Raw genomic sequence first — 226,356 nt, 5'->3', positions numbered from 1 at the left:
GCGGCAGGGCGTACCGCAGCGGCCACGGGCTCGGCGCCCGGGGGAGACCCGGGTCGGGGGTGCAGAGGATCAGCCGGGCCTTCTTCACCGCGAGCGACGTCCTGGTCGGCCCGAGGATGCGCTCGAACAGCTTGAGCGTGGACGTGTGGATCTCCGTGACCATGCCCGTACCGACGACGACGGTGCCGGCGTGCACGGCCGGCGCCAGGCGGTGCAGCTGGTCCTCCAGCAGCGCGAGACTCTTCGGCACCCGGACCAGAAGCACGTCGATGCGCTCCGGCGGGTCCTGCCTCGCGGTGAGAAGCCGCACGGATCCGGGGTCGACGCCGTTGCGGTCGAGATTGACGCGGGTCGCCTGCTGCCCGAGGAACGAGTCGGAGATCTGGGTGACCGGTCCGGCCCCGTGCGCTGCGAGCGAGGTCACCAGCGCGCCCCACCGGTCGCCGACGACGGCCACCGTGCCCGACAGGTCCGTCGGCGGGGCATCGTCGTCGCCGTGCAGATGCCGCAGCAGATACTCGTCGGCGGCGTCCCAGGCGCGAAGTGTGTCGCGCGGGTCCTCGGGAAAGCGGGCGAGCCGGTAGGCGCCCCATGACGTGGTCAAACGGTTCATCGTGCGCCCAGGCTAGCCGGTGCTACGCGGCGGGCCGTACGTCCTCGCGTGCCGCAGCGGCCCACTCCACCACCAGTGCCTCGTACTCCGGGCGCCGGTCCTCGGGCAGCGCGCCGTCGGCCCACAGCTCTCGGATCCGGGCGTTCAGCTCGGACGCGGACAACAAGGTTTCGGATTCAGACTCGCGGGGAAAGGGGGACATGTTCTTCAGGCTACGGCCTCGGTCCGGCGCCCGTCCTCCCCGCGAACCGGCGGCTCAGCCGCCCGACTCACCCGCGTGCGGGCTCAGCACACCCGCCCCCACCAGGACGAACAGCAGAACTCCGAGCAGAATCCGGTAGATCACGAACGGCATGAAGCTCTTCGTAGTGATGAATTTCATGAACCAGGCGATCACCGCGTAGCCCACACCGAAGGCGATGAACGTGGCGAAGATCGTCGGCCCCCAGGACACATGGCCCTCGCCCGCCTCGGTCAGCTCGAACAGCCCGGAGGCCAGCACGGCCGGGATCGCCAGCAGGAACGAGTAACGGGCCGCCGCCTCTCGGGTGTAGCCCATCAGCAGACCGCCGCTGATGGTCGCACCGGACCGGGAGACGCCCGGGATCAGGGCCATCGCCTGGCAGACGCCGAAGACCAGACCGTCCCGCACGCTCAGGTCCTTGAGCGTCTTGCGCTCCTTGACCACCCGGTGCCGGCCGCCCGCCTCGTCGCGTGCGGCCAGCCGGTCCGCGATGCCGAGGACGATGCCCATGCCGATCAGGGTCGTCGCGATGAGCCGCAGATCACGGAACGGGCCCTCGATCTGGTCCTTGAGTGTGACGCCGAGCACACCGATCGGGATGGAACCGATGATCACCAGCCAGCCCATCTGGGCGTCGTGGTCGCCGCGCATCGCCTTGTCGGTGAGCGAGCGGAACCAGGCGGACAGGATCCTCCCGATGTCCTTGCGGAAGTAGATGAGGACGGCCGTCTCCGTGCCGATCTGGGTGATCGCGGTGAACGCGGCTCCCGGGTCGTGCCAGCCGGCGAAAGCGGCGGTGAGCCGCAGATGCGCGCTGGAGGAGATGGGAAGGAACTCCGTCAGCCCCTGGACGAGCCCGAGGATGAATGATTCGAACCAAGACATGAAAGCTACGCCACCCAAAGGCTGGTCACGGTCTGTCAGGCGCGCGCGAAGGCACATGACCCGTGAGATACGACTCACGTACGTCATCGGGCCGGCGCCGGGTGGCAGCGTAGCGTCCCGAAATGAAGGGCTCGCGGCAGGCCCTGCCGCTCCGGCCCCTGGGGAGCTCGTGGATGCAGGTCAGCTCTCGGCGCCGCGCAGCCGGTGGCGCTTGGCCCAGGCGACCGCCGCGGCCGCCAGCCCCGTCACCACGATGAATCCCATCGCGATCAGGAACGCCGGCGACGTCGGGGAGCCGGCCCGGCTGCCGGCGACCACGTACGCCGCCGTGTTGGGGATCGAGCCGAGCCCGGTCGCCAGCAGAAAGGGCAGACAGCCCATGCGGGAGACGGCCGCGCAGTAGTTGGCGGCGGCGAACGGCACGCCCGGGAACAACCGGATCGCCAGCATGGAACGGAAACCGTGCCGGCTGAGCTGCCCGTCGACCGCCTTCAGCACCCGCCCCCGCAGCAGCGGCCGCAGCGCGTCCTGCCCGAGCAACCGGCCCAGAGTGAAAGCGATTCCGGCGCCCAGCACCGTGCCGGCGATCGCCGCCACGAGCCCGGCCTGCGAACCGAACAGCGCCCCGGCAGCCAGATTGAGGATCGGCCGGGGCACGAACGCGGCCGTGCAGACCCCGTACCCGACGCCGAACAGGACCACGGCCGCCGCACCGCTCAACTGCGGCCAGCCCGCGGAGAGCAGTCTCTGCGGTTCGTAGATCACCACCGTCACGGCGGCGGAGGCGAGCAGCACCGCGAGAAGGGACAACCGCGACCAGGGCGAGAACAGGGCCCTGGTGCAGCGGACGGTGAGACCGGATGCCGGCCTGGGGACGAGGTCGAGCATCCGGGGAGACTAACCGACACCTGCGTGTGATCGCCGTAATGTGTGCCGTATGACGCATGCCGTACCGCGCAGCGATCTCGCCGACACCGTCATGGAACGGCTCGTGGCCGTCTGTCCGGCCGCTGGGGACGCCGACAGGGCCGCGCAGGCCGCCGCGTACATGAAAGGCGTTGCTCCCTTCCTCGGTGTCCCCGCACCCGAACGCCGGGCACTGTCCCGTACGGTCCTCGCCGGCACGCCCCGGCCCGACGAGGCCGACTGCACGGCCGTCGCGCTGCGCTGCTGGGCGCTGCCCGAGCGGGAGTACCACTACTTCGCAGCCGACTATCTGCGCCGCCACGTCGGCCGCTGCTCCTCCGGCTTCCTTCCCGTGGCGCACCGGCTGATCACCACCGTTCCCTGGTGGGACACCGTCGATGTGCTCGCCGTGCATGTCGTCGGACCGCTGGTGGCCGCCGATCCGGCGCTCGGATCGGTCATGGACGCATGGATCGACGACGACAGATGGGTCGCCCGCACGGCCCTTCTCCACCAGCTGCGCTTCCGGGGCGCGACGGACAGTGGAAGGCTGTTCGACCACTGTCTCCGCAGGGCGGACCACCCGGACTTCTTCATCCGCAAGGCGATCGGCTGGGCGCTGCGGGAGTACTCCAGGACCGACCCGGACGCGGTACGGGACTTCGTCGACGGAGCGCGGGACCGGCTGTCACCGCTGTCCGTGCGCGAGGCGCTGAAGCACCTCTGACAGCGCGCCGTCCCCAAGTGACGTACCGGGAAAAACCATTCGACGCCGTGCGGGGCATGGGCGATCATCGACGCATGTTCCGGTACGCCTTCCTCGCAGCGTGGTCCGCAGTCGCGGACGCGCCGAAGGCTGCCGTTCCCGCAGCGGAGGGTGCCGCAACTGCCGTTGCCGCAGTCTCCGTCGGCGCCACAGCCGCCGGCGCGGCCGCCACCGCTTTCGCAGCGGCCGCGGCCGCCGGGGCACCCCTCGACGGCGCCCGAAGCTGACTCTTCCCGGATCGTCCGTGGACCCCGCAGGGGGAGGGTCGGCCAGGCCCAGGGGTCCCGACGAGCTGCCGAGTTCCGGGAAGGAACGACTTCGCCATGCCCAAGACGGCTTACGTGCGGACCAAGCCGCACCTCAACATCGGCACCATGGGGCACGTCGACCACGGCAAGACGACGCTGACCGCCGCCATCACCAAGGTCCTCAGCGAGCGCGGGAACGGCACGTTCGTGCCGTTCGACCGCATCGACCGGGCGCCGGAGGAGGCCAGTCGCGGCATCACCATCAACATCGCGCACGTCGAGTACGAGACCGACACCCGCCACTACGCCCACGTGGACATGCCGGGCCACGCCGACTACGTGAAGAACATGGTCACCGGCGCCGCGCAGCTCGACGGGGCGATCCTCGTCGTCTCCGCACTCGACGGCGTCATGCCGCAGACCGCGGAGCACGTCCTGCTGGCCCGCCAGGTCGGCGTCGACCACGTCGTCGTCGCCCTCAACAAGGCCGACGCGGGCGACGACGAGCTGACCGACCTCGTGGAGCTCGAGGTCCGTGATCTGCTCACCGCGCACGGGTACGGCGGCGACGCCGCGCCGGTGGTGCGGGTCTCCGGCCTGCGGGCCCTCGAGGGCGACCCGCGCTGGACCGCCGCGATCGAGGCACTGCTCGACGCCGTCGACACGTATGTGCCGATGCCGGTCAGGTACACCGACGCACCGTTCCTGCTGCCGGTGGAGAACGTCCTCACCATCACCGGGCGCGGAACCGTCGTCACCGGCGCCGTCGAGCGGGGCACCGTACGCATCGGTGACCGGGTCCAGGTGCTCGGCGCGGACACCGAGACGGTGGTGACCGGCCTGGAGACCTTCGGCAAGTCGATGGAGTCCGCGGAGGCGGGGGACAACGTGGCCCTGCTGCTGCGCGGTGTCCACCGCGACCAGGTCCGGCGCGGCCATGTCGTCGCCGCCCCCGGCAGCGTCGCGCCGAGCCGGCGCTTCAGGGCGCAGGTGTACGTGCTCTCGGCCCGCGAGGGCGGCCGGGCCACGCCGGTCGCCACCGGCTACCGGCCGCAGTTCTACATCCGCACCGCGGACGTCGTCGGCGACATCGACCTCGGCGAAGCGGCTGTGGCACGCCCCGGCGACACGGTCTCGCTGACCGTCGAGCTCGGCCGGGAGGTACCGCTGGAGCCGGGGCTCGGCTTCGCGATCCGCGAGGGCGGTCGCACGGTGGGTGCGGGGACGGTGACGGCCGTGCTGTGACACGGCGCCGTGAGGTGACCGTGATGCGCGGGGCGGGACAATGGGCGGGTGAACGAGCCCGTCCCCGTCCTGCGCGCCGTCGACGGCGGCATCGCCAAGCTCATGCCCGACGTCGACCGGGACCGTGCCTGGCTGCTGACCGTCGACGGCGCACCGCAGTCGTACGTCGACCTCGACGATCCGACGCACCTCGAATTCGAGTACGCGCGCAGGCTTGGCCATGTCGTCGATTGCGCCGCGGAGGAAGGGGCGCCGCTGTCCGTGCTCCACCTCGGGGGCGGGGCCCTCACCCTGCCCCGCTACGTCGCGGCGACCCGTCCCGGGTCGCGGCAGGACGTCGTCGAGGCCGACGCCGGGCTCGTCGCCCTGGTCGCGGAACATCTGCCGCTGCCGGACGGCTCCGGGATCACCGTGCACCAGGCCGACGCGCGGGCCTGGGTGGATGCCGCGCCCCCCGACTCCGTGGACCTGATCGTCGCCGACGTCTTCGGCGGCTCGCGGGTCCCCGCCCACCTGACCACGGTCGGTTACGCGCGAGCCGCCGAGCGGGTACTGCGGCCGTCCGGCGTCTACGCGGCAAACCTCGCCGACGGCGCGCCGTTCACCTTCCTCGGTTCACAACTGGCCACCTTCGCGGAGGTGTTCGTGGAACTGGCGCTGATCGCCGAACCGTCGGTGCTGCGGGGCCGCCGCTTCGGCAACGCGGTGCTGCTGGCGTCCCGCTCACCGCTCGCCACAGGGGCGCTGGCGCGACGGACGGCGTCGGACGCGTTTCCGGCGCGGGTCGAGGAGGGTGCCGGGGTGGCGCGGCTGCGGGGGGACGCGGTGCCGGTCGACGACGCGTCGGCGAAGCCGTCGCCGGAGCCGCCGGAGGGGGCGTTCACGGTGAGCTGAGGGTCGCGCCTGCGGCGGGCGTGTGCCCCACCCCGTCACCCTTCCCGAAACCGGGGCAAGCCCCGGGCCCGTACCGCGCTTCGCGCGGTGTCCTCAATCTCCCCTACGGCCTGGCGGCCGGAGATGCCCCCAGACAGGCTTGATTTCGCTGCGCCAGATCAGCCTCGCCGACGTTTGAGGCGCGGGGGTCCTGTGTGGGTCCTCCACTCCGCCGGCGTCGGGGGGAGGAGCCCCCGGAACACCGCGCGAAGCGCGGTACGGCTCCGGGCGGAGCCCGGTTTCGGGAAGGGGCGGGGAGCGAGGGGGGAACGCCCGCCGCAGGCGCCCCCGCGCCCCGCGCCGGCCCCTACCCCCGCGGCGCCGCTTCCCCGGACAGAAGGGGTGTCACCGAGCGGCGGCGACGAGTCCTCATCCGCGACCCCGATGGACAGCCACTGCGGCCACACCAGTGCACGTCGATACGACGGGAGCCGCCAGAACGGCGCGCAGTAAAGCCCGCCTCACCCTGGGAGTCGCCGCCGCCCGCACCGGCGACAGAGAAGAAGCCACAGGCATGGGCCCCCAGCCCTCGAAGCCGACCGCAAGTACCTCCCATCCCTCCTTTCGGTCGCTGACGAGCTGGACAAGGAACTGCGCTCCCGGTACCCGCCCGAGGTGGCGACACGCGACTTTCACGAGCGAGTCACAATCATCAAACGAGGCGCAGCCAGGCCGGACCTCCCCTTCTGAAACGCTCCTATGTGAGATCGAAAGGAATTCACCCAATGAGGTGAAGCAGCCCCAAGCGGGTTGCGGATAGTAGCGGATAAATGGAAGCGTCAGCTTCGATCAGTCCACCGGGGAGGGGAATTGACGCATCGAGCGCGCAGAAATGCTCAGCTTCGACTGGCCAGGCGCCCAGGTAGAGTTCGAGTTCGGGAAACACCGCCCGATTCGCCTTGGTGGCGCCGGATCAACTTTGCAGGGTGGGCCACCGGCATCGGAGCCGCTGTCGGCATTGGCACCTTGATGTTCACTGGCGTCGCCACGTACTACGGGGCCAGGGTCGCCGAAGAGCAACTGCAGCAGTCCAGGGAGGAAGCAGAGCGATCGATGCGCTCCCAAGCCGCACAGGTGGCCTACTGGGTGGAAGAAACGCAAGGCCCGACTCGCATACATTTCGCGAATCAGTCACCCAACCCAATCTCGGAAGTGCTGCTGGAATTTTACTTGGCAGAGATACGAACGGAAGCGGGTAAGCGCCCAATCTATGAGCGAGTGAACTTTTTCGTAACGCTCGAAAGTGTGGCCCCCTGCGCCGAAGTGACCTTTGATGCAAGGGATATGAAACGGCACCCTGATAGCGGCATGCCGGTGAAACTCGCCCATCTGGACGGGTCCTTCACCGTGCGATATGCGGCCTTCAAGGATCGTGAGGGCAGCTATTGGGTTCGTGATGATACTGGTCTTGCTCGTGCGAAAAGTAAGAGCGAAGCCTTCCTCGCGAACCTGGTCCGTCCCACGGCACCCGCTGGCACGGTTACCCGAGAATGGAGCGGGTCGGTCAAGTCAAGACCGACGGAGAAGCCTGCTCGGGCGTGCGAGGCGACGACCACGCCTGGGCTCTGACTTTTGGGCAATCCGGTTTCGCTAATTCTTCCCCGAAATATCCTCTTGGGGTGAGAGGCAGGAAGACGCAGAGGCTGAAGAGGATACGTTTGTCCGCGGCTCACCCGCGAGGACCGCGAACACGAGCAGCGCCTGTGAGACACAGTTCAGGGCGTTCGCGGCGACCATCGCCCGGCGCCTCGGCACCCTGTCGGCGATCGCGCCCCAGATGAGCAGGAACAGCACGAGCGGGAGTGTGCGGGTGGCGGGCCGACGTCGCCGCCGGCCTGGAGGACGGCTAACGCCGCCGCGATCAGCGCACCATGGCTTCCCAGGTTGGTGATGATCACGACGGCGGTCAGCGGTGTGTAGTTGCGGTCCGCCCATTCGGGGCGGCGCGAGCGCGTCGGTGCGCGGCGGCGGGAGGTGCCACCCGAGGACTGTTCCCGCTTCCGTGCCGACTCGCCAAACGGTTTGTCGAAGGTCGGGCGTGGCCCGTCACCGAGTGGAACGCGGTTCGGTCCGCGGTCTAGCCGGCCAGCCGTACCGTGCTGAGGATCTGCTGGATCGTCGCGTCCGGCACCTCGTCCGGCACGCCCGTGTTGGAGTACAGCACCCAGCTGGCGAAGTCACCCTTGGCGTTCTTGAAGCTGAACGCGATCGACTTGCCGTCGGTCTCGCACTTGTTCTCCTTCTTGACGCCCTTGGCCGTGGCGATGGCGACGCTGCCCTTGAGGCCGGACTTCGTCGTGTAGTCCTTGGCCGGACTCACCTTCACGGTGCCCTTGGGCTCGGTCTGGGCGAAGGCGGCCCACACCCAGTTCCCGGCCTCGTTCGTGGCGGCCTCCGCCGTGTTCTTGGCGCCCTTGCCGCCCTTGGTGCCGGTGCTGGCCAGGCCGTAGTCCTCTTCTGTGCCGTCCTTGTCGGCGTCGATGAGGCACCACTCGCTCTTCAGGTGGGCAGGAGCGGACATCATGACCACGGCGGAGCCGTCGCCCTTCTTCTCGTCCTCGAAGCCGGTGGCCGTGCCGGAGCTCTCGACCTCCCATTCGGCCGGAACGTCGAACTGCGTGCCGTGCTTGGGGTTGGTGACGACCTTCCAGCCGGCGATGGTGGGCTTGTCGGCCGCGCCATCGCGCGGGTTCTCCGTCGGTGACGGAGCGGGGGCCTCCGAGGCCTCCGACTTCTCCGGCTCGGCCGGCTTCGAGGCGGCGACGTCGGCGCTCTTGTCGGACGTCTTGTCGTCGTCCGGCAGGACGATCACGCCCGTCACGACCGCGGTCGCGACCACGGCGGTGGCGGCGACGATCGCGACGATCGTCGTCTTCTTCTTCTCGTCGCGGGGCGGCTGCGGCGCCCCGGGCATCTGGCCGGGCACGGCGTACTGCGGCGCGGTCGGCTGCTGGTACGGGTTGGGCTGCTGGTACCCCGGCTGCTGGTATCCCGGCTGCTGATACGGATTCGGCTGCTGGTACCCCGGCTGCTGGTACGGGTTCTGGTCCTGCGGGTTCTGCTCGCCCCCGGGCGGCTGCTGTCCTGGCCACATGGCGAGTAACCATAGAGGTGCGGGCCGGGCACTTCCACGGCCGGGCCCCGCAGGGGATGGCCAAGGGGAGCTACTCGTGGGTAACATCGCGCCATGAGCGCAGACCAGATGTCCATCGGCGAGTTGCTTACCGCCACCGTCCCCATGGTCAGGACCCTCAAGCTGGAGTACCTGGAGACCACGGCCGAGCGAGCGGTACTCCGCCTGCCCGACGACCCCGAGTACCACAACCATGTCGGCGGCCCGCACGCCGGAGCGATGTTCACCCTGGCCGAGTCCGCCAGCGGTGCCGTCGTCCTGGCCGCCTTCGGCGACCAGCTCGGCCGCGCCGTGCCGCTCCCGGTCAAGGCGGAGACCAGCTACAAGAAGCTCGCCAAGGGCGTCCTCACCGCGACCGCGACGCTCGGCCGCCCCGTCGCCGACGTCGTGAAGGAACTGGACGCCGGAGAGCGCCCCGAGTTCCCCGTAACGGTCGCCATCCAGCGCGCCGACGGTGCCGTGACCGGCGAGATGCACATCGTCTGGACCCTGCGCCCCAACAGCTGAGCAGCAGGCCACGGACCGGGCCGCCCCGGCACCCCCGAGGTGACGAGGCGGCCCTCGCACATCGCGGCGCAAGGAAACGAGCAGGTAGGCTGCCCGTCGTGCGCCGAGGGGCGCACGACGGGCGACGGCCCGGCGACATCGGGAGGAAGCGGCGTTGCACGTCCAGGAGTGGCTCGAGACCGTCCCGGCGGTCAGCATCTACGTCCTGGTGGGGGTGGTCATCGGGCTCGAGAGCCTCGGTATCCCGCTGCCCGGCGAAATCATCCTCGTCAGCTCGGCGCTCCTCGCCTCCCAGCACGGCGACATCGATCCGTACGTCCTCGGCGCCTGCGCGACGGCGGGCGCCATCATCGGCGACTCGATCGGGTACGCCATCGGCCGCAGGGGCGGCCGGCCGCTGCTCGCCCGGCTCGGCGGCAGGTTCCCCAAGCATTTCGGCGAGGCGCAGATCGCGATGGCCGAGCGGTCGTTCCAGAAGTGGGGCATGTGGGCCGTCTTCTTCGGCCGCTTCGTCGCCCTGCTGAGGATCTTCGCCGGGCCGCTCGCGGGTGTGCTGCGGATGCCGTACTGGAAGTTCGCCGTCGCCAATGTCCTCGGCGGCATCCTGTGGGCGGGCGGCACGACGGCGGTCATCTACTCCGTCGGCGTCGTCGCGGAGGCCTGGCTCAAGCGCTTCTCCTGGCTGGGGCTCGTCCTCGCGGTGCTGATCGGTGTCACGTCGATGCTGGTGCTCAAGAGCCGCGCGAAGAAGGTGGCGGCGCAGTCCGGTTCTGCCCCTGCGGCCGAGCCGGTCCCCGTAACGGACTGAGCCTTCGCAAACTGTCGTCACGGACTGACCCGTCGCCGGCCGCGGCCGCGGCCGGCGGGCAGGGTCCCTCAGCCCTTGTGCGCCTCGCGGTGCTGCGCCGCCAGGTCCAGATACACCGCCGCGTTGAGCTTGATGCCCTCCTGCTCCTCCTGCGTCAGCTCGCGCCGTACCTTCGCGGGCACCCCCGCGACCAGGGAACCCGGCGGCACCTGCATGCCCTGCGGTACCAGTGCCTGAGCCGCGATCAGGGAACCGGCGCCGATGTGCGCGCCGTTGAGGACCGTGGCGCCCATGCCGACGAGGACGTCGTCCTCGACGGTGCAGCCGTGGAGGATCGCGTTGTGGCCGACCGAGACGCGTTCGCCGACGGTGACGGGGAACCCGGGATCGCTGTGAACGGTGCAGTTGTCCTGGATGTTGCTGCCGGCGCCGATCGTGATCGGCCCACAGTCGGCGCGCAGCACCGTCTGGTACCAGACACTCGCGCCCGCGTCGAGCGTGACCTCACCCATCACCACCGACGTCGGGGCGGCGAACGCCTCCGGATCGACACGGGGTTCCCTGCCGCCCACACCCGCAACCAATGCCCGCTCCGTCATGCCCGCTCCCTCTTGACTCCCACCGGCGTTCACCGGTCCTCGCCGGTGTGCACCGGCCGTCGCGCCTGCCTGCACGGTATGCCCCCGGCTGCCGCGGCATGCGGCGGGGTGCCCGGTGCACGCCGGGCACCGCGCCGCCCTGCGCCCCCTTGCCCTCGCTTCCCTCTCAGTGACCCGTCAACAGCCTTCCGTACGGTGCCCGTTGCCGAACGAGGGAGCGTCATGGCCACGCGTCGCACGTCCCCGGCCTCCTGTCGCCCGAGTTCGGTGGCGGCGAGAGGGTTCTTCACCCATGGGCCCACACATCCGCCCGTGCGCTTCACACCGGTCGGCGGCTGCGCGGCGGACGGCGCTTGGGGCGAACGTCACAGCACGTCAGGGCCGTCGCGCCCGGTGCGGCCGACTACCGTGTGCGAGTGCCGAAGAGCAGGAACACCACGTCGTCGGCGGCCGCCTGGCGCCGCCGCGTCCTCACGCGGGCCGTGCACCGCGCGTGGCAGTGGGTGCAGGACACGGGGGCCGTCACGGCGGAGCGTCCGGGGCGGCTGCGGTTCCGGAGGATCGGGACCGGCACCCGGCTGGCCTTCCCCCAGGGAACCGTTTTCGGTGAACCGTGGATCGAGCTGGGCGCGCACTGCATCATCGCCGAACAGGTGACCCTCACCGCCGGGATGATGCCCGGTCTGGACCTCGGGCCCGACACCGTGCTGACCCTGGGCGACGGTGTGGTCCTCGGGCGCGGCAGCCATGTCATCGCCGACACCCGGGTGACCATCGGCTCCGACACGTACTGCGGTCCTTACGTCTACATCACCTCGACGAACCACAGTTACGACGATCCGCACGAACCGGTCGGCAAGCAGTGGCCGCGTACCGACCCGGTCGAGATCGGGCCCGGCTGCTGGCTGGGGACGGGGGCGGTGATCCTTCCGGGCGCCCGGCTGGGCCGGAATGTCGTCGTGGCGGCGGGCGCGGTCGTGCGGGGAGAGGTGCCCGACCACTCGGTGGTGGCGGGTGCTCCCGCCCGGGTCGTACGGCGGTGGGACGAGGAGGGCGGCTGGCAGCCGCCGCTGCGTACGCCCGCGCCGGTGCCGATTCCGGAAGGGGTCACCCCGGAGCAGCTCCTCGCACTCGCGGAGCTCGACGAGGAGTTGTCGGAGCCGGTGGAGGCCCGGGTCGAGCTCGAGGAGCGCTGATCAGCCGCTCGCCAGCAGGACCGTGCCCACCAGCGCCAGTCCGGCGCCCGCGGCCTGCACGCTGCGCAGCCGCTCCTTGAGGACGATCAGCGCCGCGAGGACGGTCACCACCGGGTACAGGTTCGCGAGCACCGCAGCCACCGTGACGGGTCCGTTCTGCGCGGCGATCGAGTACGTGCCGTTGGCGGCGACGTCCGCGAGGCCCACGAAGGCGAGCGCCGGCAGCGAACGCAGCACGGTGCGCATGCCGCCGTCCTCGGGCAGGGCCGGGCCGCCGCGCTTCACCGACACGTACAGGGCGGCTCCGCCGACGGCGACATTGGTGACACGCTGCACGAAAAGCGCGAGGAACAGCCCGGTGAGCGTGGTAGACGCCTCGGCGATCAGGGCCAGTACGGCGCCGAAGCCGAAGGCCGCGACGAGCGTGAGCAGGACCGCCTGGCGCTGCACAGGGGCGCCGCGCAGCTCGGGGCCGCCCGCCAGGACGATACCGGCCGCGGCCACGGCGATGCCCGCGAACTGCAGCAGGCCCGGCCGCTCGCCCAGCAGCAGTCCGACACCGACGGGCACGGCGACACCGAGCGACCCGAGCGGTGACACCACTCCCATGGGGCCGAGCGCGAGCGCCTTGTAGAAGCACAGCATCGCCACCGGTCCCACGGCGCCGGCCGCCACGGCGTACCAGAGCTGCGGGCCCGCCTGGGAGAAGCCGCCGGTGGCGACGACGACGGCACCGAGGACCAGCACCGCGACGGACTGGGAGGCTACGACCACGGTGAGCGCGGGCGTACGTCGCGTGAGCAGCCCGCCGCCGAAGTCGGCCAGTCCCCAGAGCAGGCTGGTGGCCAGGGCGAAGAGTGCGGTCATGCGTGCCTCGCAGTACAGTGTGGTGAACGATTTGGTGCACCACACGGTAGTGCAATTTACTAAACTCTGTCATCCAGAATATTGGACGGCGCCGGACTCCTGGACGGAATGTGTCGGACCTCGACCAGCTCACCCAGTCGCTCGCCCGCAACCTCAAGCACTGGCGCGGCGAACGAGGGTTCACCCTGGACGCCCTCGCGGCCCGCTCCGGCGTCAGCCGCGGAATGATCATCCAGATCGAGCAGGCGCGCACAAATCCCAGCGTGGGGACGACGGTGAAGCTCGCCGACGCCCTCGGCGTCAGCATCACCACGCTCCTCGACTACGAGCAGGGCCCGCAGGTCCGCCTGGTCCCGCCGGAGCAGGCCGTCCGGATGTGGGCCACCTCCACCGGCAGTTCCACCACCCTCCTCGTCGGCAACGAGCGAGGCGGACCGCTGGAGCTGTGGTCATGGCGGCTGATGCCCGGCGACGAGAGCGCCTCCGACCCCCACCCGGACGGCACGACGGAACTGCTGCACGTCACCACCGGCGAACTGACCCTCGTCGTCGACGGGCAGCCCCACCCCGTACCGGCCGGCACCTCGGCCACCTTCGAGGCGAACGTGCCGCACGCCTACCGCAACGACGGTGAGGAGATCGTCGAAGTGATGATGGCGGTCTCCGTCCCGCCCGTGCGCTGAGACGTCCGACCGCCGCCGGGGACAGTGGTGTTGGCGTGCGCGACATGCGCGCACCCATCGGCGACTTCGACAGAGCCACCCCCGCACCCGACTGCCTCGACCCTCTCGTCGCGCCCGTCGCGGCGGCCGTGCGCGGCCGGCGCGGTGACGTCCCCGCCGATCGGCTCGTCCACGTCGACACCGACCCGGAGATCGCCGACACCGCCGCCTTCGCGGAGCGCTACGGCCGCAAAGTGCTGGAACGGTCCGCCAACGGCGTCGTCGTGGCCGGCAAGCGCGGCGGCGGGACCACGTTCGCCGCATGCCTCGTGCTGTCCCACACCCGCGTCGACGTCGACGGCGCCGTCCGTAAGCAACTCGGCGTGCGCAAGGCCTCTTCTCCGTCGATGGAGACCGCGACCGGTGAGAGCGGCACGCGGCAAGCCGATCCTGCCGGGCAAGGCGTTCTTCGCCCTGCCCGGCGCGGTGGTCGTCGATCGGCGTCCGAGGCCGCTGTCTGCCGACCGGGTTCAGCCGAGCCGCGGGATCTCGATCGCCGGGCACCGGTCCATGACCATGTCCAGACCGGCCGCCCGGGTGCGCTCGTACGCCGCCTCGTCGATCACACCGAGCTGGAACCAGACGGCCTTCGCGCCGACGGCGACCGCCTCGTCGGCCACCTCGCCGGCCAGGCGGGAGTTCACGAACACGTCCACGACGTCCACCTCGAACGGGATGTCGGCGAGGCTTGCGTACCCCTGCTCCCCGTGGACCGTCTCCGCCTTCGGATGCACCGGCACGATGCGCTTGCCGTAGCGCTGGAGCACCTCGGCCACGCCGTGAGCCGCGCGGGCCTCGTTGTTGGACAGGCCGACCACCGCCCAGGTGTCACCCGTGGCCGTCAGAATCCTGCGGATCGTCTCTGCGTCTGCGTACATGCCGGGAGAACGGGCCGCAGGTCCGTGGGATTCCCCGGTGGAACATCCCGGTCGGGACGGCGCATAGGGTGGCCGGATGCAGGAGCAGTACCGGACGGTCGCCGGCGAGGGCGTCCACGAGACCGAGATCAACCGATCGCGCTTCATCTGCGCGCTCGCCCCCGCCGCCACCGAGGAGGAGGCTCAGGCGTTCGTCGCCCGCATCCGCAAGGAACACCCGACCGCCACCCACAACTGCTTCGCCTACGTCGTCGGCGCCGACGCCGCCGTGCAGAAGGCCAGTGACGACGGGGAACCAGGAGGCACTGCGGGGGTGCCCATGCTGCAGATGCTGATGCGGCGCGAGATCCGGTACGCCGTCGCCGTCGTCACCCGGTACTACGGCGGCGTCAAGCTCGGCGCGGGCGGGCTGATCAGGGCGTACGGGGGAGTGGTCGGCGAGGCCCTCGACGCGATCGGCACCGTCACCCGCAAGCGGTTCCGGCTCGCCACCGTCACCGTCGATCACCAGCGCGCCGGGAAGCTGGAGAACGACCTGCGCGCGACGGGCCGTCACGTGCGCGAGGTGGGCTACGCGGACGCCGTCAGGATCGAGATCGGACTGCCGGACTCCGACGTCGACTCCTTCCGGGCGTGGCTGGCCGACGTCACCGCGGGCACGGCCCGGCTGGAACTGGGGGGCGAGGCGTACGGAGATGCGTGAAGCCGCCCGCATTGTCCGACCCCACCGATACGCTCACCGATCATGAGACTCCTGCACACGTCGGACTGGCACCTGGGACGGTCGTTCCACCGGGTGAGCATGCTCGACGCCCAAGCCGCGTTCCTCGACCACCTGGTGGCGACGGTGCGCGAACGGGACGTGGACGCGGTGCTCGTCGCGGGAGACGTCTACGACCGTGCCGTGCCGCCGCTGGCCGCCGTGGCGCTGTTCGACGAAGTGCTGCACCGGCTCGCCGACGCGGGCGTGCCGACGGTGATGATCTCCGGAAACCACGACTCGGCGCGCCGGCTCGGGGTCGGCGCGGGTCTCCTCGGGCGGGCCGGCATCCATCTGCGCACCGACCCGGCCGGCTGCGGCACCCCCGTGCTGCTCGCCGACGAAAGCGGCCCGGTCGCCTGCTACGGCCTGCCGTACCTCGAACCGGCCCTGGTCAGAAACGAGTTCCGGGCGGAGCGGACCGCCCACGAGACGGTGCTCGCCGCGGCCATGGAGCGAGTGCGGGCCGACCTCGCCGGACGTGAAGCGGGCACCCGGTCCGTCGTCCTGGCTCACGCGTTCGTCGTCGGCGGCGAGGAGAGCGACAGCGAACGGGACATCACCGTGGGCGGCGTCGCGGCCGTCCCCTCCGGCGTCTTCCACGGCGTGGACTACGTCGCCCTCGGTCATCTGCACGGCTGCCAGACCATCACCGAGCGGGTTCGCTACTCGGGCTCACCGCTCGCCTACTCCTTCTCCGAGACCGACCACCGCAAGACGATGTGGATCGTCGACCTCGACGCGGCCGGAGCCGTCACCGCCGAGCGCGTCGCATGCCCGGTGGCGCGCCCCCTTGCCCGGCTGCGCGGCAGACTCGAGGAACTGCTGGAGGACCCGGCGCTCGACCACCACGAGGAGTCGTTCGTGGAGGCGACCCTCATCGACGCCGTGCGGCCCGCCGACCCGATGGCCCGGCTCACCGCACGTTTCCCGCACACCCTGCACCTGGTCTTCGAGCCGGAGCGGGCGGCGCAGGAGGCCACCGCGTCGTACGCTCAGCGGCTGCGCGGGCGCAGCGACCAGCAGATCGCGGAGGACTTCGTCGCCCATGTCCGCGGCGGCAACGGCCCCGACGACGGCGAGCGCGCCGTCCTGCGCGCCGCCTTCGAGGACGTACGGGTCGACGCCGGTGTGCGCGAGGTGGCCGGGTGAGGCTGCACACCCTGACCGTCACCGCCTTCGGCCCGTTCGGCGGCACCCAGGAAGTCGACTTCGACGCCCTCGCCAGCTCCGGCATCTTCCTGCTGCACGGGCCGACCGGCGCGGGCAAGACGTCCGTGCTCGACGCCGTGTGCTTCGCGCTGTACGGGGCGGTCCCCGGCGCCCGTCAGAGCCCCGGCGCGCCGCTGCGCAGCGACCACGCCCAGGTCGGCACGCCGACCGAGGCCCGCCTCGAACTGACTGTCGCCGGACGGCGGTTGGAGGTCACCCGCCGCCCGGCACAGCCCCGGCCCAAGGCGCGCGGCACAGGCTTCGTCACCGAGCGGGCACAGAGCACACTGCGCGAGTACGACTCCACGAGCGGCGAATGGCAGGCGCTCAGCAAGTCGCACCAGGAGATCGGGGAGGAGATCACCCAGCTCCTCGGCATGAGCCGCGAACAGTTCTGCCAGGTCGTGCTCCTGCCCCAGGGCGACTTCGCGCGCTTCCTGCGGGCGGACGCGGAGGCCCGCGGCAAACTCCTCGGACGGCTCTTCGACACCCGCCGGTTCGCCGCCGTCGAGGACCGCCTCGCCGAGCTGCGGCGCGCCGCCGAACAGCAGGTGCGGACCGGGGACGAGCAACTCCTCGCGGTGGCACACCGGATCGAGCAGGCCGCCGGTCCGGCGGCGGCCGAGTGGCCTTGCCCCGAACAGCAGCCCGGCGACCCCGGGCTCGCGGCCGCGGTCCTGCAGTGGGCGGCCGTCGCCCGCACCGGCGCCCGTGAGCTGCTGGACATCGCCGAGCGCAGGCTGGCCGCTGCGGAGAGCCGCCGGACCACGGCCCGGCACGCCCTCGAATCCGAACAGGAACGGGACCGGCTCCAGCGCCGTCACGCGGACGCGCGGGCGCGCTCGGAAGCCCTCGAGGCGCGCCGGGCCGAGCAGGAGACGCTGCGGAGCACGCTGGAGCGGGCCCACAAGGCCGCGCTCGTCGAGCCGGCGCTGCGGGTGCGCGAAGCCGCCGAGCGCGAGCACCGGAGCGCGGCCCGGGAGCGCGAGCGGACCCGCGCCGGGCTTCCCGCCGAACTCACCGACGCCGGGGCGGACCAGCTCACCGCCGCAGAACGGGCGCTGCGCGAGGAGTTCGGTGCCCTGGACGCCGCCCGCCGGGCCGAGGTCCGCGCCGCCGGCATCACCCGCGAGCTGGCCGACCTGGACCGGCAGGCGCAGGCGGACGAGGACATCCTCGCGGAGGCGGCGGGCTGGCTGGCCGAATGGGACGGCGTCCGGCGCGGCCACCAGGAACGGATCACGGCCGCGCAGGAGGCCGCGACCCGTGCCGAACACCTTGCCGGCCGACTCGAACCGGCCCGTGAGCGGCTGCGCGCGGCCCGGGAGCGCGACGATCTCGCGGCCCGCGCCGAGCGGACGGCACAGCGGCTGCGCACAAGGCATGAGCGGAGCAACGAGACCAAGGCGGCTTGGCTCGACCTCAAGGAGCGCCGACTCCAGGGCATCGCCGCGGAGTTGGCCGCCGCGCTCGTCCCCGGCCGGGCCTGCGCGGTCTGCGGCTCGCAGGACCATCCGGCACCGGCTCGCGCGGACGCCGGTCACGTCGACCGTGCCGCCGAGGACGCGGCGTACGCGGAACACGCGCGCGCCGAGCAGGCCAGGGCGGAGGCCGAGCGGGAGCTCGCGGTCGTCGACGAGTCCCGCGCAGCGGCGGCGGCGAGGGCGCGCGGAGCCGACCCGTTGGACGCGCCGTGCAACGGCGCCGCTGCGACCGGGGGACGCGCCGAGGGTGCGGACGACGGCCGTACACGCGGCCCCCTCATCACGGACGCCGGCGCCCGCAGTGAGGCAGCCGTTCCAGGAGCCCTTCGCCGGGAGACCGTCGCAGCGCCGGGCAGCGCCGCCGTGCCGAGCCAGCGGCCGGGAGAGGACCCGACGGTCGACGCGCTGCTCGCCGCGGTCGTGGACCTGGAGCGCGAGTACGCCGACGCGCGCGCCCTCGCGGCCGGCATCCACGGCGCCCGCGAGGCCCTCGCCCGCGCCGAACGGGAGTACGAGGAGCGGGTGGAGGCCCGGCAGGGGGCCGAGCGGCGCAGCGCCGCGCGCACCTCCAGGCGGGAAGCGCTCGACCAGGAACTCGCCGCCCTGGAAAGCGAGTCGAGCCGGGCCCGGGGCGGTGCCCGCAGCGTCGCCGAGCGCGCCGCGCTGCTGGAGGGCCAGGTTGGCCTGCTGGCTGCCGCGGCCGACGCCGTACGGGCCGTCGACGGCAACGCCCTGCGGCTGAAGGAGGCCGACGACCGGCTCGCCGACGCCGCCTTCCATGCCGGGTTCGACACCCCGGCACAAGCAGCCGCCGCGCTCCTCCCGGACGCCGAGCAGCGCGACATCCAGCGCCACATCGACACCTGGCAGGCGGAGGCCGCCGCCGTCGCCGACCGGCTCGCGGAAGACGACACCCGTGCCGCGGCCGCCCTTCCGCCCGCCGCGCCCCAGGCGGCCCGCGCCGTCCACGACGCCGCCGAGCGGGCCCTGCGCGACGCCGCCTCGGCCCTCGACGCCGCACGCGCCAGATGCGCCGAACTCGACCGGCTGTCCCGGCAGGCGACGCAGGAGACCCTCCGGCTCGGCCCGCTGCGCGAGGAGTACGACAGGTTCGCCGGCCTCGCGGCGCTGACCGCCGGCACGTCCGCCGACAACGAACGCAAGATGCGTCTCGAGTCGTACGTGCTGGCGGCCCGTCTGGAGCAGGTCGCTGCAGCGGCGACGTCAAGGCTGCAGCGCATGTCCTCCGGCCGGTACACCCTCGTCCACTCCGACGCCCGCACCGGCGGGAAACGGGCAGGCCTCGGACTGCACGTCGTCGACGCCTGGACCGGGAGGGAACGCGACACGGCCACCCTGTCGGGCGGCGAGACGTTCTTCGCCTCACTGGCCCTCGCGCTCGGCCTCGCCGACGTGGTGACCGACGAGGCCGGAGGCGTCCGGCTCGACACCCTCTTCATCGACGAGGGCTTCGGCAGCCTCGACGACCAGACCCTCGACGAGGTGCTCGACGTCCTCGACTCGCTGCGCGAACGGGACCGCAGCGTCGGCATCGTCAGCCACGTGGGCGACCTGCGCCGCCGCATCCCCGCGCAGCTGGAGGTCGTCAAGGACCGCGGCGGCTCGGCGGTGCGGTTGCGCGTCGGGGCGGCGCTCAGCGACTGATCGGGCGGCGCGGCAGGGGAGAGGAGTACACGACGCTCGTCGTCACGGAACCGAGCGCGCCGATCTTTCCCGCCACCTCTTCGAGGTGGCTCATCGAACGGGTCGCCACCTTCAGCACGAAACAGTCGTCGCCGGTGACGTGGTGGGCCTCGAGGATCTCGGGCGTCGTGTCCAGCAGATCGTGGAACGGCTTGTAGTTGCCGTTCGGATAGCGAAGCCGTACGAACGCGAGGATCGGCAGCCCGAGCCGCTCCTCGTCCACGACGGCCGAGTACCCCTTGATGACACCCGCTTCCTCCAGCCGTCGCACCCGCTCGGTCACGGCACTCGCCGACATGGAGACGGCCCTGGCCAGCTCCGTGAAGCTGGCCCTGCCCTGGGTCTGCAGGGCCTGGAGTATGCGCCAGTCAGTGGCGTCCGGTGAATACGCGGTCATGGCCGACAGACAACAGGGGAATCCCCGGCCGATCAAGACAGGTACCGGGGAATCCCACTTCCTGGAGACGATCACCGACCGTAGATTCCTGGTCATGACCACGACGCAGAGCGACATCACCGTGACGCCGGACGCCAACCCCGTCCTGCGGGTTGCGCCCGCCTCCCCGGCCGCCGCGGCCGCCTACTTCGGCGCCGGCCTCGCCTTCCACGCCGATGTCTCCGACGTCCAGGCCGCGCTCGCGGCCGGCGGCGACCCCGGCTTCGTCGTCCTCGACTCCCGCTCCACCGAGTCCTGGGACCAGGGCCACATCCCCGGCGCCGTGCACCTGCCGACGGCTCTCATCCCCGAACAGGCCGAGCAACTCCTCGACAAGTCCGTCCCGGTCGTCACCTACTGCTGGGGCCCCGGCTGCAACGGCGCCACCCGCGCTGCCCTCGCCCTTGCCCAACTCGGCTACCAGGTCAAGGAGATGCTCGGCGGCTTCGAGTACTGGGCCAGGGAGGGCTTCGAGTACGAGACCTGGCAGGGCCGCACCACCCGCGACCCCGACCCGCTCACCGCTCCCGCCGGCGGGGACGACTGCGGCTGCTGAGCCGGCACCGCACACGCTGGAGCGGCGGCAGGGGTGCGGAGTCCCCTGTGAACGGGCAGACGGTCCCGGACATGGGCCGGGGAGGGGCAGTGGTACCCGAACAGGCGTGACCGATCCGCCCAGTTGCCTGGTGCCGCCGTCGGCCGGGGAGCCGAGGAGAACCCGGGAACGCGTCGGCGTTGCTACTCGGCACCCGGCTGACTCAACCACATCTACCTCACCCCGCCGGCGCGCTGATCTCTCTTTTGAGGATCTTGCCGCTTGGGCCGGTCGGCAGCGTGTCCACGAGCCACACCTCGCGCGGGTACTTGTACGCCGCCACCCGCTCCTTGACGAACCTCCGGAGCTCGTCGGGCGTGACCTGCGCCTTCGGGCGCAGCACCACCGCGGCCGCGATCTCCTCGCCCAGATGCGCGTCGGCCACGCCCACCACCGCGGCCAGCGCAACGGCCGGGTGCTCGTGGAGCACCTCCTCGATCTCGCGCGGGTAGACGTTGTAGCCGCCGCGGATGATCATGTCCTTCTTGCGGTCGACGATGTACAGGTAGCCGTCCTCGTCCTGGCGCGCGAGGTCGCCGCTGCGCAGCCAGCCATCCGGGATGGCGGCCGCCGTCTCCTCCGGGCGGTTCCAGTACCCCTTCATCACGTTCGGCCCGCGGACGGCCAGTTCGCCGATCTCGCCGGGAGCCACGTCCTGGCCCTTGTCGTCGAGGAGTCGCACCTCCACGTCCTTGATCGGGGTGCCGATGGACCCGGCCTTGCGCGGCCGGTCGGGGTGGTTGAAGGTGACCACCGGACTCGTCTCGGACATGCCGAAGCCCTCCAGCACCACGCAGCCGAAGCGACGCTCGAAGCCGTGCAGGATCTCCACCGGCAGCGAGGCTCCGCCGGAGACGCACATCCGCAGCGTGGACACGTCTGCCTCCGACGGATTCTGGAGCAGTGCCGCGTACATGGTCGGTACGCCCTCGAAGATCGTCGCCCGGTCGCGGGCGATGGCGTCCAGCACGGTCTGCGGGTCGAAGCGGGGGATCAGGGTGAGCGAGGCACCGGCGCGGACGGTCACGCTCATCGTGCAGATCTGGCCGAAGATGTGGAACAGCGGCAGACAGCCCACCACCACGTCCTCCGGGGTCATCCGCTGCACATGGACCGCGTTGACCTCGGTGTTGTGCCGCAGCCCGGCGTGGGTGAGCGTGGCGCCCTTGGGGCGGCCGGTGGTGCCGGAGGTGTACAGCAGCACGGCCACGTCCTCGCCGTCCGGCTCGCTCACCTCCGGCAGCGGCTCGTGACCGGCCAGCAGGCCCGCGAAGGCGGCGGGCTCGACGGCCATGTGCCGCACTCCGGCGGCGGCCGCGCCCTGCGCGCCTTCGCCCGGCGCCTGGTGCCACTCGAAGAGCATCTGGGCGCCCGAGTCGCGCAGGTGGTACTCGGTCTCCCGGGTCTTCAGCAACGGGTTCATCGGCACGACGACAGCTCCGGCGCGCAGCACGCCGTAGTACAGGACGACGAACTCGGGAACGTTGGGCAGCATCAGAGCGACCCGGTCTCCCGCTCGTACGCCCTCGGCCCGCAGCAGCGCGGCGGCGCGGGCGCTGCGCTCGTCGAGCTCCGCGTAGCTGGTGACCTGGCCCCCCAGCTGCAGCGCGGGGCGTTCCGGCTGCCGCCGTGCCGTATCCACCAGGAACTCCGCCAGATTGGCCATGACCGCCTCCACGAACGTCGCCGTCGAAATCCGTTGTTCACGTTGACGACATCGTGCAGATGTCCGTGGCGACGGCCTATGTGCGGTATGACAGCGCCTGCCCTCCCGGATTGTTCCCGAGTACAAAACAGGGGCGTTACGCTGCGGGAATGAACCTCTCAGGGGTGGTCTCCGCGCTTCATGCGAGGCTGCCGGAAGTGGGCGAGCGGATGGCGCAGCGCATCCGGTCGGACGTCGATTCCTACAAGGACGAGTCGCTGATCCCCTTGGACTCGCTGCGCCGCTCGTGCACCGCCAATGCGGACCTGCTCCTGAACCAGCTCGGCCGCGCGGGCGCGCAGGACCCGAGCCCGGCCCGGGAGACCGGCCGCCTCCGTGCCGAGCAGGGCGTGCCGCTGGCGGACACCCTGCACGCGTACCGGATCGGCTTCGAGCTCCTGTGGACGGAGGTCCTCGCCGAGGCACGCACCCATCCCGAGGTCACCGACGCCCAACTGGTGTCCCATTCCGCGGAGATCTGGGCCCTGTTCGGCCGCTACGCGGAGGCGGTGGCGGCGGCCTACCGGGAGACGACCGCCGAGTTGACGTCGCGGCGTCAGGCGCGCCGCTCGGCACTGGTGGAGGCGCTGTTCACCGGCGTCATCACCGACCGCACGCTGTGGGAGGCCGCTCGCGAGCTGGGTCTGCCCGACCGCGGACCCTACGTGGTCGCCGCGGCGGCGGCCGACGCTCCCGGCGAGGAGCCGCTGGCGGGGACGGAAACGGCGCTGCGTCAGGCCCAGGTCCACTTCGCCTGGCGGCTGCTGCCCGACCAGCAGATCGGTCTGGCCGCCCTGCCCACGGCGACGGCGGAGAGCACCTGCCTGCGCATCCTGCGCCGCGCGGGCGCCCGCGTAGGTGTCAGCCCGTGCTTTCACTCGTTGCGGGACACCCCCCAGGCTCTGCGCTTCGCCCGTCTGGCTCTGGCCGGCCTCCAGGGCACCGGCCCCGGCGTCGCGCGGTTCGACGACAACCCGCTGGCCATGGTCGTCGCCGCCGCCCCGGCCGAGGCGGCGCACCTCGTGGAGGTGGTCCTCCAGCCCCTGCTCGATCTCCCGGCCGCGGAGCGTTCCCGCCTCCTGGAGACCCTGGAGCACTGGTACGCCGCCGCCGGCTCCGCCACGGACGCGGCGCGGAGTCTCTTCGTCCACCCCAACACCGTCCGCTACCGACTGCGCCGCATCGAGGAGCTGGCGGGCCGCACCCTGTCCGATCCGCGAGCGGCGGCGGACATCGGCGCGGCGCTCCTGGCGGTCCGCCGGGCGGGCGCGTCACTCAGTGACGTCATTCAGTAACCCCCGCTGTCACTGAGACACTCACACGCTCAGTCCGTAGTCGATCAAGCTGGTGACCCACCTGGATGTTGGTGAGACAGGAGGGGTCTGAGACATACGAGCTGTTCATAAGCCCACCCGCGCAGTCCTCGCCCTCGCCCGACTCGGCTACCAGGTCAAGGAGATGCTCGGCGGCTTCGAGTACTGGGCCAGGGAGGGCTTCGAGTACGAGACCTGGCAGGGCCGCACCACCCGCGACCCCGACCCGCTCACCGCTCCCGCCGGCGGGGACGACTGCGGCTGCTGAGCCGGCACCGCACACGCTGGAGCGGCGGCAGGGGTGCGGAGTCCCCTGTGAACGGGGTCCGGGGGCGGAGCCCCGGTTCGGGATGGGGGTACCGCCCACGCCGCCAGGCGTAGGGGGAGGGGGAGGGCGAGGTGGGGAAACAGCCCACCGCAGGCGCACCCGCGCCCGCGGCGGACCAGGCGCCCGCGCGCCCGCGGCGCACCGCGCCCGGGCCCCGCCTCCGCGCCCGCAGCGGACCTCGCACCCCGCCCCGCCCCGCCCCGCCGCGTCAGAGCCGCGACAGCTCCTCCACCAGGTCGTCCAGCCCCAGCGACCCCTGCGACAGCGCCGCCATGTGCCACGCCTTCGCGTCGAACGCGTCCCCGTGCGCGCGCCGAGCGTTCTCGCGGCCGAGGAGCCAGGCTCGCTCGCCCAGCTTGTAGCCGATCGCCTGGGCGGGCATCGACAGGTACCTGGTCAGCTCGCTCTCGACGAAGTCGGCCGGCCGGCCGCTGTGCATGCCGAAGAACTCCTGTGCCAGCTCCGGCGTCCACCGCTCGCCCGGGTGGAAGGGCGAGTCCGCGGGGATCTCCAGCTCCAGGTGCATACCGATGTCGACGATGACCCGGCACGCCCGCATCATCTGCGCGTCGAGGTAGCCGAGGCGCCGCTCCGCGTCGTGCAGGAAACCGAGTTCGTCCATCAGGCGTTCCGCGTACAGCGCCCAGCCCTCCGCGTTCGCGCTGACCTGGCCGACCGACGCCTGGTAGCGCGAGAGCTGGTCGGCGACGTGCGTCCACTGGGCCAGCTGCAGATGGTGGCCGGGCACGCCCTCGTGGTACCAGGTGGACACCAGGTCGTACACGGGGAAGCGTGTTTCACCCATGGTCGGCAGCCAGGTCCGGCCCGGCCGTGAGAAGTCCTCCGAAGGGGCGGTGTAGTACGGCGCGGCCGCGCCGCCGGGCGGGGCGATACGGGACTCCACCTTCCGCACCCGCTCGGCGAGTTCGAAGTGCGTGCCGTCGAGCGCCTCGATCGCCTCGTCCATCAGGTTCTGCAGCCAGACCCGCACCTCCTCCTCGCCCTCGATGTGCCGGCCGTGCTCGTCCAGGTGGGCCAGCGCCTCCCACGGGCCCGCTCCCGGAAGGATCTTCTCCGCTTCCTTCTTCATCTCGGTGAGCAGCCGGTGGTACTCGGACCAGCCGTACGCGTACGCCTCGTCGAGATCGAGGTCGGTGCCGTTGAAGTAGCGCGACCAGCGCGCGTAGCGCTCTCGGCCGACCGTGTCCGGGGCGTCCGCCACGGTAGGCGCGTACACATCGCGCATCCAGTCGCGCAGCTCGGCCACGGACCGGGTCGCCTCACGGGCCGCGACGTCCAGCTCGACGCGCAGCGAGGCGGGGCCGGCTGCGGCGAACTCCTCGAACCAGCCCCGCCCGGTGCCGCCGCCGCTCCACTCCGTCAGCTGCTCGATGAACGTGGCGGTGGGGCGGGGGCCGCCGTACAGCTTCTTCTCGAGCCCGAGGTGGAGTGACTGGCGGTAGCCCTGCAACGCCCGCGGGACCGCGCGCAGCCGTTCGGCGATCGCCGCCCAGTCCTCCTCGGTCTCCGTCGGAGTGACGGTGAAGACCTCGCGCACCGTGTGGGCGGGGGAGTGGATGTTGCTGACCGCGCGGAGGCTCTCCTCGGCGTCGTGGACGGCGAGTTCGGCGGTGAGCCTCTCGCGCAGCAGCCGCCCGCAGCGGCGCTCGGCGTCGCTGTCGGCGCCCGGCAGCTTCTCGGCGTCGTCGAGCCTGGCGAGGGTTTCGCGGGCGAGTCGGGCGAGCGCGTTCTGTCCGGCGGGCGAATAGTCGGGCAGGAGCCCGGAACTCTTCCTGATCCCCAGGTAGGTACCCAGAGTGGGGTCGAGTTCGACGAGTGCGTCGACGTAGGCGTCGGCGACCTGGCGGGGCAGCGCACTGCTGGAAGTCTCTGGCATGTACCCATCCTCGTACGAACGGAGGCCCCGTCACCACCGTTCAGGCCTGGTCGCCTGACAGTGGGTGCCGCCGGCGGTCATTTGCCGTCGGCCGGCGCCGCCGGGGGCAGCAGCGGCCCGCACTCCCACTGCTGGAAGATCAACCGCGTTTCCACCCGGGCCACTTCGCGCTGCGAGGTGAACTCGTCGATCACCAGGCGCTGCAGGTCCGCCATGTCGGTGACCGCGACATGGACGAGATAGTCGTCGGGGCCGGTGAGATGGAACAGCGCCAGCGACTCCGGCAGCGCGCGGATGCGCTCGACGAACGGGCCGATCAGTTCGCGCCGGTGCGGCCGTACCTGCACCGACAGCAGCGCCTGCAGCCCGCGGCCGAGCCGCGCGGGGTCGAGGGAGAGCCGATGGCCGAGGATGACTCCGGAGCGACGCAGCCTCGTGACGCGGTCCAGGCAGGTCGAAGGGGCCACACCGACCTCCGCCGCGAGGTCCCGGTAGGTGGTCCGGGCGTCGTTCTGCAGCAGGCGGAGAATCTGGAGATCGATCGGGTCCAGTGCGACAGAATCAGCCATTCGCCGAACGTAGCACGGAGAAGAATCGCTACCTCCCGGTAACTGTTCACAGTGCGGTCATGGAGAACGCAGCTTCGGCCGAACCCGTGACCCGGGCCCTGGCCACCGATGCCGTGCACGCAGGACGCGAGGACCTCGTGGAGCTCGGCGTGCACGCCCCGCCGCTCGACCTGTCGACCACCTACCCGTCGCACGACGCCGCCGGCGAGGCCGCGCGGATCGACGCGTTCGCCACCACCGGAGCACGGCCGGAGGGTCCGCCCGTCTACGCACGGCTGGACAACCCCACCACGGCCCGCTTCGAGACAGCACTCGCCAAGCTCGAGGGCACTCAGAGCGCCGTCGCCTTCGCCAGCGGCATGGCGGCCCTGACCGCCGTGCTGCTGGTGCGGGCGAGCATGGGGCTGCGCCACGTCGTCGCCGTCCGGCCGTTGTACGGCTGCAGCGACCATCTGCTGAACGCCGGACTGCTCGGCACCGAGGTCACCTGGACCGACCCGGCGGGGATCACGGAGGCCCTGCGGCCCGACACCGGTCTGGTGATGGTGGAGACCCCGGCCAACCCGACGCTGGCCGAGGTCGACCTGAGGGCCGTACGGCACGCCTGCGGCTCGGTGCCGCTGCTGGTCGACAGCACCTTCGCCACCCCGGTACTCCAGCGGCCGGCCGAGCAGGGCGCCCGGCTGGTGCTGCACAGCGCGACCAAGTACCTCGGCGGTCACGGCGACGTGATGGGCGGCGTGGTCGCCTGCGACGAGGAGTTCGCCCGCCGGCTGCGCCAGGTGCGCTTCGCGACCGGCGGCGTACTCCACCCGATGGCCGGATACCTGCTGCTGCGCGGGCTGTCCACGCTTCCGGTACGGGTCAGGGCCGCATCCACCACCGCCGCCGACCTCGCCCGCAGGCTCAGCACCGACCCCCGCGTCGCCCGGGTCCACTACCCGAGCATCGGCGGGGCGATGATCTCCTTCGAGGTCTACGGCGACCCGCACGACGTGATCGCCGGAGTACGGCTGATCACACCCGCGGTCAGCCTCGGCAGCGTCGACACCCTGATCCAGCACCCCGCCTCGATCAGCCACCGGATCGTGGATGCCGACGACCGGCGCCAGGCCGGGGTCAGCGACCGGCTGCTGAGGATGTCGGTCGGGCTCGAGGATGTCGAGGACCTGTGGCGGGACCTCACGGAGGCCCTCAGCGCTCGGTCTGCCCGGTCCGTCCGGCCTGTTCCGCCCGCTCGTGACGGGGCCGTGGAGGGACGGGAGCCGAGTCCAGTCGGGCGGTGACCACCAGGGTCCCCTCCTCGATCTGGTAGTCCAGCGGCAGGCCGAGGCCGCGCATGGCGGCGACCATCGCCGTGTTCGACGCCTGTGTGACGGCGTAGACGTGCTCGCAGCCGGCCTCGGCCGCCATGGCCACCAGGCGCTGGAGCAGCATCGAGCCGATGCCCCGGCGCTGCCAGGCGTCCTCGACCAGCAGCGCGACCTCGGTCTCTTCGCCGTCCCACAGCAGATGGCCGAGGGCGACCAGCCGCCCGGAGGCCGTCTCCACGGCGAGCGTGCGGCCGAAGCGCGGGCTCAGGAGGTGGTTGAGGTAGCGGTCCGCGTCCTGGACCGGGCCGTGGTAACGCAGGGCGAGTGTCCGGTCGGTGCACCGCTCGTGCATGGCGACCGCGGCGTCGACATCGCCCTGGTCGGCGCGGCGCACGGTGATCTCGTTGCCCTCGGGGAGGGTGAGGACGTCCTGGCTGCGCGGGATACGCGGACCGAGGCGGGCGTCCAGCTCGACGAGGGCCCGGGCACGGGCGAACTCGGTGGGGGTGAACGGCAGATAGGCGCGCTCGACGGTGATCGCGCCGCCGTTCGGGTCGCGCAGCCGCATCACGGTTTCCTCCAGGACCCCCTCCACCGGGGGCATTTCACCGGTGGGGCGGCCCGTCGGCGAGACGGCCGGGCGGGAGCGGATGGTGCACCGGCCGAGCAGCTGCCGCAGCGCCAGCGGCAGTTCGGCGGCGTCCAGCGCCGTACGGGTGGCGAGGCCCAGCACCCGGGTGGGCGTGTCCACGAGGTCGTGGGCGTCGGCCCGCTCCGTCCAGGTGGCGCTGCCACCGGCCGCGGCGACCTCGCGGGCCAATTGCTGGGCCTGGAGCGAGGCGGGCGCGCGCAGCAGGAACTCGTCGACGGTGCCCTCGGCCAGCGGATGGGTCTGCAGCGTCAGAATGTCGATGTCGAGCCCGGCGAGGGCGTTGCAGAGCGCGGCCAGGCTGCCGGGGGTGTCCTGGACGGTGGTGCGCATCCGCCAGAGCGTGGTCTCGCGGGGTTCGTCGTGCGCGGGCCCGTGGGAGTCGCCGGGGGCCTTTGCCGAGGGCGGCGCATGGCTGTGGCGCCGTGCCCACCACGTGTGGAAGGCGGCCGTCGCGGCGAGCGCCACCGCGGAGGCCACGAGCAGGAACGGCCCGTCGGGAGTGTGCCCGATGAGCTTGGCGATGGTGTCGGCGACCGCGACGGCGGTGAACATGGCGGCCAGTTCGACGAGATCCCGCCGCCAGTGGTGCGGGCGGCGGGCACTCTTCGCGGAAGTCACATCTGTCATGGCTTCACTGTGACCGACCGGTGTTGCGTGATCACGAACGCTTTGTGACTGATGGGTTAAGTGACGATCTGAATCGGTATCGGCTGGTTTCGACCGTTTCTGGCGCGGGGTGTTCGCTTTCATGGTGCAAGGCTGACAGAGCGCCCGCCAGGAGACGGTCCCGGCCGTCCTGAGTGGCCGGGACCGTGTCCGTCACTGACCGACGCGCCCCGGCTGGAGCGTCCTGCTGAACAGAACCGTTCCGCCTTCCGCGCGCAGCCGCACCGTCAACTCGCCACTGCCGCCGTCGATGTCGACCTCGCCGAAGTACTGCGAGGACTCCATCGGGGACACGTTCGCCCGCTGCGGCGCCTTGACGAAGACCCGGTCCGGCCCGAAGGTGCCGTCCAGCGCGTTCGCCGGGAAACCGCCGGCCGCCAGCGGCCCGGACACGAACTCCCAGAACGGCGCGAAGTCCTTGAACGCGGCTCGCTCGGGCGCGTAGTGCTGGGCAGAGGTGTAGTGCACATCGGCCGTCAGCCACACGGTGCCCGTGATCCGGCGGTGCTTGATGTACCGCAGCAGGTCGGCGATCTGCAGCTCACGCCCGAGCGGCACTCCCGGGTCGCCCTGCGCCACGGCCTCGAAGTTCGCGGAGCCGTCCGGCACCACGAGTCCGATCGGCATGTCGGCGGCGATCACCTTCCACACGGCACGCGAGTGGGCCAGCTCCCGCTTCAGCCATGCCAACTGCTCGGCGCCGAGGATGCCCTGGGCGTCGTCCGCCTGCCGATTCGGGGAATTGGCGCCGCGGTACGTCCGCATGTCGAGGACGAACACGTCCAGCAGCGGACCGTGGTGCACCACGCGGTGGATGCGGCCCTCGCCGCCGCGCCGTGCGGAGAGCGTGCTGACGGGGAAGTACTCGGAGAAGGCCTGCATCGAACGGCGGGCGAGGACGTCCACGTCCTTCTCGGTGTACCGGGCGTCGTCGAAGATCTGGCCCGGGTACCAGTTGTTGCGCACTTCGTGGTCGTCCCACTGCACGATCGTCGGCACCCGGGCGTTGAACCGGCGGACGTTCTCGTCGAGCAGGTTGTAACGGAAATTGCCCCGGTACTCGTCGAGCGTCTCCGCGACCTTCGACTTCTCCTCCGTCACCAGGTTGCGCCACACCCGCCCGTCCGGAAGCGTCACGCTCGGCACGAGCGGGCCGTCCGCGTACACGGTGTCGCCACTGCACAGGAAGAAGTCCGGGTCCAGACGGCGCATCTCCTCGTACGCCCGATAGCCGCCGATGTCCGGGTTGATGCCCCAGCCCTGTCCCGCGATGTCGCCCGACCACAGGAACCGCACTCCTTGCCGGCGGTTCGCCGGCGCGGTACGGAACGTCCCGTACACCGGCTCGCCGGTACGCCGGTCGTCGTCCGGGTCCGCGAGCGTGACCCGGTAGTGCACCTGCTCGCCGGCGGGCAGCCCGCGCAGCTGCGTCGTACCGGTGAAGTCCGTGCCCCGCCCGAGCAGCGGGCCGCGCCGGCGGCGGGTCCGCCGGAACGACCCCGTCGCGGACGTCTCCACGATCATCCGGGCGGGCCGGTCGGAACGCACCCACACCAGCGCGGAGGAAGCGGTGACATCACCGGTCTGCACGCCCCAACCGGCCCGGGGCCGCCCCGACAACGCGAACGCGGGCGCCGCGGCCGCGCCCGCGGCGGGCAGCGCGAGCGCGGCTGAGGCGGCGACCGTGCCGCGCAGGAGGGAACGGCGGGCGGGGGACGGACTCGGCGGGTTCTGCGACATCGTTGCGCCTCCAGGCGGTCTGGCCGGTGTGCCGAGCCATGCCTAGCGGCAGACCGAGACGCGTCGGCGAACCCCGGGTGAACGGCGTGCCCGCTCGCACGGAGCCGACGTCCTCAGCCCTTCGTGGCACCCGCCGTCGACGGCTCGGGGTCGAAGTCCCAGGAGCCCCGCTTGAACTCGGGCCGGAAGTCGGGGTGGTCTTCCCAGTGCCGGGCGAGACCGGTCAGTTGGTCCCAGTTGTGCGCCAGCGTCTGGTCGATGACGCGCCGCAACTCCGCATCGGCAGTGACGCGCCGCTCGCAGATCCCCTTCACGGACGCGGCGCTCGAGACGGCGCCGCGCAGCGCACGCAGAGCACGGGACGTGTCGTCCATCCCGAAGCCGTGCTCGCTGCCGGTCTCCGGATCGAAGAGGGGGCGGAGCCGGGCCTCGAGGAACGAGGTGATCTCCGAGAAGTGCTGCTGATCCATCACGGCTCCAATTCCGTCATCAGGTGGGCCCAGCTGTCCGACCGCCGCGCCGGCACCACCGTACGGCCCGGCGCGGGCGTCCCGGCAACCGAGGACATCGTGATCGACGAGACGGAGCGAATACTCGGGCCGGACCCTACGCATGACGCGGTGGAGGCCCGCCCTCCTCCCCGGTCGCCGTTGCCGGCGCCTGACCGGAGCAGGGCCCGCCGCCTTGTCGGCGACCGTGGCCACCACCTTCCCTCAGACAGCACACAGCTGACGTCCACTCGGTGACGAGGTGCGCCGCCCCCGGACGGGATCAGGCGCTGCCGTCCAGCAGAACCCGTGCCACCAGCCCCGGGTCGTCGCTCATGGGGACGTGGCCGCAGCCGGGGAGCCGGACGAGGCGGGCGCGGGGGATGACGTGTTTGGCGCGCAGGCCCTGGCGGCGGAGCAGCAGTCGGTCGCGGGTGCCCCAGGCGATGGTGACCGGGACGTCGCGGACGTCGTCCGTGAACAGCACGTCGATCCCGGCCGCCAGCGTCTCGTGGAATCCGGTGGCTCCCCGCAGGGCGTGTGTCTCGGCGGCGGCGGCCTCGGGCGAACGGCGCCCGGGCCGTGCGTAGATGGTGCTCACCAGCGCCGTACGCCCCGCCGCAGACCGCGACAGGCGCTCGATCATCGGCATCGGCATGGACCTGGCCCCCACCCGCATCGCACGCAGGGTGGTGAAGGCGTAGCGCCGCTCCGCCTTGGACCAGAAGCCGGCCGGGGAGAGGGCGGTCACCGAGCGGACCAGCTTCTCTCGGCCCAACTCGAGGGCGAGCAGCCCGCCGAGGGAGTTGCCGGCGACATGGGGCCGCTCGATGCCGAGCGTCGCGCAGAACGCGGCGAGCGCCGTCGACACCGTTCCCAGGTCGTACGGGACGCCGTCCGGCAGCGCGGGAGAGGCGCCGAACCCGGGCAGATCGACGGCGACGACGTCGCGGTCGGCGGCCAGTATGTCCATCACCGGCTCCCAGGCCTGCCAGTGATGGCCGATGCCGTGGAGCAGGAGCAGCGGTTCCCCGGTGCCTCGCCGCTCGTAGGTGACGGACAGCGTGCGGCTGCCCCGGGCGGTCTCGATGGAGAACGAGATCTCTGCGGCCATGCTGCACGCTCCCTGCGTTCCGGCTGCACTGTTGTAGACAGGATGTCAGTAACAATTACCGTCCGGTAGCTTCGAGTTCAAGGGGGAGTGCCCACTCGCACCGATGTGCCGCGTGCCGCACCCGAACCCGCTGGACAGCCGACGCGCCGTCGGCTGGGATTGAGGAGTGGCTACAGATACCGTGACCGACGTCTTCGAAGAGCACAGGCCCGTTCTGACCGGCGTGGCCTACCGCATGCTCGGCCGGATCGCCGACGCGGAGGACGTGGTGCAGGACACCTGGCTGCGCTGGTCGGCACAGGAGCGTGACGACGTACGCGAGCCGCGCGGCTTTCTCGTACGGATCACCACGCGCCTGGCGATCGACCGGCTGCGGCACGTCCAGTCCCGTCGCGAGGCGTACGTGGGCCCGTGGCTGCCCGAGCCCATCGCCACCCACTTCGGCCCGTCCGTGCCCGACACGGCCGAACAGGCCGTGCTCGCCGACTCGGTGTCGCTCGCCGTCCTGGTCGTCCTCGAGTCGCTCTCACCGCTGGAGCGCGCGGTGTTCGTGCTGCGCGAGGCGTTCGGCTTCCCCTACGCCGAGATCGCGGCCACCCTCGACAGGTCGGAGGCGGCCGTCCGGCAACTGGCCGGCCGTGCGCGGGTGCATGTCGACGAGCGCAAGCACCGGTACGACGTCGACCCGGCCGAATGCCGTGACCTCACCGAACGGTTCCTGTCGGCCGCCGCCGGCGGCGACATGGAAGGCCTGCTCTCCCTGCTCGCCCCGGACGTGCGGCTCGTCGGCGACAGCGGTGGCAAGGCCAAGGCGCCACTGCGCGTCATCGAGAGCGCGGACAAGGTCGGCCGCTTCCTCTTCGGGGCCTCCCGAAAGTCGATCGCGGACCTGGACTTCCGCTTCGTCGAGCTCAACGGCGCGCCCGCCCTGCTGATCCTCTCCGGGGGCAAGCCGGACAGCGTGTTCCAGCTGGAGGTGCTGGGCGGGCGCATCCAGTGCGTCTACATCATCAGGAACCCCGACAAGCTGGTCTCCCTCGCTTCGCTCGATGCGGCCTGAAGGAGCCCTTCGCCGCATGTCGGACCCCGTGGCCTTGTCCGGCCGCGGGGTCTTGTGCTGCGCGACCGCGGCTGAGTACGAAGGGCGCATGAACGCTCTGCGAATCCGGACCCTTCCGCAGCGTGACGGCCGCAGGATTGGTCTTGACCAAGGGGGAGGCCCGTCCTATGGTCGCAGGGATAGTGCAGGAACCTTTAATAAACAAGGGCGCGGAACAACGGGCGCCGGTACAGCGATCGCGGAGGATCAGGGTGGGGACCACGCAGCTGGAATCGGTGCCGGAGCCCAAGTACTGGCACCTCAAGACCGTGCTCGCCGAAGCACTCGACACCGACTTCGCCGTCGGTGAGATCCTGCCGAACGAACGCGACCTCGCCGCCCGCTTCGGCGTCGCCCGTGCCACCCTCCGGCAGGCGCTCGAACAACTCGAGCTCGAAGGCCGTCTGCAGCGCCGCCGCGGCGTCGGCACGACCGTCGCCCCGCCGCGGGTGGGAGTCGACGTGACCACCTCGCGCCAGGACTGGCCCGGCACGGGCAACGACGCCTGGCAGGCGGCCGAGTGCACCGTGGCCGTGCCGTCGGCCGCAGTGGCCCGGCTGCTCGACACGGAGACCGACGAAGAGGTGCACATGGTGCGCCGGCTGCGGGTGAGCCACGGCCGGCCCGTCGCCGCCGAGTTGCTCCATGTGCCGTCCGCCTCCGTGCCCGAACTTCCCGCCATCGAGGCTCCGTCGGGACCCGCGCTCGCCCGCAGCGTCCTGCGTGAGCTGCAGCGCCTCGACCTCGAGGGCCAGGACCGCGCCGTCGAACTCGGGTCCGCGGGCACCGTCGACGCCAGGGAACTGGACCGACTGCCCGGCGCGCCCGTCCTCGTCGTCACGACGCGGTACTTCTCCGAGGGCCGCACCGCTGCGGTCTCCGTCGCCACGTACCGCGCCGACACCTGCCGGCTGACCTTCGGCGGCGACGTGGAGATAAACCACCACGGCCAGCAGCGCCGCGCGTCCTGACACGACCGCCCCGCCGCCGGCTCAGCGGCGGGCCGTCACCGTTCGCTCGACGGCGAACAGCTGTTCCTCCACATGGTCCAGCGCCAGCCGGAGCGCACCCGTGGCCACGGCGGCCTCGCCCAGCATGGACAGCGCCACCCGCGGCGGCCGCAGGCAGTAGCGCGACAGCTCGTCACGCAGCGGCGGCAGGACTCCGTCCAGCCCGGCCGCCCAGCCGCCGATCACCACGAGCTCGGGATCGAGAGCCAGCACCAGCGCCGCCACGTCGTGCACCAGGCGCTTGTTGAACCGGTCGACCGCGGCGCGGGCTCTTTCGTCGCCGCTCCTGGCGAGGGCGAAGACGTCCGCCACCGCCTGCTCGTCCAGCGGGTGCAGCGGCTCACCGGTCGTCGACAGCAGCTTCTCCGGCGTCTCGTCCCTGCCCAGCAGATGCAGGGCTCCGATCTCGCCCGCCGCTCCGCCGTAACCGCGATGCAGCCGCCCGCCGATGAGGGACCCCGCACCTGGGCTGAGACCCGCGAGTACGAACACCACGTCGTCGGAGTCCACCGCAGAACCCTTCCAGTGCTCGGCGACCGCGGCGGCGTTGGCGTCGTTCTCCACGAGCACCGGACACCGGAACGACCTGCGCAGCCGCTCGCCGAGCGGCAGCCCTGTCCAACCCGGCAGGGCCGTCGACAACCGCACGGTCCCGTCGCCCTCCACGATCCCCGGCGAACCGACACCCACGGCTCGAAGACTGCTGCGCGCCACGCCGGTGCGCCGCAGCAGATCCGCGACGACCGCCCGCACCCGCTCCAGCCGGTCGTCCGCACCCGCCCGCTCGGAAACGTTCCGCGAACCCGCCCCGATGATGCGGCCGTCGAGGCCCGACAGCAGTGCCGCAACCCGGTGCGCCCCGATCTCTACGCCCAGCAGATGACCGGCCTCCGCACGGAACCTGAACCGCCGCGCCGGCCGCCCCTGCCGCCGGGCCTCGCCCTCCTCGGGAACGGATTCGACGACCAGCCCCGCCTCGATCAGGCCCTCGACCACACCCTCCACGGTCGGCCGCGACAGACCTGTGATCCGGGTCAGGTCGGTGAGCGTGGGGGAGTCGGCGCCCCGCAGGGAATGGAGTACCACCGCGGAGTTGATCCGCCGCAGCAGCGAAGGATCTCCGCCGGTCAGCCGGCCCACGTGTGCCCTCCCAGCTCGTGTCGCCTTTGGCCGGATGGTACTCGCTGCCGGCGCCGCGCCGGCTCATGGGCGCGGTGCTCGCAACCGCGGGACGGGTGACGGTGTGCCAACTGTCGGTCCCGGCAGGTTCAATGGATCCATGACCACGGCACAGCATCTCGCTGCGATCGATCTGCTGCGCGGCCGGGCGTTCCCGGCGCAGCGCGGCAGGTCGGAGCTCGGCGACAGCGGGCCCGGGTATCACGTGGCGCAGCTGCGCACGGCCGCGGACGGGCTGGATCCGGCCGATCTCGCCGCTGACCGGGCGCGCGAGATGTACGAGGCGGAGTGCGAGGCGCTTGCCGTCGCGCTGAGCAGACGATGGGGGGAGGCTGGGCGGTTCGCCCTGTGGTCGGTGTCCGTCAGGAGCATCGGCGGGGAGGAGATACCGCAGCCCTGGGACGAGTTGAGCCACCTCGCCGACGACCTGCACATCTGGCGCGTCGAGGACCACTGGATAGCCGTCGGCGTCTCTCGCGCGGAAGGGGAGGACGAGCACCGGCTGATCGCCGTCGTCACCGACGTCGACCCGCCTTAGGGCCCGGCCGCCCTGATCCCGCACGGGCCCCGGTCCGCGCATCCTCCCGCCGGACGCCTCCTATGCGGTGCGGGCCGAAGTGACAGGCAGGTCGAGGGAGTTGCCGACAGACCCGTCCGGGGACGGGTCACAGACCCCGGCCGAGGTCCACCGAGGCCCGCCCGGGCCCCTCACCGGTCGGCCACCTCGCGGACCTGCCCGGCTGCCGCCTCGCGCAGCCTCCCGTACTCCTCGGCCATCGCCTGCAGCGACCAGTGCGCGTTCAGCCCGCTGGGATTCGGCAGCACCCACACCCGGCTGCCGCCGATGGTCCGCTCCTGCGGGCCGATCCGGGCCGAGCGCTCGGCGAACGCCGTGCGGTACGCGGTCACGCCGACCACGGCCAGCCAGCGGGGCTTCAGCCCCTCCACCTTCGCCGCCAGCAGCCGGCCGCCTTCGCGGAACTCCTCGTCACTCAACTCGTCGGCCCGTGCCGTCGTCCGTGCCACCACATTGGTGATGCCCAAGCCGTACGAGAGCAGCTCGCGCTGCTCGGACGGCCTGAGCTGCCGCGGGGTGAAACCGGACAGATGCAGCACCGGCCAGAAGCGGTTGCCGGGGCGGGCGAAGTGGTGACCGGTGGCGCCCGACATCAGCCCCGGGTTGATGCCGCAGAACAGCACGGAAAGACCGCCCGCGACCACGTCCTCGATCACGCGGTCGCGGGCGGCCTCCAACTCTGCCGGGGTGGGGCGGGTCAGAGGATCGCGCCCGGGGTGTAGGCGGCGGCCTCCGGGTGCTGCTTGGCGATCTCCTCGACACGGGCGACCACCGACGTCACCTGGTCGCCCGCGGCACCCGTGAACGACAACTTGTCCGCCATCAGTTCGTCCAGCTGGGCGCGGTCCAGCGGGATGCGCTCGTCGGCGGCCAGCTTGTCCAGCAGCTCGTTGCGCTCCGCGCCCTGCTCACGCATGGCCAGAGCGGAGGCGACCGCGTTCTCCTTGATGGCCTCGTGCGCGACCTCGCGGCCCACGCCGGCGCGGACCGCGCCCATGAGGACCTTGGTGGTGGCGAGGAAGGGCAGGTACCGGTCCAGTTCCCGCGCGACGACGGCGGGGAAGGCGCCGAACTCGTCCAGCACGGTGAGGAACGTCTCCAGCAAACCGTCGAGCGCGAAGAACGCGTCCGGCAGCGCGACCCGGCGGACCACGGAGCAGGACACGTCGCCCTCGTTCCACTGGTCGCCGGCGAGCTCGCCGGTCATCGACGCGTAGCCGCGCAGGATGACCATCAGGCCGTTGACGCGCTCGCAGGAGCGGGTGTTCATCTTGTGCGGCATCGCGGACGAGCCGACCTGGCCCGGCTTGAAGCCCTCGGTGACCAGCTCGTGGCCTGCCATCAGCCGGATCGTCTTGGCCACGGAGGACGGCGCGGCCGCCAGCTGCACCAGGGCGGACACGACGTCGTAGTCCAGCGAGCGGGGGTAGACCTGGCCGACCGACGTGAACGCGTTGGCGAAGCCCAGGTGGGCGGCGATGCGCTGCTCCAGGTCCGCCAGCTTGGCCGCGTCACCGCCCAGCAGGTCGAGCATGTCCTGCGCGGTACCGACCGGTCCCTTGATCCCACGCAGCGGATAGCGCTCCAGCAGATCCTCGAGACGCCCGTAGGCGACCAGGAGCTCGTCCGCGGCGGTCGCGAACCGCTTGCCGAGGGTCGTCGCCTGGGCGGCGACGTTGTGGGAGCGGCCGGCCATGACCAGCTCCGCGTACTCGCCCGACAGCTTGCCGAGACGCGCCAGCACCGCGACCGTACGGTCGCGCATCAGCTCCAGCGACAGCCGGATCTGCAACTGCTCGACGTTCTCCGTGAGGTCACGGGAGGTCATCCCCTTGTGGACGTGCTCATGGCCCGCGAGCGCGTTGAACTCCTCGATACGGGCCTTCACATCGTGCCGGGTGACCTTCTCGCGCTCGGCGATCGACGCCAGGTCGACCTGGTCGAGGACCCCCTCGTAGTCGGCGAGCACCGCGTCCGGCACATCGATCCCGAGGTCCTTCTGCGCGCGCAGCACCGCCAGCCAGAGCTGACGCTCGAGCCTGACCTTCTGCTCGGGGGACCAGAGCACGGCCAGCTGCGCGGAGGCGTAGCGGCCGGCGAGAACATTGGGGATGCGAGGCTTCGCAGACACGGCAGTCACGTGTGCAGATTCTACTGTGGGTTTGCGCAGCTCAGCGCCCCGGCATGCTTGTAGCTTGCTACGAGGGATCAGGCGTCGGCCGAGGGCGCCGGACAGGGCTCGTACGGAAGCAGATCGGGCCGCTTCGCCGGCCTGCCGTCCCCGGACGACCGCCCGGTCAGCCGCCTGCCGATCCACGGACCCAGATGCCGGCGGGCGAACTGCGCGTCGGCGACCCGCCGGGCCGTCCAGCCCGCCCGGAGCGCCGGCGGCAGCGGTGCCTGCCAGTCGTCCTCGGCGTCCAGCCCGAGGGTCTGCCAGACCGCCTCCGCGACCCTGCGGTGGCCCTCGGCCGTCAAATGCAGCCGGTCGGCGTCCCACATCCGCTGGTCACCGAGGGCGGGGGAGCCGTAGAGGTCGACGACGAGCGCCCCGTGCCGTGACGCCAGCGCGTCGACATGGGCGAACAGCTCCTCCATGCGCGGGCGGAATCGTTTCATCACCGGGCCCTGACGGCCTGGGCTGCGCATCAGCACCAGCTGCCCGCACGACGGCGCGAGCTTCTCCACCGCCTCCTCGAGAAGATCGCGCACCCGGACCATGTCGCACTTGGGCCGCAGGGTGTCGTTCAGTCCGCCGACCAGGGTGACCACGTCCGCGCGCATCGAGGCCGCCAGGTCGACCTGCTCGTCGACGATCTGCCGGATCAGTTTCCCGCGCACCGCGAGGTTCGCGTAGCGGAAGCCGGAGGTCCGGGCGGCCAGCCGGCCTGCGAGGACGTCCGCCCAGCCGCGGTAGGAGCCGTCGGGCAGCAGATCGGACATGCCCTCCGTGAAGGAGTCACCGACCGCGACAAAACTGGTGTAGTTGGCATTGATCTCCATGGCGCAGTGATCGTACCGCGCGGTAGGGTCCCTCGGTTCCGTACCCGGAGGGGAGCTTTCGTGAGTGACGCACTGCTCAACGCGCTGGCCGAAGCGCTGGCCGAAGTGGTGACCCTGATCGACACCTGCGACGACGACGTGCTCGACCCCGACACCGCCGTGAAGTGGCTCGAGTCCACCGGTTTCCTGCTGGACAGACTGCCGCCCGCCGACCGCCGCGAGCTTGCGGCACTGGTCCGACGGGCCGCCGGCCGCCAGTCCGAGGACGGCTGGCGTGCCGACCTGCTCCGGGTGCCGGACGGCTTCGGGCTCGACGACGACCAGCACGAGCGGTACTGCGATGCCGTCGAGTATCTGGTGGGCGAGTTCGCCCGGGCCGTACGGGACGTGGACCCGTCGACGCCCGTGCCCACCTGCCCCGGCTGGACGGTCGCCGACCTGGTGAAGCACCACGGCACCACCCACCGCTGGATGGAACACGTCGTGCGGACGCGGGCCACCGAGCGCGTCTGGGCACGCGATGTCCCCCTCGACCTGCCGGAGCAGCCGTCGGCCTACCCGGACTGGATGGTCCGCAACGCCGAAGCGGCCCTGCGCACCGTGCGCAAGGTGGACCCCGATCTGCCCATGTGGTCCTACGGTGCTGACCAGCGGGTGGCGTTCTTCCCGCGGCGGCTGCTCTTCGAAGCGGTGATCCATCTCGCGGACGCGGAAATGGCGTTCGGCCGCGAGCCGCGTATCGCGCCGGGCATCGCGGCGGACGGGATCGAGGAGTTCCTGGAGAACCTGCCGCACTACTCGTGGATCGCCGAGCCGGTCGGGGCCCTGCCGGACGGTTCGATCGCATTCCTCGCCGAGGACACCGGGGCGGCGTGGACGATCTCCTTCGGCGGGGCGGGCTTCTCGTGGACCAAGACGGCGTCGGCAGCCCCCGTCACGGTCGCGGCCCCCGTCGCGGATCTGCTGCTCCTCCTCTATGGCCGGCGCCGCCCGGACGCCGACCGCTTCACGGTCACCGGCCGCCGTGCGGTACTCGACGCGTGGCTCGGAGAGACGGCGTTCTAGGGACCGGGCGCGCGAAGCCGCTGCGGGGGGCTGTTCCCCACCCCGCCCAGTCCTGAACCGGGGCACGCCCCGGGCCGCTGGACGTTCTCGGGGCGTTTCGGGCTTCGCTCCGGGCCCGGAACGTTCCTTGGGGAGTTGCTGGGGCTCCGCCCCTGCCCCCGAGTGCCCTGCGGGCGTCTTTCGGGCTCCGCCCCCGCCCCTGGGACGCCTTCGGGCAGTGCTCGGGGCTCCGCCCCGGCCTTTCGTGCCCATTTCGGCGGGCGTATCGGGCCCTGCCCGGGCCTGGGGCCGGGCTTCGCGCGGTGTCCTTGAGCTCCGCCCCTGACCTGGCGGTCATGGGGTTGCCCGGACAGTAGGCGGAACCTTCGCCGCGCGCGGACCTCGTTCCGCCGGGCGGGAGCGCGTCCAGCCCGCAGGGGTCCCGAGGCGGAGCCCTGGAAACGGGGCCCGGGCGGAGGCCCGGTTTCGGAAAGGGGCGGGGGGAACAGGCCCGCGCACCCCCGCCCCGCCACCCGCTTCAGGCCGGCCTTCCCACCAGTTCCCGGAGGATGTCCTCCATCGTCACCAGGCCCTCGGGCCGACCCTGCTCGTCGAGGACGGCCGCCAGATGGGTGCGGCTGCGCTGCATGGCGGTAAGGACGTCATCGAGCGGCGTCGTCGCCCGCACCCGCGCGATCGGCCGCATCGCCGCCACCGGGAACGCCACATTCCGCGGCGCCGCGTCCAGCGCGTCCTTCACATGCAGGTAGCCGAGGATGCGCCGCCCCGCGTCCACCACCGGGAAGCGGGAGAAGCCGGACTCGGCGGAGAGCCGCTCCAACTGCTCCGGCGTCGTGCCCGCCTGGGCGTACACCACGCGCTCGATCGGCATGACCACATCCCGCACGGGCCTGCGGCCGAGTTCGAGGGCGTCCCGCAGCCGCTCCGCGGAGCGGTCGTCGAGGAGCCCGGCGTCACCGGCATCCTGCACCAGGGCCGCGAGTTCGTCGTCGGAGAAGGTCGCGGACACCTCGTCCTTCGTCTGCACCCTCAGCAGCTTCAGAAGCCCGTTGGCGAACGCGTTGACCATGAAGATCACCGGCCGCAGCGCCCGTGCCAGCGCCACCAGCGGCGGTCCGAGCCACAGCGCACTGCGCAGGGGCTCGGCCAGCGCGATGTTCTTCGGCACCATCTCGCCGAGCAGCATGTGCAGGTACGTCGCCAGCGCCAGGGCGATGACGAACGAGATCGGGTGGACCGCTCCGTGCGGCACCCCGACCGAGTCGAAAACCGGCTCGAGCAGATGTGCGATGGCGGGCTCGGCGACGATGCCGAGGACCAGGGTGCACAGCGTGATCCCCAGCTGGGCGGCGGCCATCAGCGCCGAGACGTGCTGGAGACCCCACATGACGATGCGCGCCCGGCGGTCGCCCGCCTGCGCCTCCGGCTCGACCTGGCTGCGCCGCACCGAGATCATTGCGAACTCCGCGCCGACGAAGAAGGCGTTGAGGACCAGCGTCAGCAGGCCGATGAAGAGCTGGATCGCGATCACCGTCCCGCCTCCTCGGTCTCTTCGGACTGTTCGGCCGTTGCGAGCGGCGCGTGCATCAGCACCCTCGCCGCGCGCCGCCCGGACGCGTCGATGACGTCGAGCTGCCAGCCGGCCATGTCGATGCGGTCACCCTCGGCGGGGATGCGCCCCAGTTCCGTGGCGACGAGTCCGGCCAGGGTCTCGTAGGGGCCGTCCGGCACCAGCAGACCGATGGCCGCCAGCTGGTCGGCGCGCGCGGCACCGTCGGCGGACCACAGTGCACGCCCGTCCGCGTCCTCACCCGTCTGCGCCAGATCCGGCGACTCGTGCGGGTCGTGCTCGTCACGGACCTCGCCGACGACCTCCTCCACGATGTCCTCCATCGTCACGACACCGGCGGTGCCGCCGTACTCGTCGATGACGACGGCCATGGTGGACCTGCCCTGCAGCCGGTCGAGCAGCCGGTCCACGGTCAGAGACTCGGGCACGAGCACCGGTTCGCGGAGCAGTTCGTCGACCCGCATGCGCGGGCGGCGCTCGGCGGGCACGGCCAGTACGTCCTTGATGTGGGCGATACCGACGACCGTGTCCAGGCTGCCCCGGTAGACCGGGAAGCGGCTCAGGCCGGTCGCCCGGGTCGCATTGGCGACGTCCTCGGCCGTGGCCTGCACCTCGAGGGCCGTCACCTGCACCCGGGGGGTCATCACGTTCTCGGCGGTGAGCTCACCGAGGCCGAGGGTGCGGACGAAGAGCTCGGCGGTGTCCGCCTCGAGCGCCCCCTCCTTCGCCGAGTGGCGGGCCAGCGCGATGAGCTCCTTGGGGCTGCGGGCGGAGGCGAGCTCCTCCGTGGGCTCCATGCCGAGCCGCGTCACGATGCGGTTCGCCGTGTTGTTGAGGTGGGCGATCAGCGGCCGGAACGCGGCGGTGAAGATCCGCTGCGGAGTCGCGACCACCTTGGCGACGGCCAGTGGGGAGGAGATGGCCCAGTTCTTCGGGACCAGCTCGCCGACGACCATCAGTACGACGGTCGACAGCGCGGTGCCGATGACCAGCGCCGCGGACGACGCGACGGCGGGGGAGAGTCCGAGGTCCTCGACCGGTCCGCGGATCAGTGCGGCGATCGACGGCTCGGAGAGCATGCCGACGACAAGGTTGGTGACGGTGATGCCGAGCTGTGCGCCGGAGAGCTGGAACGTGAGGCTGCGTACGGCCTTGAGCGCGCCGGCCGCGCCGCGTTCGCCGCGCTCCGCGGCCCGCTCGAGATCGCTGCGCTCGACCGTGGTGAGGGAGAACTCCGCCGCGACGAAGGCACCGCAGGCGACTGAGAGCAGCACCGCCACGGCGAGCAGAAGCACTTCGGTCATCGGTTCACCTCCGTCCCATGATCGGGCAGCGGGAGGAGGAATGCGCGATGTCGGCTACTGGGAGGCTCGCCCATGGACGGACGCTCACACCTTTCGTACGGGGAGTGGACAGTGGACCCATGGTAAAGGAGGGGCAAAGCGGCCCGCGGTGCGGCGGCGCTCAGACGAAGGGCTTGACCCAGCGGCGCCAGTGGTCCTCGCGCCGGTACCCCGCGGACGCCCAGGCCCGGTGCGCCCGCTCGTTGGCCTCGAGCACCATCGCGTCCCCGCGCCGGCCGCCCACCGCGACGAACCGCTTCTCGGCCGCTTCGAGCAGCGCCGTGGAGATCCCGCGCCGGCGGTGGGAGGGCAGCACGGCCAGCCGGTACAGGGAGCAGCGCCACCCGTCGTAGCCGGCGATCACCGAGCCCACCAGCACGCCGTCCCGTTCGGCCAGGATGAGTGCCTGAGGGTCGCGGGAGATGAGTCGTGCGACGCCGTCCACGTCGTCGGTGATGCTGGTGCCTTCTGCGGCCTGCTTCCAGAAGGCGAGCACGGCCTCGGCCTCTTCCGGAGCGGCATTGCGAATGTGCAGGTCGGTCATGGCCGTGAGCCAAGCACGCCCGCGTTCACGCGCGCCACCGACTTCCGTGCTGCGAGACGGGTGCCTGCGCCCTTGCGGCTGCTAGCGGCCTCGCGCTAGCTTGAAGACGTGGCGAAGACCCAGCTGAACGTACGCGTGGACGAGTCCACTGCGGAGACCGCCCGGCAGCGGGCGATGCAACGCGGACTGAGCATGAACCGCTACATCGAAGAGCTGGTCAAGCAGGACGCCGGCGAAGCGGGACGCACCTTCGTCGACGCGGCGGCCGACTTCATGAAGCAGTACGAGTCGGTCTTCGCCGAGGAGTTCGGCGACAAGCGTTGACTCTGCGGATCGACCTCGCCTGGCTGCTCATGGTGGCCGAGCACAAGACTCCTGGCGACCCCCAGGTCACCGACTGGGGCGCGCTCGTCGCCGCCGTCAGCCGTCATGAGGCGGAGATATTCGGCGTCCCCGTCTACGGCGACCCGGCGTCCAGAGCCGCCGCTCTGCTGCAGCTGTTGCTGCATGTGCCCGCGCTCGAGCGGTCCAACGCCATGTTCGCCTCGGCCGTCGCGTACGGCTATCTCGTCGCCTGCGGACTGAAGGTCGTCACCTCGCCCGAGCAGGTGCGGGACCTGTCGCGTCTGGTCAAGGACGGTCAGGCCGGCGTCGGGCGCATCGCGGAGGAGCTGCGGAACTGGTACGAGTGACGTGGACTACCGGTCCGTGTCCTGCGGCCGGCGGGCGACGCCCAGGACGCAGGGCGAAGTGGGCAGCTGCGGTCCGCCCTTCGGCACCCGGAACCGCCGATGGGCGCCCAGTTCGAACCCGGCCTCCTCGATCGCGGCGACGGTGTCCCGCGCGGTGTGGCACCCGCCGAACAGCAGCGGCCACACGGTACGGTCCAGGACCCGCTGCGTCGTCGCGAGGCCGCGGCCCTCCGCGATTCCGTGCTCGAAGAACCGCAGTTCGCCGCCCGGCCGCAGGACCCTTCTGATCTCTGACAGCGCCCGCGGCAGATCCCGTACGGTGCACAGCACCAGCGATGCGACCGCCGCGTCGAAGCCCTCGCTCTTGACCGGCATCGCCTCGGCGGCGCCGGGCACCACATCCACCGGTACCTCGGCGCGCAGCGCGGCCTCGGCGGCCAAATTCCGCAGGGTGCGCTCCGGTTCGAGCGCGACCACCTCGGAAACGGTGGCCGGGTAGTGCGCGAAGTTCAGACCGTTTCCCGCGCCGATCTCGATCACCCGGCCCGACAGTCCCTCGAGCAGTTCGGCCCGGTAGGCGGCGATGCCTCCCTTGAGGTCCGCGCTCACACTCATCTTCGCGTAGAAGCGGGCGAAGAGAGGATGGTGGACGGCGTCCTTCGGGACCTTCGAGTCGCGCTGAGCCATCGGTACCTCCCTGCGAGGACGGGCCGGTCTCCGTCATTCTCCCCCCGACGGCGCGGATCAGCCGTCGAGCGGCGCCACGAAGCAGAATTCGTTGCCCTCCGGGTCGCGCAGGACCTGGAACCGGCCGTGGTCGTCGGTGACCACCGCGCCGACGCGTTCCGCGCCGAGCCGGGCCGCTTCGTCCGCCGCCATGTCGACGTCGCCCGCGTCCAGGTCCAGATGCAGCCGGTTCTTGACCGACTTGCCCTCCGGTACGCGCTGGAAGGCGACGCGTACGAACTGAGGCGGATCGACGTACGACCAGTCGGCGGACCGGTCCACCGGATCACCGCCGAGGAGCTCGGCCCAGAAGCGCACCAGCCGGGCGGGGTCACGGCAGTCGAAGACGATCTCGTCGATCTTTGCGCGCACGGAAATCAGCCTACGGCGGCGGTGAACGCCCCCGCATCCCACCGGCCGCCGAGGCGTGGCGCCAGCCACGCGGCCGCCCCCGCCCTGAACTCGACGGGAGCGAGCGCTCCGGCGCCCTCGGGGACGACGCCGAGCAGCGGGGCGCCCGCCGCTTCCGGCAGATCCGCCAGGTTGCAGCGTGCGGCGAGATCCGGCTCGGCCGGCCAGCTCCCGACCACGACGCCCAGCTGCTCCAAGTCCCTTGCGCGCAAGGCCTCCGCCGTCAGGGCGGTCATGTTCAGTGTGCCGAGGCCGGCCGGGGCGACGACGAGCACGGGCGCGGCGAGCTCGGCGGCCACGTCGGCGAGGGTGGCACCGTCGTCGTCGAACCGTACGAGCAGGCCGCCCGCGCCCTCGACCAGCACCAGGTCGTGCTCACCCGCCAGTTTCGCGGCGGCCTCGGCCACCTGCCCGGGCCGCACCGGATCGAGCCCGGCCCGCCGGGCGGCGGTCGCCGGCGCCAACGGCTCGGGGAAGCGGGCGAGTTCCGCAGATGTGATGTCCCCGGCGAGCCGCCGCACGACGTCGACGTCGCCGTCCTCACCCGGCGCGACCCCGGTCTGCGCGGGCTTCACGACGGCGACGGACCGACCCTGCGCGAGGGCCGCCGCGGCGACGGCCGCGGTGACGACGGTCTTGCCGATCTCGGTACCGGTTCCGGTGACGACGATCACTGCCATGTGCTTCCGCACCCTTCCTTCGCTCCACCCGGGTCTCCGCCCCGGGCCGCTTCCACGGGAACTCCGCCTCCGCACCCCGCGCCTCAATCACCGCCGGAGCCCAACCCTGCCCGTCCAGTCGGCCTCCGCCCCGAGTCCCGCGGGTCCCGCGTGTCGGTCGCCGGCGGGGCTGAGACGTGCCGGTCTTTCGGGGTTCTGCCCGAGCCCCGCGCGTCGACCGACGGCGGGGCTGGGGTGGGCCCGTTTTGCCGGGGCTCCGACCCCAGCCCCGCGTGCCGGTCGCCGGCAGGGCTTGGGCCGAGGGCGGTCTGCCGCGCAGCGGCAATACCCCGCCCGGGGCTCCACCACGGCCGCCAGGCCGTAGGGCGTTCGAGGCCACCACGCGAAGCGCGGTACCGGGGCCCGGGCCGGAGCCCCGGTTTCGGGAAGGGGCGGGGAGGGGACCAGCTCCGCGCAGCGGCCACGCCAACGGCGCACCGCCCCGCCCGGCGCCCCCCCACCGCCCCGCCCGGCGCCCCCCCACTGGCCGACCGGCCCCCACCACCCGCGGACCCGCGGCAACGCCGCTCCCGGCGCCCCCGCCCCGCGCACCGCGGTCCCCGCCCACCCCACGTCACCCCGCTGCTGCCGCCGCGCGCACCCCGCGGCAGATGCGGTCGAGGTCCTCGTCGGCGGTGACATACGGCGGCATCGTGTAGACAAGGTCGCGGAAGGGGCGCAGCCAGACGCCCTCGCGGACCGCCGCCGCTGTCGCCGCGGCCATGTCGATCTCGTGGTCGAGCTGGACGACGCCGATGGCGCCGAGCACCCGGACGTCCCGCACCCCGGGCACCGCGGCAGCCTCGGCGAGCCCGACGCGCAGGCCCGTTTCGAGGCGTTTGACCTCCTGCTGCCAGTCCTGGCCGAGCAGCAGGTCGATCGACGCGCAGGCGACGGCCGACGCCAGCGGGTTGCCCATGAACGTCGGGCCGTGCGCCAGCACCGGGACCTCGCCCCGTGAGATGCCCTCTGCCACCCGCGATGTGCAGAGTGTCGCCGCCATCGTCAGATAGCCGCCGGTCAGCGCCTTGCCCAGGCACATCACGTCCGGCGCGATCCCGGCGTGCTCGGCGGCGAACATCGTGCCCGTACGCCCGAATCCGGTCGCGATCTCGTCGAGGACGAGCAGTACGCCGTAGTCGTCACAGGCCTCCCGCAGCACCCGCAGGTACTCGGGGGAGTGGAAGCGCATGCCACCCGCGCCCTGCACGACCGGCTCGACGATCACCGCCGCCAGCTCGTCCGCGTGCCGGGCGATCAGCTCGCGCAGACCGGCCGCGTACGACTCCTCGTAGGCGGCCGGCGGCGCGTCCGCGAAGAGCTGCCGGGGCAGTACGCCCTGCCACAGCTCGTGCATCCCGCCCTCCGGGTCGCACACGGCCATCGGCTGCCAGGTGTCGCCGTGGTAGCCGCCGCGCCAGGTCAGCAGTCGCTGTTTGGCGGGGCGGCCCACGGAGCGCCAGTACTGGAGGCACATCTTCACCGCGACCTCGACGGACACCGAGCCCGAGTCGCACAGGAAGACGTGCCGCAGCGGCTCCGGAGTGATCTCGACCAGGCGGGTGGCCAGCCGCACGGCCGGTTCATGGGTGAGGCCGCCGAACATGACGTGGCTCATCCGCCCCAGCTGCGCGGTCGCCGCCTCGTTGAGCACCGGGTGGTTGTAGCCGTGGACCGCTGACCACCAGGAGGACATGCCGTCGATCAATTCGCGCTGCCCGTGGACCGCCTCGGCGAGCCGCAGCCGTACCCCGGAGGCGGACTCGACGACGAGCGGGTCCGTACGGCCCGGCATCGGGCCGTACGGGTGCCAGACGTGTGCGCGGTCCAGGGCACGCAGCTCGCCGGGGGTGAGCTCAGGCATTGGGCGCGATGTCCGTTCCGGCGCCCCGGCGGCGGACCGCGACCAGATCCGTACGGGCTGCGGGAACCTCGGCGGCAGGTTCGGCCTGCTCGGCCGTTGCGCCGTCGGAGCAGCCACCTCCGCCGTCACCGCACACCGAGCCGCAGCCACCGCCCGTGGCGCGGTGCTCGGGCAGCGTCGTCGTGTCCGAGCCCTCCACCTCGAAACCGGCGTCGGCGATCATCTCCAGGTCGGCCTTGCCTGCCTGGCCCTCGCTGGTGAGGTAGTCGCCCAGGAAGATCGAGTTGGCCAGGTGCAGCGCGAGCGGCTGCATCGAGCGCAGATGCACCTCGCGCCCGCCGGCCAGCCGCACCTCCACGTCCGGGCAGACGAACCGGGTCATGGCGAGGATTCGCAGACACCGCTGCGGCGTGAGGTGCCATTCCTTGGCGAGCGGCGTGCCCTCGAAGGGGATCAGGAAGTTCACCGGGACCGAGTCCGGGTCGAGCTCGCGCAGGGCGAAGACGACGTCGACCAGGTCCTCGTCGCTCTCGCCCATGCCGGCGATCAGCCCGGAGCACGCGGACAGGCCCGCGGCGTGCGCCTTGGTGACCGTGTCCACGCGGTCCGCGTAGGTGTGGGTGGTGGTGATGTCCCCGTACGTCCCCTCGGACGTGTTCAGGTTGTGGTTGTACGCGTCGGCGCCCGCGTCGCGCAGCCGCTCGGCCTGACCGTCGGAGAGCAGCCCGAGGCAGGCGCACACCTCGACGCCCTCGTTCTGTTCCTTGATCGCCTCGATCGTCTTCGAGACCCGGTCCACATCCCTGTCCGTCGGCCCGCGCCCGCTCGCGACCAGGCAGACCCGCTTGGCGCCGCCCGCCACGCCGGCGGCCGCGGCCTCGGAGGCCTCCTCCGGCTTCAGCCAGGTGTACTTGAGGATCTCCGCCTTCGACCCGAGCCGCTGGGAGCAGTACGAGCAGTCCTCGGGGCACAGGCCCGACTTCAGGTTGACGAGATAGTTGAGCTTCACCCGCCGACCGAACCACTGCCGGCGCACCTTGCCGGCCGCGGCCACCACATCGAGCAGATCGTCATCGGAGGTCGCCAGCACGGCGAGCGCTTCATCACGGGTCGGCAGCTCGCGCCGCAGCCCCTTCTCCACCAGGGTGTTCAGCAGGTCCATGGCGCAGATCCTTGCGTACGGCACACGTCCGGGCCAAGGAGGAACTCCACAACAGCGGCGTTTCGAGGTGTGTGCATGGCCACACCCGACACGTGCTCGCCCCGGGCTAGGGTCTGTCCGCTGCCTACAAAAGGACCGGACCGCCATGCCGCAGGATCCTTTCGACTGGATCGACGACGAGTCGCGCCGCCGCGAGCGCGCGGGCCTCGTCCGGACGCTCCGGCCCCGCACCGCCGACAGCGACCTCCTCGATCTGGCGAGCAACGACTATCTCGGTCTCACCCGCCGCCCCGAGGTCACGGAAGGCGCCGTGGAGGCCGCCCGCCGATGGGGGGCAGGGGCCACCGGCTCCCGCCTCGTCACCGGCAGCACCGAGCTCCACGCCGAACTGGAGCGTGAACTCGCCGACTTCTGCGGCTTCGAGGCGGCCCTCGTCCTGTCCTCCGGCTACGCCGCCAACCTCGCCGCGGTCACCGCGCTCAGTGGCCGCGATGCGCTTGTCGTCTCCGACGCGGGCAACCACGCCTCCATCGTCGACGGCTGCCGGCTCTCCCGGGCCGAGACCGTGGTCGTCGCGCACGCCGATGTCGACGCCGTACGCAAGACCCTCGACGCGCACCCCGGCCGCCGCGCCCTCGCCGTCACCGACTCGGTCTTCTCCGTCGACGGCGACGCCGCCCCCCTGCCGGGCCTGGCCGACGCCTGCCGCGAGTACGGCGCGGCGCTCCTCGTCGACGACGCGCACGGGCTCGGGGTCCTCGGTGACGGCGGCCGCGGCGCCCTGGCCGCCGCCGGGCTGGCCGGCACGGCGGGCACAGTCGCCACGCTGACGCTGTCCAAGTCCCTGGGCAGCCAGGGCGGGGCGGTTCTCGGCCCGGCCCGCGTCATCGACCACCTGGTGAACACCGCACGTACGTTCATCTTCGACACCGGCCTGGCGCCGGCCGCGGCAGGCGGTGCGCTCGCGAGTCTGCGGGTGCTGCGTCGCGAGCCCGGTCTCGCGGGCCGGGCGCGCGAAGTGGCGGCGACGCTGCACCGCAGGCTCAGCGACGCCGGCCTGACCGCGGCCCGGCCGGAGGCGGCGGTGGTCTCCGTGCAGGCGCCGTCACCGGACGCGGCACTGCGCTGGGCGGCGGACTGCCGGGCCGCGGGCCTTGTCGTGGGATGCTTCCGGCCCCCGTCCGTGCCCGACGGGATCTCCCGTATCCGGCTCACCGCCAGGGCGGATCTCACGGAGCAGCAGATCGACACGGCCGTCTCCACGATCATCGAGGCCGCGCCCGGCCGTTGAGGCCGAGCCCCTGCCCGGTCTCGAGTGGGGCTCAAATACGGTCTGTCGTCGCAGAGTTCACCGCATCGAGCGATAGATATGTACGTATCTTGGTGGATCACCGACCCTGAGGCACGATAAGTGGCAGTCTGACGCGGAAGCGTAATCCGTGGCCGTTCCTGCGTTTCATCCGCTACGAGTCGGAGCCCGGCCGCGGTGGGAAAGGGACAGCGCCGCCATGGCAGACCACCAAGAAGCATCCGTCACTCTGCCGAGCGATCCGGTGTCGGTCTCCGCCGCGCGGAGACACGTGACGGACACCGTGTGCGAATGGGGGCTGGAGCCCGACGCCGAGGCCGTCGACACCGTCCGGCTGATCGTGTCCGAGCTCGCCACCAATGCCGTTCAGCACACCTTCGGCCAGTCGCCGACGTTCACCGTGGACCTGCGACTGGTACGCGACGAACAGCTCTGCATCGGCGTCACCGACAGTCATCCGCGCTGGCCGCGGCGGCTGCCCGCGGCCGTTCGCCAGGACAACGGCCGCGGCATGGTCATCATCCGCACCCTCACCGCCGAGTGCGGCGGACGGCTGTCCGTCACGCCCACCGCGGAGGGCGGCAAGACCGTCTGGATCACCCTGCCCTGGCCCGTTCCGGTTCAGGGCTGACCCGCGCGTCGGGCGGCTTTCGAGATCACTGCCGGGCCGGACCGTGACGGGCTCCCGCCCTGCCGAACGCAGCGCGCATGAGCGCCCGCAGTGACCGCGCGGCCGGGCCCGACTCATCACCCCGGTGCGCCACCGAGATCGTCCGGCGGAACGAGGTAGGCTCCAACTGGCGTATCTGCAAAGGTGTCGCGGCCATGGCGGCGACCATCTCCGGCACGACGGCCACCCCGAGACCCGCACTGACCAGCGCGCACACCAGTGCGTAGCCGGGTGACTCGCACACCACGGCGGGTGTGGCGCCGGCCCGCGCCAGTGCGCCCTCGACCCCCTTGCGGGGCGGGTGCGAGGGGGCGCTGCTGATCAGCGGCTGGCCGGCCAGCTCGCCGACGGGCAGCCGGCCCGAGCCGCCTGCCAGCACATGCCCCGGCGCGGTCACCAGCACCAATTCCTCCACCAGCAAAGGTTCCACGACCACGCCGGGGGGCGGCGCGGCAGGCTCGGCCGGTTCATAGGTATGGGTGAGCGCCACGTCCACCTCGCCGGTCGCCACCGCGGTGACCCCGCCGGGCGGCTCGTACTCCGCGACGGTCAGTTCCACATCGGGGTACGTACGGCGGAACGCGCTCAGCACCGGTGGCAGCAGATGGATGCCGACGGTGGTGAACGTGCCGACCCGCAGCCGGCCGCCGGTCAGTCCGGAGAGGCCGGCCAGTTCATGGCGTGCCTGCTCCATCTCGTCCAGCACCCGGCGGGCCCGCTCGGCGAGCAGTTCACCGGCCGCCGTCAGCCGCGCGCCCCGGTGCGACCGCACCAGCAGCACCGCCCCGGCCTCGCGCTCCAGCTTCGCGATCTGCTGCGAGAGCGCCGGTGCCGTGTAGCCGAGTCGGGCGGCCGCCCGGGTGATGGACCCGGCCTCCGCCACGGCCACGAGCGCGGCGAGCCGTGTCGGGTCGTACATGCCACCCCTTAAGCGTTGCTTCAGGCATGCCTACATGGATTGCAAGTACACGTTAAGCCCCGGGTGGGTCCACTCTGTGAGCCATGGACGCACAGCTGATCGCTTTCATCGGGGTCGCCGCCGGCATGGTCGCCATGCCCGGCGCGGATTTCACCGTCGTCGTACGCCACGCGGTCGCGTCGCGGCACGCCGGTGTCGCCTGCGCGGTGGGCGTCGCGGGCGGGCTGCTCGTCCATACGGCGCTGGCCGTGGCAGGGCTCGCCGCGCTCCTTGCCACAGTGCCCCTGCTGTACCGGACCCTGCAGATCGCCGGCGGCGTGTACGTGCTCTACCTGGGCGTCCGCGCGGTGCGTGCCGCGCTCCGCGCCCAGCCGGAGCCCTCCGACTTCGCGGGCGCGACCGCGAGCGGCGTCGGACGCGGTCTGCGGCAGGGGTTCCTCACCAACGTCCTCAATCCGAAGGCGCCGGTGCTCTTTCTGAGCCTGCTGCCGCAGTTCGTCCCCGACGGTGCCGCGGTGCTCCCGCGCACCCTGCTGCTGGCCGGCATCGTCGTGCTGCTGGCGCTGATCTGGTTCCCGGCGGTGGCGCTGCTGGTCGACCGGCTCGGTCGGTGGCTGCGCCGGCCGCGCACCGCACGCGCCGTCGAGGGCGCTTCGGGCGGTGCGCTGACCGTGCTCGGAGCGACGCTGCTGGCCCAGTCGCCGGCGCACTGAGGGCGCGCCGGCGAAAGGGAACTGGCAATGCGTCAGCGCACCCGGCCGTACTTGACGCTTCGCGTCCAGATCTTGGCCAGCCGGACAACGTCGCCAGTCTTGGGCGAGTGCCAGATCCTTCCGCCGCCGGCGTAGATGCCCACGTGGTACACGAAACCGCCGGCATGGAAGAACACCAGGTCACCGCGCTTGCGCGCGGAGGCGGAGACATGACGGGTACGGTTGTACTGCTGCTGGGCGGTCCGGGGCAGTGTCTTCCCGGCCTTCTTGTACGAGTAGAGCGTCAGCCCGGAGCAGTCGAAGCGGTACGGGCCCTTGGCCCCGAACCGGTACGGAGACCCCTCCTTCGACGCCGCCACCTTGAGTGCCTTGTTCGCGTGGCTGCTGATCGCGTACGCCTGGGCGGTGCCGCCAGGAGCCAGGAGTGTGCCGCCGAGGGCGGCGATCGTCAGTGCCGATACGGCGCCCACCCGCGAGAACAGGAGCGGGAGATGCATCTGCGCAGTCATGCGCAACCCTTCGTCAGCCGCCTGTGAAGGATGACCTGTCGGGTTCGGACCGGCGAAGAACGCCCGGCCGCCGCAGCGGCTTCACCCCAAGGCGTGTCCGGGCTCGCCGGTCACGCCGTACTGCTCGGGTCCTCCACTCCTGCCGATGCACTTCCGTCGACCAGACGTCCGGTGCGGCGGCAGGACTCAGCGTCCGCCCGGACCGCCCCGCCAAGGTGGCGGGGGCTTGCCGTCCCACGGATCGTTACCCACCCATGTCCGATTTCCGAGTTGAAACGGCTTTTGTGAACTCGATCACGACTGGACCTTTCGGGTGGACAGGACCGTCGGGCCCCCTCTCTCGTGACCCGGAAGCCTGGTCGTACCAGCGGCGAAGCCGTCGATTGCGCCGGATCGGTGGTCACGCCGCGCAAGTCCTGCGACACGCGACATTTTCGGCACAGCTCCACCGAACGGGGGACGAATGCCGTTACCCCGTCGGCGGTTGACGGCAGCGGAGCGACCGTCAACTCGTCAAACCGGCGGCATCGTCACCCGGTTCGCTCTGCGTTCGCCGTCGAGCACCCGCAGCGCCTCGGTGAGCGTGTGCGCGTACACCTCGCTCTCGCCCCGTATGTGCATGAGCGTCAGGGCCTCCTTGAGCGCGACGGCCCGCCCGACCAGCGCCTGCGCGGCACGCAGGGCGGTGTAGGTGTGGGTGCCGCGGGCGGGGTTGATCCGGCCGAGCAGGTCGACGACTTCGAGGTAGCTGTCGACGAACTCGGCCTCGGCGCGGGTCATGGCGGGCAGCGGCGGCAGTTCGGGCAGCAGCATTCCGCGCTCACCTCGCCGGTGAGGGAGGTGTGGCCGAGGGCTTGCGGGAGGTGATGACGTGGTCGATCAGTCCGTACTCCTTTGCCGCCGCCGCGTCGAAGATCTTGTCCCGCTCCAGGCCGGCCGCGATGCGTCCCGGGCTCTGGCCGGTGTGGCGTCCCAGCATCCCCGCCAGTTGCTCACGCAGTCGGAGCAACTCCGCGGCGTGGATCTCCAGATCGGACGGCTGCCCGCGCAACGGCTCCTCGTGCGAGGGCTGCTGGATCACGATGCGGGCGCCGGGCAGCGCCATGCGCTTGCCCGGCGTGCCGGCGGCGAGCAGGGTGGCGGCGGTCTGGGCGCCCTGGCCGATGCAGGTGGTCGCCACGTCGCAGGTGACGACCTGCATGGTGTCGTAGACGGCGGACATGGCGCTCGGTGGTCCGCCCGGCGAGTTGATGTAGAGGCAGATGCCCGGTCGGGGGCCGCGTACTCGAGGTGCAGGAACTGTGCGATGACGTCGTTGGCGGCGGTGTCGTCGATCGCGGTCCCGAGGAAAACGATCCGCTCGTCCATCAGTTTCGAGTACGGGTCGACGGTGCGCGTTCCCGTCGACGTGCGTTCGGTGAAGTCCGGCAGGACGTGGCGGGCGGCGGGGCGGTTCATGGCGTACCTCTCCTCGGGCGGTGGCCGTTTCGCGGCGTCTGTAAAAAATGTACAGGACGTACAGACCGTTATGATGGGGGCATGGCCTACGAGATTCCGGTGACGCAAGCCCGCGCAGAGCTCGCCGAACTGATCAACCGTGTCGTCTACGGCGGGGAGCGCGTGGTGGTGACCCGGCACGGGAAACCGCTTGTGGCCCTGGTGTCCGCTGCCGACCTGGAGCGCCTGGAGGGTGCGGCGGAGGCGGCCGAGGAGCAGGTGATCAGCTCCGTCTCCTCTTTCGGATCGACGTCCTCGGCTTCCGGGAGTCGTGGCCGCTTCGGCCTGACGGCCGAGCACCACCGCCCCGAGGACCGCGGCTAGGGTCCCTGCGGAGCAGGAGGCCGCGCGTTTCCGTCCACTTGAGCGAGGGCACGACGCGGCCGGTCGGTGGTGTCAGGCGACCGGTACGGGGGAGGGGCGGGCCGATCCGGTCGCGGGCAGGAATCGGCGCCGGCCGCCGGCGAGCACGGCCCTGAGGCCGAGGGCCGCCTCCGGACGGAGAGCGTCAGCGGTGACATGGCGGCGCCCCTCCCGTCGAAGTACGCCACCGAGCGCAGCAGCGTCGCGCCCGCGCCCGGCGGCAGCCACCCGAGGGCGCCGGCCGGCTCGGGCAGTAGCTCCGGTGCGGACGCGGCGCCCGAGGCGGCGCCGCGACGACAGCGCGGTACACGACCTGATCGAGCCCATCGCCGACGAGGCGTTCGACGGGATCCGCGCCGCCTTCGAGGAGGCCGCGCGGACCATCCGAGCCCCCCAGGCTCGACGTGCTCCTCGGACGCGTGCTGCGGCGCATGCTCGTCGAGCAGGTCCCGGGCGGCGACCGGCGGGCCCTCGCCCGGCCGATCGTCCAGGTGGGGACGAAGACCCTGCGGCAACGACCGGCCGGCCGTGGTGCTCGGGGACGGATACAACGGCATGCGCCAGGCGTGGGCCGAGCTCGTCGGCGCCTACCCGGCCGCCGGCCGGGTGGAGGCGGACGTCGACCCCGACCATCTGGCCCGCACCCTGATCGCCGCTGCTCAGGGGGCCATCGCCCAGCAGGCCCTCTTCGGCGATGTGCGGGTCGAGGTCCTGAAGGACGGGCTGCGCGCCCTGAGATCGATGGCGGAGACCAAGATCAGTTAACGCGCCGGAAAAGTGCCGGAAAAATCCGCGTCCTAACCTTCAACGCCTGGTCGTGAGATGACCCTGCGCAGGTCAACAGAGCGTTGAAGTGCGTTACGGTCCATCGCGCCCATGTTGTACGGGCCGGACGACAGTGAGGTGGACGCGTGCAACTCTCCCCGCACGAGCAGGAACGGCTTCTCATCCATGTGGCCGCCGACGTGGCGGAGAAGCGGAAGGCGCGTGGGGTGAAGCTGAACCACCCCGAGGCCGTCGCCCTCATCACCGTGCACATCCTCGAGGGCGCCCGTGACGGCCGCAGTGTCAGCGAACTCATGGCGTCAGGACGCAAGGTGCTCACCCGCGAGGACGTGATGGACGGCATCGCCGAGATGATCCACGACGTCCAGGTGGAGGCCACCTTCCCCGACGGGACCAAGCTCGTGACCGTCCATGAGCCGATCGTCTGAGGGGGCTGCGCACATGATCCCCGGAGAGATCCTGCACGACGACGGTCCCGTCCCGCTCAACGAGGGCCGTGAGACCACCCGCCTCACCGTCGTCAACGCCGCGGACCGCCCGGTGCAGGTCGGTTCCCACTACCACTTCGCCGAGGCCAACCCCGGCCTCGAGTTCGACCGCGCCGCCGCCCGCGGCAAGCGGCTGAACGTCGCGGCCGGCACCGCCGTACGCTTCGAGCCCGGCATCCCCGTCGAGGTGGAACTCGTACCGCTCGCCGGCCACCGGATCGTGGCCGGGCTGCGCGGAGAGACCGGAGGACGCCTCGATGGCTGAACTGCACCGCGCCGTGTACGCCGACCTGTTCGGCCCCACCACCGGTGACCGCATCCGCCTCGCCGACACCGACCTGCTCGTCGAGATCGAGGACGACCGCTCCGGCGGCCCGGGCCGCGCGGGCGACGAGGCGGTGTTCGGCGGCGGCAAAGTGATCCGCGAGTCCATGGGCCAGTCCCGTACGACACGGGCGGAAGGGGCACCCGACACCGTGATCACGGGGGCTGTGATCCTTGACCACTGGGGTGTGGTCAAGGCCGACATCGCCATCCGTGACGGGCGGATCAGCGGTATCGGCAAGGCGGGCAACCCCGACACCATGGACGGCGTCCATCCGGATCTGGTCATCGGGCCCGAGACCGAGGTCATCGCCGGCAACGGGAGGATCGTCACCGCCGGTGCGGTCGACGCGCACGTCCACTTCATTTCGCCGACGCTCGTCGAGCAGGCGCTCGCCACCGGAGTGACGACCCTCGTCGGGGGCGGCACCGGACCGGCGGAAGGAAGCAAGGCCACCACGATCACACCGGGCCCCTGGCACCTTGCCCGGATGTTCGAGGCGCTGGAAACCTACCCCGTCAACATCGGCCTGCTCGGCAAGGGCAACACGACCTCCCGCGACGCCATGTACTCCCAGCTGCGCGGCGGCGCCCTCGGATTCAAGATCCACGAGGACTGGGGTGCCACTCCGGCGGTCATCGACGCGTGTCTGGGCGTCTGCGACGAGACCGGTGCCCAACTCGCGATCCACACCGACACACTGAACGAGGCCGGGTTCGTCGGCGACACCCTCGCGGCCATCGCGGGCCGTACCGTCCACGCGTACCACACCGAGGGCGCGGGCGGCGGCCACGCTCCCGACATCATCACGGTCGTCTCCGAGCCGCACGTACTGCCCAGTTCGACCAACCCGACGCGGCCGCACACCGTCAACACCATCGACGAGCACCTCGACATGCTGATGGTCTGCCACCACCTCAACCCCGCGGTCCCCGAGGACCTCGCCTTCGCGGAGTCCCGCATCCGGCCGTCCACCATCGCGGCGGAGGATGTCCTGCACGACCTCGGAGCCATCTCGATCATCTCGTCCGACTCGCAGGCCATGGGGCGTATCGGCGAAGTGGTCCTGCGCACATGGCAGACCGCGCACGTGATGAAAAGACACCGGGGCGCCCTCCCGGGCGACGGACGCGCCGACAACCACCGGGCACGGCGCTATGTCGCCAAATACACGATCAACCCCGCGGTCGCTCAAGGTCTCGACAGCGAGATCGGCTCGGTGGAGACCGGTAAACTCGCCGACCTCGTGCTGTGGGAACCCGCGTTCTTCGGAGTGAAGCCCCAGCTCGTGATCAAGGGCGGACAGATCGCGTACGCGCAGATGGGTGATGCGAACGCCTCCATTCCGACACCGCAGCCGGTTCTTCCGCGCCCGATGTTCGGTGCCCTGGGCCGCGCGGCGGCCAGGAGCTCGGTCAACTTCGTCGCGCAGGCGGCGATCGAGGACGACCTGCCCGGACGGCTCGGCCTGGACAAGAAGTTCATGCCCATCCGCAACACCCGACGGGTCACGAAGGCGGACATGCGCGAGAACGACGCCCTGCCGCAGGTGGAGGTCGACGCCGACACATTCACGGTGACCATCGACGGCGAGGCCGTCGAGCCGGCACCCGCCGCCGAACTGCCCATGGCCCAGCGATACTTCCTGTTCTGATGACGACCAGGAACCCCGCCGCCACCGGGGCGGGCCCACGGTGCGGAACGAACGGGCGGGGTGAGCCGGCATGAGCCGCGCGACACTCCTCGTCCTCGCCGACGGCCGTTTCCCCGCCGGAGGTCACGCGCACTCCGGCGGTGCGGAGGCGGCCGTCCGCGCCGGGCGCATCAATGACGCGGCGGACCTCGCCGCGTTCTGCCGCGGTCGGCTGCACACCGTCGGCCTGACCTCCGCGGCCCTCGCCGCCTCCGCGGCCCTCGGCAACGACCCGGTCGAACTCGACGCCGCCGCCGACGCACGCACTCCGTCGCCGGCCCTGCGGGCAGCGGCCCGCAGGCTCGGCCGGCAGATGATGCGCGCCGCCCGCGCCACCTGGCCGCACCCGCTGCTCGACGCGCTCGCCGCCCGATTCCCGCGCGGCACGCACCAGCCTGTCGTCCTGGGCAGCGCCGCCCGGGCCGCGGGACTCGGCGCCGAGGACGCCGCGTACTGCGTGGCCTACGAGACGATCAGCGGCCCTGCGACCGCGGCCGTACGGCTGCTGAGCCTGGACCCCTTCCAGGCGACCGCAGTCCTCGCCCGCCTCGCACCCGAGACCGACGCGGTGGCGGCACGGGCCGCCGCCGCCGCGCGGGACGGCGTCGACGCCCTGCCCGCCGCGTCCGCGCCGCTGCTGGAGATCACGGCGGAGGAGCACGCGGCCTGGCCGGTACGCCTCTTCGCGTCCTGACGGGGCGGGCCCCGCACCGTCACGTACCGATATCCGCCAAGGAGCCGCACCGTGCACCTCGACCATCACCACGACACCCCCGCGGCCGTCAGCGCCGACGCCGCACGCCCCGACGGCACCCGGCGCGCCCTGCGGATCGGCCTCGGCGGGCCGGTCGGATCCGGCAAGACCGCGACCGTGGCCGCCCTGTGCGCCGCGCTGCGCGACAAGCTGTCCATCGCGGTCGTCACCAACGACATCTACACCCGCGAGGACGCCGAGTTCCTGCTGCGCAATGCGGTCCTGCCGTCCGAGCGCATACAGGCCGTCGAGACCGGAGCCTGCCCGCACACCGCCATCCGCGACGACATCTCGGCGAACCTCGAGGCCGTGGAGGACCTCGAGGACAGCGTCGGCCCGCTCGACCTGATCCTCGTCGAATCGGGCGGCGACAACCTCACCGCGACGTTCTCCAAAGGTCTCGTCGACGCCCAGATCTTCGTCATCGACGTCGCCGGCGGCGACGACATCCCGCGCAAGGGCGGCCCCGGCGTCACCACCGCCGATCTGCTCGTCGTCAACAAGACCGACCTCGCGCCGCACGTCGGAGCCGACCTCGCCCGCATGGCGCGCGACGCCAAGGCACAGCGGGGTGAACTGCCCGTGCTCTTCACCTCCCTGCGCGCTGAGGAAGGCGTCGCCCCGGTCACCGCATGGGTACGGGCGCAGCTCGCCGCCTGGACCGCCTGAGCAGCCCATGAGCATCGACGCAACCGCCCGGATCGTCGCCGACCGCACCGGCCTGCCCGTCCTGGCCGGCGACGGACCGATCGCCCTGCGCCGCACCCGGGCCCACGGGCCCGGGCACCGGGTGACCGTCGTCGGCGCGATGAGCGCCCCGCTCGGCGGCGACCGTCTGGCGATCGAGGCCGAAGTGCTCGACGGTGCGCATCTGACCGTAGACTCCGCCGCCGCGACCATCGCGCTGCCCGGCCACGGGGCGGAGCACGCCACGTACTGCATCACCCTGGATGTGGGTGAGGACGCCGAACTGCACTGGCTGCCCGATCAGTTGGTCGCCGCCCGGGGCAGCGACCTTCGGATGCGCACCCGGGTCCGGCTTGCCCCCGGCGCTCGGCTGGTGCTGCGCGAGGAGCAGATCCTCGGGCGGTACGGGGAGGAGCCCGGCACCCTCACCGCCCGGCTCACCGTCCACCGCGCCGGCCGGCCCCTGCTCGACACCGAGCTCGCCTGTGGCCCAGGCGCTCCCGGCGGTTGGGACGGTCCCGCCGTGCTGGCCGGTCACCGGGCCGTCGGCCAACTCCTCGTCGTCGACCCCGTGTACGAGGACAGGCCGCCCGAGCCCCGGCTGCTGGGCCCCACTGCGGCGCTCACCCCGCTGGCCGGTCCCGCCGCGCTGGTCACAGCGCTCGCACGGGACGCGCTCACCCTCCGCCGTGTACTCGACCGTGCCCGACAGGATGTGCTCGGCGGCCTGCACGGCGCGCATTCCCCTGGCCGGCCGTGACATTCCGTACCGTCAGCCCGCCATGTGCTGCCCCAGCCACGCGTCCTCCGCCACGTAGTCGAAAAGGACGTCCCCGCCGTAGTTGGCTGCCATCTTCGGGAAGGCCTCGGTCCAGTGTCTGCCGTGCAGCTGTGCCGCGACCCATTCCACGGTCGCCGGCAGCGACTGCGCGTACTCCGTCACGGGGCGATAGCCCAGTTCGCGTTCCGCCGCGCCCATGTCGTAGACCACCGGATGCGCCCCTGACCACGGCGTCTCACCGACCGACGGGGACGGGGGAGGTCCCCCGATCAGGAACGTCTCGCTCGGTCGGAAGCCGGTCACCTCGTCGATGGCGGCGGCGATCTCTGCGACGGTCGGTGCCCCGGGGTCGGCGGCGTTGAGCACCCTTGGGCCCGGCCGGAGCGCCGCCAGCCGGATCAGCTCCGCCACATTGGACACGTGGACCGGGTGGAACCTGCTGCCACCGCCGTACGCCAGCACACGCACCGGGCGACGGTCCAGCGCCCGCTTGACGAAGTACAGCTCGCGCGGGGTGCGGCAGTGCGGCCCGTGAATGGCGCCCGCCCTCAGCAGCGTCACCGGCAGTTCGCCGGCGGCCGCGAGCAACTCCCGCTCCAGCGCCACCTTACGGGTGCCGTACGTCGAGTCCCCGGCGTCCACCGTGGGCTGTGCCTCGGGGATCGGCACCGGGTAGCGCGGAAATCCGTCGGGCCGGCCCTGGGTGTCGAAACTGCGTCCCTGATCGTCCTGGTAGACCGCGCCGCTGGAGATGACGACGGCCGACCCTATCCGGTCCGACAGCGCACCGAGCTGACGGGCGTGCCCGGGACCGAAGGCGACCATGTCGACAAAGACGTCACAGCCCTCGCCGACGGCACCCGCGAGGGCCGCGTCGTCCCCGCGGTCCACGGACACATGCCTGACCCCCTCGGGCCAGGTCCCGCCTCCAGAACCACCGCGGGAGCCCGCCCTCACGTCCCACCCGTCCGCCGCCAGCGCGGCAACCGCAGCCCGACCCACCTGCCCCGTCGCGCCGAGCACGAACACGCTTCCTCCGGTCATGCGAGGAACGCTAGGCGTGCGGACGCCTGCTGCCCAGGAGAATATGCCGAGCGCAGAACCGGCCCTCAGCCGCGCCGCTTCGGGAACCTCTTCGGCCTGCCGCCGTGCTGCTCCTGCTCCTCGGCCTTGACCTCGGCGGCGTAGCGGTCGACGTACTCCTGGCCGGAGAGCTTCAGGATCGCGTACATGATCTCGTCGGTGACCGCGCGGATCGCCGCCTTCTCGTTCTCCATGCCCGCGTACCGCGAGAAGTCCAGCGGCTCCCCGAAACGGACCGTGACCCGCTTGATCTTCGGGATCACCTGTCCGGGCGGCTGGATCTCGAACGTCCCCACCATCGCGCACGGCACCACGGGCACACCCGCCTTCAGAGCCATGACGGCGACCCCGACCTTGCCCTTGTAGAGCCGGCCGTCGTGCGACCGGGTGCCCTCGGGGTAGATGCCCAGCAACTCGCCCTTGCCCAGCACCCCCAGCCCCTCGCGGATGGCCGCCTGACCGGCCTCCTTGCCCGAGCGGTCGACCGGGATCTGTCCGGCGCTGCGGAAGAACGTGGCGGTCAGCCGGCCCTTGAGGCCCGGACCGGTGAAGTACTCGGCCTTGGCGAGAAAGGTGATGCGCCGCTTGATGATCGCCGGCATCAGGAAGTGGTCGGAGAACGACAGGTGATTGCCCGCGACGATGGCCGCACCCTCGTCGGGAATGTGCTCCAGCCCTTCGATACGCGGCCGGAAGAGCAACCGCAACAGCGGCCCGAGAAGGACGTACTTGAGCACGTAGTAGAACACGGGGTCCCTCCAACTCTGCCGGGGTCGGCTCTGTGGCCGCGTTCTGCCGAATCGCTGTGCGAGCCTGCATGACGGTTCGTCATGTCCGGCCGGATGGTGACCGATCGTAGCCCGGTCCGGCTCAGGACCTCCACGCCCAGGCAGCGATCTCTGCGGGATCGACGCCCGTGCGCCGCAGTTCTTCGCGAAGCCGGTCGCGGTGGTGCGCATACCGTGCGGCCAGGTCGCCGGTGGCCCCGGGTCGGCCACGCAGATGCCGCAGCGCCGTGATCGCCAGGTCGTGACGGGAGACGCCGTTGCTCGCAAGCAGGTCGTACGGGGTGGTCGTGGTGCCTTCTTCGACGTAACCGCGCACATGGAACCGGTCGGGGCCGGGCCTGCCGTGCAGCAGTTGGTGCACGGCCGAGGGATAGCCGTGGAAGCCGAGGACCACGGGCAGGTCCGTGCCGAACAGCGCGTCGAAGTCGGCGTCCGGCATGCCGTGCGGATGCCGGTCGGGCGGGGCGAGCGTGCACAGGTCGACGATGTTCACGACCCTGATGCGCGCTTCCGGCAGATCGCGGCGCAGCAGTTCTGCCGCCGCCAGGGTCTCGACGGTCGGGATGCCGCCCGCGCATGCCAGCACCAGTTCCGGGTCCCGCCCCTCGTCGCTCGAGGCCCACCGCCACACGGATGCGCCGGCCTCACAGTGCCTGCGTGCCTCGTCGAGGCCGAGCCACTGTGCCGCCGGGTGCTTGCCGGCCACGACCAGATTGATCCGGTCGGTGTCCTGCAGCACCCGCTCCATCGTGACGAGCAGAGTGTTCGCGTCGGGCGGCAGATACACGCCGGTCACCGTGGACTTCTTGGTGAGCAGATTGTTGATGAAGCCCGGACCCTGGTGACTGTACCCGTTGTGCTCCTGGCGCCAGCCCTCGCTGGTCAGCAGGTAGTTGAGGCTGCTTACGGGAGCTCGCCAGGAGACCTCGCGGGACATCTTCAGCCACTTCGCGTACTGGTTGAGCATGCTGTCGACGACCGAGGCGAAGGCCTCGTACGTCGGGAACAGCCCATGACGTCCGGTCTGCAGGTAACCCTGCAGCCAGCCCTGGCAGTTGTGCTCGGAAAGGATCTCCATCACGCGACCGTCCGGCGCGAGGTCCTCCGCGTACTCCTCGACGGGCCACACACAGGCGCGACCGGTCGCTTTCAGCACGCCGTCCAGCTTGTTGGAGGCGAGTTCGTCGGGGGACATGATGCGGAAGTCCCGGCTCGAGCCGGTTCGGCGCATGATCTCCGTCAGCCAGTCCGCCAGCACCTCGCCCGGGCTCGCCGTCGCGCTGCCCGGGCCGTCGCCGACGTCGACCGCGTACGGCTCCAGGGGCGGCAGATCGAGCGGCCGGCGCAGCCGCCCGCCGTCGCCGGCCGGCTGCATGCCGATACGCCGCCCGCCGGACGGGCACGCGGCGAGCACCTCCGCCGTCGGCCGGCCGTGTTCGTCGAACAGCTCCTCGGGGCGGTACGACCGCAGCCAGGCCTCCAGGGCGGAGAGCTGCACAGGATCGTCGTGTACACCGTCGAGCGGAACCTGGTGCGAGTGGAACGTCCCCTCGATGCGCTTCCCCTGGACCTCCGCCGGTGCCCCCTGCCCCTTGAGGCTGCGCAGCACGATCATCGGCCACCTGGGGCGCTTCGGGGGCCGCCCTTCCCGCGCGCGCCCCTGGATGTCGCGGATGTTGGTGTGTGCGGCGCGCACCGCGGCGGCGACCGGCTCCCCGTCCGGGTCGTCCGTGACGTCGACGATCCGCGGATCCCAGCCGTAGCCGCGGAACAGCGCCATCAGATCGTCGTCCGACATGGTCGCGAACACGGTGGGGGAGGAGATCTTGTAGCCGTTCAGATGCAGCACGGGCAGCACCGCGCCGCCGGTCACGGGATCGAGGTACTTTGACGAGTGCCATGCGCCGGCCGTCGGGCCCGTCTCCGCCTCACCGTCCCCGACGATGCAGACGACCAGCCGGTCGGGAGCGTCGAAGGCCGCACCGAACGCGGTGGCCAGCGCGTAACCGAGCTCGCCTCCCTCGTGGATGGTGCCCGGCACCGCCGGGGAGAGGTGGCTGGGGAAGCCGTCGGGAGCGCAGTAGCGCCGGGCGAGCTCCGTCAGACCGCTCTCGGTACGGGACAGGGCCGGGTCGTACTCCTCGTGCGTGCCCTCGAGCCAGAGGTTGGCGTGGTTGGCCGGCGCACCGTGGCCGGGCCCCGTCACCAGCAGGACATCGGCGTCACGTTCGCGGATCAGATTGTTGGCCGCTGAGTACACCATGGTGATACCGGGACATGACCCCCAGTGGCCCAGCAGCCGGGGCTTGAGGTGGTCGGCGCGCAGCGGCTCGCGCAGCAGCAGGTTGTCACGGAGGAAGATGAGCGCGGCGGCGGTGTAGTCGGCCGCGCGGCGGTATGCCCGCGTCATGGCGTCACTCCGGGGCCGCGCTCGGCGGATTCGCCGTGCTGCGCATACAGCTGTTCACCGGTGCCTTCATGTCACGACCGGTACCCGGTACCGACACGGGCACGCCGGGCGCCGGGCCGAAAGGGTGACGGCGCCGTGAGCCGGCGCAGACCGCCGCGGCGGGAGCGGGCGCGGAAGGACTGCGCTTCGGACATCGACATGCCCATGTTCCACCCAATGCGGGCCTGCGCCCCGATTCGCCGCGCATGGTGCGAGTACCCCGCGCGCACCGGAGACGCGGGGCCGGCCCGACCGGTAGCTGGACAGGGAGCTGACGGATGTTGTTCCGCCGACGCAGGCAGATGCTCGAGGCGAAGGCCACGGAGGCCGCCCGTGCCGGCTACGTGGCAGTCGACCGCCGCGCACCGGCGTCCGAGGCCGCCAGGGCGCTGCTGCGCAAGGCGTTCCCCGACCACTGGTCGTTCCTGCTGGGCGAACTGGCCCTCTACAGTCTGATCGTGCTCGTGCTGACGGGCAGTTTCCTGACGCTGTTCTTCGATCCGGGAATGGAGACAGAGCCGTACGACGGCTCCTACCGGCCGCTCCAGGGCCTGCCGGTCTCGGACGCCTTCGACTCGACGCTGTACATCAGCTTCGACGTCCGCGGCGGTCTGCTGATCCGGCAGATGCACCACTGGGCCGCCCTCGTCTTCGTCACCGCCCTGGGTGTCCACCTGCTCCGGGTGTTCTTCACCGGCGCCTTCCGGCGGCCCCGCGAGATCAACTGGATGGTGGGCGTCACCCTGTTCATGCTCGCCCTGCTCGAGGGGTTCTGCGGCTATTCGCTGCCGGACGACCTGCTCTCCGGCACCGGCCTGCGCACCGCGCACACCATCGTGATGTCGATCCCGATCGTCGGGACGTATCTGAGCTTCTTCCTTTGGGGCGGGTCCTTCCCCGGCGAGATCATCCTGCCGCGGCTGTATGTCGTCCATGTACTGTTCGTTCCCGGACTGCTGATCGCCCTGGTGGTGCTGCACCTGGTGCTCGTCGTGTATCTCAAGCACACCCAGTGGCCCGCCCGGGGACGGACCAACCGGAACGTGGTGGGGCAGCCGATGTTCCCCCAGTTCGTCACCAAGTCCGCCGGTCTGAGCCTGATCGTGGCCGGTGTCACCGCCCTCCTCGGCGCCACCGCCCAGATCAACCCCGTCTGGAGCTACGGCCCGTACAAGGCCGACCAGGTCTCCACCGGCGCCCAGCCCGACTGGTACGTGGGCTTCCTCGAGGGCGCGCTGCGCCTCCTGCCGCCCTGGGAGAACACCGTGGCAGGACACACCCTCATGTGGAACGTGTTCGTACCCGCAGTGGTGCTTCCCGGCCTGCTCTTCCTCGTCCTGTACGCCTATCCCTGGTTCGAGAGATGGCTCACCGGCGACATGATGGAGCATCACGTCTGCGACCGGCCCCGGGACCATCCCACGCGCACGGGCCTGGGCGTCGCGGCGATCGTCTTCTACGCGGTGCTCCTGCTGGCCGGAGCCAACGACCTGACCGCCTTCATCTTCCAGATCTCGGTCGAAGCCCTGACATGGGTCCTGCGGATCGCAGTGATCATCGGCCCGGTGATCGCGTTCATGGTGACCAAGCGGCTGTGCCTGGCCCTGCAGCTGCACGAGCGTCACCTGGTCGAGGAAGGCGTGGAGACGGGGCGGATCAGCCAGAGCCCGTACGGCGGGATCAGCGAGAGTCACCGTCCGCTGGACGTGGACCGGTACTACCGGGCTCTCGTCCGGTACGTCCCCGAACCGTTGGACGCAGGGAAGGAACGTCCTCGGTGGCGCGGGAGCCGTCTGCGTACCGCGCTGAGCTCCTGGTACTTCCGCGACCGGGTCGAGATGCCCACCACTCCCGAGCAGCGCACCCAGATCCTCGAGCGGCAAAAGGATCCGACCGACGATCGGCAGGACACGTAACGGGACCGCGCGGTGACCTCGTGTGCCGGGCGGCGTGGGCGGGCGTGTCGGCGCCGACCGGCAGGGGTACCTGGCGCCCCGTCGGGGGGATCGACGATTCCTCGCGGCGACAGCCATGCAACGCGGAAGCAACCCCAAGAGCCCCCGCAAGGACGACGAGCTCAAGCACCAGATGCAGGGTCGTCCGAAGTCCGGGCAGCACACACACGCCGAGGACGCGAAGGACCCCGAGCCGGTGGCGGACGACGACCCCAGGACCGACAGCAGCCGCCAGGCACGGTCACGCTCCCGCAAGTCCGACGACGAACGGTGACGCCACCGGTGCCGGCAGCGCCTCCGCGCTGCCGGCACCGCCGTGCCCGGCGGGCACGGCGCGCGGAGCGGGAATGGTCCGGACGGCTCACACACAGGTTTCCGGCGGACGGCTCGGGGCTACCCACCACGCGCGGTGGTCCGCCGCCACCGCGTAGGCGACGCATCGGAGGAGCAGTGACAGAGCTGGACCACCCACGACGCCGGTTGACGGTGGATGCGTCCCTCACCCCGAGCGTCAGGGCGGGCAGCTCGGTCAGAAAGTATCTGACCACCACCGATCACAAGACGATCGGCAACATGTACCTGGCCACCTCGTTCGGCTTCTTCCTGCTGGCCGGCGTCCTGGCGATGCTGATGCGGGCGGAACTGGCCAGGCCGGGCCTGCAGATCGTCAGCTCCGACCAGTACAACCAGCTGTTCACCATCCACGGCACGGTCATGATGCTGCTCTTCGCGACCCCGACCTTCGCCGGATTCGCGAACGCCGTCATGCCCCTGCAGATCGGCGCACCCGACGTCGCATTCCCACGCCTCAACGCGCTGACGTACTGGCTGTTCCTCTTCGGCGGCCTGCTCGTGGTCTCGGGGTTCGTGCTCCCCGGGGGCGCCGCGTCCTTCGGATGGTTCGCCTACGCACCGCTGAACAGTGCCGTCCGCTCGCCCGGCGCGGGCGGTGACCTGTGGGCCATGGGACTCGTCCTGTCCGGCATCAGCACGACGCTCGGGTCGGTGAACTTCATCGCCACCATCATCACCCTGCGGGCACCCGGCATGACGATGTTCCGGATGCCGATCTTCACCTGGAACATCCTCTTCACGTCCATCCTGGCGCTGCTCGCCTTTCCCGTGCTGGCGGCGGCGCTGCTGGCGCTCGTGGCGGACCGGAAGTTCGGCGCGCACATCTACGACCCGGCCAACGGCGGTGCGTTGCTGTGGCAGCACCTGTTCTGGTTCTTCGGCCATCCGGAGGTCTACATCGTCGCGCTGCCCTTCTTCGGCGTGGTGACGGAGATCATCTCCGTGTTCAGCAGAAAACCGGTCTTCGGGTACGTGGGGATGGTGGGCGCCACGATCGCGATCACCATGCTCTCCGCGGCTGTGTGGGCGCACCACATGTTCGCCACGGGAGCGGTGCTCCTGCCGTTCTTCTCCCTGATGTCGTTCCTGATCGCGGTGCCGACCGGGGTCAAGTTCTTCAACTGGATCGGCACCATGTGGAGAGGGTCGCTGTCCTTCGAGACACCCATGCTCTGGGCGGTCGGCTTCCTGATCACCTTCCTGCTCGGCGGGCTCAGCGGCGTGCTGGTCGCGTCACCACCGCTGGACTTCCACCTCACCGACGGGTACTTCGTCGTGGCCCACTTGCACTACGTGCTGTTCGGCACGATCGTGTTCGCGATGTTCGGGGGCTTCTACTTCTGGTGGCCCAAGCTGACCGGGCGGCTGCTCGACGAACGCCTCGGAAAGATCCACTTCTGGACGCTGTTCGTCGGCTTCCAACTCACCTTCCTGGTGCAGCACTGGCTGGGCGAGATCGGTATGCCCAGGCGGTACTCGGACTATCTGGCAGCGGACGGCTTCACCGCCCTCAACACCCTGTCCTCGATCGGCGCCTTCCTGCTCGGCCTGTCCACGCTGCCGTTCCTGTACAACGTCTGGAAGACCACCAGATACGCGCCCAAGGTCGAGGTCGACGACCCCTGGGGGTTCGGTCGGTCACTGGAGTGGGCCACGTCCTGCCCGCCGCCGCGCCACAACTTCGAAGCCCTGCCGCGGGTCCGCTCCGACTCCCCGGCCTTCGATCTCCACCATCCGCAGGTGAAGCGACTCCGGCCTGCCAAACGAGATATCGCCGACCCGACCCCCGACACCCGCGGAGGGCCGAGCGAATGAAGTCCGAGGCTTTTCTGTTCGCCGGCGTCGCGCTGTTCTTCCTCCTCACGGACGCCGCCTACATCGTCTTGGCCCGCGAACCCGCCGGGACCGCGGCACTCACCGTGTCCTTCCTCATGTCGGCGCTCATCGCCTTCTTCTGCACCGCGAACTACCGCCGCAAAGGCAAGCGGCCGGAGGACCGGCCGGACTCGCAGATCCGCGAGCGCAGCGGCTTCATCGACTTCTTCCCCCCACACAGCGCCTACCCTCCGCTGACGGCGCTCGGCATGGCGCTGCTGAGCATCGGCGTCGTCTACGGGCTGTGGCTGTTCCTCATCGGTGTCGGAGTCACGGCCGCGGGTGTGTTCGGCATGACCTTCCAGTACGCCGGACGTGACGACTGATGCGGCACGGGCACAAAGGCCCGTGCCCTCCCGCCCCGTCTTGAGGACGAGGGCCATCGGTGTGCACTTGAGGGCAGGCGGGCGCTCTCCCTGCCATGCACGGGTAGCTCTCCCTACATGACTGTGAACCCCATCGAATTGCAGAAGGCCCTGGGCGGCGTCGGCTACCCCGCCGACAAGAAGCAGATCATGGACCAGGCGAAGCAGCACGGCGCCGATCAGAAGGTCATGAAGGCGCTCGACGCACTGCCGGAGAAGACGTACGACTCGCCCGCCGCGGTGAACAAGGAAGTGAGCAAGGAAGGGCACTAGCCACCCGAGCCCTGCAAAGGCGGTACGGCAACCGCGTCGGCGGTTGCCGTACCGCCCTTCCGTGCCCGGTGGCCGAGGCGGAGACGCTCAGCGTCCGAGAGCTCGACGCAGCTCCTGCTTGTTCATGGAGGAGCGTCCCTCGATGTTCTTCTTCTTGGCCTCCTCGTACAGCTGGTCCTTGGTCGGGCCCTGGGACCCGCTGTGGGACCGCTCGCCGCCACGCTGGGAGGCGGACTTCCTGTCGCGGGTCGAGGTCTTGCCGGCGGTCTTGGACTCACCGGAGCGTGCCCGCTCCTTGTTGACGGTCCGCGCAGCGATCTCCTTCGCCCGCCCTGTGGAGGCTCCGCGCTTCTGCGCGCCCTCCTTGATGTGCTCGTACTGACGCTCCCGCTTGGGGCTGGACCCTGCCGGCATGACATCCTCCTCGGTGGATTCGCTCCCCGGCGCGAGCCGGGATCGGCATCACTTGTCGCCTGCCCACCGCGCACGTCTTCTATGACCACACCGCCCGGGTTGTGGGGTCGGTCGCCGCTCTGCTTGGCGGTCAGCCTTCGGTCCACGGCCGCGCTCGGTCCGGTGCACGCGGGTACCCGGCGCAATTCCGCCCAAACGGGCGGCTGTCGCAGGAGATGCGGTCGCAGGAGACCCGCCAGGCCGGTTCGCGTGCGGGTCACGGGCACTCGCGGAACGGGCGCCCCGCGGGGTACGGACCCTCCGTCCGGAGACGAGCGGCCCGGCGACACGGGCACAGGGAGAGCCCGGCGACCCCCGGGACGAAGAGCCCGCCCTACGCAGCGGCCGTACCGGCCGACCGCTGCTGCAGGGGATCCGGCGAGCGTCAACGCGGTGCCCGGTCGGTGCCCGTCAGGCCGGCCCGCCCGCCCGCTCCCAGAAGGCCGGTGGCCTCGAACCGGTCGACGCCGAGACGCGGGAGCTCCCGCCGCGACAACAGCGTGATGACGGGTGGCAGGGCGGCCCGCACGAGCTGGGTCGCTCGTAGCCAGGACGGCTGGTAGACGGACGGCCGGCGCCGTTCGACGGCCGAGACGAGCCGGTCGGCCACGTGCTCGACGGGATGCACCTTCCGCGCCGGCGGCGGCATGTGACCGCGCAGCTCCCGCAGCACCGCGTGCTCGTCACCGTCCCGGATCATGTCGGTGGCGGTCCAGTTGATGTAGGCGATGCCCACACCCACGCGCCGATGGGCCACTTCGGCCCGCAGCGAGTGGGCGAACGACTCCACCCCCGCCTTCGAGGCGCAGTACGCGCTCATCATGGGAACCGCGCCGATCGAGGCGAGCGAAGCGATCTGCAGGAAGTATCCCCGGGTGTCGAACAGGGCCGGGAGGAACGACCGGGCCGTGATGGCGCTGCCGATCAGATTCACCTCGACCACCCGGCGCCATGTCGCCGGGTCCGACTCCGCGAAGGGCCCGCCCTCGGCCACACCGGCGTTGGCGACGACGACGGACGGGACCCCGAGCCGTTCGCGGACCTCGGCGGCTGCGCGGGCCATGCCCGCGTCGTCGGAGATGTCGACCATCCAGTACCACGATTCGCCCGGCAGCGAGTCCCGGACACGGGCCAGCCTGTCCTCCTCGAGGCCCAGCAGGGCGACCCTGGCACCGCGATCGGCCAGGCTGCGGGCCATCGCCTCGCCCACACCGCGCGCCGCTCCGGTCACGACGGCCGTCCTGCCGCGCAGCGGGCTCCCTGTAGTTGCCATCGAGCGACTCCTCCGCACGCCGGGGCACCTCCTGCCTCTGCCCACGCTAGGCGCGGGAGGCCGAATCGGCCCTTCCGCGCCCGGCGCGTTCTCCGTCGTACCGGCCGCACCAGGAGCGGCCCTCCGCCGGCTGCCGGCGGGACCGGTCATTCGACGGTGACGACCACCGAATGCCGGCCGCTCGCCCCGTCGGGGACCGGCCTTGTCCGCTGCGCGGTCTGGACCTCACCGGCGCGGTCGGTGGCGCGGACGGTGAGGGTGTGGCCGCCAGGGGTCGCCTTCCAGGGGAAAGACCACTGCCGCCAGGTGTCGCGGGTGTCCTCGGCGGCGAGATCGGCGGGCCGCCAGGGTCCGTCGTCGATGCGGATCTCGACCTTGTCGATCCCGCGGTGCTGGGCCCAGGCGACGCCGGCGACCATGACCGTGCCCGCCTTGGGGCGGGCGAAGGGCTTGGGGACGTCGATACGGGACTGGGTCTTGACCGGTGCCCTGCGCGCCCAGTTCCGCTTCACCCAGTACGCGTCGTAGGCGTCGAACGTGGTGAGCTCGATGTCCTCGATCCACTTGCAGGCGGACACATATCCGTAGAGACCCGGTACGACCATGCGGACCGGGAAACCGTGGTCGAAGGGCAGCGGTTCGCCGTTCATGCCGACGGCGAGCAGGGCGTCGCGGCCGTCCATGACGTCCTCGACCGGCGTACCCAGCGTCATCCCGTCGGCGGAGCGGGCCACGAGCTGGTCGGCCGGCCCGCCCCTCGACGGAGCTTTGACACCTGCCTCCGTGAGCAGATCGGCGAGACGGACGCCGATCCAGCGGGCGTTGCCGATGTAGGGACCGCCGACCTCGTTGGAGACGCAGGTCAGCGTGATGGTGCGTTCGACGAGCTCGCGGTCGAGCAGGTCCTGGAAGGTCAGCGTGACAGGACGCTTCACCCCCTGGCCGTGGATCCGAAGGTGCCAGCCTGTGGCGTCCACCTTCGGCACCACCAGGGCGGTGTCGACCCGGTAGAAGTCCTCGTTCGGCGTCACGAACGGCTCGATCCCGGGGACCCGCAACTGCGCACCGGCGGGTGTGGGGTCTGCCGGGGACGCGGGCCGTGGCAGCACGACCGAGTTCCGGGAGGCCGCCGCCTCCTTGCCGTGGCGGTTGCCCACGGCGCGGCCGAGCGCGCCGGCCCCGGCAGAGGCGACCGCCGCGGCCGACGCCGCGATGAGGAAACCCCGCCGGTCCCAGCCGGTTTCCGGCTGCGGGGATCCGGCGCCGCGGCGGGCGGTGAGCCGCCCGATCAGGAACCACAGCAGTACGGCGGCCACCACGGCGCCCAGCAGCGACGGCAGCGCATCGGTGAACGAGGCCGAGTCCGGCCGGCTGAGTGCCGCAGCGACGCCCACCACGCCGAACAGCAGCACGCCGGCCGATCCTGTCCGCCGGTACCGCAGTGCGATCAGGCCGAGCAGAGCCGCGAACAGAGCCAGCGTGGCGAGGATGCCGAGTTGGAGGACCAGTTTGTCGGCGGTGCCGAAATTGCGGATCGCCCAGTCCTTCACGGGCTCGGGCGTCCGGTCGACCGCCGCGCCTCCCACCGCGGTGACCGGCCCGGCCTCCGGCCGGACGAAGGCCGCCACCAGCTCGGCCACGGCGAGCGCGGCGAAGCCGGCCAGCAGCCCGCTGGTGGCGGCGAGCGTGCCACGGGTCGGTTGCGTACGGAAGATCCTCACACTCCACATCCGGACCGCCGGCCTCTGCGGATCGGTCCCTGGTCCGGTCACCAGAAGACCGGCCGGGAACGCGGATCACATCGTCAGAACGGCGGGTCGCCGCTGCCCGTGATCAGGAGGATCCCGGTACCGAAGTAGCGGCGGCTCACCACGAAGTCGCCCGTCCTGCCGTCCGGCATCCGCAGCAGGCGCTCCTCCGCTTCCATGACGCCCCAGGCGGCGTCCTCACCGGCCACGATGTCGATCTTTCCGTTCCAGTCGGTCAGACCGGCGACCTCCTCCGGCGCGAGGGACACCGCCTCCTGCTGCTCTGCCCATGAACGCAGGTCCGCCGCTGCCGGATGCTCGGCACCGTCGGCGATCACCGTCACGTCGCCCTGGTACTCACCCATGGCTCCAGTGTGCGCCGTCGCGCGCGGCCGCCGCCACGCCCGACCTCGTGACCGGCCCCTCACCCGCCCGTACCAAGATGCCGCGACAAGCCTCACCCTCGGCGTGCGAGCGGTGACAGACGGCATCGGCGATGCAAATCCGCTGGCAGATCCGCGTGGCGCGGCAAACAGGCTCCGTGCGGTCCAGAACTGAAGGAGTGACGGGTGTCCACGCAAGAACCAATCCGAGTGGTGAACGGAGCGCGGCGGGCTGACGGTGGATCATGTCGCCGCTGCGGACCCATGAGCCGACGGGATGTCAGCTGACGTAGCCGCGACGAAAGGATCTCGCAATGCGCTCTGCCCGCATTCTCCTCGCCTCGGCCACCGCTACGGCCGCGCTCGTCATCGGCGCGCCGGGTGCTTACGCCCTGGTCGCCGCCGACTCGGACAAGGACGACTCGTCGTACAGCAGCGAGCACCACGACAAGGAGTACGACAAGGACAAGAAGGACGAGGACAAGGACTACGACAAGGACTACGAGAAGGACTACGGCAAGGACAAGGGCAAGGACTGGGACAAGGGTGACAAGCCGCACGGTGGTGTGCACACCGGTGGCGGTGCCCTGACCTTGCTCTCGAGTGACGAGTGGGACAAGGACAAGGACGAGGACAAGTCCGAGAAGGACTACGGCAAGGACGAGGAAAAGCACGAGGACAAGTCCGACAAGGACTACGAGAAGGACTACGAGAAGGACTACGGCAAGGACAAGGGCAAGGACTGGGACAAGGGTGACAAGCCGCACGGTGGTGTGCACACCGGTGGCGGTGCCCTGGCCTTGCTCTCGAGTGACGAGTGGGACAAGGACAAGGACAAGGACGAGGAGAAGTCCGAGAAGGACTACGGCAAGGACGAGGACAAGCACGAGGACAAGTCCGACAAGGACTACGGCAAGGACGAGGGCAAGCACGAGGACAAGTCCGAGAAGGACTACGAGAAGGACTACGAGAAGGACTACGGCAAGGACAAGGGCAAGGACTGGGACAAGGGTGACAAGCCGCACGGTGGTGTGCACACCGGCGGCGGCGCCCTCTCCTCGGTCACCAACGACGACTGGGACAAGGGCAAGGACGAGGAGAAGTCCGACAAGGACTACGGCAAGGACGAGGACAAGCACGAGGACAAGTCCGACAAGGACTACGAGAAGGACTACGGCAAGGACTGGGACAAGGGTGACAAGCCGCACGGTGGTGTGCACACCGGTGGTGGCGGCCTGGCCTCCTCGGGCGGCGGCATGGCCGCGGGTAGCCTGCTCCTCCTCGGCGGCCTCGGCGCCGGCGCCTACATGCTGCGCCGCCGCAACGCGAACGGCTCCGCGGCCTGACCGCATCCCTTCGTGGTGACCTGACTGCGGCCGCTGCCCCCAACGGGCGGCGGCCGCAGTTTCGACAGCAAGGTGTAAAGGACTGGCCGCATGTCTGTTCGTTCGACCGACCCGTCGGGTTCGCCGTGGACCGCCCGTGCCTCCCGCCGTGTCGTGCCGTTGTTGCTGTGGCCGCTGGCGCTGGCCATGCTGGTGCTGAGCCTGGTCAACAGCATCGCCGCGCCACCCGCCTCGCCACCCGGCAAGGACGGCGACAGGGCTCAGTCGGTGGCGCCGGTGGCCGGCCCCTCGGTTTCTGCGAAGCCGTCCAAGGCGGCAAAACCGTCGCATCCTGCCCTGCCGCGTGCAGCTCCGACCCGGCTGGTCATTCCGCAGATCGGGGTCGACGCGCCCTTCACCGACCTGGCCATCGGGTCTTCCGGCGCGCTGGACGCGCCGCCCCCGAACAATGCGAACCTCGTCGGCTGGTTCGCCGCCGGAGTGTCCCCGGGCGAACTCGGCACCAGCATCATTGCCGGTCACGTCGACACCGCAACCGCACCGGCGGTCTTCGCCGAGCTGAGCGAACTCAAGGCCGGTCACCGCTTCGAGGTCCGGAGGGCGGACGGCAGGACGGCGAGGTTCGTCGTCGACGATCTCGAAAGCTTCCACAAGAGCGACTTCCCGAACGAGCGGGTCTACGCGGACACCCCTGACGCGCAGGTGCGGCTCATCACCTGCAGTGGCAGCTACGACCGCAAGGCCAAGGACTACACGGAGAACCTCGTCGTCTTCGCCCACCTCGATGCCCCGAAGTGATGCCGCGCCTCGAGTCGAAAGGGCGTGACCGTGCCTGTTCCCGTCGTCATCGACTGCGATCCCGGCCATGACGACGCCCTTGCCATCATGCTGGCCGCGGGGGACCCGGCGATCGACCTGCTGGCGATCACGACCGTGGCGGGGAACCAGACCGTCGAGCGCACCACCCTGAACGCCCGCCGGGTCTGCACCGTCGCCGGCATCACCGGCGTGCCGGTCGCCGAGGGCTGTGCGCGGCCGCTGGTGCAGCCGTTGCTCGTCGCGGGCGACGTGCACGGTGACTCCGGCCTCGACGGGCCGCGATTCTCGGAACCTACCGTGGACGTGGTGCCCGAGCACGCGGTCGAGCTGATGCGCAGGGTCCTGGCGGAGCATCCCGAGCCGGTCACGCTCGTGCCCACCGGCCCGCTGACCAATGTGGCGCTGCTGCTGACCCGGCACCCCGACAGCGCCCGGGACATCCGCGAGATCGTCCTCATGGGCGGTTCCGCCGGGCGCGGCAACAGGACACCTGCCGCCGAGTTCAACATCCATGTCGACCCGGAGTCCGCGGACATCGTCTTCAACAGCGGGCTCCCGGTCACCATGTGCGGTCTCGACGTCACCCATCAGGCGCTCGCCACCCCCGATGTGCTGGGCCGGCTCGAGCGCCTGGACACCGGACTGTCGCGCACCTGCGTGGAGTTGATGACCTACTTCGCTTCTGCCTACCGCCGGCTGTGGGGGTTCGCCGCCCCTCCGCTGCACGATCCGGTCGCCGTGGCGCGGGTGATCGATCCCGGCATCGTGCGCTGCGTCGAGGCGAACGTGGTCGTCGAACTGCACGGCCGGTACACGCGCGGTGCGACCGTGGTCGACCTGCACCAGTACACGGGCCGGCCGGTGAACGCACGGGTCGCGGTCGAGCTGGACGTCGAGATGTTCTGGGACCGGGTGATCGCGGCGGTCGACGTACTCGGCCGGCGCATGCGGTGACGCCGTCGATCGCCTCGCGGGTCACTCGTCTCGCGCACCGGCTCGCCCGTATGCCGCCCTCTCCGGTGGTACGGCGTCCCGAACTGGCTGACGGTGAATCACGTCGTCCCTACGTCGTCGTGGTGAAAGGTACGCCCCATGGTCGCGCAGCAGCCGTCGAAGGAGCCTCCCGCCAAGCGCCCGCTCGGGCGATCTCTGCTCTGGCCGCTTGCCGCGGTGGGGCTGGGCGTGCTGCTCATCCACAACTCCTTCGGCACCGCGTCGGACGCCAAGCCCCTGGTGCGGCCCGTGATCGTGGCCCCCGCCTCGCCGACGCCCGACGCCGCTGCCGGTGCGACCCCCGCCACGGGCATGACGCTCCCACGTGCCGCGCCGACCCGGCTGATCATCCGCTCGATTGCTGTGAACGCGCCCTTCATGGCACTGTCCACGGGCACGTCCGGACAGCTCGACGCACCGCCGCCGAACGACAACAACCTTGTCGGCTGGTACCGGGAAGGTGTGACGCCGGGCGAGCCGGGCACGGCGATCGTCGCCGGGCACCTCGACACGAAGGCGGGGCCAGGTGTGTTCGTGTATCTCGGTTCGGTCAGACCGGGAACCCTGGTGGACGTGGTGCGCGAGGACGAATCGGTCGTCACCTTCGCCGTCGACTCCGTCGAGAGCTTCAGCAAGAGCGACTTCCCCGACGCCCGGGTCTACGCGGACACCCCGGACCCTCAGCTGCGGCTGATCACCTGCAGCGGCGAGTACGACAAGAAGGCGAAGGACTACAAGGAGAACGTGGTGGTCTTCGCACACATGGTGGCGGCGCGGCAGTCCTGAAGAGGCAGGCTGCCGCGGTGTCAGGACTGGGAGCACGGGTACCCGCGCGGTGAGACCGGATCACTCCGCGCGGAGTCCGAGCAGATGAGGAGGCGATGATGGCAGGCGACATGTGGGGCTACCCCGAGACCGCCCGTTACGTGCCGGGCGCGCAGCTCGTCGGGTACTCCGTCGAGGCGTCCGACGGGTCGATCGGCAAGGTCGACAAGCACACCGAGGAGGTCGGCCGTTCGTACCTCGTCGTCGACACCGGGCCGTGGATCCTCGGCCGGCGTGTGCTGTTGCCCGCCGGGCTCGTCTCGGAGATCGACACGGGGGCCGAGATCGTCCGGGTGGCGTGCACCAAGTCCCAGGTGAAGGACTCACCCGAGTTCGAGAGCGGCAAACACGAGGACGACGCCGGGTACATCCAGCTGATCGAGAGCCACTACGCCAACCGCCACATGTGAGGCCGTCCGTGACCGCCCGCAGTGACCGCCCGCAGTCACTGCGGGCCTTCCTCGTCCATGTCGTCCGCGTCGTAACCCGCGCCGGGCTCCCGGCGCAGCTCCGCCTCGCTGCGTGACCGCAGCCGCTCGGCGCGGTAGCGGAGCCTTTCCGACTGCTCCGGGTCCTCGACACGGCGGGCCTGCTCGAACAACTGCTCCGCCTTGTCCCTGTCGTGCTCCGCGTGGATGCGATGGCTGTCCTGCTCGTGCATGACGTCCTCCTGCGGTCCGTGGCGGGCGCACCCCGCCGAACGGGTGGCCGGCCCCCGTCAAGGAGCCGACTGCCCGTGCCGTACCGGGGCAAACCGGACAGTGGCCGGTGCCGTTGGACGGGGACGGCGGCGGACTCCGTCCGGGCGTGCGCCATGCTCTCCGCGAGGTGGCCGGACGGGCCGTCCTGGTCGGTGAGGCGGTTCAGCCGGCCCGGCACGCGAAGCCCACGAGGACCGCGACGATGACGGTCCCCGCGAAGGTGAGCACCGCGAGGGCACGGCAGAGGTCCATCCCGGACGCGAGGTGGGCGCCGAGGACCGGGGCGACTGCGCCGCCGAGCAGCAGCAGGTGACCGCCGTGTGGCCGAGCTCCGTCTTGAGGTAGGTGGGCGGCAGTGCCGGGCGGGGGCGGACGGGCTCGGCGAGGCCGTACGGAGCACGGCGTGCACCCGTGCGCGCTACCCGGCGGCGCGGCGCATTGCGCCGCGCGCGGGCGGAGAGTGCTCTATGCCTCGCCCCGCCCGCGCCGGCCGAGAGCCGGCTTCCCTGCCAGGAGCACCGGATGCACCGCAGTGCCGCCCTTGCCGCAGCCGCCTTGTTCGCCGTCGCCGTGGCCGTTCCCGCCGCGGCGTCGACCGCGTCCCCCGCGCCCGATGTGCCGGGGGTGCCGGGGGTGCCGGACCCGGCCGTACCCGTCACCGCCGTCGAGCGGACCGCCACCACCGACCGGACGGGGGAGCCGGCTCCTTCGCGGGGGCTGTTCCTGACCGTGTCGGGCTCCCAGAACACCTGGATCCGAGGCGTGCTGCTGCACTGCAGCCCCACGCCCGCAGGACCCCACCCGGAAGCCGCGGCCGCCTGCGCCGCACTGGATGCCGCCCGCGGCGACCTGGACCGGCTCTCGGGCGACCGGCACCCGTGCACGAACGAGTACGACCCGGTCACGGTCAGTGCCACCGGCGCCTGGCGGGGGCGGCCGACCGCCTGGCACAAGACCTTCGCGAACGCCTGCGAACTCGCGATGGAGACCGGAGCGGTCTTCCGCTTCTGACCGACGGGGCGGCCGGTCCCAGGCGCTCCTGCTCTCACGTGCCCTTGGAGGCGACCACCCCGATCGTCACCATCCCGAGCACCACCCAGCCGAACCAGAGCCAGCCGTTGCTGCCGAGTGCCGCCGTGTACGCCGTCACGACCACCAGGGTCGCGACGGTCAGCACTCCCATCGTCTTCGTCGAACCGGACATGAGCGCCCTCCTTCGACGGCGGGGGCCGCCTGGGACCATCGTCGCCCCTGGACGAGGCCCGGCGCTACTGCCCGGTGACAAGCAGCCGGCCGCTACCTGCTGCGGGTCTGGAGCGAGGCGAGATACGCGTTGTACGCCTCGAGCTCCTTGTCCCCGTCGCGGTCCGCGGCCCGGTCCCGGCGCTTGGCCAGCCGCTGGTCGGAGCGGTACCACTGGAAGACCAGCGCGATCAGTACCACCACGGACGGGATCTCGCTGAACGCCCAGGCGATCCCGCCCGCCGCGTTCTGGTCGGAGAGCGCGTCGATACCCAGCGAGGCCGGCGGATTACGGTACGCGCGGACCATCGGCTCGGACGCCATCATCAGCGCGATGCCGAAGAAGGCGTGGAACGGCATGCCGGCGAACAGCTCCAGCATCCGCATCACATAGCCGGGGCGGTGCGGTCCCGGGTCCACGCCCATGATCGGCCAGAAGAACACCAGGCCGACCGCGAGGAAGTGCAGCATCATCGCGATGTGCCCGGCCTTCGACTCCATCAGGAAGTCGAACAGCGGCGTGAAGTACAGCCCGTACAGGCTGGCGATGAACAGCGGGATCGTGAAGACCGGATGAGTGATGATGCGCATGTAGCGGCTGTGCAGCAGCATCAGCAGCACCTCGCGCGGCCCCTTGCGGCCGCGGCCCGCGACCGGCAGCGCCCGCAGCGCCAGCGTGATGGGCGCGCCCAGCAGCAGCACGATCGGCGACAGCATACTGATCACCATGTGCTGCACCATGTGCACGCTGAACATGACCATGCCGTAGTCGTTCAGCTTGGTGCACATCATCAGCGCGATGCTCAGCACACCGGCGGTGAAGCACACGGTCCGGCTCACCGGCCAGTCGTCGCCGCGGCGGCGCAGCCGCACGACACCCCAGCCGTACAGGCCGAGCGCGACGAGGCAGCCGACGAGGAAGAAGGCGTCCGGTGAGAACTCGAGGCCCCGCCCCAGCGTGAACGGCGGCAGATCCATCGTCGTGCCGTGCCCGCTGTGATCCATCTGTGTACTCCCGGGGGCCTGATTCCGCTACGTGATCCGTACCGGCGATTCGCGTGGGTTGTCCGCTTGCTCGGACCAGAGTAGAACCGCCCCCGGCCGCTGCTGCGACCGGGGGCGGTTCGTCAGGATCCGTACGGATCCGCCGGTGGTTCAGAGAACCGTCTCGGCCTCTTCGTACCGCTCCACGGGCACCGTCTTCAGCGTCTCCGTGGCCTGCGCGAGCGGCACCATCGCGATGTCGGTGCCGCGCAGCGCGGTCATCATGCCGAACTCGCCCCGGTGCGCCGCCTCCACCGCGTGCCACCCGAACCGGGTCGCGAGGACGCGGTCGTAGGCGGTGGGCGTGCCGCCGCGCTGGACATGGCCGAGGATCACCGGACGCGCCTCCTTGCCGAGCCGCTCCTCCAGTTCGACGGAGAGCTGCCGGGCAACACCCGCGAACCGCTCGTGGCCGTAGATGTCCTTGCCGCCCTCGTCCCAGCGCATCGAGCCCTCACGGGGCTTCGCGCCCTCGGCGACGACCACGATCGCGAACCGCTTGCCGGCCTCGAAGCGCGCACCGACGCGCCGGGTCAGCTCCTCGATGTCGAAGGGACGCTCCGGGACCACGATCGCGTGCGCGCCGGCCGCCATGCCCGAGTGCAGTGCGATCCAGCCGGTGTGCCGGCCCATGACCTCGACGATCAGTACGCGCTGGTGCGACTCGGCGGTGGTCTTCAGACGGTCGAGCGCCTCGGTGGCCACGCCGACGGCCGTGTCGAAGCCGAAGGTGACGTCCGTCGAGGAGATGTCGTTGTCGATCGTCTTGGGCACTCCCACGATCGGCAGCCCGTTCTCAGAGAGCAGATTCGCCGCCTTGAGGGTGCCCTCGCCGCCGATCGGGATGATGGCGTCGAGGCCCAGGTCGGCCACATGGCCCCTGGCGCGTTCCACTCCGTCGCGCAGGTGCGCGGGCTGCACCCGTGAGGAGCCGAGGATGGTGCCGCCGCGGGCGAGGATGCCGGCCACCGCGTCCAGGTCGAGCTTGCGGTAGTCGCACTCCAGGAGGCCCTTCCAGCCGTCGTGGAAGCCGATGACCTCGTCACCGTGGTCGACTACGGCACGGTGCACGACGGAACGGATGACAGCGTTCAGACCGGGGCAGTCGCCGCCGGAGGTGAGCACACCAATGCGCATTGCCCGAAAACCTTTACAACGTGGGCGGACTCCCGGACCACGTCGTCCGGTTGGATCCATGCCACCCTACCGGCGCGGAGCGGCCGGTCAGAAACGGGCGTCCGCCTGGTGGGATCGGGTCTGCGGCCCCTCCGCTCAGCTGAGCGAAGGGGCCGCAGAATGGGTGCTCGAGTGAGCGGAGGAGTCGTCAGGCGGGCTGAGTCGCGGCGGCGATCCGCTCCGCGCGCAGCGCCTCGTACCACCGGTCGTCGGTCGGCGGCAGCGCGTTCACATCGAGGGCCAGCTTCAGCAGCAGATCGGCGACCTGCGGGTTGCGGGCCATGACGGGCCCGTGCATGTAGGTGCCGAAGACTGTGTCGTTGTACGCACCCTCCGTGCCGTCGCCCGTGCCGTTGCCGCGGCCCAAGACGGTCCGGGCGAACGGGCGGGCCGTCGGGCCGAGATGGGTGATCCCCTGGTGGTTCTCGAAGCCCGTCAGCTGGGGGAGCCCCAACTGCGGGTCGATGTCCGCCAGGACGTCGCCGACGCAGCGGGCGCCCTCGCCGCGGGTGGAGACCACGTCGATCAGACCGAGGCCGGGCTCGCGTTCACCGAGGTCGTTGATGAACTCGTGGCCGAGGATCTGGTAGCCGGCACACACCGAGAAGATGATGGCGCCGTTGGACGCCGCCCGGCTCAGACCGCCGTCGCGGCGCAGCCGCTCGGCCGCGAGCCGCTGCGGACGGTCCTCGCCGCCGCCGATCAGATAGATGTCGCCGGAGGTCGGCACCGGCTGGTCGCTCCGCACATCGATGCGCATCACGTCGAGACCGCGCTGCCGGGCACGGCGCTCCACGACGAGGGCGTTGCCCTGGTCGCCGTAGGTGCTGAGCAGATCCGGGTAGACCCACACCAGACGCAGGCTGCTGTCACTCATTCTCATCAGTCCTCTTCGTCCGTCCGCCGGTCAGTTGCCGACGCGGCGGCGCACGTCCTGGAAGGCGGTGTAGTTGGCGATCAGCTCGATCCGGCCGGGCGGGGCGCTCTGCACCGCCTCGTCGACCGACTCGCACACCCGGAAGCCCAGACCCGCGACCTCGAGCCGGACCGCGAGGTCCAGCCTGCGGTCGCCGATCACGAAGATCGGGTGGCCGGCGAGACGGGTGTAGTCGACGTCCCACAGCCACGAGGTGTCCGTGCCGTCCGCGCCGCGGGCGTTGACGGACAGGATCACCGGCGTCGGCGGCGGGTCGATCAGCGAGAACGTCTCGAGCCAGCCCGCAGGGTTCTTCGCCAGCAGCAGCCGCACGTCACGGCCGAGGAAGGAGACCACGTCGTAGCGTCCGGCCACGGCCTGCACCTGGTACATGCGCTCGAGGGCGACCTGCGGCGGTACGCCGAAGCAGGCGGCGACGGCGGCGGAGGTGGCGGCGTTGGCCTTGTTGGCGCGGCCGGGCAGCTGGAGGTGGATCGGCCAGGCGCTGCCGTGCGGGTCGATGACATGGTCGCCGCTCAGCACCCAGCTCGGGGCGGGGCGGCGGAAACCGCACTCGCCGCAGAACCAGTCGTCGCCGGGGCGCTGCATCACGCCGCCGCAGGACGGGCAGGACCAGGCGTCGTCCTTCCACTCCTGGCCGGCCGCCACCCACACCACGTTGGGGGAGGAGGACGCTGCCCACACGACGAGCGGGTCGTCCGCGTTGGCGATGACCGTCGCCTTCGAACCGGCAAGCCCCTCGCGCCACTTCTCGGCCAGCATCCGGGTCTCCGCGGCGCGGTCCAGCTGGTCGCGTGAGAGGTTCAGCAGCGCGATCGCCTTCGGCGTCACGTCCCTCGCCACACCGGCCAGGTACTTCTCGTCGACCTCGATCACACCGAACCGGGCGTCCGAGCCGCCGGCCAGGGCGGACGTGATGCCGGCGGGCATGTTGGCGCCGAGTGCGTTCGAGACGACCGGGCCGCCGGCGCGCAGGGCCTCGGCGATCAGCCGTGTGGTCGTGGTCTTGCCGTTGGTCGCGGAGACGAGGACCACGTCCAGGTGCTGCGCCAGCTTCGCCAAAAGATCGGGGTCGAGCTTGAGCGCCACCCGGCCGCCGATCACCGATCCGCTGCCTCGCCCGGCGGCGCGGGACACCGCTGCTGCGGCCTTGCCCGCCGTCACGGCCAGCTTGGCTCGCGGCGTCAGGGGCTCCGAGTTGCCTGACATCGTCCTTGATCCTCCTTGCATCGGTCCGGACTCAGCCTATCCAGCTCCGGTCGGCCGCCCGTACCACGGCACCGTCGGAAAAGGTGGAGGTCACGCTGGGACGCGGGGGGAACGTACTCTGGCGCCATGCGAAACCGGCCGATCCCCGGCACTACCGGACGCGTCAGGTCCATGAGCCTGCTCGCGGATCCGGTGCTGCACACCCCCTGCGAGACCGTCACCGACTTCGGCCCCGGCCTCGCGGAACTCGTCGAGGACCTCTTCGCGACGATGTACGCGGCGCAGGGCGTCGGGCTCGCCGCGAATCAGGTGGGCGTGGGGCTGAGGGTGTTCGTCTACGACTGCCCCGACGACGAGGACGTCCGTCACCTCGGGCACATCGTCAACCCGCGGCTGGTCGCGGCGGACGGCGTCACCGTCAGAGGCCCCGAGGGCTGTCTGTCCCTGCCCGGCCTCGAGGCGGGGACGGAACGCTTCGACCGGGCGGTGGTCGAGGGCGTGACACGAGACGGCGAGCCGGTACGGGTGGAGGGCACGGGGTTCTTCGCGCGGTGCCTGCAGCACGAGTGCGACCACCTGGAGGGGCTGGTGTACGCGGACCGGCTGACGCCGTGGCGGCGGGGGCGACTGGCGCGCGCGGCGCGGCGGGCGTCGTGGTCGACGCCGGAGCGGGTGGCGCGGCTGCGGCCGTAGCGCCTGCGGCGGGCGCGTTGCCCTTCCCGGCCTCCCGCCTCCTCCCGGCCTCCCGCCCCTTCCTGACCTCCCCGCCCCTTCCCGAACGGCAGCCCGCCCCGGGCCCGTTGCGGCGCCTGCTCCCGCACTGGACTCGGCGGCGCGGGGGCCCACCGGGACCCTCGCGCCTCGAACTCCCTTATGGATCGGTGGCCATGGGCTGAGCACCTCCCACGCCCTAGGCGTAGGGGGAGGGCCCCAGCGGGGCCGGGTTCCGCTTCCGCCGGAGGGCGGGTTCGCCGCGCGGCGTCAATTCCGGCCCGGTGAGGGGAACTTCCTCACCCCAGGCGGCGAGGACGCGCGCATACACGGCGGCCCGGCCGCAGGGGAGATGGACGACCCCGCGGGAAGGGCGGTACGCCGCCCGGGTGTACGGGGGCCGGGGCTTGCCCGGTTTCGGGCAGGAGGGGTTCGCCACGCCGTCATGCGCACTGGTGGGTAGGGGACACGCTCGTGCAGCGGGACCACCAGGCGCACGCGAGGGTCAGAACCCCGGCCCTCCGTCCCGGTCCTCCGCCTCGAAGAGGCGCCCGCACAGCAGGTCGGTCAGGCTCGCCACCAACTCCGCCCGCGAGCAGGGCCGTTCGCCCAGCCACCAGTCACCCGCCGCATGCATCATGCCGACGATTCCATGGCCCCACACCAGCCCCACCAGATCTCCCCCAGGGCCCAGGTCGACGCGGTCGGCGATCACCTTGCCGAGCTCCTCGCCGAGGCGCCGCAGCAGCGGCGCCGAATGGCGGCCCACGTCGAAGCCCGCCTCCGACGGCTGGCTGTCCTCCGCCGGGTGCATGAGGAAGCGGTAGACCTGCGGCCGTGCCTCGATCGCGGCGAGGTACGTGTCGAGCGTGCCGGCGACCCGCTCGCGGCGGTCGACGTCCGCGTCGACCGCCACCTGCAGCGCTCTGAGCAGCGCGTCGGTGTGGCGCTTGGCCAGTGCGCGGTAGAGCCCGCCCTTGTCGCCGAAGTGCCGGTACAGGATGGGCTTGGTGATGCCGGCTTCGGCGGCGATGGCGTTCATGGAGGCCTGGGGGCCGTCCCGGAGCACTACCCGGTCGGCGGCCTCGAGGAGCTCCCGGCGCCGCTGGTCCGCCGACCGCTGCTGTTGTGTGGTCTCCATGTGTTTCTCCCCGCCCGGATGATTGCGTGACGCCTGCGCAACGTAACACCCTGCCGATGCGCACACATGATCGGGCCATGGCTGGTTGACAGGCTCTACCAGTCGGTAACAGACTTCTGTTACCGCAGGTAACATGCACGTCATCGCCGCAGTACTGGAGGGGACATGACCGAGTTCACGCTCGATCTCAATGACGACCAGAAGCAGGTCCGTGACTGGTTGAACGGATTCGCCCGGGACGTCATGCGGCCGGCCGCCGCCGAGTGGGACGAGCGTGAGGAGACGCCCTGGCCGGTCATCCAGGAGGCGGCCAAGATCGGAATCTACTCCCTCGACTTCTACGCCCAGCAGTTCTTCGACCCCACCGGTCTCGGCATCCCCATGACGATGGAGGAGCTCTTCTGGGGGGATGCCGGCATCGCGCTGTCGATCGTGGGCACCGGCCTGGCCGCCGTCGGCGTCATCGCCAACGGCACCGAGGAACAGATCGGCACCTGGATCCCCCAGATGTACGGCGACGCCAACGATGTCAAGGTCGCGGCCTTCTGCTCCTCGGAGCCGGACGCCGGCTCCGACGTCGCCGCCATGCGCACCCGCGCCGTCCACGACGAGGCCAAGGACGAGTGGGTCCTCAACGGCACCAAGACCTGGGCGACCAACGGTGGCATCGCAGGCGTGCACGTCGTCGTGGCGGCGGTCGAGCCCGAGCTGGGCTCCAAGGGCCACGCCTCGTTCATCATCCCCCCGAACACGCCCGGCCTGTCCCAGGGGCAGAAGTTCAAGAAGCACGGCATCCGTGCCTCCCACACCGCGGAGGTCGTCCTCGAGGACGTCCGGATCCCCGGCAGTTGCCTGCTCGGCGGCAAGGAGAAGCTGGACGAGCGACTTGCGAGGGCTCGGGAGCGGGCGAAGGCGGGTGGCGGCGAGAGGGTGAAGAACGCGGCCATGGCCACCTTCGAGGCCTCCCGCCCGGCCGTCGGCGCCATGGCCGTCGGCACCGCCCGGGCCGCGTACGAGGTGGCGCTCGACTACGCGAAGACCCGCGAACAGTTCGGCCGCCCGATCATCGACAACCAGGGCGTCGCCTTCCAACTCGCCGACATGCGCACGCAGATCGACGCCGCCCGCCTGCTGGTGTGGCGCGCCTCCTGGATGGCGACCACCGGCAGGCAGTTCACCTCCGCGGAGGGCTCCATGTCCAAACTGTTCGCCAGCGAGACCGCCAAGAAGGTCACCGCCCAGGCCATCCAGATCCTCGGCGGCAACGGCTACACCCGCGAGTACCCGGTGGAGCGCATGCACCGCGACGCCGCGATCTACACCATCTTCGAGGGCACCAGCGAGATCCAGCGCCTGGTGATCGCCCGCACCCTCGCAGGCATGCCCATCCGCTGACGGCCGCGTCAGGCACAGCGGAAGGCTCCGGTCCGCAGCGGACCGGAGCCTTTGCGGCATACCGCCTCAGGCGGACAGCAGCGCTTCGATCGCCGCCAGTATCTCCGGGGACTCCGGCTCGGTCCCCGGACGGAAGCGGGTGACCTCGCCCTGCGGGGAGATCAGGAACTTCTCGAAGTTCCACTGGACGTCGCCGGCCTCGCCCTCGGCGTCCGCGACCTTCGTCAGCTCCGCGTACAACGGGTGACGCGTCTCGCCGTTCACGTCCGTCTTCTCCAGCAGCGGGAAGGACACCCCGTACGTCGCCGAGCAGAACGTGGCGATCTCCTCTGCGCTGCCCGGCTCCTGGCCCGCGAACTGGTTGCAGGGCACGCCCAGCACCGTGAAGCCCCGGTCGCCGAACTCCTTCTGCAGCCGCTCCAGACCCGCGTACTGCGGAGTCAGCCCGCACTTGGAGGCCACGTTGACCACCAGGACCGCCCGGTCCCGGTAGTCGGCGAGCGAGGTCGCCTCGCCGGACAGGGTGCGCAGCGGAATGTCGTACAAGGTCATCTAAGCTCCTCGGAGGGGAAAACAGGCGTCATGCAGCACAACACTGCCGGGCGCGGCGGCCTTCCCGCGGGGCGGGGAGGGTCCCGGGCCGCCTACACGGGTCGGAACAGGCCTTCCTGCACCACGGACACCAGCAGCCGGCCCTCATGGTCGTAGATCCGGCCCCGGGCGAGACCGCGGCCGCCGGTCGAGATGGGCGACTCCTGATCGTAGAGGAACCACTCGTCGGCCCGGAACGGGCGGTGGAACCACATGGCGTGGTCCAGCGACGCCATGTCGAACCCCCGACGGCCCCAGAGCGGTTCGACGGGAATCCGCACCGCGTCCAGCAGGGTCATGTCGCTCGCGTAGGTCAGCGCGCAGGTGTGCACCAGCGGGTCGTCGCCCAGCGGGCCCACCGCGCGCATCCAGACCGCGCTGCGCGGGTCCGCGTCCTTGATCTCTTCGGCCGTCCAGCGCAGCCGGTCGACGTAACGGATGTCGAACGGCTGCCGGCGGGCCATCCGCTCCAGGGACTCCGGCAGCTCACCGAGGCGCTCCCGGATCTCGGTCGCCACGGTGGGCAGCGTCTCGGGCGCCGGGAAGTCGAGCCGCGGCGGCAACTGGTGCTCGATGCTCCCGGGCTCGGGACGGTGGAAGGACGCCGTCAGGTTGAAGATCGTGCGCCCCTCCTGCACGGCCGTGACGCGCCGGGTCGTGAACGAGCGGCCGTCCCTGACCCGTTCGACCTGGTACACGATCGGCACCCCGGGGCGCCCGGGCCGCAGGAAATAGGCGTGCAGCGAATGCACCGGACGCTCGCCGTCCGTCGTCCGCCCCGCCGCGACCAGAGCCTGACCGGCCACCTGGCCGCCGAAGACCCGCTGGAGCGATTCGTTCGGGCTGAGCCCCCGGAAGATATTCACCTCGATCTGCTCCAGGTCGAGCAGATCGACCAGACGCTCGGCCGGATTCGTCATCCTTGGGACCTCTTCCCTCTCAGAGCTGGCCGACGGACGTGACCCGCACGACCGCCCGGCCCTCCTCGTCGGAGGCTGCCAGATCGACCTCCGCACTGATACCCCAGTCATGGTCGCCGTTCGGGTCGGCGAAGGTCTGGCGCACACGCCACAGGCCGTGCGCCGGGTCCTCCTCGATGGCGAGAAGCTTCGGGCCACGGGCGTCGGGACCCGTGCCGAGGGCGTCGTACTCGTCCCAGTACCCGTCCATCGCCTCGCCCCACGCCTCCTCGTCCCAGCCCGACTCGGCATCCATCCCGCCCAGTTCGCCCACCTGGTCGAGGGCCGCCAGCTCCACCCGGCGGAACATCGCGTTGCGGACCAGCACACGGAACGCGCGGGCGTTCGCCGTGACCGGCTTGACCTGGTCCGCCTTCTCCTGCGCCTCCTCCGCGGTCTCCACCTCCGGGTTGGCCAGCTGCTCCCACTCGTCCAGCAGACTGGAGTCGACCTGGCGGACCATCTCGCCCAGCCAGGCGATCAGATCCTCCAGATCCTCCGTCTTCAGGTCGTCCGGGATGGTGTGGTCGAGCGCCTTGTACGCGCTCGCCAGATACCGCAGCACGATGCCCTCGGTGCGGGCGAGCTCGTACCAGGAGGTGAACTCCGTGAACGTCAGCGCCCGTTCGTACATGTCCCGGATCACGGATTTCGGCGAGACCGGGTGGTCACCGACCCACGGGTGCGACTTCTTGTAGAGGTTGTACCCGTGCCACAGCAGCTCCTCCAGCGGCTTCGGGTACGAGATGTCCTGGAGCCGCTCCATGCGCTCCTCGTACTCGACCCCGTCCGCCTTCATCTTGCCGACCGCCTCGCCGCGCGCCTTGTTCTGCATCGCGGCGAGGATCTGGCGCGGGTCGTCCAGCGTCGACTCGACGACGGAGACCATGTCCAGCGCGTACGACGGCGACTCGGGGTCCAGGAGGTCGAAGGCGGCGAGAGCGAACGTCGACAGCGGCTGGTTCAGCGCGAAGTCCTGCTGGAGGTCGACGGTGAGCCGGATCGTGCGGCCCTCCGCGTCCGGGGTGTCCAGCTGCTCCACCACACCGCCGTCGAGCAGCGAGCGGTAGATCGCGATCGCCCGGCGGATGTGGCGCAGCTGCGCCTTGCGCGGCTCGTGGTTGTCCTCGAGCAGCCGGCGCATCGCCTCGAAGGCGTTCCCCGGCCGGGCGATCACCGACAGCAGCATGATGTTGGTCACCCGGAAACGGGAGGTCAGCGGCTCCGGCTCGGACCCGATCAGCTTCTCGAAGGTGGAGTCCGACCAGGCGACGAAGCCCTCCGGGGCTTTCTTCCTGACCACCTTGCGGCGCTTCTTCGGGTCGTCGCCGGCCTTCGCGAGCGCCTTCTCGTTCTCGATGACGTGCTCGGGCGCCTGCGCGACGACCAGGCCGGCGGTGTCGAAGCCGGCCCGGCCGGCCCGGCCGGCGATCTGGTGGAACTCACGCGCCCGCAGCGTCCGCACCCGGCTGCCGTCGTACTTGGTGAGTGCCGTGAACAGCACCGTACGGATGGGGACGTTGACGCCGACACCGAGCGTGTCCGTGCCGCAGATGACCTTCAGCAGGCCCGCCTGCGCCAGCTTCTCGACCAGCCGCCGGTACTTGGGCAGCATGCCCGCGTGGTGCACGCCGATGCCGTGCCGTACATAGCGGGACAGGTTCTTGCCGAACTTCGTGGTGAAGCGGAAGTTGCCGATCAGTTCGGCGATTTTGTCCTTCTCCTCACGCGTGCACATGTTGATGCTCATCAGCGACTGCGCCCGCTCCACTGCCTGCGCCTGCGTGAAGTGCACGATGTAGACGGGTGCCTGCTTGGTCTCCAGCAGCTCGGTGAGCGTCTCCGTGATGGGTGTCAGCCGGTACTCGTACGAGAGCGGCACCGGACGGGTCGCCGAGCGGACCACGGAGGTGGGGCGGCCGGTGCGGCGCGTCAGGTCCTTCTCGAACATCGACACGTCGCCGAGCGTCGCCGACATCAGGATGAACTGCGCCTGCGGCAGCTCCAGCAGCGGGATCTGCCAGGCCCAGCCGCGGTCCGATTCCGCGTAGAAATGGAACTCGTCCATCACGACCTGGCCGATGTCGGCGTACTTGCCGTCCCGCAGCGCGATCGAGGCAAGCACCTCGGCGGTGCAGCAGATGACCGGGGCGTCCGCGTTCACGGACGCGTCGCCCGTCAGCATGCCGACGTTCTCCGTGCCGAACAGCTTGCACAGGTCGAAGAACTTCTCCGAGACCAGCGCCTTGATCGGCGCGGTGTAGAAGGTGACCTGGTCCTTCGCCAGGGCCGCGAAGTGCGCACCCGCCGCGACCAGGCTCTTTCCCGAGCCGGTCGGGGTCGAGAGGATCACGTTCGCCCCCGAGACCACCTCGATCAGCGCCTCCTCCTGAGCCGGATAGAGCGTGATGCCCCGGTCCTCCGCCCATGAGGAGAAGGCGTCGAACAGGGCATCGGGGTCGGCTTCTGGCGGCAGCTGATCGATAAGGGTCACACCCCCATCTTGCCTGTCCGCCTCCCGGATCAGGGAACCGGCCGCGGGCGGCAAGATCACGACCGATACGCTGCCCTGTCAACCGGGGTACAGCACAAGAGCAATGGGGCGGGAACGCACATGATGGGACCGGCGCACTCTCTGTCCGGCGCGGCCGCCTGGCTGGGGGTGGGCGCGGCGACGGCCGCCGCGGGAGACCCGATGCCGTGGCCCGTCCTCGTCGTCGGAGCACTGATCTGCGCGGGCGCGGCGCTGGCGCCCGACCTCGACCACAAGGCAGCGACGATCTCACGGGCCTTCGGGCCGGTGTCGCGCGGGCTCTGCGAGATAGTCGACAAGCTGTCGTACGCGGTCTACAAAGCGACGAAGAAACAGGGTGACAAACGCAGGACCGGCGGGCACCGGACCCTGACGCACACCTGGCTGTGGGCCGTCCTCATCGGCGCGGGCGCCTCCGCGCTGGCGGTCCTCGGCGGGCGGTGGGCGGTCCTCGCGATCCTGTTCGTCCACATGGTGCTCGCCGTGGAGGGCCTGCTGTGGCGGGCCGCACGGGTCTCCAGCGACATCCTGGTCTGGCTGCTCGGCGCCACCAGCGCGTGGATCCTCGCGGGCGTCCTGGACAAGCCGGGCAACGGCGCGGACTGGCTCTTCACCGGGCCCGGCCAGGAGTACCTGTGGCTCGGCCTCCCGATCGTCCTCGGCGCCCTCGTCCACGACATCGGCGACGCCCTCACCGTCTCCGGCTGCCCGATACTGTGGCCGATTCCCGTCGGCAACAAGCGCTGGTACCCGATCGGTCCCCCGAAGCCGATGCGCTTCCGGGCCGGCAGCTGGGTGGAGCTGAAGGTCCTGATGCCGGCGTTCATGCTGCTGGGCGGGGCCGGCGGCGCGGCTGCACTCAACTTCATCTGACGGGGGCGCGCGGAGCGCACCGCGTCGCGGGTGGCGCCAGGGCGGAGCCGCGGTCCGTCCGGCCTTCCCCGGCGCGGGGACGGCGGGGGGCGGGGCCGCTGCGCGGAGCCGCTCCCTCCCCGCCCTTCCAGGGCGTGCCGGCCATGGGAGGTATCCCCATGGCCGCCATACCGATGCCGCTGCGTCAGTGGTCGTGCCATCGGTGGTTCAGGGTGACGACGTACCGGCGGGCGACGGTGGCCGGAGGTTCTTCGGAGGCCTCGTTGCCGTATCCGGGCATGCCTGCGACCTGACGCCGTCTTCGTCACCCCCGCCGAGGGCGTCGAAGCGGTCGCGGTGCTCGCCGACGGGCTGCGCCGCAGGATGTACGGCCCGATACGGCGCGCCCACCCTCCGGTGACCCGCAAGGAGGCGGCAGCCGACGCGGGCGTCCCGGTCAAGCCGGCCACCTTCCACCTGGACAAGCACGTCGCGGCCGGGCTGCTGTCCGCCGGCTGCGACAGTCCCGGCGGACCCCCAGGGCCGGCCGCCGGCCCAAGGCCTACGAGCCGGCCGACACCGACACCGACATCCGCATCCCCGAGTGCCGTCCGGACGTCCTCGCGGAGATCCTCATGGACGCGGTCCTCGGCAAGCGGCCGGACGAGAACGTGCGCCCCGCCGCGCTGCGCACGGTCCCGCAGCGGGCCGAGGAGCTCGAGGAGGGCACGGGCACGCAGTCGTCCCGGCAGGCTCGGGCCCGAGCGCTCCGTCACCGTGTGCGAAGCCGTCTTGGAGCAGTACGGCTTCCAGCCGGACGGTCGGGCCCCGACCGAACGGCGGCTGCTCAACTGCCCCTCCACCCGCTCGCCGCGACGGCCGCTGCCGCCCGGACCGCCGGGGCCCGAGTGACGGTGCTGGAGGCCGCGGAACCCTCGCTGCTGCGGGTGGCGCCGGTCCACGAGGTGGCTCAAATCCTCACCCGGTTTGCACACCGATCACGGGGGCGAGCTGCGTTGCGATGTCGGGGTCGCCGAGACCACCGCTTCCGGAGGGCGAACAGCGTGCCCGGCCGCAGGCCAGGTGCGCCACGGCCTGCGACGCCCGAGGGGGTTCGAACGCATCGCTCACCCGTCGTCGGCATTGCGGTGGGACCCGAGGGTGACCTGTCTCATGTGCCGGTGTGTACGTAGGTCCAATGTCTTCACGGATCTGTCGTGTTTGGATCTTGCCTGGCTCGTGGGGGCTCGATCTGGTGAGCAGCCGTCGGGCCGACGGCGCACGGAATCGAGCACGCACAGTGGACGGAAGAGACGTACAGGGCGCCGGTCCCTCCGTAGAGGCCCGTGACGAGATCTCGTGGACAGAAAGTAGTTCCATGGTTGACATCCAGCAGCCGGTTCGGCAGACCGGGTCGACTGCACGCTGCCTGCACGACATGTTCGCCGAACACGCAGCGGCGACCCCGGCCGCTCCCGCTGTCACACACGATGGTCGCACCCTCTCCTACGCAGAACTGCACGAGCGTGCACTGCGGTTGGCGGCCCACCTGCGAGGCCGGGGCGTCGGCCCCGATGTCGTCGTCGGCCTCCATGTCGAACGGTCCGCCGACATGCTCGTCGGCATGTTGGGCATCCTGGAGGCCGGCGGCGCGTATCTCCCGTTACGGACGGACGATCCCGGGGCGCGCGTGGCGGGCATCCTCACGGACGCCGGGGTCGCCACTGTGATCACCTCGGCGGCGACCCACGAGCGGCTCGCCGACTTCGCTGACGCGCGCGTCCGTGTCGACGCCGAGTACCCCCTTCCGGCGGAGGACGATCCCGCCGGTCTGCGGCCCACGCCGGAGAATCTGGCGTACGTCATCTACACATCGGGAACCACGGGTGCCCCCAAGGGCGTTGCCGTCCCGCACCGGGCCGCGGCGCGCATCGTCCGCACCGGCGTCTACGCCGACTTCGGGCCTCAGGAGACGTTCCTGCAGATATGCCCGCTCTCGTTCGACGCCCACGTGCTGGAGGTGTGGGGCTCGCTCGCCAACGGCGGCCGCCTCGTGCTCCACCCGGACACCCCGGTATCGGCCGAGTCGGTCATGGAGGCCGTGCACGCCCACGACGTCACCGCACTGTGGCTCACACCGACCGTGTTCAACCAGGTCGTGGACGAGGGCCTGTTCGAGGGCTGCGGGTTGCGTCAGGTGATCGTGGGTGGCGAAGTGGTGTCGACACCGCATCTCTCCCAGGCCATGCGCACGACGGACATCCGTTTCTCCAACGGCTACGGGCCCACCGAGGCGGGCGTGTTCACCTGCTGCAGGGTGTTCCAGGCGTCCGACCTGGTGCACTCGCCGCCGCCTGTCGGGGCCCCGCTCCCCGGCACCGAGGTCTGGGTCGTGGACGCCGAGGGAAGGCAACTGCCCGACGGGGAACTCGGTGAGCTCTACATCGGCGGCGACGCTCTGGCACGCGGATACCACGGCCGGCCCGACCTGACGGAGAAGAGCTTCGTCCCCCACCCGTTCGGCGGCGCGCCGGGCGCCCGGGTCTACAAGTCGGGCGACCTCGCCCGGGTACTGCCCGGAGGCCTGATCCAGGTGATCGGGCGCATCGACAGCCAGGTCAAGATCCGCGGCAATCGGGTGGAGCTGACCGAGGTCGAGTCGGCGCTCCTGCAGGCCCCGGAGGTGAAGCAGGTCGCCGTGGTGGACCGGCAGCAGGGTGCCGAGCGGGTCCTGGCCGCCTACATCGTTCCTGTGGAGGGCACTGCGCCGACGGTCGCCGAACTCCGCGGCCGCCTGGCCCGGCGACTGCCCGACTACATGATTCCGTCGGAGCTGTTCCGGCTGGACCGGATCCCCCTGACGAGCAACGGCAAGGCCGATCGCGGGGAGCTGCGCGACAGCGCGAACGGCACCCGCCTCGACCTGGGTGTCGACTTCCGTCCCGCGGCCACGGACGTGGAGGCCGTGCTCAGTGAGATCTGGGCCGAGGTGCTCAAGACCCGCGCCGTGGGCGTCGACGACAACTACTTCGATCTGGGTGGCACGTCGCTCTCGATCAAACGCGTACACCAGCGGATACAGCAGGAGCTGGGCATCCGGCTCTCCCTCGTGTCGATGTTCGAGTACCCCACCGTGCGGCTGCTGGCCGACGCGATCGCCAACTCTGAGGTGTAGAACAATGAGCACTCTTCCGAACGCCGGCCGGCCGGACATCGCCGTCGTCGGCATGGCCGCGGTCATGCCCGGGGCCCGCGACATCGACGCCTTCTGGTCCCTGGTGCGCGAGGGCCGCGAGGCCATCACCCACGGCACGCCCCGGGTGGTCGAAGAGGCGGAGACCGGCCGCCGCTGGGTGCACGCCCGCGGCGTCATGGACGGTGTGCAGGACTTCGACGCCGAATTCTTCGGCATTCCCAAGCGCGAGGCCGAGGTACTCGATCCTCAGCACCGGCACCTGCTGCAGTGTGCGTGGAACGCCATGGAGGACGCGGGCTACGACCCGTACCGGATCGTCGAGGACGTCGCCGTCTACTCCTCCGTGGGGCCCAACACCTACTACGAGGGACGCGACTTCGGGCCCCGGTCGGCGGCGGAGCGGATGCTCATCCAGCTGTCCAACGGCCCGGACACGCTGCCGACCCGCATCTCCTACAAGCTCGGACTGACCGGTGAGAGCGTCAACGTCCAGTCGGCCTGCTCCTCGGCGGCCGTCGCCGTCCACCTGGCCTGCGAGTCGTTGCGGGAAGGCCGTGCGGGCACGGCACTTGTCGGCGCCGCGAGCATCGGTACGGCCGGAACCCTGGCCTACGAGTACCAGGAGGGCTTCATCCTGTCGGCGGACGGCAGCACCCGCGCGTACGACAGCAAGGGATCCGGCTACGTGGAGGGCGACGGCGTCGGAGTCCTGGTGCTGCGCCGCCTGGCCGACGCACAGCGCGACGGAGACCAGATCCACGCCGTGATCAAGGGCAGTGCGGTCAACAACGACGGCCGTGCCAAAGCGGGTTTCTCAGCACCGAGTGTCGAGGGTCAGTCGAAGGTGATCCGTGCGGCCCTGGAGGCATCCGGTGTATCGGCGGAGTCCATCGGCCTGCTCGAAGGCCACGGCACCGGCACGCTCGTGGGCGACCCGATCGAGGTCCGCGGACTCACGCGCGCCTACCGGCCGTTCACCTCGAAGACCGGCTTCATCGCGCTGGGCTCGGTGAAGGCGAACATCGGTCACCTCTGCTTCGCCTCCGGCATCGCCGGGCTTCTCAAGGCGATTCTGTGCCTCAAGCACGGTGAGATCCCGCCGATGGCCGTGCTCGACGAGATCAACCCGGACATCGACCTCGACCCGACCCCCTTCTACATCAACCGGGAGCTCAGGCCGTGGGAGGCCGGGATCAGGCGAGCCGGTGTGAGCTGCTTCGGGATGGGCGGCACCAACGCCCACTTCGTGCTGGAGCAGGCCCCCGAGCCAGAGCCGGCTGCCGACGCGGAGGCCTGCGACGGCCCGTACGCGGTCCTGTTGTCCGGGCGCACCGAGACGGCATTGGCGCAGGTCGTCGAGCGGCTTCGGGACTTCGTCGCGGCCCGCCCGGAGACCGGCCTGGCCGACCTCGCCTTCACCCTGGCCGCCGGCCGTCGCCCGCTGGCCCACCGGTGGGCCGCCGTGGTGAACTCGACGGCGGAGCTGGAGCAGGCCCTCTCTGTTCCTGATGCCGAAGTCGGCGCCGGCCGGGAGGGCACGGCCGCGGACATCGCGCGGGAGTGGGTCGCCGGAGGGAATCCCGACTGGCGGGCTCAGTTCGCCGGCCGACAGCCCAGCCGCGTCTCGCTGCCCACCTACCCCTGGCAGGGCGAACGCCTGTGGATCGAGCCGCCGGCGGCGGAGGGCACCGGAGGTGCGCCGCTGGAGCCCGAGGAGCAGGCACCGTTGGCCGAATGGCTGTACCGGCCGGTGTGGACGAGGACCTCGCTCCCCCGCCCGTACCACCAGGGGGACCTGCAGGACACCGACGGCACGGCACTCGTGATCGGTGACGGCCGTCCGATGACCGAGTCCGTCCGCGAGGAGCTCGACGCCGCAGGACTGACCTGCGTTCTTGTCGAGCCGGGCACCGACTTCGAGGCGGACAGGGAGCGGCGCCATGTCCGGTTCCGGCCCGCGGACGCCGATGACGCGGCGCGCCTGGTGGAATGGGCGGTCGCCGAGGGCGGTCCCATCAGGAAGGTCGTGCAGCTGAGTTCGTACGGTGGCCGCGCCTCCGGCCAGGACGAGGGCATCCGGCTCGGCGTGCTCAGCATGCTCAGCCTGGTGCAGGCCCTCGCCGGGGCGGCACAGACGCCCGAGATCTGGGTCGTGACCGAGAACGCCCAGCCGGCTCAGGGCGAGGCCACCACACTTGACCTGGAAGCCGCGGCGCTCATCGGTCTGTGCCGGGTCATTCCTCAGGAGCACAGCGGGATCAGTTGCCACTGCGTGGACTTCTCGGTCGGGAGTCCGCCCGCCGATGTGGTCCCCCGGCTGCTGGCCGAGATGTCCGCGGGAGGGGACGAGCTCGAGGTCGTCTACCGTGGCGGTGACCGCATGACGGGCACGGTGGAGCGGGTCCGGGCCGAGCCGGGCCTCGCTGCCCCACTGCAGACCGACGGCGTGTATCTGATCACCGGCGGCCTCGGCCGTATCGGTCTCACCATTGCCGAGCAGTTCGCGCGGACCACCCGTGTCCGGCTGGCTCTGGTGTCGCGTCGCGGCCTCGACCGGGCGGGTACCGGCCGCGACCAGGCGGTGCGGGCACTCAGGGAACTCGGTTCCGAGGTCCGCGTGTTCGCCGCCGACGTCGCGGACGAGCATCAGCTGCAGCAGGTCGTCAAGCAGATCACGGGGGAGTGGGGACCTGTCAACGGAGTGGTCCACGCGGCCGGTATCGAAGAGGGCCGCAACTTCTCGCTGCTCTCCGAGACGACAGTGGAGCGTGCGACCGAGGCGCTGCGCCCCAAGGTGCCGGGCATCTCCGCTCTCGATCGTGCCACGCGGGCGCAGCCACTCGACTTCTGCCTGGTCTGCTCCAGCCTGGACACACTGCTCGGCGGCATCGCCTTCGGCGTCTACACCGCGGCCAACCGCTACTTGGACGGTTACGCCCACCGGAGGCGTGCCCACGGCGCTCCCTGGGTCAGCGTCGACTGGGACTCGTGGCGCTTCGACGAGGGCAGCGGAGCGCGTATCGGTGCTGCCGCAGCCCGTACCGCGATCCGCCGAGAGCAGGGTGGCGAACTGCTGGGCTCGATTCTCGCCTCGGGCGAGCCCCAGTGCGTTGTCTCGACCGTCCCCCTGACGGAGCGTATGGAGCGCATCCGCCGCACATTCGCGCGGAAGGGCGGTGCCGCGCATTCCGATGAGGCACGCCGTACGACGAAGGACGAGGTCGGCTCGGTCGTACGGCAGATCGTCGCCGGGGTTGCCGAGGTGGACGAGGTCGCCGACGAGGACGAGCTCCTCGCGGTCGGCTGTGACTCGCTCGCGCTCCTCGAGGTGGTTTCCCGGATCGAGCAAGTACTGCAGATCAAGGTGCCGCTTGAGCAGTTCTGGGGGTGTACGACCGTCGGTGAGCTCGTCGAGGTCGGCTGGGCCGGCGTCCCCGAGCAGCCGGCTCAGGAGACCGACGCCGGCCAGGAGGCGCTCCGGCATCTCGCCGGATAGTCCTCGTTCCCCGCACGCCACCAGAGACTTGGACGAACGATGTACGAGACTCTTGATCTCGCCAGGGCACGCGCCGAAACACCCGGTGTCAACCATGTGGTGCACCTCAACAACGCCGGCGCCGGCCTCGTCCCCCTGCCCGTTCTCGACGTGATGACCTCCTACCTGCGGCTGGAGAGCAGAGTGGGCCCGTACGAGGCGGCTGAGCGGTCCGAGGGCGCTGTCGGCAACGCCCACACCGCGCTCGCGTCGCTGCTCAACTGCAGTCGCCAGGAGGTCGCCATCCTGGACAGCGCCACCCGGGCCTGGGGCATGGCCATGTCCTCCGTGCCGCTGCAGGCCGGCGACCGGGTGATCATTTCCGCGGTCGAGTACGGCAGCAACTACCTGTCGCTGCTGCACCTCACCGAGCGACTGGGGGTGTCCCTGGAAGTGGCGCCCGTCGACGGGAACGGCCTGGTCGACGTGGCCGGGCTGGAGGCCATGCTCGACGAGCGGGTCCGCCTGATCGCCATGGTGCACGTCCCGATGCACGACGCGCTGGTCAACCCGGTGGCCGACATCGGTCGGGTGTCCCGCCGCCACGGGATCCCCTACCTGGTCGACGCGTGCCAGTCGGTCGGGCAGATGCCCGTGGACGTCGCCGAGATCGGATGCGACCTCCTGGTCGGGACGGGACGCAAGTTCCTGCGCGGACCGCGGGGCACCGGATTCCTCTACGTTCGCCAGGAGTTGGCCCACAAACTGGTACCGGCCATCGTCGGCCTGGACGGTGTCGAATGGCTCTCGGGCAGCTACCGGCTGGCCCCGGGCGCTCGCCGGTTCGAGACCTGGGAGACCAATACCGCGGCCCGTATCGGACTCGGAGTCGCCGTCGACTACGCCCTGGGCTGGGGGATCGAGCGCACGTACGCGCGGATGCGGCGGCTTGCCGCGGGTCTGCGCAAGGACCTGGTCGGCATGCCGGGCGTCGTCCTGCACGACCGCGGTCGCGAACAGTGCGGAACCATCGCGCTCTCCTTCGAGGGGCGGGGCACCTTCGAGGTCCGCAACGCCCTGAAGGACGCCGGGGTGAACACATGGGTCTGTCTGGAGAACGCGGCCTGTGTGGACATGCAACAACGCGGGCTGAGCACCTTGCTCCGGGTCTCTCCCCATTACTACAACTCGGAGCAGGAGCTGGAACGGTTCTGCAGCGTGCTCGAAGACATACTCACCGGAACCCGTCGAGAGCGGGTGCTCGCATGACCGCCAAGACCGCGTCCCCGTGGATCAAGCGCCCCCGCTCGCTCCCCATGGCGCGGGCCCGGCTGTTCTGCGTTCCCCACGGCGGCGGCGGCCCGTCGTCCTTCGCACGGTGGGTGACCGGACTCGCCCCGGACACGGAGGTCTGTCTGGTCCATCTTCCCGGACGGGAGGGCCGTCTGCGTGAGGAGCCACTCACCGATCTGATGCTCATCGCGGCGCACGTCGCGGAGGCGATGACACCGCTGCTCGATGTGCCCTTCGCCTTCTTCGGCCACAGCATGGGCTCGATCATCGCGTACGAGGCTGCGCTCCGGCTGACCGAAGAACCACGTCATCTCTTCGTCTCGGCATCCCCGCCGCCCCACCGGGTGCAGGAGGAGCCGCCGTTCGCCCACCTGCCCGACGCCGAGTTCCTGGACGGCGTACGGCGCTCCTACGACGGCATTCCGGACACCGTCTGGAACGACGAGGAGCTGATGCGGATCATGCTCCCGTCGATGCGGGCGGACTTCGCGGCGTACGAGACCTACCGGTGGCAACAGAGGGAACCCCTGCGCTGCCCGATCACGGTCCTGGGCGGCAAGGACGACCCCTTGGTGCCCGACGAGACACTGGCGGACTGGTCACAGCTCACCTCGGGCGATTGCCGGACGCAGCTGTTCGAAGGCGGCCACTTCTACGTGAACGAGGCCCGCCCGCGCCTGCAGCAGCTCGTGCGCGAGGCACTGGGCGCACCGGTCCCCGTGGCGAAGGGACGTGGGTGACGTGGCAGTGCGCACTTTCGCCACGATGGCGGAAGCCCGCGACAACGGCTGGGAGGATCTGTCCCCGACCTGGGAACTCTTCCATTCGGCGGACTGGCTCTCGCTGGAGAGCGAGCAGACCAACATCGCGCCCCGGTTCCACCTGGCGGGTGAGGAGGGCGGCCGGCCCGCAGCAGCCCTCGTCGGCTTTCCGCTCGACGAGACCTCGGAACCCTGGCCGTTCATGCGGGTCGACCGCACACTGCGCCTGCTCGCGGACCGGTACGCGGCACCCGTGCCCGACGGGGCCCTGGAGCCCGGGCGGCTCCTGCCCACTTACCTCGGCGGCAGTCGCCGGGTGCCGGACACGCTGCTGCTGACCGATCCGTACAGCAGCACCCAGCAGCGCAGGGCCCTCACGCAGGAACTCGTGGCGGCAGCGGAGCAAGAGGCCCGCGCCCTCGGCTCCCGCAGCGTGGCCTACCTCTACGTGGGCGAGGCCGACCCGCTGCGGGACGTGCTGCGCAGCAGGGGCTACGCGGAGTTCCCCACGGCCCGGTACGCCACGCTGTACCTGCCGAAGCCGGGATTCGACGCCTATCTCGACAGCCTGCCGGGCGGGCGCCGCCGCAAGGTGATGAAGGAACGCCGCGTCCTGGACGGCGCCGGCCTCGACATCGCCGTACGGCCGCTGACCGGTGAGCTCATTCCGGAGCTGGTCCCTCTGATGCTCAACCACGGCGGCAAGTACGGTCATGCGTACACCGAGGAGACACTCACCCGCTCCCTCGAACTGCACGTCAGGCACTGCGGTGACGCGCTGCACGCGATCACGGCGAGGTCCGCCGACGGTGTGCTGCGCGGATTCTCGGCACTGGTGCACCGCGGCTCCCGCCTCTACATGCGCCAGACCGGCTACGACTACGACTGGCTCGGGAAGATTCCGCTCTATTTCGCGCTCGTCTTCTACGCACCGATCGAGTACGCGAGCCGGGTGGGTGCCACGACCGTGGACTACGCCGTGGAATCGGAGCAGACGAAACTCTCCCGTGGCTGCACCCTCGAGCAGCGCCACGGCTATCTCAAGCTCTTCGACGTACGCCGGCAGGCGGAGCTGGAGCCGTTGCTGGAAGGCATCCGGCAGGGAGCGGGCCAGGGCGTGTCTCGAACGTAGCGCCGTCCGCCCGAAGGGCGGGGCCAGGCCGGACTTTCGAGACACGCCCCAGGCCTCTCGTTCGGATCAGGCCGGACTCACGAGAGGTCCGTCCTTTCCCGATCAGGCCGCATCAGCCGCCGTCCACCACTCTCCACCCCTCCAGCGCACGAGCCACAGGCCGTCCCGTCCTTTGGAGTTCCATGTCCCGTCGTCTTTTCACCTCGGAGTCGGTGACCGAGGGCCACCCCGACAAGATCGCCGATCAGATCAGCGACACCATTCTCGACGCCCTCCTGCGGGAGGACCCGACTTCCCGGGTGGCCGTGGAGACATTGATCACCACCGGCCTCGTGCACGTCGCCGGTGAAGTGACCACCAAGGCGTACGCCGACATCCCCACGCTGGTGCGGAACAAGATCCTCGAGATCGGCTACGACTCCTCGAAGAAGGGCTTCGACGGCGCCTCCTGCGGCGTCTCCGTCTCCATCGGCGCCCAGTCGCCGGACATCGCGCAGGGCGTCGACACCGCCTACGAGAAGCGCGTCGAGGGTGACGAGGACGAGCTGGACCGGCAGGGCGCCGGCGACCAGGGCCTGATGTTCGGCTACGCCACCGACGAGACACCCTCGCTGATGCCGCTGCCCATCGAGCTGGCCCACCGCCTCTCCCGCCGGCTGACCGAGGTCCGCAAGGACGGCACCGTCCCCTACCTGCGCCCCGACGGCAAGACCCAGGTCACCATCGAGTACCGGGGCAGCCGCCCCGTCCGTCTCGACACGGTCGTCGTCTCCTCCCAGCACGCCGCCGACATCGACCTCACTTCCCGGCTGACCCCCGACATCCGCGAGCACGTCGTCGAACACGTCCTGGCCGCACTCGCCGAGGACGGCATCAAGCTCGAGACCGACAAGCACCGCCTCCTGGTCAACCCGACCGGCCGCTTCGAGATCGGCGGGCCGATGGGCGACGCCGGCCTGACCGGCCGCAAGATCATCATCGACACGTACGGCGGCATGGCCCGCCACGGCGGCGGCGCCTTCTCCGGCAAGGACCCCTCCAAGGTCGACCGTTCCGCCGCCTACGCCATGCGCTGGGTCGCCAAGAACGTCGTGGCCGCCGGTCTCGCCGAGCGCTGCGAGGTCCAGGTCGCCTACGCCATCGGCAAGGCGGAGCCCGTCGGCCTGTTCGTCGAGACGTTCGGCACCGCCGCCGTGGCCCAGGACCGCATCGAGAAGGCCATCACCCAGGTCTTCGACCTGCGCCCCGCCGCGATCATCCGCGACCTCGACCTGCTGCGGCCCGTCTACGCCGCCACCGCCGCCTACGGCCACTTCGGCCGTGAACTGCCCGACTTCACCTGGGAGCGGACGGATCGCGCCGACGCACTGCGCAAGGCGGTGGCGGCATGAGTGCACAGCAGCATGCGGCGGTGCCGGCGGTCTCCCTGTCCTGGGAGGACGGCGCGATCGTCACCCTCGACCAGCGTGCCCTGCCCTTCGAGCACCGGCGGCTGAGGATGACCGAGGTCGACCACGTCGTCGACGCCATCGCCACGCTGGCCGTACGGGGCGCACCTGCCATCGGACTTGCGGGCGCCCTCGGGGTCGCCCTCAGCGCCTACGCGCACAGCGACGGGGACACCCTCGACGAGGCGAAGGTACGGGCGGACGCGGAACGGCTTGCCGCAGCGCGTCCCACCGCCGTGAACCTGGCCTGGGCGGTCGGCCGCGCACTGACCCGCCTCCACGAAGGCGCCGATGCCGTACTCGCCGAGGGGCTGGACATGCTGGCCGAAGACGTGGCCGTGAACACCGCCATGGTGCGGCGGGCGGCCGACCTGGTCGAGTCGCTCGCCCCCGGGCGGCCCCTGCGGCTGCTCACCCACTGCAACACCGGCAGACTCGCCACGGCCGCGGTCGGGACGGCGCTCGGCACCATCATCGAACTCGCCCGCCGAGGCAGGGTCGCCGACGTACTGGTCGATGAGACCCGGCCGCTCCTTCAGGGAGCCCGGCTGACGGCGTGGGAACTCGGCGAGGCAGACGTCCCCTACCGGGTCTGTGTGGATTCGGCGGCTGCCGCGGCCATGTCCCAGGGCCTGGTGGACTGTGTCCTCGTCGGAGCCGACCGCATCGCGGCGAACGGGGACACCGCGAACAAGGTCGGCACCTACGGCCTCGCGGTCGCGGCGGCCCGGCACGGGATCCCGTTCATAGTGGTCGCTCCGGCGTCCACGTGGGACGCACGACTGGCACACGGCTCGCAGATCGTGATCGAGGAACGTTCCCCGCTCGAGGTCGTGGAGTTCGCCGGCGTGCCGACGGCGCCCGAAGGCGCCGCCGCGTTCAATCCCGCTTTCGACGTGACGCCCCATGAACTGATCAGCGCCGTCGTCACCGAGAAGGCCGTGTTCGACGGCGGCCGGGCCGCGCAACGCTCCTGCGGGGCGCCCGCCGAGCGGATAGCCGGACTGCTCGAGGACTTTCCCGACCATCCCGCCCCCGGTGTGGTCTTCCGCGACCTGTCCCGCGTCTACGCCGAGCCGGGCCTGCTCGCGGGTCTCGCAGCCCAGGTGGCCGCCGACTTCCGTGGAGCGTTCGACCGGGTACTCGCCGTGGAGTCCCGCGGCTTCCTGCTCGGCGCCGCCGTGGCGGCAAGCGCCGGGCTGCCGCTCACACTTGTACGCAAGCCCGGGAAGCTGCCGGGCACGGTGCACTCCGCCGCGTACGCGCTGGAGTACGGCGAGGACCGCCTGGAGATCCGTACGGACGCCGTCGCACCCGGTGACCGGGTGCTCTGCATCGACGACGTCCTCGCCACGGGCGGCACCCTGGGTGCAGCGGCCGAACTGGCGGAGGCCTGCGGTGCAAAGGTGGCGGCCCTCGTGGTCCTCGTCGAGCTGACGGGTCTCGGCGGCCGCGCCTCGCTGGCCCGGTACCCCCTCACGGCACTGTGCGAGGTGCCGGCATGACGGTCGCACCGAACGTTTCGCAGTCGGGCCGGTACGAGGCCGAAGGGGCCGAACTGGCACGGTTCTCACGGCTCTTCTACGAGCGCGGCTGGATGCCCGGCACGTCCGGCAACCTCTCCGTGCGGCTCTCCGGGGACACTGCGGACATCGCGCTGATCACGGCCAGCGGGCGGGACAAAGGCGAGCTCACCCCCGGGGACATGGTCGCCGTTCAGGCGGAGACCGGTGATGTGCTGCACTCCGGTGCGCCGCGTGCCTCGGCGGAGACCTCCATCCATGCCGCGGTCTATCGCACCACTCAGGCACGAGCCGTGATCCACGTGCACTCCCCGTACGCAACGGTGATGGCGTGTCGGGCTGCCGACCGCGAGCGCCTCTCGACGCTGGTACTCACCAGGTTCGAACTGCTCAAGGGCCTGGGGCTCGATGCGGCGGAGCGGACCGCCGTGCCCGTCTTCCCCAACTGGCCGCATGTGCCTCGGATCGCGGACGAGGTGGCCGGCCACCTGAGCCGTGGGGACCGATGCCCGCCGGGTCTGCTGATCGCCGACCACGGGATCACCGTGTGGGGGAGCGACCTCGCCCAGGCCCGCAACCGCCTGGAGTGTTTCGAGGCGATCTGCCGGCTGCTCGCCATCGGGGTGGGCTGACCCCGGTGCTTTGCCGCAACACACACATGTATTCAGGAGGGTTTCATGGCTGACATCGCCGTCATCGGAGGCAGCGGCTTCTACGAACTGCTGGACGACGCCGAGCAGATCGAGATCGACACCCCGTTCGGCGCGCCGTCGGACGCGATCAGCGTGGGAACGGTGGGCGGCCGTAGCGTTGCGTTCCTGCCCCGGCACGGGCAGGGACATCAGTTCCCCGCCCACAGGATCAATTACCGGGCGAACCTGTGGGCCCTGCGCTCGCTCGGCGTGCGCCAGGTCCTCGCGCCCTGCGCGGTCGGTTCCCTGCGGCGCGAGCTGGGCCCGGGCGCCGTCGTCGTTCCCGACCAGATCGTCGACAGGACGACCGGCCGCATCCGGAGCTACTACGACCAGGGCGCCGTCCACGTCTCGTTCGCCGACCCGTACTGCCCGCACGGGCGGCTCGCCGCCGTCAAGGCCGCGGCCGCCTCAGGGACCGAGGCAACCGACGGCGGCACCATGGTGGTCATCGACGGACCGCGCTTCTCGACCCGTGCGGAGTCGCAGTGGTACGCCTCGGCCGGCTGGTCGCTGGTGAACATGACCGGTCAGCCGGAGGCGGTCCTCGCCCGTGAACTCGAGCTGTGCTACACCTCCGTGGCACTCGTGACCGACCTCGACGCCGGTATCGGCCCCGAGGAGAGCGTTTCACAGGAGGAGGTCTTCGAAGTCTTCGCGCAGAACGTCCAGCAACTGCGGAAGATCATCCTGGAGACGGTCAAGGAGCTGCCCGAGGAGCGCACCTGCGGCTGCTCCCGTGTCCTCGAAGGGATGACCATCCCGCTGGAACTGCCGTGACATCCGGGGCCGGGCCGGTCGAGCACCGGCTGAGCGCGTTCGGCACCACGATCTTCGCCGAGATGTCGGAGCTTGCCGCCCGGACCCGGTCGGTCAACCTCGGGCAGGGTTACCCCGACACCGACGGACCGCCGGAGATACTCGAAGCCGCGGTGCGCGCCCTGCGGGACGGCCGGGGCAACCAGTACCCTCCGGGCGCCGGCGTACCCGAGCTGCGCGCGGCCGTTGCGGAGCACCAGCGGCGCTGGTACGGCCTCACGTACGACCCCGACTCCGAGGTACTGGTGACGGCGGGTGCGACAGAGGCCGTCGCAGCCACCTTGTTGGCGCTGGTCCGCCCAGGCGACGAGGTCATCGCGCTGGAGCCGTACTACGACTCGTACGCCGCGTGCATCGAAATGGCAGGCGGCACACGGGTTCCGGTGACGCTCCGCCCGCACGAGGGCAAGTTCCGGCTGGACCTCGACGAGCTGCGGGACGCGGTCACCGAGCGGACTCGGCTGCTGCTCGTCAACACGCCTCACAACCCTACGGGGGTCGTGCTGACCCGCGAGGAACTCGCTGTGATCGCGGAACTCGCCGTCGAGCGGGACCTCCTGGTCGTGATGGACGAGGTGTACGAGCACCTGGTCCTCGACGGCTCGCACGTGTCGGCCGCCACCCTGCCGGGGATGCGCGAGCGCACCGTGTCCATCGGGTCGGCGGGCAAGACCTTCTCCTTCACCGGGTGGAAGGTGGGCTGGGTGACGGCGCGGCCGGAACTCGTAGCGGCGGTGCGCGCGGCCAAGCAGTACCTGACCTACGTGTCCTCCGGCCCGTTCCAGTATGCGGTGGCCGAGGCTCTGCGGATGCCCGACGGGTACTTCACGTCGTTCCGCCACGACCTGCGGGCCAAGAGGGATCTGCTGGCCTCCGGCCTGGAATCGGCGGGCTTCGACGTGTTCCGGCCTTCGGGCACGTACTTCATGACCGTCGACATCCGGCCACTCGGCGAGAGTGACGGGTTCTCCTTCTGCCGCGATCTGCCCGGGCGGGCGGGGGTCGTGGCGATACCGAATGGCGCATTCTACGACACACCGGAGAAAGGAGCCCCCTACGTTCGGTTCGCCTTCTGCAAGCAGACACGCCTCCTCGAAGAGGCTGTGCGGCGCCTGAGCACACTGTCGCAGCCCTCGCGGATCCCCGATGACGGGGTCCCGGACCGAGTTGATTTCTCGCCCACCGAGAAAGCCGCCGAATCTTTCTCGCCCACCGAGACAAGGCCTCGATTGCCCAATTAATTCGCACACCGTGGCGGTATCCCTTTCTGTTACGCTGACATCAATGGCATTACCCACCACGCGGCATGGCCGGTTTTTCGTCCTGCCGCATCGGACCCATCATTCAAAATGGGCGTGGTCGAGGCCGAGATGTCCGAACGGCGACAGGAGGAGCATTGATCACCGCACAACGGGGAGCCTGTCATGGGGTGGAGGAGGGGAGGCCGCCCGACGATGCGTGGCGCCGAATCAAGTCGTTGATCGGGAACGACGAATGCGACTGGGCAGAGGGCCCTGTTCGCCGGATCCGGCACCTGACCGAGCGGGAGTTCGAGGTGTTCATCCTCCTCGGCCGGGGCATGTCGAACCAGGCGATCTCACGCCTTCTGCTCGTCACCGAGCGCACGGTCAAGGCGCATGTGACGCGCGTGCTGGCCAAGCTGCAGCTGGAGTCGCGTCTGCAGGCCGGCCTCGTGGCGCAGTCCTACACGCGCACGGCCGCCCCGAACTGAGCTCTTCGCGGGATTGCACAGCCGACAGACAGGATCTTCAGGGGGATTGAATGACACTACTGATCACCTGGCCGGGCTCCGGGCCTGAGAACGTCGTCCGCCGCACCTCCGACTTCGCCGAGATCGCCGCAGCTCTCGCCCCGATCGGCGTGCGGTACGAGCAGTGGCCGGTCCGCGAGGATGTGCCCGCCGGGGCTTCTGCCGATGTCGTGCTCGAGGCGTACCGGGAGCAGATCGACAAGCTCAACGGCGAAGAGGACTTCTCGACGGTCGACGTGGTCTCGCTCCATCCCACGGATTCTCCCGAATGGGCAGAGACCGCGAAGGAAGCTCGTCAGAAGTTCCTTCGTGAGCACACTCATGAGGATGACGACGAGATCCGGTTCTTTGTCGCCGGGGCGGGGATCTTCTATTTGCATGCGGCCCAGGAAGTCCATGCGGTCTACTGTGAAAAGGGTGATCTCCTGGGAGTTCCCCGGGGGACCACGCACTGGTTCGACATGGGAACGTCGCCTTCCTTCACGGCCATTCGCTTCTTCCACGAAGAGGACGGTTGGATCGGAAAATTCACCGGCAGCGAGATCGCCTCGCGTTTCCCTGATTTCGACACGATCCACGCCGAGTACACCGGACAGCGGGCGTGATCCTGCATCATGACGTCGACGCCGTGGTCCTGGACATCGAAGGCACCACGAGCGCCACGGGTTTCGTCCTCGACGTGCTCTACCCCTACTCGCGTTCGGCGTTCGGCACGCTCCTGACGGAGCGCGCGGCCGAACCCGAGGTCCGGCGCGCCGTCGGCCAGGTCCGGGACCTGATGGGCGAGCCGGACGCGGGTGCCGCGCGGGTCGAGGCGGTTCTGGGTGCCTGGCTCGACGAGGACCGCAAGGCCACTCCGCTGAAGACGCTTCAGGGGCTCGTGTGGGCCGAGGGATTCGCAGCCGGTGAACTCGTCTCCCACTTCTACGACGACGTGGTGCCGGCGCTACGGCGCTGGCACGACGCCGGAGTGCGTCTGCACGTCTACTCCTCGGGGTCCGTGGCCGCTCAGCGTGCATGGTTCGGGCACACTCCCCATGGCGATCTGCTGCCGCTGATCGACGGGATGTTCGACACCGAGACGGGGCCGAAACGGGAAGCCGACTCGTATCGGGCCATCGCCGAAAGCGTGGGGGTGTCGTCGCCCGAGCGGATCCTCTTCCTCAGTGACCGCACCGCGGAGTTGACCGCGGCTCGTTCCGCGGGTTGGCGCACGACGGGAGTGCGGCGTGCGGGCGAGCCGTACTGCCAGGAGGACGATGACGGGCACCCCCGCGTCGCCACGTTCAACGAGATCGGCCTGGTGAATTCGACGCGTATGCCCGCCGACTGACGCCATTGCCGGCCCGGTAGGCCCGGGTGCCCGCCGCACTGCGCGCGGTGCACCCGGGCTTTCGCGATTCAGAGGTCCCGGTTGCGTACGGCGCAGGCGGCCATGAAGCCGTCGGGAGCGGTGACGTCCGTCAGCGTCCAACCCGGCGTGGGCGCCGCCTGTGAACCGCCGCCGACATAGTGGCGGTGCGGGCCCGCGGCCAGGCCGATGCCGATTCCCTTGAGGTACGCCTCCTTCCGTGTCCAGCACGCGGCGAAGGCCACGGCGCGCTCCGCCGGTGGCAGAGCGGCGAGTTCGGCACGTTCACGTGCGTGCAGGGACGGCAGTAGATGGCTCAGTGCTTCCTCGGCCGGAGGTCTTTCGACGTCGACACCGACCGGTGAACCGGCGAACGCGAGCAGGGCCACACCCTCGCTGTGCGAGACGGAGAAGTGCAGGGGAGACCCGGCGACCGCGGGCCGACCGTGCGGCTTTCCACAGCCCGGGCAGTCTTCCCGGACGAGGAGCACGGCCGCCGGGTCCTCCTCCAGATACGCGCCGAGCAGCATCCGCAGGGCCACGTGCGTGGCCACGTAGATCCGACGGTGCTCCTCCCGCCGGTACATGTCGGCACGGGTCCGCTCGGCAGCGTCCAGGACGGCCTCCGCCCCGAGGGGCCGTGGGTCGCCGCCTCGGCTGTCCACGAGCCAGATCTCCGGCCCCGGAACCCGCCAACGGCCCGGGGCGGCTCCGGGCTCGTACGCGAGGGGGCGGGCGCGTTGCGTGCGAGACACGGTCACCGCGGTCGCCGTCACGAGGCCCGCTCTCCGGCGGGCTCGACCACGAAGCGAACAGAATCCACCAGGGAGCCGACGAGTTCCTCGGCCTCCTGCACCGTGTCGGCGCCGACGGCCAGCGCTCCGACGCGCTCCTCCGAGTGCCGGTACGGCACGATGACGTCGCCCGGTGCGACACGCAACTCGGCCGCCACCACGGCGGGATGCGCGGAGGCCTCCTCCCACCCTTCGACGGCGACGAGCCGGCCCGCGGGCGGCGTGAAGAACCGGCAGGCACCGGCGCGGGTGCAGGAGAGGGCCGCGGCGGTCGGGGGCCTGCCCAGTGCGTCGTCGAAGACGGCGCCGAACATCTCAAGGCCGGGGACGGCGTGGGCGAGCATGCGGTGGATGTAACCGCCCGCAAGCCGGGCGTGCACCTCGCCCAGGACGATGCCGTCGGCTGTGAGCCACAGCTCGACGTGGAACAGTCCGAACTGCAGCTTGAGTGCCGCCAGTGCCTCGGTGACCGTGTCCGTCACGCAGCGGCCGACGTGCTCGGGCAGCGGTGCGGGCAGGGAATGCCCCACTTCGACGAAGTACGGTGGCGGCAGTTTGCGCTTCGCCGTGACGGCGAGCACATGGGGTGATCCCTCGAGGAACAGCCCCTCGACACTGTATTCCTCGCCTTCGACGAACTCCTCGACCAGAAAAGGCCCTTCGCCGGGAAGCAGGTCGAGTGCTCCGGGCAGATCGCGGGTGTGGGACACCATGCTCACCCCCAGACTCCCGCCGCCGACCCGCGGCTTGACCACCCACGGACCCCGGGTCTCCCGCATCGCCTGCTCGGCCTCCTGCCGGTTCTGGCACAGCCGCACGGCCGGCTGCCGGAAGCCTGCCCGGGCGAGGAAGGTCCGGCAGGCGTCCTTGTTCATGACGGTGTCCACCGAGGACGGGGGATTGCCCGCGGCGCCGAGTGCCTCCGCCACTCGGGCGGCCGGCCCCAGAGCGGGTTCCCGGCCGGTGAACACCACACGGGGACGGGGATCGTCAGCGGCGTGCTCGGCGGACCAGGCGACCGCTGTCGCGGCGTCCGAGAATTCAAGCGCGTGGACGGCGTCGGCGAGGTCAATGGCTCGCTGGGTGTGCGGAATGTCGTCCGGATGGCTCAGAAGTCGGGTGACCATTCCGCGTGACCTGGCCTGCTCGAGAGCCATGGCGACGACGTCGATGCTGAGCGGAGCCTTTCCGGCTCCTCCCACGAAGAGAACTTCGGGAGCCTTTTCCTGCTGTTTCATTTCATTCCCCGTGAGGTTCGATTGGAATGTTTCGGATCGTGCGCAGGGGTGAGAAGAGAAGGAAAACGGGGCTTCCCCACATGCCGATGACACACACGAGCAGGGCGGTTCGAATACCGAAGGCGGAGGCCAGGGCACCCCCGAAGAGCGCGCCGAACGGAATCACGCCGAAGGCGACCCACAGTACCGAAGCGTTCGTACGGGCCAGTAGCTCCGGAGGGCATACGTATTGCCGGTAAGAGGTGTCCGCGGTGTTGTAGAGGACCTGGCTCACCGAGACGACGGTGAGGCCGAGGGCAAAGAGGAGGATGCCCCAGCCGGATTGCGCAAATGGCATCGGAAGGCAGAAAGGACCGGCAGCGAGGAGGGACACCCAAGTGACCCGCGCGGTGCCGATCCAACGTGAAATCCGCCCGGCGAACATTCCGGCGAGAGCGCCGCCCACCATTCCCGCGCTGAATACTGCCCCGGTTATCGAGGGGGAAGCTCCCAGCTCGTCCACAAGATAAACGATCTGGAGTCCCGTCATCCCCATGAAAAAGAAGTTGGTGGCACTGCTGCACGCCAGCAGAGGGCGGAGCACCGGATGCCGCACGACAAATCCGAGGCCTTCGCGGATTGCGGTGGTGAAGGACGGGCGGGGGGCCTGCCCGGTGGTCGCCGGGTGCCTCTCCGGTGTCCGGATCAAGCTGAGCAGAACGGCGCTGACCAGGAAGGATGCGGCGTCCGCCAGTACGGTTCGCAGGGCGCCGACCGCCCCTGCCAGCACCCCTCCGGCTGCCGGCCCCACCAGTTTCGCGACCGATTGACCCATGCTCAGGTGACCGTTTCCCTCAATCAACTGCGCGTCCGGGACGATGCCGGGCAACTGAGTTCGGAAAGCCACGTTGAAAAAGACCGTGAGTATGCCACAGGCCGTCACCACGGCATATACCTGTATGAGTGTCGCGGCGCCGAACAGTGCTCCTGCGGGCAAGGAGAGCATCAGAATCATACGCGCCAGATCGCAGAAGATCATCAGTCGACGGTTCGGTAAGCGGTCGACGGCGACCCCGGCCGGCAGGGAGAAAACAAGGAAGGGGAGCCACGTGAGTGCCGTGATCGCCGAGACCTCGAAGGTAGAGGCGTCGAGATGACTCGCCGCGAGCAGGGGAATGGCTACCCCGGAAATCCGTGCACCGGTCTCGTTGACGGTCTGGGATCCCCAAAGAAGTAGAAAGTCCCGCTGCCGCCACACGGAAACGGCATGCCGTGCCGGTGTTTTCTCGGCGGCGATTCTCGTCACGCGATTTCCCTCCCCGAAGTACTATTCCGCGCACGTGGCTGATGAGAAAGGGCCCATCATGGTGCGCTTTTCCCAGGTGTCAGCTGCAAAGATGTGCCTCGCATTGTGCCACACGGTCACCCGGGTGCAAGGGGCGCCCGCCTGCCGCCGGGTGTCCTGGATCACGTGTACTTTCGTCCACTGTTTTTGTGTGCGCAGGGTGGTTGAATCGGTGGGAGTGCGCCTTGTCGAGGACGAATGCACGCGTCGGTCCGACAGATGATGGAGAAATTCTTTTGCGCGTCACGGCAAACCTTTCGGGCAGGCGGTGAGGGCTCGTGAGCCGTTGCCGCCCGACAGCCCCGCGAGCGCCGGCCGGCACCCTCTCGGCACCGGATTCCAACGGAAAACTGCGATAAGGTCGTTAGAAACCGTCTGGAGAAGGGGTACGCGCGTGAGCACGTCGGCAGGAACAGGGGCCTCGGGGATCGACGTCGGAAAGATCCGGGCGGACTTCCCGATCCTGCAGCGCGTGCTGCGCAGCGGAGCGCCGCTGGTCTACCTGGATTCGGCGGCGACGACCCAGAAGCCGCTCCAAGTGCTCGACGCCGAACGCGACTTCTACCTGAAGCACAACGCGGCGGTGCACCGCGGAGCCCATCAGCTCGCCGAGGAGGCGACCGAGGCGTACGAGGACGCCCGTGCGGCCGTGGCGGCGTTCATCGGCTCACGCCAGGAGGAGGTCGTCTTCACCAAGAACGCCACCGAGGGCATCAATCTGGTGGCGTACGCCATGGGCAACGGGGGGTGGGTGAAGGCGGGGGACAGGATCGTGGTGACCGAGATGGAGCACCACGCCAATCTCGTCCCGTGGCAGGAGCTGGCGCGGCGCACCGGTGCGACGTTGGAGTGGTTCCCGCTGACCGACGACGGACGGCTCGACCTGTCCGTGATCGACGACTTGATCACGGAGAACACGGCCGTTGTCGCGCTCACACACCAGTCGAATGTCCTGGGAACCGTCAATCCGGTCGAGGTGATCGCGCGGCGGGCCCACGCGATGGGGGCACGGGTGCTGGTGGACGCGGCGCAATCGGTACCGCACCGGCCGGTCGACGTGGCCGATCTCGGTGTTGATTTCCTCGTCTTCTCCGGTCACAAGATGCTCGCGCCCGGCGGCATCGGGGTCCTGTGGGGTCGGTATGAACTTCTCGCGGACCTCCCGCCGTTCCTCACCGGCGGTTCGATGATCGAGATCGTCACGATGGAGCAGTCCACGTACCTCCCGCCGCCCCAGCGGTTCGAGGCCGGCGTACCCATGACCGCCCAGGCCGTCGGGCTCGGCGCGGCCGTCAGGTATCTCGGCGAACTCGGAATGGACAGGGTGAAGCGGCACGAGGACCAGCTGACAGAGCTGGCACTCGGTCTGCTGTCCGGGATCCCGGGGGTCGACATCATCGGGCCGTCGGGGACCGACGACCGCGGGTCCACCGTGGCGTTCTCGGTGGACGGCATCCACCCGCACGACGTGGGCCAGGTGCTGGACGACCAGGGTGTGGCCGTACGGGTGGGTCACCACTGCGCCCGCCCGCTCATGCGGCGGTACGGCGTCCCCGCCACCACCCGAGCCAGCTTCTACGTCTACAACACCGTCGAAGAGGTGGAGGCTCTGGCCCGCGGAGTGCGCGCGGCCCAGAAGTTCTTCGCCTGACGCGCCCTCGGCACGTCGGCACCTCTCTCGCGCCGGGACTCCCCGGGTACCGCCGTGCTACGGGTGGGGCGAGTGCTCATCCACGGGTGCTTCGATGCCGGCGAGCCTGCCGACGGTCTCCTCGACCGAGGTGCGCAGCCGGCGCAGCGCGGCCGCGGACACCCGGAATGCCGGCCCGCCGTCGGACCCGGGCCGGCGGCGGGAACCGCCGCAGTCCGCCGGGCAGCCGGCGGCAGGAGGCGCCGCCGGCAACTGGCCCGTCCAGGACCGCAGTACGGTCACCAGCCCGCCGTCCGGGCCCTCGCACACGAGGACTTGGGCCAGGCCCTGCCCGCGTACGGCCCGCACGTTCAGCCGCCTGCCGCGGAAGGGGTGCGCGGGGTGTGTGACGGTGACCACCGCGCCGCTCCCGGTCGGCCCGTCATCGGCTATTCCGGCGGGGCCAGTTGTCTCCCTGAGGTGGACCCGCGCACGAAGACCGCTTCCATGGGGCATGTTTCCGCCGCCTCCAGTATCGCCTCCTCAGCCTCCACGAGGCGCTGCACCGGGTCCGCCCGACCGTCCCGCAGTGTGAAGTGGCCGGGCGCGAGCGACACGCACACCCCGGATCCCTGGCAGTGCGTCCTCTCGACAGAGAGCTCCCAGAGTTCCTCATCCACGGGAGGCCACGCTCCGCTCCGAAGTGCCCGTCACACGGACGGCGTCGACACGGATCTCCTCGAAGGAGACCCGCATCCGGTCCGGGCCCCGCACCGCGACGTGCGGCCGGTAGCGCAGGCTCTCGGCGTCGAGCCGGGGCTCGACGAACGCCTGCGCGAAGGCGTTCAGCGCAATGCTTCCCTCCAGCCTGGCCAGCACGGAGCCGAGGCAGAAGTGCGGCCCGGCGGCGAAGCCTAGGTGGCCCGGGTCCCCACGCGAGATGTCGAAGGTGTCGGGGTCCCTGTGCACGTCAGGGTCGCGGTTCGCGGCGGCGAGCAGCACCAGCAGCGGGGTGCCGGGTGTCACCGGGGTGTCCCCGATCGTGAAGGGCTCACGCGCGATGCGCGTGATCATCTGGGCGGGGGCGTCGTAGCGCAGGACCTCTTCGACGGCGGCCTCGGCCAACTCGGGGCGTTCACGCAGGAGGCGCAGTTGCCCGGGGTGCCGCAGCAGGCCCAGGATTCCGTTGAGGATCAGGTTGGCGGTGGTCTCGTGCCCGGCGACCAGCAACAGGATGCAGGTGATGATCAGTTCGCTCTCGGTGAGCTGATCGCCCTGCTCCTCGGCCGATATCAGCTCGGACAGGACATCGGCGCGGGGGGTGTGCCTGCGTTCGGCGATCAGTCGGCCGAAGTAGCCGACGAAGCCCGCGCGGGCCTCCTCGACCTCCTGCACGACCTCGATGGACAGCCTTCCCGGGACCAGTTGGGGGTCGACGGTGTAGGCGATGGACCGGGCCCACTTCTCGAAGACCGGGTGGTCCTCCCTCGGGACGCCGAGCATGTCGCAGATGACCCGCACCGGCAGCGGGTACGCGAAGGCGGACACGAGGTCGGCGGTGTTTTCGCCGGCTGCCATGTCCGTCAGAAGCTCCCGGACGATCTCCTCGATGCGAGGCCGCCACTGCTGGACGAGGCGGGGCTTGAACGCCTTGCCCGCCAGCCTGCGCAGCCTCGTGTGGTCGGGCGCGTCCAGATTCATCAGGTTCGGCATCTGGGGCACCGTGGTGATCCCGGATCCCTGCCGGTCGCTGCTGACCTTGGGGTTCCTGAGGACGGCCTCACAGTCCGAGCGGCGTCCCACGACGACGATTCCGCTCGCGGGGTCTGTGTACGGGGAGGCTTCGCGCAGCGTTCGCAGCACGCCGTACGGATCGGGCCGTACAGCCGGGTCCGCGAGCCTCGCCAGGTCTGGTGACAGGGATGTGGTCACGTTGTCCGTTCTCCGTTGAGGAAGAGGTTGTGCGGTGGGGCACCGTGGGGCACTGGCCGCCCTCCGCCGCCTACCGGCCGTGGAGCGCACGCACCATGCGGACCAGAGTCCGCATCGTTCCCGGGCCCCGGGCGAAGGAGTTGGGCTGTACGAGCGGGCGGAACCGCTGGCTGGTGACGGCTTGCGTGCGGGAGAACTCGCGCAGCCCGTCCGGTCCGTGGACCCGGCCGAAGCCCGAGTCGCCGACGCCGCCGAAGGGCAGGGCGGGAATCCCCGCGAAGGCGATGACGGCGTTCACCGACACCATGCCGGCGCGCAGTCGGCCGGCGATGCGGCGGCCCTGGCTCCGGTCGCCGGTGTACACGGACGCGCCCAGCCCGTAGGCGCTCGCGTTGGCGCGGTCGACCGCTTCGTCGACGGAGGCCACGGTGTTGACGACGAGCACCGGACCGAAGGTCTCCTCGGTGAGGGCGACGGAGTCTTCGGGCACATCGGTCAGGACGATCGGAGCCACGTAGGGCGGGGTGAACGACTCCTCACCGCCGAGGACGACCCGAGCGCCGCGCGCCACGGCGTCCCGGACGTGGGACTTGATGACCTCGATCTGCCGGGGCAGCACGATCGGGCCGAGGTCGGCGTCGGGCCGGTCGCCGGTGCGCAGCGCGGCCGCCCGGGCGGTGACCAGCCGCAGGAACCGCTCGGCGACCTCCGCGACGACGTAGACCCGTTCCAGGCCCACGCAGGTCTGGCCGGCGTTGGACACCGCCGCCCACACGGCGGCGTCGGCCGCGGCGTCGAGGTCGGCGTCCGCAGCGACGATCATGGCGTCCTTGCCGCCTCCTTCGATCACCACGGGTGTCAGGTTCTCCGCACACACCGCCATGACCCGACGCCCTGTGGCGCTGGATCCGGTGAAGGAGACCTTGTCCACGGCTGCCCGGCACAGTGCCGCCCCGGTATCTCCATCGCCGGTGACGACCCGCAGCACGGCCGGGCCGCGGACGACCTCGGCCAGCGTGTCGGCGAGCCACCGGCCCACGGCCGGGGTCAGCTCGCTCGGCTTGAACACGACCGTGTTGCCTGCGGCGAGCGCGGCGGACACGGGTCCCACGGGGATGAACGCCGGGTAGTTCCAGGGACCGATGACGCCGACCACCCCCAGTGCCCGGTACTCCAGTGTGGCCGACTGGTTGAACATCAGCAGGCCGGAGGGGACCCGGCGGCGTCCGAGCACACGTCCGGCGTGGGCGGCAGCCCAGCGCAGATGGTCGGCGACCAGGATGACTTCGAGACGGGCGTCGTCGGCCGTCTTGCCCGTTTCGGCGCGGATGAGGTCGATCAGCTCGTCCGCGCGACGCAGGATCAGTACGCGCCAGGCGTCGAGGGCCTTCTTGCGTCCGGCGAAGCCGAGGCCGTCCCACCACGGCTGGGCGGCGCGTGCTTCGGCGACCGCGGCGTCGACCCCCGCGGGCCCCGACGTCGCATCCGGCTCATGGCGGGCGGCGGACGTCTCGGCGGTCATGCGCGTACCCCCCCGTCGCGGGATTCGGGTACGACCAGGACCTTGGAGAGGGGGCGCAAGGAGATGGCGGTGTCCCCGTAGCGCAGGGAGTCGCCGGGCACGAGGCTGAGGCGGAACCGCTGGTGGATCATGGCCACGATCATCCGCAGCTCCAGGAGCGCCATGAAATTGCCGATGCACATCCTGGCGCCCGCACCGAAGGGGAAGTACGCCATCCTGGGGCGCTCTTTGACCCGGTCGGGGTCGAAGCGGTGCGGATCGAAGGCCTGGGGGTTCTTCCAGTAGCGCGGGTTGCGGTGGGAGGCCAGCGGCGAGAGCAGGACGGACGACTTCGCCGGGATGTGGAAGCCGGCGAGCTCGTCGTCGGCCACGGCGTCGCGGGGGTAGATCCAGATCGGCGGATACATCCGCAGGCTCTCGTCCACCACCTGGTTCGTGTAGCTCAACCGCTCCACGTCCTGGGCGGTCGGGGTGGCCCGGCCGAGCTCGCGGGCGAGCTCCTCGTCCATCTCGTCCGCCACACCGGGGTGGTTGGCGATCGAGACGAGCGTCCACAGCAGGGCGACGGCGGTGGTCTCGTGCCCCGCGAGGTAGATGGTGAGCATCTCGTCGCGGATCTCTTCGTCGCTCCACCGAGCTCCGGTGACGGGGTCGGTGGCGGCCTCGATCAGTTCCATCAGCGGGCCTTCACCCGTGGCCGCGTGGTTGTCCCTGATCTCGGTGACGAGCCGGGTGAAGATCCTGCGGTCTCGCGAGATGAGGCGGTTGCGGCGCGTCGGCAGCCACGAGGGAAGCATCTCCGCGACCGACCCGTGCTTGAACATCACCTCGATGACGTTGTTCACCACGTCCTTGAGCACGGGGGTGGCCGGGCGGATGTCGTATCCGAACAGCGAGCGGCTCAGGGTGACGAGGGTGAGGCGCAGCGTCTCCGTGACCAGGTCGACGGGTTCACCGCGGCATGCCTTGACCTCCCATTCGTCGAGCATCTCGTTGGTCGCCCGGACGACGTTGGGTTCGATGGCGGCGACGGCCTTGCGCAGGAACACGGGCTGGACCGCCCGCCGGTGCGCCTTCCAGTCGTCGCCGTCGGTGGTCAGCAGCCCATTGCCCATGACCGTGCGGAACTGCTCGTACAGCGTGCCGCGCACATAGTTGGCGCTGTTCTCCTTGAGGACCCTGCTCACCGCGTCCGGTTCGGTCACCAGGTGCACCGTGTACGGCCCCAGGCGCAACCGGGCGACCTCCCCGTGATCGCGCTGCACGCGCAGCAGGAACTCCGCCGTGTCCCCCTTCCACTGGGGCAGGTTGCCCAGTACGGGAACGCCTCGTGGTCCGGTCGCGGTCTTCCCGCGTGCCGTTGTCACGGTGGTCGGCGCCGTCGTCGTCATCGTCTCGTCACCTCGTTGATTCGCCTTGGAGAGCTGCTGCCGGCCCGCGTTCGCGGTCATGGGACGGGGAACTGGCGCCGGACGAAGGCGCTGTCGAAGATCCGGTCCGAGGTCAGGCGGCGCAGCGCGATGGTGCCGGCGGCGAGAAAGCCGACCGGGTAGCGGGTCCGCGGCCGGCGGGACCTGACGGCCTTGTCGATCGTTTCCGCGACCTGCTCGGCGTCGATGGCGAAGGTGCCGGCGAGGGTCCTGCGCGTCCCGTTGTAGATCGCGTCGTAGTACGCGGTGGTGCGCTCGTGGAAACGCCGGTACGGGGAGCCCGCGCGGCTCCTGCCGGACGGCAGGTGGTCCATGAAGGTCTGGCCCCAAGGGGTGCGGACGGGGCCGGGCTCGACGACCACGACCCTGATGCCGAAGCCGGCCGTCTCGAGCCGCAGGGCGTCGCTCAGGGCTTCGACCGCGTGCTTGCTGGCGTGGTAGTAGCCGCCCCCGGGCACAGCGTACTTACCGAAGATCGACGACACGTTGACGACGGTGCCGCGTCCGTGGGTCCGCATCCCGGGCAGTACCAGCTGGGTCAGCCGGACCAGGCCGAAGACGTTGGTCTCGAACTGCTCCCGCACCTGGTCGAGCCCGGTTTCCTCGAAGGTGCCGGAGAGTCCGTATCCGGCATTGTTGACGAGCACGTCCACCAGGCCGTGCTCCGACTCGATCTGCTCCACGGCACTGCGGGCGGACCCGGAGTCGGTGACGTCGAGTGCCAGAGTGCGTATGCCGAGGTCAGCGAGGGCGCTGAGTGTCTCGGGCTTCCGCGCGGTGGCGAACACGGTGTGTCCGGTGGCGTGCAACCGCAGAGCGGTGGCACGTCCGATGCCCGACGAACAACCGGTGACGAGAGCGGTCGGCGGGTGTGTCATCGCCCCTGCCTCTTCCTGTCGTTGGTGCCTGGTTCGAGGGTTGCCGCACACTGCGGCGGACGGACTGCCGGGGACGCGGCATCGACGAAAAGTTCGCGTCCCCGGCAGGCCGGGACCGGGGCGGGCCGCCGCGGCTCCGCCCCGGTGGTCAGCCGAGCATGCCGAGCTGCTGAGCCAGCTCCATGCCGTCCATCGAGAACCAGCTCTCGACGATCTTGCCGTCGACGAAGTGGTCGATGACGATGCCGGAGATCTCGATCTTCCTGCCGCTCGCGGGTATGCCGTAGTAGTCCGCTCCGGAGTGGGTACCGCGTGCCGTGAACCGCTGGACGATCTTGTCGCCCTCCTCGATCCAGTCCTCTACGACCACATGCAGGTCGGGAAAGGAGTCCCGCTGGATCCGCACCCATTCGCGAAGGTGCTCGACACCGTCGAAGCCGTCCGCCCGCGTTCCGTGGCTGATGTGGTCGGGAATCGCCTTCGCGTAGACGGCGTCGAGGTCGCCCTTGTTCAGGCATTCCTCGTAGTAGTGCTCCAGCAGGCGGCGGTTGGCGCTGATCCCTGTGGGCTCGGTCGTGGTCATGAGGGGCCTCCTAGCGGTTGGGACGGTCATATGCGGTGGGCCGCGAGCCCGCGGACGCGGGCCACGGTGCTCTGCGAGCCGAAGTCGTCGACACGCCACACGCCCAGGGCGGGGTCGCCTGTCAGGCGGACCCGTTCAGGAACCGCCCCGTGCAGGGACAGCCGGTGGACGACCAGGGGATCCGGCGTGGCGAAGAGCCCCGGTGTGCGCTCGGTGACCGCACGCACGATGTTCTCGATCGCGGAGATGGGCAGGACGCAGTCGGGAGGCCGGGGCACCGCCCACAGGTCGTGCGGATGGCAGCGGCCCACCTCTGCGGAGATTCCGTGCGGTCCGGCAGGCCGCCAGCCGGCCAACCCGATCGCCAGACCCCGCCAGCCCAGTACCGGAGCGCCGGTGAGCAGGGTGGTCACCGAGGAGGCCGACGCGGCGTCGGGCCGCCGTCCGGAAAGCGGGGCATCCGCATGCGCTGCGCCTGCTGCGGGGGACTCTCCGAAGACCAGGCGCATCCGCGCCGCACCGCCGTCATCGGCGAGGTCGCCGGACATGTCGGGGGAGCGGAAGGTGACGTGCACCGCCCACCGTCCGTTCTCCAGGCCGACCGCACGGACGTCCCGCCGCAGCCGCAAGGGGCCCTCCGGAGGGCACCGCAGCAGTGGCCAGGGCACCCACAAGTCCTCCATCGCCTGCAGGTGTTGCTCCGGAAGGTCTTGCGGGACCACCCACTCGGCGCCGCGTACGGCGTTCTCGAGCAGCATTCCCACCGGCAGAGCGGGTGTGCCCTGCACGGTGAAGTCACCGATCGCCGGGGTGGTCGACGGGTCGAACTCGACGACGGAGCACAGGCGGTCATGGGCGCGGAACACCTCGGGAACGCCGAGGTGGAACACCTTGGGGTAGGTCTCGGCGTACCCGGGCAGGGAGGGCGGCATGGGATAGCCCAACGCCTGCACCGGGTCCAGCGCACGGCCCAGCGGACCGACGAAGGTCACTTCGCCCCTGCTGCCCGCGAGCAGTTCGGCCCGCCAGTGCGCGAGACCCTCGGCGACGTCCATGGCCGCCATGTACCGAAGGCTGGCTTCGAAGTTGGCGATCAGGCCGAGCTTGGCCCATGTCGGCCAGGCCAGCGTCATCACCGGGAACGGGACCTGCCGTTCGGCCCACATGCCGAGCCGGGCGAGGCACTCGTTGGCCGCCGCGTAGTCGAACTGGCCGACCATGCCGCCGAGCCGGCCGGTCAGCGAGCCGACGGTGCACAGCAACTTCAGGTCCCGGTGACGAAGCGCCCGTACGAGGTGGACGAAGGCGTCGACCTTGGTGGACACCACCGCGACGACGTCCTCGTCCGACTTGTTGGGCAGCCTGGTCGGCCGGTCGACGCCCGCGTTGTGGACGACGGCCGTGAGCTCCGGGAGCCCGGCCACGAGGGCCAGGACCTGGTCGCCATCGGTGAAGTCGCACGGCCGGTAGTCCAGCCGCAACCCCTCGGCGCGCGCCGAGCGCAGTTGGGCGACGAGCTCCCAGGTGTTCTCCGCACGGGCGATGTCCTCACGGATCCGGGGGACGCTGCGGCCCTCGCGGTGACCGGCCCACAGCTCGGCCCGGCGTTGTGCCAGCGTCGCCGGGGTGTACTGCTCCCAGGTGTCCTCGGCGGGCACCTGGGCCCGTCCGGTGACCACCGCACGCAGGCCGAACTCGGCGCACAGCCGGCGGGCGAAGGCCATGCCGATGCCCCGCCCGCCGCCGCTGATCAGCACGGTGTCGGCGGCACTCCACCGCACGGTCGGGCGCCCCGGGGGCACGCGCTCGGGGGAGAGCGTCCAGCGCCCCCCGTCGCGGTGGCCGATCTCGCTGAGTCCGGGTCGGGACAGCTCGGAGACGATCAGCTCGGGCAGGCCGGACATGGCCTCCAGGCCGATGTCCAGCGCGCGGGCACGGCAGTTGGGGATCTCCCGGTGGAGTGTCTTGGCAAGGCCCGCCCACAGCCCGCCCAGCGGCTGGGCGAGGTCGTCGTCCGGGTGGTAGCCCATTCCGCCGCCGAGGTAGGTGACGGCGAGATAGGTCAGCCGGTCGGTCGCCGTCTCCTCGCTCCATGCGGCGTAGCAGTCCCGGAGCACCCCGAAGGTGCGCAGCAGGGCTTGGCGCCACTGCCCGGGTGACTCGGGTGCGAAACGCTCGGCCAGCGTCAGGTCGACGACGGTGTCGGGTGTCGCACCGTGAGCGGCCCCCGGCGCGACGGTCGCACCCTGCTCGCGCAGCGCCGACCGTACCCGCTCGGCAGTGGCGCGGTCGCCGCCCACGACCAGGACGCGGCGGCCCGTCAGGGGCTGCGTCGGCTCCTTGGCCGGGGCCGGGGCCAGCCGCCACAGCATGCGCTGCACAGGCCGGGTGGCCGGGTCCGCTCCTGGCGCCCGGGCGGGCACCGCGCCGGTCGCCGGCGCCTCGGTCCGTAAGGTCATACCGCTGCCGCCTGTCGGCCGGCCGGGGCCTGGGCCGGCGGGTGGATCACGCCGGTGGCCGGATCCAGCTGCCCTATCACGATGGCGTCCAGATCCTTCATCTGAGCCACGACCCGGCCGTCGGGTGCCACTGCGACGAACCGGTTGCCGCCCTGCCGCTCGCCCGAGAAACCGGGGTTCGTGACGTACAGGTCCAAAGAGCCGTGCCGCGCCAGGAGTTCGGCGTCGTTGGCGCCCCCGTACAGGTCAATCCGCCGGATCGAGAGCGGAGCGGCGACCGGGACGAGGCCGTCGACCGGGTCCAGCACGCCGGTGCGGGCCATCGCGTCGAGCAGAACCGTCGGTATCAGGAACTCACCCCAGGGGCCGGTCCGCGCGTCGAGGCGCGGCCGGTACAGGGACCGGGCCCCGAGGGGGTGCCTGCGGGTGCCGCTGGTCGCATGGAAGACGCCGCTGAGCAGGACCGGTGCCGAGGGGACGTGGTAGGGGTCCGTGACGGGGTACTCGCCCTCGGCGTCCCACCTCTCCCATGTGGGAGCAGCCGGGAAGGATCCGCTGACCAGGACGCGGACGGTGAAGTGGGGCTTGTCCGGGACGAGGAGCACGCCCGTGGGGGCCACCACGTCATGGGTTATGGACACGCTCACGGTGGTCACGTCGCCGAGCCGCTCGACGACGCGGGCGGTGATCTTCTTCGGGCTCTGCGGCACGCCCTCGCGGACCTGGAGGAAGTGCAGGAAGCGCACGTCCTCGAAGGCGACGACGCAACCGCCGGGAACCAGACCGAGGGCGGCCTCGGCCGCCATCTCGGTGACGAAGGTGCCGGGCAGCGTGGGCACACCCCGTACGAGGTGCTCGCTGAGGTAGGCGTCCGTGTCGAGGCCGAACGGGCACTCGAAGTGGATCGCGTCACCGTCCGCCGCTCCGGCGGAGGTGCGGCGCAGGTAGAACCGGCCGCGATCCGCGAAGGCGCCTGCTTGCTCGCCCTGCCCGTCGAGGTAGCCGGGGTAGAACGACTCCACCGTGGCCCGCTCAGCCGCTCCGAGGTGCACCAGGGAGGGCACGCGGTGGGGCGTGGTGAGCTCCGCCATGAAGTGCTGCACGCCCTCGGCGACCGGCATGTGCGTGTACGAACCCGCCCGCTTGAAATACTCACGGGTGAGCTCGTTGGCGCCCATGCCGACCTCGTCCCACAGGGTCCAGCCGATGACGAACTCGTCGATGCCGGTGGCCTGCGCCGCGTAGGCCGCAGCGGTCGCCAGGTAGTCGTTGCCGGAGGCGTAGTCGGCTTCGCCGCGCTGGCCGAAGTAGCCGAGGAGTGAACCGAAGTCGCACCACATCCGCGGTGGCCGACCGGAGAGCGCACGGTGCAGGTTGCGGTGGGCCGCCACCTTCAGGTCGCGGATGCGGCGGAATTCGCCGAAGTCCTTGTCCCGGATCGGCGAGGAGCGGTTCAAACCCGGCGCGTTGATCACGAGGTCGATACGCCCGTGCTCGCCCGTCACCGTGTCGATGGCCGCGCGCACGGACGCCTCGTCACGGGCGTCGCAGGTCAGATAGGTGACCCGGCCCGCACCACTGTGCCGGGTCATGCGCTCCAGGTTGCGGCGGGCGGCGCGTGCGTCTGCCATCCGGTCGAAGCTTCTGCTGATCTCGGCGACGGTCTGCGTGCCCGTCTTCATCTGCCTCGAGATGTACGCGGCGCGGGTGGCGGCGAACTCCTCGTCCGTGCCCTGGAAGATCTCCGCCGGGTACGAGTCGACGGGGTTGCTGCCCAGCGCGTAGATCCGGCTGCCGTAGCGCTCGGCGAGGGCCACCAGGATTTCGGCGGTGATGCCTCGGGCGCCGCCCAGTGCGACGACGACGGACTCCCGACCCAGCGGCAGCGCCCCCGGGTCGGTGGGCGTGGCGGGAGCCATGGCGCTCTGCCGCGTCAGCGCGGGGACGAGCCGGCGAGTGCCGTCGTGGTGGACGACGGGGAAGGTGCGGCCACTCACCCGCTCGGTGCCGAGCAGCGCCGCCGCCTCGTCCACGTCCGTGGTGGCGGCGACGAGGGCGAAGGCCTGGGCGTCAGGCAGTTCCAGGCCCACGCACTTGACGAGGCCCGTGAACAGCCCGGTGAGCGGGTGCGCCACCCCGTCCGGCACGGCGCCGAGGAGAGCGAAGACCACGGAGGCCGAGGCGTCGCCGAGTTCCTCGTAGCGCTGCTGGACCACCAGGAAGGCCAGATCGTGCAGGGCCGTCAGGCCCGGGTGCTCCGCAGTGAGGGCGGACGCGGGCGGCGCGGAGGCCGACAGGTCGGTCACGAGGACGACATGGCGGACAGGGCCGGGAAGCGCCTGGAGCGCCGCGGCGATGCTCTCGGGGGTGCCCCGGACGTGGTGCAGTCCGGGCCGGTGGGCCTCGACCTCGGTGGTGCTCAGCACCACACAGCCGGTGGCGGATCCTATGAGGCTTTCGGCGAGTGCGGGCCGGTCGGTGAGGACAACGGCGCCCTCGGGCACGGCCGCCGCCGCGGTGCCGCGCACAGTGGCGGGCTCGGGCCGCAGAGTGGCGACATGGCGTTCGACGAGACCGGTGACGTCCGCCGAAGGCTCCGCCCGGAGCCGGGGCGCGGCGGTGATGCGTTCCTGGGCTTCGGGGCCGGTCACCAGCAGGTGGGTGGCCGCGTCGTAGCCGTTCTCACGGCAGCGGATCTCCGTGGCACCGGTGGGCCGCTGCAGTGCGCGCAGGATTTCCACGGCGCCCGCGGCGCCGAGGTAGCGACCGTACTGCCCGCGGGAGCCGCAGTCGAGGACGGCGTGGCCGCCCTCCTCCGGGGCGGCGCCGTCCTCCGGGGCGGCCGGTGACGCCTCGGCCTCGTCGACGAAACCGAGGATGCGCAGGCCCGCTTCCCTTGCGGCCCGTTCGGTGGTCAGGCCGAACAGGAAGGCGCCTTCTGCGGGGTCGACCGGCTGCTCGAACACCTCGCTGAGCAGGTCCCGGTACTCCGGCAGGCTGTTGCCGTTGATACCGCCGGCCAGGACGAAGTCCAGCTCGCCGCTGTGCAGATAGCGGGCGGCGGTCGCGAAGGCGGACACCGTCGAGGCGAGACCGGCGTCCACAGTGATGTTGGGGCCGTTGAGGTCGAAGTAGTTCGCGACCCGGGCGGAGATGACGTTCGGCATCATGCCCGGGAAGGAGTCCTCGTTCGACGACGGAACCATCGAGTGGACCCGCTCGCGCAGCCCCTCGAGGAGCATGGTGAGTTCGGGCGTCCCCTCGAGCTCACCGTCCTCACGCAGCCCGCGCTCGATGTCGTCCAGGTAGCAGCGGTTGGCGTAGAGCATGGCGGCGCGGGTGGGGCCCATGTGCCCGATCACGACGCCCGTGCGCTTCGAGTGGCGCTGCCAGAACTCCGGTAGCTGGTCCCGCAGGTCATGGGCGCAGGCCAGGATCATCAGCTGGCACCGGTCGATGGTCCGCACCGTCGCCGGAGGCATCCGGACCTGCTGGAACGGCGGCGTCGGATACTTCTCGCCGAAGCCGTCGTCCACCTGCCGGGAGCCCGACAGCCAGTCGAGCACCTGCTCGCGGTCGTCCACCCCGGGGAGCTTCGCCGACCAGCCGACGACGGCGATCCGGTCCATGCCCGCCATGGGCTCCGGCGCGTCGGCGGCTGCCGTCAGGGTCCGCGGGGCCGGCGGGGTCTGCGAGACCTGTTCGGTCAGGATGAGGTGGGCGTTGGTGCCGCCGAACCCGAAGCCCGAGATCGCCGCGGTGCGGGCCTTCCCGGCCACGGCCGGCCATGGACGCGGGCGGCTGGAGATCTCCAGCCGCGACGTGTCCAGCTCGAACGTCGCGGGCGCGGAGGAGAAGCGGTACTGGCCCGGGATGGTCTCCTCCCGCATCGCGAGGATCGACTCGATCAGTGACACCACGCCGGCGGCCCAGCCGGTGTGGCCGATCAGGGACTTGTTGGAGGTCACCGCCGTTGTCCGCTCGACTCCGTAGTGCCGGCGCAGGGTGGTGAACTCCGCAAGGTCACCCGCAGGGGTGCCCGTGGCGTGCGCGTTGACCCAGTCGACGTCCGAGCCGTCGATCCGGCCGGCCTCCAGCGCCCGCTGGACGGCCAGGTTCTGCCCGGTCGAGTTGGGAGCGTAGATGGCCTTGCCCCTGCCGTCGGACGAGGAGCCGAAGCCCTTCAGCACGCCGAGAACGCGGTCCCCGTCGGCCCGGGCCCGGCTCATGCGCTTGAGGACGACGACCCCCGCGCCGTCGGCGAAGATGACCCCGTCCGCCTCGGCATCCAGCGCGTGCACCGCTCCGCGCTCCGACAGTCCCTTGAGCTTGGAGAACAGGACGGTTCCGCGAGGCGCCAGGGCGAAGGCCCCGCCGCACACGGCGACGTCCTGCTTGCCCATCAGCAGGCCCTTGACGCCGATGTCGATGGCGTAGAGGGAGGACGAGCAGGCGGTGTCGACCATCTGCGTCTGTGTGTCGTCCGGCAGGATGCCGGCCATGGCCTGCCGCCCCACCTGGTGCGGCAGGAAACGGGGGGTCGTCGTGGCACCGCGGTGATAGCGACCGGACAGGACCTTGTCGACGCGGCCGAGCAGATCGGCTCGTGACTCATCGGGAAGGCCCATGTCCGCAGCGAGGCCGGCCGTCAGATGACGCGCCGCGGCCAGAACGCCTGCCTCTTCGAGGTGCTGGCTGCCGTCCGCCGTATAGCCGACGTGGAACGAGAACCGGTCGGACGGACCGTGCCGGACCCCGTCCAGCGCCTGGACCAGGGAGTGCCGCAGCCAGAGGGTGGTGAGCTCGGTCTCGTCGGGTGTGCCGGACAGTCCCTCGAGTGCGGCCTGTTCCGGGTGGAAGTCGGTGATGAACACACAGGTGTCCTGGTAGGACTTGTCCTCGTCGGTGCGCGTGGGGGAGGAGAAGTTCGCCCGCTCCCAGCGGTCTTCGGGAACCTCGATGAACAGTTCGCGGCCCGAGGTGCGCAGTTGCCAGAACTCGTCCGGGGAGTTGGCCCCGCTGACGGCGAGGCCCATACCGACGACGGCGATGTCGTTGTCGTCGTACGAGTCGGCGGACCCGGCCGGTTCGGGCGCCGTCGTCCCCGCGGCGGTCCCCTCCGGTCCGCGAAGCTCCTCGACAGACTTCACAGTCGACACCGTCGTGGTCGTTGCCGTCGTGGCCGTTGCCGTGGTGTCGGAGGCCTTCGGGGACGGCGACAGCAGCGGGGCCCCCAGTGTGAGGCCGCCGTCGGCCAGAACGACCTGGCCGGTGATCCACGACGCCCGGTCCGAGGCCAGGAAGGCCACGACCTCCGCGAACTCCTGCGGTGTGCCGAGGCGTCCCAGCGGGGTGCCCGCCACGATCGCCGCCTGCATGTCCTCGGCGTGCGGGAACGCATCAGCGACTTCGCTGGTGAGCATCGCCGCCGAGGCGGTGTTCACCCGGATGTTCAAGGGCGCGAACTCCACCGCCAGATAGCGGGCGGCCGCCTCGAGGGCGGCCTTCGCCGGGGCACAGGCGAGGTAGTTCGCCATGACCATCTGGGAGCCGCCGAGCGCGGACACGTTGACGACGGAACCCCCGCCCGCGCGTGCCATCAGCGGTGCGGCGGCGCGGGCGCAACGCAGACCGCCCTTGAGGTTGGTGTCGAGGGCCTTGTCGAGATGGCTGTCGGTGACCTCGGGGCCGGGCACCAGCGCGCCGTCGGCGGCGTTGTTGACGAGGATGTCGAGCCGTCCGAAGCGCCGCTCGATCTCGGCGAACATCTTGGCGACCTGTTCGGGCCGCGCCACGGACGCACGCAGCAGATCGACCTCGGCGCCGAGCGCCCGCAGTTCTTCCTGCGTCTGCTTGGCCTGCTCGTGGGAGTGGAAGTAGTTGATCAGTACGTGGGCCCCGCGCTCGGCCAGCTTGGTCGCGATGGCCTTGCCGACGTTCCGGGCACCGCCGGTGACGAGGGCGATCTTGCCGTTCAGGTCCTTCATGGGGGTCTCTCCTCCGTTACGCCGGCTCAGGCCGCGGCGCTCCCGAGCCGTAGACGGCCGAGTTCGCCCTCGATCAGGGCTGCGATCTTGTCGAGCGTTTCGTAGTCGCCGAGCCGGAAGTCCGTGGAGCGGGCGGGCAGTCCGTAGTGGGTCGATGCTCGTGACAGGAGTTCGACCTGCTTCACGGAGTCCACGCCGAGTTCGGCTTCGAGGAGTGCTTCGGGGGTGAAGACCTCTTCCGGGTACTCCAGTGCCTCGGCGTACAGGGTGCGCACCGTCGCGAAGACCTCTTCGCGCCCCGGGAGGCCCGGTGCCCCGGCCGCAACCGCAACCGCCTCCGAGTCCGCGGCCGGCTCCGGCTCGCGCACCGGATCGGTCGAGCCCGTCGGTGACCGCAGCTCCTCCTCGATCAGGGCTGCGATCTTGTCGAGCGTTTCGTAGTCGCCGAGCCGGAAGTCCGTGGAGCGGGCGGGCAGTCCGTAGTGGGTCGATGCTCGTGACAGGAGTTCGACCTGCTTCACGGAGTCCACGCCGAGTTCGGCTTCGAGGAGTGCTTCGGGGGTGAAGACCTCTTCCGGGTACTCCAGTGCCTCGGCGTACAGGGTGCGCACCGTCGCGAAGACTTCCTCGCGCCCCGGGAGGCCCGGTGCCCCGGCCGCAACCGCAACCGCCTCCGAGTCCGCGGCCGGCTCTGCCGAGAGGGCCACCGCGGAGTCGACCGCCCGGTCCCGGAACGCGGACAGCCGCTGGTTCACCAGGGCCGTGACCTCACGTCCCGCCTGCGCCCAGAAGACGCTGAACTCGTCCCGGGACAGGCTGGGCGCCAGTTGCCGTCGTACCGCGTCCAGACCGTCCGAGGTGGCGAACCCCGCCTCGCGCAGCGCGGCAAGCGTGTCGGGCAGTCGGAGCGCGTTGCCCCGCCCGACGGACAAGGTCGACAGCACGGTGACGTCGTCGGTCGCGAGGCCGAGCAATGCCTTGGGCACGAGCGAGGTGAGGGTGGCCCGTCCGCCGGCCTCCACGAAGGTGCGGTCTCCGCGCCCGTGGAGGAACCGTACGGCAGTGGAGAACCGCACCGGCTGGGTGAAGTGGTCCGCCAGGCGGTCGCCGATGCTCTCGTCGTCCTCGTAGAACCGCTGCATGATCGGCGAGTAGACCGGTACGGACATCGGGAGTTGAGGCAGGTCCCTCACATACGCGGCGAATCCGGGCGCCGCTCCCGCGAGCGCGGGGTTGTGGAAGGCGAATGAGGCGTCCAGGGCGGCGAACCCGATACCAAGCTGTTCGGCGATCGCCTTGACCTGGGCGATCGTCTCGCGCGGGCCGCTCAGTACCGTCTGGGCGTCATGGTTCTCCGTGGCCACGGCCAGCGACTCGTTCTCCAGGAGAGCGACCAGGTGCCTGCTGCGGGCCGGGGACGCGGCCAGCGCGATCATCGCGCCGTTCCCGGCGTCCCGCCCGGCGATCGCGCTCGTGCGGCGGAGCACGATCCGCGCGCCGTCCTCCACCGAGTACGCACCGGCGGCGACCAGCGCGGTGATCTCCCCGAGGCTGTGGCCCATGAGCACCGAAGGCCGGACGCCGTTGTCGGTCAGGATGCGGTGCGCGGACAGGCCGGTGCCGTAGATGGCGAGCTGCGAGACCCACGGCTCGTCCTTGAGCAGTTGGGCGAGTTCCACGGGCGGTTCACGGAACAGGACGTCCGTCAGGCCCCGACCGCAGATCTCCCGCGCCACCGGGTCGATGAGCTCGAACACCGCACGCAGTTGCGGATGTTCACCGACGGCTCGGTTGAAGGCGACACCGTCGAAGCCGCCTTGCCCGGGAAAGAGAAGTACGGGCCCGGAGGCGGGCTGAGTGCTGGGCATCTGTGAGTTCTCCTCAGAATGAGGCGTTGCGTGAGCTGCTCCCTCGGGGCAGCCGTGGAACACCGTCGGCGGTGGATGCTGGTGGGCGGCTCGAAGCGCGCGGAAGTGGCGCAGCTCAGGGCCGGGCGCTGCGCAGCAGCAAGTCGCCCATCGGGCCGAGACCGGCCGCGACGAGACGGTCGGCCAGCCCCGCGGGGGCCGAGGGCCGGCCGGGCAGGCCGTGCACCAGCCAGCGAAGGAGCCGGACCTTGGGCGGCAGCCCGTTCTCGTCGTTGAGGTAGTCGAAGAGGGCACGGAAGTTGGCGCGCGAGTAGAAATCGGCGGGCGGCACCACCGTGGCGAAGAGGCCGATCATGTCCCGTGCGTGCCAGGGGCTGCGGCCCATCGCCTCGATGAGCGCGCGCTCCTCCGGGGTGTGGTCGGCGATGCGTGCGTAGTCGTGGGTGTAGTCGTAGTGGTCGACGACCAGACGGTCCCGCTCCCCGGCGTAGGCGGCGAGCGCGCTGTCCATCCGGACCTGGCCGGACAGGCCCTTGCTCACGGCGTCTGCGAGGAGTTCGGCACCGAGCACCGCGTAGGTGATGCCGGATGCCGTGATGGGGTCCCGGGTCGCCGAGGCATCGCCTACCAGGGCCCATCCGGGGCCGGTCGGCGTGCGCAGGAAGTTGGGCACGGCCCCGGTGAGCCAGCGGTCCGCGCGCTCGGTGTCCCGTACCTGCCCGGCGAACTCCGGGTCGACATCGGCCAAGGCGTCGATGACGGTCCTGTCCGTGGCCTCGTCGGAGCCCGGAGAGGGGAAGTCGTTGGTCGGCCAGGCGACTCCCACGATGGTGAGGCCGTCGTGCGTGGGCCAGGTGAACGGGTGCCGACGGTTCTTGCGGTAGGTGCGGACGAGTGCGGGCTGCGGCAGCCCCTCCCAGTACGTCCATAGGCTCTTGCTCAGCACCGGGCGGTCGCGGTACTTGGCAGCAGCCACGAGCTGGGCCACCTTGGAGTTCTTGCCGTCGGCGCCGATGACGACCGAGGCACGCTCCGAGAAGCGTCCCGATCGTTTGGTGGTGCCCGAGACTCCGACGACGGTTCCGTCGTCGTCGCGAAGCAACTCCTGTACCGATGTCTCCTCGCGCAGTTCCACGCCGGCCTCGACCGCGCACCGTACGAGTGCCTCGTCGAGGGCGAGCCGTGGGGGTGACAGCGCGTAGTTGACGTCTTCGACCGAGGGCAGCGGCGCTTCCATGCCGACGGGGCCGCTCTGCAGCCGGTAGCTGGTGATGCGTGGGATCGCGTGTCCGCTCAGCCGGTCCAGAACTCCCCACGCCCGAAGCCGGTGCACGCCTGGCGGGTGGATCAGGTTGGTGGACGAGGACGTGGGGCTGGGAAAGCGGGCCCGGTCTACCAGCAGCACGCGATGTCCAAGGCGAGCCAGAAGCAGCGCCACAGATGAACCTGAAATACGTGCGCCGACAACAATGGCGTCATACATGAAGGTCCCCCGTTGACCATGAACATGAAAGGCATTCGCCAGGATCAAATCCGGCGGTCGCAGCCTAACAAGTGGAAGGAACCCCCTGTCAAACAATATTTAACCGCCCACGGAGCTTTGCTTTCTCGCCCAGAGAGAAAGGCTTGGGTTCTTGGGCAACGGGAAATTGGCTCTTTCTCGACAGGTGAGAAGGAAGCGTTTCTCGCCTGCCGAGAAACGGTCTTCCGGCCTGGTGTTGGGCGGCGTGCAGCCTTCCTGTCCGGCTACTCTGCAAACGCCCGACGAATAAACCGACAGGAGTTTCTCAGTGCTTGAACCCGTGCGGGAGAATCCATATCCGGACAGCTACGTCCTCGGGGAGGGGCCCGAACTGCACCCGTGGCTGAAGCCGGCTCTGCCCCTCTTGGGGTCCTGGCACGGCCGGGGGCGTGGCGGATACCCGACCCTGGCAGAGGATTTCCGTTACGAGCAGGAGATTACTTTCGGCCACGACGGTAGGCCCTTCCTGCATTACGAGGCGCGCGCCTGGCTGGTCGACGAGTCGGGGGCGGTCGTGCGTCCCTCGGGGCGGGAGGTCGGGTGGTGGCGGGTCACGGCTGAGGGCTACCTGGAGGCTCTCATCGCCCACCCCACCGGAATCGTCGAGACCTACGTCGGCCAGGTGTCCGGCGCGGAGATCGAGATGGCGACCGAGGGCGTGGCGCGGACTCCCCTGGCGAAGGAGGTGACCGGCTCCAGGCGGCGGTACACCGTTCACGACGGAGAGCTGACGATCATTCAGGAACTGGAGGCGATGGGGCAGCCCATGCAGCAGCACCTTGTGGCGCAGCTCCGACTCCGCGAGGCCTGACCTCCGGAGCCGAACGGGTGCGCTTGAGCGGCGGGGCGTGGACGGAGCCTGTCGGCGCCGCCGTGGCCCGCCGCTTGCGTGTGAGGGTCGCCACAGTGGCAGTGCGGCTTCCGGTAAAACGTCCGGTATAACGTCTTGAGGGTGTCGATGCCGTTAGGGTGGGCCTGTAGGGGAAGAAGTAGCCGCTCACTCCGATGTTTCGGCGCTTTCGACCTACTGACCGCACGGGGAGGGGGAAACGTGCTGAGTGCAGCCCCAGGCCCAACTCGGGGGAACGCGGCTGCCACGCCGTGGTGGCGCCGACGACCCTTACTTCGTCCTCTGCGGTACCTGTGAGCCAAGGAACACGGCTCCCCCCACCTGTTCTCGCGGAGGTAAAAGATGTCCATACCCACCCAGGCCGCACGGCCCATGCCCACCGGATCCGCGAGCCGCCGAGCCGGAGACAGAACCGCTTCGATGGCCGGGTCGGGAGGGACGAGCCACGCCGAGCGTGTCTTCCGCGTCCAGCATGCGTTCACCCAACTCGGGGGCGAGGTGCACGGTCTGGCCGAGTTGGCGAGGGCCTCCGGAGTGGATGATTCGGCGGTTTACCGAATACTTCGCTCAGGCGTCACCTGCGGGGCCTTTCTGCGAGTGGGGCGCGGGCGCTACCGGCTCGGCCCTTCGACCGCCCGGCTCGCCACCAGGGCTCTCGTCAACTCGATGGACTCCACGGACACCGAGGAGCTTGCCGCGTGCCTCGACCGGATGCGTCGGGACACCGATGGCGGTCTGGCCTTCCTCTTCGGGCTGAGCCACTTCGGCCGCGCGCAGCGCCAGTGCATCGAGATGTCGGTGGGTACCTCCGATCTGTCCGAACTCGGCGCCAGCACCAGGGACGTGCTCATGGTCAACAGCTCCTTGCGGGTGGGTGCCACGGGCCGGGCGATCCTCGCCCATCTTCCCGAGCCTGTGCAGCGCAAGGTCATCGCGGAACCGGTGCCGAGGGGCGCCGGCCCAGGGGTGTACCGGGACCGGGAGGAGCTCATGGCCTCGCTGGCCGAGATCAGGGCGAACGGGTACGCCGTCGGCCTCCAGGAATGCGCGCCGGGCTGGAACTCCGTTGCCGCGCCGGTCTTCTGGGACAGTGCCGTTCTCGGGGCGGTGGTGGTGCTGAAGCCCGCGGAGGTGATTCCCGCACCGCTCGACCGGTACATCGACGTCGTCAAGTCCGCGGCCGTCGACATGGGTCGTCTGGTCGGGGCTCCCGCCCCGGAGCGCTACATCGCCGCCAAGGGCGCATAGGCCGCGACCGTACCTCCCGAAGACGTCCCGTACCGCCGGCCCTTCGGCGGTACGAGACGTCTCGCGCGCCTCGTGGCGGCTCAACGACGCTCGGCCAGGGAGGGCGTCGAGGCGGAGGCGCCCTCCTTGCCGTCCGCGGGTTCTGCCTGGCTGCGGCGGATCAACAGATGGCTCAACTCGCCGATCAGAAGGCCGAGCACGATGATGCCGGCTGCGGGGAAGCCGAGGTGGTTCAGTGAGACCACGTCGTCGAGGAGGAAGCCGCCGACGACCGGCGCGAGCGAGACGCCGATGTAATTGGCGGAGGAACTCAGTGAGATCGAGAGCTGGGACGCCGCCGGATTCGCCCCGACGAGCCGGTGCTGGATCGGGACGAGCATCGCCCAGCCGCACGCGCCCCAGATCATCACCGCGATGAAGGCCGCCACCTGGTGCCGGCTGGTCCAGAAGGCCGTCGCGAAGACGATCACGGCGATGACGCCGGCCGTGTTGATCACGACCCGGTTCCCGAACTTGTCGGTGAGCCTGCCGGCGAACATGTTGCCCACCACAGCGGCCGCGCCCCAGGCGAAGAGCAGCCACGCCAGTGTTGTCCCCTTGCCGTTGGTGGCAGGGGCGAAGACCTGGCTGATGTACGTGTACAGCGTGAACAGGCCGGTGTAGGCCACCAGGAGCAGGAGGAGGGTCAGCGTGATCCGCGGGTCGGCAAGGGGGGAGATCCGCTGCCTGAAGCTCACGGCAGGCGGGCGCTGGACGGCGGGCAGTCCGATCAGAACGGCCACCATGGCGAGCGCGCCGACCGCGGCGACGAACATCATGGTTCCGCGCCAGTCGGTGATGCCGCTGATGGCGGTGCCGATCGGGGAGCCGAGCGCGGTGGCCGCGCTCAGGCCTCCGAAGAGGATGGACAAGGCGGTCGCGCGCTTCTCTGGACCCGCGAGCGCGACGACCGCGCCGGCGGATGTCGGGGTGAACATCGCGCCGCCGAGTGCCGCGACGACCCTGAAGGTCATCGCCACCTCGAAGTTGGGCGCCAGTCCCGTACCGATGTTCCCGATGACGAAGACGAGCAGTCCGCCGATCAGCAGCACCTTCCGGGACACCTGGGCGGCGACCGTGGCCACGACCGGCGACAGGATCGCGTAGGCGAGGGCGTAGGCGGTGATGAGCTCGGCAGCGGTCGGGACATCGGTGTCGAGGTCCTTGGCAATGCTGGGCAGGATGCCGGCCACTACGAAGCTGTCCGTGCCGATGGCGAACATGCCGATGGCGAGCGCGACGAACCGGAGGTTGAGCCGCTTGTCCGTGGTTGTCATGAACCCTTCCCTGGTTGATGTCCTCGCGGGGACTCGCCCCCTAACGGAATAGACATCGGTTTTCCGTTATGGCGCGACCGTACGCAGAATCACGGGAAAGTTCAAGTGATACCGTTAGTCACATGGGTTCTGTGGAACGACTTCCCTCGGCGCAGGGACCTGCCCCCGGCGAGGAGCGCTACCTCTCGCTGGCCCTGGTCAACACGGAGTTCGCGCTGCCGAGCGGCCCCTACGACGGACTGCCTGACGCCGATGCCGCGCATGAGTGGCTGCGGAAGCGCGGACTGATGGCCGCCGGGACCCGTCTGGACGGGGACGGGATCCTACGACTGCGGGCGCTGCGTGACACCTTGCGGGCGGTCTTCAGCGCGCACATCGAGGGCGCGGGCCCGTCCGAGGATGCATTGGTGCAGTTCAACAGCGCGCTGGCGGCGGCGCCGGGCGTACACGAGCTCGTGTGGACCGACGAGGGACCGACGCTGGCGGTCCGTCATCGGGCCGGTGCCGGTCTCGATGTGGCCCTCGCCCGGCTGGCCGAGGCGGGCGCGGAACTGCTGACGGGACCGGAGGGCGCCAGACTTTCCGCCTGCGGCGCACGGGGCTGCACCCGGCTGTTCATTCGCACCCACGCATCCCGGCGGTGGTGCTCGGACAGGTGCGGCAACCGCGTCCGGGCCGCCCGCCATTACGCCGGCCTCGGCCGGGCAGTCGGCCCGCACACGTCGTAGGAGGCGGGCGCGGCCTTGCGTTCCCTGTGTCGCGGGTCAGGGTGCCATTGCGCGGTGGACGGCGAGGGCCGCGTGGAGCAGGACTGATTGCGGGTGAGGGTTCGGCGCGCCTGGAACCGGAGGAGGAGCGTGGTTCGCCGTTCGATCCGGTCCGGCGCACCGTGCCGGCGGTCGGCGGGCTCCCACCAGCCCGACGACAGCTGGGGGCCCGCTGCCGCCGCACCGGATCAACCGGCCGACAGCCGCTTGAGCAGCGGCATCGGCCGCCGGAACGACAGGGGGAGACGGGGTGGGGAGGGTCAACTCCCCAAAGCCCCTAGCCGTGCCAGGAGCGCCACAGCGCCGCGTACGCGCCCGCCGCCGCCACCAGCTCGTCATGGCTGCCGAGCTCGCTGATCCGGCCGTTCTCGACCACTGCGATCACGTCCGCGTCGTGCGCCGTGTGCAGGCGGTGCGCGATCGCCACGACCGTGCGGCCGTCCAGGACGCGCGACAGTGAACGCTCCAGGTGGCGGGCCGCCCGCGGGTCCAGGAGGGACGTCGCCTCGTCCAGGACCAGCGTGTGCGGGTCCGCGAGGACAAGCCGGGCCAGCGCGATCTGCTGGGCCTGGGCCGGCGACAGGGCGAGGCCGCCGGAACCGACCTCCGCGTCCAGTCCGTCCTCGAGCGCCCGCGCCCACCCGTCCGCGTCCACCGCCCCGAGCGCCGCCCACAGCTCCGCGTCCTTTGCGGAGGAACGCGCGAGCAGCAGATTGTCGCGGAGCGAACCGACGAACACGTGGTGCTCCTGGTTGACGAGCGCCACGTGCTCCCGGACCCGTTCCGCCGGCATACGGGACAACTCCGCGGCGCCGAGCGTCACATGGCCCGTACGCGGCGCGTAGATGCCCGCGAGGAGCCTGCCGAGGGTGGACTTGCCGGCGCCGGACGGGCCGACGAGGGCCAGCCGGGTGCCGGGCGGCACGTCCATGGTGACGCGGTGCAGCACATCGACGCCCTCGCGGTACCCGAAGTGCACCTCGTCGGCGCGGACATCGCGTCCGTCGGGCCGCACCCGGTCGTCGCCCGCCTCCGGTTCGATCTCCCGTACACCCACCAGCCGCGCCAGGGACACCTGGGCCACCTGCAGCTCGTCGTACCAGCGCAGGATCAGGTTCACCGGGTCGACCATCATCTGGGCGATCAGCGCGCCCGTGGTCAGCTGGCCGATGCCGATCCAGCCCTGCAGCACGAACACGCCGCCGATCATCAGCACGGACGTGAGCACGGTCGCATGGGTGAGGTTGATGACGGGGAACAGGACCGAGCGCAGGTAGAGCGTGTACCGCTCCCACGCCGTCCATTCCTTGATACGCCGGTCGGACAGCGCCACCCGGCGCCCTCCGAGCCGGTGCGACTCGACGGTGCGGCCCGCGTCGACGCTCTCCGCGAGAACCGCCGCCACGGCCGCGTATCCGGCGGCCTCCGAGCGGTACGCCGACGGCGCCCGCTTGAAGTACCAGCGGCAGCCGGCGACCAGCAGCGGCACCGCCACCAGCACGGCGGGAGCCAGCTGCGGCGCGCTCACGGTGAGGCCGCCGAGGAGCAGCACGATCCAGAAGACGCCGATCGTCAGCTGCGGGACGGCCTCGCGCATCGCGTTGGCGAGGCGGTCGACGTCCGTGGTGATACGGGAGAGCAGATCGCCCGTACCGGCCCGTTCGAGCACGCCCGGAGGCAGCCCGACCGAGCGGACCAGGAAGTCCTCCCGCAGGTCCGCGAGCATCCGCTCGCCCAGCATCGCCCCGCGGAGCCGCACCAGCCGGACGAAGAACGCCTGGACGACGAGCGCCCCCGCGAACAGCGCGGCGGTGCGCTCCAGATGGAGGTCGCGGGCGCCGTCCGCCGCCTTCTCCACGAGCGAGCCGAGCAGCCAGGGGCCGGCCATCGAGGCGACGACGGCGACCGTGTTCACGGCGATCAGGATCACGAATGCCCTGCGGTGCCGGCGCAGCAGTTCGCCCACGTACGCCCGGACGGTCGCCGGCGTGCCCACGGGCAGGGTCGTCGCCGTGCGCAGGGCGGCCGGATCGTAGTCCGGCGGCGCCAGGCCGATCATGCTGTCTCCTCGATGTCATCGGTGTCGGCCTTGGTGAAAACGGCTTCCGGGGCACCGCGCTGGGCGCCGACGAGCTGCTGCTCCGCGTCGGTCTCGCGGGTCACGACCGCGCGGTACCGGGGCTCGCTGCTCAGCAGTTGACGGTGCACGCCGACGGCCGCGACCTTGCCCTCGTGGACCAGGACGACCTGCTCGGCCCGGTCGAGCAGCAACGGCGAGGATGTGAACACGACCGTGGTCCGGCCCGAGCGCAGGTTGCGCAGGCCGTCGGCGATCCTCGCCTCCGTGTGCGAGTCGACCGCAGACGTCGGCTCGTCGAGGACCAGCACTTCCGGGTCGGTGACCAGCGAGCGGGCCAGGGCGAGCCGCTGCCGCTGACCACCGGACAGGGAGCGGCCACGCTCGGTGATCGGCGCGGCCATGGGATCGTTGTCGAGTGAAGCCTGCGCCAGCGCGTCGAGCACGTCACCGCTCTCCGCCGCGGCCAGTGCCCGGTCGGCGGCGACCGAGCCGGAGGCCGGTACGTCGAGCAGCTCGGCGAGGGTGCCCGAGAGCAGCACCGGGTCCTTGTCCTGGACGAGTACCGCTGTGCGGGCCGCCTCGAGAGGCTGTTCGTCCAGGGCGACGCCGCCGAGGAGCGCGGACGGCAGGCCCTCCGGCTCCGCCGGGTGGCCGCCGAGCCGTTCGGCGAGCCTTCCCGCCGCGTCGGGATCGCCGCAGACCACGGCGGTGAGCGCACCCGCCGGGGCGAGAAGGCCGGTGGCCGGGTCGTACAGATCGCCGGTGAGCGTGCCGTCGCCCGCACCGGTGGTCTTCGTGGCGGCGATCCGTTCGAGCGAGAGCACCCGGGCGGCCCGCCGGGCCGACGGGCGTGAGAAGGAGTACGCCATGGCGATCTCCTCGAAGTGCCGGAGCGGGTAGCTCAGCACCATCACCGCGCTGTACACGGTGACCAGTTCACCGACCGCGATCCGGCCGTCGGCGACCAGGCCGAGCCCGTACCAGACCACCGAGATCAGCAGCAGACCCGGCAGCAGCACCTGCACCGCGGTGATGGCCGACCACATGCGTGCGCTGCGGACGGCGGCCGTGCGCACCTCCTGCGAGGCGCGGCGGTAGCGCTTCAGGAAGAGCTCCTCGCCGCCGATGCCGCGCAGCACCCGCAGACCGGCGACCGTGTCGGACGCCAGCTCGGTGGCGCGGCCCGCCTTCTCCCGCTGGACGTCGGCCAGTTCGGTCGCCCGTGGGAGCAGCGGCAGCACACCGAGGGCCAGCAACGGTACGCCGACGGCGACGACCACACCGAGCGCGGGCTGGTAGATCACAAGACCGACGCAGACGACCACGAGGGTGAGAGCGGCGGCGAGGAAACGGGAGACCGCTTCGACGAACCAGCCGATCTTCTCCACGTCGCCGGTCGACACCGCGACCACCTCACCGGCGGCGACCCGCCGGGTGAGCAGGGAGCCCAGCTCCGACGTCTTGCGGATGAGCAGCTGCTGGACCCGCGCGGCTGCGGTGATCCAGTTGGTGACGGCCGTCCGGTGCAGCATCGTGTCGCCGAGCGCGATGCAGACGGCGGCGACGGCAAGCATTGCGCCGGCCAGTGCGAGCGAGCTGCCGGACCTGTCCACGACGGCCTGGACCGCCCGGCCGACCCCGTAGGGCAGCACCATGACCGAGACGAAGTGGAGCAACCCCCAGGACAGCGCGCGGAGTTGGCCGCCTCGCTGTCGGCGTCCGAGCCACAGGAGGAACCTCGGCCCCGAACGGACGTCCGGCAGACCGGGATCGACATACGGAAGGTCGCGAATCTGCATGATGTCCCAGATCGTTCGGAGGTGGCACAGATCTGCAAGCCTCCCGCTGCGACACCGGCGGCAGCAAACGATTTATGGGCGTTCCGGCCGGCTCCCGGCCGTCGGGTCCTTCGTTCGGACCGGTCCGGCGAGCCCGGCATGATCCGGACGAGAGGTGCTCCGTCAGCAGCGCGGCCCCGGACTGTCGACCAGGGAGGAGAGCAGGCCGGCGAGCACTTCGCGCTGCTCGGCGGTGAGCGGGGCCAGCACGTCCTCCGCCGCTGCCCGGCGGGCGTCCCGCAGAGCGCGCAGGGTGGCGCGGCCGGTGTCGGTCAACTCGATACGGGTCACTCTGCGGTTGGTCGGATCCGGCACCCGGCGGACCCGGCCTCCCGCCTCCAGGCCGTCGACCAGGCTCGTCACCGCCCGAGGCACCACCTCGAGGCGGTCCGCCAGATCCGCCATGCGCGGCGGTTCCTCGAAGTGCGCGACGGTGCGCAGCAGGCGCGACTGGGCGGGAGTGATCGCTATGTCGACCGATTCGAGCTGCTGCTTCTGGCTGCGGTGGAGCCGGCGAGTCAGTCGGAGCAACTGCTCGGCCAGCATGCCGTCGGCGTCGGGGGTGCTCATGCGGGAACAATATCAGGACCTTGTTCATTGTGAGGACAGGTAACAATGAGCTAAGCTCTCGATGCTCGCACCACGCCCCTGCTCCGAGGAGACCATTGCGGCCCGAACACACCACCTGGACCCCACCGCCCAAGGATCCCGACCAGCCGCCCGCCGAGGTGCGGCGGATCGTGCGGCTCTTCCGGCCCTATCGTGGCCGGCTCGCCGTCGTGGGTCTGCTCGTCGGCGCCTCGTCGCTGGTCTCCGTCGCCTCGCCGTTCCTGCTGCGCGAGATCCTCGACACCGCGATCCCGCAGGGCCGGACCGGCCTGCTCAGCCTGCTCGCCCTCGGCATGATCGCCACGGCTGTGACGACCAGTGTCTTCGGTGTGCTCCAGACACTGATCTCCACCACCGTGGGCCAGCGCGTCATGCACGACCTGCGCACCGCGGTCTACGCCCAGCTGCAGCGCATGCCGCTCGCCTTCTTCACCCGGACCCGTACGGGCGAGGTCCAGTCGCGCATCGCCAACGACATCGGCGGCATGCAGGCCACCGTGACGTCGACGGCCACCTCACTGGTCTCCAACCTCACTGCGGTCGTCGCCACCGTCGTCGCCATGCTCGCGCTGGACTGGAGACTCACCGCGGTCTCGCTTGCCCTGCTGCCACTGTTCGTCTGGATCAGCCGGCGGGTCGGCCGTGAGCGGAAGAAGATCACCACGCAGCGCCAGAAGCAGATGGCCGCCATGGCAGCCACCGTCACCGAGTCCCTGTCCGTGAGCGGGATCCTCCTCGGCCGCACGATGGGCCGGGCCGACTCCCTGACCAAGTCCTTCGCCGAGGAGTCGGAGCGCCTGGTCGACCTCGAGGTGCGTTCCAGCATGGCGGGCCGCTGGCGGATGTCGACGATAGGGATCGTCATGGCCGCCATGCCCGCACTGATCTACTGGGCCGCCGGCTTCGCGCTCCGGACCGGCGGACCCGCGATCTCCATCGGCACGCTCGTCGCCTTCGTCTCGCTCCAGCAGGGCCTCTTCAGGCCCGCGGTGAGCCTGCTCTCCACCGGGGTGCAGGTGCAGACGTCGCTGGCCCTCTTCCAGCGGATCTTCGAGTATCTCGATCTGCCGGTGGAGATCACCGAGCCCGCGGAGCCCGTGGCGCTCGACCGGATCCGGGGTGAAGTGCGCTTCGAGAAGGTCGACTTCGCCTACGACCCGGCGCAGCAGCGGCCGACTCTCGACGGCATCGACATCACCGTCCCCGCCGGCGGCTCGCTCGCGGTGGTCGGACCGACCGGCTCCGGCAAGTCCACCCTCAGCTATCTGGTTCCCCGGCTGTACGACGTCACCGGCGGCCGGGTCACCATCGACGGCGTGGACGTGAGGGACCTGGACTTCGAGACGCTCGCGCGGGCCGTGGGGGTCGTCTCCCAGGAGACGTATCTCTTCCATGCCTCGGTCGCCGACAACCTGCGCTTCGCCAAGCCGGACGCCACGGCCGAGGAGATCGAGGCCGCGGCCCGCGCCGCGCAGATCCACGAGCACATCGTCTCCCTGCCGGACGGATACGACACCCTGGTCGGCGAGCGGGGCTACCGCTTCTCCGGCGGGGAGAAACAGCGGCTCGCCATCGCCCGCACCATCCTGCGCGATCCGCCGGTCCTCATCCTCGACGAGGCGACCAGCGCCCTCGACACGCGTACGGAGGCGGCGGTGCAGCAGGCCATCGAGTCGCTCTCCCGGGGCCGGACCACGATCACCATCGCCCACCGGCTCTCGACCGTCAGGGACGCGGACCAAATCGTCGTGCTCGACGCCGGCCGCACGGCCGAGCGCGGCACCCATCAGCAGCTCCTGGAACAGGACGGCCGCTATGCCGCCCTGGTGCGCAGGGACGCGCAGTTGACCCCTGCCGCCCCCTGAGCGGCACGCTTCGACCGCCGGGCCGCACCCGACGGCATCGCCGCTCGCATGGGGCGGGGAGCGGCGACACCTCCTGGAAGCGGTACGACCACCGGGTCCGGCGAACAACCGCGCGAGCGCTCGTCCGTTCGTGCTGAGCCCGGTTCGGCGTGCCGTTGCGGAGGGACTCGACCATCCACTACGCGCTGGGCCAAAGCACCTTGGACGCCATGGCCTCCGCCACCCGACCACAGAGCCCGTGCAACACCTACGAGCGCCAAGGGCTGCCGCGACGCCCCTCGACAACCCGGGGGATGAGGCGGTGCACGCGGCCGTCGCCCCCACCGGCCGGCGACCGGCTGTACTTCGTGACGGTGCGACCGGGCGACCCCCGCTTCCCAGCAGCTACGAGGAACACCGGTGCAATGTCGCCGAGGTCAACGCCGCGCCGAGGCCCGCGCCATGGGCTGACGCCCCCCACGAGCGGCGGGCCGGCCGTCAGGCCGGAGCCGGTTGGCGCTCCAGAAGCCGGCGGATCTCCCGTACTGCGGCCCGCCCGGCACGGTTGGCGCCTATCGTCGAGGCCGAGGGCCCGTAGCCGACGAGATGCACCCGGGCGTCGCGCACGGCCCGGGTCCCCTCCACCTGGATGCCGCCGCCCGGCTCGCGCAGGCGCAGCGGAGCGAGATGGTCGATCACCGGCCGGAAGCCGGTCGCCCAGAGGATCACATCGGCGTCCACGGTCCGCCCGTCGCTCCAGGCGACTCCTGTCGGTGTGATGCGGTCGAACATCGGCAGCCGGTCCAGCACGCCGGACTCCCGCGCCCGCCGGATCGCGTCGGTCAGCGGCAGGCCCGTCACGGAGACGACGCTCCGCGGCGGCAGCCCGCGCCGCACCCGCTCCTCCACCAGCGCGACCGCCGCCCGGCCCGCGTCCTCGTCGAACGGCCCTTCGCGGAACACCGGGGGCCGCCGCGTCACCCAGGTCGTCCCGGCCGCTACCTTGGCGATCTCCATCAGATGCTGCGTCCCGGACGCCCCGCCGCCGACGACGACCACCCGCTTGCCCGCGAACTCCGCCGGGCCGGGGTAGTCGGCGGTGTGCAACTGGCGCCCGCGGAAGGTCTCCTGGCCAAGGTAGCGCGGCCAGAACGGGCGGTCCCAGGTCCCCGTCGCATTGATCAGGGCCCGGGTGGACCAGACCCCCTCCGAGGTCTCCACCGCCAGCCGTCCGCCGTCCCCCTCACGGACCGCGGCGACCCGGACCGGCCGGTGCACCCGCAGGTCGAAACGCTCCTCGTAGGTGCCGAAGTAGGCGCCGATCACCTCCGACGAGGGCCGTGTGTCGTCGGCGCCGGTCAGTTCCATGCCCGGCAGCGCGTGCATCCCGTGGACCTTGCCGTATGTCAGAGAGGGCCAGCGGAACTGCCATGCGCCGCCGGGCCGCGGGGAGTGGTCCAGCACCACGAAGTCCCGGTCCGGCACCAGGCCGACCCGCCTCAGGTGGTACGCGGCGGACAGGCCCGCCTGCCCCGCGCCGACGACCACCACGTCCACTTCCCGAGCCACGAAGTCGTTCACGCTTCCACCAACAGGGCGGGCGGCGCGGATCTTCCCGCAGAGCCGCTGCGTCACGGAGCCGTCCGGGCGCATGGACGAGAGGATGGGGCCATGCCCGGAACCTTCACCACCACGACCGTGACCGTCGGCACCGGCTCGAGCGAGACGGTCACCGACCTGACCGGTGCCTGCGAGCGCTTCCTCAGGGAGAACGCCGACGGCGCCGACGGACTCCTCAACATCTTCGTCCCGCACGCCACGGCAGGCATCGCGGTCATCGAGACCGGTGCCGGCAGCGACGACGATCTGCTCGCCGCGCTGCACACGCTGCTTCCCGCCGACGACCGCTGGCAGCACCGCCACGGCAGCGCGGGCCACGGCCGCGACCATGTGCTGCCGGCTCTCGTCCCGCCGCACGCCACGCTGCCCGTGATCGGCGGCCGGCTGGAACTCGGCACCTGGCAGTCCGTGTGCCTCGTCGACACGAACAAGGACAACCCGGAGCGTCAGGTGCGTCTGTCGTTTCTCGGCTAGCGGCGGGTACCGCGGGACCGCCCCTGCGCCGGCACGAGCGAGGGTCTCGGCCGGCTGCACGACTACGTCATCACGGGTGGCTTCGGCTTCCTGGGACGGCAGGTCGCCGACAGACTGCTCGAGACGCGCGCGTTCCACGGCGCACCCATCGACCGGCTGGTACTCGCCGACCGCTTCGTTCAGGCCGATGCGCCGACGGGGCCGACCCGCTCGTGGACATCGCGCGGGGCGATCTGACCGATCGCCTCGCCGAGCTGTTCGCGGAGCCGGTGGATGTGCGAACGTCACCTGATCAGTTGCTGGTAGCTCGATCCGAGGCGGCCTGTGATGCGGCGGATCCCGTCGCTGCACACGTCGGGCAGGGTACGGGGCGGGACCTTCGGTCGACCTTTCCGGACCCGGGCCGGCGAGCTCAGTAGTTCTGCCACTCGTGGAGCGTGTACTCCAGCACCACCGGGTCCATCAGCGTGCTGGCCCGTACCTCCTGAGGACGGCGGTCCAGCGGGAAGACGGTGGACGCCTCGAGGACGGCGTCGTCCAGGAACCGCAGCGGCGGAGCGTCCTTCGACAGACGCAGGTCCGGCGCAGGGCCGTCGGCGCCGGGCGTGGCGAGGACGAAGCCCCAGTTGCCGAAACTGGGGACGTCCACCTGGTACTCGGTGGTGCGGTAGCCGGCCTCGCCGATGGTCGTGGCGATGGACCAGTACGACTTGGGTGCGAAGAACGGGGAGCCGGCCTGCACCACGACCTGGCTCTCCGGCTTCAGCACATGTCCCAGCAGGTGGTAGAACTCGACCGAGTAGAGCTTGGCCAGCGCGGCGCTGTCCGGGTCCGGGAAGTCGATGACGACCGTGTCGAAGCGCCGGCCGGCGTCCCGGAGCCAGTTGAAGGCATCGGCGTTGACGGCGGTGACCCGGGGATCGGCGAGGGCTGCGCGGTTCAGTTCCCGCAGCGGTTCGAAGCTGCGGGCGAGCCTCGTCATCGCCGGATCGAGGTCGACGAGCGTGACGTCCTCGACATCGTCGTAGCGCAGGACCTCGCGCAGGGCCAGCGCGTCGCCGCCGCCCATGATCAGCACGGAGGAGTGCTTCCCCGACATGGCGGGGTGGACCAGCGCCTCGTGGTAGCGGTACTCGTCGACGGAGGAGAACTGCAGATCGCCGTTGAGGAAGAGCCGCATGTCGGGTTCCCCGGTGAAGGCGGTGGACCGGGTGACGACGATGTCCTGGTACGGCGTGGTCTCCGCGTGGACTATCGGGTCGCGGTACAGCTGCTGGCGCGCCGTCACCTCGATGTCGTCGGCCAGCGCGTACACGGTGGTGAGCACGGCGAGGACTCCGGCCATGCCGGTCAGCAGTGACATCCGCACGACGCGGCGGGTCTGCCGGCGGAAGATCCACAGCACGACGACGACCCCGGCCACCGCGTTGACGGCCCCCACCACCAGCGCACCCTTGAGCTGCCCGAAGGCGGGAAGCAGCAGCAGCGGGAAGCACAGTCCGCCGACCAGCGCCCCGATGTAGTCGACGGCGAACATGTCCGCGACGGCGCTGCCCGCCTCCTGCCGCCTGATCCGCTGCAGCAGGGTCATCAGCAGCGGGATCTCGGCCCCGATGAGCAGGCCGACGAGGAAGGTGATGACCACCATCGACGGCATGTAGATCCGCAGCCAGGCGAACGACACGTACAGAACGAGCACCGACAGGCCGCCGACGAGCGCGAGCAGCCCCTCCACCAGCGCGAAGGCACCGACTGCGCGCCGTTGCAGCGGCTTGGCCGCCAGCGAGCCGATGCCCATGGCGAAGACCATCACGGAGATGACGACTGAGGTCTGCATCACGGAGTTGCCGATGAGGTAACTGCCCAGCGCCGTCAGTGCCAGTTCGTACACCAGACCGCAGGCCGCGCAGAGGAACACCGCGAACAGCAGGAGGAACCGCGCGCCCCGCGAATGGGCGGTGGACGGAGGTTGCGCGGAGGGTGGAGCGGTACGGTCCGTGGTGGTGGTGCTCATGGCGGGGTCAGGAGACCGCGGCGCCGACCATGAAGGCCGTCCCGATGTACATCGCGGCCTGGACCCAGGCGGCAGGGTGCGGACGGTCACCGTTGTCGTCGAGCACGGCATGACCGAGGCGGCCGGGAGTCAGCAGACCGACGACGCAGGCGATCAGCGTCATGACGACGACGCCGGACAGACCGTAGAGCAGGGTGCTGAGCAGTCCCAGACCGAGCCCCTGCTCGGACTCGCTGGCCCGGATCGACTGGTCGATGACGAGACCGATGGCGATCGTCTGGCCGGCGAGGAGGACGGCGGCGCCGCGGTTGCGCTCGGTCCACACCACATGGACGAGCTTGCCGGGGGTCACGAGGTCGAGGGCTATGAAGCCGACCGCCATCACGATGAAGCCGACCAGACCGTAGAGCAGGGCGATGCCTGCCGACTCGAAGATCTCTGCCACGGGGGTGCCTTTCGGGGACGTCGTCGAGGAGTTCGGGTGGGTGGGGGACCGGAGGCGGTTACTTGCCGGAACCGGGGCCGCCGCCGCGGAATGCGTTGCTGTCCGGGTCCGGCCACACCGACCGGATGTTGGACTGCCAGCGGTAGTAGCCGGTGCGGTAGTCGTCGATCTCGATCCGGCTGCCCTTCTTGAGCGGGGTGACGGCCACGATGTCGTCCCGGTAGCGCAGGAAGACCTTCCCGTCGTCGTCGATCCGGTCGCGGGCCGCGGTGTGGTCGTCGATCTCCTTGGCGACCTTGGACGTCGAGTCGCTGTTGTCGACGTAGCCGACGCCGCTGCCGGTGTACTGCTGGCGGATCCAGCTGGACGGCACGCCGTTGGCGTCCTCCGGATCGTCGCCGCATGCGGTGAGCGCGACCAGGGCGAGCAGTGTCACGCTGATGAGTCGGGCGGTCTTCATCGGGCCTCCAGCCGGGTGTGCGTCGCCACGATCTGGCGGCTCTGCGGGTAGGTGTGCCAAGTGCGCCAGCCCAGTCCGGTGCTGTGGCGCTCGACGGTCAGCGCGGTGACGGCCTCCGCGGAGCCGGGGAACATCCCGTACAGCGCCTCGGGGGATTCGTCGGACCGCCTGCGGATCAGCGCCACCTGTTCGCTGAACCGGGCCGCGGTGAAGTGCTCGACGCAGGCGCTGAAGTGATAGTTCCAGTCGTCGAACTCCTGCACCGCCGAGTCCGGCAGGCCTCCGGCCACGCCGGGCAGGCAGGCCACGGTCTCCCGGACGGGACCCGCGAAGACCTGATGGGAGGCGCCGAGGAGTCTGAGCTGGACCTCGAGCCCGCCGACGTGGAGGTCACGTACGGCGAGTGCCTCGCGCGCGGGCCGCCCCAGTGTGAAGGAGAGCTGGTCCGCGTCCGTGTCCAGAAAGGGGGTGCTGAGTTCTATACCGCTCACGCGCCGCTGCCCGGGTGGACGCGGGGCGTGGCCCGGGCAGGGGTCTTTTCCGGCGCAGGGGCCCTGGTGACGACGACGGCAGCGGCGACGGGCAGGGCGCCGGGGACGGCGAACTCGGGCTTCAACGGTGATCCCCACGCTTCGGAACGGCAACGAGCGCGCTGAGTATGGCACAGCGCCCGGGGCCGCAGCCCAGGGGGACCTGGGGGTCAGGAAGTGGCGTTGGCGCCGGGGGCCCGGTCCCGTGGCAGGAACAGCACCGAGTTGATGTAACGGTCGCGCCGCGGCACCAGAGCGCGGCGCAGCAGCCCCCGGTGCACCAGATGCTCGGTCCTCGACTGGTGTGCCGCAAGGTCGAAGCCGGCCAGCGGCGTCCAGGCCCCCTCGGCCAGCACCCAGCCCCGGTAGCCTTGGCCGCTCAGCAGGGCCACGACGGGGGCGATGGGGCGGATCCGGGTCTCCAGTTCGACGAGGAGCGCCGGGCGGTCCCGTTGCAGCAGACCCGAGGCGCCGATCAGCACCGGGAGTTCCTCGCCGTCGACGTCCACCTTCGCGAAGCGCACGTCGTGGAGGCCGAGGCTGTCGACCGTGAGGGAGGGCACCTGCACGCTGTGGGCGTGGATGTCCCGGCGGGCGAGCGAGGAGATGCCCCGGTCGCCCCGGTCGCCCGCCGGCAGCCACAGCCGCGCCGTGCCGCCTCGGTCGCTCGCCGCGGCCTGTACGACGCGGACGTTGCCCGGCAGTGTCGCCTTCAGGTGCCGGGCCAGATGAGGTACGGGCTCCACGGTGACGACATGGGCGCACCGCGCGGCGAGCCGGCGTGACCAGGGGCCGTACCAGCCGCCGATGTCGAGTGCGGTGCCTCCCGGCGGGCAGAAGTCGGCCAGCCGGCCCAGCTCCGGCTCGAAGCGGGGATAGAGCGCGCACGCCGCGGAACCGACCCACCGGGTGGGCAGGTGGGAGGCGACCGCTGCCGCGAAGGTGGTCACTGGGTGGCCGTCCGCAGGTACTTGGCGTGGTCGTCCTCCGTGACCCTGCTCCCGGAGGACGGAAGCAGTTGGGGGATGCCGTCCACGATGGGGTAACTCAGCTGCAGGCGCGGGTTGTAGAGGATGTTCTGCTCCGGAAGGAGCGTCAGCGGGCCCTTGTCGAGCGGGCACGCGAGGATACGGAGCAGCGGGTCGTCGGCTTCCATGGCACCTTCCTTTCGGTTCGGATTCCGCGTGTGGGTCGTTGGCTCCGGTCGGCGGGGTCAGGGCGCCGGGTCGTGGCGGGGGAGGGCGAGGAGCACCGACAGCGCCAGCGCGGTGCCCGCCACGCGCAGCGTCAGCAGCAGCGGATCGTCCGGCAGCCGCTCGCCGAAGGTGAGCGTCCCGAGCACGGCTGTGAACAGGCACGTCACGGTCGTGCAGACCGGCACGATGAGGGAGGCACGGCAGCGCTGCAGCGCCGCCTGCGACATGACCAGACCGGCCGCCGCCGTGAACAGCAGCAGATACGGATAGGGCGAGGTGAACAGAGAGCGGGCCGCGTCACCGACGTCGGCCGTGGTCAGCCGGCTCGACGCGCCCTTGATCGCCAGAGAGCTCACCCCGTACAGCAGTCCCACGGCCACGCCGTAGCCGATGCCGGTGGTCGGGACCCGGTGGCGCTTGCGCGAGCGCTGCTCGACCCGGCCGTACAGCCATACGCCGGCGGCGAGTGTCGGGACGCACACCAGGAGCACCAGCGTCCAGGGCGCTCCGCTGCTCACCACGTCCTCGCCCTCCCTGACCGAGGCGACCACCATCAGGAGGGCGACGAGTACGCCGCCCAGCGCGTAGCGCTCGCGCCCCGACGGCTGTTCGCCGAGCACCGCCGAGGACAGCAGCAGGAGCAGCACGAGACCGGAGACGAAGATGCCCTGGGCGGCGGCGATCGGCAGCGCACGGTAGACGACCAGCTGGGCCGCGAAGCCGGCCGCCAGCGCCAGCGATCCGGCGATCCACGCGGGGCTCGTCAGCAGTACCAGCACGACGTGCACCGGCCTGCGCGTGGAGAGCGCCGGCAGTCGGCCCAGGGCCCGCTTCTCCAGCACGAAACCCACGCTGTACAGCAGATTGGCCATCAGCGCGGCGCCCACACCCCACCACACGCCGCTACCCCCGTCGTGCGTGCGCGAGCAGGATGGACGCCGCGCCCGGCACCGCACAGGCGGCCCGGTCCAGCAGCCGCAGCCCGCGCGGCACCCCGTGGAACGGCGCGCCCGTGATGGTCACGTCCCGGAATCCCGACGCGGTGAGGAAGGAGCGCAGGGCACGGGCCGTGTACAGCCGCAGATGACCCACCACCTGCGAGCCGGGCCGGCCGTGGATGCCGCGCAGGCTCACCTCGGAGAACACCGGCTGCACCCCGGCCAGCAGCAGCGCCCTGTTGTACCAGGCCGCGAGGTTCGGGGTGGAGAGCATCAGATGGCCACCCGGCCGCAGCACACGCCGCAGTTCGTCCAGGGCGTGGTCCGGGTCGACGAGATGCTCGACGACCTCGCTGAACAGCACTGCGTCCGCACAGCCGTCGGCAAACGGCAGCCCGTGGTCGAGCTCGCCGCGCACCACGGCGCCCAGCCGGGTCCGGGCCCGGCGCAGCGCGTCGTGCGACCAGTCGACGCCGACCAGCCGGTGGCCCGCGAGGAACGGAGCCGCCACAGAGGCGGCACTGCCGTCGCCGCAGCCGACGTCGAGGACCAGCTGCCCGGGCGAGGTGCCGAGGGCGGCGGCCAGCAGCCGTGCCTGGCGGCTGCTGCGGGCGTCGCCGGAGGCGACGGGGACGGCGGGATCTTCGTAGAAGTCCCGCAGACCCGGTGAGGCGGTGCCGGTCACTGGACCTCCGTCGCCTTCAGATGATGGGCGAACAGCTCACGCAGCCGTACGCCGTCGTCGTCGCCCAGCAAGGAGCGCGACCAGCGCAGTACCAGATGGAGCCGGCCTCCCGTCGACGCGGTGGTGACGGTCAGTCCGCGTGGCATCCTGGCCGGCGCGGAGAACCAGACGGCCGTGGCCTGCCCGGCGTCGCCGAAGTCCAGCGGATGGGGCACCCGGCCGATGTTGCTGAGAAGCGTCGTCGAGGTCCACGGTGCGGCCAGCCGCCGAAGGCCCCGGGTCAGCCCTGCCCGTACCGCGACCGGCAGCGCCGGAAATGTCAACAATCGTGCTGCGTGGCCCAGTTGGGGGCGGGGCTGCGCCTTCAGCGTCCGGGTCCGTTCCGCGGTGCGGCGCAGCAGGGCGGGGACGTCCGAGCCGTCGGTCTCCGCGGCCGTGAAGCCGACCTCGACCAGCCTGGTGCCGTTGCCGATCGGCATTTCGGGACCGCGGGTGCGGTCGTCCACGGGCATGGTGATGCGCAGCGGCCGGTCCTGCGCGCCGTGGGCGCGGTTCCAGTCGGCGACGGTCAGAGCGGTCGCCACCATCAGCTGGTCGTTGACGGTGAAGGGCGCACCCGAACCCCTGCGGGGGACGGGGAGTTCCGTGACGAGCATCGCGTTTCCCGGCACCGGGCCCGGCGCACCCGCCGCGACCCGCGCGGGTCTGGCCGGCAGGGCGGGGCGGGCGGGCCGGTGCGGTGCTGCGGCGGGCGCGGGACGGGCCGGTGGCGGCACGGCGGGCGCGGGCGTGCCGCTGTAGATCTCCGCCGCCGTCGCCGCCAGTCGCAGGCACGCCGGGCCGTCGAGAGCGGTGTGGTTGAGCGTGAACAGCAGGACGCAGCCGGGTGACCGCGGCTCCTCGACGACCTCGAGCCGCAGCGGTGGCGACGAGGCCAGCGGCGGGGCCACGGCGAGCGCCCGTTCGCGTGCCGCGGCCAGGGCACCGGCCGCACGCGGCGGGAACGTCACCACCTGCGTGTCGGGCACGCCGGTCAGCTCCCACTCGTAGCGCCGCGCCAACGGGCCGCGCGGACGCTCGCGCATCAGGGCGCGCGGGTACCGGGCGAGTGCCTGGCCGAACGCGGCCCGCAGCCGGGCCGGTTCGACGCGCCCGGGCAGATGGATCTCGATGTGCACCGTATTGGGTTCGGTGTCCTGCGCGCAGTGCCGCGCGACCTCGTCGACGACGGGGAACGGCACACACGGCAGCTGCCGTCCCGGCGCGGTGTCACGGTGCGTCGGCCGCTCGACCGTCGCCATCAGGCACCTCCTCGGGGGTGTCGCGGCGGCAGCCCGCCGCCGCGGTCGGGGTCGGGATCCCCGTCGTCGGACGTCCTTCGGGGCGGCGCCGGCGGGTGACCGGACCGGTGCGTGCCCCGGACGCGGGTCGTGGTCACGAGAGCCGTGAACAGGGCTGTCAGCGCCATGGCCTGGGCCGTGGGACCGTATGCGCCGCTGCCCGGCGAGTAGCCCTCGCCGCCGCCCAGCACGGCCACCGCGCCGGCCCCCGCCATCGCCGTGAACGCCAGCGGTACGAGCCAGGCCGGACGCAGCCACGCCACCACGGCCAGCACGGGCACCACCAGGGCCACCGGCCCGGCGATCACCACGGCCACCGCAGTCAGCGCCACCGTGCCGAGCACCAGTCCGGGAGGGGGCGGCGGCGCAGGCGGATCGTCCCCGTCCGCCCGACCGCGCCGCCCGACGAGTGCGAGGCCCGCCAGCACGAGGAGCAGCACCCCGGCGCCGATCAGACCGGTCCGGTAGACCTGCGACGGCGTGTACTCGAGCGTCACCGTGCCGCCCTGGCCCGCCGGTACCAGCCAGGCCTGCTGCCAGCCGTCGATCCGCAGCGGCGTGAGCTCCTCGCCGTTCAGCGTGGCCTTCCAGCCCGGGTTGTGGTTCTCGTGGATCTGCAGGTACGAGGCGTCCCCGGCCCCGACCCGTACCGAGCGCCGGTCGCCCTCGTCCGCGCTCTCCCGAACCTGCATGTCCCGTGGCTCGGCGGGCGCGGCCTTCGGGTCGCCGGAGGTGAGCATGACGCCGGTGACGGCCAGCGGCCCCGTGTCACCGGCCTCCACCGTGTGCGTCCGCTCATCGAGCCGGACGCGGCTTTCGCCCGTGCACAGTGCGACCTCGACGGGCCGGCGCCCGGTCAGGTCTCCTACGCGTCCTTGTGCACGGGTCTCGAGGAACTGCCCGTCGACGGAGAGCACGGGCCCCTTGCCGCACGGCAGTGTGAACTTCTTGTCCGGGTCGGGCTGCGGCGCGCGGAACGCCTTGAGGGCAGGGATGTGGACCTCGCTCAGTCCGACCGGCAGCTGCAACCGGTCGTCGGCGACGGGGTTGTGCAGGGTCAGCGGCGCGGTACGGGAGATCGTGATGTCCATCCGGTCGGTGGTGATCGGCGAGAAGCGGGCCATGCCGTTCTCGTCGACCGCGGCCACCGCCGTCCCGTCCGGCGAGCTGATCTGCACCTGTTCCGGCCGGGCGGACAGTCCGCCGGCCGCCGCGAAGACGATCTCGCCGACCGAGGTCCTCCTCGGCCAGGACAGATGGAGAACGGGACGCTCACCGGCGATCCAGGCCGTGGTGAGGTCGCCGTCGGTGAGGTTGCGCGGGCTGAGGTTCGTTCCCAGACTCGCGGTCGAGTCGGCACTCACGACGATCTGCTCGCGCCGCCCGGTGAGTTCGAACAGCAGCTTGTCGAGGGCGTCGCCCGGCACGGGCAGGGCCTCGGCACGGACGGTGTACTCGCCGGACCTCGCCGCGGTGAACTGCCGGTGCAGCCCCACCTCGGAGGGCACCGCCGAGAGACCGCCCGGGTCGCTGCCGCGCCGCAGCGAGTAGGCGACGGAGCCCGTGGCCTCCTTCGGCGCGTCCTGGGGGAGCTCCAGCATCCGTGTGAGCTGGACGCCGGGGACGGTGATGTCGGCGAAGCCTGCGCCGGTCAGTCCGGGCCTGCCCTGCTGGGAGTCGAGGATCGTCACCTTCAGCCACTTCGCGGGCCCTTCGGGTGCGGCGACCTGCTGCGCCGCTCCGTTCGGCTTCAGAGGGCCGGTGCGGCTGCCGAGATCGGTCTCGACCCGGACGGCCGTCGGTGCGGCACGGACGTTGCCGCTGGGCAGCGGGGTCAGCCCGAGCGTGGCCGGCACGGTCACCGGCCCATTGAAGACGATCTTGATCCATTCGCCCTTCGGTGACCCGGGCGAACCTTCCGCCCATCCCGTCCGGGGGTTGCCGTCGAACGCGTTGACCGGGTCGTACTGCGGCAGGTGGAAGAGCCAGTTGCCCACGGAGGACGCGCTGACGGACTGCGCACCGCGCAGCACGGCCGTGGTCTGGTGCTCCTGCCCCGTCACCGGCAGGATCTGGCGAGGCTCGGCGCCGGGGTCCTGCACCGCCTCCGGCGAGTTGTGTTCGTCGCGGGTGTAGGTGTGCGACGTGCCCGAATTGACCAGCCCGAAGCGGGTGTCGGCCCGGCGCATCCCGTCACCCGCCGCATACAGCGACGGCCGGTCCACGCCCGGGAGTTCGTCGCCGGCGAGTACGGCCGGCCTGCCGTCGAGCGCTCCGCCCGCGGACAGCGGCAGCAGGGACTCGGGGCCTCCGCTCACCACCGCCGCCGACGACACGGGCGTGAGACGCGCCTTGCCGGGGCGTGCGGTGCCGGCGGGCGGTTCGTAGATCTCCACGGCGCGCTGACGCGGGAACAGGCCCTCCACCTGAACCGGTGTGTCGTCGGCGATCCGGCCGCCGGTCAGCACCGGCCCGAAGCCCGCTACCCGTTTGTACCCCGAGGCCTCCAGCGTGCGTTTCACCGTGGTGGTGGGGACATGGCCCAGTTGCCGCGGGTCCAGGTCGTTGCGCACGACGACGTGGTGGAGTCCTGCGCGGCCCAGGAAGGCGCCCAGTCCGGGCACCTCGCCGCCGGAGGTGAGTGCCTGCTCGACGGCGTCCATCGCACGGCGGTTGCCCGGAGTGCCGAAGGGCACGTAGTCCCGCTGCGCCCAGGGCGAGCGCGCGAGGACGTCCAGCGGCTGGTCGATCGGCGAGCCCCAGGTGTAGATGCCGTGCGCGGTCGCGGGCACGACGAGGGCGCGGTCGTCGGCGGCGTTCTCCGCCAGCCAGTCCGCCGTGGTCTCCCAGTACGCGGGCAGTCGCTGGAAGGAACCGGGTTGCAGCACTGAGCCGTTGAGGTACGGCAGGCACAGGCCCGGCAGCACGAGAACGGCGGCCGCGGCCGGGACGAGGCGCCGCCCGCGCACCGCGCGCGGGCGGAGTGCGAGCACGGCGGTGATGTGCATCAGCCCGAGCGCCAGGACCAGCGCGAGCCCCGTCTGGAACTTGTAGACGTTGCGGAACGGCACCAGCGGTCCGTTCAGCCAGTCCTGGACGGTGGCGTGGAACGGGCCGCCCAGCTCCCCGCCGTATCCCGCGAGTGTGACCAGGCCGGTCGTCAGCGCGGTCACCACCAGCCAGCGGCGCTCCGGCACGTCCCGCCGGGCGAGGCCCGCGAGACCGAGGGCGGCGGCGAGCGCCGAGCACAGGACGGCCACGGCCGAGGCGACCACGGTCCAGCCGGCCGGCAGCCAGGCCTCGCCGAAGTGCAGATAGCCGACCCAGTTGCCCGCGCCGCGCAGCACCTCGGTCGCGGACATGGTCGCGGTGGTGGTCTGCGAGGACTCAACGTACGGCATGAAGTTCTCGCCGTAGGTGCCCAGCAGCAGCAGTGGCACGATCCACCAGGCGGTCGCGAGGACGACCGAGGGTGTCCACCAGGAGATGAGGGCGCGCCTGCGCGCGCCACCGGTCCGGCACAGCAGATAGAGACCGACGGGCAGCAGCGAGGCCAGCGTCGACGCCGCGTTCACCCCGCCCATCAGGGGGATCAACAACGCCGAACGGACGGCGGCGGTCCTCGGGGTGCTGTGCGGGTTCGTCAGCGGCAGCAGTACCCAGGGGAGCATCGCGCCGGGCAGCGCGGCTGCGGAGGTCGAACCGACCACGATCGTGTACGTGGGCCACAGGGCGTAGACGGCCGCTCCGAGCAGCCTGCTCCTCGCCGACCCGGCACCCAGCCGCTCGCCCAGCCGCAGCGCCCCCCAGAAGGCCGTGGTGACCACGATCGAGAGCCACAGCCGTTCCGCGAGCCACACCGGCAGGTGCAGCAGGTCCGCCGTGGCGTGGAACGGCAGCATCGGGATCACATAGCCGACGTACTGGTCGGCGAGCCCGCCGAAGCCGGCCCGGTCGTGCCACAACCGGCCGAGATCGCTGAGGAACTGCCAGGGGTCGACGACCACGCCCAGCTTCGTCTCGAAGGTCATACGGCCCGGCGACGGCGCGAGGAAGGCGACGAACACCGCAGCCCAGAACCCCAGCAGCCAGCGCCGTGACCGGGGGCCGGGCGACTCCTCGTCGGGCGGGCCCCCGGAGTCCGGGCGGGCGGGCGGCCGGGTGCGGACAGTGCTGGTCATGGACACCGCCGGAGAATGAGGAGGAGGTTCCAGGTGGCGAACTCGCGCAGCCCGGGCACGCGCGGGACGATCTCGGGAAGCACCGGCCAGTACCGCGAGCGTGCGGAGAGGACGTCCACGTCGCCGCGCGCCCTGACGTGACGCAGTGTCGGTCCGACCCCGATCGTGAAGAGGTTCTCGCCGAGCCGGTGCTTGGCGGCCCGCCCGGTGCGGCGCTCGAACCGGGCACGGGCCCGCTCGGCGCCCAGATAGTGCCACGGCGCCCATTCGTGACCGCCCCAGGGCGACAGCCAGTTGGTGAACGAGACGTAGATCAGTCCGCCCGGCCGGGTGACCCGGACCATCTCGCTGAGGAAGGTCCTCGGGTCGGCGACGTGTTCCAGCACATTGGACGAGAAGCAGACGTCGGCCGCGCCCGTGGCGAGCGGCAGCAGGTACCCGTCGGCGAGGACCGTTCCCTCGCCCGGTTTCGCGGCCAGTTCGGCGAGGTCCGGTTCGAAGAGGTAGCCGCGGGCGCCGCGTCGTCTGAACTCGCGGGTGAAGTACCCGCTGCCGCCACCGACGTCGACGACGATCCGGCCGTCGAGCTTCATGTACCGCTCGACCTGGTCGGCCGCGTCCCGGGCGAGCAGTTCGTAGGCGGCGGCAGGGTCCGCCTGTTCCCGCATGAAGGCCCGGAAGAGCGCGAGCGAGCGGCGCAGCGACGGATCCTTCACGTGCGCGCGCCGTTCGCCGCGGGCCGCGCGCCGCTCAGCGGGGCACGTGCGCGGTGCACCGCTTCCGAGGCCACGGCGCCGAACTGCCGAACGGTGCTGCTCCAGCGGTATGCGGCGGCCCGCTCGGCGGCGGCCTTCCCCATCCCCTCGCGGCGGTCGGAGTCCAGCGCCAGCGTGCACCAGGACGCGGCGAACGACGACTCGCCCCGGGCCAGTAAGCCCGTGACCCCGTCGTCGACCGAGTCGCGCAGCCCGGGCACGTCGAAGCCGAGGGTGGGGGTGCCACGAGCCCCGGCCTCCGTCACGACCAGCCCCCAGCCCTCGACCGCCGCCGGATGCAGCAGCAGCCACGCCTCGCAGAGCAGCCGGTGTTTCTCCTCCTCCGACACATGGCCGGTGAACTCGACGTCCTCACCAGCGAGTTGCTCCAGGCGGCCGCGTTCCGGCCCGTCACCGACGACGACGAGTCTGCCGCCGGTGACCGGCCGCACCCGTTCCCACAGCCGCAGCAGCAGATCGATGCGCTTGTAGTCGACCAGCCGCCCGAGCGCCAGGAACAGCGGTGTACGCGAGCGGGGACTGCGCGCGGCCGGTTCGTCGACGCCGTTGTGGACCACCCGGATCTGCCGGTCCGCAACCCCGATCGCCCGCAGCGCGCCGGCCGTCGACGGGGAGACGGCAACCATCAGATTGCCGCGGTGCGCGCGGGCCAGCGCCCAGTGCTCGAGCAGCCGACCGGCGCGGGCCACCGGGGGCGGGAAGCGCATGTCCCAGAGCTCGGTGTGCACATGGTTCACCAGGCAGATCGTGGGGCCGCGGTGCCACAACGGGGCCAGGTACGGCATTCCGTTGCACACCTCGACCAGTAGGTCGCACTCGCCGACCTGCCGGGCGAAGGCGGCACGCGCGCCGAGGTAGTGGCCGAGCCTGCCGCCGGCCGACACGACACGGTAGGGCCGGTGCACCGCGGGACCGCCGCAGAGCAGGGTGACCTGGTGGCCGAGCGTGGTGAGGCCCTGCGCGAGCTGGTCGATCAGCAGCTCGGAGCCGCCGGCGGCGGCGTTTGCCAGGTCGCGATGGGCGAGGAAGACGATGTGCCGAGCGGGCTCGAGGCTCTCCGTCGGGACGGGCGGCCGGTGGCGCAGCTGAGCCGGCGGGTGCTGCAGCGCGTCGAGCAGGGGGGGATGGACGTGCTGGGGCATGGGTGCTCCAACTCGTTTCGGGGTGCGGAGGGGATGAAAGGGAGGCGATGCCAGGGTGGGGGATGTGGGGGAGAGAGCGACCGGGGGGCCGTGCTTCGGTGGGGACAGCCAGTTTTCGACATGCCGTCGGCACACGGCTACTCACCGGTATGACAACTTCTTCCGCTGTCAGACGGACGGACTCGTCATCAAGTGAGCATTCGTACGATCCGGGGTCGGGCGGCGACCGCGTGCCACCAGCGCGGCACCGACGAGTGCGAGCACGGCCCCCAGGGCCGCGGCGCCGACCGGGGCGGTGGAGCCGAGGACGGCGAGTCTGCGGCTGTCGCCCGACGCGAGTTCGACCTGCTGCCGCTGCGTCTCGGGGGTGAAGGCGAGCCGTGCGCTCTCCAGCAGGACGACGGCGTCCTTGCCCGAGCCCGGTGCGCGCAGCGTCTTGCGCGGCCCGATGGCCGCGAGCATGATCCGGCCGGTGCGGCGGTCGACGACCAGCTCGATCGCGCTGTTGGCGTACCACTCCTCTGCGAGTACCTGCGGAGTCCTGTCCATTCCGACCAGCCGGCCCGGCACCTGGCGCACACCGGTCATGGTCGCCGGGACACTGCCGGTGAACCGCAGTCCCTGGTAGCCCTGGACCTTCTTCAGGCCGCTGTAGCGGAGCTGGACGACACCGCCGAGCGTGGCGTCCCACCAGCGGTAGGAGCGCTTCTCGACGTCGAAGGGGAACTTCAGGTAGGCCTCGCCGTCGAAGACGGGGGACTCGTCGCAGCAGTGCACGGGCTCATTGGTGGCCCGGTCCGTCACCCAGCGTTCGAGCGTCCACTGGAGGGAGTCCCGGGTGTCGGCGGCCGGCAGGGTGGCGTCGGTGTCGATGGAAGTGGACACGTCCCACACGGCGTTGCCGCTCTTCTCGCTGTCGGCCACATCACCCCGGACCTGCCGGGTCACGGTGATTCTCGTCCCGTGCACCGTCTTCACCTCGGAGGTGTCGAAGTAGCTTCCGGTGCCGGTGAACACGGTCGTGGTGTCGACGTCGATCGGTGTGCGTTTGGCGTGCGGTGCCACGTACCAGGCCAGAAGGGGAGCCAGTACGAGCAGGAAGACACCTGCTCCGAACAGGAGGAGCGAGGTCGGTGAAGCGGTACGGCGCATCCGGACACTCCTGGATCGAATGGATTCACAGGGAGATGCACGGACCCCGGGCCGGTCAGCCCTCGAGGGCTCACGACAGTAGGCGGCCCCTTGACGGAATGTCAATGTACTGTCAACACTGTGGGACAGCCGGTGGGGGCCGGCCGACGGGGTGGGGATCGTCTCCAGCAAGGAGCTGACCCGACATGCGCAGACTCTTAGCCGCCGCCGTGACCGCGGCGCTGGCCGCGGCGCTCGCCGTGGGCACCGCCCTGGGTGTGGTGACCGTGCTGAACACCACACCGGAGCAACCGAACACCCCGTTGATCAGCTACGACACCGCCCGGCCCGGTCGATGACACGCCCGGCGTGGAGCGAGGTGCCCAAGGCGCAGGTCGACCGGTTCGCCGCCGTCGCCCTGGGCGGGGCACAGGAGCTCGCAGAGGAGATCCTCGGTGAGATACGGCGCGAGTACCCCCATCTGAAGCTCGTCGAGGACGAGTCCGGCGAGCCGATGGCGCTCGTCGGAATCCGCCGCGCCATCGAGGGCTTCGTACACAATCTCGCCTCCGGCGCCGGGCACCCCCGCGTACCGCCGGAGGTCTTCCAGGAGTTCGGCCGGGGGGAGGGGCGCGACGGCCGCAGCCTCGACTCGCTCCAGGCCACCTACCGGCTCGGCGTGAGGCTGGCGTGGCGGAGGTTCGCCGAGATCGGGCAGCAGGTCGACATCGCAGCACCCGCCATGTACGAGCTCGCCGAATCCGGTTTCGAGTATCTGGACGGCCTCGTGGAACAGTCGGTACGCGGCTACGCCGAGGCCGCGGCCCGCCGGGCGGGCGAACGGCTGCGCCTGCAACGCCAGTTGATCGACCTGCTGCTCGTCGAGCACCGCGGCGACCCGCCCGGCGCGCTCGCGGAACGGGCGGCCCGCATCAGCTGGGAACTGCCCACGACGGTGGCCGTCGGCGTCCTTGTGCGCCCTGCCAGGGAAGCCGTCGCCCCGGCCGTGGAACAGGGCATCCTCCTCGACATGGAGAGCGAACAGCCGCGCGTCGTCATCCCCGAGCCGTGCACCGCGGGCCGCGCCGAGACCCTGCGCCGCGCCACGGCCGGCTGGTCGGGCGCGGTCGGCCCGCCGGTGCCGCTCGCGGCCGCCGCGACGTCGCTGCGCTGGGCGGAGACGGCGGTCCGGCTCGTCGCGTGCGGACTGCTGCCCGACGGTGAGGTGCTGAACTGCACCGAGCGCACCGAGGAACTCGTGCTCCTGCCGTCCGGGGAGCTGATCGACGCGGCGGCCCGGCGTTGTCTCGCCCCTCTGGAGGGCCTCGCCCCCACCCAGTCCCGGCGGCTGGCCGAGACCCTGCTCGCCTGGATGGAGACCGCGGGCGGCGCCCCGGAGGTGGCGCAACGCCTGGGCATCCACCCCCAGACGGCCCGCTACCGGTTGCGGCAGATCCGCGAACTCTGGGGCGACGTGCTCGAAGACGCGGACCGCCGCTTCGAGATGCTCCTTGTGCTGCGTGCCCGCCGGCTGCGCGGCGAACTGAGCGACACCGCGGACCGCGAGGGGCGGCCGAGGGAGTCGGTCGGCGTCACACCGCGCCCGTGAGCCACCCGTACGCGGCCGCCGCCGTGAACTCGCGCTGTCCGCCCGGGAACAGCAGGTCGGCAGCCAGGAACGCGGTGTCGCCGGCCGTGTCCTCGACGTACGGCACGGCGATGCACCGCATGCCGGCCGCCCGGGCGGCCGCCGCTCCCGGCGGCGCGTCCTCCAGAACCACGCAGTCGCCGGGCGCGGCGTCCAGCCGGCGGGCCGCCTCCAGGAACACGTCCGGCTCGGGCTTGCCGCGGCCGACCTCCTCGGCGGAGACGGTCACGGACATGTACGGGGCGAGACCGGTGCCGGCCAGCACGGCCTCGATGGCGGCCCGGGATGAGCCGGAGGCCACCGCCATCGGGACGCCCTCCTCGGACAGGCGCTGAACGAACGCACGCATCTGGGGGAACACTTCGGTCGAGGTGCTCGCCAGCTCCAGATAGGCGCTGTTCTTCGCGGCCAGCAGCTCGTCGAGCGGGGCGTCGATGGCATAGCGGGCGCGCAGGATCTCCAGCGTCTCGCGGGTGCCGATGCCGATGAAGCGCGTGTGCTCCTCCCAGCCGAAGCCGAGCACGCCGTGCGCGGCCAGGACACGGCGCCCGGCCTCGAAGTAGTTCGGCTCACTGTCCACGAGTGTGCCGTCGAGATCGAAGATGACCGAAGGGGTGCGCCCGGTGCTCATGCCCCCAGCATGCCAAGTGCCGCGTTCAGCGCTGTGTTCCGGCCGCCCGGCCTACGTTCAGCGCTGTGTCCCGGCCGACCGGCCGACGGACTCGACCAGCGGCAGCAGCCGGTAGGGAACCCGTTCGCGCAGAGCCATCTCGGTGCGGGTGCGCACCACACCGGGCAGGTTGATCAGCCGCTGGATCACGTCCTCGAGATGTTCGTTGTCCCGCGCCGCGACCCGGGTCAGCAGGTCTCCGCCCCCGGTGATCGAGAACGCCTCGATGATCTCCGGCACGGCGGCCAGCGCGTCACCCACCTCGTCCAGGTGCCCCTGCGTCACCTCGATGTGGACGAAGGCGAGCACCGGGTGCCCCAGCGCGCCGGGGGAGAGGAAGGGGCCCGTGCCGGTGATCACGCCGTCGCGTTCGAGCCGGTCGATCCTGGCCTGCAGGGTGCCGCGCGCGATGCCGAGGATGCGCGCGTACTCGCGCACGCTGGTGCGCGGCTGCTCGATCAGCAGCCTCAGGATGCGGGTGTCGAGTTCGTCCACCGCCATGGTCCGTCGGGCCCTTTCGCGGCGCGCTTCACGGACTTCCACCGTACCAATGGCCCACTCCGGCCCGCCGGGCGCCGGCCAATGACGCGTCGGGTCACCATTCGGCATCGGTCGGCACCAGCAGCTCCGCCGACCCCTGCCCGTCCGTCAGCGACTGCTCGGTCCAGATCACCTTCCCGGTCGGGGTGTACCTGGTGCCCCACCGCGCGGCCAGCTGGGCCACGAGGAACAGGCCGCGCCCGCCCTCGTCGGTGGTGCCGGCCCGCCGCAGATGCGGGGAGGTGCTGCTGCCGTCGGACACTTCGCAGATCAAGGTGCGCTCGTAGAGCAGCCGTACGCGGATCGGCTCGTTGCCGTAGCGGATCGCGTTGGTGATCAGTTCGCTCAGCACAAGTTCGGTGGTGAACGCCGCCTCCTCCAGCCCCCAAGCGTCCAACTGACGGCTGCACGCGCTACGGACCGGCGCGACCGCGGCCGGGTCCTGCGGGACGTCCCAGGAGGCGATCCGGTCCTCGTCGAGCAGTCGGGTGCGGGCGACGAGCAGCGCGATGTCGTCCCGGCGGGAAGAGGGCAGCATGGCGTCGAACACCGCCTCGCAGGTCTCCTCGGGCGTCCGGTCAAGGTGGCCCCCCAGGACCGCGCGCAGTGCCTCCAGACCGGCGTCCAGGTCGAGGTCGCGGTGTTCGACGAGCCCGTCGGTGTACAGGACGAGGCGGCTGCCCTCCGGCAGCCGCGCCTCGGCCGACTCGAACGGGAAGCCGCCCAGCCCCAGCGGAGGGGACACGGGTACCTCGAGGAATTCCACGCTTCCGTCGGGATGCACCAGGGCCGGCGGCAGATGGCCGGCCGTCGCGAAGGTGCACAGGCCGGGCACCGGATCGTAGATCGCGTACAGACAGGTGGCGCCGGTGATTCCCTCTCCGCCCCCGCCGGGGTCGTCGAGGTCGATGCGGCTCACCAACTCATCGAGCCGGGAGAGGAGTTCGTCCGGCGGCAGATCGAGGGTGGAGAAGTTGTGCACCGCGGTGCGCAGCCGGCCCATCGTCGCGGCGGCGTGCAGTCCGTGGCCGACGACGTCCCCGACGACGAGGGCGACCCGAGCGCCGGGCAGCGGGATGACGTCGAACCAGTCCCCGCCCACCCGGGCCTGGGCCGGTAGATAGCGGTAGGCGATGTCCACGGCGCCCTGACTGGGCAGCACGTGCGGCAGCAGACTGCGCTGGAGGGTCTCCGCCATGGTGTGCTCGCGGGTGAAACGGCGGGCGTTGTCGATGGCCACGGCGGCTCGCGCCGCCAGCTCCTCCGCGAAGGACAGATCCTCCTCCCCGAAGCGCTCCAACCGCTGCGAACGCCAGAAATTGACCATGCCCAGCACCACACCGCGGGCCTGCAAGGGGGCCGAGAGCAGCGAGTGGACGCCGTAGGCGAGGGCATGGTCGGCGCCCTCGGGGTCCTGGGTCCGCCAGCCGTCCGCGCCCCTCAGATCCGCCTCGAGCACGGCATGTCCGCCGGCCAGGGCCTCGGCCATCGGTGTGGCGGGAGCGAGGAAGCGGATCACGTCACCCACCGGCTGGAAGGGGTGGTCCGAGCGGATGCCGGTCAGCGCGGCCCGCCGCATCTCCGTCGGCACACCGGCGGGCTCGTCGCCGTGCAGCACCGGGTTCAGCAGCTCGACCGTGACGAAGTCCGCGAACCGTGGAACCGCCACACTCGACAGCTCCTCCGCGGTCCGCACCACGTCCAGCGTCGTGCCGATCCGCGTCCCGGCGTCATAAAGAATCTTCAGGCGCTGCCGGGCGGTCTCGGCCGTGCCGGACAGGGCACGCAGTTCCGTGGTGTCCCGCAGTGTCGCGACGGTGCCGAAGTGACCGCCGTACGGTGCCGTGGGTCTGATGCTCACGGCGAGTAGCCGGTCTCCCGCCAGATGGACCTCGTCCGTCACCGCGCGGTTCGATCGCAGCAGTGCCGTGACGCCGGCGTCGAGCCCCAGTTCCGCGACCTGGCGCCCGTCCGCGTCCGGCGGCAGTTCGAGCAGGCGGCGTGCCTCGTCGTTGGCCAGCATCAGCCGTCCGTCACCGCCGACGATCAGTACCCCCTCGCGTACGGCGTGCAGGACCGCGTCGTGGTGCTCGTACATCCGGGTCATCTCGGTGGGACCGATGCCCCGGGTCTGGCGGCGCAGCCGTCGGCTCACCAGGGCGGCGCTGGCGGTGGCCAGTGCGAGTGCCGCCGCGGCGCAGCTCAGGAGCATCGGCAGCTGCCGGTCCACGGCGTTGCCCACGTTCTCGATCCCGACACCGGCCTGGACCAGGCCGATGACCCTGCCGTCAGGACCGACGACGGGTACGACCGCCCGGGCGGCGTCGTTGGGAGCCCCCTCGAAGATCTCGGTGATCGCCTCCCCGGCCGCAGCCCGCTCGACGCCCGTACTCCGCTCGCCGATCAGACTGGGGTCGCTGTCGGCGTACCGGGTCCCGTCCGGGGCCATCACGGTGATGAAGTCGACCCCCGAGGCCTGCCCGGTTTTCTGCATCAACGGCTGGAGCGCGGTGGTGGGATCCGGCGACCGGAGCGCCGCCGCGGTGCCTGGGGCACGGGCGAAGGCGGCGGCGGTCGCGAGCGACCGGTTCTGTGCGTTCTGTTCACTGTCGTGCCGAGCCTGCAGCACCAGAACGGCCACCACTGCGGCGATCAGCAGCACCGCGACCGCGACCTGCAGAAGCAGTACCTGACCGGCGACGGTGCGCGCGCCCAGCAGGGACTCCCGCTTTCCCCACAGCGGGCGGGTTCTCCGCAGCGGGCGGCGCGACGTGTCGGGCCCGTGCCCGTTCATAGCGCTCCACTTCCCGGATCAGGGCGCCGGCGCCGGGCGGGCGCGTCGGCGACGGGTGGCCTGCCGCACAGGGGACCAGGTGACCGGCCCGTCATGTCTCTTTTCTAACACTTTGTGACGTTTCGGTGTCGGGTTGCTCCCCTGTCCGCACGCCCGGCCCGTGTGTGGTTGCGGGTGCCCGGTTCATCGTCCGCCCTCCGCTTCCATGTCCAGGAACCAGTCCCGCGCCGCCTCCGCCGCTCGCTCGAGGGTCCCCGGTTCCTCGAAGAGATGGGTGGCTCCCGGAACCACGAGCACCCGGTGCTCGACGGTCAGCCGCTCGGCCGCCTGCTCGTTCAGCTCCAGCACCTGCCGGTCCTCGCCGCCGACGATCAGCAGTACCGGGGAGCGCACCCCGGGGAGCGCCTCGCCCGCCAGATCCGGCCGACCGCCCCGGGACACCACCGCGCGCACCCGGTCCGGCCTCGCCGCAGCCGCCACCAGGGCGGCCGCGGCGCCGGTGCTCGCACCGAACAGCCCGAGGGGGAGCGCCGCGGTGTCCGCCCGCTCGCCGAGCCGGTCGACCGCCGCCGTCACGCGCCGGCCGAGCAGGGGGATGTCGAAGCGCAGCTCCGCGGTGACCCGGTCCACACGCTCCTCTTCCGCACCGAGGAGATCGATGAGCAGCGTGCCCAGTCCGGCCCGCTGCAGCACCCCGGCCACCTCCCGGTTGCGCGGACTGTGCCGCGAGCTTCCGCTGCCGTGGGCGAAGCACACCATGCCCCGCGCCGCGTCGGGCAGTACCAGGTCTCCCACCAGGGTGACGTCGCCGGCGTCGACGGAGACCGTCTGCGTTGCCGTTGCCATGGGACCGCACCTCCGTTCTCGACTCCGGTGCGGCGGCCGCCCTCGGGCCGCCGGCCTCCGGAAGACGGCGGGTACCCATGGACGGCCAGAACCACCGGTCCGGCCGCCGGGGCGCTGCGGGGTCCCTCGAGCGAGCGACGGCTCGACCATGGGCCAATGGCCGGGCCGTTGGAAAGGAGCGGGAAGAGGGAATGGGCCAATGGCCCAGTCGACCGGTGATGAGTTGAGCCATCGGGGTCAAGGATGGTGTCATGGTGGGGTCGATGGCGCTGCGGAATCCGCGGCGCCTTTTTCATGCCGGAACGAAACGGGGGCGGTAAGCAGTGCTGAAGAGGATGTTCGTCGCCGCGGATCCGGGGCGTCTGCGTCTGCGCAGCGCCCTGCGGGCGGTGCTCGCCGTCTGCCTGGCGGTCACCGTGTGCGCTCTCGCAGGTCTCGCGCTGCCCGCGGTCGTCACCGGCGGGCTCGCGGCGCTCCTCGCCCTCTTCACCGTCACCGACCGCACGGTCCGCGGCCAGGCGGCCACCACCGCCCTGCTCCCGGCCGTCGGCTTCCCCGTCCTGGCACTCGCGGCCGGGCTCCACGACCACGCCGTGGCGCGGGACCTGGCGTTCCTCGCCGTCGCCGGGGCCGGGGTGTACGTCCGGCGGTGGGGGCCGCGCGGCCATGCGCTCGGCACCTTCGCGTTCATGACGTTCTTCGTGGCGCAGTTCCTGCACACCGCGCCCCGACAGCTGCCCGAGGTGTACGCCGCCGTGATCCTGGCCGTCCTGGCCTCCTCGGCGGTCCGCTTCGGCGTGTGGTGCTACGAGCGGCGGCTGCCGGCACCGGCCGTCCCCGCCCTGCCGGGTGGGTCGGGACTGGCCCGGATCACCACGCGACAGGCCGTCCAGGCGGTCGCCGGCGGGGCGTTCGCACTCGTCGCCGGCCAGGTCGTCTCCGGCGACCGCTGGTACTGGGCCGTCGGCGCCGCCTGGTGGGTGTTCGTCAACACCGCCTCGCGCGGCGAAACACTGGTCCGTGGCTTCCGCCGGGTGCTCGGCACGCTGCTCGGGATCGGCGTCGGCGTCCTGGTCGCGGTCCCGCTGCACGGCGCGGCCGCGCCCACGGCGGCCCTCGTCGCCGTGTGCGTCTTCGGCATCTTCTACACCGCGGCCGTGTCCTACAGCTGGATGATGTTCGCCGTGACGGTCCTCGTCAGTCTGCTGTACGGCCTGCTCGGCTTCCTCGAGCCGGGCCTGCTGGTGCTCCGGCTCGCGGAGACCGCCGTCGGTGCGCTGGGCGCGATGCTCGCCGTGCTGCTCGTCCTGCCCGTCACCACGCACGCCACCACCCACGCCTGGATCGAGCAGGCCGTGCGCTGCGTGCACCGCTGCACCGCTGAGGCCGCGGCCCGCTTGGCCGGTGCGGCGGACGCCGAGCCGGCCGTGCACATCACGGAGTTGGAAGCCCTGCTCGGAAGGGTCCGGCTGTCGCTCGCGCCGCTGATGCACCCGCTCTCACCCCTGCGCGCCCGCAAGGCCCGCGCCCGCCACGTACTCGACCTCCTGGACGAGTGCGCCCGTGAGGCCCGGGGCCTGGCCGCCGTCGCGGCGGACCCACAGGCCTCGCACGACGCCCGCCTGGCGGCGGCGTGCCGACGGGTGGAGGCCGCGGTCCACGCCCTCGTCGCGCCGCCGTCGGACACGGTGGCCATGTCGCTCGCGCCGGCGCCGCACCACCACCCGGGGGCCGAGGCCGCGCTCCGGCATCTGCACGGCCTGGAGCGGGCGCTCGCGGAACTGGCCGCTCCTGTGCGTACGTCTCCTCGCGCCCCACTTGTCCAGGCCTGAACCGGACCGAGCCTGCCTGATCCGCGGATTGGTCTGAACCAACTGCTAAGGTCTCGCCGGACAGGCGTGATCGTGGTCCCGGACCGGCCGTCCGCGGATCCGGCGAGGGGACGGCACAGTGGCGGACAGCAGCGCGGGGCGGGTCTTCATCGGCTCGTACACCTCGGCGGGTGGGCGGGGCGTCGTCGCCGCGGCCGTGGACCCGCAGACCGGAGCACTGACGGTGACGGGGGCGAGCGACGCCGTCGCCGACCCGTCATACCTCGCCGCCGTGACGACACCCGCAGGGACCGTCCTCTACGCGGTCTCCGAGACCGCGGACGGTGCGGTGGCCGCCTTCGACGCCACCGGTCCGGCGCCGCGCCCGATCGGCCGGCGCGTGCCGGTGGGCGGCGACCACCCCACGCACATCGCCGTATCGCAGGGCCATCTCCTGACGGCCAACTACGCCTCCGGCAGCGTCAGCGTCCTGCCCGTGGGCACCGACGGCACACCCGACCCGGTCGCGGGCGTCATGCAGCACGAGGGCGCCGGCCCGGTCGCGGACCGGCAGGCCGGACCGCACGCCCACCAGGTGCTGCCTGACCCGACCGGCCGCTGGGTGCTCAGCGTCGACCTCGGCACCGATTCCGTACGGATCTGCGCACTCGACACCGCGGCGGGCGCGCTGGCCCCCCACCGCGAGACGGCGCTGCGGCCCGGCACCGGGCCGCGTCATCTCGCCTTCCATCCCGACGGGCGGCATGCGTACGTGCTGGGCGAACTGGAGCCCACGGTCACCGTGTGCCGGTGGGACGCGTCGGCGGGTCTGCTCGAACCGGTCGCCGAGACCGCGGTGGTGCCGACCGGCACCGCAGGCAGCGCCCACCCGTCGGCGCCGGTCGTCGCGCACGACGGTCGCCACCTGTGGGTCGCGGTGCGCGGCCACGACAGCATCGCCGTGCTGACGCTCGACGGCACGGGCGAGCGGGCGGCGCTCGCCGCCACGGTCCCGAGCGGCGGTCGCTGGCCGCGTGACCTGGCCCTTGACCCGACGGGACGCCGGCTGTACGTGGCGAACGAGCGCTCCGGCGCCGTGACCTGCCACACGATCGCCCCGGAGACCGGCGTCCCGTCCCCTACGAGCAGGCTGACGGTCCCGGCGCCGTCCTGCGTGACCTTCGCCTGACGACGGCGCGGTACCTGGTCCGGAGCGGAGCCCCGGTTCCGGGATGGGGGTACCACGCCGCCAGGCGTAGGGGAGGGCGTAGGGGACGGGCTCCGCGCAGCGGCCGCTCCCGCCCCCGGACCGCAAAGGGCCCGTGACGGGCGGACAAGCCGCCCGTCACGGGCCCCACGCGTGGATGCTCCTCGCCGGCCGCGTCAGCGCGGCTGCGCACCCTGCCCCTGCGGGGCAATCCCCAGCGTGGTCGTGTACTGCGACAGCACCAGCTTGCCGATCGCCGGGTACGCCCCCAGCGCCTCCGCCGCCGCGCAGCCGGCCTCCTTGGCGGCGGCGTCGAGCAGGCCCGCGGGCAGCTCGGGTCCCACCAGGTACGGGGCGAGCGCCAGCTGCGCGGAGCCGGAGGCGCGCAGCTGCTCGGCGATCGCGGCGATCGAGCCCTCTTGGTCGATCGCGGCGGCCATCACCGGCACGGCCAGGCGCGCGGCGAGCAGCATGCCGGTGATTCCCGCGGCCTGGACGGCCTCTTCGCCGCCGACGGTCGCCAGGATGATGCCGTCGGCCGCCGTGGCCACGGTGAACAGCCGGGCGCGGTCGGCGCGTGCCAGGCCGGCCTCGGAGAGGCGGACGTGCACGGCCTCGGCGAGCAGCGGGTGCGGGCCGAGGACGTCGGTCAGCTCGGCGGCGGCGCGGCTGTCCACGACGGCCTGCCGGATGCGCCGCATCAGCGCGTTGTCGGGGCCGGCCAGCAGCGGGACCACGACCGCCGCGGGACCCTCGGGCTCGGCCACCTCACGGCCCGCCGCCTTGGCGATCTCGTACCGCTCGGTGCGCCGGGCGGCGGTGTGCGCGAGCACGGTCTCCAGCGTGGGGTACTCGGCGTCGTCACCGTCGAGGTAGCCGATGCCGACCTCGAGGCCGGGCAGCTCGGACCGGGCGATGCTTATGACCTCTTCGGCCAAGCCGCGCGTCGTCGGCGCGGTGGCGCCGGGCACGGCGAGCACGAGAGCGGGTGCGCCCTCGGGAGCCGCCACGGGTTCCGGGCGGCGGTGTCGCCCGGACTGGCGGGGTCGCGGCATTCGTACAGGCAGGCCGGGTGCGGGCCCAGTGGGGGAGCTCATGGCGCCGCATGCTACTGGTTTTGTCGTCACGGCTGTTCGGGGAGGGGGCGGTGGAGTGCCGTCTGTCCCTTTTTATCCGGTTGGATCTTGCGGTGGGTTTGCCGTGTTCCGTCCGGTACGTGCAGCAGTGTCGGATGGACCGGCAGGCGCAGGTCACCGGCGGCCAGGGCTGCGGCGAGGCGCAGCGCCCCGAAGAGCGGGTCGCCGTCCGCGGGCACCTGACGGGCATGGGGCAGTTGCTCGGCCAGCTCGGCCCGCAGCGGTCGAAGGAGCGGCTCGCCGAGTTTGAGGAGTCCGCCGGTCAGGGCGACTTCGCAGCCGTCGGGTGCTTCGTCCGCCGACGGGCACACCGCTGCGGCCGCCTCGGCGATGTGGCCCGCGGCCCGCGCGAGGATGCCGGCTGCCACCGGATCGTGATCCGCGCACCGTGCGACTTCAGGTGCGAAGGCGGCGAGCACCGCCGGCCGGTCGGAGCGGGGGTACACGATTCCCGGCAGCTCCGGGGCGGCGCCGAGTACCGACTCCATACGCTCCAGCAGTACCGTGGAGCCCCCTCGCCGGCCGTCGTGGGCGCGCAGCGCGGCCTCGAGGCCCGCTCTCCCGATCCACGCGCCGCTTCCGCAGTCGCCCAGCAGGTGACCCCATCCGTCGGCCCGGCGCCAGACGGCGAGGTCGGTGCCCAGGGCGATCATTCCGGTGCCGGCGGCCGCGACCGCCCCGGGCCGGCAGCCCAGCGCCCCCGCATAGGCCGTGACCGCGTCGGCGGCCAGGCCGAGCCGCCGCACGCCGAGCGCACTCTCCAGCGCGGCAGGCAGCTCGGCGCGCAGCCGTCCGCCCAGCGTGCCCATGCCCGCCGCACCGATCACCACGGCGGACAGCGGGCCGGCACCTGCCCGCTCCAACAGGTCCCGCGCCATGGGTACCAGCTGCTCCAGCATGTGCGCGACGTCGATCCCGGCGTCGCCCGTCCGCACGGGTTCGCGCGAGTTGGCGGTCGCGGCGTACTCCCGCACCGGCGGGCCGGCGTCCGCCCGCGGGCCCGCAAGGTCCCCGGCTTCGGCCAGCGCCGCCCGTACTCCGGAGCCGCCGGAGTCGACGCCGAGGACCCAGCTCACGGCAACCGCCAGTCGACCGGCTGAGCGCCCTGGCGCAGCAGCAGGTCGTTCACGCGGCTGAAGGGCCGCGAGCCGAAGAAGCCGCGGTCCGCCGACATGGGCGAGGGGTGCGACGACTCGATGGCGGGCAGGTCGCCGAGCAGCGGGCGCAGATTGCGCGCGTCGCGCCCCCACAGCACGGAGACCAGCGGCTTGCCCCGCGCGGCGAGCGCCCGGATCGCCTGCTCGGTGACCTCTTCCCAGCCCTTGCCACGGTGCGCCCCGGGCTTGCGGGGCGCGGTGGTGAGCGCCCTGTTCAGCAGCAGCACCCCTTGAGCGGTCCAGGGGGTGAGGTCCCCGCTGGCGGGCCGGGGGTGTCCCAGGTCGGCGTGCATCTCGCGGAAGATGTTGTCCAGGCTCGGGGGCCAGGGCTGGATCTCGGGCGCCACGGAGAAGCTGAGGCCGACGGCATGGCCCGGCGTGGGGTAGGGGTCCTGGCCCACGATCAGGACCCGCACCTCGTCGAACGGCTGCTGGAAGGCCCGCAGCACATGCTGCCCGGCCGGCAGATAGGTGCGCCCGGCGGCGATCTCCGCACGCAGGAAGTCGCCCATGGCGGCGATGCGTTCGGCCACGGGGGCGAGCGCATCGGCCCACCCCGCCTCGACGATTTCCTTCAACGGTCGTGCAGTCACGGGCGGTTGTCTCCAGGAGCTGGTCGTCAATCCAGCAGGCGCCGGCCGTTGCCGGGTCACCTGTACGGCGGCAGCATCCTATGGGGCGGGCCCGACACCGCGCGCACGAAACGGTTCCGGCCCGTCGCCGGCGACGCCCGGCCCGTCGCCTGGAGGGCGCTCGGGCGTCACTTCATGACGGCCGCCCTCACGCACAGCACATCGGGCAGGTGCGACGCCAGCAGCTCCCAGCTGTCGCCGTCGTCCGCGCTCGCGTACACCTCGCCGTTGCGGTTGCCGAAGTAGATCCCGGCAGGATCCGCATCGTCGGTGCACAGGGCGTCCCTGAGCACCGTGCCGAAGTGCTCGCCCTCGGGAAGGCCGGCCGAAAGGGCCTGCCAGCTCTCGCCCGCGTCCTCGGTGCGGTAGACCCGGCAGCGGCGCCCGGCGGGGACACGGTCGGAGTCGGCGGTGATCGGGAAGACATAGGCGGTGTTCGCGCGGTGCGGGTGGGCGGCCACCGCGAAGCCGAAGTCGGACGGCAGTCCGGCCCCGATGTCGGTCCACTTCGCCCCGGCGTCGTCGCTGCGGAACACGCCCCAGTGGTTCTGCAGATAGAGGCGGTCCGGATCGACAGCGTCCTGAGCGATCTTGTGGACGCACTGGCCGAATTCCGGATTCGGGTCGGGCAGGAAGACCGCCGACACCCCTTGGTTGGACGGTGCCCAGCTCTCGCCGCCGTCACGGGAGCGGAACACCCCGGCGGTGGACACGGCCACCGTCACGGCCCGCGGGTCCCGCGGGTCGGTGACCACCGTGTGGACGGCCTCACCGCCGCCCCCGGGCACCCACTGCGAGCGCGTCGGATGGTCCCACAACGGTCTGACCAGCTCGAAGCTCTCGCCACCGTCCTCCGAGCGGAAGAGCGCCGCGGGCTCTGTGCCCGCGTAGACCACGTCGGGCTCCGCCTCGGTGGCCGGGTGCAGCTGCCAGACCCGCTCCAGCGAGGCACCGGTGTCCTTGGGGAACTTGACCGCCGGCCTCTCCGGCTCGACCCAGGTCCTCCCCAGATCGTCGGAGTGGAAGACGGACGGGCCCCAGTGGGCGCTGTCGCCGCCGACCAGCAGCCGCGGGACGGCGCGGCGACGGTCGATACCGATCGAGTAGACGGCCTGCGCATTGAAATGCGGGCCGGTGAACTCCCAGCCACCGCCGCTCCTGCGGCCGATGAAGAGCCCTTTGCGTGTGCCCACGGTGAGAAGAACATCGGTCATGGCCCGCTCCTTCCAGACGCCTTTGTCCCGGTTGGGCCAGTCTGCACCCGGCCACCGACAGTGGCCCGGCAGGACGCTCTGCGCCCGGTCCGGCCCGGCAATGGAAGTACAGACCTCCCGCGGGGCCGGAACTCATCGGTGGCGCAGACGCGACTTCGGGGCGGCGCGGACGCGGGCGGCGCGGACGCGACTTGTCGGCGGTGCGGACGCGGTGCTCAGAGCGAGCGGTGGTACTGCTGCGGCACCCGCACCTCGTCGCCCAGCGCGCGTGCGGCGCGGCGCGCCCACGAGGGGTCGCGGAGCAGTTCTCGGCCGAGCAGCACGGCGTCGGCCTCGCCGTTCGAGAGGATCTTCTCCGCCTGCTCCGGCTCGGTGATCAGGCCGACCGCGGCGACCGGCAGGCCGGTCCGGGCCTTGACCCGCGCGGCGAACGGGACCTGGTAGCCGGGACCGGCCGGGATCCGTACGCCTGCGGCGTTGCCGCCGGTGGAGACGTCGAGGAGGTCCACTCCGTGTGCCTTGAGCAGGGGCGCGAAGCGGACGGTGTCCTCCGGTGTCCAGCCGCCCTCCTCCAGCCAGTCGGTGGCGGAGATGCGGGAGAACAACGGCAGTTCGTCGGGCCACACCGCGCGCACCGCGTCCACGACCTCCAGCGCGAAGCGCACCCGGTTCTCGAAGGAGCCTCCGTAGACGTCGGTGCGGTGGTTGCTGTGCGGCGACAGGAACTCACCGATCAGATAGCCGTGGGCGCCGTGGATCTCCGCCACCCGGAAGCCGGCGTCCAGTGCGCGGCGGGCGGCGTCCGCGAAATGCCCGCTCGGTGATCTGTTCCCCCGTCAGCTCGTCGGGCACGGCGTACCGCTCGTCGAAGGGGATCGGGCTGGGCCCGAGCGGCCGCCAGCCGTGGTCCTCGGGCCCCACCGGCGCGCCGCCGTTCCAGGGGCGGTCGGTGGACGCCTTGCGGCCGGCGTGGGCGAGCTGGATGCCCGGCACGGTGCCCTGGCTCTCGAGGAACGCGGTGATACGCCGGAAGCCTTGGGCCTGGGTGTCGTTCCAGATGCCGAGGTCGGCCGGGGAGATGCGCCCCTCGGGGCTCACCGCGGTCGCCTCGACGAGGATCAGTCCGGTGCCGCCTGCGGCGCGCGCGGCGCAGTGGGTGAAGTGCCAGTCGCCCGGCACCCCCGCGTCGGGGCCGAAGGCCTCGGCGCTGTACTGGCACATCGGCGCCATCCAGACACGGTTGGGGATGGTCAGCGATCGCAGGGTGCAGGGCTCGAACAAGGCGCTCACGAGGGGCTCCATTCGGTACGGGGCCGGCTTGCGTGCTCGTGCGATAGTCATCGTAGTACGGGACATGTCAAACTACGAGGGGCGTCTAACTACGTCGATCGCCGAACTACGAGGAGTCTCGTACCATGGGTTCCCCCGGACGAAGCGGAGCCGACGTGACCACCGTGACCAGCCCCCGAGTGCTCGCCCACCCGGCTCGTGACGAGATCCGCCTGGAGGACGTGCTCCACGCCCTCGCCGACCCCATGCGGCTGCGAGTCGTCCGCGAACTGGCGGCCGTCGACGCCGATCTGAGCTGTTCCGACGTCGAGCTGCCCGTCACGAAGTCGACGACCACCCACCACTTCCGCGTGCTGCGCGAGAACGGCGTGATCCGCCAGACCTACCGGGGCACGGCGAAGATGAACGGTCTGCGCCGGGACGACCTCGACGCGCTGTTCCCCGGCCTGCTCGACCGGGTGCTCGAAGCGGCACAGAGCCAGGAGCGCCGGCTGGCCGGCCGCTGACACCCCGGCCGGGCAACGGGGACCGGCGCGAGCAGGTCAGCGGGTTGCGTCCGGGCGGTCCGAAGCGGCTGCCTGTGCCGCGTCCAGCAGCCCCGTCCAGTCCGGGATCTTGACGCGCGGCCTGCCCAGCGTGCGCCCCAGCGCCGTCTCGGCTTCCTCGATCGCGAGCCAGCCCGGCCACCTGACCGGCCGGTGCCCCGCCGCCCACAACGCGGCCTCCGGATCCGCGGCGACCTGCCGCTGCCCGAGCGCCGCCGCGTCCTCGAGCAGTGAGTTCACGGTTTCCTTGGCGCACGGCCGGTTGGTACCGATCACTCCGGTCGGACCGCGCTTGATCCACCCCGCCACGTACTCGCCGGGTGAACAGGACCCTTCACGCAGCACCCGTCCTGCCGCATTCGGCACCACCCCGCGATCGGCGTCGAACGGCAGCCCCTCCGTCGGCACGCCCCGGTACCCCACTGCCCGCAGCACCAGCTGCGCCTCGATCACCTCGTACCGTCCGGTGCCGCGTACGCCGCCGCTGCCGTCCGGCGCCGTCCGCTCGAAGCAGACCCCGCCCACCCGTCCGTCACGCTCCAGGAGCTCCACCGGCCGGAGGAAGAAGCGCACATGGACACGGCGCGGCCGGCCCTGCGGCGGCCGGGCGGCCCACTCCCGTACGACCGTCAGATTGCGCCGCACGATCGCGGGCACGGCGGCCGGATCGGCGTACGCGGTCTCCAGGGCGAGGTCGGCCGGGTCCACCAGGACGTCCGCCGAAGGCAGGGCGCCCAGCTCGCGCAGCTCCTTGGTGGTGAACTTGGCTCCCGACGGTCCCCGTCTGCCCACCATGTGCACATCGCGCACCCGGCTGGCCGCAAGCGCCCCCAGCGCATCCTCCGGTACGTCCGTGCCGCGCAGCTCGTCCGCGCCGCGCGCGAGGATGCGTGCGACGTCGACCGCCACATTGCCGACGCCGATGACGACGGCCGTGCGCGCGCCGAGGGTGAAGGGCTCCGGCGCGGCATCGGGGTGGGCGCTGTACCAGGAGACGAAGTCGGTGGCCGAGTGGCTGCCGGGCAGGTCCTCGCCGGGGATGCCGAGCCTGCGGTCCCTGGCGGCCCCCACGCAGTAGACCACCGCGTGGTAGAGCTCCAGCAGCCTCTGCGGACCGAGGCCCCGCGCGCCCACCTCGACGTTCCCCAGGAACTCGATCCGGTCGTCCTCGAGTACCGTGCGCAGATTGTTCTGCAGCGACTTGATCTTCTCGTGGTCGGGAGCCACCCCGTAGCGCACCAGGCCGTACGGGCAGGGGAGACGGTCCAGGATGTGGACCCGGACGTCGGGCACGGCGGACTGCTCGACGAGGGCCTGGGCGGCGTAGACGCCGCTGGGGCCCGATCCGACGACGGCGATGCGAAGCACGGGCGCGCTCCTTCCCGCGGGGGGAATTCCAGCATCGCACCGCAGTGCCCGGCTGGGGAGCCTCCCGCCCGGGTGTCCTGCGCGTGTCTCCGCTTCGCGCCCGCTGTCCGTCACATCTCCCGCATCCGGCCGATCTCCGCGGTCTGCTGGGCGATCACGTCGTTGGCCATCTCCTCGACCTGGACGTTGTTCCCCTCGAAGAGCACATCGGCGGCCATGGTGACGGCCCCCTGGTGATGCGTGATCATGAGTTTCAGGAAGAGCTCGTCGAAGGCGCCGCCGTCCGCCTCGCGCAGCTGCTCCAGCTGGGCTTCGGTTGCCATCCCGGGCATCGCACCGTGGTCGTGCCCGGGGCCGCCCGTCCGCTTCTCCCCGCCGTTGTTCTTCAACCAGCCGCGCATCGCGTCGACCTCCGGCTGCTGTGCGGCGGCGATCCGCGCCGCGAGCCGCTTCACCCGGGCCGACGCCGCGCGGTCGGGGACGAGGGAGGTCATCACCAGCGCCTGCTCATGGTGTTCGATCATCATCTGCGCGTAGCCGAAGTCCGCCGAGTTGGGGCTGTCGTCGGGTGCAGCCCTGGCCGCCTCCTCCGGGGACAGTGTCCTGGCCGGCTCGCCCGGTTTCCCCGGTGCCACTACGGAAGGCGGCCGGGCCGCACCGTCCGCCTTGTCGGGGCCGTCGGACCCCGACTCGCAGGCGCCCAGGGCCAGTACGGCCGCGGCGGCCGCCGTGACAGCGGCGGAGCTGCCAAGTCGCGCGGTCCATGGACGGTTCGACAAGGGGACCTCCTGGTGAACTCGCGCCTCTCGGACGGCTGTTCTCACTTACTGCGCATGTGTCACTGATCAGAAACCTCGATTTCGTCCGGGTTGCCATCTGTTGAAATGTGCATGCTAGGCAACATACTGCCGGGGTCCGTGAACCGTTCAACCACGAACGGCTACCAGGGGAGGACGCAGTGATCCTGTTGCACACCACCCGAGTGCGGCGCAGACGACTGGGTGTCGCCGCCGCCGCGGCCGGACTGCTCGCCACGATGCTGGCGGCGGGCCCGGCGGTCGCCACACCCGATCCGGGTGACGCCCCCGCCCGGGAGAAGGTATCCGCGGACCAGGCCGCCCAGACCCGGTCGGCGATCCGGAACGGCGAGATACCCGCTGTGGACCAGGTGGTCCACAGCGACAACATCGAGCACCTGGCCAACATCCCGAAGGATGCGCTGCCCGGCACCAACTCCGACCTGGCATTCCAGGGCCGGTACGCCTTCGCCGGCAACTACGACGGCTTCCGCATCTTCGACATCGGCAACCCGAAGCAGCCCAGGACCGTTTCGCAGGTCCTGTGCCCGGGATCGCAGAACGACATCAGCGTCTCCGGTGATCTGCTCTTCCTGTCCACCGACTCCTCACGGAGCGACAACTCCTGCAACAGCACCACCCAGCCGGCGACGGAGAAGTCGTCCTGGGAGGGCATGAAGATCTTCGACATCAGCGACAAGCGCAACCCGAAGTACGTCGCGGCGGTCGAGACGGCCTGCGGCTCGCACACGCACACGCTGGTGCCGGAGCGGCGGAACGTCTACGTGTACGTCTCCTCGTACTCGCCCAACGCCGCCTTCCCCGACTGCCGGCCGCCGCACGACGGGATCTCCGTCATCAAGGTGCCGCGCGAGTCGCCCGAGGAGTCGGCGATCGTGAACTTCCCGGTGCTGTTCCCCGGCGAGGGGCCCGACGGCGGTGGCAACCCGGGCTCGCCCACCAATCCGGGCGTCTCCAAGACCACCGGCTGCCACGACATCACCGTGCTGCCCTCCGAGGACCTGGCCGCGGGTGCCTGCATGGGCGACGGCATCCTCCTCGACATCGAGAACCCGGAGCAGCCGAGGGTCATCGACCGCGTCCAGGACAACGTCAACTTCGCGTTCTGGCACTCGGCCACCTTCAACCAGAAGGCGAACAAGGTCGTCTTCACCGACGAGCTCGGCGGTGGCGGTGCGGCCACCTGCAACGCCGAGATCGGTCCGAACCGCGGCGCCGACGGCATCTACGACATCGTCGGCAAGGGGAGGAAGAGCAAGCTGGTCTTCCGCAGCTACTACAAGATTCCGCGCCACCAGGCGAACACCGAGAACTGCGTGGCCCACAACGGCTCGCTGATCCCGGTCAGGGGCCGCGACATCATGGTCCAGGCCTGGTACCAGGGCGGAGTCTCGGTCTGGGACTTCACCGACTCCGCCCACCCGAAGGAGATCGCCCACTTCGAGCGCGGCCCGCTGAGCGACACCACCATCTCCACCGGTGGTTCCTGGTCCGCGTACTACTACAACGGCTACATCTACTCGAACGACATGGCCAAGGGCTTCGACGTCCTGAAGATCAACGACCGCCGGACCGACGCCGGCGAGCGGGTGCGGATGCACGAGCTCAATGTGCAGACGCAGCCCGACTACTTCGACCGTCACGGCCGCTTCGACGACTGATCCGGCATGTGACCAGGTGCTCCGCCGGGCGGGAGACCGCCCGGCGGGACGCCGAGCTCCCAGTCCAGGCCGTACCGCTGGAACAGCTCCGCCCGCAGCCGTGCGTGAGGCATCGGCACGCCGGGCAGCAGCACGGCGAAGACCGCCCCCATCAGCAGCGCCCGCAGCAGCGGGTAGTCGGTGTCCACGTCCCGCGACCCGTAGCGCTCCAACGTGTCCCGCAGCAGGGCGGCGAGCCGCTGCTGTTCCGGGCACTGCACGAAACCGTCGGCCTGCAGGATCCCGGCCATGTGGGTGCGCAGCAGCATCGGGTGGTCGGCCGCCAGGCCGAGAACCGCGTCGATGGCCCGGGCCAGCAGCTCCCGGCCGTCGTCGGTGCGCGGCTCGCGCACCAGCGCCGCCTCGAGCGTCAGATGCATCAGCCGGTGCACGGCCGACTGCAGCAGCTGCCGCTTGCCGGGGAAGTAGTACGAGACCAGGCCACGGGCGGAACCCGCCCGGTCGGCGATGTCGCCGAGTGTCGTCGCCTCGTAGCCGCGCTCGTCGACCAGCTCCACCGTCGCCTGCAGAAGCCGCTGGCGAGAACGCCGACGAAGCTCTTCATTGACCGATGCGCTTCGCGGGGACATGCTTGACTCCTGCGTTGACTGGCTCCCAGCCAATATACTCAGCGCGTCCGTCCTGCGGCCCTCGGGGCCGGGGGCGGCGGATGGTGCTGCCTGAACCGGGCGACGCGGGGGATCGTCCGGTTCGGGTGGCTTTTCTCTGCTTTCAGTCTGCTACGGAGCAGGCTCACGGTCGACGAGCCCGAGCACCGGGAGGAGCCCCGCGGGCCGCTTGTGCACCGGCAGATGATCCACGAAGTGGACGGCGCAGCCCAGTTCCGCGGCCCCGCCGTCGGCGCGGCGGTTGTCGCCCACCATCAGTACCTCCCGCGGATCGCGCCCCAGCCCTTCGCACGCCGAGCGGAACAGCCGCACATCCGGCTTCTGCACGCCGTGCTCGAACGACAGCGTGTACGTATCGACCAGCTCGTCGAAGCCGTGGACACGGAACACCGGTCGCAGGTCCCAGCCGATGTTGCTGACCACGCCGACGTCGACGCCCCGCTCGCGCAGGCCGCGCAGCACCTGAGCCGCGTCCGGATACGGGCTCCAGGCCACGGGCGCCATGTGGCGGTCGTAGAGCGCGTCGTACAGGCCGTCCTCCGGCAGCGGCACCTCGCGCGCGAGACCCGTGTACGCGGCCCGGTGCCGGTCCATGTCCGTGTCGCGTACCGCCCACACCTCCGACAGATGGTCCGGTATTCGCAGGGGTGCGGGGCCGCCCGGCAGCGCCCCGGCCGCCGCCAGCCGCCCGGCGCACTCGGCGAGTTCGCCCTCGGACAGGGACAGGGCGCGCTCCCGAAGCACCGCACGAAGCCAGTCGTGGGTGGACTCGACGCGGAAGAGCGTCCCGGAGAAGTCGAAGAGAACCGTCTTGATCGCCATGGCGTCGATCTTCGGCCGGTCAATGACCGCGGGACAAGGCCACCCGCCGGTAGGAGGTCACGGCGAGAGCGACGACACACACCCCGAGAAGCCAGCCGCCGACCACGTCGGAGGGCCAGTGCACCCCGAGATAGAGCCGGGTGAAGCCGACGCCGGCGACGGAGACGCCCGCGGCCGCCAGGCACCACGCCCAGGTCCGCCCGGTCGCGCCGCGCTGCCTGCAGAGCCACAGCAGCAGCCCGCAGGTGACCACGGCCGTCATCGCGTGGCCGGAGGGGAAGGCCGCGTAGTGAGCCGAGTCGACCGGGTCGGGCCACTGGGGCCGCTCGCGCCCCACAAGTGCCTTCACGCCCTGCTGGAGGGCGGTGCCGACGGCAGTGGTCACCGCCACCCACAGTGCGAGCACGCGCTCGCGGCGCAGCCACAGCCACACTGAGGCCGCCGCGGCCAGCAGCCGCATCGTCACCGGGTCCCACACCCAGTCCGTCAGTACCCGGTTGACCTGCGTGAACGTCGGTTCGGCCACTGCGGAGTCGTGGAGCGCGTTCACGACCGCCCGGTCGAGGGACATCAGCGGGGACCAGCCCAGGGCGACCGTCACCAGCAGCAGAGCGCTCAGACCGGCGAACACGGTGCAGGTACGCACGGGGGTGGCGGCCGCCGTGCGTGAGGACCGGCCGTCGGGCGCGGAACCGGGCGGGGTGTCCTTCGTCCGGTTGGCGTCGGGGTGCGCGGAGTGGGGGGAAGACATGAACCGATCCTGTCCCCTTCCGTGGCCCTACCGCTATCCCAGCGCGCGCAGTCCCGGCACGAACGCCACCAGTAGCGGAACCACCGGCACCAGGGCGGCGGCGGCCGTGAGGCGCAGCCGGCGCCCCGCGGTGAGCCGGGGGACCGGCGTCAGCAGCCGGTCGACGCGCCGTGGCAGCTCCGCCCCGGGCGTCGGGCACGGGCCGAACACCCCGCGCTCCTCGTTCAGTTCGACCAGGGCCAGCGCGATCGTCAGCCGGCCGAAGCGCCGCGAGGCCACGTCGTCCGCGGCCAGTTCGACCAGCCGGTGCATCTCGTCGCGGAACGCCGCGAACACCGGGATCTGCGGAAACCCGTTGGCCAGGGCCGCGGAGCAGTGCAGCAGCCAGTCGTGCCTGGCCCGCGCATGACCCTGCTCATGGGCCAGCACCGCCTCGAGCTGACGACCTTTCAGACGCCGCAACGCGGCGGTGGTGACGACAAGTCGGGGGGCAGCACCCGGCATCCACCAGGCATCGGGCCGCTCGGCCTCCAGGACGACCAGAGACCCGATGCCCGGCACCTCGCCCGGCATCAGGGGTGAGCGCACGAGCAACTCGGCACGCTGCCGCTTGCGCCGGACGTGCGCCCGGTGGACTTCCGTCGCCAGCATGGCCCCGGTCCACAGGCCGCCGCACGCCAGGATCACCGCCAGCACCGCGGACCACGGCCCGTTCGGACCCAGCGCGTACGCCTCCATGACGCCGTGGGGCGCCGACGCGAAGACGTGCCCGCGTACGAATTGCCAAGCGGCGGCGGCACTGAACGTCATGGACAGGGCGAACGACAGCAGTACGGCGGCGACCACGCACTGCCACACCCACAGGGCGACGACGGGCTCGCGGTCCGGCCAGTCGGCACGCGACACGAGGCGCGGGGCGACGACGGCAGCCAGTGCGCCGAGCAACAGCAGCGCGAGCGAGACCATCATGGACAGCAGCCTATGAGCGCGGAGCTACCTGCGGGTATGCCCGGACGCGTCAAGTGACGCATACCACGGTTCGAATCAGGCCCCGCAGCGGCCGGTTCCGGCCGGTTCAGAGCGTGAGCAGCATCGTCAGCATAGCGATTGCCATCGAGACTCTGCAGGCCGGCACCAGCTCCGGCCGCCCGGACGGTGGACCGGGCGATGCCCGCACCCCGGCCGTCCCGCCGCCGGCGGCCATCGGTATCAGCCGGGGCCCGGAGCGGAGCACGTACACGGTGAAGTAGAGGAGCAGCGCGCCGGTGAGCAGCGGGATGCCGCCACCGGCGGTGTGTGCCCCGTGGCCTCCTCCCGACGCCGTCGCCAGCGCCATGTAGACCATCGCGAGGCAGCCGACGAGATGGTGCACATGGCGGCCGCCGTGGCGGAGCGGCCACACCGCGCGCACGGCGGCCGCGCCGAAGACCGCCGTGTACGCCACCCAGTGCCATCGCGGCAGGGTGAACACCGCGGCGGGCACGGCCATCGCAGCCATGCCGAAACCCATCAGCGCCTCCCCGCCGGCAGCCGCTCCGGCCGGCCCCGGGCAACTGCGCATCCGCACCAGGCAGTACGCCCCGGTCGCGGCGCACAGCATCATCAGCAGCCAGCCGGGCAGCGCGGCTCCGTGCACGGCGTACCTCCCCCTCGTGCCGGGGTCGAGCGTCGGTCGAGGAGTCGATGCCCACCGGCCGCTCCCGTACGCGAGCGCACGGGAGTACAGGGGGAGCGCGAGGAGGCGCGAGTGGCAGGGCCCGATCCCGCACGGAGCGTCCCGGCGGGCCGCGTTAGTCTCGGGGCGACGGCACCCAGTGGAACGGAGAACGGCTCGATGGACACCGCCCCGCCCCAGGACTCCGGCGAGATCACCCTCACCTACCGAGACGCGGCGGAGGCCGACGTCGACGTGCTCGTCGCGCTGATCGAGTCGGCGTACCGCGGTGACTCGAGCCGCGGGGGCTGGACCACTGAGGCGGACATCCTCGATGGACAGCGCACCGATCCGCAGGGCGTGCTCGAGGTCATCACCACACCCGGCAGCCGTCTGATGATCGTCGAGCGGGACGGCGTGGTGATCGCCTGCTGCCAGCTGGAGCACCGGGGCGAGGCGGCCTACTTCGGCATGTTCGCGGTGCGCCCCGAGCTCCAGGGTGCGGGCCTCGGCCGCCGGATCATCGCGGAGGCCGAGCGCAGCGCCCATGAGACGTGGGGCGTGACGCAGATGCACATGACGGTGATCTCCGTGCGCGAGGAGCTGATCGCCTGGTACGAGCGCCGCGGATATCGCCGTACGGGCCGGACGAGTCCGTTCCCGTACGGCGACGAGCGCTTCGGCATACCGCAGCGCGAGGATCTCGCCTTCGAACTGCTGGTGAAGGACCTCGTCCGATGATCTTGCCGGTCGTCAGGCCGTGAAGCGGCCGGTGCGCCGGATCTCGGGGTAGTCGGTGGTCGCGCCGTCGAGCTCGAGGGCGCGCACCAGCCGCAGATGATCCTGTGTGTTGACCACCCAGCCGATCACCCGCAGACCCTCCGCATGCGCGTGCTCGACGGTCTCCAGCGTCAGCCTGCGGATGTTCAGCGCCAGGCAGCGGGCGCCCACCGTCTTGGCGCGGTCCACGATGTCGGCGCCCCAGCGGCTGGCGATCAGCACCGTGCGCACGCCCGGTACCAGCGCCGAGATCTCGGCGATCGCGTCGTCGTGGAACGAGGACACCTCGACGCGCGGCACAAGATCGCGCCTGCGCATCACCTCGGCGAGTGCGCGCGCAGCGGCGACGTCCTTGATCTCCGCCTGCAGCGGGGACCGCACGGCGTCCAGGACCTCCTCGAACACCGGCACCCGCTCGCCGCCGCCCGCGTCGAGCTGACGCAGTTCGTCGAGCGTCATCTCGGCGATCGGGCCCTTGCCGTCGGTCGTGCGGTCCACGTCGGCGTCGTGCATGACGGCGAGCGCGCCGTCCTTGCTGAGATGCAGATCGAGTTCGATGGCGTCCATGCCGGCCTGTTCGGCGCGGACGAAGGAGCGCAGGGTGTTCTCCGGCTCGACGCCCATGACCCCGCGATGACCGATGGTGAGGAAAGTCAAGATTCTCTCGCTTCCGTCGACGGCGGCTCCCGCGGGCGCGGCACGGCACCCGGCGGTAACGACGCAGCCTAACGGCCTCTCCCGCAGACGGAACCGCTCGCGCGCGGGGTGTCCGGAAGCCGCACACCGGCCTGGTCCCCGCCGTACGGGCCGCCCGGCAGCCGGTCACATCACCCGCGGGTGGGCGTGGCCCCGCGCGGCTTGACGTGGACGGCTGGTCGCCACGGCAGAAGCACCGATGCGGCCGTGACGCTACTCTCTCGCCGCAAAAACTCCGGCGATCACGGGGGTCTCGCAGGATAATTTCCCAAGCCGTCACTTGTGGCGGAGAACCGGGCATGGATACGGTGTCGTGACGAGAGGTTCTCCCGTGGAGGAAGTGACATGACGGAAATTCTTGTGCAGGACGTGGCCGTAGGGGGCATATCCTGCGCCGACCGGGTGGTCGACCACCCCAGTTGGCCGTTGCTCAAGAACGCCGTTGAAGAGATCCGCCCCTGGCAGTCCAAGGACGGCTCGATCGACTTCGAGGCGGAGAACGCACCCGACCGCGCGGCGGCCGAGGCCGCCGTGGACCGGGTGATCACCGCGGTGGAGGACCTCTCCCCGCTGCTCCCGCACGACAAGGCCTACCATCAGACCCTCGTGGCCGACCTGCGCAAGTGGGCCGCCGGCGGCTTCGAAGTGCCGGACTTCCTGGACTCGCTGCTCGCCTTCCACCCGGCCGCCGACCGCGAGGACGGACTGCAGCACCTGGTCGTCTTCCCGATGTACACGCAGAACGGGAACCCGGACCGCAACCTCGAGGCGGTCGTCCTCAAGATGGTGTGGCCCGAGTGGCTCTCCGAGCTGGAGCGCACCCGCTACGACAACCCGCTCTTCTGCGGCATCACCTTCGAGGACTTCACCGCCGGCTACGACACCAACTCCGCGGTGCTCTTCCCCGAGACCATCGCCGTACGCGAGGCCCCCGAGCGCTTCACCTGGGGCGGTATCTTCTGCGACCGCGAGGCCGCCCGCTTCCGCGCCGTCACCGAGGAGGCCGTGCGCGTCCTCGGCCTCGAACTGCCCGACGACATCCGTGAGATGGTCGCCGACCAGCAGCGCTGCGAGCAGGCCTTCGTGCTCTGGGACATGGTCCACGACCGCACCCACAGCCACGGCGACCTGCCGTTCGACCCGTTCATGATCAAGCAGCGCCAGCCGTTCTGGATGTACGGCCTGGAGGAGCTGCGGTGCGACCTCACCGCCTTCAAGGAGGCCGTGAAGCTGGACGCCGAGGGCAACCGCCACGGCCGTGACGTGCAGTACGCCGTGCTCTTCGACCGGATGTTCCGCTTCCCCGTCTCCGGCGACCGGGTCCGCAACTACGACGGCCTCGGCGGCCAGCTGCTCTTCGCCTACCTCCACAAGCACGACGTCGTCCGGTGGACCGACAACACGCTGAAGATCGACTGGGACCGTGCCCCGCAGGTCACCAACCAGCTCTGCGGCGAGATCGAGCAGCTCTACCGCGACGGCATCGACCGCCCCAAGCTGGTCCACTGGTTCGCCGCCTACGAACTGGTCTCCACCTACCTCGCCCCGCACCCCGGGTCGCGCTGGGCCAAGGGTCCCGACGCTCTCGACCTGACCCAGCCGCCGCGCAAACTCGTGGACGATGTGCTTCCTGACGAGTTTCCGCTGAGCATGTTCTATGAGGCGCTCTCCAAGAAGCTGAAGAACGTGATCGCCTCCGCCAAGGGGATCACCGCCGCTTCCGCTCCGGGAGCTGCCGCGTGAGCTCTCGCACCCAGGAGGCGACGACCATGAACAGCAACGGCAGCGGGGCCCTGGAGGGCGCAGTCATCGCGGTGGCCGGCGCGGCCGGCCCGGCCGGACGGGCCACCCTGCTCAGGCTGGCGGAGGCCGGCGCCGTCGTCGTCGCCTCCGACGCCGACCCGCAGCGGCTCGCCGAGGCCGTGGACGCCGCCCGTTACGCCCACGGCGGAGCCACGGTCACCGGTGACACCGTCGACCTCCTCGACCTGGCAGCGGCCCGGGAGTGGGCCGACAAGACGGAGAAGGAGTTCGGCCGGATCGACGGGCTGGTCCACCTGGTGGGCGGCTGGCGCGGCAGCGCGTCGTTCGCCGAGACCAACCCCGCCGACTGGGAACTGCTGGAGAAGCTGCTGATCCGTACCGTCCAGCACACCTCGCTGGCCTTCCACGACGGTCTGCAGCGCAGCGACAAGGGCCGCTATCTGCTGATCAGCGCCGCGGGTGCCAGCAGGCCGACCGCGGGCAACGCCGCGTACGCCGCCTCCAAGGCCGCCGCGGAGGCATGGACTCTCGCGCTCGCCGACGCCTTCCGCAAGGCGGGGGGCGAGGAGGGCCCGACGAGCGCGGCTGCCATCCTGGTCGTCAAGGCACTGGTGCACGACGCGATGCGCGCCGAGCGCCCGAATGCGAAGTTCGCGGGCTTCACCGACGTGACGGAACTGGCCGATGCCATCGCCGGAGTCTGGGACCGGCCCGCCCGGGAAGTGAATGGACAGCGTCTGTGGCTGACCCCCAAGCCGTGAGGACCGACGCACGGCGCCACCATGACCCGGCCCTGCGCGGGTTCGCCAGCGACAACTACGCGGGAGCCCATCCGGAGGTCCTCGCCGCGCTCGCCCTCGCCAACGGCGGCCACCAGGTCGCCTACGGCGAGGACGAGTACACCGACCACCTCCAGCGGGTCATGCACAGCCACTTCGGCCCGACGGCCGAGGCCTTCCCGGTCTTCAACGGCACCGGCGCCAACGTCACCGCGCTGCAGGCGCTGACCGACCGCTGGGGCGCCGTGATCTGTGCCGAGACGGCGCACATCAACGTCGACGAGGGCGGTGCGCCGGAGCGGATGGGCGGCCTGAAGCTGCTGACCGTACCGACACCGGACGGCAAGCTCACGCCCGAACTCATCGACCGGCAGGCATGGGGCTGGGACGACGAGCACCGGGCCATGCCCCAGGTCGTTTCGATCACCCAGAACACCGAACTGGGCACGGTCTACACCGTGGACGAGGTCCGTGCCATCACCGAGCACGCGCACGCCCACGGTATGAAGGTCCATCTCGACGGAGCGCGGATAGCCAACGCCGCGGCGTCGCTGAACGTCCCGATGCGGGCCTTCACCAACGCCGTCGGCGTCGATGTGATCACCTTCGGGGGCACGAAGAACGGCATGCTCTTCGGCGAAGCGGTCGTCGTCCTCAACCCGGACGCGGTCAGCCATATGAAGCATCTGCGCAAGCTGTCGATGCAGCTCGCGTCCAAGATGCGGTTCGTCTCCGTGCAGTTGGAGGCGCTGCTCGCCAAGGACCTGTGGCTGCGCAACGCCCGCCACTCCAACGCCATGGCGCAGCGGCTGGCGGACGGCGTGAGCTCGGTCGACGGGGTGGAGATCCTTCACCCGGTGCAGGCCAACGCGGTCTTCGCCCGGTTGCCGCACGACGTGAGCGAGCGGCTGCAGAAGCGGTTCCGGTTCTACTTCTGGGACGAGGCCGCCGGCGATGTGCGCTGGATGTGCTCGTTCGACACCACGGAGGAGGACGTGGACTCCTTCGTCCAGGCGCTCAAGGAGGAGCTGGCGCGCTAGCGTCGTCAACTGCTGCATAGGTATGCGGTCGATCGAAAAATCATTGACTGTCGGTCGGTCGCATTCCTATGCTCGCTCTCCATGGAGCTCATCCAGCAGAACCCCGATCTGTCCGCTTACTTGGCGGCCGATGAAGCCGTCGATCACCATCACCCGCTGGTGCGCGCGATTGCGCAGCGCCTGGCCCGACGGTCCTCGGATTCATATGTATACGCCCAGGCCGCCTATGAATTCGTCCGCGACGCCATCCCGCACTCGCATGACGCGGGAGAGATGCGGGTGACGTGGCGGGCCTCCGATGTGATCGAACACCGCACCGGGATCTGCTACGCCAAGTCCCACGCGCTTGCTGCCCTGCTGCGCGCGGAGGACATCCCGACCGCGCTCTGCTATCAGCGGCTGGACGGCGTGGTGCACGGTCTGGTCGCCGTGCGCCTCCGTGGTGCCTGGCATCGGCAGGACCCGCGGGGCAACAAGCCCGGTGTCGACGCCCAGTTCTCCCTCGACGGCGAACGACTGGCCTGGATGCCGGATCTCGAGTCCAATGAGATGGACTATCCGGTACTCTACGATGCACCGCATCCTGTGGTTCTGCGAGCCCTTCAGCAGGCCCCCGACCGCGCGCACCTGTGGAAGACGCTCCCGACCGCACTCTGAACAGCCCGAGGGATCCAGGCGATGACTCTCCAGCTCACCGTGTCCGACGACGTACGTGCCCTCGCGCCCGGCTTCACACATGTGGCCGTCGAGGCGCACGGGATCGCAGGCGGCCCCAGCAGCCACGACAGTTCGGCGCTCCTCGACGACGCCGCCCGTCGGCTCGCGACCCGCCTCGGCGGACGCGCGCCGCACGAGGACCCTCACATGGCCGCCTGGCGCGAGGCGTACACGGCCTTCGGTGCCAAGCCCTCCCGTAGTCGCAACTCGGCGGAGGCGCTGGCCAGGCGGGCGCTCGCCGGCGGCGGACTGCCCCGGATCAACGTCCTGGTCGACCTGTACAACGCCATCAGCGTGGCGCATCTGATCCCCGTCGGCGGCGAGGACCTCGACCGCATCAAGGGCGGCATGCGGCTGATGAGGTCCACGGGCGAGGAGCCGTTCGCCACCGTGGCGGGCGGCGAGAAGGTCGTGGAGCACCCGGAGGCGGGTGAGGTCGTCTGGTGCGACGACGAAGGCGTCACCTGCCGGCGCTGGAACTGGCGCCAGGGTGTACGCACCCGTCTGACGGAGGACTCGGTGAACGCCCTGTTCCTTCTCGAGGGCATGGGCCCGACGGCGGGCGGCGAGCTCGAGACGGCAGCCGCCGAACTCGCCGAAGCCCTGGAGAAGTCGAGCCCCGGGGCGCGGATCACCGTCCACGCCCCGCAGTAGCCGTCAGCTTGCCTCGCGCACCTCGGCCGGTGTCGGCGCCGTGCCGCCGAGGTGGGCGGGCACCCACCAGGTGTCGGACGCGTCCCGGGGGCGCACCGGATAGGCCCGCTGCGCCGCCTCGAGCAGCTCCTGCACCCGTTCGCGCAGCCGCCGGGTGATCGCGCCGGCGTACTGGTCGGCGGGCGCCTCGACGGGCTCGCCGACCCGGATCGTCACCGGGATGTGGGAGCGCTTGAAGTTGCGCGGCCTTCCTTTGGTCCACAGCCGCTGCGTACCCCAGAGCGCCATCGGGATCAGCGGCACGCCCGCCTCCTGCGCAAGCCGCGCCGCACCCGACTTGAACGACTTCAGCGTGAACGACTGGGAGATCGTCGCCTCCGGGAAGACGCCGACGATCTCGCCCGAGCGCAGCGAGTCCAGGGCGTGCGCATACGCCGCCTCGCCCTGCCTGCGGTCCACCGGGATGTGCTTCATGCCCCGCATCAGCGGGCCTGAGATCTTGTGCCGGAAGACCGACTCCTTCGCCATGAAGCGCACCAGGCGCTTCTGCGGCAGCGCGCCGAGGCCGGTGAAGATGAAGTCCAGGTAGCTGATGTGGTTACTGACCAGCACCGCTCCGCCGGTGCGCGGAATGTTCTCCGACCCCTGAGTGTCGATCTTCAGGTCGAGCGCCTTGAACATAGTGAGAGCGGCGCCGATGACCGGCCGATAGACGAGCTCTGCCATGGAGGGAGGACCCTTTCCTCGTGCCCGGGGAGGGTTCCTCCCGGCGAAAGTTACGCAGCCGTAGGTTTTCGGCTTTGGGGCGATCGTGCCCCATGTGCGCCGTGCTGACCAGCCCTGGCGGCCCGCGGGCGCGAGATTCTCGTCACGTCGGTGCCGGGAACCCGGCGGCCGGTGGCTCCGGCGGGAATCCTTGTCGAGCCGTGAACGCTGCATTTCACGAAGCTGAACCGCAGGACGGGACGAGAAGGGGACACCACGGTGCGCGCTCACGACGGACAGTCGCGGCTCGGCGAATCGGACCTGGGCGCGGCGCTCGGCGAGCGGGCCACCCTCGTCCAGTTCTCCACCGCCTTCTGTCAGCCCTGCCGGGCCACCCGGCGCACCCTCGCCGATGTCGCCGCCATGGTCGATGGAGTCGTCCACGTCGAGCTCGACGCCGAGGAGCGCCTCGCCCTGGTGCGCCGGTTCGGCATCGTCAGGACACCCACCGTGCTGGTGCTCGACGCCGCTGGACGGATCGTCACCAGAGCGGCCGGCGCGCCCCGCAAGGCCGATGTGATCGCCGCGCTGGGGCGCGCGGTGTGACGCCAGTGACCCTGGTCGCACCTGCCGGTGCGCACTTGACTGTGCACGGCAAGTATCGAGAGGCTGAGCCCCGTGCCTCCAGTCCTCCTTCTCCACGGGCGGGTCCATGTCGACCTCGGCCGTAACGCGAGCGCGCGCTGTCCGGCTGTACACGCAGTCGCAGCCGCCTAGTTCGCACACCCAGAAGGAATTCTCGATGACGGCATCCCCCGAGCTCGCCACCACCCGGCTCGCCTCTCCCGACCTCCTGCGCTCCGTCTTCCGGCAGCACGCCGCCGGCGTCGCGGTGATCACCGCGAGGGGCCGGCGCCCGGTCGGATTCACCGCCACCTCGCTCACGTCCGTCGCCGCGGAGCCGCCGCTGATCTCCTTCGGGGTGGGGACCGGCTCCTCCAGCTGGCCGGTCGTCGCGGAGGCCGAACACATCGGTGTCCACATACTCGGGGAGCATCAGCAGGAGTTGGCGGCCACCTTTGCGCGCAGCGGCGCCGACCGGTTCGCGCCGCCCACCGGTTGGCACACGGGTCCAGAGGGAGTCCCGGTGCTCGACGGCGTGCTGGCGTGGATGGTGTGCCGTGTCGTGGCGAGGGTGCCTGCGGGGGATCATCGCATCGTGATCGCCGAGGCGGTCGTCGGTGATCCGGTGGGCGGCGGCCGCCCGCTGCTGTACCACCAGGGACGTTTCACGGCGCTGGCCGACTGAGCTGTGCGGGGGCAGCGGCCATGCCGTTGTCAAGGTCACAGTCCAAAGCGCTTGCTTAGCGGGAACACACTGGGTGTACTGACGAGTAATATTTCGGTCGGAGCGCGTGCCCGCCCCGACCGGGATCCGCCCCATCGGACGCCTATGCTGCGTTCACAAGGCAGTCCAGTAGAGACGATGCAGTAGGAGAGCCGGCGTGAGCCTGAGGATCGTTGTCTGTGTGAAGTACGTGCCCGACGCCACCGGCGACCGGCACTTCGCCGATGACCTGACCGTCGACCGCGACGACGTCGACGGCCTGCTGTCGGAACTGGATGAGTACGCGGTCGAGCAGGCGCTTCAGATCGCGGACGAGGCGGACGACGCCGAGGTCACCGTGCTGACCGTCGGCCCCGAGGATGCCAAGGACGCGCTGCGCAAGGCGCTGTCGATGGGTGCGGACAAGGCCGTCCACGTCGAGGACGACGACCTTCACGGCACCGACGTGATGGGTACCTCGCTGGTGCTGGCCAAGGCGATCGAGAAGACCGGATACGACCTGGTCATCGCCGGTATGGCCTCCACCGACGGCACCATGGGTGTGCTGCCGGCGATCCTTGCCGAGCGTCTGGGCGTCCCGCAGGTCACGCTGCTCTCCGAGGTCTCCGTCGAGGACGGCACCGTCAAGGGCCGCCGTGACGGCGACACCGCGTCCGAGCAGCTGGAGGCGTCCCTGCCGGCCGTCGTGTCCGTGACGGACCAGTCGGGTGAGGCCCGCTACCCGTCCTTCAAGGGCATCATGGCCGCCAAGAAGAAGCCGGTGGAGTCCCTGGACCTCGACGACCTCGAGATCGACGCCGAAGAGGTCGGCCTCGAGGGCGCCTGGACCAAGGTCGACTCGGCTGCGGAGCGCCCGGCCCGCACCGCCGGCACGATCGTCAAGGACGAGGGCGAGGGCGGCAAGCAGCTGGCCGAGTTCCTGGCCGGCCAGAAGTTCATCTAAGGCTTCGGCCACCAACCGCCCCCTTCATACTTCGCAAGCAGGAGAGAAGAAGTCCCATGGCTGAAGTTCTCGTCTACGTCGACCACGTGGACGGTGCCGTCCGCAAGCCCACCCTGGAACTGCTGACGCTGGCCCGCCGCATCGGCGAGCCCGTCGCCGTCGCCCTCGGCTCCGGCGCCGAGAACACCGCGGCCGCGCTCGCCGAGCACGGCGCGGTGAAGGTCCTGACCGCCGATGCGCCCGAGTTCGCCGACTACCTGGTCGTGCCGAAGGTGGACGCGCTGCAGGCCGCGTACGACGCCGTCTCCCCGGCCGCCGTGCTCGTCCCGTCGTCCGCGGAGGGCAAGGAGATCGCGGCCCGTCTCGCGGTCCGTATCGGCTCCGGCATCATCACCGACGCCGTCGACCTCGAGGCCGGCGACGAGGGCCCGGTCGCGACGCAGTCCGCGTTCGCCGCCTCCTTCACCACCAAGTCCCGTGTCTCCAAGGGCACCCCGGTCATCACGGTCAAGCCGAACTCGGCCCCCGTGGAGGCCGCGCCGGCCGCCGGCGCCGTCGAGGCCCTGTCGGTGTCGTTCTCCGAGAACGCGACCGGCACCAAGGTCGTCTCGCGCACCCCGCGTGAGTCGACCGGCCGTCCCGAGCTGACCGAGGCCGCGATCGTGGTCTCCGGCGGCCGTGGTGTCAACGGTGCCGAGAACTTCGCGATCATCGAGGGGCTCGCCGACTCCCTCGGTGCGGCCGTCGGCGCCTCGCGCGCCGCGGTCGACGCCGGCTGGTACCCGCACACCAACCAGGTCGGCCAGACCGGCAAGTCGGTCTCTCCGCAGCTGTACATCGCCTCCGGCATCTCCGGCGCGATCCAGCACCGCGCCGGCATGCAGACCTCGAAGACGATCGTGGCCATCAACAAGGACGCCGAGGCCCCGATCTTCGACCTCGTCGACTACGGCGTGGTCGGCGACCTGTTCGAGGTCGTCCCGCAGCTGACCGAAGAGGTCAAGTCCCGCAAGGGCTGATCTGCAGGTTCTTCACGGCCCGGGGCCGCGCGGTGATCATCACCGCGCGGCCCCGGCCCGTTTCGGGGGACCATTGACGCGACTCGGTACGGGCCGTTAATTTCATTCAACAGAATGTTGATTCCGCTGGTCGGAAAGCGGCAACGTCGAGAAGTGACGGAGGGTGTCGGACATGGGTCAGCAGGAGAAGGTGGCGACGAGCCTCGCCGGGGCGGTCAGTGAGGGCATCAGCGCCTCCCTCGCCCCGGTGGACGCCGAGCTCGCCCGCCGGTACCCGGGAGACCCCGGCACCCGCCAGCCCGTCCACACCCTCTACGTACCCGGCGACGCCTTCGCCGCGGACACCGTCCGATCCTGGGGCGAGCAGGCCCTCTCCGCGCTCGACGAGCACGCGCCCGACGCCGCCACCCTCGCGCGCGTCCTCGGCCTGGCCGACGAGCTCGCCGAGCCGGTGTACACGCGGGTGCGGGCCAAGCTGGAGCGCGAGCCGATCGAGGACCTGCGGATCGACTTCGAGGACGGCTACAGCGGCTCCGACGAGGATGCCGACGCGGCCCGCGCCGCGCGGCTGGTGTCCGAGGCGTACGAACGGGGCACCGCCGCCCCGTACATGGGCATCCGCATGAAGTGCATGGAGGCCGCCGTACGCGACCGGGGCATCCGCACCCTCGACATCTTCCTCACCGGCCTGATGGAGCACGGCGGTCTGCCCTCGGCACTGGTCCTGACGCTGCCCAAGGTCACCTACCCGGAGCAGGTCACCGCCATGGTGCGACTGCTCGAGGAGTTCGAGAAGGCCCGCGGTCTGGAGCCCGGCCGCATCGGCTTCGAGATCCAGATCGAGACCAGCCAGTCCATCCTCGGGGCCGACGGCACCGCCACCGTCGCCCGCATGATCGACGCGGCCGAGGGGCGCGCCACCGGACTCCACTACGGCACCTTCGACTACAGCGCCTGCCTGGGCGTCAGCGCCGCCTACCAGGCCGGCGACCACCCCGCCGCCGACCACGCCAAGGCCGTCATGCAGGTCGCCGCCGCCGGGACCGGCGTACGGCTCTCCGACGGCTCCACCAACGTCCTGCCCGTCGGCACCACGGAGAAGGTCCACGACGCCTGGCGGCTCCACTACGGCCTCACCCGCCGCGCCCTGGCCCGCGCCTACTACCAGGGCTGGGACATGCACCCTGGCCACCTGCCGACCCGCTACGCCGCCGTATTCGCCTTCTACCGCGAGGGCTTCGAGCAGGCCGCGGCCCGTCTCGCCGCCTATGCGGGCCACGTCGGCGGCGACGTCATGGACGAGCCCGCCACCGCCAAGGCGCTCGGCTCCTACCTGCTGCGAGGCATCGACTGCGGCGCCCTCGACCCGGCGGAGGTCGCCCGCCTCAGCGGCCTCACCCGCGCCGACCTCGACGGCTTCGCCCGGCCCCGGCGCGGCGACCTGACCGCCACGGCCGGGTGACCGCGGCAGCCGGCTGACAGCGGGCATCGGCCCTCCTGCCGCCCCTCGGCGGAGCCGCTCTGACCGCCGGTGGCCGTGCCCATGGAGCGGGCGACCCCGTGCCTGCGGTGCTCGACGATGCGCCCTACCCGTCGCAGGGCTTCGCGCCGGGGGCGCCGGCGGTGCGGCAGGATCGGCCCGGCGCGAACGGTGTGACGGCAACTGTGTGACGGCCCGAGCATCTGTCCGGCCCGGCCCGGCCCTGTCGTCGGCCGGTCAGTCCGAGGGCGGGATCTCGCCCGAGCCGCGCGGGATCAGCACCGTCTCCAGCGCCACCTGCGTCGGCTCGTCGTTCGCACCGTCGAGCCTGCGGAACAGCCGCTCCGCCGCCGTGCGCCCCAGCGTCGCGGCGTCCTGGGCTATGACGGTGATGCCGAGCAGGTCCGCGAGCTCGATGTCGTCGAAGCCGACGAGCGCGACGCGCCGGTCCTGGCCGGCGAGGACCCGTACCGCCGTCACCGTCACGCGGTTGTTGCCCGCGAAGATCGCGGTGACCGGTTCCGGCCCCGACAGGACCGCCGTCACGGCCTTCTGCACCCGCTCGGGGGCCGTCGAGCCGAGGGCGACCCACGAGTCGTCGATCTCGAGACCGGCGTCCTCCATGGCCACCCGGTAGCCGCGCAGCCGCTCCACGGCGGTGTGGATGCGAGGCTGGTCGCCGATGAACGCGATACGGCGGTGGCCGTGCGCGATCAGATGCGCCACGCCCGCCCGTGCGCCGCCGAAGCTGTCGGAGAGCACCACGTCCGCGTCGATCCGGCCGGGCGGGCGGTCGACGAAGACGGTGGCGATGCCCGCCTTGATCTCCGGTTCCAGATAGCGGTGGTCGTGCCCGGCCGGGATCACGATCAGGCCGTCGACCCGGCGGGCACACAGGGCGAGTGCCAACTCCTGCTCGCGGTCCGGGTCCTCGGCGCTGGAACCGTTGATGAGCAGTGCCCCGTGGGCCCGGGCGACCTCCTCGACGGCGCGGCTCAACGGTCCGTAGAACGGGTCGGCGAGATCCTCCAGTACGAGACCGATGGAGGCGGTGCGGCCCTTGCGCAGCACCCGGGCGCTGTCGTTGCGCCGGAAGCCGAGGGACTCGATCGCCTCCTGCACCCGGCGCTCGGTGTCGGGCGTGACGCCCGGTTCGCCGTTGACCACGCGCGACACCGTCTTCAGCCCGACGCCCGCACGTGCTGCGACGTCCTTCATCGTGGGCCGGTTCCCGTAGCGGGGCTCGGGGCCGCGGGGGCCGCCGGGAGGCGTCGGGGGACGGGGCGAATCGGCCACGGTGCGCTGTCCTGTCATGGTCTCGGCGGTCGCGTTCTTCGTATATGTAACGCGTGGCGTCGAGCATAGGCCCTGGACAACGTTGTCAGGGCAATGGAGACTGTTGGGGAAGCCGCAGGTCCGACACCTCCCGGGGGATCCCGTACCGATGCATACCAGCCTCGTCGCCGCTCTCGACATCGGCGGTACCAAGATCGCCGGCGCGCTGGTGGACGGCAACGGCGCGATTCTTCATCGCGCCCAGCGCCCCACGCCGGCACGTGCGGACGGCGACACGGTGATGCAAGCGGTCGAGACCGTCCTCGCCGGGCTGACGGCCTCCCCGCTGTGGGGGCGGGCCACCGCCCTCGGCATCGGCAGCGCGGGCCCCGTCGACGCCTGTGCCGGTACGGTCAGCCCGGTCAACGTGCCCGCCTGGCGCGGCTTTCCCCTCGTCGACCGGGTGTCGCGGGCCGTCGGCGGTCTGCCGGTCACCCTCGTCGGCGACGGCGTCGCCATGACCGCCGCGGAACACTGGCAGGGCGCTGCCCGCGGCCACGACAACGCGCTGTGCATGGTCGTCTCCACCGGCGTCGGCGGTGGCCTCGTGCTGGGCGGCAAGCCGTACGCCGGACCGACGGGCAACGCCGGCCACATCGGACACATCAGCGTGGACCTGGACGGCGACCCCTGCCCGTGCGGCGGCCGCGGCTGTGTGGAGCGCATCGCCAGCGGGCCGAACATCGCCCGCCGGGCACTGGAGAACGGGTGGCTGCCCGGCCCGTCCGGGGACGCCTCCGCCGCGGCCGTCGCCAAGGCGGCGCGCGCCGGGGACCCGGTCGCGACCGCCTCGTACGACCGTGCGGCCCAGGCGCTCGCCGCGGGGATCGCCGCCACGGCGGCGCTCGTCGAGATCGAGATCGCCGTCATCGGCGGGGGAGTGGCCGGGGCGGGCGAGGTCTTGTTCGCCCCGCTGCGCCGTGCCCTGCGTGACTACGCCACGCTCTCCTTCGCCCAGCGGCTGATCGTGGCCCCCGCGGTGACCGGCACGGACGCCGGCCTGGTGGGTGCCGCGGCCGCTGCGTCGCTCGGTCACGGCGAGACGCCGGTCCCGGCGGGACGGGGCTGACGACCGGGGCGTGCGTCCCCCGGGCCCTGCAAGTGCAGAGGGCGGCGGCCCCGGCCCGGCCGGCGGATCACGGCGCGCCGCTCACCAACCGCGCTCCGAACTCTGCTGCTGCGGCACCACTACCAGGAACGCGTCCGACTCCAGGTCCATCACGACCTCCGCCGCCAGGCCCTCGTCCCTGCGGTGGCGGGCGTACTCCTCCGCCTGCCGACTTCCGCGCGGGTCACCCGCGGGGAACTTCTCCAACACCGTGCGGCGCATGCCCCACTCCCTCGTCTCTTCCGCTCCAACGACGATCCCCCGCGGGTGTCACGGCCCGGCCACAGTTGACGTAGCCGTCGGCCAACCGGTTCCGGTACCGGGTTTGCGTGGCAGGGTGTTGCGGGCAATCCACTGTGGGCTACGGAGGAGGGGGACCCGTGATCGTCTGGATCAACGGTGCGTTCGGAGCGGGCAAGAGCAGTACCGCACGCGAACTGATCGATCTGATCCCGAGCAGCACGCTCTTCGACCCCGAGGTGATCGGCGCGGGCATGCGCCATCTGCTGCCGGCCAAACGGCTGGCCGAGGTCGGCGACTACCAGGACCTGCCGATCTGGCGGCGGCTCGTCGTGGACACCGCGGCGGCGCTGCTCGCCGAGCTCGGCGGTGTGCTGGTGGCACCCATGACCGTCCTGCGCCAGGACTACCGCGACGAGATCTTCGGCGGTCTCGCCGCCCGCCGGATAGCGGTGCGGCATGTGCTCCTGGCACCTGATGAAACGATTTTGCGCCAACGGATAGCGGCCCGTGACGTGTTCCCCGGCGACCCCGAGGAGAGCGAGCGCGCCCGCCAGTGGGCATTCGGCAACATCGAGCGCTACCGGGCCGCCCTCGGCTGGCTCACCGGCGACGCGCACGTGATCGACAACAGCCGCCTCGACACCCGCGCCGCGGCGCAGGCCGTCGCCGACGCCGTACGGACCGGCGAGGCCCCCGTCAGCGACATCGTCCAGACCCCCGAGCCGACCGCGGAGACCGTCGCCGCCGGAGTACTGCTCTTCGACGCCGAGGACCGGGTCCTGCTCGTCGACCCGACCTACAAGCCGGGGTGGGAGTTCCCCGGCGGTGTCGTGGAGAGCGGGGAGGCACCTGCCCGGGCCGGCATGCGGGAGGTCACGGAGGAGCTGGGCATAGAACTGGCCGACATACCCCGGCTGCTGGTCGTCGACTGGGAGCCGCCGAAGCCACCCGGCTTCGGCGGACTGCGGCTGCTCTTCGACGGCGGCCGGCTCCCGGTCGGCGACGCCGGACGCGTACTGCTGCCGGGCTCCGAACTGCGCGGCTGGAAGTTCGCCGACGAGGAGGAGGCGGCGGAACTGCTTCCGCCCGCCCGCTACGAACGGCTCCGCTGGGCCCTGCGGGCGCGCGAGCGCGGGACGGTCCTCAACATGGAGGCCGGAATCCCGGTCGGCACTTAGGCTCTTTCCGGCCCTGATTCGCCGGACGGGGCCCGGAGCGTCGCGGCGGCCAGGGCAGCGGCGGCGTTCTCGGTGATCGGGTCACCGTGTCCGAAGCAGACCGTGGACGGCGCGAGCGAGGCGAGGCGGCGCATCGAAACCTGTGCCGCCGCCCGGTCGACGTTGAACACCCCGAGCATCACCCGTCCGACACCGGCGACGCAGTCACCGGTGAACAGCACACCGCGATCCGGCAGATGAAGGCCGATCGACCCGTCGGTGTGCCCCGGCGAGTGCACCACCAGCGCACCGCCGCCGAAGTCCAGGACCTCGCCGTCCTCCAGCTCACGGTCCACCGGGGTGGCCGGCGCGGGCGGCACGGTCAGGCCGTGCTCGTACAACGGGACCTCCCAGTCCAGCAGTACGGGCTCGGGGACCGGCCGCTCGCCCCTGATCACCGGGGCGTCCAGACGGTGCGCCAGTACCTCGGCGCCGTACCGCCCGGCCAACTCCCGGCCGCCCCGACATGGTCACGATGGCAGTGGGTCAGCACGAGCCGGCGGATACGGGCCGGGTCGAGCCCGGCGTCCCTCAGCCCTGCTCGATCAGCGGCGCGGCGCCGGCGTGTCCGGCGTCGACGAGGGTCAGATCGCTGCCGTCACGCCACACATACGCCCGGCCGATCGGGAAGCGGAACATGTGCAACTGAGGCGTCACCCGGATGAGTTCCATGCGGCGAACCCAGGCACACCCGCAGCACTGCCGCACGGATCTCTGCTCCCGGCAGACGGGGGCGATCTCAAATACGCCGTGACGCGGCGTAGTTGACCAGGAACAGCGCCTCGGCCACCGACATGCGTTCCAGTTCCTCGGGCGACACGCTCTCGTTCACGGCGTGGATCTGCGCCTCGGGGTCGCTCAGGCCGATGAGCAGGATCTCGGCCTGCGGGTAGAGCGCGGCGAGCGTGTTGCACAGCGGGATCGAGCCGCCCATACCGGAGGACTGCATCTCCTGGCCCGGGTACGCCATCCGCATGGCCTCGGCCATCGACGTGTACGCCGGGCTCGTCACATCCGCCTGGAACGCCTGGCCCTGGCCGACCTGCTCCACCGCGACCCGCGCGCCCCACGGGGTGTGTGCCTCCAGATGCGCGGCGAGCAGCTTGTTCGCCTCGGCCGCGTCCTGGCCCGGCGGGACCCGCAGGCTGACGAGCGCACGTGCGGACGCCTGCACGGACGGGGTGGCGCCGACCACCGGCGGGCAGTCGATGCCCAGGACCGTGACGGCCGGACGAGCCCAGATACGGTCAGCGACCGTGCCCTCCCCGATGAGCCCCACACCATCGAGGACCTTCGCGTCCTTGCGGAAGTCCTCCTCCGGGTAAGCGAGGCCCTCCCAGGTGGCGTCCGCCGCGAGCCCTTCGACGGTCGTCGAACCGTCCTTTGCGCGCAGCGAGTCCAGTACGCGGATGAGCGCGGCCAGCGCGTCGGGGGCCGCCCCGCCGAACTGTCCCGAGTGCAGATTCCCCTCGAGGGTGTCGACCTGCACCCGCAGCAGGGTCATGCCGCGCAGGCTGGCCGTGACCGTCGGCAGGCCGGCCCGGAAGTTGCCCGTGTCGCCGATGACGACGGCGTCCGCGGCCAGCAACTCGGGGTGGGCCTCCGCGTACTGCTCCAGGCCCCCGGTGCCCTGCTCCTCGGAACCCTCCACGATCACCTTGACGTTCACCGGCACACCGCCGTTGGCCTTGAGGGCGCGCAGCGCGAGCAGGTGCATGATGAAGCCGCCCTTGCAGTCCGCGGCCCCGCGTCCGTACCAGCGGCCGTCGCGCTCGGTCAGCTCGAACGGTGGCGACACCCAGGCCGCCGGATCCAGCGGCGGCTGCACGTCGTAGTGCGCGTACAGGAGCACTGTCGGGGCGCCGGCCGGGCCGGGCAGGAAGCCGTAGACGGACTGGGTGCCGTCGGGAGTGTCCAGGACGGCCACGTCCGTGAAGCCCTCAGCGCCCAGCGCGCCCGCGACCCATGCGGCCGCCGCCTCGCACTCGCTCTTCGGGAACTGGGCAGGGTCCGCCACCGACTGGAACGCCACGAACTCCCTGAGCTCCGCCTCGGCGCGGGACATCAGCGACGCGACGGTCTCTGCGATCGGTACGGCGGTCATGGGCACGCTCCTCGAGGGCACGACGTTGTGCGATGTGTGTACGTTCAAATGTGTGGTCGATCCTCCCACAGCGGGTAGCAGGCGACCGCGCCGTAGGATGCCGTCGAGAGCTTGGGCCACAGGTCGGATCGGGAGCAGAAGTACATCGTGAGCAGCGAGAACGATGCCACCGGAGCAGAGGCGGCAAATGAGCTTGACGACCCCGTGTGGGACGTCGTCGTGGTCGGCGCGGGGCCCGCGGGGGCGTCGGCGGCGTACGCGGCGGCGGTGACCGGCCGCAGGGTGCTGCTGCTGGAGAAGGCCGAACTGCCCCGCTACAAGACCTGCGGCGGGGGGATCATCGGACCGTCCCGCGACAGCCTGCCGCCGGGCTTCGAACTCCCGCTGCAGGACCGGGTGCACGCCGTGACCTTCTCACTCAACGGCAAGCTGGCCCGCACCCGCCGCTCCAAGCGGATGCTCTTCGGGCTCATCAACCGCCCGGAGTTCGACGCCGGTCTCGTCCAGCAGGCGCAGAAGGCCGGGGCGGTGCTGCGCACCGGCGCGGCCGTGTCCCGTGTCGATCAGCACGGGCCGGCCGTGCCCGACCGGCGCACGGTCGCCGTGGTCCTGTCGGACGGTGAGACGGTCCTGACGCGCGCGGTCGTCGGCGCGGACGGCAGCGCCGGCCGGATAGGCGCCCACGTCGGGGTGAAGCTCGATCAGGTCGATCTCGGGCTGGAGGCGGAGATCCCGGTCCCCGCCACGGTCGCGGAGGACTGGGCGGGCCGGGTGCTCATCGACTGGGGCCCGATGCCCGGCAGTTACGGCTGGGTGTTCCCCAAGGGGCGGACGCTCACGGTCGGTGTGATCTCGGCGCGCGGCGAGGGCGCCGCGACCAAGCGGTACCTGGAGGACTTCATCGCCCGGCTGGGTCTCGCCGGCTTCGAGCCCGCCATCTCCTCCGGCCACCTCACGCGCTGCCGCAGCGACGACTCGCCGCTGTCGCGCGGCCGGGTCCTGGTGTGCGGCGACGCGGCGGGGCTGCTCGAGCCGTGGACCCGGGAGGGCATCTCCTTCGCGCTGCGCTCGGGCCGGCTCGCGGGGGAGTGGGCGGTGCGGATCGCGGAGGCGCACGACGCCGTCGATGCGCGCAGGCAGGCGCTGAACTACGCGTTCGCCGTCAAGTCGGGGCTCGGCGTCGAGATGGCGGTCGGGCGGCGGATGCTGGCCGTCTTCGAGCGGCGGCCGGCGCTGCTGCACGCGGTGATGACCGGAGTCCGGCCGGCCTGGAAGACCTTCGCGGACATCACGCGCGGTGCGACGACGCTGGCCGGTCTGGTGCGTACGCACTCGCTGGCGCGGCGTGCGCTGGACGTCCTGGACAAGCGGGCGTCGCAGCCTGCGCCGTGACGGGCCGGCCGGTCGGGTGGGGCGCCGCCGTGCGCCCGGCTCCCCGACGTCCGCAGTGCGGGCCGACCGGGCCGGGCCCCGGGCCGCAGGTTACGCGCCGCTCGCTGGGCGCGGCCGGCGCGCAGCGCGCCGGCCGCTGGGCGCCCGGCCGGCCCGTTCCGCAGCCGGGGCCGGCCCGCGCTCCCGCCCGGCTCGCGCATTCGCGCCTGGTGTCCTGGGCCTGTGGCCCGGTCATCCGGTCACGGTGATCTTGAAGACGGGGTGCCTGTGGGCCGCGGCCCGCAGCTCCTCGTCCGTGGATCCGGCGTTGACGTCCCCGAAGAAGCGGCCGACCTCCCAGCCCCAGCGCTCGAGGTAGGTGCGCAGCAGCTCGGGCTTCTGCTCGTCCGGCAGCTCGACGGCCGTGAACTGCTGCGTTCTGCGGCCGACCTGGAGCTGCCCGCCGCCTGCGGCACGGAGGTTGCGGACCCACTGGGAATGGCCCCTGGCTGAGATCAGGTACGGGCCGCCGTCGTAGGGGAGCGGGTTGACGGGGATCCGGCGCCACTCGCCGCTGGTGCGGCCGCGCACCGAGAGTTCCGCGGTGCCCATGAGGCTGATGCCGCGGCGTGCGAGCCAGCCGACCGTGGCGTTAATGATCGTGTCGAACCGGTTGGGCTTGATGTAGTGCGCCTTCGACATGGCTTCTCCCCTGGGCTGGACCGGTTCGTTCAGTGCTCTGACCGGTGACCGGCGCTTAACTTTGAGATCACTGCTCTCGCTTGAGAACAGTGTCCCCGAATGGGCGCCTCCAAGCAAGAGCAATGCTCTCGTTATTGTCCGCTGCTCCGAAACGTGACAGAGTGTTCCACCATGAGCACCATCCGAGGGGCCAGGGAACGCGCCCGTACCGAGATCACCGCGGCCATCAAGGACGAGGCACGCGCCCAACTCGCCGCCGAGGGGGCCGCGAAACTCTCCCTCCGCGCCGTCGCCCGTGAGCTGGGCATGGCCTCTTCCGCCCTCTACCGCTACTTCCCCAGCCGCGACGACCTGCTGACCGCCCTCATCGTCGACGCCTACGACGCCGTGGGCGCCGCCGCCGAGGCAGCCCTCGCCGCAGCGCCGCCCGCCGCCGACCACTGCGCCCGCTGGACCGCAGCCTGTTCCGCCGTACGCGCCTGGGCCCTCGACCACCCGCACCAGTACGCCCTGATCTACGGCTCACCCGTCCCCGGCTACACCGCACCCAAGGACACCGTCGCCCCGGCCTCCCGCGTCGCGCTCGCGCTCGTCTCCGTCATCCGGGACGCCCACCGCACCAACGGTCTCGCGCTCCCGCCGCTGTCCCTGGGAGTGCGTCCCGAAGCGGACCGCATGGCCGCCGACATCGCCCCCGACCTGCCGCCGGCTGTGGTCACCGCGATGGTCGCCGCCTGGTCGCAGCTCTTCGGGACGATCTCCTTCGAGCTCTTCGGCCACTTCAACAACGTGGTCGCGGACCGGGACGCCTTCTTCGAGCACACAGCGACCCGGCTCGCCCACGAGGTGGGACTGCGCCCTCAGGCCGCCGGTGCGTCAGCCGGCAGCAGCGCCGGGTCCTGACGCAGGATCCGCCCGTGCAGCGCCCGCAGCACCGGACCCGGATCCGCTCCCATGGCCTCCGAGATCCGGCGCCGTGCCTCCTCGTAGGCCAGCAGGGCGTCGGCCGAGCGCCCGCTGCGGTAGAGGGCCAGCATCAGCAGCTCCACCAGCCGTTCCCGCAGCGGCTGGAGAGCCACCAGGCGCACCAGTTCGTGGACGCACTCGTCGTGGCGCCCCAGCTCGATCAGGCACGCGAGGCGTGACTCCAGCACCAGCATCCGCTTCTCCGCCCAGCGGCGCCGCTCCGCCTCCAGGCAGGGGCCCGTGAGCCCCTCGGCGAACTCTCCGCGCCACAAAGCCTCGCCCTCGGCGGCCACTTCGGCGGCCCGTCGCAGATCCCCGGCCTCCTGCGCCGCAAGGGCCGTACGCATCAGCGCGTGCCGTTCCCGCAGGTCGTCGATCGCCGCACCCGTGAGCCGGTAACCGCTGCCCGTCCACACCGGCTTCGGCCCGCCCGGGCCGGCCGCCAGGGCGCGCCGCAACCCGGAGACGTACTTCTGGACCAGGTTGCGTACGTGCACGGGCGGTTCGGTGCCCCACACGGCGTCCACCAGCGCGTCGTACGACAGGGCGCGGCCCTCCTGGAGCAGCAGGACCGCGAGCACCGCCCGCTGCTTCGGCGGGCCGAGGTCCACCTCCCGCCCGCGGTACCACGCCCGCAGTGGACCGAGCAGTTCGAACCGCATCCTCCCACCCATGCGCTTGAGACCAACCCGGCGGCCGGCCTCCGGTGGATCTTCCAGCGGGCCTTCCAGCGGGCCTTCCAGCGGAGAGTAGGCGCAAGGTCAGCGGCACCCGTCACCGTGGCGGCATGACAGACGAACGACCCCAGATGTCCGGTCCCTTGACGCGTCTCGGACGGTTCGCCGCCAGACGCAGCGCGGCCGTGCTGATCACCACGCTGCTGCTCTTCCTCGGGCTGGCCGCCTACGGCGCCGGGGCCCAGGACGATCTCGACCTCTCCCGCTGGGACGCGCCGGGCACCGAGTCCGTGGAGGCCGCCGGGGTCCTTCGTGAGGAGTTCGCCACCGGCAATCCCAGTCTCGCCCTTCTCGTCACCCCGGGCACGGGCGACGTCGACGCGCCGGAGGCGGTGCGGGCCGGCCGCGCCCTGGCCGACGAGGTGCGCCGGCGACGACCAGAATGCCCGCGTAGGCGAAGGAACTGAGGAAGAAGAACGGGAAGACGAGCAGCGCGGACAGCGAGACGGCGACGGTGGTCCCGCTGAAGATCACCGTACGACCCGCCGCCGCGGTGGCACGCACGGCGGCGCCGCTCTGGTCGTGGCCCGCACTTCGCTCCTCCCGGTAGCGGCTGATGACGAACAGGCTGTAGTCGATGCCCAGTCCGAGGCCCAGTACGAGCGCGATGTTGGCGGCGAAGGTGGACACCTCGGTGAGCTGGGCGACCGCGCGCAGGCCGGCGAGCGTACCGACGACGCTGATGAGTCCGACGCCGACCGTGATCAGGGCGGCGGCGGTCCGCCGGTACACCAGGACCAGCAGCAGGAGCACCGCCGGCAGCACAAGGATCTCCGCGGTCAGGAAGTCCTCGCGGGCCTGTTCGCCGACCTGCCGCGAGATCTCCTCCTGGCCGCCGACGCGGACGGTCAGCGCGTCGGTCGTCCGAGTCAGTTTGGGTGACAGCGTGGCGAGTTCCTCCCGGGTCTCGGTTGCGCTGCCTTCGAGACGGGCAAGAATCAGGGCCCGGCGGCCGTCGTCGCTGCGAAGGGCGGGACTGTCGGCGTCCCAGTACGCGTCGACGTCGGTGACCATCGGCAGACTCCGCGCCGTCGTCGTGCTGCCCGCAGCCCTGGCCCGCTGGGGCCACCGCATGGAGCGCGGCACCGAGCCGGCGCCCAGCGGGCTGTGGCACCGTGTCGCGCTGCGGGCGAGCGCCGGCCCGTGCTCAGTGGCGGTGCCGTGCTGGGCCTGCTGCTGCTCGCCGGATCACCGCTGCTGGGTTTGCGCTTCGGCCTGCCGGACGAGCGCACACTGCCCGAGGGCACGTCGTCGCGCACGGTCTCTGAGACCGTGCGCCGTGAGTTCGCCGCCGAACCGACCGACGCCGTCCAGGTCGTGGTCCCGCCTCCGCCGGGGCGCGCGCCGTCGCACGCTACACCGACGATCTGGCCCGGATCCCGGGTGTGTTCCGGATCGACCCGCCCCACACCACCGGTTACGGCACACGGCTCGCCCTCCTGCCCACCCAGGAGGCGATGCGCGGCGACGTGCCGGCCTTCGTCGAGCGGATCCGCGCCGTACCCACCGCCCCCGAGGGCGTCCTGGTCGGCGGCTATCCGGCGGAGACCACCGACTTCCGCAGCACCCTGCTCGACCGGCTGCCGGTCGTCGTCGCGCTCATCCTCTCCGCGACCTTCGTCATCCTCTTCCTGATGACCGGGAGCCTGTTGCTGCCCGCCAAGGCGACCGTGCTCAATCTGCTCAGCCTCTCGGTGATGTTCGGCTGCCTGGTCTTCGTCTTCCAGGAGGGCCACTTCTCCTCGCTGCTCGGCTTCACCCCCACCGGGTCCGTCGAACCGAGCATGCCCGTCCTGATGTTCTGCGTCGCCTACGGCCTGTCCATGGACTACGAGGTCTTCCTGCTGGCCCGCATCAAGGAGGAGCACGAACGCACCGGCGACACCGAACGCGCCGTGTCCGAAGGCATCCGGCGCAGTGCGCCCCTCGTCACGGCCGCCGCCGGCATCCTGTCGCTCACCTTCGCCTCCTACGCGACCGGCGGCGTCGTCTTCCTCAAGGAAACTCGGGATCGGCACGGCCCTGGCGATCCTGGTCGACGCCACCCTGATCAGGGTCGTCCTGCTGCCCGTCGCCATGCGGCTCGCAGGGCGCGCCAACTGGTGGGCCCCGCGCCCGCTGCGCCGCCTGCACGCCCAGGCCGGGATCTCGGAGGCCGCCGCCCCCGCGCCCGTACTCCCCAGGGAGTACGGGTGATCGCCACGCACGGATGACGCCCGTGGGCCCCGCGCCGGTCTAGCGTGGCCGTATGGAACAGCGGCCCGGCACCTGCGGAGGTCCGCCCTGGTCACGGGGCGGACCGCCGTGGTCACGGGGCGGGCCGTCGTGGTCACGGGGCGGGCCGTCGTGGCTGCGGGCCTTCGTGGACCAGGCCGACGGCGCACGCATCCCCTGGCTCTCGACCGTGGCTGTCGCCGTCTTCGTCATGGTGGGCACGGGTTTCGCCGCCGAGAGCCAGCAGGACACCCGCGAACCCCTCGACGTCCTCGCCCGTGTCCTGCTGCTCGTGGGACCGGCGCTCCTCCTGCTGCGCAAGAAGTACCCGGTCGTCACCGTCTTCGGCGTCTGCGCCGTCGCGCTGGTGTACTTCGCCGCCGGTTATCCCTACGGACCCGTCTTCCTCACCATCGCCGTCGCCGTCTTCGCCGCCATCGTCGCGGGCCACCGGCGCGCCGCATGGTGGGCCGTCGGGCTGCTCTGGGCGGCGCATCTGCTGATCGCGCACTGGCTGTACGCGTATCTGCCGCCGACCGGTGACGAGGCCGCGCCGTGGGGCCAGGAGGTGTTCATCACCGCCTGGGTGATCGCGGTCGTCGCGGCGTCCGAGCTGGTACGAGTGCGCCGCGAGGTCTGGGCACGCGAGCGTGCCGAGCGTGCCGCGGCCGAGCAGCGGCGCGCGGACGAAGAACGGCTGCGGATCGCGCGCGAACTCCACGACGTGCTTGCACACTCGATCTCCGTCATCAACGTCCAGGCGGGCGTCGGCCTGGCCCTGCTCGACGCGGACCCCGAACAGGCACGCACGGCCCTGACCACCATCAAGGTGGCGAGCAAGGAGGCACTGGGCGAGGTGCGGCAGGTCCTGGACACCCTTCGCACCCCCGGTGACGCGCCACGCGCCCCGGCGCCCGGGCTGGACCGCCTGCCGGAACTGGTCGAACAGGCCGCGAGCACCGGTCTCACCGTCGACGTGGAAAGCGTCGGCGAGGAGGTGGCGCTCGCGCCCGGCACCGACCTGGCCGCGTTCCGTATCGTCCAGGAGGCCCTGACCAACGTCGTACGGCATTCGCGCTCGCGCTCCGCACGGGTACGTATCGTCCACTCGCCCGGCAGTCTCGGCCTCCAGATCGACGACGAGGGGCCGGCGACCGGCTCTGACGCCGGCGGCAGCGGCAGCGGACTGGTCGGCCTGCGGGAGCGTGCCGGTGCACTGGGTGGCACCGTCGAGGCGGGCCCCCGCCCGGACGGCGGTTTCCGCGTCCGGGCCGAACTCCCCGTGCGGACCGAGGAGACGATGTGATCCGTGTGGTACTCGCCGACGATCAGATGCTGGTCAGGGCCGGCTTCCGGGCACTGCTGGCCGCCCAGCACGACATCGAGGTCGCGGGCGAGGCGTCGGACGGCGAGGAGGCGGTGCGCCTGGTGGGTGAACTGCGCCCGGACGTGGTGCTGATGGACATCAGGATGCCGCTGCTCGACGGGCTGGCCGCCACCCGGCGCATCACCGGGGACGAGCGCCTGGCGGACGTGAAGGTGGTCATACTCACCACCTTCGAGCTCGACGAGTACGTCTTCGAGGCCATCCGGTCCGGCGCCTCGGGTTTCCTGGTGAAGGACACGGAACCGGACGAACTACTGCGCGCGGTACGGGCGGCGGTCGTCGGTGACGCGCTGCTGTCGCCGGGTGTGACACGCCGTTTGATCGCCGAGTTCGCGGCCCGCTCCAAGGAACCTGCCGAGGCCGAGGGCCTCGGGGAACTCACGGAACGGGAGCGGGAGGTGATGGCGCTGGTCGGCATCGGCCTGTCCAACGAGGAGATCGCTCGCCGGCTGGTCGTCAGTCCGCTCACGGCCAAGACGCACGTGAGCCGCACCATGGTGAAGCTCGGCGCCCGCGACCGGGCCCAACTGGTGGTTCTGGCCTACGAGTCGGGCCTGGTGCGCCCCGGCTGGCTGGGCTGATCCGCCCCGCCCCCGAATCGCCACAGCACGGCCACGACCCGCAGGACGAACACGACCGCGCCCGCCGAGGCCCCCGCGACCAGCAGACCGCGCTCGAACGCGTACGGCAGGGCGAACATCAGCTTCGGTCCGGCGACCGCCCCGAAGACCAGCGCTCCGGCCACTGCTGCGCTGAGCAGCGCATAGCCGATCTCGATCGTCACGGCGTCCCGGTCGGCCTGTGTGCGTCGCTCCATGGACGAAGTGTCACAATGCCGCGGCCGCCGGGCAACATGCCCGCCGGCCGCGGCCGCCGGTGAGGGTCAGTCGCCCGCCGCCACCCGCTGCGGCTCCTTGTCCGGCACGGACCTGGCGACCACGATGCCCGGGCGTTCGCGGGGCGTGCGCAGCCCGGTCAGTGTGATGAGCAGTCCGGCGGCCGCGATCACGGTGACCACGACCAGGCCGGGCCGGAAGCGGTCGAGCACCTCCTGCGGCGAGCCGCCCGTCTCACCGCCCGCCGTGATCACCGCCGTGACGACCGCGAGGAAGATCGCTCCACCGACCTGGATCGAGGTGTTCAGCAGGCCGGAGACCATGCCCTGCTCGTGGTCCTCGACGCCGTTGGTCGCCTGGATGTTGAGCGACGGGAACACCAGGGCGCAGGCCGCTCCCAGCAGCAGCATCGACGGCAGGATCGCCGCGGCGTAGGTCGGGTCGAGGTCGATCCGCAGGAACAGCGCGTACGCCACGACCAGCAGGGCGAAGCCGGTGGCGATCACCCGTGGGGTGCCGAACCGGTCCACGACGGAGCCGATCTTCGTCGCCGAGAGCGCCACCAGCGCACCCGCGGGCAGGAAGGCGAGTGCGGTCTCGAGCGCGGACCAGCCGAGCAGCGACTGCATGTACTGAGTGACGAGGAACTGGAACCCGACGTACGAGCCGAAGAAGAACGCGGCACCGACGTTCGCCCGGATCTGACTGCCGGAGCGCAGTACCCCGAGCCTGATCAGCGGATGGGAGCTGCGCCGCTCGATGGTGACGAAGACGAACAGCAGGACGGCGGCCGCGGCGAAGGAGAGCAGCGTCTGCGCGGAGGCCCAGCCGACCTCCGGTGCCTGTACGACGGTGAAGACGAGCAGCAGCATGGAGGCGGTGCCGGTGACGGCGCCGGGGAGGTCGTAGCCCATGCCGGAGTCCTCGCGGCGGCTGCGAGGGATCAGCCGGATACCGGCCAGGAGCGCGACCAGTGCGATGGGCGCGGGCAGCAGCATCGTCAGACGCCAACTGACCTCGGTGAGCAGGCCGGAGAGCACGAGGCCCATCGAGAAGCCGGTGGCGGCGCAGGTGGTGTAGATGGACAGCGCGCGGTTGCGCTGGGGGCCTTCCTTGAAGGTCGTGGTGATGATCGACAGGCCCGCGGGGGCGGTGAAGGCCGCGCTCAGGCCCTTGACGAACCGGCTGGCGATCAGCAGTGGACCGGAGTCGACGAGCCCGCCGAGCAGGGAGGCGAGGGCGAAGACGGCGAGGGCGATGAGGAAGACCCGCCGGCGCCCCAGCAGGTCGGCCGCGCGGCCGCCGAGCAGCAGGAGGCCGCCGTAACCCAGGATGTAGCCGCTGACGATCCACTGGAGGGTCGCGGTGGACAGCCCCAGATCGCCGGCTATGGAGGGCAGGGCGACGCCGACCATCGACACGTCGAGGGCGTCGAGGAACATCGCGGCGCAGAGTACGAGAAGGGTGCCCCACAGTCGTGGGCTCCAGCGGTCCTGTGCTTGGGGGACGTTGGGCGGAGAGGTCATACGCAGGACACTACATGCACATGCATTGACTGCAAGTGCATTTAATTCCGATGCAACAATGTGCGACTTCTCTGCTAACGTGCGGTCATGGCTGCTGCTAAGTCCGAGCAAGCGCTCGTGGAGGAGTGGCGCGAAGTTCTTGCGTTGCACGCCCGCACCATGTGCGAGCTCGACCGCGAGCTGCACCGGCACGGGCTCGGTGCCAGCGACTTCGAGGTGCTCGACGTGCTCGCCGAGATGCGGGCGGAGGACGCAGGCCCCGGGGACCGCTCGTGCCGTGTCCAGGAACTCGCGGGCCGGGTCCATCTCAGCCAGAGCGCGCTCTCGCGTCTGATCGCCCGGCTGGAGAAGGACGGCCTGGTCACCCGCGGTATGTGTGCGGAGGACCGGCGGGGCGTGCGCGTCGCGCTCACTGACGAGGGCCGCGCGCGCCACGCGGTGGTGAAGCCCGTCCAGCGTGAGGTGCTGTCCCGGATGCTGCCCGGCGACCGGACCTGAGCCGTGGCGCGGCCCCGGCCGCGCTCACTGCGACCAGGTGATGCCCGACTGCTCCCGCCACAGCCGCGCGAGCCCGGTGTCCCCGGTGACGGTCACGGCGTCCAGAGGCAGCCGGTTCCAGAGCGTCAGATACAGCCGTTCCGCGGTCCCTGCCAGCTCGCAGTCGGGGGGACCGTCGTCCGTGCGTACGGTGCGCGGCGGCTGCGCCGACAGCCGGACGGTCCACACGTCGCCCGTGTCCGTCGCCCTGACCCGCAGCACGCGGGGGGTTTCGGTACGGACCCGGCTCTTCGGCCGGGCGTGGAAGGCCGACAGCAGTTCGCGGCGCCGTCCACCGCGAACGGCGCCGCGACGTGTCCCGGACCGCCACCGGCCGCCGACTGGGCGTCCGCCCGGTGCACAGCCGTCTCATGGGCCTGCCGCCGTGCCCAGAAGTGCAGCGGCGACGGGGCGGGCAGGAACGACCAGCAGGACAGGTCCGGCGGGGCCTCGCTCAGCGCACCCACCAGCAGTCCGTGCCCCTCCTGGAACCACTCCAGCAACTCGTCCCCGTCCAGATCGGGTGCACCCGCGCCGGCCCGGTACTCGGTGTGACCCTCCGCGACGAAGCCCGTTGCCCAGCGGTGCACCATGCCGGTGTGGCGCAGCAGGTGCCGCACCTGCCACGCCGGACACGTCGGCACGGCCGCGTCGGGACCGGCTTCCTCGGCGGCGGAGGCCAGTAACTGCCCGTCCTGGACGAGGGACTTGATGAAGGCAGAGGTCTCCATGGCTTCGATTGTGCCAGTCGGCCGCCCTGCTCTCGAGAGGACTCAGGCCCCGTGCGGACGGGCGGCGCGCCCCTGGCGGGTCAGCAGCCGGGTGAAGAGTCCGAGCGCGAGGGCCTGGAGCAGCACCGACAGAACGAGTGCCGGATACAGGAACGCGGCGGACTGTGCGAACGAATCCCCGGCGAACGCGCCGAAGGCCATGAAGCGCGTGGTCGTGGTGGTTCCATGCTGCGGCGCCCGGCGCGCGGGCGCCTGAGTACGGCTACTCAACCGCCCTGGCGGCGGCCGCCCGTGCGCCGTACGCGATCACCGCGGCGCCGGCGGCCAGTGCCGCCACCGTCGTCAGGGCCACGGGCAGCGAGAACCAGTCGGCGAGGAAACCGATCGCCGGCGGGCCGAGCAGCATGCCGCCGTAGCCAAGGGTCGACGCGGCGGCGACACCGCCCGGGCCGGCGAGTTCGCCCGCCCGTCCGACCGCCACGGGGAAGATGTTGGCCAGGCCCAGTCCCGCGACGGCGAAGCCGGCCAGCGCGGCCCACACGGAGGGGGCGAGCGCACCGAGCAGCATGCCCGCCGCCGCGGTGGCCCCGCCGAGGACGAGGGCGCGGGTCTGGCCGAGCCGCTCCAGCAGGACCGTTCCGCTGAGCCGGCCGGCCGTCATGGTGAGCGCGAACAGTGAGTAGCCGGCCGCGGCGAGTCCCGGGTGGGCGTGCAGGTCCTGCTCGAGATGCAGCGCGCTCCAGTCGGCCATGGCGCCCTCGCCGTACGCGGTGCACAGTGCGATCACGCCGAAGAGCAGCACGAGCCTGCGGGTGCGGCCCTCGAGACGGCGAGGCGCCGAAGGGGTGGTGTCGGTCCGTGCCGCCGGCGCGTGGTGGCGCAGCAGTACGGGGCCGGCCGCGGCGGTGACCAGAAGGCCGATGCCGGTGAGCGCCAGCAGGTGAACGGAGGGGGAGAGGCCGCCCGCGACCAGGCCGCCGAGGCCCGCGCCGAGCATCCCGCCGAGGCTGAAGGCCGCGTGGAACGAGGGCATGACGGGCCGTCGCATCGCGCCCACCAGCTCGACGGCGGCGCTGTTCATCGCGACGTTGATCCCGCCGTACGCGGCGCCGAAGACGAGCAGGACCAGTCCGAGGGCGAGGGAGGAGTGGGTGAGCGGCGGCAGCGCCATGCTCAGCGCGAGCAGTACGGCACTGGCGACGGTCACCGGGTGGCTGCCGAAGCGGCGGCAGAGCTGTCCGGTGAGAGTCATCGTGACGACGGCCCCGGCCGACACCCCGAGCAGGGCGAGGCCGAGGTCGCTCGCCGAGGAGCCGGTCTGCTGCTTGATGGCCGGGATGCGGACGACCCAGCCGGCGAAGAGGAAGCCGTCGAGGGCGAAGAAGACGGTGAGGGCGATTCGGAGGCGGGACAGGGAGGCGGAGGCGGGATCTCCGCCCGGGACCCCCGGTATGGCCGTCGTGAGTTTGTTTAGTAGCGGCACAAAGTCAGGATAGGGGTTCGGGTCGGCCATGTTCAAGGCGGCCGGATCACCTGCATGAAAGCGCTCGCGCCTCCGGGATCATGGGAGACTCGCCTTCATGAACGGCAAGGCGACAACCACCCGGACGAGACTGGAGAGAGGCCGCAGTGCGCTCGGCCCCGCCCTGGAACTGGTTCACACCGGACGTGCGCCCACGCGTGCCGTGCTCACCGCCGAACTCGGCGTCACCCGCGCCACGGCCGGTGCCGTGGCTGCCGAACTGGAAGCCCTCGGCCTGATCCGCGTCGACTCCCGCCCCGGCGCGGCCGCCGGCTCGCAGGGCCGCCCCTCGCACCGGCTCTCCGTCGACGACAGCGGCCCCGTCGTCCTCGCCGCCCAGGTCCACGCCGACGGATTCCGCGCCGCGCTCGTCGGCCTCGGCGGCCGGATCGTCGCCACCGCACCGGGCTGCGTCACCGTCCAGGCCGACCCGGCCCAGGTGCTCGGCGAGGTCGTCGACGCGGGCGCCGAACTACTGCGCCGCAGTGGCCGCCGCTGCGTGGGCGCCGGTCTCGCTGTTCCCTCCGCGGTCGCCGAGCCCGAGGGCACCGCACTCAACCCGCTGCACCTGGCCTGGCCGGCCGGGGCGCCCGTGCGGGACATCTTCGCCGAGCAGGTCGGTGCCGCGGGCATCACCGGGCCCGCCTTCGCCGGCAACGACGTCAACCTTGCCGCGCTCGCCGAGCACCGCCACGGCGCCGGCCGCGGCGCCCAGCATCTGCTGTGCGTCGCCACCGGCCACCGGGGCGTCGGCGGCGCGCTCGTCCTCGACGGGCGCCTGCACAGCGGCAGTTCCGGGCTGGCGCTGGAGGTCGGCCACCTCACCGTGAATCCCGAGGGCCGCCCCTGCCACTGCGGCAGCCGCGGCTGCCTCGACGTCGAGACCGACCCGCTCGCCTTCCTGACGGCCGCGGGCCGCGCCCCCGGCCCCGAGGTCTCGCTGCTGCAGCGCGCGAGGGACCTGCTCCGTGAGGAGTACGACGACCCCGCCGTGCGGAGTGCGGCGGAGGAACTCGTCGACCGGCTCGGGCTGGGGCTGGCCGGGCTGGTCAACATCCTCAACCCGGACCGCATCATCCTGGGCGGGCTCCACCGCGAACTGCTCGAGGCCGACCCGGACCGATTGCGGGCCGTGGTCACCGACCGCAGCCTGTGGGGCCGCAGCGGCGGGGTCCCCATCCTGTCGTGCACCCTCGACCACAACAGCCTCGTGGGTGCGGCCGAACTGGCCTGGCAGCCTGTCCTCGACGACCCCCTCGGCGCACTCGTCTGACCTCCGTTGGCCTCAGGCCCCGATCCGGCTGCCTCACGAGTGCCACCCGTCCGGAGGCATCCAGGGCGGCCCCCGGGACGCTTCCGGGTAGGCCACGACATGTGAGCAACGAGTCCGTCCGCCCGCACCGTCTCCTGCGCCTTTGGCGCGCGCTGGCCAGGTCGCCGCTCGGGGTGGGCTGGAACCGTGGCCGTGACCTGGAACTGATGCACCGGGCCATGGGCTTCGCCGCCCTCGGGTTCCTCACGCTCGTACCGCTGCTCATCGTCGTTGCGGCCACCGACCCGGCCAGCGGTCAGGGGTTCGCCCGCTGGCTGAGCCAGGCGCTGGGAGTCGCGGAATCGTCCCAGGACGAGGTCGAGCGGCTGTTCGGCATGCCGGGGCAGGCCCTGCAGCGCACCACCGCCTTCGGTATCGCCGCGCTCGTCGTCTTCGGGCTCACCTTCGGTTCCGCGGTGCAGACCACCTACGAGAAGGTCTGGGACCTGCCGGCCGCCCGCTGGCACACCATGTGGCGCCATGTCGTCTGGCTGGCGATGCTCATCGTCTACCTCCTGGCCTTCGTGAGCACGCCGCTGCCCGGCGATTCGGCGCTGTCGGCCTTCGTGGGGGCGATCGGCGACCTGGCGGGGACGGTGCTGTTCTTCTGGGTGTCCCAGCGGCTGCTGCTCTGCGGACGGGTCCGCTGGCGGGCCCTGCTGCCGGGGGCGGTGGCAACCGCCGTCGCCATGGCCGGGCTACGGGTCTTCTCGCAGCTGGTCTTCTCCCCACTGATCGCCTCGAGCGCGGTGACGTACGGCCCGTTCGGCACGGTGCTGGTGGTTCAGTCCTGGCTCGTCGGGGTCGGAGTGGTCGTCTACGGCGGTGGCATCGCGGGGCGCGTCGCCCACGAGGTATGGACCGGGCGGCGGCTGACACATGAGGAGGAGCCGCCCTCCGGGGTGTGAAACAGGCCGTCCGGGTGAACCCCGCCGGAGGCCCGCTGCCGCCGGCCCAAGATCCAGTTCCAGGTGCATTTTCAGTCCTGCTCCCCGGGCAGCACACCGAACTCCTTCCGGACATGGGCACTGCGGAACATGGGCACTGCGGAGGGCCGCTGCACTTCGCCGGGTGCCACACCTTGCTGAAACCGGCATGGATCGAGGGAGCGCTGGACTCCGCCGTGCGTGCCGCTCTGGAGGTGCACACCCACTGATGGCCGCGGGCGTCCGGGGTGCCGGGTCCTCGCTCACCAGTGCCTGCCCTGACGCAGCGCGGCGCGTTCCGGCTGCGACAGGTGGAGCACCTGGTAACGGTCGCCGACGGCCTTCGGAAAATCGTGCTCCCACAGCGTGGCGTACAGCAGCTCCCAGTGGCGCGGGTCGACGGCGAGCGCCGCGCAGACCACGCCGTCGAGTGCCGCGAGCCGCCGGGTCTTGGCCAGTGCCTCCTCGACGACCGGGCCCGGCAGAACCCCTGAGGGGATGCGCTGCCTGCGCCGGACGGCGGTGCGCGCGGGGGCGGAGGCCGACGGGCCCTCGTGGTACGCGAGCCCGGTCCAGTGCTGCACCTGCGGCCGCCCGAAGTCGTCGACGATCCCCTCGAACCCCGGCCCCCACAGGAAGGTGTTCATGCCCGCGGGCGCCGACCACAGATACAGCGGCGCGTACTGGTTGACCGGCGAGCCCGCGCCGCGCTCACGCATCAGATAGGCCTTGAGCCCGAGACCGGGGAAGTCGTCGAGCAGATGTCCGCGGGCCGCCACCCGGTCGCGGATGACGCCCATGTCGTAGTCGGCGGGCAGTGTGATCTCGTACTGCATCGCGTGCATGCGGTCATCGACTCCTGGGTGCGGCGAACGCATCGAGCAGGGAGAGCACACCCCGGACCGCTGCGTCGAAGGCGCCCGTGGAGCCGGACGCGCGGGCCAGCACATAGCCGCCCTGGAGGGTCGCGACGATGGTCGCGGCGATGTCGGCGGGCACGAGCGCCCCGTTCAACTCGCCCTGCGACTGGCCCTGCTCGACGATCTCCGCGAGCCGGCCGCGCAGCCAGTCGAGCGTCTCGTCGACCGGGGCGCGCAGCCGGTCGTCGGCGATGACGTCCGGATCCATGGTCAGCCGGCCGACGGGGCACCCGCGCAGCACGTCCCGCTCCCGCAGCAGAAAGCCGGCGATCCGTTCGTACGCCGTGCCCGGCCGGTCGAGCGACGTTCCGGCCGCCGCCCGCAGTTCCTCGGCCGTGCGCCGGACAGCGGCCAGCGCGAGGTCGGGCTTGCCGGTGAAGTGGTGGTACATGCTGCCTTGGCCCGCTCCCGCGCGCTGCTGGATCGCCCTGGGGCTCGTCCCCACGTAACCGCGCTCCCACAGAAGCTCACGCGTGGCCTCGACCAGTCGCTCCGGAGTGCTCATGACCGCACTGTACATACTAGTAGGTACAGAAGCCACCGCGGCGGAAGGCGGTCGTGACCGTTCCGCGTACTCCCGTGGAGGTAGCCGCACTGCCGCCGGCCGTACGACGACTCGCACCCCCTGCGGGCGGGAGCCTCAAAAGCAGCAAGAACGGCAGCACCAACGCCATCGAGGAGCTGAACCGAGATGAACACACTCGCCTACGACGGGCCCGGTCCGTGGATCCTGTTCTTCCCGCTGATCTGGGCGGCCGTCGTCCTCGGCACCGTCACCGTGCTGCGCCGCACCGGGATCTGGCGCGGCCGCCCCGCCCCGTGGCAGCGCGGCCGTCCGACCATCGCAGAGAGCTCGCCGATCGCCGTCCTCGGCCGCCGCTTCGCCGCCGGCGAGATCGACGAGGAGGAGTACTGGCGGCGGCTGTCCGTCCTGGACGAGCAGTTCGGAGGCGTCCCCCAGGACCGTGCGGCATGACCTCCCACGGGAACGGGAAGCCACCGTCCGCGGGTCGTCGAAGCCGTGAGACTACGGCAGCGGTGACACCCCGGGCGGACGCTCCGACCGGTCAGCCGGCAACGGCCGGCCGGGCGGCCGCCGTCCCGGTCGCCGGTACCGCCGGCACGGGCTCCGTCTCAGGTGCCCCGGCGAACGGGCCGATGGTCGTCGCCCCGTACACCGCCGGGTACTCCGGCAGGGCCACCGCGGGGGAGGAGGCCGGAAGGGTGAACCACACGACCTTGCCGGCGTCGCCCTGCGGCCTCGCGCCCCAGCTCTCGCTGACGGCCGCCACCAGGGCGAGGCCGCGACCGGAGGTGGCGGCCATGCCGGGATCCCGCACGGCAGGCAGACGCGGGTCGTGGTCGTGGACGGAGACCGTGAGCCGGTCGAGCAGCAACTCGACATCCACGGTGCACATCTTGTCCGGCTCGGCATGCCGGTGGACGTTGGTCAGCAACTCGGTGACGCCGAGCGCGGCATGGTCGATCAGAGGATCGAGATGCCAGTAGCGCAGTTGCGCCGAGATGATTCTGCGGACCTGACCGATCCGCGACGGCAGGGCCTGGAGCTCCACCGTGCAGTGCCTGCTGGGCTGGCTGGTCACGGCTGCGACTCCCCGAAATAGTCCGGAAGAAGACGAGAATTGCGATCCAGCAGTCGGCCGACCTGCTGATCGTACCGACGGGGCTGGATCACAGCGTGACCGCCGGTGCACCCTGAGTGATGTGGTATCAGCGTGAACCATCGCTCACAGGCCCGCAACCGGGCGGGCCCGCGCGCTCAGTGCTGCGAGCCGCCCGCCCCGCGCACCGCCTCAAGGAAACGCCCCGCCATGGCGCGGCCGTCCCGCCGCCGGCTGCGCTGCCCCATGGTCAGGCGGTACCGCTTGCCGTTCAGTGTCGCCACGGTGCTGTCCTCGCCGGCGAACCACGGCCGTGCGGCGGTCACCGCGCGCACCGGGGCGCTCTCGATCACCTTGCCGTAACTGGTCATCAGCGCCAGCCTGCCGTCCTTGATCAGCACCTGCCCGGCCCGGGTGAGCGAGCGGGGCCAGCGCTCGATACGCACACCTGTGGCGCTGAATTCCGGCTCTGCCACGGCCATCTGTCCGCCCCCTTCGCAACGACTCTCCTGGAAGTGTGCACAACTGGGGCCGCGTACACCAGTACGCCCGGTGCCGACCGGCCACAAGCGACTCCTATGGACACCCAAAGTGAACGTTTACGCAGGTGAGCCGCTTACTGTTGCCAGTGGTACCAGACGGTCGCAGCAGATGACCGCAGACGAAGGGCGACGCCATGAACAGCACGGCGCAGCAGCCGGCACCGGACGGGGCGGCCGTGACCGTCGACGTCGACCGCAGCGACGCGCACTACCGGGGATGGCTCAAAGATGCCGTACGCAAGGTCCAGGCGGACGCCAACCGCTCGGCCGACACCCATCTGCTGCGCTTCCCGCTGCCCGATGAGTGGGGCATCGACCTCTACCTCAAGGACGAGTCCACGCACCCCACCGGCAGCCTCAAACACCGCCTCGCCCGCTCCCTGTTCCTGTACGGGCTCTGCAACGGCTGGATCAGACCCGGCAAGCCGGTCATCGAGGCGTCCAGCGGCTCGACCGCCGTCTCGGAGGCGTACTTCGCCAAGTTGATCAAAGTGCCCTTCGTCGCCGTCATGCCGCGCACCACGAGCGCCGAGAAGATCCGGCTGATCGAGTTCCACGGCGGGCGGTGCCACTTCGTCGACGACCCCCGGAAGATGTACGAGGAGTCGGCCGCCCTCGCCGAGCGGACCGGCGGCCACTACATGGACCAGTTCACCTACGCGGAACGGGCGACCGACTGGCGCGGAAACAACAACATCGCCGAGTCCATCTACCAGCAACTGCGGCTCGAGCGGTACCCGGAACCGGCCTGGATCGTCGCGACCGCCGGCACCGGAGGCACCTCGGCGACCATCGCCCGCTATGTGCACTACATGCAGCACGACACCCGGGTCTGCGTCCCCGACCCCGAGAACTCCTGCTTCTTCGACGGCTGGACGCACGGCGACCCGGACGCGAGCAGCGACTGCGGATCGCGGATCGAGGGCATCGGCCGGCCCCGTATGGAGCCGAGCTTCGTTCCCGGCGCCATCGACCGGATGATGAAGGTGCCCGACGCCGCCAGCCTCGCCGCCCTGCGGGCCCTGGAGGGCGCCATCGGGCGCAAGGCGGGCGGCTCCACCGGCACCGGGCTGTGGAGCGCGCTGAAGATCGTCTCCGAGATGGTGGCGGCAGGGGAGAAGGGCAGCGTCGTCACGCTGATCTGCGATTCGGGCGACCGCTATCTCGACAAGTACTACTCCGACACCTGGCTCGCCGAGCAGGGGCTGGACATCCGGCCGTACACGGCGGTGATCGAGCGGTTCCTCTCGCAGGGCGTCTGGCGCTGCTGACGGCGGGCGCGGCCGGCCGTTCAGATGCCGGGGGAACGGGCGAGGCGACGGTCCAGATTGCGCACGGCGTCGCGGAAGGCACGGCCGAGCCCCGGGCGGCCGAGCCGCAGCGCGAGCCGCAGCGGCGCCGGACCGTCGGCCGCGAACGTCCACCGCACGCGTGCGCCGCTCGCCGCCGGGGTGATCCGCCACTCCTCCAGCAGGGCCCGCAGACCGGGGGCGTTGGTCTGGTCGACGCGGTAGGCGTAGCGGGTGTCCCGCTCCCTCGCGAGGACCGTCTCGGTGAACACCGTGCCACCCTTGAGCCGGATCTCACGGCCGGCGCCGTCGTCCACGGGCCTGGCGGCGGTCACCGCGGTGAACCAGCCCGGCCAGCCGGCGACATCGTCGGCGAGCGCCGCGTACAGCGCCTGGGGCGACGCCGAGACCTGCGCGGAGAAGACCAGGCGCAGCGGAGCGCTCTCCACGAACTCCAGCCCCACCGAACGGAGTTGACGTGCCATGTCGGCTACCTCCAGCGCCGAAGGACGGGACCGTACACCATAGCCGCGGCACAGGCCGATGTCCGCCCCTCAGCCCTCGCTCGCACCGCTCGCCCCGCCTCCCGCCCCAAGGATCCCGTCGAGCGCGCGTCCGAACACCCGTCGGCCCACCCGTGCGACAAGGGGGTCCAAAGCCGCCGGCAGCCACGGGAATCGCAGCTCCTCCACCCACAGCACCACCGAACCCGGGCCCTTCTCGTGCACCTCGATCTCGGCCCAGCCGGTGATCACCCTGCCGCGCTTCTCCAGCCGGCAGCGGCCCGGCCGGCCGGCCGACGGCGGCTCCCAGGCGACGACCTCCATCGGGTCGTCGAAACCCAAACGGCCGAACGCACTGCGCACGACGAACACCGTGCCCGCACCGGTGGGCGGCGGGCTTGCCATCGAGACGGCCGTCAGTGGCACCTGCGCCGCATGGGCCGGCCAGTCGGTGACCCGCAGCCAGCACTCATGGACGGGCAACCCGGTCGTCCGGCCGAGGCGGAAGGTGCCCACGCCGGACTCAGCCGTCCTGACCGTCGTGAATCCCCGCCTGCCGCGGCTCGCCGGCCGTGTCCGCCTCGCCCGCCACCACGAGTCCCGGTAGGTGCTCCGCGATCTCCTCCCGGGCCGCGGTCGGCAGACCGGCGTCTGTCACCAGGGTGTCCACCTCCGCGAGTTCGGCGAACGAACTCAGGCCGACCGTTCCCCACTTGGTGTGGTCGGCGACCACCACCACCCGGCGCGCGGCCCGCACAAGCCGGCGATTCGTTTCCGCCTCCGCCAGATTCGGCGTGGAGAGGCCCGCCTCCACAGAGATGCCGTGCACACCGAGGAAGAGCACATCGAAGTGGAGCGAGCGGATCGCCTGGTCCGCCACCGGCCCAACCAGCGAGTCCGACGGCGTACGCACGCCTCCCGTGAGCACCACGGTCGCGGCCCCCGGCCGCCGGCCGCCCGCCGCGCCCGGCTGCTGAGCCGTGTGGAACACGTCGGCGACGCGCACCGAGTTGGTGACGACCGTCAGGTCCGGCACCTCCAGCAGATGGTGCGCCAGCGCGTACGTCGTGGTGCCGCCCGACAGGGCGATCGCGCTGCCGGGCGCCACCAGCCGGGCCGCGGCCCGTGCGATGTCCTCCTTCGCGCTCAGCTCGAGCGCCGACTTGGCCTCGAACCCCGGCTCGTGCGTGCTCGCCTCGGCCACCGGCACCGCACCGCCGTGCACCTTCGCGACGGCACCCTGCCGCGCCAGGGCATCCAGGTCGCGGCGGACCGTCATGTCGGAGACTTTGAGCCTGCGGGTGAGTTCATTGACCCGCACCCCGCCGCGCCTGCGCACCTCGTCGAGGATCAGAGCACGCCGCTGCTCCGCGAGGAGGTTCTGGTTGTCGCTCACAGCCGGGGCCGGTCCTTCCCGTTCGTCGTATGACGGCCATGCCGCCTGCGCGAGGCGTGGCCGAGGCTTCTCATCCTCGCACGCGTATTGCCGGCCGGGCTCGGGGAGATTCCGTGAGAGCGGTGCGGCGAGCTGCCATGATCCTTGATTCTGTCGCCATCGTTGCCGAGGAAGGAAGTCACCGCAGTGACCCCTGCGACCCGGGCGCCGCACAGCGGCGGGCCCGCACTCGAGCTGCTCGTCCACGGTGTCGGCGGAGCCACCCCCCAGGACATGCTCGGCGACCCCCGTACGGTGCGGATATCGGGCGACGAGAAGGCCGCCGTGTACCGCCGCACCGACGACGCGGAGGCGGAGGACAGCCCTGGCGTCCACCGCGACCGGCCCATCCCCGAGGCGTACTGCTGGTCCAACCTGACCTCGGGCAACGGCGCCCGCGCACTGTGGCTGCTGCTGCTGCCGTTCATGGTCGTCAACCTCGGGCACTGGATGCGGCCCAGGGTCCGAGGGATGCGCCGGACCACCCGGCTCTACGGGGCGCTGGTGCGCCTGGTCGCCCTGAGCCTGACCGTGCTGCTGACGGCCGCCGCCTGCGAGGTCGCCCTCGACCTGCTGGCCTGGCAGTGCGCCGGGTCCGCCGAGTGCAGCGGCGACCGGTCCTGGCTGGGCTTCATGTCCGCTGCGCAGGGCGGCTGGTGGTCGCAGCCGGGGCGGCGCCTCGCGCTCGCGTCGGTGGTGCCCGCCGCGCTGGTGACACTGCTCTGGTACCTGTCCAACCGGACCTGGAGCGCGTACGAGTCGCAACGCCCGCCGGTCGGGGACGCCGCAGACGACCAGGGCGAGGAGGAGGATGCCGAGGAAGCGGAGGACGACGGCCGCGCAGTCCCGGGGGAGGCGGACTGCGGCGCCGCCGACGACGTCGCACAGCCCGCGCCGCTCGTGAGGCCGGCGCTGGGCAGACCCGGATTCTGGTACGGCCGCCGGCTCGTCGCCCGCCTGCGCGCCGCCCACACCGCCGCCGGGTTCCTCACCGTCGCCGCCGCGGTCGCCGGAGCCGCCGCACGGCACGACCGGGCCGCCCAGGACGTCCCGTTGAAGATTTGCGGCGTGCTGCTGGAAGGTGCGCTCGTGGTCGTCGGGACCGCCGTGCTGTGGGTGGTGTGCCGCAGGGGCCGCAGTGAGCGGCGTATCGACGCCGGCCTCGACCGCGCCGCCGTCCGCTGCCTGCCGGGGGCCGCCCTGGCGCTGCTCGCCCTGTCGCTCCTCTACGCCTCCTGGTCGCGGCCCGGCTGGGCATCGGGCGCCACCCTGCCCGGCGAGGTCACCTTTCGTGTCATCGTCCTCGCCCAAGGTGCCCTCGTCGTCGCGCTGGCCGTGGCCGCCCGGCTCCTGCACCGCCGCGCGCGCCATCCACGGACCGTGCTGCACGGACTAGGCGGTCCGGCCGTCGCCATGCTCGCCTGCGCGCTCGGCGGAGTGATGACCGGCGGGGTGGCGCAGCGGGTCGCGGACTGGATCGACGGGCCGGGAACTCCGGGCATGGACGGCGAGGGCACCATTCCCGGGCCGCCGGTGCTGCTGAGCTGGCAGGCGTCCGTCATCCCCGTACTGCTGGCGGTGCTGCTGATCCCCGCGCTGCTGCTCGTCGTACGGACCTGGCTGGTGGCCCGCCGCCTCGCGCCGCAGGTCGAGGCGGAGTACTTCGAGGGGGCTCCACCCGGTGAGGGCCGCCGCGATTCGGTCCGCACCCGGCGGATCGCGGGCACCCGCGCCCGCGCCGCCCTCACCGACGTGGCACCTCTGATGGTGGGCGTCGTCTCCGGCGCGACCCTGTTGCTCGGTGCCGGGGCCGTCGGCGGTTCCTGGCTGAGCGGTGAGGTGCCGGGCCGCTCCTTCGGCGAACGGGGCCTCGCCGAGTCGGCCGCCGAGACCGCGCAGGCGCTCGGCTCCTGGCTCGTCGGCTTCGGTTTCATACTGTTCGTCACCATGGGCCGCCGCGCCTACCGCGACGCCTCCGCCCGGCGCACCATCGGCATCCTGTGGGACGTGGGTACCTTCTGGCCGCGGGCGGCGCACCCCTTCGCGCCGCCCTGCTATGCCGAGCGGGCCGTACCCGACCTGACCTGGCGGGTGTGCACCTGGACGGCTCGGACCGGCGGCCGACTGGTGATCTCCGGCCACTCGCAGGGCAGCGTGCTGGCCGCGGCGGCCGTGTGGCAACTGCCCCCGGCCACCCGCAGGAGGGTGGCGCTCCTGACGTACGGATCGCCGCTGGAGCGGCTGTACGGGCGCTGGTTCCCCGCGTACTTCGGGCCCAAGGCGCTGCTCGAACTCAGCAGCGAAGTCGACTGCTGGCGCAATCTGTGGCGGCGCACCGACCCGATCGGCGGGCCGATGCTGATCGCCGGCCGGCAGGGCCATGCCGGCGACGGCTGCGAGGACCCGACGGACGTCGACCGGGGGGCGCTCCAGGACCCCGTGGTCTACGGGCGTTCCGAGCGGCATCCGCTGCCCGAGCCGATCCTCGGGCACTCCGAATACCAGGCCGACCCGGTGTTCGCGAAGGAGCGGGCGGCACTGCTCGACCGGCTCACCCCCGCCGTGCCCCGGCAGGCTCAGGGCAGTTCGGGCAGATCGTCCGCGTAGAGCAGGGTGAGGTCGTCGGTGCTCGTCTCCGCGAGCTCGGCGACCCGCACCGCGTGCCGCTCCACCATCGACTCGAACGTCTGCCGCGCGGTGCGGCCGTTGCCGAAGGCGGGACCCTTCGGCAGGGCCGTGAAGTACTTGAGGAGCGCCTCGCCCGTGCCCCGGGCGAGCCGGTACTCGTGCTCCTCCGCCTGCTGCTCGACGATCCGCAGCAGCTCCTCCGGCTCGTAGTCGCTGAAGGTGATGGTTCGTGAGAAACGGGATGCCACCCCGGGGTTGACGGCGAGGAAGCGCTCCATCTCCGCCGTGTACCCGGCGACGATGACCACGACGGCGTCGCGATGGTCCTCCATCAGCTTCACCAGGGTGTCGATGGCCTCCTTGCCGAAGTCCCGCCCCGAGTCCTCGGGGGACAGGGCGTACGCCTCGTCGATGAAGAGCACGCCGCCGCGTGCCCGGTCGAACGCCTCCTGGGTGCGGATCGCGGTGGAGCCGATGTGCTCGCCGACCAGGTCGACCCGGGACACCTCGACGAGATGGCCGCGCTCCAGCACACCGAGCGAGGCGAGGATCTCGCCGTACAGCCGGGCGACCGTCGTCTTGCCGGTGCCGGGGGAGCCCGTGAAGACCAGATGGCGGCGCACCGAGGCCGCTTTGAGCCCCGCCTCCTGGCGGCGCCGGCCGACTTCGATCATGTTGGTGAGGGTGCGGACCTCGCGTTTGACACTGTCCAGGCCCACCAGAGCGTCCAGTTCACCGAGGACCGCCCCCGAGTCGCGCGCCGACGTGTCCTCCGGGGCGGGTGCGGCCGGGGTCTGCGTGCTCTGCGCCGGGACGGCGGACAGCAGTCCGGGCGTGGTCCTGGTCGCGGTCACGGTGGCCGTGCCAGGCTCCGTGCCCGGGCGCGCAATCCCGCTCTCGTCGCTGGTGCAGTCCTC

General features: G+C 71.2%; 212 protein-coding genes and 10 pseudogenes (2 of these 222 running past the window's edge). 99 read left to right on the top strand and 123 right to left on the bottom strand.

The annotated features are described in order from the left end of the window. The 4 genes from IE198_RS11830 to IE198_RS11815 all read right to left on the bottom strand — a co-directional run. Window positions 1–613, bottom strand: the 5' portion of a protein-coding gene (locus tag IE198_RS11830; protein ID WP_189885549.1) for a methyltransferase. It extends 551 nt beyond the left edge of the window; only the first 613 of its 1,164 coding nucleotides appear in the window; the start codon lies at window positions 611–613; the stop codon falls past the left edge of the window. 22 nt (window positions 614–635) lie between these two features. Beyond that, entirely contained in the window at window positions 636–815 is a 180-nt protein-coding gene (locus IE198_RS11825) for a hypothetical protein (protein ID WP_189885547.1), read from the bottom strand. A 54-nt stretch (window positions 816–869) separates the two neighbouring features. Next, the gene (locus IE198_RS11820) at window positions 870–1,742 is read right to left on the bottom strand and encodes an undecaprenyl-diphosphate phosphatase (protein ID WP_189885545.1); all 873 of its coding nucleotides are present in this window, start codon (window positions 1,740–1,742) and stop codon (window positions 870–872) included. A 180-nt stretch (window positions 1,743–1,922) separates the two neighbouring features. Next, window positions 1,923–2,630 carry a TVP38/TMEM64 family protein gene (locus IE198_RS11815; RefSeq protein ID WP_189885543.1) on the bottom strand — a complete coding sequence of 236 codons (708 nt, stop codon included), beginning with the start codon at window positions 2,628–2,630 and terminating at the stop codon, window positions 1,923–1,925. A gap of 49 nt (window positions 2,631–2,679) precedes the next feature. Here IE198_RS11815 and IE198_RS11810 point away from each other — a divergent pair, with 49 nt between their 5' ends. From IE198_RS11810 to IE198_RS11790, 5 genes are all read left to right on the top strand, one after another. Then, window positions 2,680–3,375: a DNA alkylation repair protein gene (locus tag IE198_RS11810; RefSeq protein WP_189885542.1), complete on the top strand. Its 696-nt coding sequence runs from the start codon at window positions 2,680–2,682 to the stop codon at window positions 3,373–3,375. A gap of 74 nt (window positions 3,376–3,449) precedes the next feature. Beyond that, on the top strand, window positions 3,450–3,641 hold the full coding sequence (locus IE198_RS11805) for a hypothetical protein (RefSeq protein ID WP_189885540.1): 192 nt from the start codon (window positions 3,450–3,452) through the stop codon (window positions 3,639–3,641). Window positions 3,642–3,737: 96 nt separating this feature from the next. Next, window positions 3,738–4,907, top strand: coding sequence for an elongation factor Tu (gene tuf, locus IE198_RS11800; protein WP_189885538.1), 1,170 nt, complete (start codon window positions 3,738–3,740; stop codon window positions 4,905–4,907). A gap of 48 nt (window positions 4,908–4,955) precedes the next feature. Further along, complete coding sequence (locus IE198_RS11795; RefSeq protein ID WP_189885535.1) at window positions 4,956–5,801, top strand: spermidine synthase; 846 nt, start codon at window positions 4,956–4,958, stop codon at window positions 5,799–5,801. Window positions 5,802–6,809: 1,008 nt separating this feature from the next. Then, window positions 6,810–7,409, top strand: a complete 600-nt coding sequence (locus IE198_RS11790; RefSeq protein ID WP_189885533.1) for a hypothetical protein — start codon at window positions 6,810–6,812, stop codon at window positions 7,407–7,409. Between the two features lie 93 nt (window positions 7,410–7,502). On the opposite strand, the pseudogene IE198_RS11785 reads toward IE198_RS11790, so the two are convergent. Together IE198_RS11785 and IE198_RS11780 are read right to left on the bottom strand one after the other, a co-directional pair. Further along, window positions 7,503–7,750 (bottom strand): annotated as a pseudogene (locus tag IE198_RS11785) (MFS transporter); the annotation flags it as partial. Between the two features lie 167 nt (window positions 7,751–7,917). Beyond that, window positions 7,918–8,934 (bottom strand): DUF8017 domain-containing protein, encoded by a 1,017-nt coding sequence (locus tag IE198_RS11780; RefSeq protein WP_189885531.1) that lies wholly within the window; start codon window positions 8,932–8,934, stop codon window positions 7,918–7,920. 93 nt (window positions 8,935–9,027) lie between these two features. Between IE198_RS11780 and IE198_RS11775 the strand changes: the two genes are divergently transcribed. Then, on the top strand, window positions 9,028–9,480 hold the full coding sequence (locus IE198_RS11775; RefSeq protein ID WP_100106078.1) for a DUF4442 domain-containing protein: 453 nt from the start codon (window positions 9,028–9,030) through the stop codon (window positions 9,478–9,480). Window positions 9,481–9,634: 154 nt separating this feature from the next. Continuing rightward, window positions 9,635–10,288: a DedA family protein gene (locus tag IE198_RS11770; protein WP_189885529.1), complete on the top strand. Its 654-nt coding sequence runs from the start codon at window positions 9,635–9,637 to the stop codon at window positions 10,286–10,288. A gap of 68 nt (window positions 10,289–10,356) precedes the next feature. On the opposite strand, the gene IE198_RS11765 is transcribed toward IE198_RS11770, so the two are convergent. After that, the gene (locus tag IE198_RS11765) at window positions 10,357–10,887 is read right to left on the bottom strand and encodes a gamma carbonic anhydrase family protein (RefSeq protein WP_189885527.1); all 531 of its coding nucleotides are present in this window, start codon (window positions 10,885–10,887) and stop codon (window positions 10,357–10,359) included. Window positions 10,888–11,303: 416 nt separating this feature from the next. On the opposite strand from IE198_RS11765, the gene IE198_RS11760 reads away from it, so the two are divergent. Beyond that, window positions 11,304–12,083, top strand: coding sequence for an acyltransferase (locus tag IE198_RS11760; RefSeq protein ID WP_189885525.1), 780 nt, complete (start codon window positions 11,304–11,306; stop codon window positions 12,081–12,083). Here IE198_RS11760 and IE198_RS11755 read toward each other — a convergent pair whose 3' ends face one another. Further along, window positions 12,084–12,950, bottom strand: a complete 867-nt coding sequence (locus tag IE198_RS11755; RefSeq protein WP_189885523.1) for an EamA family transporter — start codon at window positions 12,948–12,950, stop codon at window positions 12,084–12,086. A gap of 110 nt (window positions 12,951–13,060) precedes the next feature. On the opposite strand from IE198_RS11755, the gene IE198_RS11750 reads away from it, so the two are divergent. Both IE198_RS11750 and IE198_RS35115 read left to right on the top strand, forming a co-directional pair. Continuing rightward, the gene (locus IE198_RS11750) at window positions 13,061–13,633 is read left to right on the top strand and encodes a helix-turn-helix domain-containing protein (RefSeq protein WP_189885521.1); all 573 of its coding nucleotides are present in this window, start codon (window positions 13,061–13,063) and stop codon (window positions 13,631–13,633) included. Between the two features lie 44 nt (window positions 13,634–13,677). Further along, window positions 13,678–14,110, top strand: a pseudogene (locus IE198_RS35115) (YbaK/EbsC family protein); the annotation flags it as partial. A gap of 32 nt (window positions 14,111–14,142) precedes the next feature. On the opposite strand, the gene IE198_RS11745 reads toward IE198_RS35115, so the two are convergent. Beyond that, window positions 14,143–14,550, bottom strand: a complete 408-nt coding sequence (locus tag IE198_RS11745) for a CoA-binding protein (RefSeq protein ID WP_189885519.1) — start codon at window positions 14,548–14,550, stop codon at window positions 14,143–14,145. Window positions 14,551–14,626: 76 nt separating this feature from the next. On the opposite strand from IE198_RS11745, the gene IE198_RS11740 reads away from it, so the two are divergent. From IE198_RS11740 to IE198_RS11730, 3 genes are read left to right on the top strand one after another with little or no spacing between them, the layout of a single operon-like run. Beyond that, window positions 14,627–15,253, top strand: coding sequence for a YigZ family protein (locus IE198_RS11740; protein ID WP_189885517.1), 627 nt, complete (start codon window positions 14,627–14,629; stop codon window positions 15,251–15,253). Window positions 15,254–15,295: 42 nt separating this feature from the next. Beyond that, a complete protein-coding gene (locus IE198_RS11735; protein WP_189885515.1) occupies window positions 15,296–16,462 on the top strand; it encodes an exonuclease SbcCD subunit D in 1,167 nt (388 codons plus the stop codon). Then, window positions 16,459–19,671 carry an AAA family ATPase gene (locus IE198_RS11730; protein ID WP_189885513.1) on the top strand — a complete coding sequence of 1,071 codons (3,213 nt, stop codon included), beginning with the start codon at window positions 16,459–16,461 and terminating at the stop codon, window positions 19,669–19,671. Before IE198_RS11735 ends, IE198_RS11730 begins: the two co-directional genes overlap by 4 nt. Here IE198_RS11730 and IE198_RS11725 read toward each other — a convergent pair. Then, complete coding sequence (locus IE198_RS11725) at window positions 19,661–20,107, bottom strand: Lrp/AsnC family transcriptional regulator (RefSeq protein WP_189885511.1); 447 nt, start codon at window positions 20,105–20,107, stop codon at window positions 19,661–19,663. The genes IE198_RS11730 and IE198_RS11725 overlap by 11 nt on opposite strands. A 94-nt stretch (window positions 20,108–20,201) precedes the next feature. On the opposite strand from IE198_RS11725, the gene IE198_RS11720 reads away from it, so the two are divergent. Beyond that, window positions 20,202–20,702: a rhodanese-like domain-containing protein gene (locus IE198_RS11720; protein WP_189885509.1), complete on the top strand. Its 501-nt coding sequence runs from the start codon at window positions 20,202–20,204 to the stop codon at window positions 20,700–20,702. Between the two features lie 217 nt (window positions 20,703–20,919). On the opposite strand, the gene IE198_RS11715 is transcribed toward IE198_RS11720, so the two are convergent. Next, window positions 20,920–22,407, bottom strand: a complete 1,488-nt coding sequence (locus tag IE198_RS11715) for a long-chain-fatty-acid--CoA ligase (protein ID WP_189885508.1) — start codon at window positions 22,405–22,407, stop codon at window positions 20,920–20,922. 164 nt (window positions 22,408–22,571) lie between these two features. On the opposite strand from IE198_RS11715, the gene IE198_RS11710 reads away from it, so the two are divergent. Both IE198_RS11710 and IE198_RS11705 read left to right on the top strand, forming a co-directional pair. Continuing rightward, window positions 22,572–23,741, top strand: a complete 1,170-nt coding sequence (locus IE198_RS11710) for a PucR family transcriptional regulator (RefSeq protein WP_189885648.1) — start codon at window positions 22,572–22,574, stop codon at window positions 23,739–23,741. 115 nt (window positions 23,742–23,856) lie between these two features. Further along, window positions 23,857–24,027, top strand: a pseudogene (locus IE198_RS11705) (rhodanese-like domain-containing protein); the annotation flags it as partial. A 268-nt stretch (window positions 24,028–24,295) separates the two neighbouring features. Here IE198_RS11705 and IE198_RS11700 read toward each other — a convergent pair. Then, window positions 24,296–25,984: a DUF885 domain-containing protein gene (locus IE198_RS11700; protein ID WP_189885507.1), complete on the bottom strand. Its 1,689-nt coding sequence runs from the start codon at window positions 25,982–25,984 to the stop codon at window positions 24,296–24,298. A gap of 77 nt (window positions 25,985–26,061) precedes the next feature. Next, the gene (locus IE198_RS11695) at window positions 26,062–26,553 is read right to left on the bottom strand and encodes an Lrp/AsnC family transcriptional regulator (protein ID WP_189885506.1); all 492 of its coding nucleotides are present in this window, start codon (window positions 26,551–26,553) and stop codon (window positions 26,062–26,064) included. A gap of 59 nt (window positions 26,554–26,612) precedes the next feature. Between IE198_RS11695 and IE198_RS11690 the strand changes: the two genes are divergently transcribed. Then, on the top strand, window positions 26,613–27,839 hold the full coding sequence (locus tag IE198_RS11690; RefSeq protein WP_189885505.1) for a trans-sulfuration enzyme family protein: 1,227 nt from the start codon (window positions 26,613–26,615) through the stop codon (window positions 27,837–27,839). On the opposite strand, the gene IE198_RS11685 is transcribed toward IE198_RS11690, so the two are convergent. The 4 genes from IE198_RS11685 to IE198_RS11670 form a co-directional block, all read right to left on the bottom strand. Next, window positions 27,748–29,145 carry a GNAT family N-acetyltransferase gene (locus IE198_RS11685; protein ID WP_189885504.1) on the bottom strand — a complete coding sequence of 466 codons (1,398 nt, stop codon included), beginning with the start codon at window positions 29,143–29,145 and terminating at the stop codon, window positions 27,748–27,750. The two genes, IE198_RS11690 and IE198_RS11685, sit on opposite strands and share 92 nt — an antisense overlap. Before the next feature lie 192 nt (window positions 29,146–29,337). Then, on the bottom strand, window positions 29,338–30,924 hold the full coding sequence (locus IE198_RS11680; RefSeq protein WP_189885502.1) for an alkaline phosphatase D family protein: 1,587 nt from the start codon (window positions 30,922–30,924) through the stop codon (window positions 29,338–29,340). A 113-nt stretch (window positions 30,925–31,037) separates the two neighbouring features. Beyond that, window positions 31,038–31,394 (bottom strand): hypothetical protein, encoded by a 357-nt coding sequence (locus IE198_RS11675; RefSeq protein ID WP_189885500.1) that lies wholly within the window; start codon window positions 31,392–31,394, stop codon window positions 31,038–31,040. Window positions 31,395–31,695: 301 nt separating this feature from the next. Beyond that, window positions 31,696–32,526: an alpha/beta fold hydrolase gene (locus IE198_RS11670; protein WP_189885498.1), complete on the bottom strand. Its 831-nt coding sequence runs from the start codon at window positions 32,524–32,526 to the stop codon at window positions 31,696–31,698. 166 nt (window positions 32,527–32,692) lie between these two features. Between IE198_RS11670 and IE198_RS11665 the strand changes: the two genes are divergently transcribed. Beyond that, window positions 32,693–33,586 carry an RNA polymerase sigma-70 factor gene (locus tag IE198_RS11665; RefSeq protein ID WP_189885496.1) on the top strand — a complete coding sequence of 298 codons (894 nt, stop codon included), beginning with the start codon at window positions 32,693–32,695 and terminating at the stop codon, window positions 33,584–33,586. Window positions 33,587–33,837: 251 nt separating this feature from the next. Then, window positions 33,838–34,596, top strand: a complete 759-nt coding sequence (locus IE198_RS11660; RefSeq protein WP_189885494.1) for a GntR family transcriptional regulator — start codon at window positions 33,838–33,840, stop codon at window positions 34,594–34,596. 21 nt (window positions 34,597–34,617) lie between these two features. Here the strand turns inward: IE198_RS11660 and IE198_RS11655 are convergent, their stop codons facing one another. After that, a complete protein-coding gene (locus tag IE198_RS11655) occupies window positions 34,618–35,775 on the bottom strand; it encodes an ROK family transcriptional regulator (protein WP_189885492.1) in 1,158 nt (385 codons plus the stop codon). A gap of 139 nt (window positions 35,776–35,914) precedes the next feature. Here IE198_RS11655 and IE198_RS11650 point away from each other — a divergent pair, with 139 nt between their 5' ends. After that, complete coding sequence (locus IE198_RS11650) at window positions 35,915–36,352, top strand: hypothetical protein (protein WP_189885490.1); 438 nt, start codon at window positions 35,915–35,917, stop codon at window positions 36,350–36,352. Window positions 36,353–36,522: 170 nt separating this feature from the next. Here IE198_RS11650 and mug read toward each other — a convergent pair whose 3' ends face one another. From mug to IE198_RS11635, 3 genes are all read right to left on the bottom strand, one after another. Beyond that, window positions 36,523–37,092 (bottom strand): G/U mismatch-specific DNA glycosylase, encoded by a 570-nt coding sequence (gene mug / locus IE198_RS11645; RefSeq protein WP_189885646.1) that lies wholly within the window; start codon window positions 37,090–37,092, stop codon window positions 36,523–36,525. After that, the gene (purB, locus tag IE198_RS11640) at window positions 37,089–38,531 is read right to left on the bottom strand and encodes an adenylosuccinate lyase (protein ID WP_189885488.1); all 1,443 of its coding nucleotides are present in this window, start codon (window positions 38,529–38,531) and stop codon (window positions 37,089–37,091) included. Before purB ends, mug begins: the two co-directional genes overlap by 4 nt. A gap of 68 nt (window positions 38,532–38,599) precedes the next feature. Next, window positions 38,600–39,394: an SGNH/GDSL hydrolase family protein gene (locus IE198_RS11635; RefSeq protein ID WP_189885486.1), complete on the bottom strand. Its 795-nt coding sequence runs from the start codon at window positions 39,392–39,394 to the stop codon at window positions 38,600–38,602. A 60-nt stretch (window positions 39,395–39,454) separates the two neighbouring features. Between IE198_RS11635 and IE198_RS11630 the strand changes: the two genes are divergently transcribed. Then, the gene (locus IE198_RS11630) at window positions 39,455–40,459 is read left to right on the top strand and encodes a maleylpyruvate isomerase family mycothiol-dependent enzyme (protein ID WP_189885484.1); all 1,005 of its coding nucleotides are present in this window, start codon (window positions 39,455–39,457) and stop codon (window positions 40,457–40,459) included. A gap of 517 nt (window positions 40,460–40,976) precedes the next feature. Here IE198_RS11630 and IE198_RS11625 read toward each other — a convergent pair. From IE198_RS11625 to IE198_RS11615, 3 genes are all read right to left on the bottom strand, one after another. After that, window positions 40,977–41,990: a hemolysin family protein gene (locus IE198_RS11625; protein ID WP_189885482.1), complete on the bottom strand. Its 1,014-nt coding sequence runs from the start codon at window positions 41,988–41,990 to the stop codon at window positions 40,977–40,979. Next, on the bottom strand, window positions 41,987–43,333 hold the full coding sequence (locus tag IE198_RS11620; protein WP_189885480.1) for a hemolysin family protein: 1,347 nt from the start codon (window positions 43,331–43,333) through the stop codon (window positions 41,987–41,989). Before IE198_RS11620 ends, IE198_RS11625 begins: the two co-directional genes overlap by 4 nt. 160 nt (window positions 43,334–43,493) lie before the next feature. Then, a complete protein-coding gene (locus tag IE198_RS11615) occupies window positions 43,494–43,916 on the bottom strand; it encodes a GNAT family N-acetyltransferase (RefSeq protein ID WP_189885478.1) in 423 nt (140 codons plus the stop codon). A gap of 108 nt (window positions 43,917–44,024) precedes the next feature. Between IE198_RS11615 and IE198_RS11610 the strand changes: the two genes are divergently transcribed. After that, entirely contained in the window at window positions 44,025–44,240 is a 216-nt protein-coding gene (locus IE198_RS11610) for an antitoxin (protein WP_100106051.1), read from the top strand. Continuing rightward, on the top strand, window positions 44,237–44,608 hold the full coding sequence (locus IE198_RS11605) for a fic family toxin-antitoxin system, toxin component (protein WP_189885476.1): 372 nt from the start codon (window positions 44,237–44,239) through the stop codon (window positions 44,606–44,608). Before IE198_RS11610 ends, IE198_RS11605 begins: the two co-directional genes overlap by 4 nt. A 6-nt stretch (window positions 44,609–44,614) precedes the next feature. Here the strand turns inward: IE198_RS11605 and IE198_RS11600 are convergent, their stop codons facing one another. From IE198_RS11600 to bioB, 5 genes are all read right to left on the bottom strand, one after another. Next, window positions 44,615–45,295: a class I SAM-dependent methyltransferase gene (locus tag IE198_RS11600; RefSeq protein WP_189885474.1), complete on the bottom strand. Its 681-nt coding sequence runs from the start codon at window positions 45,293–45,295 to the stop codon at window positions 44,615–44,617. 57 nt (window positions 45,296–45,352) lie between these two features. Next, window positions 45,353–45,706 carry a VOC family protein gene (locus IE198_RS11595; protein ID WP_189885472.1) on the bottom strand — a complete coding sequence of 118 codons (354 nt, stop codon included), beginning with the start codon at window positions 45,704–45,706 and terminating at the stop codon, window positions 45,353–45,355. A 5-nt stretch (window positions 45,707–45,711) separates the two neighbouring features. Next, window positions 45,712–46,425 (bottom strand): dethiobiotin synthase, encoded by a 714-nt coding sequence (gene bioD / locus IE198_RS11590; protein ID WP_189885470.1) that lies wholly within the window; start codon window positions 46,423–46,425, stop codon window positions 45,712–45,714. A 613-nt stretch (window positions 46,426–47,038) separates the two neighbouring features. Next, window positions 47,039–48,328, bottom strand: a complete 1,290-nt coding sequence (locus tag IE198_RS11585) for an adenosylmethionine--8-amino-7-oxononanoate transaminase (RefSeq protein WP_189885468.1) — start codon at window positions 48,326–48,328, stop codon at window positions 47,039–47,041. Further along, complete coding sequence (bioB, locus tag IE198_RS11580) at window positions 48,321–49,490, bottom strand: biotin synthase BioB (RefSeq protein ID WP_189885467.1); 1,170 nt, start codon at window positions 49,488–49,490, stop codon at window positions 48,321–48,323. Before bioB ends, IE198_RS11585 begins: the two co-directional genes overlap by 8 nt. A 145-nt stretch (window positions 49,491–49,635) precedes the next feature. Between bioB and IE198_RS11575 the strand changes: the two genes are divergently transcribed. Then, the gene (locus IE198_RS11575) at window positions 49,636–50,781 is read left to right on the top strand and encodes an 8-amino-7-oxononanoate synthase (RefSeq protein WP_189885465.1); all 1,146 of its coding nucleotides are present in this window, start codon (window positions 49,636–49,638) and stop codon (window positions 50,779–50,781) included. Between the two features lie 217 nt (window positions 50,782–50,998). Then, on the top strand, window positions 50,999–51,430 hold the full coding sequence (locus tag IE198_RS11570; RefSeq protein WP_189885463.1) for an ATP-binding protein: 432 nt from the start codon (window positions 50,999–51,001) through the stop codon (window positions 51,428–51,430). Window positions 51,431–51,455: 25 nt separating this feature from the next. Here the strand turns inward: IE198_RS11570 and IE198_RS11565 are convergent, their stop codons facing one another. Beyond that, window positions 51,456–52,388 carry a LysR family transcriptional regulator gene (locus IE198_RS11565; RefSeq protein WP_189885461.1) on the bottom strand — a complete coding sequence of 311 codons (933 nt, stop codon included), beginning with the start codon at window positions 52,386–52,388 and terminating at the stop codon, window positions 51,456–51,458. Between the two features lie 83 nt (window positions 52,389–52,471). Here IE198_RS11565 and IE198_RS11560 point away from each other — a divergent pair, with 83 nt between their 5' ends. Then, window positions 52,472–53,101 (top strand): LysE family translocator, encoded by a 630-nt coding sequence (locus IE198_RS11560; protein WP_189885459.1) that lies wholly within the window; start codon window positions 52,472–52,474, stop codon window positions 53,099–53,101. 32 nt (window positions 53,102–53,133) lie between these two features. Here the strand turns inward: IE198_RS11560 and IE198_RS11555 are convergent, their stop codons facing one another. From IE198_RS11555 to IE198_RS11545, 3 genes and pseudogenes are all read right to left on the bottom strand, one after another. Continuing rightward, the gene (locus tag IE198_RS11555; protein ID WP_189885457.1) at window positions 53,134–53,610 is read right to left on the bottom strand and encodes a C40 family peptidase; all 477 of its coding nucleotides are present in this window, start codon (window positions 53,608–53,610) and stop codon (window positions 53,134–53,136) included. A 513-nt stretch (window positions 53,611–54,123) separates the two neighbouring features. Further along, window positions 54,124–54,423, bottom strand: coding sequence for a hypothetical protein (locus tag IE198_RS11550; protein ID WP_189885455.1), 300 nt, complete (start codon window positions 54,421–54,423; stop codon window positions 54,124–54,126). 7 nt (window positions 54,424–54,430) lie between these two features. Next, window positions 54,431–55,068 (bottom strand): annotated as a pseudogene (locus IE198_RS11545) (ATP-dependent Clp protease proteolytic subunit). Between the two features lie 81 nt (window positions 55,069–55,149). On the opposite strand from IE198_RS11545, the gene IE198_RS11540 reads away from it, so the two are divergent. Next, complete coding sequence (locus IE198_RS11540) at window positions 55,150–55,431, top strand: type II toxin-antitoxin system Phd/YefM family antitoxin (RefSeq protein WP_189885453.1); 282 nt, start codon at window positions 55,150–55,152, stop codon at window positions 55,429–55,431. A 72-nt stretch (window positions 55,432–55,503) separates the two neighbouring features. Here the strand turns inward: IE198_RS11540 and IE198_RS35110 are convergent. Then, window positions 55,504–55,751: pseudogene (locus IE198_RS35110) on the bottom strand (ABC transporter permease); the annotation flags it as partial. 274 nt (window positions 55,752–56,025) lie between these two features. Between IE198_RS35110 and IE198_RS11535 the strand changes: the two are divergent. The 7 genes from IE198_RS11535 (at window position 56,026) to IE198_RS11505 (ending at window position 60,963) form a co-directional block, all read left to right on the top strand. Further along, window positions 56,026–56,235, top strand: coding sequence for a hypothetical protein (locus IE198_RS11535; protein WP_189885451.1), 210 nt, complete (start codon window positions 56,026–56,028; stop codon window positions 56,233–56,235). 146 nt (window positions 56,236–56,381) lie between these two features. Next, window positions 56,382–56,684, top strand: a complete 303-nt coding sequence (locus IE198_RS11530; RefSeq protein WP_189885450.1) for an urease subunit gamma — start codon at window positions 56,382–56,384, stop codon at window positions 56,682–56,684. Between the two features lie 13 nt (window positions 56,685–56,697). Beyond that, window positions 56,698–57,009, top strand: coding sequence for an urease subunit beta (locus tag IE198_RS11525; protein WP_189885448.1), 312 nt, complete (start codon window positions 56,698–56,700; stop codon window positions 57,007–57,009). Beyond that, window positions 57,002–58,723: an urease subunit alpha gene (locus IE198_RS11520; protein WP_189885446.1), complete on the top strand. Its 1,722-nt coding sequence runs from the start codon at window positions 57,002–57,004 to the stop codon at window positions 58,721–58,723. Before IE198_RS11525 ends, IE198_RS11520 begins: the two co-directional genes overlap by 8 nt. Before the next feature lie 70 nt (window positions 58,724–58,793). Further along, a complete protein-coding gene (locus tag IE198_RS11515) occupies window positions 58,794–59,456 on the top strand; it encodes an urease accessory protein UreF (protein WP_189885444.1) in 663 nt (220 codons plus the stop codon). Between the two features lie 51 nt (window positions 59,457–59,507). Continuing rightward, on the top strand, window positions 59,508–60,185 hold the full coding sequence (gene ureG / locus IE198_RS11510; RefSeq protein ID WP_189885442.1) for an urease accessory protein UreG: 678 nt from the start codon (window positions 59,508–59,510) through the stop codon (window positions 60,183–60,185). 7 nt (window positions 60,186–60,192) lie between these two features. Beyond that, on the top strand, window positions 60,193–60,963 hold the full coding sequence (locus tag IE198_RS11505; protein WP_189885441.1) for an urease accessory protein UreD: 771 nt from the start codon (window positions 60,193–60,195) through the stop codon (window positions 60,961–60,963). A gap of 12 nt (window positions 60,964–60,975) precedes the next feature. Here IE198_RS11505 and IE198_RS11500 read toward each other — a convergent pair whose 3' ends face one another. The 3 genes from IE198_RS11500 to IE198_RS11490 all read right to left on the bottom strand — a co-directional run bounded on the left by IE198_RS11500 (window position 60,976) and on the right by IE198_RS11490 (window position 65,265). Beyond that, the gene (locus IE198_RS11500) at window positions 60,976–62,007 is read right to left on the bottom strand and encodes an NAD-dependent epimerase/dehydratase family protein (protein ID WP_189885643.1); all 1,032 of its coding nucleotides are present in this window, start codon (window positions 62,005–62,007) and stop codon (window positions 60,976–60,978) included. Window positions 62,008–62,093: 86 nt separating this feature from the next. Continuing rightward, entirely contained in the window at window positions 62,094–62,816 is a 723-nt protein-coding gene (locus tag IE198_RS11495) for a lysophospholipid acyltransferase family protein (protein WP_189885439.1), read from the bottom strand. A 121-nt stretch (window positions 62,817–62,937) separates the two neighbouring features. Then, a complete protein-coding gene (locus IE198_RS11490; RefSeq protein WP_189885437.1) occupies window positions 62,938–65,265 on the bottom strand; it encodes a phosphoketolase family protein in 2,328 nt (775 codons plus the stop codon). A 317-nt stretch (window positions 65,266–65,582) separates the two neighbouring features. Between IE198_RS11490 and qcrB the strand changes: the two genes are divergently transcribed. The 5 genes from qcrB (at window position 65,583) to IE198_RS11465 (ending at window position 70,126) form a co-directional block, all read left to right on the top strand. Beyond that, window positions 65,583–67,220: a cytochrome bc1 complex cytochrome b subunit gene (qcrB, locus tag IE198_RS11485; protein ID WP_189885435.1), complete on the top strand. Its 1,638-nt coding sequence runs from the start codon at window positions 65,583–65,585 to the stop codon at window positions 67,218–67,220. A gap of 115 nt (window positions 67,221–67,335) precedes the next feature. Next, entirely contained in the window at window positions 67,336–67,533 is a 198-nt protein-coding gene (locus IE198_RS11480) for a hypothetical protein (RefSeq protein ID WP_189885433.1), read from the top strand. Window positions 67,534–67,745: 212 nt separating this feature from the next. Beyond that, a complete protein-coding gene (ctaD, locus tag IE198_RS11475) occupies window positions 67,746–69,428 on the top strand; it encodes an aa3-type cytochrome oxidase subunit I (protein WP_373299829.1) in 1,683 nt (560 codons plus the stop codon). Further along, window positions 69,425–69,814 (top strand): aa3-type cytochrome oxidase subunit IV, encoded by a 390-nt coding sequence (gene ctaF, locus IE198_RS11470; RefSeq protein ID WP_189885431.1) that lies wholly within the window; start codon window positions 69,425–69,427, stop codon window positions 69,812–69,814. Before ctaD ends, ctaF begins: the two co-directional genes overlap by 4 nt. A 117-nt stretch (window positions 69,815–69,931) precedes the next feature. Next, window positions 69,932–70,126 (top strand): DUF2795 domain-containing protein, encoded by a 195-nt coding sequence (locus IE198_RS11465; RefSeq protein ID WP_189885429.1) that lies wholly within the window; start codon window positions 69,932–69,934, stop codon window positions 70,124–70,126. Window positions 70,127–70,213: 87 nt separating this feature from the next. On the opposite strand, the gene IE198_RS11460 is transcribed toward IE198_RS11465, so the two are convergent. The 4 genes from IE198_RS11460 to IE198_RS11445 all read right to left on the bottom strand — a co-directional run bounded on the left by IE198_RS11460 (window position 70,214) and on the right by IE198_RS11445 (window position 73,965). Continuing rightward, window positions 70,214–70,540 (bottom strand): plasmid stabilization protein, encoded by a 327-nt coding sequence (locus IE198_RS11460; RefSeq protein WP_189885427.1) that lies wholly within the window; start codon window positions 70,538–70,540, stop codon window positions 70,214–70,216. Window positions 70,541–70,964: 424 nt separating this feature from the next. After that, complete coding sequence (locus IE198_RS11455; protein ID WP_189885424.1) at window positions 70,965–71,852, bottom strand: SDR family oxidoreductase; 888 nt, start codon at window positions 71,850–71,852, stop codon at window positions 70,965–70,967. A gap of 146 nt (window positions 71,853–71,998) precedes the next feature. After that, the gene (locus IE198_RS11450; RefSeq protein ID WP_189885422.1) at window positions 71,999–73,582 is read right to left on the bottom strand and encodes a molybdopterin-dependent oxidoreductase; all 1,584 of its coding nucleotides are present in this window, start codon (window positions 73,580–73,582) and stop codon (window positions 71,999–72,001) included. Window positions 73,583–73,656: 74 nt separating this feature from the next. Next, entirely contained in the window at window positions 73,657–73,965 is a 309-nt protein-coding gene (locus tag IE198_RS11445; protein WP_189885421.1) for a hypothetical protein, read from the bottom strand. Between the two features lie 332 nt (window positions 73,966–74,297). Here IE198_RS11445 and IE198_RS11440 point away from each other — a divergent pair, with 332 nt between their 5' ends. The 5 genes from IE198_RS11440 (at window position 74,298) to IE198_RS11420 (ending at window position 78,376) form a co-directional block, all read left to right on the top strand. Further along, window positions 74,298–75,329, top strand: a complete 1,032-nt coding sequence (locus IE198_RS11440) for a hypothetical protein (RefSeq protein ID WP_189885419.1) — start codon at window positions 74,298–74,300, stop codon at window positions 75,327–75,329. A 90-nt stretch (window positions 75,330–75,419) separates the two neighbouring features. After that, on the top strand, window positions 75,420–76,127 hold the full coding sequence (locus IE198_RS11435; RefSeq protein ID WP_189885417.1) for a class F sortase: 708 nt from the start codon (window positions 75,420–75,422) through the stop codon (window positions 76,125–76,127). Window positions 76,128–76,157: 30 nt separating this feature from the next. Then, complete coding sequence (locus tag IE198_RS11430) at window positions 76,158–77,102, top strand: nucleoside hydrolase (protein ID WP_189885415.1); 945 nt, start codon at window positions 76,158–76,160, stop codon at window positions 77,100–77,102. A 138-nt stretch (window positions 77,103–77,240) separates the two neighbouring features. Beyond that, entirely contained in the window at window positions 77,241–77,927 is a 687-nt protein-coding gene (locus tag IE198_RS11425; protein ID WP_189885413.1) for a class F sortase, read from the top strand. A gap of 98 nt (window positions 77,928–78,025) precedes the next feature. After that, window positions 78,026–78,376 (top strand): PRC-barrel domain containing protein, encoded by a 351-nt coding sequence (locus IE198_RS11420; protein ID WP_189885411.1) that lies wholly within the window; start codon window positions 78,026–78,028, stop codon window positions 78,374–78,376. A 35-nt stretch (window positions 78,377–78,411) separates the two neighbouring features. On the opposite strand, the gene IE198_RS11415 is transcribed toward IE198_RS11420, so the two are convergent. Together IE198_RS11415 and IE198_RS35105 are read right to left on the bottom strand one after the other, a co-directional pair. Continuing rightward, a complete protein-coding gene (locus IE198_RS11415) occupies window positions 78,412–78,627 on the bottom strand; it encodes a DUF6381 family protein (protein ID WP_229833841.1) in 216 nt (71 codons plus the stop codon). Window positions 78,628–78,755: 128 nt separating this feature from the next. Continuing rightward, window positions 78,756–78,967 (bottom strand): annotated as a pseudogene (locus IE198_RS35105) (MFS transporter); the annotation flags it as partial. Between the two features lie 222 nt (window positions 78,968–79,189). Between IE198_RS35105 and IE198_RS35100 the strand changes: the two are divergent. Beyond that, window positions 79,190–79,678: an SSI family serine proteinase inhibitor gene (locus tag IE198_RS35100; protein ID WP_229833840.1), complete on the top strand. Its 489-nt coding sequence runs from the start codon at window positions 79,190–79,192 to the stop codon at window positions 79,676–79,678. Window positions 79,679–79,712: 34 nt separating this feature from the next. Here the strand turns inward: IE198_RS35100 and IE198_RS11405 are convergent, their stop codons facing one another. From IE198_RS11405 to IE198_RS11385, 5 genes are all read right to left on the bottom strand, one after another. Continuing rightward, on the bottom strand, window positions 79,713–79,871 hold the full coding sequence (locus IE198_RS11405; protein ID WP_189885408.1) for a hypothetical protein: 159 nt from the start codon (window positions 79,869–79,871) through the stop codon (window positions 79,713–79,715). A 92-nt stretch (window positions 79,872–79,963) separates the two neighbouring features. Continuing rightward, the gene (locus IE198_RS11400) at window positions 79,964–80,914 is read right to left on the bottom strand and encodes a cytochrome c oxidase assembly protein (protein WP_189885407.1); all 951 of its coding nucleotides are present in this window, start codon (window positions 80,912–80,914) and stop codon (window positions 79,964–79,966) included. A 150-nt stretch (window positions 80,915–81,064) separates the two neighbouring features. Continuing rightward, window positions 81,065–82,090 carry a 6-phosphofructokinase gene (locus IE198_RS11395; protein WP_189885405.1) on the bottom strand — a complete coding sequence of 342 codons (1,026 nt, stop codon included), beginning with the start codon at window positions 82,088–82,090 and terminating at the stop codon, window positions 81,065–81,067. Window positions 82,091–82,277: 187 nt separating this feature from the next. Further along, window positions 82,278–83,006 (bottom strand): type 1 glutamine amidotransferase, encoded by a 729-nt coding sequence (locus IE198_RS11390; protein WP_189885402.1) that lies wholly within the window; start codon window positions 83,004–83,006, stop codon window positions 82,278–82,280. A 30-nt stretch (window positions 83,007–83,036) separates the two neighbouring features. Further along, window positions 83,037–84,275 (bottom strand): MurT ligase domain-containing protein, encoded by a 1,239-nt coding sequence (locus IE198_RS11385; RefSeq protein ID WP_189885400.1) that lies wholly within the window; start codon window positions 84,273–84,275, stop codon window positions 83,037–83,039. Between the two features lie 126 nt (window positions 84,276–84,401). On the opposite strand from IE198_RS11385, the gene def reads away from it, so the two are divergent. Further along, window positions 84,402–84,968, top strand: a complete 567-nt coding sequence (gene def / locus IE198_RS11380) for a peptide deformylase (RefSeq protein ID WP_189885398.1) — start codon at window positions 84,402–84,404, stop codon at window positions 84,966–84,968. Window positions 84,969–85,491: 523 nt separating this feature from the next. On the opposite strand, the gene IE198_RS11375 is transcribed toward def, so the two are convergent. Beyond that, window positions 85,492–86,127: a TetR/AcrR family transcriptional regulator gene (locus IE198_RS11375; RefSeq protein WP_189885397.1), complete on the bottom strand. Its 636-nt coding sequence runs from the start codon at window positions 86,125–86,127 to the stop codon at window positions 85,492–85,494. Between the two features lie 165 nt (window positions 86,128–86,292). Here IE198_RS11375 and IE198_RS11370 point away from each other — a divergent pair, with 165 nt between their 5' ends. Continuing rightward, complete coding sequence (locus IE198_RS11370; protein WP_189885395.1) at window positions 86,293–87,522, top strand: acyl-CoA dehydrogenase family protein; 1,230 nt, start codon at window positions 86,293–86,295, stop codon at window positions 87,520–87,522. Window positions 87,523–87,588: 66 nt separating this feature from the next. Here the strand turns inward: IE198_RS11370 and IE198_RS11365 are convergent, their stop codons facing one another. The 3 genes from IE198_RS11365 to IE198_RS11355 form a co-directional block, all read right to left on the bottom strand. Next, window positions 87,589–88,074 carry a glutathione peroxidase gene (locus IE198_RS11365; RefSeq protein WP_189885393.1) on the bottom strand — a complete coding sequence of 162 codons (486 nt, stop codon included), beginning with the start codon at window positions 88,072–88,074 and terminating at the stop codon, window positions 87,589–87,591. 92 nt (window positions 88,075–88,166) lie between these two features. Next, a complete protein-coding gene (locus IE198_RS11360) occupies window positions 88,167–89,033 on the bottom strand; it encodes an acyl-CoA thioesterase (RefSeq protein WP_189885391.1) in 867 nt (288 codons plus the stop codon). A 19-nt stretch (window positions 89,034–89,052) separates the two neighbouring features. Continuing rightward, the gene (locus IE198_RS11355; RefSeq protein ID WP_189885389.1) at window positions 89,053–91,626 is read right to left on the bottom strand and encodes a DEAD/DEAH box helicase; all 2,574 of its coding nucleotides are present in this window, start codon (window positions 91,624–91,626) and stop codon (window positions 89,053–89,055) included. Between the two features lie 60 nt (window positions 91,627–91,686). Between IE198_RS11355 and IE198_RS11350 the strand changes: the two genes are divergently transcribed. The 14 genes from IE198_RS11350 (at window position 91,687) to mtnC (ending at window position 109,900) form a co-directional block, all read left to right on the top strand. Further along, a complete protein-coding gene (locus IE198_RS11350) occupies window positions 91,687–92,478 on the top strand; it encodes a metal-dependent hydrolase (RefSeq protein WP_189885387.1) in 792 nt (263 codons plus the stop codon). 1,357 nt (window positions 92,479–93,835) lie between these two features. After that, complete coding sequence (locus IE198_RS11345) at window positions 93,836–95,632, top strand: non-ribosomal peptide synthetase (RefSeq protein WP_189885386.1); 1,797 nt, start codon at window positions 93,836–93,838, stop codon at window positions 95,630–95,632. A 4-nt stretch (window positions 95,633–95,636) separates the two neighbouring features. Then, window positions 95,637–99,149 (top strand): SDR family NAD(P)-dependent oxidoreductase, encoded by a 3,513-nt coding sequence (locus IE198_RS11340; RefSeq protein WP_189885384.1) that lies wholly within the window; start codon window positions 95,637–95,639, stop codon window positions 99,147–99,149. A 39-nt stretch (window positions 99,150–99,188) separates the two neighbouring features. Continuing rightward, window positions 99,189–100,397 (top strand): aminotransferase class V-fold PLP-dependent enzyme, encoded by a 1,209-nt coding sequence (locus tag IE198_RS11335; RefSeq protein ID WP_189885382.1) that lies wholly within the window; start codon window positions 99,189–99,191, stop codon window positions 100,395–100,397. Further along, entirely contained in the window at window positions 100,394–101,161 is a 768-nt protein-coding gene (locus tag IE198_RS11330; protein ID WP_100106005.1) for a thioesterase II family protein, read from the top strand. The genes IE198_RS11335 and IE198_RS11330 overlap by 4 nt, the downstream gene beginning before the upstream one ends. A gap of 1 nt (window position 101,162) precedes the next feature. Next, window positions 101,163–102,314, top strand: a complete 1,152-nt coding sequence (locus IE198_RS11325) for a peptidogalycan biosysnthesis protein (RefSeq protein WP_189885380.1) — start codon at window positions 101,163–101,165, stop codon at window positions 102,312–102,314. A gap of 182 nt (window positions 102,315–102,496) precedes the next feature. Then, window positions 102,497–103,705: a methionine adenosyltransferase gene (metK, locus tag IE198_RS11320; protein ID WP_189885378.1), complete on the top strand. Its 1,209-nt coding sequence runs from the start codon at window positions 102,497–102,499 to the stop codon at window positions 103,703–103,705. After that, on the top strand, window positions 103,702–105,267 hold the full coding sequence (gene mtnA, locus IE198_RS11315) for an S-methyl-5-thioribose-1-phosphate isomerase (RefSeq protein WP_189885376.1): 1,566 nt from the start codon (window positions 103,702–103,704) through the stop codon (window positions 105,265–105,267). Before metK ends, mtnA begins: the two co-directional genes overlap by 4 nt. Further along, on the top strand, window positions 105,264–105,917 hold the full coding sequence (gene mtnB, locus IE198_RS11310; protein ID WP_189885374.1) for a methylthioribulose 1-phosphate dehydratase: 654 nt from the start codon (window positions 105,264–105,266) through the stop codon (window positions 105,915–105,917). Before mtnA ends, mtnB begins: the two co-directional genes overlap by 4 nt. A gap of 45 nt (window positions 105,918–105,962) precedes the next feature. Next, on the top strand, window positions 105,963–106,757 hold the full coding sequence (locus IE198_RS11305; protein ID WP_189885373.1) for an S-methyl-5'-thioadenosine phosphorylase: 795 nt from the start codon (window positions 105,963–105,965) through the stop codon (window positions 106,755–106,757). Beyond that, on the top strand, window positions 106,754–108,037 hold the full coding sequence (locus IE198_RS11300; protein ID WP_100105999.1) for a pyridoxal phosphate-dependent aminotransferase: 1,284 nt from the start codon (window positions 106,754–106,756) through the stop codon (window positions 108,035–108,037). Before IE198_RS11305 ends, IE198_RS11300 begins: the two co-directional genes overlap by 4 nt. A gap of 236 nt (window positions 108,038–108,273) precedes the next feature. Further along, a complete protein-coding gene (locus tag IE198_RS35095) occupies window positions 108,274–108,528 on the top strand; it encodes a response regulator transcription factor (protein WP_229833839.1) in 255 nt (84 codons plus the stop codon). Between the two features lie 50 nt (window positions 108,529–108,578). Further along, complete coding sequence (locus IE198_RS11290) at window positions 108,579–109,172, top strand: 1,2-dihydroxy-3-keto-5-methylthiopentene dioxygenase (RefSeq protein WP_100105997.1); 594 nt, start codon at window positions 108,579–108,581, stop codon at window positions 109,170–109,172. Continuing rightward, window positions 109,169–109,900, top strand: coding sequence for an acireductone synthase (gene mtnC / locus IE198_RS11285; protein WP_189885369.1), 732 nt, complete (start codon window positions 109,169–109,171; stop codon window positions 109,898–109,900). The genes IE198_RS11290 and mtnC overlap by 4 nt, the downstream gene beginning before the upstream one ends. Window positions 109,901–109,968: 68 nt before the next feature. On the opposite strand, the gene IE198_RS11280 is transcribed toward mtnC, so the two are convergent. From IE198_RS11280 to IE198_RS11270, 3 genes are read right to left on the bottom strand one after another with little or no spacing between them, the layout of a single operon-like run. Then, window positions 109,969–110,673 (bottom strand): 4'-phosphopantetheinyl transferase family protein, encoded by a 705-nt coding sequence (locus IE198_RS11280; RefSeq protein ID WP_229833838.1) that lies wholly within the window; start codon window positions 110,671–110,673, stop codon window positions 109,969–109,971. A gap of 17 nt (window positions 110,674–110,690) precedes the next feature. Then, window positions 110,691–111,950 carry an ATP-grasp domain-containing protein gene (locus IE198_RS11275; protein ID WP_189885367.1) on the bottom strand — a complete coding sequence of 420 codons (1,260 nt, stop codon included), beginning with the start codon at window positions 111,948–111,950 and terminating at the stop codon, window positions 110,691–110,693. Between the two features lies 1 nt (window position 111,951). Further along, a complete protein-coding gene (locus IE198_RS11270; protein ID WP_189885365.1) occupies window positions 111,952–113,235 on the bottom strand; it encodes an MFS transporter in 1,284 nt (427 codons plus the stop codon). Window positions 113,236–113,668: 433 nt separating this feature from the next. Here IE198_RS11270 and IE198_RS11265 point away from each other — a divergent pair, with 433 nt between their 5' ends. Continuing rightward, window positions 113,669–114,925 carry a cysteine desulfurase gene (locus tag IE198_RS11265; RefSeq protein WP_229833837.1) on the top strand — a complete coding sequence of 419 codons (1,257 nt, stop codon included), beginning with the start codon at window positions 113,669–113,671 and terminating at the stop codon, window positions 114,923–114,925. A 57-nt stretch (window positions 114,926–114,982) separates the two neighbouring features. On the opposite strand, the gene IE198_RS11260 is transcribed toward IE198_RS11265, so the two are convergent. The 11 genes from IE198_RS11260 to IE198_RS11210 all read right to left on the bottom strand — a co-directional run bounded on the left by IE198_RS11260 (window position 114,983) and on the right by IE198_RS11210 (window position 133,046). Beyond that, window positions 114,983–115,324, bottom strand: a complete 342-nt coding sequence (locus IE198_RS11260; RefSeq protein WP_189885364.1) for a DUF5372 family protein — start codon at window positions 115,322–115,324, stop codon at window positions 114,983–114,985. Window positions 115,325–115,353: 29 nt separating this feature from the next. Further along, entirely contained in the window at window positions 115,354–115,584 is a 231-nt protein-coding gene (locus IE198_RS36580) for a ferredoxin (protein WP_100105991.1), read from the bottom strand. Further along, window positions 115,577–116,836 carry a cytochrome P450 gene (locus tag IE198_RS11250; protein ID WP_189885361.1) on the bottom strand — a complete coding sequence of 420 codons (1,260 nt, stop codon included), beginning with the start codon at window positions 116,834–116,836 and terminating at the stop codon, window positions 115,577–115,579. The genes IE198_RS36580 and IE198_RS11250 overlap by 8 nt, the downstream gene beginning before the upstream one ends. 70 nt (window positions 116,837–116,906) lie before the next feature. Next, the gene (locus IE198_RS11245) at window positions 116,907–118,358 is read right to left on the bottom strand and encodes an aldehyde dehydrogenase family protein (RefSeq protein ID WP_189885359.1); all 1,452 of its coding nucleotides are present in this window, start codon (window positions 118,356–118,358) and stop codon (window positions 116,907–116,909) included. Next, complete coding sequence (locus IE198_RS11240; RefSeq protein WP_189885357.1) at window positions 118,355–119,809, bottom strand: cytochrome P450; 1,455 nt, start codon at window positions 119,807–119,809, stop codon at window positions 118,355–118,357. Before IE198_RS11240 ends, IE198_RS11245 begins: the two co-directional genes overlap by 4 nt. Then, window positions 119,806–120,666: an oxidoreductase gene (locus IE198_RS11235; protein WP_189885355.1), complete on the bottom strand. Its 861-nt coding sequence runs from the start codon at window positions 120,664–120,666 to the stop codon at window positions 119,806–119,808. The genes IE198_RS11240 and IE198_RS11235 overlap by 4 nt, the downstream gene beginning before the upstream one ends. Before the next feature lie 148 nt (window positions 120,667–120,814). Continuing rightward, window positions 120,815–121,249, bottom strand: a complete 435-nt coding sequence (locus IE198_RS11230; protein ID WP_159026739.1) for an ester cyclase — start codon at window positions 121,247–121,249, stop codon at window positions 120,815–120,817. Window positions 121,250–121,275: 26 nt separating this feature from the next. Then, on the bottom strand, window positions 121,276–123,708 hold the full coding sequence (locus IE198_RS11225) for a KR domain-containing protein (RefSeq protein ID WP_189885353.1): 2,433 nt from the start codon (window positions 123,706–123,708) through the stop codon (window positions 121,276–121,278). After that, window positions 123,705–129,695 carry an SDR family oxidoreductase gene (locus tag IE198_RS11220; RefSeq protein WP_189885350.1) on the bottom strand — a complete coding sequence of 1,997 codons (5,991 nt, stop codon included), beginning with the start codon at window positions 129,693–129,695 and terminating at the stop codon, window positions 123,705–123,707. Before IE198_RS11220 ends, IE198_RS11225 begins: the two co-directional genes overlap by 4 nt. A 26-nt stretch (window positions 129,696–129,721) precedes the next feature. Then, window positions 129,722–131,563 carry an acyltransferase domain-containing protein gene (locus IE198_RS11215; RefSeq protein ID WP_189885348.1) on the bottom strand — a complete coding sequence of 614 codons (1,842 nt, stop codon included), beginning with the start codon at window positions 131,561–131,563 and terminating at the stop codon, window positions 129,722–129,724. A 115-nt stretch (window positions 131,564–131,678) separates the two neighbouring features. Further along, a complete protein-coding gene (locus IE198_RS11210) occupies window positions 131,679–133,046 on the bottom strand; it encodes an NAD(P)/FAD-dependent oxidoreductase (RefSeq protein WP_229833836.1) in 1,368 nt (455 codons plus the stop codon). Between the two features lie 307 nt (window positions 133,047–133,353). Here IE198_RS11210 and IE198_RS11205 point away from each other — a divergent pair, with 307 nt between their 5' ends. Together IE198_RS11205 and IE198_RS11200 are read left to right on the top strand one after the other, a co-directional pair. Then, window positions 133,354–133,896: a heme-binding beta-barrel domain-containing protein gene (locus IE198_RS11205; protein ID WP_189885344.1), complete on the top strand. Its 543-nt coding sequence runs from the start codon at window positions 133,354–133,356 to the stop codon at window positions 133,894–133,896. Between the two features lie 459 nt (window positions 133,897–134,355). Beyond that, window positions 134,356–135,183 (top strand): IclR family transcriptional regulator, encoded by an 828-nt coding sequence (locus IE198_RS11200; RefSeq protein WP_189885342.1) that lies wholly within the window; start codon window positions 134,356–134,358, stop codon window positions 135,181–135,183. A gap of 80 nt (window positions 135,184–135,263) precedes the next feature. Here IE198_RS11200 and IE198_RS11195 read toward each other — a convergent pair whose 3' ends face one another. Next, window positions 135,264–136,499 (bottom strand): MFS transporter, encoded by a 1,236-nt coding sequence (locus tag IE198_RS11195; protein WP_229833835.1) that lies wholly within the window; start codon window positions 136,497–136,499, stop codon window positions 135,264–135,266. A gap of 122 nt (window positions 136,500–136,621) precedes the next feature. On the opposite strand from IE198_RS11195, the gene IE198_RS11190 reads away from it, so the two are divergent. Continuing rightward, window positions 136,622–137,227, top strand: coding sequence for a CGNR zinc finger domain-containing protein (locus IE198_RS11190; protein WP_189885340.1), 606 nt, complete (start codon window positions 136,622–136,624; stop codon window positions 137,225–137,227). 316 nt (window positions 137,228–137,543) lie between these two features. Here the strand turns inward: IE198_RS11190 and IE198_RS11185 are convergent, their stop codons facing one another. The 3 genes from IE198_RS11185 to IE198_RS11175 form a co-directional block, all read right to left on the bottom strand. Further along, on the bottom strand, window positions 137,544–139,325 hold the full coding sequence (locus IE198_RS11185) for an ABC transporter ATP-binding protein (protein ID WP_189885338.1): 1,782 nt from the start codon (window positions 139,323–139,325) through the stop codon (window positions 137,544–137,546). After that, on the bottom strand, window positions 139,322–141,145 hold the full coding sequence (locus tag IE198_RS11180; protein WP_189885336.1) for an ABC transporter transmembrane domain-containing protein: 1,824 nt from the start codon (window positions 141,143–141,145) through the stop codon (window positions 139,322–139,324). The genes IE198_RS11185 and IE198_RS11180 overlap by 4 nt, the downstream gene beginning before the upstream one ends. A gap of 162 nt (window positions 141,146–141,307) precedes the next feature. Next, window positions 141,308–141,754, bottom strand: a complete 447-nt coding sequence (locus tag IE198_RS11175) for a MarR family winged helix-turn-helix transcriptional regulator (protein WP_189885334.1) — start codon at window positions 141,752–141,754, stop codon at window positions 141,308–141,310. Between the two features lie 95 nt (window positions 141,755–141,849). On the opposite strand from IE198_RS11175, the gene IE198_RS11170 reads away from it, so the two are divergent. Beyond that, the gene (locus IE198_RS11170) at window positions 141,850–143,658 is read left to right on the top strand and encodes an ABC transporter ATP-binding protein (protein WP_189885333.1); all 1,809 of its coding nucleotides are present in this window, start codon (window positions 141,850–141,852) and stop codon (window positions 143,656–143,658) included. Between the two features lie 477 nt (window positions 143,659–144,135). Here IE198_RS11170 and IE198_RS11165 read toward each other — a convergent pair whose 3' ends face one another. Then, on the bottom strand, window positions 144,136–145,218 hold the full coding sequence (locus IE198_RS11165; protein ID WP_229833848.1) for an NAD(P)-binding domain-containing protein: 1,083 nt from the start codon (window positions 145,216–145,218) through the stop codon (window positions 144,136–144,138). A gap of 90 nt (window positions 145,219–145,308) precedes the next feature. Here IE198_RS11165 and IE198_RS11160 point away from each other — a divergent pair, with 90 nt between their 5' ends. Further along, on the top strand, window positions 145,309–145,731 hold the full coding sequence (locus IE198_RS11160; RefSeq protein ID WP_100105970.1) for a YjbQ family protein: 423 nt from the start codon (window positions 145,309–145,311) through the stop codon (window positions 145,729–145,731). Window positions 145,732–146,143: 412 nt separating this feature from the next. Here IE198_RS11160 and IE198_RS11155 read toward each other — a convergent pair whose 3' ends face one another. The 14 genes from IE198_RS11155 to pgfA form a co-directional block, all read right to left on the bottom strand. Continuing rightward, entirely contained in the window at window positions 146,144–147,745 is a 1,602-nt protein-coding gene (locus IE198_RS11155; protein ID WP_189885329.1) for a polyamine aminopropyltransferase, read from the bottom strand. A gap of 7 nt (window positions 147,746–147,752) precedes the next feature. Continuing rightward, a complete protein-coding gene (locus IE198_RS11150; protein ID WP_100105968.1) occupies window positions 147,753–148,190 on the bottom strand; it encodes a DUF350 domain-containing protein in 438 nt (145 codons plus the stop codon). A gap of 58 nt (window positions 148,191–148,248) precedes the next feature. After that, window positions 148,249–148,650 carry a DUF4247 domain-containing protein gene (locus tag IE198_RS11145; protein ID WP_189885327.1) on the bottom strand — a complete coding sequence of 134 codons (402 nt, stop codon included), beginning with the start codon at window positions 148,648–148,650 and terminating at the stop codon, window positions 148,249–148,251. After that, a complete protein-coding gene (locus IE198_RS11140) occupies window positions 148,647–149,141 on the bottom strand; it encodes a DUF2617 family protein (protein ID WP_189885325.1) in 495 nt (164 codons plus the stop codon). Before IE198_RS11140 ends, IE198_RS11145 begins: the two co-directional genes overlap by 4 nt. Further along, a complete protein-coding gene (locus tag IE198_RS36100; protein WP_268246469.1) occupies window positions 149,138–149,266 on the bottom strand; it encodes a hypothetical protein in 129 nt (42 codons plus the stop codon). Before IE198_RS36100 ends, IE198_RS11140 begins: the two co-directional genes overlap by 4 nt. 84 nt (window positions 149,267–149,350) lie before the next feature. Continuing rightward, complete coding sequence (locus IE198_RS11135; RefSeq protein ID WP_189885323.1) at window positions 149,351–150,130, bottom strand: FkbM family methyltransferase; 780 nt, start codon at window positions 150,128–150,130, stop codon at window positions 149,351–149,353. Then, window positions 150,127–150,336: a Trm112 family protein gene (locus IE198_RS11130; RefSeq protein WP_189885322.1), complete on the bottom strand. Its 210-nt coding sequence runs from the start codon at window positions 150,334–150,336 to the stop codon at window positions 150,127–150,129. Before IE198_RS11130 ends, IE198_RS11135 begins: the two co-directional genes overlap by 4 nt. A 57-nt stretch (window positions 150,337–150,393) precedes the next feature. Then, window positions 150,394–151,275 (bottom strand): hypothetical protein, encoded by an 882-nt coding sequence (locus tag IE198_RS11125; RefSeq protein WP_189885320.1) that lies wholly within the window; start codon window positions 151,273–151,275, stop codon window positions 150,394–150,396. Window positions 151,276–151,279: 4 nt separating this feature from the next. Beyond that, window positions 151,280–151,999: a class I SAM-dependent methyltransferase gene (locus IE198_RS11120; RefSeq protein ID WP_189885318.1), complete on the bottom strand. Its 720-nt coding sequence runs from the start codon at window positions 151,997–151,999 to the stop codon at window positions 151,280–151,282. After that, window positions 151,996–153,300, bottom strand: coding sequence for a condensation protein (locus IE198_RS11115; protein ID WP_189885316.1), 1,305 nt, complete (start codon window positions 153,298–153,300; stop codon window positions 151,996–151,998). The genes IE198_RS11120 and IE198_RS11115 overlap by 4 nt, the downstream gene beginning before the upstream one ends. After that, window positions 153,300–157,520 (bottom strand): alpha-(1->3)-arabinofuranosyltransferase domain-containing protein, encoded by a 4,221-nt coding sequence (locus IE198_RS11110; RefSeq protein ID WP_189885314.1) that lies wholly within the window; start codon window positions 157,518–157,520, stop codon window positions 153,300–153,302. Before IE198_RS11110 ends, IE198_RS11115 begins: the two co-directional genes overlap by 1 nt. After that, the gene (locus IE198_RS11105; protein WP_189885312.1) at window positions 157,517–158,236 is read right to left on the bottom strand and encodes a class I SAM-dependent methyltransferase; all 720 of its coding nucleotides are present in this window, start codon (window positions 158,234–158,236) and stop codon (window positions 157,517–157,519) included. Before IE198_RS11105 ends, IE198_RS11110 begins: the two co-directional genes overlap by 4 nt. Further along, entirely contained in the window at window positions 158,233–159,438 is a 1,206-nt protein-coding gene (locus IE198_RS11100; RefSeq protein WP_189885310.1) for a glycosyltransferase family 4 protein, read from the bottom strand. Before IE198_RS11100 ends, IE198_RS11105 begins: the two co-directional genes overlap by 4 nt. Before the next feature lie 168 nt (window positions 159,439–159,606). Next, a complete protein-coding gene (gene pgfA, locus IE198_RS11095) occupies window positions 159,607–160,590 on the bottom strand; it encodes a cell envelope lipid trafficking protein PgfA (protein WP_189885309.1) in 984 nt (327 codons plus the stop codon). A gap of 185 nt (window positions 160,591–160,775) precedes the next feature. Between pgfA and IE198_RS11090 the strand changes: the two genes are divergently transcribed. Both IE198_RS11090 and IE198_RS11085 read left to right on the top strand, forming a co-directional pair. Beyond that, window positions 160,776–160,928 (top strand): hypothetical protein, encoded by a 153-nt coding sequence (locus tag IE198_RS11090; protein WP_189885307.1) that lies wholly within the window; start codon window positions 160,776–160,778, stop codon window positions 160,926–160,928. Continuing rightward, entirely contained in the window at window positions 160,925–162,178 is a 1,254-nt protein-coding gene (locus tag IE198_RS11085) for a PucR family transcriptional regulator (RefSeq protein WP_189885305.1), read from the top strand. Before IE198_RS11090 ends, IE198_RS11085 begins: the two co-directional genes overlap by 4 nt. Here IE198_RS11085 and IE198_RS11080 read toward each other — a convergent pair. The 4 genes from IE198_RS11080 to IE198_RS11065 form a co-directional block, all read right to left on the bottom strand. Beyond that, window positions 162,162–162,848 (bottom strand): HAD family hydrolase, encoded by a 687-nt coding sequence (locus IE198_RS11080; protein ID WP_189885303.1) that lies wholly within the window; start codon window positions 162,846–162,848, stop codon window positions 162,162–162,164. The two genes, IE198_RS11085 and IE198_RS11080, sit on opposite strands and share 17 nt — an antisense overlap. Window positions 162,849–162,905: 57 nt before the next feature. Then, complete coding sequence (locus IE198_RS11075; protein ID WP_189885301.1) at window positions 162,906–163,388, bottom strand: Lrp/AsnC family transcriptional regulator; 483 nt, start codon at window positions 163,386–163,388, stop codon at window positions 162,906–162,908. A 94-nt stretch (window positions 163,389–163,482) separates the two neighbouring features. Beyond that, window positions 163,483–166,221 carry a SpoIIE family protein phosphatase gene (locus IE198_RS11070; protein WP_189885299.1) on the bottom strand — a complete coding sequence of 913 codons (2,739 nt, stop codon included), beginning with the start codon at window positions 166,219–166,221 and terminating at the stop codon, window positions 163,483–163,485. 183 nt (window positions 166,222–166,404) lie between these two features. Continuing rightward, on the bottom strand, window positions 166,405–167,067 hold the full coding sequence (locus IE198_RS11065) for a dienelactone hydrolase family protein (protein WP_189885297.1): 663 nt from the start codon (window positions 167,065–167,067) through the stop codon (window positions 166,405–166,407). Between the two features lie 323 nt (window positions 167,068–167,390). Here IE198_RS11065 and IE198_RS11060 point away from each other — a divergent pair, with 323 nt between their 5' ends. Both IE198_RS11060 and IE198_RS11055 read left to right on the top strand, forming a co-directional pair. After that, on the top strand, window positions 167,391–168,899 hold the full coding sequence (locus IE198_RS11060; RefSeq protein ID WP_189885295.1) for an FUSC family protein: 1,509 nt from the start codon (window positions 167,391–167,393) through the stop codon (window positions 168,897–168,899). Between the two features lie 118 nt (window positions 168,900–169,017). Next, the gene (locus IE198_RS11055) at window positions 169,018–170,067 is read left to right on the top strand and encodes a lactonase family protein (protein WP_189885293.1); all 1,050 of its coding nucleotides are present in this window, start codon (window positions 169,018–169,020) and stop codon (window positions 170,065–170,067) included. Between the two features lie 194 nt (window positions 170,068–170,261). Here IE198_RS11055 and IE198_RS11050 read toward each other — a convergent pair whose 3' ends face one another. The 5 genes and pseudogenes from IE198_RS11050 to IE198_RS11030 form a co-directional block, all read right to left on the bottom strand. Continuing rightward, window positions 170,262–171,182: a sirohydrochlorin chelatase gene (locus IE198_RS11050; protein WP_189885291.1), complete on the bottom strand. Its 921-nt coding sequence runs from the start codon at window positions 171,180–171,182 to the stop codon at window positions 170,262–170,264. Between the two features lie 26 nt (window positions 171,183–171,208). Beyond that, complete coding sequence (locus IE198_RS11045; RefSeq protein ID WP_229833834.1) at window positions 171,209–172,297, bottom strand: N-acetylglucosamine kinase; 1,089 nt, start codon at window positions 172,295–172,297, stop codon at window positions 171,209–171,211. After that, complete coding sequence (locus IE198_RS11040) at window positions 172,294–172,971, bottom strand: uracil-DNA glycosylase (RefSeq protein ID WP_100105949.1); 678 nt, start codon at window positions 172,969–172,971, stop codon at window positions 172,294–172,296. Before IE198_RS11040 ends, IE198_RS11045 begins: the two co-directional genes overlap by 4 nt. A gap of 167 nt (window positions 172,972–173,138) precedes the next feature. Beyond that, window positions 173,139–174,224, bottom strand: coding sequence for a WD40/YVTN/BNR-like repeat-containing protein (locus IE198_RS11035; protein ID WP_189885290.1), 1,086 nt, complete (start codon window positions 174,222–174,224; stop codon window positions 173,139–173,141). A 215-nt stretch (window positions 174,225–174,439) separates the two neighbouring features. Then, window positions 174,440–175,514, bottom strand: a pseudogene (locus IE198_RS11030) (NADH:flavin oxidoreductase/NADH oxidase). 155 nt (window positions 175,515–175,669) lie between these two features. Between IE198_RS11030 and IE198_RS11025 the strand changes: the two are divergent. Continuing rightward, window positions 175,670–176,020, top strand: coding sequence for an ArsR/SmtB family transcription factor (locus tag IE198_RS11025; protein ID WP_189885288.1), 351 nt, complete (start codon window positions 175,670–175,672; stop codon window positions 176,018–176,020). Window positions 176,021–176,056: 36 nt separating this feature from the next. On the opposite strand, the gene IE198_RS11020 is transcribed toward IE198_RS11025, so the two are convergent. Further along, window positions 176,057–177,427 carry an FAD-dependent oxidoreductase gene (locus tag IE198_RS11020; RefSeq protein ID WP_189885286.1) on the bottom strand — a complete coding sequence of 457 codons (1,371 nt, stop codon included), beginning with the start codon at window positions 177,425–177,427 and terminating at the stop codon, window positions 176,057–176,059. A 110-nt stretch (window positions 177,428–177,537) separates the two neighbouring features. Next, the gene (locus tag IE198_RS11015; RefSeq protein WP_189885284.1) at window positions 177,538–178,206 is read right to left on the bottom strand and encodes a DUF305 domain-containing protein; all 669 of its coding nucleotides are present in this window, start codon (window positions 178,204–178,206) and stop codon (window positions 177,538–177,540) included. Window positions 178,207–178,385: 179 nt separating this feature from the next. On the opposite strand from IE198_RS11015, the gene IE198_RS11010 reads away from it, so the two are divergent. Beyond that, window positions 178,386–179,906, top strand: coding sequence for an LVIVD repeat-containing protein (locus IE198_RS11010; RefSeq protein ID WP_189885282.1), 1,521 nt, complete (start codon window positions 178,386–178,388; stop codon window positions 179,904–179,906). On the opposite strand, the gene IE198_RS11005 is transcribed toward IE198_RS11010, so the two are convergent. The 5 genes from IE198_RS11005 to IE198_RS10985 form a co-directional block, all read right to left on the bottom strand. Further along, window positions 179,885–180,535: a TetR/AcrR family transcriptional regulator gene (locus tag IE198_RS11005; RefSeq protein WP_189885280.1), complete on the bottom strand. Its 651-nt coding sequence runs from the start codon at window positions 180,533–180,535 to the stop codon at window positions 179,885–179,887. The genes IE198_RS11010 and IE198_RS11005 overlap by 22 nt on opposite strands. Before the next feature lie 150 nt (window positions 180,536–180,685). Further along, complete coding sequence (locus tag IE198_RS11000; protein ID WP_189885629.1) at window positions 180,686–181,390, bottom strand: HAD family hydrolase; 705 nt, start codon at window positions 181,388–181,390, stop codon at window positions 180,686–180,688. A gap of 25 nt (window positions 181,391–181,415) precedes the next feature. After that, the gene (locus IE198_RS10995) at window positions 181,416–182,147 is read right to left on the bottom strand and encodes a phosphatase PAP2 family protein (RefSeq protein ID WP_189885278.1); all 732 of its coding nucleotides are present in this window, start codon (window positions 182,145–182,147) and stop codon (window positions 181,416–181,418) included. A 33-nt stretch (window positions 182,148–182,180) separates the two neighbouring features. Then, window positions 182,181–183,116, bottom strand: coding sequence for a M56 family metallopeptidase (locus IE198_RS10990; RefSeq protein ID WP_189885276.1), 936 nt, complete (start codon window positions 183,114–183,116; stop codon window positions 182,181–182,183). A 106-nt stretch (window positions 183,117–183,222) separates the two neighbouring features. Beyond that, the gene (locus IE198_RS10985) at window positions 183,223–183,783 is read right to left on the bottom strand and encodes a DUF5134 domain-containing protein (RefSeq protein WP_189885274.1); all 561 of its coding nucleotides are present in this window, start codon (window positions 183,781–183,783) and stop codon (window positions 183,223–183,225) included. Between the two features lie 198 nt (window positions 183,784–183,981). On the opposite strand from IE198_RS10985, the gene IE198_RS10980 reads away from it, so the two are divergent. Beyond that, window positions 183,982–184,542, top strand: a complete 561-nt coding sequence (locus IE198_RS10980; protein ID WP_189885272.1) for a GNAT family N-acetyltransferase — start codon at window positions 183,982–183,984, stop codon at window positions 184,540–184,542. Between the two features lie 12 nt (window positions 184,543–184,554). On the opposite strand, the gene IE198_RS10975 is transcribed toward IE198_RS10980, so the two are convergent. Further along, window positions 184,555–185,238: a glycerophosphodiester phosphodiesterase gene (locus tag IE198_RS10975; protein ID WP_189885269.1), complete on the bottom strand. Its 684-nt coding sequence runs from the start codon at window positions 185,236–185,238 to the stop codon at window positions 184,555–184,557. A 384-nt stretch (window positions 185,239–185,622) separates the two neighbouring features. On the opposite strand from IE198_RS10975, the gene IE198_RS10970 reads away from it, so the two are divergent. The 5 genes from IE198_RS10970 to IE198_RS10950 all read left to right on the top strand — a co-directional run bounded on the left by IE198_RS10970 (window position 185,623) and on the right by IE198_RS10950 (window position 190,231). Then, entirely contained in the window at window positions 185,623–187,020 is a 1,398-nt protein-coding gene (locus tag IE198_RS10970; protein WP_189885267.1) for a DUF6421 family protein, read from the top strand. Between the two features lie 26 nt (window positions 187,021–187,046). Next, a complete protein-coding gene (locus IE198_RS10965) occupies window positions 187,047–187,802 on the top strand; it encodes an SDR family NAD(P)-dependent oxidoreductase (protein ID WP_189885627.1) in 756 nt (251 codons plus the stop codon). Next, window positions 187,781–188,860 (top strand): threonine aldolase family protein, encoded by a 1,080-nt coding sequence (locus IE198_RS10960; RefSeq protein ID WP_189885265.1) that lies wholly within the window; start codon window positions 187,781–187,783, stop codon window positions 188,858–188,860. Before IE198_RS10965 ends, IE198_RS10960 begins: the two co-directional genes overlap by 22 nt. An 81-nt stretch (window positions 188,861–188,941) precedes the next feature. After that, complete coding sequence (locus tag IE198_RS10955) at window positions 188,942–189,517, top strand: transglutaminase-like domain-containing protein (RefSeq protein WP_189885263.1); 576 nt, start codon at window positions 188,942–188,944, stop codon at window positions 189,515–189,517. A 21-nt stretch (window positions 189,518–189,538) separates the two neighbouring features. Continuing rightward, window positions 189,539–190,231, top strand: coding sequence for a B3/B4 domain-containing protein (locus tag IE198_RS10950; protein WP_189885261.1), 693 nt, complete (start codon window positions 189,539–189,541; stop codon window positions 190,229–190,231). A 3-nt stretch (window positions 190,232–190,234) separates the two neighbouring features. Here the strand turns inward: IE198_RS10950 and IE198_RS10945 are convergent, their stop codons facing one another. Beyond that, window positions 190,235–190,957 (bottom strand): lysophospholipid acyltransferase family protein, encoded by a 723-nt coding sequence (locus IE198_RS10945; RefSeq protein WP_189885259.1) that lies wholly within the window; start codon window positions 190,955–190,957, stop codon window positions 190,235–190,237. 258 nt (window positions 190,958–191,215) lie between these two features. On the opposite strand from IE198_RS10945, the gene IE198_RS10940 reads away from it, so the two are divergent. From IE198_RS10940 to IE198_RS10920, 5 genes are all read left to right on the top strand, one after another. Continuing rightward, entirely contained in the window at window positions 191,216–191,542 is a 327-nt protein-coding gene (locus IE198_RS10940; protein WP_189885257.1) for a TlpA family protein disulfide reductase, read from the top strand. Between the two features lie 196 nt (window positions 191,543–191,738). Further along, the gene (locus tag IE198_RS10935) at window positions 191,739–192,245 is read left to right on the top strand and encodes a flavin reductase family protein (RefSeq protein ID WP_189885255.1); all 507 of its coding nucleotides are present in this window, start codon (window positions 191,739–191,741) and stop codon (window positions 192,243–192,245) included. A gap of 196 nt (window positions 192,246–192,441) precedes the next feature. Next, window positions 192,442–193,227 carry an electron transfer flavoprotein subunit beta/FixA family protein gene (locus IE198_RS10930; protein WP_100105931.1) on the top strand — a complete coding sequence of 262 codons (786 nt, stop codon included), beginning with the start codon at window positions 192,442–192,444 and terminating at the stop codon, window positions 193,225–193,227. A gap of 56 nt (window positions 193,228–193,283) precedes the next feature. Continuing rightward, window positions 193,284–194,246: an electron transfer flavoprotein subunit alpha/FixB family protein gene (locus tag IE198_RS10925; protein ID WP_189885253.1), complete on the top strand. Its 963-nt coding sequence runs from the start codon at window positions 193,284–193,286 to the stop codon at window positions 194,244–194,246. A 172-nt stretch (window positions 194,247–194,418) separates the two neighbouring features. Next, window positions 194,419–195,708: a DUF6986 family protein gene (locus IE198_RS10920; RefSeq protein WP_189885252.1), complete on the top strand. Its 1,290-nt coding sequence runs from the start codon at window positions 194,419–194,421 to the stop codon at window positions 195,706–195,708. Window positions 195,709–195,963: 255 nt separating this feature from the next. On the opposite strand, the gene IE198_RS10915 is transcribed toward IE198_RS10920, so the two are convergent. Then, window positions 195,964–197,040 carry a LacI family DNA-binding transcriptional regulator gene (locus IE198_RS10915; protein WP_373299824.1) on the bottom strand — a complete coding sequence of 359 codons (1,077 nt, stop codon included), beginning with the start codon at window positions 197,038–197,040 and terminating at the stop codon, window positions 195,964–195,966. A 130-nt stretch (window positions 197,041–197,170) separates the two neighbouring features. Here IE198_RS10915 and IE198_RS10910 point away from each other — a divergent pair, with 130 nt between their 5' ends. Then, window positions 197,171–198,130 carry an ROK family protein gene (locus IE198_RS10910; protein WP_189885248.1) on the top strand — a complete coding sequence of 320 codons (960 nt, stop codon included), beginning with the start codon at window positions 197,171–197,173 and terminating at the stop codon, window positions 198,128–198,130. Window positions 198,131–198,211: 81 nt separating this feature from the next. Here IE198_RS10910 and IE198_RS10905 read toward each other — a convergent pair whose 3' ends face one another. Next, a complete protein-coding gene (locus IE198_RS10905) occupies window positions 198,212–198,391 on the bottom strand; it encodes a DUF8839 family protein (protein ID WP_100105926.1) in 180 nt (59 codons plus the stop codon). Between the two features lie 158 nt (window positions 198,392–198,549). On the opposite strand from IE198_RS10905, the gene IE198_RS10900 reads away from it, so the two are divergent. Then, window positions 198,550–199,590 (top strand): NUDIX hydrolase, encoded by a 1,041-nt coding sequence (locus tag IE198_RS10900; protein WP_189885246.1) that lies wholly within the window; start codon window positions 198,550–198,552, stop codon window positions 199,588–199,590. Here IE198_RS10900 and IE198_RS10895 read toward each other — a convergent pair. Continuing rightward, window positions 199,587–200,301: pseudogene (locus IE198_RS10895) on the bottom strand (MBL fold metallo-hydrolase). The gene IE198_RS10900 and the pseudogene IE198_RS10895 overlap by 4 nt on opposite strands. A 67-nt stretch (window positions 200,302–200,368) precedes the next feature. Then, window positions 200,369–201,733, bottom strand: coding sequence for a dipeptidase (locus IE198_RS10890; RefSeq protein WP_189885244.1), 1,365 nt, complete (start codon window positions 201,731–201,733; stop codon window positions 200,369–200,371). A 147-nt stretch (window positions 201,734–201,880) separates the two neighbouring features. Here IE198_RS10890 and IE198_RS10885 point away from each other — a divergent pair, with 147 nt between their 5' ends. Continuing rightward, window positions 201,881–203,125 carry a geranylgeranyl reductase family protein gene (locus IE198_RS10885; protein ID WP_373299823.1) on the top strand — a complete coding sequence of 415 codons (1,245 nt, stop codon included), beginning with the start codon at window positions 201,881–201,883 and terminating at the stop codon, window positions 203,123–203,125. Window positions 203,126–203,356: 231 nt separating this feature from the next. On the opposite strand, the gene IE198_RS10880 is transcribed toward IE198_RS10885, so the two are convergent. Beyond that, window positions 203,357–203,806, bottom strand: a complete 450-nt coding sequence (locus IE198_RS10880; RefSeq protein ID WP_189885239.1) for a nitroreductase family deazaflavin-dependent oxidoreductase — start codon at window positions 203,804–203,806, stop codon at window positions 203,357–203,359. A gap of 171 nt (window positions 203,807–203,977) precedes the next feature. On the opposite strand from IE198_RS10880, the gene IE198_RS10875 reads away from it, so the two are divergent. Continuing rightward, a complete protein-coding gene (locus IE198_RS10875; RefSeq protein WP_189885237.1) occupies window positions 203,978–204,709 on the top strand; it encodes a TetR/AcrR family transcriptional regulator in 732 nt (243 codons plus the stop codon). Here IE198_RS10875 and IE198_RS10870 read toward each other — a convergent pair. Continuing rightward, on the bottom strand, window positions 204,667–205,434 hold the full coding sequence (locus IE198_RS10870; protein WP_189885235.1) for an AfsR/SARP family transcriptional regulator: 768 nt from the start codon (window positions 205,432–205,434) through the stop codon (window positions 204,667–204,669). The two genes, IE198_RS10875 and IE198_RS10870, sit on opposite strands and share 43 nt — an antisense overlap. Before the next feature lie 125 nt (window positions 205,435–205,559). Between IE198_RS10870 and IE198_RS10865 the strand changes: the two genes are divergently transcribed. After that, on the top strand, window positions 205,560–205,916 hold the full coding sequence (locus IE198_RS10865; protein WP_189885233.1) for a hypothetical protein: 357 nt from the start codon (window positions 205,560–205,562) through the stop codon (window positions 205,914–205,916). Here IE198_RS10865 and IE198_RS10860 read toward each other — a convergent pair. Next, window positions 205,804–206,523, bottom strand: a complete 720-nt coding sequence (locus tag IE198_RS10860) for an MMPL family transporter (protein WP_229833833.1) — start codon at window positions 206,521–206,523, stop codon at window positions 205,804–205,806. The genes IE198_RS10865 and IE198_RS10860 overlap by 113 nt on opposite strands. 371 nt (window positions 206,524–206,894) lie before the next feature. Between IE198_RS10860 and IE198_RS10855 the strand changes: the two genes are divergently transcribed. From IE198_RS10855 to IE198_RS10845, 3 genes are read left to right on the top strand one after another with little or no spacing between them, the layout of a single operon-like run. Further along, a complete protein-coding gene (locus IE198_RS10855) occupies window positions 206,895–207,722 on the top strand; it encodes an MMPL family transporter (protein ID WP_229833832.1) in 828 nt (275 codons plus the stop codon). Between the two features lie 35 nt (window positions 207,723–207,757). After that, window positions 207,758–209,029 (top strand): sensor histidine kinase, encoded by a 1,272-nt coding sequence (locus IE198_RS10850; protein ID WP_189885229.1) that lies wholly within the window; start codon window positions 207,758–207,760, stop codon window positions 209,027–209,029. After that, window positions 209,026–209,691, top strand: coding sequence for a response regulator transcription factor (locus IE198_RS10845; protein ID WP_189885227.1), 666 nt, complete (start codon window positions 209,026–209,028; stop codon window positions 209,689–209,691). The genes IE198_RS10850 and IE198_RS10845 overlap by 4 nt, the downstream gene beginning before the upstream one ends. Here IE198_RS10845 and IE198_RS10840 read toward each other — a convergent pair. Next, a complete protein-coding gene (locus tag IE198_RS10840; protein WP_189885225.1) occupies window positions 209,652–209,927 on the bottom strand; it encodes a DUF6332 family protein in 276 nt (91 codons plus the stop codon). The two genes, IE198_RS10845 and IE198_RS10840, sit on opposite strands and share 40 nt — an antisense overlap. 66 nt (window positions 209,928–209,993) lie before the next feature. After that, window positions 209,994–211,472 (bottom strand): MFS transporter, encoded by a 1,479-nt coding sequence (locus IE198_RS10835; protein WP_189885223.1) that lies wholly within the window; start codon window positions 211,470–211,472, stop codon window positions 209,994–209,996. An 87-nt stretch (window positions 211,473–211,559) separates the two neighbouring features. Between IE198_RS10835 and IE198_RS10830 the strand changes: the two genes are divergently transcribed. Further along, complete coding sequence (locus IE198_RS10830; protein ID WP_189885221.1) at window positions 211,560–211,970, top strand: MarR family winged helix-turn-helix transcriptional regulator; 411 nt, start codon at window positions 211,560–211,562, stop codon at window positions 211,968–211,970. 24 nt (window positions 211,971–211,994) lie between these two features. Here IE198_RS10830 and IE198_RS10825 read toward each other — a convergent pair. The 3 genes and pseudogenes from IE198_RS10825 to IE198_RS10815 all read right to left on the bottom strand — a co-directional run bounded on the left by IE198_RS10825 (window position 211,995) and on the right by IE198_RS10815 (window position 214,223). After that, window positions 211,995–212,740 (bottom strand): annotated as a pseudogene (locus tag IE198_RS10825) (maleylpyruvate isomerase family mycothiol-dependent enzyme). 42 nt (window positions 212,741–212,782) lie between these two features. Then, on the bottom strand, window positions 212,783–212,941 hold the full coding sequence (locus tag IE198_RS10820; RefSeq protein ID WP_189885219.1) for an SCO4225 family membrane protein: 159 nt from the start codon (window positions 212,939–212,941) through the stop codon (window positions 212,783–212,785). Window positions 212,942–213,002: 61 nt separating this feature from the next. Then, on the bottom strand, window positions 213,003–214,223 hold the full coding sequence (locus IE198_RS10815; protein WP_189885217.1) for an MFS transporter: 1,221 nt from the start codon (window positions 214,221–214,223) through the stop codon (window positions 213,003–213,005). Between the two features lie 97 nt (window positions 214,224–214,320). Between IE198_RS10815 and IE198_RS10810 the strand changes: the two genes are divergently transcribed. From IE198_RS10810 to IE198_RS10800, 3 genes and pseudogenes are all read left to right on the top strand, one after another. Beyond that, window positions 214,321–215,535, top strand: coding sequence for an ROK family protein (locus tag IE198_RS10810; protein ID WP_100105911.1), 1,215 nt, complete (start codon window positions 214,321–214,323; stop codon window positions 215,533–215,535). A 101-nt stretch (window positions 215,536–215,636) separates the two neighbouring features. Further along, complete coding sequence (locus IE198_RS10805; protein WP_373299822.1) at window positions 215,637–216,482, top strand: YhjD/YihY/BrkB family envelope integrity protein; 846 nt, start codon at window positions 215,637–215,639, stop codon at window positions 216,480–216,482. Window positions 216,483–216,544: 62 nt separating this feature from the next. Beyond that, window positions 216,545–216,730 (top strand): annotated as a pseudogene (locus IE198_RS10800) (FAD-dependent oxidoreductase); the annotation flags it as partial. 33 nt (window positions 216,731–216,763) lie between these two features. Here IE198_RS10800 and IE198_RS10795 read toward each other — a convergent pair. After that, window positions 216,764–217,345, bottom strand: a complete 582-nt coding sequence (locus IE198_RS10795) for a DUF4865 family protein (protein ID WP_189885214.1) — start codon at window positions 217,343–217,345, stop codon at window positions 216,764–216,766. 4 nt (window positions 217,346–217,349) lie between these two features. Further along, entirely contained in the window at window positions 217,350–217,940 is a 591-nt protein-coding gene (locus IE198_RS10790) for a TetR/AcrR family transcriptional regulator (protein WP_189885213.1), read from the bottom strand. Between the two features lie 171 nt (window positions 217,941–218,111). Here IE198_RS10790 and IE198_RS10785 point away from each other — a divergent pair, with 171 nt between their 5' ends. Further along, window positions 218,112–218,396 (top strand): SHOCT domain-containing protein, encoded by a 285-nt coding sequence (locus tag IE198_RS10785; protein ID WP_189885211.1) that lies wholly within the window; start codon window positions 218,112–218,114, stop codon window positions 218,394–218,396. Between the two features lie 91 nt (window positions 218,397–218,487). Here IE198_RS10785 and IE198_RS10780 read toward each other — a convergent pair whose 3' ends face one another. Beyond that, complete coding sequence (locus IE198_RS10780; protein ID WP_189885209.1) at window positions 218,488–219,024, bottom strand: ATP-binding protein; 537 nt, start codon at window positions 219,022–219,024, stop codon at window positions 218,488–218,490. Window positions 219,025–219,200: 176 nt separating this feature from the next. Beyond that, a complete protein-coding gene (locus IE198_RS10775; RefSeq protein ID WP_189885207.1) occupies window positions 219,201–219,524 on the bottom strand; it encodes a hypothetical protein in 324 nt (107 codons plus the stop codon). A 194-nt stretch (window positions 219,525–219,718) separates the two neighbouring features. Between IE198_RS10775 and cds1 the strand changes: the two genes are divergently transcribed. After that, the gene (cds1, locus tag IE198_RS10770; protein WP_189885205.1) at window positions 219,719–220,855 is read left to right on the top strand and encodes an L-cysteine desulfhydrase Cds1; all 1,137 of its coding nucleotides are present in this window, start codon (window positions 219,719–219,721) and stop codon (window positions 220,853–220,855) included. A 20-nt stretch (window positions 220,856–220,875) separates the two neighbouring features. Here cds1 and IE198_RS10765 read toward each other — a convergent pair whose 3' ends face one another. The 3 genes from IE198_RS10765 to IE198_RS10755 all read right to left on the bottom strand — a co-directional run bounded on the left by IE198_RS10765 (window position 220,876) and on the right by IE198_RS10755 (window position 222,772). Next, entirely contained in the window at window positions 220,876–221,358 is a 483-nt protein-coding gene (locus tag IE198_RS10765) for an SRPBCC family protein (protein WP_189885203.1), read from the bottom strand. Window positions 221,359–221,427: 69 nt separating this feature from the next. Next, window positions 221,428–221,892 (bottom strand): SRPBCC family protein, encoded by a 465-nt coding sequence (locus IE198_RS10760; RefSeq protein WP_189885201.1) that lies wholly within the window; start codon window positions 221,890–221,892, stop codon window positions 221,428–221,430. 7 nt (window positions 221,893–221,899) lie between these two features. Next, a complete protein-coding gene (locus tag IE198_RS10755) occupies window positions 221,900–222,772 on the bottom strand; it encodes a DeoR/GlpR family DNA-binding transcription regulator (protein ID WP_189885199.1) in 873 nt (290 codons plus the stop codon). 186 nt (window positions 222,773–222,958) lie between these two features. On the opposite strand from IE198_RS10755, the gene IE198_RS10750 reads away from it, so the two are divergent. Next, window positions 222,959–225,418: a hypothetical protein gene (locus IE198_RS10750; RefSeq protein ID WP_189885197.1), complete on the top strand. Its 2,460-nt coding sequence runs from the start codon at window positions 222,959–222,961 to the stop codon at window positions 225,416–225,418. On the opposite strand, the gene IE198_RS10745 is transcribed toward IE198_RS10750, so the two are convergent. After that, on the bottom strand, window positions 225,388–226,356 hold the final stretch of the coding sequence (locus IE198_RS10745) for a right-handed parallel beta-helix repeat-containing protein (RefSeq protein ID WP_189885195.1). It continues 1,443 nt past the right edge of the window; only the last 969 of its 2,412 coding nucleotides appear in the window; its start codon lies beyond the right edge, outside the window; it ends in the stop codon at window positions 225,388–225,390. The two genes, IE198_RS10750 and IE198_RS10745, sit on opposite strands and share 31 nt — an antisense overlap.

Origin of the sequence: Streptomyces xantholiticus (assembly GCF_014651015.1) — a bacterium.
In the GTDB taxonomy this organism is placed as follows: Bacteria; Actinomycetota; Actinomycetes; order Streptomycetales; family Streptomycetaceae; genus Streptomyces; species Streptomyces xantholiticus.
This window is presented reverse-complemented; position numbering and strand designations above follow the sequence as displayed.

What these genes read in the sequence shown, in the direction of transcription:
- IE198_RS11180 (WP_189885336.1), bottom strand. Translation starts at nt 141,145, where the DNA reads ATGCAGATTCGCGACCTTCCGTATGTCGATCCCGGTCTGCCGGACGTC.
- IE198_RS11685 (WP_189885504.1), bottom strand. Translation starts at nt 29,145, where the DNA reads ATGACAGATGTGACTTCCGCGAAGAGTGCCCGCCGCCCGCACCACTGG.
- IE198_RS10785 (WP_189885211.1), top strand. Translation starts at nt 218,112, where the DNA reads ATGAACACACTCGCCTACGACGGGCCCGGTCCGTGGATCCTGTTCTTC.
- IE198_RS11620 (WP_189885480.1), bottom strand. Translation starts at nt 43,333, where the DNA reads ATGACCGAAGTGCTTCTGCTCGCCGTGGCGGTGCTGCTCTCAGTCGCC.
- IE198_RS11560 (WP_189885459.1), top strand. Translation starts at nt 52,472, where the DNA reads ATGGACGCACAGCTGATCGCTTTCATCGGGGTCGCCGCCGGCATGGTC.
- IE198_RS11195 (WP_229833835.1), bottom strand. Translation starts at nt 136,499, where the DNA reads ATGACAACCACGGACAAGCGGCTCAACCTCCGGTTCGTCGCGCTCGCC.
- IE198_RS11695 (WP_189885506.1), bottom strand. Translation starts at nt 26,553, where the DNA reads ATGGCTGATTCTGTCGCACTGGACCCGATCGATCTCCAGATTCTCCGC.
- IE198_RS10810 (WP_100105911.1), top strand. Translation starts at nt 214,321, where the DNA reads ATGAACGGCAAGGCGACAACCACCCGGACGAGACTGGAGAGAGGCCGC.
- tuf (WP_189885538.1), top strand. Translation starts at nt 3,738, where the DNA reads ATGCCCAAGACGGCTTACGTGCGGACCAAGCCGCACCTCAACATCGGC.
- IE198_RS11790 (WP_189885533.1), top strand. Translation starts at nt 6,810, where the DNA reads ATGTTCACTGGCGTCGCCACGTACTACGGGGCCAGGGTCGCCGAAGAG.
- IE198_RS11230 (WP_159026739.1), bottom strand. Translation starts at nt 121,249, where the DNA reads ATGACCACGACCGAGCCCACAGGGATCAGCGCCAACCGCCGCCTGCTG.
- IE198_RS10920 (WP_189885252.1), top strand. Translation starts at nt 194,419, where the DNA reads ATGGGTCAGCAGGAGAAGGTGGCGACGAGCCTCGCCGGGGCGGTCAGT.
- IE198_RS11690 (WP_189885505.1), top strand. Translation starts at nt 26,613, where the DNA reads ATGGAGAACGCAGCTTCGGCCGAACCCGTGACCCGGGCCCTGGCCACC.
- IE198_RS10835 (WP_189885223.1), bottom strand. Translation starts at nt 211,472, where the DNA reads ATGACCTCTCCGCCCAACGTCCCCCAAGCACAGGACCGCTGGAGCCCA.
- IE198_RS11405 (WP_189885408.1), bottom strand. Translation starts at nt 79,871, where the DNA reads ATGTCCGGTTCGACGAAGACGATGGGAGTGCTGACCGTCGCGACCCTG.
- IE198_RS11005 (WP_189885280.1), bottom strand. Translation starts at nt 180,535, where the DNA reads ATGTCCCCGCGAAGCGCATCGGTCAATGAAGAGCTTCGTCGGCGTTCT.
- IE198_RS11365 (WP_189885393.1), bottom strand. Translation starts at nt 88,074, where the DNA reads ATGACCTTGTACGACATTCCGCTGCGCACCCTGTCCGGCGAGGCGACC.
- IE198_RS35100 (WP_229833840.1), top strand. Translation starts at nt 79,190, where the DNA reads ATGCACCGCAGTGCCGCCCTTGCCGCAGCCGCCTTGTTCGCCGTCGCC.
- IE198_RS11615 (WP_189885478.1), bottom strand. Translation starts at nt 43,916, where the DNA reads ATGACCGACCTGCACATTCGCAATGCCGCTCCGGAAGAGGCCGAGGCC.
- IE198_RS11100 (WP_189885310.1), bottom strand. Translation starts at nt 159,438, where the DNA reads ATGCCCCAGCACGTCCATCCCCCCCTGCTCGACGCGCTGCAGCACCCG.
- IE198_RS10875 (WP_189885237.1), top strand. Translation starts at nt 203,978, where the DNA reads ATGAGCACCATCCGAGGGGCCAGGGAACGCGCCCGTACCGAGATCACC.
- IE198_RS11820 (WP_189885545.1), bottom strand. Translation starts at nt 1,742, where the DNA reads ATGTCTTGGTTCGAATCATTCATCCTCGGGCTCGTCCAGGGGCTGACG.
- IE198_RS11715 (WP_189885508.1), bottom strand. Translation starts at nt 22,407, where the DNA reads ATGGCCAATCTGGCGGAGTTCCTGGTGGATACGGCACGGCGGCAGCCG.
- IE198_RS11305 (WP_189885373.1), top strand. Translation starts at nt 105,963, where the DNA reads ATGGCTGACATCGCCGTCATCGGAGGCAGCGGCTTCTACGAACTGCTG.
- IE198_RS11090 (WP_189885307.1), top strand. Translation starts at nt 160,776, where the DNA reads ATGCGCAGACTCTTAGCCGCCGCCGTGACCGCGGCGCTGGCCGCGGCG.
- IE198_RS11420 (WP_189885411.1), top strand. Translation starts at nt 78,026, where the DNA reads ATGGCAGGCGACATGTGGGGCTACCCCGAGACCGCCCGTTACGTGCCG.
- IE198_RS11175 (WP_189885334.1), bottom strand. Translation starts at nt 141,754, where the DNA reads ATGAGCACCCCCGACGCCGACGGCATGCTGGCCGAGCAGTTGCTCCGA.
- IE198_RS11740 (WP_189885517.1), top strand. Translation starts at nt 14,627, where the DNA reads ATGCAGGAGCAGTACCGGACGGTCGCCGGCGAGGGCGTCCACGAGACC.
- IE198_RS10765 (WP_189885203.1), bottom strand. Translation starts at nt 221,358, where the DNA reads ATGGCACGTCAACTCCGTTCGGTGGGGCTGGAGTTCGTGGAGAGCGCT.
- IE198_RS10830 (WP_189885221.1), top strand. Translation starts at nt 211,560, where the DNA reads ATGGCTGCTGCTAAGTCCGAGCAAGCGCTCGTGGAGGAGTGGCGCGAA.
- IE198_RS10840 (WP_189885225.1), bottom strand. Translation starts at nt 209,927, where the DNA reads ATGGAGCGACGCACACAGGCCGACCGGGACGCCGTGACGATCGAGATC.
- ctaF (WP_189885431.1), top strand. Translation starts at nt 69,425, where the DNA reads ATGAAGTCCGAGGCTTTTCTGTTCGCCGGCGTCGCGCTGTTCTTCCTC.
- IE198_RS11035 (WP_189885290.1), bottom strand. Translation starts at nt 174,224, where the DNA reads ATGACCGATGTTCTTCTCACCGTGGGCACACGCAAAGGGCTCTTCATC.
- IE198_RS11455 (WP_189885424.1), bottom strand. Translation starts at nt 71,852, where the DNA reads ATGGCAACTACAGGGAGCCCGCTGCGCGGCAGGACGGCCGTCGTGACC.
- IE198_RS10980 (WP_189885272.1), top strand. Translation starts at nt 183,982, where the DNA reads ATGGACACCGCCCCGCCCCAGGACTCCGGCGAGATCACCCTCACCTAC.
- IE198_RS11720 (WP_189885509.1), top strand. Translation starts at nt 20,202, where the DNA reads ATGACCACGACGCAGAGCGACATCACCGTGACGCCGGACGCCAACCCC.
- def (WP_189885398.1), top strand. Translation starts at nt 84,402, where the DNA reads ATGCGAAACCGGCCGATCCCCGGCACTACCGGACGCGTCAGGTCCATG.
- IE198_RS11745 (WP_189885519.1), bottom strand. Translation starts at nt 14,550, where the DNA reads ATGTACGCAGACGCAGAGACGATCCGCAGGATTCTGACGGCCACGGGT.
- IE198_RS11480 (WP_189885433.1), top strand. Translation starts at nt 67,336, where the DNA reads ATGCAACGCGGAAGCAACCCCAAGAGCCCCCGCAAGGACGACGAGCTC.
- IE198_RS11130 (WP_189885322.1), bottom strand. Translation starts at nt 150,336, where the DNA reads ATGGAAGCCGACGACCCGCTGCTCCGTATCCTCGCGTGCCCGCTCGAC.
- IE198_RS11080 (WP_189885303.1), bottom strand. Translation starts at nt 162,848, where the DNA reads ATGAGCACCGGGCGCACCCCTTCGGTCATCTTCGATCTCGACGGCACA.
- IE198_RS11245 (WP_189885359.1), bottom strand. Translation starts at nt 118,358, where the DNA reads ATGACCGCCGAGACGTCCGCCGCCCGCCATGAGCCGGATGCGACGTCG.
- IE198_RS11825 (WP_189885547.1), bottom strand. Translation starts at nt 815, where the DNA reads ATGTCCCCCTTTCCCCGCGAGTCTGAATCCGAAACCTTGTTGTCCGCG.
- IE198_RS11330 (WP_100106005.1), top strand. Translation starts at nt 100,394, where the DNA reads ATGACCGCCAAGACCGCGTCCCCGTGGATCAAGCGCCCCCGCTCGCTC.
- IE198_RS11225 (WP_189885353.1), bottom strand. Translation starts at nt 123,708, where the DNA reads ATGACCTTACGGACCGAGGCGCCGGCGACCGGCGCGGTGCCCGCCCGG.
- IE198_RS11360 (WP_189885391.1), bottom strand. Translation starts at nt 89,033, where the DNA reads ATGACGAATCCGGCCGAGCGTCTGGTCGATCTGCTCGACCTGGAGCAG.
- IE198_RS10990 (WP_189885276.1), bottom strand. Translation starts at nt 183,116, where the DNA reads ATGATGGTCTCGCTCGCGCTGCTGTTGCTCGGCGCACTGGCTGCCGTC.
- IE198_RS11240 (WP_189885357.1), bottom strand. Translation starts at nt 119,809, where the DNA reads ATGACCGCGAACGCGGGCCGGCAGCAGCTCTCCAAGGCGAATCAACGA.
- IE198_RS11200 (WP_189885342.1), top strand. Translation starts at nt 134,356, where the DNA reads ATGGCCGGGTCGGGAGGGACGAGCCACGCCGAGCGTGTCTTCCGCGTC.
- IE198_RS11375 (WP_189885397.1), bottom strand. Translation starts at nt 86,127, where the DNA reads ATGGAGACCACACAACAGCAGCGGTCGGCGGACCAGCGGCGCCGGGAG.
- IE198_RS11515 (WP_189885444.1), top strand. Translation starts at nt 58,794, where the DNA reads ATGAGCCGCGCGACACTCCTCGTCCTCGCCGACGGCCGTTTCCCCGCC.
- IE198_RS11555 (WP_189885457.1), bottom strand. Translation starts at nt 53,610, where the DNA reads ATGACTGCGCAGATGCATCTCCCGCTCCTGTTCTCGCGGGTGGGCGCC.
- IE198_RS11575 (WP_189885465.1), top strand. Translation starts at nt 49,636, where the DNA reads ATGCCGCAGGATCCTTTCGACTGGATCGACGACGAGTCGCGCCGCCGC.
- IE198_RS11635 (WP_189885486.1), bottom strand. Translation starts at nt 39,394, where the DNA reads ATGGAGATCAATGCCAACTACACCAGTTTTGTCGCGGTCGGTGACTCC.
- IE198_RS11805 (WP_189885540.1), top strand. Translation starts at nt 3,450, where the DNA reads ATGTTCCGGTACGCCTTCCTCGCAGCGTGGTCCGCAGTCGCGGACGCG.
- mtnA (WP_189885376.1), top strand. Translation starts at nt 103,702, where the DNA reads ATGAGTGCACAGCAGCATGCGGCGGTGCCGGCGGTCTCCCTGTCCTGG.
- IE198_RS11465 (WP_189885429.1), top strand. Translation starts at nt 69,932, where the DNA reads ATGACTGTGAACCCCATCGAATTGCAGAAGGCCCTGGGCGGCGTCGGC.
- IE198_RS11700 (WP_189885507.1), bottom strand. Translation starts at nt 25,984, where the DNA reads ATGCCAGAGACTTCCAGCAGTGCGCTGCCCCGCCAGGTCGCCGACGCC.
- IE198_RS11155 (WP_189885329.1), bottom strand. Translation starts at nt 147,745, where the DNA reads ATGAGCACCACCACCACGGACCGTACCGCTCCACCCTCCGCGCAACCT.
- IE198_RS11445 (WP_189885421.1), bottom strand. Translation starts at nt 73,965, where the DNA reads ATGGGTGAGTACCAGGGCGACGTGACGGTGATCGCCGACGGTGCCGAG.
- IE198_RS11670 (WP_189885498.1), bottom strand. Translation starts at nt 32,526, where the DNA reads ATGGCCGCAGAGATCTCGTTCTCCATCGAGACCGCCCGGGGCAGCCGC.
- IE198_RS11190 (WP_189885340.1), top strand. Translation starts at nt 136,622, where the DNA reads ATGGGTTCTGTGGAACGACTTCCCTCGGCGCAGGGACCTGCCCCCGGC.
- IE198_RS11385 (WP_189885400.1), bottom strand. Translation starts at nt 84,275, where the DNA reads ATGTCAGGCAACTCGGAGCCCCTGACGCCGCGAGCCAAGCTGGCCGTG.
- IE198_RS11390 (WP_189885402.1), bottom strand. Translation starts at nt 83,006, where the DNA reads ATGAGTGACAGCAGCCTGCGTCTGGTGTGGGTCTACCCGGATCTGCTC.
- pgfA (WP_189885309.1), bottom strand. Translation starts at nt 160,590, where the DNA reads ATGCGCCGTACCGCTTCACCGACCTCGCTCCTCCTGTTCGGAGCAGGT.
- IE198_RS11435 (WP_189885417.1), top strand. Translation starts at nt 75,420, where the DNA reads ATGTCTGTTCGTTCGACCGACCCGTCGGGTTCGCCGTGGACCGCCCGT.
- IE198_RS11425 (WP_189885413.1), top strand. Translation starts at nt 77,241, where the DNA reads ATGGTCGCGCAGCAGCCGTCGAAGGAGCCTCCCGCCAAGCGCCCGCTC.
- IE198_RS11400 (WP_189885407.1), bottom strand. Translation starts at nt 80,914, where the DNA reads ATGGATCACAGCGGGCACGGCACGACGATGGATCTGCCGCCGTTCACG.
- IE198_RS10950 (WP_189885261.1), top strand. Translation starts at nt 189,539, where the DNA reads ATGACTCTCCAGCTCACCGTGTCCGACGACGTACGTGCCCTCGCGCCC.
- IE198_RS11210 (WP_229833836.1), bottom strand. Translation starts at nt 133,046, where the DNA reads ATGTATGACGCCATTGTTGTCGGCGCACGTATTTCAGGTTCATCTGTG.
- IE198_RS11050 (WP_189885291.1), bottom strand. Translation starts at nt 171,182, where the DNA reads ATGAGCTCCCCCACTGGGCCCGCACCCGGCCTGCCTGTACGAATGCCG.
- IE198_RS11395 (WP_189885405.1), bottom strand. Translation starts at nt 82,090, where the DNA reads ATGCGCATTGGTGTGCTCACCTCCGGCGGCGACTGCCCCGGTCTGAAC.
- IE198_RS11810 (WP_189885542.1), top strand. Translation starts at nt 2,680, where the DNA reads ATGACGCATGCCGTACCGCGCAGCGATCTCGCCGACACCGTCATGGAA.
- IE198_RS11185 (WP_189885338.1), bottom strand. Translation starts at nt 139,325, where the DNA reads ATGATCGGCCTGGCGCCGCCGGACTACGATCCGGCCGCCCTGCGCACG.
- IE198_RS10970 (WP_189885267.1), top strand. Translation starts at nt 185,623, where the DNA reads ATGACGGAAATTCTTGTGCAGGACGTGGCCGTAGGGGGCATATCCTGC.
- IE198_RS11460 (WP_189885427.1), bottom strand. Translation starts at nt 70,540, where the DNA reads ATGCCGGCAGGGTCCAGCCCCAAGCGGGAGCGTCAGTACGAGCACATC.
- IE198_RS11600 (WP_189885474.1), bottom strand. Translation starts at nt 45,295, where the DNA reads ATGGCTCAGCGCGACTCGAAGGTCCCGAAGGACGCCGTCCACCATCCT.
- IE198_RS11370 (WP_189885395.1), top strand. Translation starts at nt 86,293, where the DNA reads ATGACCGAGTTCACGCTCGATCTCAATGACGACCAGAAGCAGGTCCGT.
- IE198_RS11440 (WP_189885419.1), top strand. Translation starts at nt 74,298, where the DNA reads ATGCGCTCTGCCCGCATTCTCCTCGCCTCGGCCACCGCTACGGCCGCG.
- IE198_RS10820 (WP_189885219.1), bottom strand. Translation starts at nt 212,941, where the DNA reads ATGGCCTTCGGCGCGTTCGCCGGGGATTCGTTCGCACAGTCCGCCGCG.
- IE198_RS11345 (WP_189885386.1), top strand. Translation starts at nt 93,836, where the DNA reads ATGGTTGACATCCAGCAGCCGGTTCGGCAGACCGGGTCGACTGCACGC.
- IE198_RS10945 (WP_189885259.1), bottom strand. Translation starts at nt 190,957, where the DNA reads ATGGCAGAGCTCGTCTATCGGCCGGTCATCGGCGCCGCTCTCACTATG.
- IE198_RS10880 (WP_189885239.1), bottom strand. Translation starts at nt 203,806, where the DNA reads ATGTCGAAGGCGCACTACATCAAGCCCAACCGGTTCGACACGATCATT.
- IE198_RS11780 (WP_189885531.1), bottom strand. Translation starts at nt 8,934, where the DNA reads ATGTGGCCAGGACAGCAGCCGCCCGGGGGCGAGCAGAACCCGCAGGAC.
- IE198_RS11065 (WP_189885297.1), bottom strand. Translation starts at nt 167,067, where the DNA reads ATGGCAACGGCAACGCAGACGGTCTCCGTCGACGCCGGCGACGTCACC.
- IE198_RS11520 (WP_189885446.1), top strand. Translation starts at nt 57,002, where the DNA reads ATGGCTGAACTGCACCGCGCCGTGTACGCCGACCTGTTCGGCCCCACC.
- IE198_RS10790 (WP_189885213.1), bottom strand. Translation starts at nt 217,940, where the DNA reads ATGTACAGTGCGGTCATGAGCACTCCGGAGCGACTGGTCGAGGCCACG.
- IE198_RS11215 (WP_189885348.1), bottom strand. Translation starts at nt 131,563, where the DNA reads ATGCCCAGCACTCAGCCCGCCTCCGGGCCCGTACTTCTCTTTCCCGGG.
- IE198_RS10955 (WP_189885263.1), top strand. Translation starts at nt 188,942, where the DNA reads ATGGAGCTCATCCAGCAGAACCCCGATCTGTCCGCTTACTTGGCGGCC.
- IE198_RS11115 (WP_189885316.1), bottom strand. Translation starts at nt 153,300, where the DNA reads ATGGCGACGGTCGAGCGGCCGACGCACCGTGACACCGCGCCGGGACGG.
- IE198_RS11540 (WP_189885453.1), top strand. Translation starts at nt 55,150, where the DNA reads ATGGCCTACGAGATTCCGGTGACGCAAGCCCGCGCAGAGCTCGCCGAA.
- IE198_RS11675 (WP_189885500.1), bottom strand. Translation starts at nt 31,394, where the DNA reads ATGGATCAGCAGCACTTCTCGGAGATCACCTCGTTCCTCGAGGCCCGG.
- IE198_RS11505 (WP_189885441.1), top strand. Translation starts at nt 60,193, where the DNA reads ATGAGCATCGACGCAACCGCCCGGATCGTCGCCGACCGCACCGGCCTG.
- IE198_RS11275 (WP_189885367.1), bottom strand. Translation starts at nt 111,950, where the DNA reads ATGAAACAGCAGGAAAAGGCTCCCGAAGTTCTCTTCGTGGGAGGAGCC.
- IE198_RS11235 (WP_189885355.1), bottom strand. Translation starts at nt 120,666, where the DNA reads ATGACACACCCGCCGACCGCTCTCGTCACCGGTTGTTCGTCGGGCATC.
- IE198_RS11650 (WP_189885490.1), top strand. Translation starts at nt 35,915, where the DNA reads ATGACCACGGCACAGCATCTCGCTGCGATCGATCTGCTGCGCGGCCGG.
- IE198_RS11340 (WP_189885384.1), top strand. Translation starts at nt 95,637, where the DNA reads ATGAGCACTCTTCCGAACGCCGGCCGGCCGGACATCGCCGTCGTCGGC.
- IE198_RS10775 (WP_189885207.1), bottom strand. Translation starts at nt 219,524, where the DNA reads ATGGCCGTGGCAGAGCCGGAATTCAGCGCCACAGGTGTGCGTATCGAG.
- IE198_RS10890 (WP_189885244.1), bottom strand. Translation starts at nt 201,733, where the DNA reads ATGACCGCCGTACCGATCGCAGAGACCGTCGCGTCGCTGATGTCCCGC.
- IE198_RS11085 (WP_189885305.1), top strand. Translation starts at nt 160,925, where the DNA reads ATGACACGCCCGGCGTGGAGCGAGGTGCCCAAGGCGCAGGTCGACCGG.
- IE198_RS10905 (WP_100105926.1), bottom strand. Translation starts at nt 198,391, where the DNA reads ATGCGCCGCACGGTGTTGGAGAAGTTCCCCGCGGGTGACCCGCGCGGA.
- IE198_RS11490 (WP_189885437.1), bottom strand. Translation starts at nt 65,265, where the DNA reads ATGACGCGGGCATACCGCCGCGCGGCCGACTACACCGCCGCCGCGCTC.
- IE198_RS11450 (WP_189885422.1), bottom strand. Translation starts at nt 73,582, where the DNA reads ATGTGGAGTGTGAGGATCTTCCGTACGCAACCGACCCGTGGCACGCTC.
- IE198_RS10935 (WP_189885255.1), top strand. Translation starts at nt 191,739, where the DNA reads ATGACGGCATCCCCCGAGCTCGCCACCACCCGGCTCGCCTCTCCCGAC.
- IE198_RS11735 (WP_189885515.1), top strand. Translation starts at nt 15,296, where the DNA reads ATGAGACTCCTGCACACGTCGGACTGGCACCTGGGACGGTCGTTCCAC.
- metK (WP_189885378.1), top strand. Translation starts at nt 102,497, where the DNA reads ATGTCCCGTCGTCTTTTCACCTCGGAGTCGGTGACCGAGGGCCACCCC.
- cds1 (WP_189885205.1), top strand. Translation starts at nt 219,719, where the DNA reads ATGAACAGCACGGCGCAGCAGCCGGCACCGGACGGGGCGGCCGTGACC.
- IE198_RS10915 (WP_373299824.1), bottom strand. Translation starts at nt 197,040, where the DNA reads ATGACAGGACAGCGCACCGTGGCCGATTCGCCCCGTCCCCCGACGCCT.
- IE198_RS10870 (WP_189885235.1), bottom strand. Translation starts at nt 205,434, where the DNA reads ATGCGGTTCGAACTGCTCGGTCCACTGCGGGCGTGGTACCGCGGGCGG.
- IE198_RS11075 (WP_189885301.1), bottom strand. Translation starts at nt 163,388, where the DNA reads ATGGCGGTGGACGAACTCGACACCCGCATCCTGAGGCTGCTGATCGAG.
- IE198_RS11725 (WP_189885511.1), bottom strand. Translation starts at nt 20,107, where the DNA reads ATGACCGCGTATTCACCGGACGCCACTGACTGGCGCATACTCCAGGCC.
- IE198_RS11775 (WP_100106078.1), top strand. Translation starts at nt 9,028, where the DNA reads ATGAGCGCAGACCAGATGTCCATCGGCGAGTTGCTTACCGCCACCGTC.
- IE198_RS10865 (WP_189885233.1), top strand. Translation starts at nt 205,560, where the DNA reads ATGACAGACGAACGACCCCAGATGTCCGGTCCCTTGACGCGTCTCGGA.
- IE198_RS11680 (WP_189885502.1), bottom strand. Translation starts at nt 30,924, where the DNA reads ATGTCGCAGAACCCGCCGAGTCCGTCCCCCGCCCGCCGTTCCCTCCTG.
- IE198_RS10850 (WP_189885229.1), top strand. Translation starts at nt 207,758, where the DNA reads ATGGAACAGCGGCCCGGCACCTGCGGAGGTCCGCCCTGGTCACGGGGC.
- IE198_RS11110 (WP_189885314.1), bottom strand. Translation starts at nt 157,520, where the DNA reads ATGACCAGCACTGTCCGCACCCGGCCGCCCGCCCGCCCGGACTCCGGG.
- IE198_RS11350 (WP_189885387.1), top strand. Translation starts at nt 91,687, where the DNA reads ATGATGGGACCGGCGCACTCTCTGTCCGGCGCGGCCGCCTGGCTGGGG.
- IE198_RS11585 (WP_189885468.1), bottom strand. Translation starts at nt 48,328, where the DNA reads ATGCCTGAGCTCACCCCCGGCGAGCTGCGTGCCCTGGACCGCGCACAC.
- IE198_RS11815 (WP_189885543.1), bottom strand. Translation starts at nt 2,630, where the DNA reads ATGCTCGACCTCGTCCCCAGGCCGGCATCCGGTCTCACCGTCCGCTGC.
- IE198_RS10995 (WP_189885278.1), bottom strand. Translation starts at nt 182,147, where the DNA reads ATGTCTTCCCCCCACTCCGCGCACCCCGACGCCAACCGGACGAAGGAC.
- IE198_RS11335 (WP_189885382.1), top strand. Translation starts at nt 99,189, where the DNA reads ATGTACGAGACTCTTGATCTCGCCAGGGCACGCGCCGAAACACCCGGT.
- IE198_RS11525 (WP_189885448.1), top strand. Translation starts at nt 56,698, where the DNA reads ATGATCCCCGGAGAGATCCTGCACGACGACGGTCCCGTCCCGCTCAAC.
- IE198_RS11070 (WP_189885299.1), bottom strand. Translation starts at nt 166,221, where the DNA reads ATGAACGGGCACGGGCCCGACACGTCGCGCCGCCCGCTGCGGAGAACC.
- IE198_RS11550 (WP_189885455.1), bottom strand. Translation starts at nt 54,423, where the DNA reads ATGCTGCTGCCCGAACTGCCGCCGCTGCCCGCCATGACCCGCGCCGAG.
- IE198_RS10925 (WP_189885253.1), top strand. Translation starts at nt 193,284, where the DNA reads ATGGCTGAAGTTCTCGTCTACGTCGACCACGTGGACGGTGCCGTCCGC.
- IE198_RS10965 (WP_189885627.1), top strand. Translation starts at nt 187,047, where the DNA reads ATGAACAGCAACGGCAGCGGGGCCCTGGAGGGCGCAGTCATCGCGGTG.
- IE198_RS10910 (WP_189885248.1), top strand. Translation starts at nt 197,171, where the DNA reads ATGCATACCAGCCTCGTCGCCGCTCTCGACATCGGCGGTACCAAGATC.
- IE198_RS11160 (WP_100105970.1), top strand. Translation starts at nt 145,309, where the DNA reads ATGCCCGGAACCTTCACCACCACGACCGTGACCGTCGGCACCGGCTCG.
- IE198_RS11535 (WP_189885451.1), top strand. Translation starts at nt 56,026, where the DNA reads ATGCGCCAGGCGTGGGCCGAGCTCGTCGGCGCCTACCCGGCCGCCGGC.
- IE198_RS11220 (WP_189885350.1), bottom strand. Translation starts at nt 129,695, where the DNA reads ATGAAGGACCTGAACGGCAAGATCGCCCTCGTCACCGGCGGTGCCCGG.
- IE198_RS10860 (WP_229833833.1), bottom strand. Translation starts at nt 206,523, where the DNA reads ATGGTCACCGACGTCGACGCGTACTGGGACGCCGACAGTCCCGCCCTT.
- qcrB (WP_189885435.1), top strand. Translation starts at nt 65,583, where the DNA reads ATGTTGTTCCGCCGACGCAGGCAGATGCTCGAGGCGAAGGCCACGGAG.
- IE198_RS11290 (WP_100105997.1), top strand. Translation starts at nt 108,579, where the DNA reads ATGACACTACTGATCACCTGGCCGGGCTCCGGGCCTGAGAACGTCGTC.
- IE198_RS11570 (WP_189885463.1), top strand. Translation starts at nt 50,999, where the DNA reads ATGGCAGACCACCAAGAAGCATCCGTCACTCTGCCGAGCGATCCGGTG.
- bioB (WP_189885467.1), bottom strand. Translation starts at nt 49,490, where the DNA reads ATGGACCTGCTGAACACCCTGGTGGAGAAGGGGCTGCGGCGCGAGCTG.
- IE198_RS11415 (WP_229833841.1), bottom strand. Translation starts at nt 78,627, where the DNA reads ATGCACGAGCAGGACAGCCATCGCATCCACGCGGAGCACGACAGGGAC.
- IE198_RS11765 (WP_189885527.1), bottom strand. Translation starts at nt 10,887, where the DNA reads ATGACGGAGCGGGCATTGGTTGCGGGTGTGGGCGGCAGGGAACCCCGT.
- IE198_RS10795 (WP_189885214.1), bottom strand. Translation starts at nt 217,345, where the DNA reads ATGCACGCGATGCAGTACGAGATCACACTGCCCGCCGACTACGACATG.
- IE198_RS11755 (WP_189885523.1), bottom strand. Translation starts at nt 12,950, where the DNA reads ATGACCGCACTCTTCGCCCTGGCCACCAGCCTGCTCTGGGGACTGGCC.
- mtnB (WP_189885374.1), top strand. Translation starts at nt 105,264, where the DNA reads ATGACGGTCGCACCGAACGTTTCGCAGTCGGGCCGGTACGAGGCCGAA.
- bioD (WP_189885470.1), bottom strand. Translation starts at nt 46,425, where the DNA reads ATGGCAGTGATCGTCGTCACCGGAACCGGTACCGAGATCGGCAAGACC.
- IE198_RS11145 (WP_189885327.1), bottom strand. Translation starts at nt 148,650, where the DNA reads ATGAAGACCGCCCGACTCATCAGCGTGACACTGCTCGCCCTGGTCGCG.
- IE198_RS11565 (WP_189885461.1), bottom strand. Translation starts at nt 52,388, where the DNA reads ATGTACGACCCGACACGGCTCGCCGCGCTCGTGGCCGTGGCGGAGGCC.